We start from the raw sequence: 226,490 nt of genomic DNA, 5'->3' as shown, positions 1-226,490 counted from the left end.
ATCTATTATCGGCAACGCACACACCCGCGAATCCGCACCAAACTCCGCCGCCGAAACAACGCCGACACCAATCCCGACCACCACCGCCTCGCGCGCCGCTTCCCGCCCCTCAACCTGAATCGCCGGACGAATACGAAACCCCGCCCGCGCCATTTCCTCTTCCAGCGTTTGCCGCGTCACCGAACCGTGTTCACGCAACACTAGCGGCGTGTCATCCAGGTCTGCCAGGCAAATCGATTCACGTTCGGCCCACGGATGATTGCGTGATACGAACGCCACCATCGGATCATTGCGCAGCGGCACACACAGCAAGCGTTCATCACTGACATCACGCCCAAGCAACGCCAGATCGGCCTGATAGTTGAACAGGCGAAACAGCGATTCATCGGTATTGCCGGTCTCGATCTTCACGCTGATGCCCGGATAGCGCTCACAGAACCGCGCGATCTGCGGCAACACGTGCACCGGCGCATCCACCGCCAGAATCAGGCTGCCGGTCTGCAGGGCCTGGGATTCCTGCAGCAGTTCCTGCGCTTCGGCTTCAATTACAAACAGGCGCTGGGTGATCGCCAGTAAGCGCTCGCCCAGGTCGGTCAGGCGCACGGAACGTTTATTGCGGTGAAACAGCAAAACGCCGAAACGCTCTTCGAGTTTGCGCACTTGGTCGGATATCGCCGGTTGCGTGAGAAAAAGGCGCTCGGCGGCTTTGGTGAAGCTTCCATGCACGGCCACGGCGTGGAAGGCTTTGAGTTGGGCGTGGGACACCGACATGCAGTCACCTGATCGATAATTCAGTAACAAGCTGAGCTTATGTGTGAAATACGATAAATCGATTTTATTTATTAAACAGTAATTGCTTTGATCGGCTCACGCCATCGCTGACTGCCCGCTCGGGCCGCACGGTGGCCATGAGCCTGTGCGTGCAACAGCAGGACTCATCTGACCGGTATCGCCTTAGGGATGGGGTGATATCGCAGTGCTCAACAATAAAAAAACACAGGCGTTTTGCTTAACGATTCTGCCGGCACACTCACACCCTGAGGTCAGAACCACCATGAACAAGCACATCGGCACCATTGCGCGTTGGCGCGTGCAGATTTTCGCGATTACCTGGCTGGCGTACGCCGCTTTCTACTTCACCCGCAAAGCGTTTTCGGTGGCCAAACTGGGCATCGCCGAAGACCCCACCTTCATGCTCGACAAGATGGCCATGGCCAACCTCGATGCGATTTATCTGGCGGCTTATGCCCTCGGCCAGTTCACTTGGGGCATGCTCGCTGACCGCTTTGGCCCACGGGTCGTGGTGCTCGGTGGTTTGCTGATTTCCGCCGCCGCGGCGCTGGTGATGGGCAGTTACGCGACGTTGCCAATCTTCGCCACCTGCATGTTGATTCAGGGGTTGGCGCAGTCCACCGGATGGTCGGGATTGTGCAAAAACCTCGGCAGTTTTTTCCCTTCCCAACAACGCGGGCGAGTGCTCGGGTTATGGAGTTCCTGCTACGCGTTTGGTGGTCTGGTAGCGTCGCCGTTCGCCGGTTGGTGGGCGTATACCTTGATGGGCACCTGGCACGCGGCATTCATTTCCAGTGCGGTGGTGGTTGCCGTGGTGGCGGTGTTGTTCTTTATCTTCCAGCGCAATAAACCCGAAGACGTCGGCTTGCCGGCGGTCGAGCCGGAGCCTGAACTGACGGCGGAAGAAACCGAAGCCAACAGCAAACTCAGCGTCTGGGAGCCGCTGAAGGAAATTCTGCGTAACCGCACGGTGCTGGTGCTGGGCCTGGCGTATTTCATGTTGAAGCCGGCGCGTTACGCGATTCTGTTGTGGGGCCCGGTGATTGTCTTTGAACAGATGCCCAGTGTCGGCAAGGTCGGCGCGGCGATCATTCCCACTTCGTTCGAACTGGCCGGGTTGCTCGGGCCGATTCTGATCGGCCTGGCTTCGGACAAACTCTTTGGCGCCCGGCGTATGCCGGCCTGCGTATTGAGCTTGTTGGCGCTGACCGTGACGCTGGCGCTGTTCATGGCTGCGTTGCAGAGCGGCAGTGTGTTGCTGGTGGTCGCCTTGTTGTTTGTCATGGGCCTGACCCTCTACGGCCCGGATTCAATGATCAGCGGTGCCGCCGCGATCGACTTCGGCAAAGCCAAGGCCGGCGCCACGGCGGCCGGTTTCGTCAACGGCTGCGGCTCGGTCGGCGCGGTACTCGGCGGTTTGCTGCCGGGTTACTTCGACTCGGTGACGGTGTTCATCGTCTTCGCCGGTTGTGCGCTGTTCTCGGCGCTGGTGCTGATTCCGCACTGGAACAGCCGTCCGGTCGGCGTGATGGAGCCGCGTGCCTCAATCCCCAATTGCCCGCTGACGATCAAACCCCTGCGTTCCTGAAACCCTTTGCCTCGCGGCCTGCTGCGGCGCTCGCGGCAGGCTGGGTCGTGGCCATCTGACTTGGAGAACCCCACATGAGACCGTTTTGGCTGGAGCAGGCCTTGCAGGCCGACAGCTCTGAAACCTGCCCGCTGTTGCACGGCGAAGTCCGCGCCGATGTGTGCATCGTCGGCGGTGGCTACACCGGGTTGTGGACGGCGATCATGCTCAAGCAACAGAACCCCGAACTCGATGTGTTGCTGATCGAAGCGGACATCTGCGGCGCTGGCGCCAGTGGGCGTAATGGCGGGTGTGCGCTGTCGTGGTCGGCGAAGTATTTCACCCTTGAGCGCTTGTTTGGCGTCGAGGAAGCGGTACGTCTGGTCAAGGAATCGGAACGCAGTATCCACGCGATCGGCGAGTTCTGTGAGCAGTACGGTGTCGACGCCGATTACCGTCTGGACGGCACGCTGTACACCGCGACCAACCGCGCGCAAGTCGGTTCGACCGACGCGGTGATTGCCGCACTGGAGCGCAATGGCATCAACTCGTTCACCCAGCGTCCGCTGGCCGATGTGCAGCGCATGGCCGGTTCGAGCAAACATCTGGAGGGCTGGTTCTCGCCGGCAGCGGCCAGTGTGCAGCCGGGCAAACTGGTGCGTGGCTTGCGTCGGGTGGCATTGCAGTTGGGTGTGAAGATTCACGAAAACACGGCAATGACCGGTCTGGAGGAGGGACGCCCGGCGCGCTTGCAGACGCCGAATGGCACGGTGATCGCTGATCGCGTGGTGCTGGCGATGAACGCGTGGATGGCCCGTGCCTTCCCGCAGTTCGAACGTAGCGTGGCGATTGTTTCCAGCGACATGCTGATCACCGAACCGCGCCCGGATCTGTTACAGGAGATCGGTTTGACCAGTGGCGTCACCGTGCTTGATTCGCGGATTTTCGTGCACTACTACCACAACACCCCGGACGGCCGGATCATGCTCGGCAAGGGCGGCAATACCTTCGCGTTTGGCGGGCGCATGCTGCCAGTATTCGATCAGCCATCGCCCTATGCCGGCCTGCTGAAAAACAGCCTCGCCGACTTCTTCCCGGCATTTGCCGATGTCAAAGTCGAGGCCACCTGGAACGGCCCGTCGGATCGCTCGGTCACCGGTTTGCCGTTCTTCGGCCAGATGAGCCGCGCCGGCAATGTGTTTTACGGTTTCGGCTATTCGGGCAGCGGTGTCGGCCCATGTCACATGGGCGGGCAGATTCTCGCTTCGCTGGTGCAAGGCCTGGACAATCCATGGACGCGTTCGCCGCTGGTCAACGGGCCGCTGGGCTACTTCCCGCCGGAGCCGATCCGTTACCTCGGCTCGCTGATGGTGCGCAACGCCATCCGCCGCAAGGAGCGCGCCGAGGATCACGGCCGGCGGCCTCGGCATCTGGATGTGCGTCTGGCCAAATTTGCCGCAGCGGCGGGCAAGGCCGACAAAGGTTGAAGCACGGCGTGTTGATGTAGCGGGATCAGCGGGCGTTGCTGTTGAGCAACCAGTCGAGCAACAAGTCGTTGTCGCGTGCGGTCGGTGGTTCGCGAGGCGTCGGGTTGGGTGCGTTGCCCAGACAGAGAATTGGCCGGTCCGGGTCGCTGTCGAGGAAACTCACCCACACTTCACTGCCGGCGCAGGGCAGTTCGTCCCGTGCGAATCGACCATTGGCTCGCGTCATGGCGATGGGCAGCCAGACCGCGTCGCTATCAAGTGTTTGCGATTGTTCCGAGGGCCACAGCCTGACGGCGACTCGACCTTGCTCATCGAGCTGCGCCGGTTGCCCGGTGGGTCCGACTACCTGTGCCAGGTGATACCCAGCGATGGCCGGGCGGGTTTGTTTGAGCGCTGGACGGTAGTCGGTCGACCAGGGCTGGGCGGTGAAATCGTTGTGGTAGCGGTGCCGCGGCGGTGTCGGATCCAGAATCGACGGATGTTGCCCATGATGGCGTATTGAAGTGAGTCGCCATTGTTCGTTGAAGTGGCTGATCGGATGCGCCGACACTTGCAGCAGATGCCCACTGAGCAAGCCCACCCGGTCAGAGCGGCCGTTGATCGTGCGATGCTGGCAGCGTTGCCGTTCCAGATGTCGACGGCTGCGTTGTTCGTGGTGACGTTGTTCGAGAGAGGGTATCGGCGGCAGGGGATTGGCTGTGATGTGGTTGGCGGCATCGTCGCTGAGCGCTTGCTGCCCTCGATTACGCACCGCATGCAGTGTGGCGATGGGGGCAGCGTGATGATGCTGGTACAGCGCACTGACGCAGGGGGAGGGCGTTTGCTCGCAAGCCTTGAATGCAACCAGCACCGGCATTTGCGGCAAGCTCAGGCTGTCATCGGCAAACACGACAATGTGCCCGTCCACTCGGTGTTCGAAGTGATAGTGAATGCCTTCCTCTTCGCAAAGCCTGTCCAGCAGCGCCAGATCGCTTTCTTCGTACTGGATGCAAAACGGCCGGATCGGGTATTGCCCGACGCTCATTTCAATCCGGTAGCCGTCAGCGGGCAAGGCATTTTCCGTGAGCAATTGCTCAAGGATCTGCGGCACGCTCAGTTGCACGAACACGCGCCGTTTGCTCGGCTGGGCCAGTCTCTGCAGGCGCGGCACAACCGTCAGTCGATAGCCGATCCGGTGTGTGCCTCGATGTTCGCAACTGGCACTGTCGATCACGCCGTGAATCCCATGATGGTCGTCCAGGCGCAGAAATGCCGGTTGATGCAGAAATGTACCCGGCGCCATGGCGGGGGCCAGGCCGATCAGTTCGATGTCGAAACGGTAGGGCTGGTTGAGCGCTTCCTCGCCGTGAAAGCGCACCACTGGCAGGCACAGACCGCTGTCAGTCAGGGTCAGGGTAAAAGGACTTTCCTTGTCATTGAGCATTCGAACGGGCTCTGTCAGGCAATACGGGCCTGAGAGGGTACGAAACCGCAGCGTTGAATGGTCATGTCAAATCCGTTTTTCAGAATCGCCCTACACGCTTTGGTGAAGATGTCGATTCCACATTGCGTTTTTTTGGTCGATTGCCGACTTTAGGCCGTATAAACTTGGCGCCACGCGTCGGCCAATAGATGTCTCGGCGCCACAGATCAAGAGAGTGAGTAATGGGCGCACAGTGGAAGGTTAAACACAAAGAAGCGGCAGCCAACGCCAAAGGCAAGATCTTCGGCAAATTGGTGAAGGAAATCACCATCGCTGCCCGCAACGGTGCCGATACCACCACCAACGCACACCTGCGTCTGGTGGTCGAACAGGCCAAGAAAGCCTCGATGCCAAAAGAAACCCTGGACCGCGCGATCAAGAAAGGCGCCGGTCTGCTGGGTGAAACCGTGCAATACCATCGCGTGACCTACGAAGGGTTCGCCCCGCACCAGGTGCCGCTGATCGTCGAGTGCGTGACCGACAACATCAACCGTACCGTCGCGGAAATCCGCGTGGCGTTCCGCAAGGGCCAACTGGGGGCTTCCGGCTCCGTGGCCTGGGACTTCAACCACGTCGGCATGATCGAAGCCTCGCCGGACACCCCGGACGCCGATCCGGAAATGGCCGCCATCGAAGCCGGCGCGCAGGATTTCGAGCCGGGCGAAGAGGGCGCGACGCTGTTCCTGACCGACCCTACCGATCTGGATGCGGTGCAGAAAGCACTGCCAGAGCAAGGTTTCACCGTGTTGTCGGCCAAACTCGGTTACCAGCCGAAGAACCCGGTGAGCGGTTTGAGCGACGAGCAGATGGCTGAGGTTGAAGCGTTCCTCGAAGGCCTCGACAACCATGATGACGTGCAGGACATGTTTGTTGGCCTGGCGGGCTGATCTGTTTCTCCGGTGATGGCCTCATCGCGGGCAAGCCCGCTCCCACAGGTTCAGAGGTGTCCACACATTTTGTGAGCGACTCGGACACTGTGGGAGCGGGCTTGCCCGCGATTGACTGCGCAGCAGTCAGCTTTGCCGCAGAACCGCATTAACTTCAGCAAACCCCGGCCGCGCCAGCACCTCCGCCTGACAGCAACGCCGCTCCAGCTCTTCGAGCACCGCACGCAATTCATCACTCAACCCCGAGTCGATGCGTGCCAGCAATTCCCCCAGCAAAATCCCGAACGCGCGCACTTCAATACGTTGCAACGCCCGTGTTTCTGCTGTGTCGGCAACCGCGTGGAACGACGCCCCACCAAAATCCCCGAGCAGGCAATCGCCGTGTCCATTCAACAGAATGTTGTGCCCGTAGAGATCGCCGTGGGTGATGCCTTGCCGATGCAAGTGTTCTGCCGCCGAGGCAATGCCTTTGGCAACGTTCAGCGCAACCTCGGCGCTGAACCGGCAATCATCGGCGTAAACATCTCGCGAGCAGGATGCCAGGCTTGGCAGGTCGGCGAGGTTGCGGAAAGACGGATCGATCAACTGCATCACCAAGCCTTGCTGGCCGTCGGGATGGCCATTGATGCGCCCCTCGATGCGGATCAGATTGGGATGCAGACCGGCGGTGATACAGGCATTCATTTCGTGCAGCGGTGAACCGTCGCTAGTCATTTCACCTTTGTACAGTTTCACCGCGACCGGCGTCACTGAGCCATCGTCGCGTTGCCAGCTCGCCCGGGAAATCACCCCCGAAGCGCCTTCACCCAGCCGTTGCTCCAGGCGCAGCGCTGACCAAGGGATGTGCGGCGTCGCTTCCAGCGCGGCGGCGTCTGCCTCGGTTTCCAGCGGATTACCGGCGTAGGCCAGCCACGTCAGGCTCGGCAGCGCGAGCAGCCACTGCGGCAGTTCGGTCAGGCGGTTGGCGGCAATGCGCAGCAGCTCCAGTCGATGGCAGTTGCTCAGCGAGGACGGCAGCGCTTGCAGGCGATTGCCGGACAGCATGAGTTTTTGCAGGGCCGGGCGCTCACCGAGTTCGCTTGGCAGGCTTTCGATGCAGTTGTCGGTCAGGATCAGCCAGCGCAACTGAGGCGGCAGCGCTTGAGCGGGGACGTTGACGATGCGATTGGCCCTGAAACCGATCATCGTCAGCGCCGCGCACTGGCCGAGACAGGCTGGCAGTTCGGTGAACGGGTTATCGGAGCAGAACAGCACGCGCAGGCGCGTCAGACGATGCAAGTCATCCGGCAGGCTGCTCAATTGGTTGCCGCTGAGGTTGAGGATTTCCAGGGTGTCGGCCAGGTCGAAAATCTCGCGCGGGAACTCGGTCAGTCCACAAGACAGATCCAGACGCGTAATGCCCGACAACTCGCCGGCGCGCAATTGAGCAAGGGTGTGCATGTTGGTGTTCGCTATTGTTCAGTGGAGCGACGCTGGGGCGCTGGGAATGGGCAGCATGATAACGGCAAAGCCCGGGTTTGAATTGGACAGATGGCGAAACTTCAGTAGCCCTTGGTGGGAGCGCGCCTGCTCGCGAAGGCGGAGTGTCAGAAGCTGATGTTTTGACTGATAGGGCGCTTTCGCGAGCAGGTTCGCTCCCACAGGGGAATGGCGTGCTCAGATCGTCCCGTGCACTTCTTGCAACTGCCCCAAGCGGCTGCGCGTGCGCGCCAGGTCGATGACATGGCCGTCCATGCTTTCGCGCAAGGGCAGTCGACCGAGCAGCGTCAGGTGCTTGTCCTGGTCGTACAGCACGTCGATCAGGTTGATGAAGCGCTGTTGCGCGGCGATCGAGCATTGCGCCAGTTCTGGCAGATCATCAATGATCCAGCGGTCGAAACGTCGACACAGTTCCAGGTAATCCATGACCGCCGTTGGCTGTTCACACAGATCGTTGAAGGTGAAACCGACGCGCCGCTCCTGACAAAACCGCGCCTGAAACTGCCGGGTGCCGACTGTTAGCGTGACGGTTGGTGCGTCGGCAGATGGCAAATCGAGGGCGGCGCGCTGTGCTGGCGTCGCCGGCCACACGTAATGCCCTTGGGTGAAGATCTGATGTGCAGAATGGCGCGTCTGGCTGCGGTAATCGTGCGGGCCGCCGACCTCCATCACCTGCATGCGCGTATTGATCAGTTCGATCACCGGTTTGAAGCGGGCGTGATAGAGCGGATTGGGCAGCAGGCCTTCAGGCGCGTAGTTGGAGGTGACCAGCAGCAGGATCCGCCGCTTGAACAGTGCCTTGAACAGCCGGGTGATGAGCATGGCATCGCCGATGTCATGCACATGAAACTCGTCGAAACACAGCACCCGGCAATCTTGCAGCAATTCGTCGAGGCAGACTTCGAGAGCATCGTCGTGCTCGCGATGACTGAACATGGCCTGATGCAATTGCGCGAAGAACTGATGGAAATGCAGACGCCGTTTCTGGGTGATCGGCAAGGCTTGAAAGAAACCGTCGAGCAGCCAGCTCTTGCCTCGCCCGACAGCGCCGAACAAATAGAGGCTCTGGGGTGTGCGAGCGCTTGCGCCGAGCAAAAGACTCGCCTGCTGCGCCATGCAATCGATGACGCACTGCTGGCTGTGGCTGAGGGTGTAGCCCTGACCACTGGCCTTGTGCCGAAAGTAATCGCGGATCGACTGGGCACTGGCATCATGGCCGGCACTGGCCGGAAAACCTTTGCCGAACCAGCGGCGCAACGCCGGCCAGCGCTGGATCAGTCGTGATCGTTTCGGCGGTTGGGCAGGCACTGTGGGCGTCTCCGTGTTCGTCAAGACCGGCTCCCGGGAGCGCGGCAACGTAGTGTAACCAGACGCCGACTTGGCCAGCCACCGCGACGATCCGAGAGTGGGCGGTTATTGGACAAATTTATGCGGCACGTACAGCTATTTTTAGCGACATGGCTCGACGTGTTGCCAACCTTTCGAAACATATCTCGGGCGATCCCTGGATCCAATCGACTGGCGGAATCGTCGACCATTGCTAACCTCAATCACAGAAACGACGTCGCAAGCGATCGCTGACAAGGAACGGCGCAGTGAATGTACAGGTAGTCATGGGCTTGCTGGTTGTACTCGTTGCGCCTGTTCATGCGGCGGATCTTCAAGTCGAAGTGCGCGTTGACGTGCAGCGCGGCTGCCAGTTGATCGGCCAGCAGCGTGGCGCCGGCATTGAGCAACTGGGTGTGCTCGACTTCGGCAGCACCGCACGCCTCGATGACCCCGCCGGGCCATTGGCTGCCGCATTGACCAATCAGCGCCTGCCACGGCTGGAGTGCAACCCGGACACGCCGTACCAGATGCGCGTCGATGGCGGCTTGCATGGCGGTGTCGGTGAAGTCCGCTACATGGCCGGTTCGTTCGGCAGCAAACCGATTCCGTATCGCTTGTATCAGGACGCGGCGCGCCGGGTACCGCTGGTGGTGGATGTGCCAGTCAGCGGGCGGGTGCCGGACAGTGGCACGGTAGAACTGCCGCTGTATGCGCGGATCGAGCGTCTGGCTGAGGTGCCGCAGGTCAGTCGTTATTCGGATCTGGTCAAGGTGACGGTTACCTGGTGATCGCGGTATCAAGGCAACCGCTGGACGCGGGTGCACAAGGAAGGCGTTCAATCATGAGCGCGGTGATGATTCAGCGTGAAGGAGCAGGGACGGGCGCAATGACAGGCAAACACTGGATGGTGGTGGCGGCAGGTACGCTGGCATTGCTCGCAGATGACGCGCAAGCGGCGATGAGCGGGCAGATCAATGCGCGGCTGATCCTGATTGCCGGCTGCGAAGTCACCAATACCAGCACGCCCGAGAGCCCGGTCAGTGCCCTCGGCACCCTCGATTTCGGCCTTCAGGGGCCCACCTGGAACGCACCGATCAAGGCCAGTCTCGACGGTGACAGCAGCGGTACACTCAACGTTGCCTGCAATCCTTCGGTCACCGGCTTCACCGTCACTATCGATGGCGGTACCCACGGTGACGGCAACACCCGGCGCCTGAGCAACGGCCGCCAAACCCTTCCCTATCAGCTGTTTGTCGATCCCTCCGGCGCCCGGAGCTACAGCATCGGCCAGCAACACAATTTCGCTGTCACCAGCGGTGCGCAGATACCCATTCCGGTATTTGGCTCGGTGGTGGCGAATACCCGCGCGGTGCCGGCAGGGGTCTATACCGACACCCTGACGGTGACGCTCGACTGGTAAACCCGTAGAGGACGGACACCATGCGTACGTTTGCATCAAGGATAGGTTTGTCGTTACTCGGCCTGGCGCTGGTTTCCAGTGCCAACGCCGCCACCACGGTCACCGGCCAGATCACCTCCAGCCTGATCCTGATCAGCAGTTGTCAGGTCAACGGCGCCGGCGGTTCCACCGGGCTGAACTTCGGTGCGTTGAATTTCGGCACCGCCAACAGCCTGTTCACCACCGCCACCGGGCAGGTGTTGGGCGGTGGTGGCGGGGCGCTGTCGATTCTCTGCTCCAGTGGCACCACGCCGACGGTCAAGGTGCGCGCGGGTTCCCATGACGGCATGTCGCCGGGCGGCACGCGAGCGTTGTATGACGGGGTGGCCAATTACGTGCCGTACGACTTGTACACCGATGCCGGGCACTCGCAACTGCTGGCGATCGACGGGACCATCAACCTTGCGGCCAGCACCGGTGTCGCGCAGACGGTGAACCTCTACGGTCAGGCGGTGGGCAAGGCCGGTTTGCCGGCGGGGACTTACACCGACACCGTCGCTGTTGAACTGACGTTCTGATGCCATGCGCTGCCATGGCTGCGCCGCGTTGCTCCTGCTTTGTGCGGGCAGTGCACCGCTGCCGCTGACCGCCGCGACCAGCCAGAGCTTTCAGGTCAGCGCCACGGTCACTGCCGGGTGTCTGGTGGTGGGCGGGGTATCGAATTATGGCGGGCTGAATTTCGGTTCACGTTCGGCACTGGCCACCGGCATCGTACAGGTCGCGCTGACCGGCGGGGTGCAATTGCAATGCACGCCGGGCGTAACGCTGAACATGAGCGTCGATGGCGGCCAGTACAACAGCAGCGGCCGGCATATGCAGGTCAACAGCGGCAGCGCGCGGGTGGCGTATGCACTGTTTCGTGATGCGGCTTACAGCCAGAGCCTGGGTATTGGCCAGAGTGTGGCGGTGGCTTACAGCGATGCGAACAACATCAGCCTGCCGATTTACGGTCAGGTGCAATTGCCGGGCAATCAGCCTGGGGGGACGTACAGCGACGTGTTGCAGGTGCAACTGTCGTGGTAAGGCGAAGTTGAATGGCCGACAAGGAGCAGGTTTATGGGGGCAGTTACGTCACGGCATTCGCTCGTGTGTTGCGCGATGTGCGCGGTGGCCATGTTCGGGGCAAGCAACGCACACGCTGCCAGTTCGGTGCTGATCTGGCCGATCGATCCGGTGCTGGAGGCTGATCAGCAGGCCAGTGCGCTGTGGCTGGAGAACCGCGGCAGCGAAACCGCCAATCTGCAGATCCGCGTGTTCGGCTGGAGCCAGAGTGGGTTCGCCGAGCAATACCAGAACCAGCGCGACGTGATCGGCAGCCCACCGGTGGCGAAAATCGAACCGGGGCAGAAACAATTGGTGCGTCTGACCCGGACCAAGGAAGTGCCGCCGGGGCAGGAACTGGCCTATCGAATCATCATCGACGAAATTCCCACTGCGCAACCAGCGACTACCGACGGCGGCAAAACCGCCGCCGCGATCCGCTTCCAGATGCGTTACTCGGTGCCCCTGTTTGCCTATGGCGCGGGGCTGTGGAGCAAGGAAGACAGCACCCGTGCGCGCGATCCCAAAGGTGTCGGTCTGCCGCAGTTGAGCTGGCGCACGGTGGCGGTGGACGGCAAGCCCTACGTCGAAGTGCGCAATCAGGGCGCGGTGCATGCCCGGCTGACCGACGTGGCCATCAAACAGGCCGGGCAGAGCAAGCCATTGGCCGAAGGGTTGTTGGGTTATGTGCTGCCCGGTGCGGTGATGCGCTGGCCGGCACCGACGCCGCTGACCAGTGATTCAGCGTTGCAGGTACGAGTAAATGGCGCGGCACAGGTGCAGAGCATCACGCCAGCCAAGTGAGTGAGTCGTAGCGCAGGCATCTGGCGTCGACGCAAGCGGTATCAGGAGGATTGAGTCCATTGACGGACGTAAAGCGCGTATGAGCCCAGGACGGGTTCGCCGTATTCAGCGTCCGTTGTGGCTCATCACCGGCGCGTGTTGCCTGATGTTCATTCAACCATCCGGGGCCGGCGATCTGCCGCCGCCACCCAGCGGCATGGAGGCCGTGAGTGATGCACAGTTGTTTCTGGAACTGGTGGTCAACCAGATGAATACCGGGCGCGTAGTGGCGGTGCAGCAGCGCGACGGGCGCTTGTTTGTCCCGGCGACGGCGTTGCGTGAAACCGGCATGAAGCTGCCCGACAGTCTCGGCGCCGAGGTCGATCTCGACAGTCTGGCGGGGCTGCACTCTGACTACGACAGTGTTGGTCAACGCCTGCTGCTGGACGTGCCGCCGGACTGGCTGCCGGAACAGTTCATCGGTAATCGACAAGCCTATCCGCGCACCCCGGCGCTGAGCAGTTTCGGCGCGCTGTTCAACTATGACCTGTACCTCAACGACACTGACGATGCCGGCACTTACCTGGCGGCGTGGAACGAAGTGCGGCTGTTCGACAGCTGGGGCACGTTGTCCAACACCGGTCAGTATCGGCAAACCTTATCCGGTGACTCGCTCAACACGCTGGACAACGGCTACTTGCGATACGACACCACCTGGCGTTACTCCGACGACGAGCGAATGCTTACCTATGAGGCCGGCGACGTGATCAGCGGCGCTTTGCCGTGGAGCAGTTCGGTGCGTCTGGGCGGCGTGCAGTTCTCGCGAGATTTCGCGGTGCGCCCGGATCTGGTGACCTATCCGTTGCCGCAATTTGCCGGTGAAGCAGCGGTGCCGTCCTCGGTGGATCTGTTCATCAATGGCTACAAGTCCAGCAGGGCAGACTTGCAGCCCGGGCCGTACACACTGACCAATATTCCGTTCATCAACGGCGCTGGCGAAGCTGTCGTTGTGACCACTGATGCGCTCGGTCGGCAGGTCTCGACCACGGTGCCGTTCTATGTCACCAGCACCTTGCTGCAAAAAGGCTTGAGCGACTTTTCCGTGGCCGCCGGTACGTTGCGTCGCGACTACGGTTTGAAGGATTTCAGTTACGGGCCGGGTGTCACCTCAGGCAGCCTGCGTTACGGCATCAGCGACAGTTTCACTCTGGAAAGCCATGCCGAAGCGGCCGATTCGCTGACACTGGGCGGCCTCGGCGGCAACCTGCGTCTGGGCAATTTCGGCGTACTCAACAGCGCGATGAGTCAAAGCCGCTTCGACGGCGAGGGCGGGCAGCAATTAAGCCTGGGCTATCAGTACAGCAACCAGCGTTTCAGCTTTTCTTATCAGCGGCTGCAACGTCACGCTCAATACGCCGATCTGACCGTGGTCGACAGCCCGTACATCAGTCTTAGCCGGCGTAGCGAGCAAGCGACCCTGAGCCTCAACCTAGACCGCTGGGGCAGTCTCGGCGCCGGTTATTTCGATGTGCGCGCGGCGGACGATTCGCGCACGCGGCTGCTCAACCTCAGCTGGAGCAAGCCGCTGTGGCGCAACAGCAGTTTCTACCTCTCGGCCAACCGTGAGATCGGCGACAGCAACTGGGCGGTGCAGGCGCAACTGGTGATTCCATTCGATCTGCGCGGCAGCCTGGCGATCAGCAGCGATCGCAGTAAAACCGGGCAGAGCCAGCAGCGGGTCAACTATAGCCGCGCGGTGCCGACTGAGGGCGGCGTGGGTTTCAATCTGGGCTACGCCAAGGGTGATGGTGCTGATTATCGTCAGGCCGACGTCACCTGGCGTCTGCAATCGGTGCAGTTGCAGGCCGGCGTCTACGGTACTTCCGACGCCGAAACCCGTTGGGCCGATGCCAGTGGTTCGCTGGTGTGGATGGACCGTCAGGTGTTCGCCGCCAACCGCATCGACGATGCATTTGTGGTGGTCAGTACTGAGGGTTTTGCCGACATTCCGGTGCGCTACGAAAATCAGCAGGTCGGCCAGACTGACAAGAATGGGCATCTGCTGGTGCCGTGGAGCAGTGCCTATTACCGCGGCAAGTATGAAATCGATCCACTGAATCTGCCGGCCAACGTGCGCAGCCCCAACGTCGAACAGCGCATCGCTGTGCGGCGTGGCAGCGGTTATCTGCTGGAATTTCCGCTGACCCGAGTGATTGCCGCGAGCATCGTGCTGGTCGACGCGCAGCAGCGCGAGTTGCCGCTGGGCGCGGGCGTGCTGCATGAGCAGAGCGGGACGCGGACGGTGGTCGGTTGGGATGGGCTGGTGTATCTGGAAAACCTGCAGGCGCAGAACTCGTTGCAAGTGACGCTGGCCGACGGCAAGACCTGTCAGGCGCAGTTCAGTGTCGATCTGAATCAGGATCAGGTGCCGTTGATTGGCCCGTTGGTGTGCCAATGATGTTCCGGCGATGGCTGTTATGTCTGGCACTGCTTATACCCGGGGCGGTGCAGGCCGCGTGCTCGGTGGTCAGCACCACGCCAGCGGCGTTTGGCACGCTCAGTTCGATTGCCGTGCGCACAACTTCGCAACCCAGTTCCACGTTGAATGCGGGTTTGAGTTGCACCGGTTCGCTGCTGTCCCTGCTGACCAGCAACGACCACTTCTGGGGCACCGTTTCATCGACTCAAAGTGGTCTGGTCGGGCCGACCGGCGATGTCATCAATTACACGATCTACGCCAACAACAGCACCAGCTATCCGCTGACTCGCGGCACTGCCTATGACTTTGCGCGCAACGGCATCATCGATGCTCTGGGCCTGCTCAACGGTACGACGCCGAAAACGGTGCCGCTGTATCTCGGTACCACCATTGGCAGCAACGTCGCCGCCGGGGTGTATACCGAAACCCTGAGTATTTTCTGGAACTGGAATTACTGTTCGGGCATCGGCATCGGTGCTATTTGCCTCGGGCGTGATATCGCCAACGGCACGACGTCGTTGACGGTGAACTTGACGGTGTCCAACGACTGTACGATTACCGCGCCGAACATTGCCTTCGGCAGCGCGCCGGTGGTCAGCGCGTTCACCCCGGTGACCGGACAGACGATCAATCTGGCCTGCACCAAGGGCAGTGCCTACACCGTGGGGCTGAGCGACGGGCAGAACGCGGTGAGTGTCGGTGGCCGGCGCCGGATGATTTCCGGAAGCAATTATCTGGCCTACGACATTTTCAAAAGTGCCGGCACCACGCGTTGGGGCAGTGTCGGCGCGGCACGGCGGGCGAGTACCGACGCCGAGGTCAATCCGGGAAACGGCTTGGGCACGGGCAGTCAGATCTTCAACTACAACGCGAAGATCTACACCGACCAGACCACGCCGCCGGCGGGCACGTATCTGGACAATGTGGTTTTGGACGTGGGTTTCTGAGCTGACACGATCCTTTGTAGGAGCTGTCGAGTGAAACGAGGCTGCGATCTGTTGATCTTGCCCTTAAGAACAAGATCAAAAGATCGCAGCGTGCCGCAGCTCCTGCATAGAACAGCGGTGTTTTCAGAATTGCAGTGATTGCTTGAGCTGTTGCGCCGCTGGTGTATCGACCGGGCTGACCATCGCATAGTTGTAGCCACCACCCGACCAGTATTCGGCCTGCAAGTCGCCATCACTGCGGCTTCCACGGGGCAAAAAGGTGTTTTTCGGTCCTGGCGGGCGCACGTAGAAACTCACTTTGTGGCCGTTGCCATCCTCATACATCACCATCGCTGCCGGGCCTTCGTCGGTGCTGAGCAGGCGTCCGCTGACCGGTTCAAACCCGGCCGCCTTCAGATCCGGTAAACGACTGGCCCGGTTGAAATAACGGTCGAGCCAGCGCTGCATGTCGCCATCACTGTCGACCTTGTAATCAGCCGGCAGCATGCCTTGCTGGGCTATCAGGCGATAGGCTTGCAAGGCGTCGGTCATCGGCAACATGGACGGGCGCACCAGGGTCATTTCCCGAGCCTGCCAACCACTGAATCCGCCGACGCTGACCGCGATCAGCAACACCGCTGCGCTGGCCAGATGGCGACGCGATTGACGCTGGCGGCGCTGGCGAATCATCGCCGGATCAAGCGCCGGGTTGGCCGGTTGCTGCAATGCGCCGCTGAGTGCCGCGCGCAATTGCTGGGCATCCTGTTGCCAGGCGCGAACCTGCGCCGCTTCATCCGGGTGACTGGTCAGCCAGGTCTCCAGCACACGCCGGTCGGCGTCGCTGAGCTGGTGGTCGACATAGGCGTGCAGGTCACGCTCGTTGGGAGGCAGGCTGATCATTTGAGTATCCGCAAAGAAGGGCTGCTGATTTCGCCGTCGCTGAGTTGGCGCAAGGCCTGGCGGGCGCGGGACAGGCGCGACATCACGGTGCCGATCGGGGCGCCGAGAATCTCGGCGACCTCTTTATAGGAAAGGCCTTCCACTGAGACCATCAGCAACAGGGCGCGCTGTTCGCTGGGCAGGCGATCGAAGGCTTGCAGGGTCGACTGGGCGATGACGGTGCGCTCGACCGAGGGTTCGGCATCGTCGCGGCCGGTGAAGAATTCGAGCATGCGCGCATAGCGTCGGGAGCGCCGATGGGCGTCGAGAAACTGCCGATAGAGGATCGCAAACAGCCAGGCGCGCAAGTCGCCGTCGGCGCGTTTATCGCCCCAACTCGACAGTGCCCGCTCGAGGCAAGCCTGTACCAGATCGTCGGCACTGCTGCTGTTGCGTGTCAGTGACACGGCAAAGCGGCGCAATCTGGGAATGATTTCTCTCAACTGTTCGTCGAATTCGCTCATGAAATTCTGCTAGTCACTACGCTGTGGACTAGGGAGACGCCCGTCGTTGGAGGTTATTCCACGTTCGGAAAAATAAATACCGTCGCGTGGAATAAACCCGGACGAGGCGCGTCTTGCTGATTCTTCCTACTTGTGGCCGATGGCCCTGGAGTTTTTCATGGTTGATCGTTCATCACCCGATGCTGCACCGCCCGGCGGGCCGCAGCGCCCGCCACTGAGTGCGGCGAGCCTGGTTCTGCGTCTGGGCGGCATTGCTGTGGTAGTCGCCGCAGTGGCCGGAGCATTCGCCTACGTTCACGGCAACTTTGACCCACAACGCCTGACGCCAAAAGCGTTGGTCGATGTGCTGGAGAAGAACAACGGCGTGCACCCCGGGTTTCGCCGTAACCACGCCAAAGGCGTGTGCGTGATCGGGCATTTCGAGAGCAGTGGTGAGGCACGGGCGTTTTCTACCGCGCAGGTGTTCAACGAGCCGCAGACCCCGGTAGTCGGGCGATTCGCCTTGCCAGCCGGCAATCCGTATGCACCGGACAGCAGCGTGCCGATTCGCAGTCTGGCGTTGCGATTCACCCAGGCCAACGGGCAGCAGTGGCGCACCGGGATGAACAGCATGCCGGTGTTCCCGGTCGGTACGCCTGAAGCGTTTTATCAATTGCAGCAGGCGCAGTCGCCAGATCCGGCCACCGGTAAACCGGATCCGAGCAAGGTGCCAGCGTTCTTCGCATCGCATCCGGAAGCCGTGCCGTTTCTGACGTGGGTGAAGACCGCCAAACCCTCGGCCAGTTACGCCACCGAAACCTACAACAGCGTCAACGCGTTTTATCTGGTCGACGCCAGCGGTAAAAAACAGGCCGTACGCTGGAGCATGACGCCGTTGGCGCGAGACGCTGCGGGCGCCACTGCGCCTGAGGGCGGCGATTTTCTCGAGAAGGATCTGGTGCAGCGGTTGGCGTCTGCGCCGTTGCGTTTTCAGTTGAACATCACCCTGGCCAATCCTGAGGACCCGGTGAACGATGCCAGCAAGACCTGGCCCGACGGCCGCAAAGTGTTGAACGCCGGCACACTGGTGCTGGAAAAAACCCAGCCACAACTGAGCGGCGAATGCCGTGATATCAACTACGACCCGCTGGTGCTGCCGGCCGGGATTCAAGGCTCCGACGACCCGTTGCTCGCGGCGCGTTCCGCCGGTTACGCCAATTCCTATCTGCGTCGCACCAGCGAAGTCAGCCAGTTGCCCGCTGCCAAACAGGAGGCTCGTCCATGAGCACTCAACCGACGCATTTCGCCCTGTTGGCGCGCCTGCTGCACTGGCTGATGGCAATCATGATCATCGCCATGCTGTTTATTGGTGCCGGCATGGTCACCTCGGTTTCCGAGCGGCATGAATGGTTGATCCATCTGCACAAACCGCTGGGCATTGCGATTCTGGCGCTGGTGATTGTCCGTTTGCTGGTGCGGTTCACCACGCGCCAACCGCCGCTGCCAGCGGATTTGCCAAGTTGGCAAGTGATGGCGGCGAAGGCTTCGCATCTGCTGCTGTACGCGTTGATGCTGGTGTTGCCGTTGCTGGGCTGGGCGATGATCAGTGCTTCGGGCGAACCGGTCATGCTCAGCACAACGTTGCAGTTGCCAGCCATTGTTCCGGCTGATGCGCAGTTGTTCGCGTTATTGCGCAAGGCGCACGGGTATCTGGCCTATCTGTTGTTTCTGACGGTGCTGCTGCACCTGGCGGCGGCGCTGTTTCATGGCTGGATCCGCCGCGACGAGGTGCTCGACAGTATGTTGCGCGGTCGCGACCGCGGTTAACTCGCTTGAGTGGCGCAGCGTGCCGGTGCGCCGCTTTTCAGGGTCAGCCACCAGTACGCGAGCGCCACGGCGTTGATGCCCGCGCCGAGCAGGCACACGCCGATCCATCCGGCCCACGCGTACATCGCGGTCGAGCCGATGGAGCCGAGCGCGCTGCCGATCGAGTAGAACAGCATGTAACCGGCGGTGAGACGGCTTTGCGCTTCGGGGCGCACGCTGTAGATCATGCTCTGGCTGGTGACGTGCACCGCTTGCAGACCCAGATCCAGAGTGATCACGCCGAGTAGCAATGCCCACAGCGAAGATTGGGTGAGGGCGATTGGTAGCCATGAAGCGAGCATCAGCAACAGCGAAAGACCGCTGACCCATTGTCCGAGGCCGCGATCAGCCAAGTGTCCGGCCCGTGCGGCGGCCAGCGCACCTGCGGCACCGGCCAGCCCGAACAGTCCGATTTCACTGTGTGACAAAGAAAGTGGCGGCGCGGCCAGCGGCAACACCATCGGCGTCCACAGCACCATTGCGCTGGCAAAGGTCAGCAGCGCGAGGATCGCGCGTTGACGCAGTACCGGTTCCTCTTTGAACAGACCGAATACCGAAGCAATCAGTGCGGTGTAGCCAGTCGCCGGTTGTGGGGCTTCATGCTTGGGCAGGACGCGAAACAGCAGCAGCGCCATCAACAATGTCAGCCCCGCTGACAGGAAATAAATCGCTCGCCACCCAGCCAGATCGGCCATGCCGCCGGCAACCGTGCGTGCCAGCAGAATTCCTACCACGATACCGCTGGTGACCACCCCGACCACGCGCCCGCGCTGGGCCGGGAGCGCCAGCGTGGCGGCGTAAGCCACCAGCACCTGCGTCACTACCGCGAGCAGCCCTGTCAAGGTCATGCCAAGCAGCAGCCACGCACTGTTGGGCGCCAGCGCGATCATCAACAATGCCGCTGCCGATAGCAGCGTTTGAGTGACGATCAATCGGCGCCGGTTGAGCAGATCACCGAGGGGCACCAGTAGTACCAGACCGATGCCGTAGCCGATTTGCGTCAGGGTGATGACGATGCCGATGGTCGCCGGCGACAGGGCAAACGCCTCGGCCATGGCGTCCAGCAATGGCTGTGCGTAATACACGTTGCCCACGGCCAGACCGCAGGCCACAGAGAAAAGCAAAACGGCGCTGCTTTTGAGAGGTTTCATATCCCGCATCCTTTTAGGTTTCAAAATAAAACCTTGATCACGGTATGGGTTCGGGTTTTATTTTGCAACCTGTTTGCGCGAGTGTGTGAATGGCAAAAAGCAAAAGATCGCAGACAAGCTGCGATCTTCTAAGGGACGGAGGAGGGGATCAGCGCAGGGTATCAACCATGTCAGCGATGGTGGTCAGCACATCTTTGCCCAACTGTTTTGAGCGCTTGCCCGACCAGCCGGTTGCTTTGTCGGGATGGTCGTCGTGATCCTTGAACGGCATTTCCAGGGTCAGCGACAAGCAGTCGTATTTCTGCCCGACGCTGTTGCAGGCCAGGGTCATGTTGGCTTGGCCCGGTTCGTCGCGGGTGTAGCCGTGCTTGGTCTGGAAATCTTTGGTGGTGTGTTTAAGGTGGCTGCGAAAGTGCTCTTCGAGCTTCTCGATTCGTGGCGTGTAGCCCGGATTGCCTTCGCAACCGGCGGTGAACACATGGGGGATTTCTTCATCGCCGTGTACGTCGAGGAACAGGTCGACGCCATACTTTTCCATCTGTTGTTGTACGAAAAGTACTTCGGGGCTGACGTCCTGACTGGCGTTCTGCCAAGCGCGGTTCAAGTCCTGGCCCATCGCATTGGTGCGCAGGTGACCGTGGAAGGCACCGTCCGGATTCATGTTCGGCACCAGGTACAGATCGGCACTCGCCAGCAGCTTGTTCAGCACCGGATCGTCATGTCTTTCCAGGCGTTCGATCACGCCTTCCATGAACCATTCGGCCATGTGTTCGCCCGGATGCTGCTGAGCAATGATCCAGACTTTGCGCTGGCCTTCGGCACCGGTGCCTTTGCGCAGCAGCTGAATGTCGCGACCTTCGACGCTCTTGCCGGTTGCCAGCAATTCGGTGCCGGCCTTGCTCAGTGCCTGATCGATCAACCAGTCGTGACGGCCACGGCTGTAGGGTTCGAAATACGCAAACCATGCATGGGTTTGCTCGGCTTCGAGGCAAAAGCGCAGGCTGTCACCTTCAAAACTGGTTGGAATGCGGAACCAGTTGACGTGGTCGTAGGACGCGACTGCCTGATAGCCGGTCCAGGCTTTGTTATAGGAAGATTGGCTGGCGTTGACCAGGCGGAACCAATGTTCCTGATGAACATGCAGGCCGCTGGCCTTGAAGTGGAACCACTGAAAGTGAGCGCTGCGGGTGTCCGGGCGAATGGCCAGAACCGGATTGAGCGGGTTGCTGATGTCGATGACTTGGATGTTGCCGCTGTCGAAGTTGGCGCTGATGTCGAACGAAGATTTGGCCACGGTCATAATCGATTCCTGAATATGATTTTTATGGCCGTTACTTTACACGCAGGCAGGGCTGAAACCGAGGGGAATTGCGGGGTGTGGCGGGGGGCGTCCTCCATGACGCGCAAGCAGCTTAGAGACTGTGCGATTGATTCTCAAGTGCTAATTGTCATTAGTTTGCCCCAATCTGGCCGGGCCTCGCTTGCCAAGCGATATTCTTTTGATATTATCCGCGCCATCGAATTTGCAGCACTTAAAGACTTCATTAGCCTGAAGCCATAAGCCCGAAAAACGGGCAAAAAAAGACCCGGCAAAAAGCCGGGTCAAAAACCGTGATTAGCCTGATGAGGAGATAGTCCAGAAGACCGACCTAAGGTCTCTGGTCCATCGACTGATCTCGCGACCAGCTGCATGCAATAATAATCATTATCATTTGCAAGTCAAATGTTTTTATCTGCGCGATTGGAAAATTCTTTCCCGTCCGCCCACACTCGCGTCCCTCTCAGGCTTCATCGCCATCGAGCGAATGGTCGACCATCGCCCGCGCCATATCCACCATGTGCACCACTGAAAATGCCAGATCGCGACTCGCGCCTTGAAGGCTTTCGGCTGCCTTGAACGCAGTGGCTGCCGCACAGCGCAGCAGGTCCGAGGCGTGTACCAGGGCTTCTTCGCCACTGAGATGGCGCCTGACATCGAAAAAACGCTCGTCGACCTCTGGTTCTGAAACAGCTGGTTTCAAGTAATAGTCCAGCGCTCGCTGCGCTGCCGCATTGCCCTGAGGGGAGGTGAAGCTGGTGTCCATTTGCAGGTCGGGCAAGTCTTTGCTGCTGATATTCATGATGAAGAAGCACTCCTTGGTCGATTGTAAATCCGTGCTTTCAGAATAGTACTCTGTGTAGTTGTGACCAGAATTTAAATACTACAATATGTGTTTTGTTGGCCGAAGGCGTCGACGTAAGGTGCTGCACATGGATAAATGGATTGAGTTGGTCAAGGCCAAGATGAGTGAACTCAAAATCACTCAAACAGAGCTCGGAGAGCGCGTCGGCATGTCCCAGGGCGGGATAGGCCATTGGCTGAACAAGCGTCGCGAACCCGGCATCACGGAAATGAACCGCGTGCTGCAGGCGCTGGGCATGGATTTCCTCGAAGTGGTGCTGGTGATCCGTGAACCGCAACCAATGGCGGACGACGAGATGCCGCTGGCGCAGAAGTACAACCCGTACTTCCGTTACCCGGTCAGCGATTGGCAGACGACCTGCGAGGTGCGCGAGAACGATCCGGCGTCTTACACCAAGGCATCCGGCAAGCAGCGCTTCGAACTGACGGATTACCATGCGCGTGGCCCGGCGTTCTGGCTGACGGTGACGGGGGATTCAATGACCGCTCCCAGTGGCCAGAGCATCGCCGAAGGCATGCTGATTCTGGTCGACCCGGCGGCCGAAGCGGTGCCCGGCAAACTGGTGATCGCCCAGTGGCCCGACAGCCCTGAAGCGATCTTCCGCAAACTCGACGAAGAGGGCGGCCAGCGTTACCTGGTGCCGCTCAATCCGACCTGGCCGAAAGCCCTGCTGACCGATGAGTGTCGAATCATCGGTGTTGTGGTTCAGGCAACGGCGCGTTACTAGTCAGATCGATCCGCGCCCGGCGTAGGATCGATCCTCCCCATCACACTGCTTCCAGTTCAACCAAAGCGCTGCCTTCGCCGACCATTTCGCCTTCCTGGCAATACAGCGCTTTGATCACCCCCGCATGCGGCGCGCGGATGCTGTGCTCCATCTTCATTGCTTCCAGCACCACCAGTTGCGCACCGGCCTCGACCGATTGCCCGGCCTCGACCAGCACACGGACAATGCTGCCGTTCATGGGCGCAGTCAGGCCACCCTGATGACTGTGACTGGCTTCGACGGCGCTGATCGGGTCATGCGTCTCGATGCGCCGCAACTCACCTTCCCATTGCAGATAAAGCGCATCACCTTGGCGGATAGCCCGCAACGTACGACGTACGCCATCGTGCTCGACGATGAGGGCTTCGCCGGACAGTCTGGCGTGATCATCGGCATTCAGCGTCAGTGCTCGATCCTGTCCCTCGCAACTCAAATGCAGGGTGATTTCCCGAGGCAATCCCGCACGCAAACCGCTGTTGAGTGACCATGGCGAAGCCGGGTCATCCTTGCGCGCCAACTGCGGCAGGCTCTGCGCCACCGCCTGAGCCGCCGCGTTCCAGAACGCATCGCTCAACGCGCCCGGCGCAGGCAGCAATTGCTCCTGATAACGCGGAATAAATCCGGTATCCAACTCCGCCGCCGCAAACGCCGGGTGTGCGATGATCCGCCGCAAAAAGTTGATGTTGGTCTTCAATCCGCCAATCGCGAATTCGTCGAGCATGCTCAACAGACGCAGGCGCGCCTGCTCACGATCCTCGCCCCAGGCAATCAGCTTGCCGAGCATCGGGTCGTAGAACGGCGAAATTTCGTCACCTTCTTCAACCCCGCTATCGACCCGGCGTCCAGGCCCTTCAGCCGATTCGCGATACAACGCCAAGCGTCCGGTCGCCGGCAGGAAGTCATTCGCAGGATCCTCGGCGTACAAGCGCACTTCGATCGCATGGCCGTTCAATGGCACCTGCTCCTGAGTGATCGGCAATGCCTCACCACGCGCCACGCGGATCTGCCACGCGACCAGGTCCAGACCGGTGATGGCCTCGGTCACTGGATGCTCCACTTGCAGGCGCGTGTTCATCTCCATAAAGAAGAATTCACCGCGCGCATCCAGCAAAAATTCCACAGTACCGGCGCCGACATAACCGATTGCCTGCGCCGAGCGCACAGCCGCCTCGCCCATCGCCCGACGCAGTTCCGGGGACAAGCCCGGTGCCGGCGCTTCTTCGACGACTTTCTGATGGCGTCGTTGAATCGAGCAATCCCGTTCATTGAGGTACAGGCAATTGCCATGTTGATCGGCGAACACCTGGATTTCCACGTGACGCGGTTTGAGCAGGTATTTCTCCACCAGCATCCGCGAATCGCCGAACGACGACTGCGCTTCACGTTGAGCGGAGGCGAGGGCTTCGGCCAACTGGCTGACGTCCTCGACCACTTTCATGCCTTTGCCACCACCGCCGGCCGTGGCTTTGAGCAGCACCGGATAACCGATGCGTTCGCAGGCATCGCGGAAGGTGTCGAGGTCCTGTGCTTCGCCGTGATAACCCGGCACCAAAGGCACACCGGCGGTTTCCATCAGCGCTTTGGCGGCGGACTTGCTGCCCATCGCATCGATGGCCGAGGCGGGCGGGCCGAGGAAAATCAGCCCGGCCGCTTCGATGGCACGAGCGAAGCCGGCGTTTTCCGAGAGAAAACCGTAACCCGGATGAATCGCCTGCGCGCCGCTGGCCTTGGCCGCTGCGATCAGTTTGTCGATTTGCAGATAACTGTCGGCGGCTTTGCTGCCGCCCAGGTCGACGCGAATATCCGCTTCCCGGCTGTGCCGCGCCTCGCGGTCGGTGGCGCTGTGCACGGCGACCGTGGTCAGGCCCAGAGCTTTGGCGGTGCGCATCACGCGGCAGGCGATTTCGCCACGGTTGGCCACCAGCAGGGTGGTGAGAACGGGTGCGCTCATCAATGCGGCTCCTTGGTGGTGGTTGCGGCTTGCCAGCTCGGTGGACGTTTTTGCAGAAAGGCGCGCAAGCCTTCCTGACCTTCCGGGCTGACGCGGATACGGGCGATGGCATTTTCGGTGTAGCGGCGCAGCGCCGGGGTCAGTGAGCCGTTGCCGACTTCACGCAGCAGGTCCTTGCTGGCGCGCATCGCGGCGGGGCTGTTGAGCAGCAAGTTGTTGATCCAGTGCTCGACTTGCTGATCAAGTTCAGCGGTCGGATAGCTCTCGGACAACAAACCGATTTCGCGCGCACGTTGCCCGCCGAAACGTTCGGCGGTCAGGGCATATCGACGTGCAGCGCGTTCGCCGATGGCCTGCACCACAAACGGACTGATCACCGCCGGCGCCAGACCAATGCGTACTTCCGACAGGCAGAATTGCGCGTCATCGGCGCCAATCGCCATGTCACAGCAACTGATCAACCCCAGCGCGCCCCCGAATGCCGCGCCTTGTACCACAGCCACGGTGGGGATCTTCAGCTTGGCGAGGTTGTACATCAACTCTGCCAGTTCACGGGCGTCATCGAGGTTGGTGTGGTAATCGAGTTCGGCCGATTGCTGCATCCACGCCAGATCAGCGCCGGCACTGAAGTGCTTGCCACGGCCACGCACCAGCAAGAAACGCAGGCTGGCGTCGCTGGCGACTTTGTCCAGCGCGAGGATCAGCTCGCGGATCATCTCGGCGTTGAAGGCGTTGTTCTTTTCCGCGCGGTTGAGCCACAGCGTGGCGAAACCCCGTGGGTCGCTCTGCAGTTCGAGGGTGTTGAAATCACTCATGAGATTCTCCCGATCACATCCGGAACACGCCGAAGCGGCTCGGTTCGATTGGCGCGTTCAGCGACGCGGACAGGGCCAGGGCCAGCACATCGCGGGTCTGCGCCGGGTCGATGACGCCGTCGTCCCATAGCCGTGCGCTGGAATAGTAGGGGTGACCCTGCTCTTCATACTGGTCGAGGATCGGTTGTTTGATCTCGGTTTCCTGCTCGGCACTGAAACCCTGACCGCTGCGCTCAGCCTGCTCGCGTTTGACCTGCACCAACACGCCCGCCGCCTGCTCGGCGCCCATCACGCCGATCCGCGCGTTCGGCCACATCCACAGGAAGCGCGGATCGTAAGCGCGCCCGCACATGCCGTAGTTACCGGCGCCGAAGCTGCCGCCAATGATTACGGTGAATTTCGGCACTTTCGCGCAAGCCACCGCCGTTACCAGTTTCGCGCCATGTTTGGCGATGCCGCCGGCCTCGTATTTCTGGCCGACCATGAAGCCGGTGATGTTCTGCAAAAACAGCAGCGGAATGCCGCGCTGGCAGGCCAGTTCGATGAAGTGCGCGCCTTTCTGTGCGGCTTCGGCGAAGAGGATGCCGTTGTTCGCCAGAATCGCGATCGGGTAGCCGTGCAGATGCGCAAAGCCACACACCAGCGTGGTGCCGAACAAAGCCTTGAATTCATCGAACACCGAACCGTCGACCAGTCGCGCAATCACTTCGCGCACGTCGAACGGCTGCTTGGCATCAGCCGAAACCACGCCGTACAACTCATCGCTGGCGTACAGCGGTGCAATCGGCGCGCGTTGCTGCACTTCACCGAGTTTGCGCCAGTTAAGGTTGGCGACGCTGCGGCGGGCGAGGGCGAGGGCGTGTTCGTCGCTCTCGGCGTAATGGTCGGCGACCCCGGAAATCTTGCAGTGCACATCGGCGCCACCCAGATCCTCGGCGCTGACCACTTCACCGGTCGCAGCTTTCACCAGTGGCGGGCCGGCGAGAAAAATGGTGGCCTGATTGCGCACCATGATCGCTTCGTCGGCCATCGCCGGCACATAAGCGCCGCCAGCGGTGCAGGAGCCCATGACCACGGCGATCTGCGGGATGCCCATCGCGCTCATGTTGGCCTGGTTGAAGAAGATCCGCCCGAAGTGCTCGCGGTCCGGAAACACTTCGTCCTGACGCGGCAGGTTGGCGCCGCCGGAATCCACCAGATAAATGCACGGCAAGCGATTCTGTTGAGCGATGGTCTGTGCGCGAAGATGTTTTTTCACGGTCAGCGGGTAGTACGAACCGCCCTTCACCGTCGCATCATTGGCGACGATCATGCACTCGACGCCTTCGACCCGACCGATCCCGGCAATCACGCCAGCGGCGGGCACGTCTTCGCCATACACGGCGTGGGCGGCCAATTGGCTGATTTCCAGAAACGGTGAGCCCGGATCGAGCAAACGGTTGATGCGTTCGCGCGGCAGCAGTTTGCCGCGCGAGGTGTGGCGTTCCTGGGCTTTCGCGCCGCCACCCTGCGCCACTTGGGCGAGCAGGGTGTGCAGGGCGTCGACCTGTTTGAGCATCGCCGCGCTGTTGGCGGCGAACTCCGCTGAGCGGGGATTGAGCTGAGTGTGCAGGGTAGCCATGGCCAGCTCCGTTTAGCGGGTTTCGTTGAACAGTTCGCGACCGATCAGCATGCGACGGATCTCACTGGTGCCAGCGCCGATTTCGTACAGCTTGGCGTCACGCAGCAGACGACCGGCCGGGAACTCATTGATGTAACCGTTACCGCCGAGAATCTGGATCGCGTCGAGGGCCATTTGCGTGGCGCGTTCGGCGGTGTAGAGGATCACCCCGGCGGCGTCCTTGCGGGTGGTTTCGCCGCGCTCGCAAGCCTGCGCAACTGCGTAGAGATAGGCGCGGCTGGCGTTGAGCTGGGTGTACATGTCGGCGACTTTGCCCTGAATCAGCTGGAATTCACCGATGCTTTGGCCGAACTGCTTGCGGTCGTGGATGTACGGCACGATCAGGTCCATGCACGACTGCATGATCCCGGTCGGGCCACCAGACAGCACCACTCGTTCGTAATCGAGGCCGCTCATCAGCACCTTTACGCCGCCGTTGAGCACGCCGAGGATATTTTCTTCCGGCACTTCGACGTCATCAAAGAACAGCTCGCAGGTGTTGGAGCCGCGCATGCCGAGCTTGTCGAATTTGTTGCTGCGGCTGAAACCTTTCCAGTCGCGCTCGACGATGAAGGCGGTGATGCCGTGCGGGCCTTTTTCCAGGTCGGTCTTGGCGTAGATCACGTAAGTGTTGGCGTCAGGGCCGTTGGTGATCCAGGTTTTGCTGCCGTTGAGGACGAAGCGGTCACCGCGTTTATCGGCGCGCAGTTTCATCGAGACCACGTCGGAGCCGGCGTTGGGCTCGCTCATCGCCAGTGCGCCGACGTGCTCGCCGCTGATCAGCTTCGGCAGGTATTTGGATTTCTGCTCGTGGTTGCCGTTGCGGTTGATCTGGTTGACGCAGAGGTTGGAATGCGCGCCGTAGGACAGCGCCACCGAGGCCGAACCGCGACTGATTTCTTCCATCGCCACCACGTGCGCCAGGTAACCCAGGCCTGCGCCGCCGTACTCCTCCGGCACGGTGATGCCGAGCAGGCCCATGTCGCCGAATTTGCGCCACATGTCGGCGGGGAACAGGTTGTCGCTGTCGATCTGCGCAGCGCGCGGAGCAATTTCCTTGGCGACAAAGGACTGAACCTGATCGCGCAGCATGTCGATGGTTTCACCGAGGGCGAAGTTCAGGGATGGATAGCTCATGGGTCACCTTTTGGCTTTTTTGTAGGGTGGGGAGGGCGGTCACTCGGCTCTCACCTTTACGTTAACGTAAGCCTGCTACGAAGGGCTGTCAATCACCCTTTACGTTAACGTCAACTTGAGCGACAGTAGGGGCAGTTCAAGATTGAAAGCTGATTAGATTTTGTAGGAGTGAGCCTGCTCGCGATCGCGTCGTGTCAGTCGACGTAAGTGTTGACTAATGGATCGAGATCGCGAGCAGGCTCACTCCTACAAGTGACCGTCGGCAACCCGTAAATAAAGACAATAGGGGTCGTCATGGATCAACCCAGTGCAAACCCGCCGCGCAGCTACACCCGTGGTTCACAGGACAAAGCCTTGCTGGCGATGACCATCGGGCAGAAGTTCGATCAGACTGTCGCGCAATACCCCGACGATGAAGCGCTGGTGGTCCGCCATCAGCAGTTGCGTTATTCCTGGCGACAACTGGCCGATGCGGTGGACCTGCACGCCAGAGCGCTGCTTGCCCTGGGTTTGCAGGCGGGGGATCGGCTCGGTATCTGGGCGCCGAACTGCGCGCAGTGGTGCATCACGCAAGTCGCCACCGCAAAAATCGGCGTGATCCTGGTCAACATCAACCCGGCCTACCGCAGTTCCGAACTGGAATACGTGCTCAAACAATCCGGCTGCCAATGGCTGGTCTGCGCCGGGGCGTTCAAGTCCTCCAACTACCACGGCATGCTGCAAGGCCTGGTGCCGGAACTGGCCGAGCAACCCATCGGCCAACTGCGCAGCGAACGCCTCCCCGAACTGCGCGGCGTGATCAGCCTCGATGCGCAGCCACCCTCAGGTTTCCTGCCGTGGTCGGTGCTGGCAGATCTCGCCGCCAGCCTCTCCCCCGAACAACTACACGAACGCAGCAACAGCCTGCACTTTGATCAGCCGGTGAACATCCAGTACACCTCCGGCACCACCGGTTTCCCCAAGGGCGCGACCCTCAGCCACTACAACATCCTCAATAACGGTTACATGGTTGGCGAAAGCATCGGCCTGACCCCGCGCGATCGCCTGGTCATCCCGGTGCCGCTGTACCACTGCTTCGGCATGGTCATGGGCAACCTCGGCTGCATCACCCACGGCAGCACGATGATTTACCCCAACGATGCCTTCGATTCTTTACTGACCCTGCAAACCGTCGCCGAAGAGAAAGCCACCGGCCTTTACGGCGTACCGACCATGTTCATCGCCATGCTCGACCAGCCGCAACGCAGCGAATTCGATCTGTCGAGCCTGCGCACCGGGATCATGGCCGGCGCGACGTGTCCGATAGAAGTGATGCGCCGGGTGATCAGCGAAATGCACATGAGTGAAGTGCAAATTGCTTACGGCATGACCGAAACCAGTCCGGTGTCACTGCAGACCGGGCCGAACGATGAGCTGGAATTGCGCGTGACCACCGTCGGCCGCACCCAGCCACAGCTGGAAAGCAAGATCATCGACGAGGCCGGCAACCTGGTGCCACGCGGCACCATTGGCGAACTGTGCACCCGTGGTTACAGCGTAATGCTCGGCTACTGGAGCAATCCGCAAGCCACGGCCGAAGCCATCGATGAAGCGGGCTGGATGCACACCGGCGACCTGGCGAGCATGAACGAGGAGGGTTACGTCAATATCGCCGGACGTAACAAGGACATGATCATTCGTGGCGGCGAGAATATTTACCCGCGTGAGCTTGAGGAGTTTTTCTTCACCCATCCGGCGGTGGCGGACGTGCAGGTGATCGGCATTCCGTGCTCGCGTTACGGTGAGGAGATTGTTGCCTGGATCAAATTTCACCCCGGCCATAATGCTTCCGAGCTGGAACTGCAAACCTGGTGCAAGGAACGTATCGCGCACTTCAAGACGCCACGGCACTTCAAGTTCGTTGAAGAGTTTCCGATGACGGTGACGGGCAAGATCCAGAAATTCAGGATGCGTGAGATCAGTATCGAAGAACTGAAAACAATCGAGCGTTAACCACCACCCCTGTGGGAGCTGGCAAGCCAGCTTCCACAGGGATTTGCGGTGAAAACACAAATCACAGAAAGCACAAAGGGGAGCCGAAGCTCCCCTTTAATTTTGTCGTCGCGTGCTCTTTTTTATTATTGAGGGTCGGTCTGTTGTTGTTTTTGGCAACCGTGGCCCTTTACCGCTGTTTTTGGCGACCCCCATCCGGGGTCAAGAGCAAACGTATTTTTTTGAGCGCTGATCTGCTTTCTCGCTAAGCGATCCAACCGATTCGGGAGCTACCTGAAGGTAGTTTTATTGTTCTCTGCCCGGTTGCGGGTCACTCCTGAGAGCACCCTGAAAAGCACACCTTCTCCAAAAAAATCTGTTAGCTGCGTCTCTGCCGTGTTGTTTTTGTTATGTCAGAGTCGGTACGTCTTATTTTTATTGGTTTGCTGCTTTTTATTCTTGTTATGCCATAGAGATAGCAGAAGCCGTGCCAACTTTTAAAAAACCTTATAAATCAAAGGTTTGAAAATTTCGGCAGATTTTCGCTCCAGCGAAACCAGACAATTTGTTTCCGTGTTACTCGCTTAAACCCACATTCCGGACACAGCGGTAACACCTTCCCCCCTTACTGCGCGCTACGAGCCTTGGCCACGCGTGAACCGCTCGGGCGACCGAGCACCGCGCTGATCTGCTGACCCGCGGCAATCAAGGCGTCCAGGTCGATACCGGTCTCGATACCCAGGCCGTTGAGCAGGTACATCACGTCTTCGGTGGCAACGTTACCGCTCGCGCCTTTAGCGTACGGGCAGCCGCCGAGGCCCGCGATAGAGCTGTCGAACACCGAAATCCCTTCAAGCAGGCTGGCGTAGATGTTGGCCATGGCCTGGCCGTAAGTGTCGTGGAAATGCCCGGCGAGTTTTTCCCGTGGCACTTGCGCCGACACCACTTCAAACAAGCGGCGCGTCGCGCCCGCAGTGCCAGTGCCAATGGTGTCGCCCAGCGAAACTTCGTAGCAGCCCATCGCATACAACTCGCGCGCGACCATCGCCACTTGCTCCGGCGCGACCGTGCCTTCGTACGGGCAACCGAGCACACACGACACGTAACCGCGCACGGTAACGCCGTGCTGCTGCGCGGCTTCCATGATCGGCGCAAAGCGCGCCAGGCTTTCGCTGATCGAGCAGTTGATGTTGCGTTGCGAGAACGCTTCGGAGGCGGCGGCGAACACCGCGACTTCCTTGACCCCGGCAGCGATGGCGTCTTCAAATCCGCGCAAGTTCGGCGCCAGTGCGCCGTAGGTTACGCCGGGCTTGCGCTGAATCTGCGCGAACACTTCGGCGGAACCGGCCATTTGTGGCACCCATTTCGGAGAAACAAAACTGCCGACCTCTATATAGCCAAGGCCAGCGGCGCTCAAAGCATCGACCAGTTGCACCTTGTCAGCGACGCTGATCGGTTGGGCTTCGTTCTGCAAGCCATCGCGCGGGCCGACTTCGATCAGGCGTACTTGGGAGGGGAGGGACATGGGCTGACCTGCTCTTTTGAATTTGTGGAGAACCCCTGTAGGAGTGAGCCTGCTCGCGATCGCGGAGTGCCAGATGAAAATTGCTTGACTGATACACCGCTATCGCGAGCAGGCTCACTCCTACAGGGGGATTTATGTTGTTAGTCAGATCGCCTGCTGGCTCTTCAGCGTCTGCTCCAACGCCTGGACGCAGCGCTCTTCAGCGGTATCGAGTTCCAGTTTCATCTGTTCGATATCCAGCAACTGCTGTTCCAACTGCTCGCGACGCTCAGTGATTTTCGCCAGCATGCTGTTGAGCTGTTTGGTGTTACCGCTGGACGGGTCGTAGAGTTCGATCAATTCGCGGCATTCGGCCAGCGAAAAACCGATGCGCTTGCCGCGCAGGATCAGCTTCAGGCTGACCTTGTCGCGCGGCGAATAGATGCGTTCCTGGCCACGGCGCTCAGGGCTGAGCAGGCCTTGCTCTTCATAAAAGCGGATCGCCCGGGTGGTGATGTCCAGCTCGCGGGCGAGGTCGGAGATGCTGTAAGTCTGGCTGCTCATGGAAGCGCTCGGAAAAAGGTCTTGGCGCTAAGCTAATGGCAGGTTGACGTTTACGTCAAGCAAGAAAAAGATCGCAGCCTTCGGCAGCTCCTACAGGGGTGATAGATTCCAAATGTAGGAGCTGCCGAAGGCTGCGATCTTTTGATCTTTCCTTTACACCACCTGCTTATCCAGCTTCTTCTCCTGCGCCGTCACCTGCTGGCACAACTCGATCATCTGCTCGCGCATCCAGCGATTCGCCGGATCCTGGTCAGTGCTTTCATGCCAATACAGATGCGTCTCCACCGGCGGCACATCATTCACCGGCAGATTAAACGCCTGCAGTTCATGGCGACGGGCAAAGCGCTCCGGCACGGTCATGACCATGTCGGTCTGCTGCATCACCTGCGATGCCATCAAATAGTGCTGCGAACGCAGGGCGATCTTGCGTTGAATGCCCATTTTGCCCAGCGCCAGATCGACATAACCCAGGCCACTGCGACGGCTGGAAATATGGATATGGGTCAGCGACAGGTAATCATCCAGCGAGAGCTTTTCCTTGCCCGCCATCGGATGCCCTTTGCGCATCGCGCAGACGTAGCGGTCTTCCATCAGCTTGACGTGGCGCACCTGCGGGTCGGTGTTGAGCGGCGCATCCACGGCGAAATCCAGACGCCCGGCGGCCAGCTCTTTGGTGGTCTCGCGGCGTTTGGACAGAAAACTTTCGATGATCACCGTCGGCGCCAGGCGGCGCAGGCGCTGAAACAGCGGCGGCAAAATCACCGCCTCGGTGAGGTCGGTCATGCTGATGCGGTAAGTCTTGACCGCTTGTGCCGGGTTGAAAATGCGGCTTTCCTGTACCGACACACGCAGCAACGACAGCGCGTTACGCACCGGGCCGATGATGTTCTGTGCCATCGGTGTCGGCACCATGCCCTGAGCCGTGCGCACGAACAGTGGATCGTTAAAGGTTTCGCGCAACCGGGCCAAGGCGTTGGATACCGCCGGCTGAGTGATGCCGACAATCTGCCCGGCGCGGGTCAGGTTGGCTTCGGTGTAAATCGCGTCGAAGACGATGAAAAGGTTGAGGTCGACCTTGCTCAGATTCATAACGCGGCTTCTCTTGTTTTTAAGGGCTGACGATCACTGGATCATATATCGGTGATGAATGTTTATACACGCCGAGAATAGGCTAGGTAAATTATCAGCGCTGTTCTAGCATCGATTGCATGACTTGAACAACCTCTGCCCAAGAAGGTAATTGATCATGGATTTCGCTTATTCGCCCAAGGTGCAAGAACTGCGTGAGCGCGTGACCGCGTTCATGGACACTTACGTTTATCCGGCTGAGGCGGTGTTCGAACGCCAGGTTGCCGAAGGCGATCGCTGGCAGCCGACCGCGATCATGGAAGAGCTCAAAGCCAAGGCCAAAGCCGAAGGTTTGTGGAATCTGTTCCTGCCGGAGTCGGAACTCGGTGCCGGTCTGAGCAACCTCGAATACGCGCCACTGGCAGAAATCATGGGCCGCTCGCTGTTAGGCCCGGAGCCGTTCAACTGCTCGGCGCCGGACACCGGCAACATGGAAGTGCTGGTGCGCTACGCCAACGAAGAACAGAAACAGCGCTGGCTCGAACCGTTGCTGCGCGGCGAAATCCGCTCGGCATTCGCCATGACCGAACCGGACGTGGCCTCCTCAGATGCAACCAACATGGCCGCCCGCGCCGTGCGTGACGGCGATGAGTGGGTGATCAACGGTAAAAAATGGTGGACCTCCGGCGCCTGTGATCCGCGCTGCAAAATTTTGATCTTCATGGGCCTGAGCAATCCAGATGCGCCGCGCCACGCCCAGCACTCGATGATCCTCGTGCCAGTCGATACTCCCGGGGTAAAAATCGTTCGTCCGCTGCCGGTGTTTGGTTACGACGACGCTCCGCATGGCCACGCCGAAGTGCTGTTCGACAACGTGCGCGTGCCGTACGAAAACGTCCTGCTCGGCGAAGGGCGCGGCTTCGAAATCGCTCAAGGTCGTCTTGGCCCAGGCCGGATTCACCACTGCATGCGCTCGATCGGCATGGCCGAACGTGCACTGGAATTGATGTGCAAACGTGCGGTGAGCCGCACTGCCTTCGGCAAACCGCTGGCACGTCTGGGCGGTAACGTCGACAAGATCGCCGACTCGCGGATGGAAATCGACATGGCACGTCTGCTGACGTTGAAAGCGGCGTACATGATGGACACCGTCGGTAACAAAGTGGCGAAGAGCGAAATCGCGCAGATCAAGGTTGTTGCGCCGAACGTCGCGCTGCGCGTGATCGACCGGGCGATCCAGATGCATGGTGGGGCAGGGGTCTCGAACGATTTCCCGCTGGCCTACATGTACGCCATGCAACGCACCCTGCGCCTGGCCGACGGCCCGGACGAAGTGCACCGCGCGGCGATTGGCAAGTTCGAGATAGGCAAGTATGTGCCGAAGGAGATGCTGCGAAGCGAGCGCTGATTCAGCACCGCGTTGATCGTTCCCACGCTCTGCGTGGGAATGCATCCCGTGACGCTCTGCGTCACAGTGGACGCGGAGCGTCCATGGCGGCGTTACCACGCAGAGCGTGGGAACGATCGGGTATGGCGTCAGCAGGTGCAACACATCAACATCAGACTCAATACACCCAAACCTCAACCCGCCGATTCTTGATCCTGCCCTCATCCGCATTGTTCGCCGCCACCGGCATCAACGCGCCAAAGCCACGAACCTCACGCAACACCACGCCGTTTTTCACTAACTCCCGCCGCACCGCCATCGCCCGCAGCTTCGACAGCAGATCCGCCCGCGCCGGGTCGTCCTTGGCATCACCAAACCCGACCAATGTCACCGCGCGCTCGGTCTTGTCATGGCGCTTTATATAGTCGAACACCCGTGCCAGATCCTGCCGCGCCTTGTTATCCAGACTCGCGCTGCCTTCTTCAAACCGGAAATTCACCGTCAGACGCTGGGCGTGACGGCTGAGGGATTGATAACCCTCGGGCATCAGCGCATTCGGCGCGACGCTCATCGCATGCACGGTCTGACTGATGAAACCGTTGGCGGCGACAATTGCCTGGCCCTGACGACTTTGCGCAAATCTCACCAATGCCTTTGCCCACGGATTCTTGCTGTCGGGCGGCAGATAGAAGAACAAGCGCCGCGACAGTGGATAGTCTTCGGTGGCGATCAGGCTGTTTAGCGGCAGCATCGACTGCGAAGCGCCATCGGCAATCGCCACGGCTTTGGCTTGGCGCACATAAGGCAAACCGATGAAACCGATGCCTTGCGGATCCGCGCTGACGGCGTCGGATAATTGCTCGCTGGACTCAAACCTTTTCGCGTTGCTGCTCAGACTTTTCCCACGCCGGCTGAGGACCAATTCCTTAAACGTGTCGTAGGTACCGGACTGATCATCGCGCGCGTATAAATGAATGGCGCCGCCACGTCCGCCGAGGTCTTCCCAGGTTTTCACCTCACCACTGAAGATCCGCGCCAGTTGCTCTGTGTCGAGTTGATGCAGTGGATTGTCGGGATGAAGGATGATCGCCAGGCCATCGATGGCGATGACTTGCTCGGCGGCCGGGCTTTTCAGATCGCCAAGCGTTTGCAGGCTGAGCAGCTCACTGTCCTTGATCTCGCGAGAGGACGCCGCCAGGTCGGCGCTGGCATTTTTCAACGCGGTGAAACCGGTGCTGGAACCGTGGGCGGCGACTTCAACGACCACGCGTTTGCCTTCGTGGGTCTGGCCGACGATGCGCAATTCATTAGCGGTGTCCGGGGTTTCGCGGTGGATCTTCAGCAAACCCTGTTCCTGCAGCAGGCCTTCGACCAGTGCCGGGCCGAGTTCGGCGCCGATGGTGTTGGAGCCTTGAATGCGCAGCGCCGGGCCGTTTTCAGGAAGGGGCAGGGCGGCGGCCGAAACCGTCAGCCACGCACTCAAGAGAAAAACGCACAGAACACGCAGGGTCATGCCGGCACCGAATCAAGCCAAGGGGATTGCCGGGGAGATTAAGTCAGGCGCATGACCGAAAGATGACACCGATTCAATGTAGGAGTGAGCCTGTTCGCGATAGCGTTGTACCGGTCAACATTTATGTCGTCTGATTCACCGCTATCGCGAGCAGGCTCACTCCTACAGGTATTGCGTAAGGCTGGGGATCAGCTGAGCTCAAGCCAGATCGGCGCATGATCGGACGGTTTTTCCATCCCGCGCAATTCATAGTCAACACCGGCGGCCTTCACCCGTGGCAACAAACCATGCGACGCCAGAATCACGTCAATGCGCAGGCCACGCTTCGGCTCATCCTCAAACCCACGGCTGCGGTAATCGAACCAGCTGAACATATCGGTCACGTCCGGGTTCAGGTGGCGATAGCTATCCGTCAGGCCCCAATTCTTCAAGCGCTCCATCCACTCGCGTTCTTCCGGCAGGAAGCTGCATTTGCCGGTTTTCAGCCAGCGCTTCATGTTGTCCGGGCCGATGCCGATGTCGCAGTCTTCCGGGGAAATGTTCACATCGCCCATCACCACCAGCGGCTGCTCGTTGTGGAACTGGCTTTCCAGTAGCGTTTGCAGATCGCTGTAGAAACGCTGCTTGGCCGGGAATTTGGTCGGGTGGTCGCGGCTTTCGCCCTGTGGAAAATAGCCGTTCATGATGGTCACCGGCACGCCATTGGCGTCGGCGAAGGTGCCCCAGATAAAGCGGCGCTGGGCGTCTTCTTCGTCGGTGGCGAAGCCTTTGTGGATGGCGATCGGTTCCTGACGCGAGAGCATTGCCACGCCGTAATGGCCTTTCTGGCCATGGAAGTACACGTGGTAGCCGAGGGCGCGGACTTCTTCGAGCGGGAACTGGTCGTCGTGGACTTTGGTTTCCTGCAGGCCGATGACGTCCGGCTGATGTTTTTCGATCAGCGCTGCCAGCTGATGCGGACGGGCGCGCAGTCCGTTGATGTTGAAGGAAACGATCTTCATGGTCGGCAGTCCTGGCAAAAGGGCGATGCTAGCTGACATGAGGGATGGGGGCCAGTGTGGGAGAAATCATTTTGGCCTGTGGGACATGTGTTGCCTCAGAGGGCCCCATCGCTGGCAAGCCAGCTCCCACAATGTCCGCGTCGTTCATAACATTCATGTACACCAGAGAAACCTGTGGGAGCTGGCTTGCCAGCGATGGGGCCAACCCGGTCGATGAAGATCCCGAGTTGGTCTATACCTGTGGGGAACTGTGTCACTGCCAAAAGGTTCGTACCAACAAGAGCGCCGCCATTTGAACGCGCCCGGGGAGAATCACCGTCATGCCTGAAACCCAGACCGCCATCGCCGACATTCATATGCTCGACCGCGGCTACTCGCGCGAAGCCCGCTCGCTGCTTTATCAGGCCTATCGCCACGAACCGACCTTCGGCTACCTGTTCGAAGCTGAGCGCCCCGGCTACGAACAGCGCGTGCGGGCAACGGTGCGCGAACTGGTCAAACAACACTTTCTGCAGGATCTGCCGGCCATCGGCCTGCTGGTCAACGACCGCCTGATCGGCATCGCCCTGATCGCGCCACCGCAACGCCGTTTGGGCATCACCGAAAGCTGGGCGTGGCGCCTGCGCATGGTGCTCAGCACCGGTTTCCGCTGCACCCGCCGCTACCTTGAATACCACGATGCCGTTGCCGCCTGCGTGCCCAGCGATTCCGTGCACATGCTGCCGCTGCTGGGGATTCACCCGCAGTTCCAGGGCAAACATTTCGGCGAGCAATTGCTGACGGCGGTACACAACTGGTGCGCGGTCGACGAAACCTCGCAAGGTGTGGTGCTCGACACCGGCAACCCGCGTTATCTGGAATTCTATAAAAGGCAGGGTTACGAGGAGATCGGCGAGGTTGCCGTCGGACCGGTGCGCGAACACGTATTTTTCCATGCCAACCCGCAGGTGTTACAAACTGCAACAGCATAACAATCGAACTTCTTGGGAAATTTCCTGTTCTATCACGCTCCCAAGCCCGTGATAGCATCCGCGCCTATGAAGTTTCCAGGAAGATTTACCAGTGGCGTGCTCATGCTGTTAACCAGCTGCGCGGCGCTGGCGCAAAGTGAATTGGATGTGCGGATCAAACCGTCCAACGATGAACTCAAGGCCAATATAGAAGGCTATATCGGCAGTCTCGGCGACCGTGACGAAGAAGCCCTGCAGCGCTTCAGTCGCGGTGCCGAAGAGCAGGCGCGCAAGGCGGCCCAGGCGTTGGGCTACTACCAGCCGCAGATTGAAAGTGACGTCAAGGGTGGCAACAAACCGCGCTTGGTGTTGAACATCGATCCCGGCGAGCCTATTCACCTGCGCAACGTCACCATTCGTGTCGACGGCCCGGCTGCCTCGCTCAAATCCTTTCGTGTACCGAAAAGCGATGCGCTCAAGTCCGGCGCGGTGCTCAACCATGGGCGTTACGAAGACGCCAAAAGACTTATTCAGAATCAGGCCTCGCGCTTCGGTTTCTTCAGTGGCCATTTCACCAGTCAAAAACTCATGGTCGACCCGCGCGCCGGGGTGGCCGACATCGAACTGATCTACGACAGCGGCCCGCGTTATGCGCTGGGCAAAGTCAAATTCGAAGGTGACACGCCGTTCGACGAAGACCTGCTGCAACGCATGGTGCCGTTCAAGGAAGGCGAACCGTACGACTCCGAGCTGATCGCCGAGCTCAACCGGGATCTGCAATCGAGCGGTTATTTCGAGGGCGTACGCGTCGATGCCGCACCGACCACGGCGAAAAATGACGTGATCCCGGTGGAGGTCAAACTTGACACGCGCAAGCCACGGACCATGGGCCTGGGCCTCGGTTATTCGACTGACGTCGGCCCGCGCATCAAAGCCAACTGGACCCGCCACTGGGTCAACCCGCAAGGCGACAGCTATGGTTGGGAAGCCGAGCTGTCGGCGCCACGGCAAAACGTCGGCTTGTTCTACGACATCCCGCTCGACCCGCCACTGACCGACAAACTGCGCTGGGCCGGAGGCTATCAATTCGAAGACATCGACGGCTCCGATACGCTGAGCAAGCTGCTGACCTTCGGCCCGGAATGGCACAGCAAATTGCCGAGCGGCTGGCAGCGGGTGATCTCGCTGAAATGGCAGCGCGAAGAATACGAACTCGGTGACGACTCAGGCCTGAGTACTTTGCTGATGCCCGGCATCAGCTACTCGTACCTGAAAAGCGACAACCGTATCGACCCGCACAACGGCTATCGCCTGAGCTTCGAAAGCAAGGTGGCGAAGGAAGGCCTCGGCTCGGACAACAACCTTTTATATGGCACCGCGCTGGTCAAAGGCCTGACCACGGTATTCGACAAACACCGCTTCCTTGGTCGTGTGCAGGTCGGCGGCAGCGCCACTAACGGCTACAACTCGGTGCCGCCGTCGCTGCGCTTCTTCGCCGGTGGCGATCAGAGCGTGCGCGGTTACGATTACCAGAGTCTGTCGCCGAAAAACTCCGACGGTGACCGGATCGGCGGGCGTTACATGGTCGCCGGCAGCGTCGAGTATCAATACTCGATCGCCGAGAAATGGCGCGTCGCGACTTTCGTCGATCAGGGCAACTCTTTCAACAAACTCGAACTGCCGAACCTCAAGACCGGCGTCGGTATTGGTGTGCGCTGGGTCTCGCCGGTGGGGCCGATCCGCCTCGACCTGGCCCACGCACTCGACGACGATGGCGGCATCCGGCTGCACTTTTCCATGGGGCCTGAGCTGTGAAGCGTGGTTTGAAAATTACGGCGCTGGCGTTGTTGGCGCTGGTGTTGTTGATTGTGTTGAGTGTCACCGCCTTACTCGGCACGGCGGCCGGCAGCCGCTGGGTGCTGGGCCTCGTACCGGGTCTGACAGTGGAGAATTTCCAGGGACGCCTCGGCGGACAATGGAGTGCCGATCATCTGCTGTGGCAGCAGGACAGCAGCAGCCGCGTCGAACTGAACAAGGCAATCTTCGCCTGGTCGCCGCTGTGCCTGACGCGCATGACCCTGTGCATCGAACAGCTCAAGGCAGATCAGGTCATTCTGCAATTCCCGCCGAGTGAAGAAACCACTGAGAGCGGCCCGATCAAACTGCCGGATCTGCAATTGCCGGTGGCCATCGAGCTGGGCGACGTGCAGGTTGGCAGCCTGTTGTTCAACGGCAGCGAACAGCTCAAGGGCCTGCAACTGGCGGCGCACTGGACCGCGCAAGGCATGCAGATCGACAGCGTGAAATTGCAGCGCGACGACCTCAGCCTGAACCTGTCCGGCACACTTGAACCTAGCGGCAACTGGCCGTTGAACATCGCCGGTGACCTGACCCTGCCATCCCCGGGCACGGGGCCGTGGACACTGTCGTTGAAAGTCGACGGCGACCTGTTGAAAACCCTCAACCTGCACGCCGACAGCCGTGGTTACCTCGACGGCCAGTTGAGCGGCGAACTGCAACCGCTGGTTGAAAACCTGCCGGCGAAAGTGCGCATCACCTCCGAGGCGTTCAAACCGAGCGCTGATTTACCGGACACTCTGCAACTCAATCAACTGGTGTTGACCGGCGAAGGCGACCTGAAAAACGGCTACCAGCTCAACGGCAACGCCACGCTGCCCGCCGACAAAGGCCCGGTGGCGCTGTTGCTCAAAGGCAAAGTCGACGCCAGCGGCGCGCAGATTGCCGGCCTCGACCTGACGGCCAACGATAAACAAAGCCTGAAACTCACTGGCAGTGTCGATTGGAGCAAAGGCCTCAGCGCGCAAGCCAATATCAACTGGCAGGATTTTCCGTGGCACCGGCTCTATAACGAAATCGACGAGCCCCAAGTCGCCTTGCGTACCTTCACTGGCGAAGTCTCCTACACCGACGGTCAATACCTCGGTAACTTCGACGCCGCACTGGATGGCCCGGCGGGCGCGTTTACCCTGAGCAGTCCGTTCAGCGGCAGTCTTAAACAGATCGCTTTACCGCAACTGAAAATGCAAGCCGGGCAGGGCAAGGCTGAAGGCCATGTGAATGTGCAGTTCGCCGACGGCATCGCCTGGGACACCGCACTGGAGTTGTCAGCACTCAACCCGGCGTACTGGGTCGCCGAGTTGCCGGGCACTTTGGCCGGGCCACTGAAAAGCCAAGGCGAAATGAAGAATGAACGGCTGAGCCTCACCGCCGATCTCGACTTGAAAGGCAAACTGCGTGGCCAACCGGCGATTCTCCAGGCCAAGGCTGACGGCGCGGGTGAGCAGTGGAACCTGAATGCCCTGCAAATCCGCCTCGGTGACAACAGCATCAACGGCAAGGGCAGCCTGCAACAGAAACTCACCGGGCAGATCGACATCAAGCTGTCGCGCCTGGCTCAGCTCTGGCCGCAACTGCGCGGGCAGGTCAACGGCCAGGTCAATGTGGCCGGCACGCTGAAGGCGCCGCAGGGCAAACTTTGCCTGCAAGGTTCGCAACTGGCGTTCCAGGACAATCGCCTGCAAAGCCTCAATCTCGACGCCACCCTCGACAGCGCGCAACGGGCGAAAATCGATCTGAAAGGCAGCGGGATTCAGGCAGGTGACACCAACCTGGGCGTGTTGACCGCCAGCGCCCAAGGCGACATCAAGAACCAGAAACTCAACCTCGACCTGATCGGGCCGAAACTGAAACTGGCCCTTGGTCTGGATGGCAATCTGGACAAGGGCAACTGGCGCGGGCGTTTAGCCAGCGGCGACATTCAGGCCGGTGGCCAGGACTGGAAACTGCAAAGCCCGGCCAAGCTAGAACGTCTGGCCGACGGCAAAATCAACTTCGGCGCGCATTGCTGGATGTCCGGCGACGCCAGCCTGTGCGGTGAAGATCAGCGGCTGATGCCAGAGCCGAAACTGCGCTATCACCTCAAGCAGTTCCCGATCGAAAGCCTCGCGCAATGGTTGCCGAAAGACTTTGCCTGGAAGGGCAAGCTCAACGCCGATCTGCAATTGGATCTGCCGGCCAGCGGCCCCAACGGCGTGGTCAGCATTGACGCCAGCGGCGGCACCTTGCGCATGAAGGAAAAGGACCAGTGGCTGGATTTCCCGTATCAGACCCTGAAACTCACCAGCAAACTCACGCCCAAGCGCGTCGACACCGAACTCAATTTCGTCGGCGGCAAACTCGGCGAGTTGCTGGTGCAGGCGCAGCTCAATCCACTGCCGAAAAACAAACCGCTGAGCGGCTCGTTCCGCCTCAGCGGGCTGGATCTGTCGGTGGCGCGGCCGTTTGTGCCGATGGTTGAAAAGCTCACCGGCCGCCTGAATGGCAGCGGCACGATTTCCGGCGGATTGCTTGCACCGCTGGTCAACGGCACCGTGCAGCTCAGTGACGGCGAAGTGTCCGGCGCCGAGTTGCCGATGGAACTGCAAAATCTGCAACTCACCGCCCTGATTGCCGGCGAATCGGTACGCCTCGACGGCGGCTGGAAAAGCGGCAAGAGCGGGCAGGGCAGTCTGAACGGCAATGTGGCCTGGGGGCAGGCGCTGGTGGTCGATCTGGCGTTGAAAGGCACGCAATTGCCGGTCACCGTCGAGCCGTACGCCAAGCTGGAAGTGGCGCCGGACCTGAAGATTTCCATGGCCGGCGACGAGCTGAAAATCGCCGGCAAAGTGCAGGTGCCCAAAGGCGAAATTACCGTGCGTGAATTGCCGCCATCAACGGTAAAAGTCTCCGATGACACGATCATCGTCGGCGCGCAGACCGAAGAGGGCAAACCACCGCTGGCGATGAAAATGGACATCGACGTGGTGGTCGGCGAAGACAAACTGGCCTTCGCCGGTTTCGGCCTGACCGCCAATGTGCAAGGTCATGTGCACATCGGCGACAACATGGACACCCGTGGCGAGTTGTGGCTCAACGACGGCCGCTACAGTGCCTACGGCCAGCGCCTGCAAGTGCGCCGTGCACGTCTGTTGTTCGCCGGCCCCCTCGATCAACCGTATCTGGACATCGAAGCGATCCGCCAGACCGACGACGTGATTGCCGGTATTCGCCTGAGCGGCAGCGCCGAGCAGCCGACCACACAGATCTTCTCCGAGCCGGCGATGAGCCAGGAGCAGGCGCTTTCCTATCTGGTCCTCGGCCGACCGCTGAGCACCAACGGCGAAGACAACAACATGCTCGCGCAAGCGGCGTTGGGTCTGGGCTTGATGGGCAGTTCCGGGGTCACCAGCAGCCTCGCCAAGGATCTGGGGATTCAGGACTTCCAGCTCGACACGGCGGGCAGCGGCGATGCCACCAGTGTTGTGGCCAGCGGCAATATTACCGAGAAGCTCAGTTTGCGTTATGGCGTGGGCGTGTTTGAACCGGCCAGCACCATCGCGCTGCGCTACAAGCTGAGCAAGAAGGTTTATGTCGAAGCGGCGAGTGGCGTGGCCAGTTCGCTGGATATCTTCTACAAGCGCGATTTCTAACGCGCGTTTCCCATCGCCGGGTCGCGTCGCTGCGATCCGGCTTTTGCAGAATGAATTAGACTCAGCGCTACTTGAATGCTGCGCGATTGGCGGCTGCCCGAAAACAACAGAGACGCCTATGATCCGCTTGAGTATGGTCTTGCTCGGTCAGGACTTTGTCCGCAAGCGTTGGTCCGCGCTGGCGTTGACGGGCATTGTCTGGGGCGCGGCCGGTGTGGGCATCTTCATTGATGCGCTGGACGGCGTGCTGTATTTCCCGCTGCATCTCTTCGGCTATCTGTTGCTGCTCGAAGCGCTGATCCTGCTGGTGCCGGCACCACAAGCCGGGACCGCTGCGGCCCTGCGCAGAGCGCGCGGACTGGCTTTTCTCTTGCTGGGGCTGCTGATCGTCGACCGGCAACATGCCGCCGGGCTGATTCTGGCGGTGCTGTTTGGTGGGGCTTTTCTGCTCGATGGCGGCTTTCGGTTGGCGGCGGCGCTGGTGGTGCGCTTTGTCGGTTGGCAGGTGTCGTTGCTGGCGGGGTTGTTCGAAATCGGCTTTGGCGTGTTTATCCTCGAGCCGTATCCGACGCTGTATAAGGGCACGGTGCCGTTTTGCATTGGCATGAGCCTTTTCCTGACCGGTTGCGCCTTGTTGCGGCAAGCCGTGCGCTTCAAAAACCAGCTGCCGCTGACGAGTCCTGCTGCAGTGAGTGCGCCGACCAGCAGCGACGCGATGGTGATTCACGTCTGGACCCCCAGTGGCACCGTCGACGACACCTTAGTGCGCAACCGCCTGCTCAACCGCTACATCGCGGCGGTCGATATCAACGGCGTGATCTCCGCCGGTCATGCGGCGCTGGAATGTGGCCCGGACATTTACATCAGCCATTACCCGCAGGACGACATCGATCGTTCGGCGGGGGATTTTGTGCGACTGCTGCGGGCGACGCCGAACAACGATGTTGCCGGCAGGTTTTTGCCGGATTATGCGGGGGAGGTGGCTGACTGGTGTCCGTCTTCGGTGCAGGTCAGTTTTGCCCACTACGACGCCCGGCGTTTGCATGCGTTCTGGACTGCGTATCGGCAGAACAGCACGTACAACCTCACCAGTCGCAATTGTTCCAGCGCCGTCGCTCATAGCCTCGAAGCGGCCCTTGAGGGAGCGATGAACCGGGGCCATTCGAGCATGCTGGATTTCGCCCGGGTCATTTTCAGCCCCGAGTTCTGGGTTGCCGCGCAAGTGCGCAAACGGGCAGAGGCGATGGCGTGGACGCCCGGACTGGTGCTCGATTATGCGCGGGCGTTGCATGCCGCCATCGAGCCGGCACCGCCGGGTTGGCACAGCATTTATGCGGTGAGCAAGCGTGCGTTTGGGTATGTGGGCGCTGCGTTGCGGGGGCGCGAGGTACATCCTGTGCAGCCGCCACCTGTGCATCCAACTGACGAATCCTGACCGACTTCACACCGAGTCGCTCCAATCGCGAGCAGGCTCACTCCTACATTTGAAATGCGTTCCCTTGTAGGAGTGAGCCTGCTCGCGATGGCGTCCGCCTGTGCAACACAAAAACCAACTCCACTGGTCAACTAATTGCAAAGCAGCCTAACTATTGCGTTGACATTCGCTGCCTAGGCAGTAACATCTCGACATACATTCACTGCCTAGGCAGTTATTAGGTGAGCAAATGAAGCATTTCACCCCGGACGAATTCAAACATTGCCATCTCGGCCTGTTGCTTGGCCGTGCTGCGCTGCTCAAGGACCGGATCATCGACACCCACATGGAACCCCACGGCATCACCGCCGCGCAGTTCAAGGTGTTGATCATCATGGCCCAGTTCGGCGTCGACACCCCGGCCGAGCTGTGCCGGCATCTGTCGCTCGACAGCGGTTCGATGACACGCATGCTCGATCGTCTGGAGCAGAAAGGCTTTCTGGCTCGCCAGCGCAGCGAAGGCGATCGCCGTCAGGTGCAACTCAAGCTGACCGAGCAAGGCCAGCAACTGGCCGATCGCCTGCCGCACATCGGCGCCGATGCGATGAATGAACTGGCGGGCGCCGTCACTCCGGACGAGTTGAAGACCCTGGAATACATCCTCAAGAAAATCCTGCTGGCAGCCGGTGACCCGATCACCATCCAGCGCTTAGGTGAACACAATGAGCGGTAAAACCTTGCGCAGCAGCCTGACGCTGGTGCTGTCGGCGATGATCCTCGCCGGTTGCGCCAACTACAGCGGCCTCGATACTTCCGGTGCGAGCCTCGATGCGAAAACCCTGAAAACTGGCCAATCGCTTAGTGGCGTAACGCTGTCGCCGGCCGCGTGGCCGAAAAGCGACTGGTGGACCAGCCTCGGCGATCCGCAACTCGACGGCTTGATCCACGAAGCCCTGCACGACAGCCCGGACATGCAAATCGCCGAAGCCCGCGCGCATCAGGCCAACGCCGCTGCGTACGCCGCCGATGCCGAACGTTATCCGACCCTCGACGCCAGCGCCGGCATCAGCCGTTCGCGTCTGGCCAAGGATCAGGACCCGCGAGGGCAGGGTGATGCCTACGCCACCGTGCGTAACGTCAGCGCCGGTTTCAATTACAACTTCGACCTCTGGGGCGGCCAGCGTGATGCCTGGGAAGCTGCACTCGGTCAGGCCCGCGCCGCTGAAGTTGATCGTCAGGCTGCGCAGTTGACGCTTGCTGCCGATGTCGCTCGTGCCTACAGCGATCTCGGTCAGGCGCACATCGTTTATGACCTGGCGAACGAAGACCTCAAGCGCACCAAGCAGATGCTCGACCTGAGCCAGCGTCGCCTCAGTTCCGGGATCGACAGCCAGTACCAGTTCCAGCAAACCCAGAGCCTGGAAGCTAGTTCCGAAGCCAGCCTGATCGACGCAGAAAAACGCTTGAACAGCGCCAAGATTGCCTTGGCCGTACTGCTCGGCAAAGGCCCGGATCGCGGCAACGAAATCGCCCGACCGAAAGTCCTGCAAGCCAGCGCCGTCGCCGTGCCGTCGGTGTTGCCGGCGGAACTGCTCGGTCGGCGCCCGGATCTGGTCGCTGCGCGCTGGCGTGTAGAAGCGGCGAGCAAGGATATCGACTCGGCGAAAACCCAGTTCTATCCGAACCTGAACCTGACGGCCTCGGCCGGCGCCGAATCCCTTTTGGGTGACGCGATGTTCGGCTCGGCCAGTCGCTTCTTCAACATTGCCCCGACCATTTCGGTGCCGATCTTCGACGGTGGACGCCTGCGCGCCAACCTCGATGCTCGCGACGCCGATTACGACCTGGCGGTGGCGCAGTACAACAAAAGTCTGGTGAAGGCACTGGGCGACGTCAGCGACACGATCAACCAGTTGCGTGACATCGGCCGGCAGATCGGTGCGCAGCAACACGCCACCGACATTGCCCAGGACTCTTACAACACCGTCGTCCAGCGTTACGGTTCCGGCATCGGCAACTACCTGGACGTGCTCAGCATCGAGCAGCAATTACTGCAGGCCCAGCGTCAACTGGCCAACCTCAATGCCGAGCAGATCGACCTGTCGATTCAACTGATGCAAGCGCTGGGCGGCGGCTTCCAGGGTGACACCCTGACCGCAGCCAACGCCAGCCCAGCCACGCCGCACAACTAATTCAAGGTACTTGTCATGGCCACTGCCGAAAACACCCAAGCTCAAGGCAACACCCCGGACACCGGCAACCCGCGCAAACGCAAAGTCATGCTGCTGGTGCTCGCCGTTGTGGTTGCACTCGCGTGCGCCGGCGTCTGGGCGTATCACGAATTCATCGGGCGCTTTAACGAAAGCACCGACGACGCCTACGTCAACGGTAACGTTGTCGAAATCACGCCGCTGGTGACCGGCACCGTGGTCAGCATTGGCGCGGATGACGGTGATCTGGTTCACGAAGGTCAGGTGTTGATCAACTTCGACCCGAACGACGCTGAAGTCGGCCTGCAAAGTGCCCAGGCGAAACTGGCGCGTACCGTGCGTCAGGTGCGCGGTCTGTATAGCAACGTTGATGGCATGAAAGCTCAGGTCAACGCGCAACAGGCCGAAGTACAGAAAGCCCAGGACAACTACAACCGCCGGAAAAACCTCGCGCAGGGCGGGGCGATTTCCCAGGAAGAACTGTCCCACGCTCGCGACGACCTGACCTCGGCGCAAAACGCCCTGGCCAACGCCAAACAGCAATTGAAAACCACCAGCGCGCTGGTTGATGACACCGTGGTGTCGTCGCATCCGGACGTGATGTCGGCCGCTGCCGATCTGCGTCAGGCCTACCTGACCAATGCCCGCAGCACGTTGATTGCGCCGGTCACCGGTTACGTCGCCAAACGCACCGTGCAACTCGGCCAGCGCGTGCAGCCGGGCACGGCGTTGATGGCGGTGATTCCGCTGGATCAACTGTGGATCGACGCCAACTTCAAGGAAACCCAACTGCGTGATATGCGCATCGGTCAGCCGGTCGATATCGAGTCCGACATCTACGGCAGCGACGTGAAGTACAGCGGCACCGTCGACAGCCTCGGCGCCGGCACCGGTAGCGCGTTTGCTCTGCTGCCAGCGCAGAACGCCACCGGTAACTGGATCAAGATCGTGCAGCGTGTGCCGGTGCGGATTCACATCAACGCCGAAGAACTGGCCAAGCATCCGCTGCGCGTCGGTCTGTCGACCAACGTTGAAGTGAACCTGCACGACCAGAGCGGCCCGGTGCTCGCACAGCAGCCACCGCAGAAAGCGTCGTTCAGCACCAATGTCTACGACCGCCAACTGGCTGAAGCCGACGCGATGATTGCGCAGTTGATCCACGACAACAGCGCAGCGGTGAGCAAAACCGCACAACGCTGACCTGCACTGACTTTGTAGGAGTGAGCCTGCTCGCGATAGCGGTGTGTCAGACCCAATTCCTCGACTGATACACCGTTATCGCGAGCAGGCTCACTCCTACAGGGCTGCGGCGACCATCAGGTTTCATAGGATTCACAATGAGCAATAACGCCTCTTTCACGCCGCCCAGCCTGTTGCTCAGCACCATCGGCCTGTCGCTGGCGACGTTCATGCAAGTGCTCGACACCACCATCGCCAACGTGGCACTGCCGACGATTTCCGGCAACCTCGGGGTGAGTTCGGAGCAGGGCACCTGGGTGATCACCTCGTTCGCCGTGAGCAACGCGATTGCGCTGCCGCTGACCGGTTGGCTTAGCCGTCGGTTCGGCGAGGTGAAGCTGTTTCTCTGGGCCACCATTCTGTTCGTGCTGGCCTCGTTTCTCTGCGGTATCTCGACGTCGATGCCGGAACTGATCGGCTTCCGTGTGCTGCAAGGTCTGGTCGCCGGCCCGCTGTACCCGATGACGCAGACCCTGTTGATCGCAGTTTATCCGCCCGCCAGGCGCGGCATGGCCCTGGCGTTACTGGCGATGGTCACGGTGGTCGCGCCGATTGCCGGGCCGATTCTCGGCGGCTGGATTACCGACAGTTACAGCTGGCCGTGGATCTTCTTCATCAACGTGCCGATCGGCATCTTTGCGGTGATGGTGGTGCGTTCGCAACTGGCCAAACGTCCGGTGGAAACCAGCCGTCAGCCGATGGATTACGTCGGCCTGATCACGCTGATCATTGGTGTTGGCGCGTTGCAGGTGATCCTCGACAAGGGCAATGATCTGGACTGGTTCGAGTCGAACTTCATCATCATCGGCGCGGCGATTTCGGTGATCGCGCTGGCGGTGTTCGTTATCTGGGAAATGACCGACCAGCATCCGGTGGTGAATCTGCGGTTGTTCGCGTACCGAAACTTCCGCATCGGCACGCTGGTGTTGGTGCTGGGTTATGCCGGGTTCTTCGGCATCAACCTGATCCTGCCGCAGTGGTTGCAGACGCAAATGGGCTACACCGCAACCTGGGCGGGTCTGGCCGTGGCGCCGATCGGTATTTTGCCGGTGCTGCTGTCGCCGTTTGTCGGCAAGTACGCCAACAAGTTCGACCTGCGATTGCTGGCCGGATTGGCGTTTCTGGCGATTGGTTTGAGTTGCTTTATGCGGGCGGGATTCACCAATGAGGTGGACTTCCAGCACATCGCGTTGGTGCAGTTGTTCATGGGTATTGGTGTTGCGCTGTTCTTCATGCCGACCTTGAGTATTCTGATGTCGGACTTGCCGCCGAGCCAGATTGCCGATGGCGCGGGTCTTGCGACTTTTCTGCGGACATTGGGCGGTAGCTTTGCGGCGTCGCTGACCACGTGGATCTGGATTCGCCGCGCGGATCAGCATCATGCGTATATGAGTGAAAGCATCAGCACTTTCGAACCGGCGACCCGCGAGACCTTGAATCAGTTGGGCGGGGCGAGCCAGTCGGCTTATGCGCAGATGGATCAGATCCTGACCAGCCAGGCGTACATGCTCTCCACCGTGGATTACTTCACGCTGCTGGGCTGGGGGTTTATGGGGTTGATTCTGATTGTGTGGCTGGCTAAGCCACCGTTTGCCGCGAAGGCGGGGCCGGCGGCTTCAGGGCACTAAAGTCAAAAGCCCCTCACCCTAACCCTCTCCCGGAGGGAGAGGGGACTGACCGTGGTGGATGTTCGAGATACACCGACTTGCAATACCGAGTCGAACTCAGGTTTGAAAAGCACAGAGATCGGCTCCCATATCCCCTCGCTCACTAGGGTAGAGGGGACTGACCGAGTTGATTGTTTGAGGTACACCGACTTGCAATACCGAGTCGAACTCAGGTTTTGAAAAGCATAGAGATCGGCTCCCTTTCCCCCTCGCCCCCTTGGGGGAGAGGGCTGGGGTGAGGGGGTAAAGCTTTTAGCCGTGCGGCAAAGCCAGCGGCGGAGCGAAGTCGAACGGCGCCAACGCGTAGCCGCTCTCATCCACCTGCAACGCCCAACCCTGACGATCCCAATCCCCCAGCACAATCCGCTTCGCCGCTTGTTCACCAAGCTGCAGCTTGTGAATCGCCGGGCGATGGGTGTGCCCGTGGATCAGGGTTTTCACGCCAAATTCCTGCATGATCCGCGGAATCTCTTCAGGCGTGACATCGACAATGTCATTGGCCTTCATCCGCGTCTGTGCCTTGCTTTCGCTGCGCAGCTTGCGCGCCAGTTTGTGGCGGCTGCTCAAGGGCAGGTTACGCAGGATGAACAGCGTGATCGGATTACGCAGATAACGCCGCAGCTTCATATAGCCGACGTCGCGGGTGCAGAGGCTGTCGCCGTGCATCAACAGCACCGGCTCGCCGTAAAACTGCACGACACTCGGATCCTTCAGCAAAGTGCAGCCGGCCTGTTTACAGAAGGCCTTGCCAAGCATGAAGTCGCGATTGCCGTGCATCAGGAAAATCGCCGTGCCACTGTCGCTGAGTTCGCGCAGGGCCTGGCAGATGGAACGCTGGAAGGGCGTCATGGCGTCGTCGCCAATCCACGCTTCGAAGAAGTCGCCGAGAATGTACAGCGCACTCGCCGAGCGGGCGCGTCCGGCGAGCAAATCCAGAAACGCCCGGGTAATGTCCGGGCGCTCCTCTTCCAGATGCAAGTCTGAAATCAGCAATATCACGCTTCGATGATCTCGGCTTTCTCGATGATCACGTCGTCTTTTGGCACGTCCTGGTGACCGGCCTTGGAGGTAGTGGCAACGCCTTCGATCTTGTCGACGACATCAGTGCCGGCAACCACTTTACCGAATACGGCGTAGCCCCAGCCCTGAGCGGTCTTGGCGGTGTGGTTGAGGAAGCTGTTGTTGGTGGCGTTGATGAAGAACTGCGCCGAGGCCGAATGCGGGTCCATGGTGCGAGCCATGGCCAGGGTGTACTTCTCGTTCTTCAGGCCGTTGTCGGCTTCGTTCTGGATGCTTGGGCGCTTGTCTTTCTTTTCTTGCATGCCAGGCTCGAAACCGCCGCCCTGGATCATGAAGCCCTTGATCACGCGGTGGAATACCACGTTCTCGTAGTGACCGTTTTTAACGTATTCGAGGAAGTTGGCAGCGGTGATCGGCGCTTTTTCCGCGTCCAGTTCGATGACGATGTCGCCGTAGTTGGTGGTCAGTTTGACTTGAGTCATGATCGCTACTCTTTATAAGGAATTCGTGGGTAATGGGACATTTCGACCCGTTACCGGTTCAGCCCATCGGCCAAGGTGCGCAGTTTAGCGTGACAGGCGCGAATTTCGAGGCAGTTTTTCCAAATCCCTGCGATTAAATGCGCTCCTTTATAGGCCGTGCTCTGTCAGCCCCTTGACAGCATCGGCTATGATAGCGGCTTTGTTTTGTCTGGCCCCCTCTGCGGCCGCGCACATGTAAGTCAAGGATCCTATGAGCAAGCCCACTGTCGACCCTACCTCGAATGCCAAGTCCGGCCCTGCCGTGCCGGTCAATTTCCTGCGGCCGATCATCCAGGCAGACCTGGACTCGGGCAAGCACACCCAGATCGTCACCCGTTTCCCGCCGGAGCCCAACGGCTACCTGCACATCGGCCACGCCAAGTCGATCTGCGTGAACTTCGGCCTGGCCCAGGAGTTCGGCGGCGTCACGCACCTGCGTTTCGACGACACCAACCCGGCCAAGGAAGATCAGGAATACATCGACGCGATCGAAGCCGACGTCAAATGGCTGGGCTTTGAGTGGTCCGGCGAAGTGCGCTACGCCTCGCAGTATTTCGACCAGTTGCACGATTGGGCCGTCGAGCTGATCAAGGCTGGCAAGGCCTACGTCGACGACCTGACCCCGGAGCAGGCCAAGGAATACCGTGGCAGCCTGACCGAGCCGGGCAAGAACAGCCCGTTCCGCGACCGTTCGGTTGAAGAAAACCTCGACTGGTTTGCGCGTATGCGCGCCGGTGAGTTCCCGGACGGCGCCCGCGTGCTTCGTGCGAAGATCGACATGGCCTCGCCGAACATGAACCTGCGTGACCCGATCATGTATCGCATCCGTCACGCGCATCACCACCAGACCGGTGACAAGTGGTGCATCTACCCGAACTACGACTTCACCCACGGTCAGTCGGACGCCATCGAAGGCATCACCCACTCGATCTGCACCCTGGAATTCGAAAGCCATCGTCCGCTGTACGAGTGGTTCCTCGACGCCTTGCCAGTGCCGGCGCACCCGCGTCAGTACGAGTTCAGCCGTCTGAACCTCAACTACACCATCACCAGCAAGCGCAAGCTCAAGCAGCTGGTCGATGAAAAGCACGTCAATGGCTGGGACGATCCGCGCATGTCCACGCTGTCGGGTTTCCGCCGCCGTGGCTACACGCCGAAATCGATCCGCAACTTCTGCGAAATGGTCGGCACCAACCGTTCCGATGGCGTGGTTGACTTCGGCATGCTCGAATTCAGCATCCGTGACGACCTCGATCACACCGCGCCACGCGCCATGTGCGTGCTGCGTCCGCTGAAAGTCGTCATCACCAACTACCCGGAAGGCCAGGTCGAAAACCTCGAACTGCCGCGCCACCCGAAAGAAGACATGGGCGTACGCGCGCTGCCATTCGCTCGGGAAATCTACATCGACCGTGACGACTTCATGGAAGAGCCGCCGAAGGGCTACAAGCGCCTGGAGCCGGCCGGTGAAGTGCGTCTGCGCGGCAGCTACGTGATCCGTGCCGACGAAGCGATCAAGGACGCCGATGGCAACATCGTCGAACTGCGTTGCTCGTACGATCCGGAAACCCTCGGCAAGAACCCTGAAGGCCGCAAGGTCAAAGGCGTGATCCACTGGGTGCCGGCCGCGGCCAGCGTCGAGTGCGAAGTGCGTCTGTACGATCGCCTGTTCCGTTCGGCCAACCCTGAGAAGGCCGAAGACAGCGCGAGTTTCCTCGACAACATCAACCCTGATTCGCTGCAGGTGCTCACCGGTTGTCGTGCTGAGCCATCGCTTGGCAATGCACAGCCGGAAGACCGTTTCCAGTTCGAGCGCGAAGGCTACTTCGTCGCTGATTTGAAGGACTCGAAACCAGGTCAGCCGGTATTCAACCGTACCGTGACCCTGCGTGATTCGTGGGGCCAGTGATTCAGCGTCAAAGGAAATAACGTGCTAACGATCTACAACACGCTCACCAAGAGCAAAGAAGTCTTCAAGCCGCTGGATGGCAACAAGGTGCGCATGTACGTCTGCGGGATGACCGTGTACGACTACTGCCACCTCGGCCACGGCCGCAGCATGGTCGCGTTCGACCTGGTGACCCGCTGGTTGCGGTTCAGCGATTACGACCTGACCTACGTGCGCAACATCACCGACATCGACGACAAGATCATCAACCGCGCCAACGAGAACGGTGAATCGTTCGAAGCGTTGACCGAGCGCATGATCGCCGCGATGCACGAGGACGAAGCGCGCCTGAACATCAAGAAGCCGGACATGGAGCCGCGCGCCACGGATCACATTCCGGGCATGCACGCGATGATCCAGACCTTGATCGACAAGGGCTACGCCTACGCTCCGGGCAATGGCGACGTGTACTACCGCGTCGCCAAGTTCATGGGCTACGGCAAGCTGTCGCGCAAGAAAATCGAAGACCTGCGCATCGGCGCCCGCATCGAAGTCGACGAGTCGAAACAGGACCCGCTGGATTTCGTGCTGTGGAAAGCCGCCAAACCGGGCGAGCCGAGCTGGGAATCGCCGTGGGGTGCCGGGCGTCCGGGCTGGCACATCGAGTGCTCGGTGATGTCCACCTGCTGCCTCGGCGAGACTTTCGACATTCATGGCGGCGGCAGCGACCTTGAGTTCCCGCACCACGAAAACGAAATCGCCCAGAGCGAAGCGGCCACCGGCAAGACCTACGCCAATGCGTGGATGCATTGCGGCATGATTCGCATCAATGGCGAGAAGATGTCCAAGTCCTTGAACAACTTCTTCACCATTCGCGACGTGCTGGAAAAGTACCACCCTGAGGTCGTGCGTTACCTGCTGGTGTCGAGCCACTACCGCAGCGCGATCAACTACTCGGAAGACAACCTCAAGGACGCCAAAGGCGCTCTGGAGCGTTTCTATCACGCGTTGAAAGGCCTGCCGACTGTGGCGCCTGCTGGCGGCGAAGCGTTTGTTGAACGCTTCACTGCGGTGATGAACGACGACTTCGGTACGCCGGAAGCCTGTGCCGTGCTGTTCGAGATGGTGCGTGAGATCAACCGTCTGCGCGAGAGCGATCTTGATGCAGCGGCAGGTCTGGCGGCACGTCTGAAAGAGCTGGCGAGTGTGCTGGGTGTGTTGCAGTTGGAAGCGGATGACTTCCTGCAGGCGGGCGCTGAAGGGCGTGTCGATGCGGCTGAGGTTGATGCGTTGATTGCGGCGCGTCTGGCGGCACGTGCGGGTAAGGATTGGGCCGAGTCGGATCGGATTCGTGATCAACTGACGGCGATGGGCGTTGTGCTGGAAGACGGCAAGGGTGGGACTACCTGGCGTCTGGCTGACTGAAAGCTGTACTTGTTACAAACAAAACCCGCCGTGTGCGGGTTTTTGTTTGGCCGCGAGAAAAGCCCCTCACCCTAACCCTCTCCCAGAGGGAGAGGGGACCGAATGGGGGATGCTTGCGAGATACGCCGACCTGAGCGATTTCTGCCGAATCCATAATCGACACAATCTTTCAGGTCGATGCACAACGCCATGCAGTGGTCTAATTTCCCCGGACACCCCGATAGGTGGAAAATACATCTATCGAGGAGTTATTCATGACTAAAAAACGCAGGGCATTCGACGACAGCTTCAAGCTGCAAGTCGTGAAGATGATCAAGGATCAGGGACTCACCGTTGTACAGGTTTGCCAGGATCTGAACATTGGTGAGACAGCCGTTCGACGCTGGGTTCAGCAATACGAGGCAGAGCAACTGGGGCAGGCCGGAATCGGCAAGCCATTAACGGCAGAGCAACAGCGCATCCGGCAATTGGAACAGGAAAATCGTCAGCTCAAGGTGGACAACGACATCTTAAAAAAGGCTACCGCCTTCTTTGCCCGCGAGCTGAAGTAAGGTATCGACTGGTTCGGCAGCTGCAACAGAAGGCTTACTCAGTGGCACATGTCTGTCGGTTGCTGAGCATCAGTCGTTCAGGCTTCTATGAGTCTCAGAAGCGTGCTGATGCGCCTGTTCGGCAGAGTTGTCCTGTTCTTGTGCAACTCAAGGCGTCTTTCGCCGAGAGTGGAGGCTGCTACGGCAGCCGCCCTTTGCGCGACGCTTTGCGCGGTAAAGGCATGCTTGTCGGGCTGTATAAAATCCGTCGATTGATGCGGGCTAACGGACTGCGTTCAGCCTGGAAGCGCAAGTTTGTACACACAACCGATAGTAATCATGACCTGCCGATTGCAGAGAATGTACTGAGCAGAAATTTTGACCAAGTGGCGCCAAACAAGGCTTGGGTAGCCGACATCACCTATATCCGCACCCGCAGTGGCTGGTTGTATCTGGCCGTGGTATTGGACTTGTTTTCACGCAAGATAGTGGGCTGGTCGATGGCTCCGAACATGCCGGCAGAGCTGGTGTGCACTGCGATGCAACTGGCTATCGCGCAACGTCAACCGCCACCAGGCTTGATTGCCCACTCAGATCGGGGTAGCCAATATGCGAGTGCAGCTTACAGAGAATTACTGGCAAGAAACGACATGCAGCAGAGCATGAGCCGTAAAGGTAATTGCTGGGACAACGCAGTGATGGAGCGCTTCTTTTTGAGTTTGAAAATGGAGCGGGTATGGCGACGTGACTACGCGAACCACGCTGAAGCGATCCGCGACATCACCGAATACATCGTTGGGTTTTACAACAACGAACGGCTGCACTCGAAACTGGGATATCTGCCACCGACCGTTTATGAGCGAGCGATGGCGTCAAAACCACCTATCGAGGTGTCCGGAATTAGTTGACCACTGCACCAGACACCTCGGTCAGCTCCCTCTCCCTCTGGGAGAGGGCTGGGGTGAGGGGAATGGTGTCAAAGCGATCCACCGACCTCAACGCTCCGTACCAAATCCATAATCGACTGGTTCTTTCAGGTCGATGGATGACTCGAGACACCTCGGTCAGCTCCCTCTCCCACCGGGAGAGGGCTGGGGTGAGGGTTGCTTTTGACGTTCGCGTAGGTCTTGATGTCGGCAACGCGTTCAGCCGGATGCTGAGCGGCGATGAATATCGAATGGAGACACCATGGCCAATCACTACCGCGAGCTGCTAACGACCCCCGGCGCCACCGGGTTAGTGCTCGCGAGTTCTATCGCCCGCTTGCCACAGGCAATGATCGGCATCGGCATCATCACCATGCTGGTGCAGCAGACCGGGGTTTACTGGCTGGCCGGCACCGTCGCCGGGACGTTCACCCTGGCCAACGCACTGCTCGGCCCGTACATCTCGAGACTGGTCGATCAACATGGCCAGAGCCGTGTGCTACCCGTTGTCACGGCGTTCAGCATTGCCATGTTGCTGGCCCTGATCCTTGCGGTTTACATGCGGGCACCGGCCGCGCTGCTGTTTGTTCTGGCCGCACTGGCGGGGACGATGCCGAGCATGCCGTCGATGATTCGCGCGCGATGGTCGCAGTTGTTCCGGGGCAAGCCGCAGTTGCACACGGCGTTTTCGCTGGACACGGTCCTCACCGAAATGGCCTACATCGTCGGTCCGCCGCTGGCGATCGGCTTGAGCGTGAGTTTCTTTGCCGAGGCGGGGCCACTGGTCGCGGTCGGGTTGCTGGCCGTCGGGGTGACGGCGTTTCTCCTGCAACGCCAGACTGAACCTAAAGTTGTCGTGGGCCACGCCAGTCATGGCGGCTCAACCCTGCGGATTCCCGGCGTACGCACCATTGTGCTGGCGCTGTTGGCGATGGGTGTCATTGGCGGAGCAATCGATGTGGCCGTCGTCGCGTTCGCCAATGCGCAGGGCTGGCCAGCCTCGGCGACCTTTATCCTCGCGGCCTATGCGTTCGGTTCACTGGTGGCGGGTTTGACGTTCGGTGCGATGAGGGTTTCCCTGGCGATTGAAAAACAGTTTCTGATCGGGATATTGGTGACGGCGTTCACCGGTGTACTGCCTGTTTTTGCAACGGATGTTTATGTGCTGACAGCGGCGCTGTTTATCGCCGGCATCTCATTTGCGCCGACGATGGTCGTGGTGATGAAAATGGGGACGATCATTATTCCTCCGTCGCGGATCACGGAGGGGCTGACATGGATGACTACCGGTATCAGCGTTGGTGTTGCGCTGGGCGGCATGCTGGCAGGGTTGGTTATTGATGCCTTCGGCGCGCGCGCGGGATTTGCGGTGGCTATTGGTGCGGGATTGATGATGGTGGTGGTTGTGCTGGTGGGGTTGCGAACATTGGAGGCGGCTTCGGTTGCGCATGTTGAGCCAGAACTTTCGCCCTCACCCTAGCCCTCTCCCCCAGGAGAGGGGACTGAATGGGGGATGTTCAGGAAATACACCGACCTGAACGTGCTGTACCGAATCCATAATCGACCGGGTGTTTCAGGTCGATGTACAACGCCAGACACCTCGGTCGGCTCCCTCTACCTCCGGGAGAGGGATGGGCGGGCGGCGTTCCGATGAGGGGAAGGGGTTCACTCAACCTTCAATCTGCCGCAACCGTTTATAGAGCGTATTGCGGCTAACACCCAAACGTCGCGCCAGATGCGAAATATTGCCCCCGGAAGCCTTCAACTCCCGGTTCAACGCTTCCACATCATTCAAATCCAGCCCCAACGGCGCCGCGCTCTCAACCGGCTCCATCTCCAGATCCACAAAAAAATCATCCGGCAAATGCTCCAGCCTCACCGGCTGTTCCTCAGCCATCGCCAACGCCACCTGCATCACACTACTGACCTGACGCAAATTCCCCGGCCACGGATGACGGCTGAACAGCTCCAGCACTTCCTGGCTCAACCCCGCCCACTGCGTCGGTTCACGATGCTGTTCCCACAATCGCTTAAACAACGCCTCCTTGTCACTGCGCTCCCTCAGCGGCGGCAGTTCCAGGGTCAAACCACCAATGCGGTAATACAAATCCTCACGAAACCGCCCCAACTGCACTTGTTCACGCAGAGAACGGTTAGTCGCCGAAATAATCCGCAAATCCACCGGGAACAATTCGCTACTGCCCACCGGTTGCACGCAGCGCTCCTGCAACACCCGCAACAACCGCGCCTGCGTCGGCAGCGGCATATCGCCGATTTCATCGAGGAACAGCGTGCCTTTATCCGCCTTGCGAATCAGCCCTATGCTGCCTTTCTGGTTGGCCCCGGTGAACGCGCCTTTCTCGTAACCGAATAACTCGGATTCGACCAGTTCGGCGGGGATCGCCGCACAGTTGACGGCAATGAAGGCTTGTTTGCTGCGAGAGCTAGCCTGGTGCAGGGCTTTGACGAAGACCTCTTTGCCGACCCCGGTTTCGCCATGGATCAGCAGCGGAATGTCTTTCTCCAGTAACCGCTCAGCCTGCCGCACGGCTTTTTCCACGCGACTGTCGCCGAAGTGCAGGGTGTTGAGGCTGATGGCGGTGGGCGCGGCGGTTTTGGGTTCAGCAGCAAAAACGCGCGGTTGAATCGACGCCTGTTTCGGCCGCTTCAACAAACATTGAAAACGGTTACGCCCAGAGGTCTGCAAGGCAAACGGCAAACCGTCCGGCTGGTTGATCAATTCCAGCAGCGACACTTTGAACAGGCTCTCAACGCTGACCCGCGACAAACGCACGCCGAGCAAATTGTCCGCCCGGCGATTGGCCGACAGCACCTGACCGCTCTCATCAAAGATCAACAACCCGGCCCACTGACTGTCGAGGTTGTTCAACCCGGTGTTGAAAGTCAGTTGAAAATGCTGGCCATGGAACAGGTTGAGGATCAACCGGTTTTCCACGGTCTGGCTCATCATCTTGACCATGCCCAGGGTGTGCGAGGGCGGTAGATAACTGTCGCTAGACACGTCGAGCACTGCGATCACTTTACGTTCGGCGTCGAAAATCGGCGCGGCAGAACCGGTCATGAAGCGGTTGGCCTTGAGAAAGTGTTCGTCGTGTTCAATGTGCACCGCTTGCTCACATGCCAGTGCCGTGCCGATCGCATTGGTACCGCTGCAGCGCTCCATCCAGCTCGCCCCAGCCTGAAAACCCCTGGCCAGATTCGGTTCGATAAAGCGTTGCGTGCCCCACGAGGTCAGCACCTGGCCCTGATTGTCGGCGAGCATGATCAGGCAGTTGGAGTTGCTGAGGATGTTTTCGTAGTAGGGCAGGACTTCCTGGTGCGTGGTCTGCACCAGTGAATGATGGCTGTCGAGCAACTGCGCAATGCCGGCGGCAGGCAGTTGATCGAAGGCCGGCGTGCTTTGGTGGTCGAGACCGAACGCGCGACAACGTTGCCAGGACGTCTGGACGATCGCGTCGTGGGACAGCGGCGGGGCAGGTGCGGCCATGGCAGTCAGCCTCTGATGCAGCATTCTTATTATTGTTATTCGATCCTACAGGGGGATCGGTTCGCAAAAAGCGTTCATAGAGTGTTGTTCACTATTGTTCATTGTCAATCGGTCAACTGTTCAAATGTGTTCAGCAATGAACGCCGTTTCCCCACGCTTTCACCGATTTTCGCGACAAATCAATCACTTAGTATTTTTGGCACGAAACTCGCTCCCGTGCACAGGTCGATTGACTCCAATAATAAAAAGGCCGAGCCATGTCACTCACCCTGGAGCACGTCAGCCGTACCGTCGAGGGCCAGACCTGGATCGACGATGCGTGCCTGAAATTCGAACCCGGTTCGTTCAACGTTTTGCTCGGCCGCACGCTGTCCGGCAAAACCAGCCTCATGCGTTTAATGGCCGGGCTCGATAAGCCCGATAGCGGGCGCATCCTGATGAACGGCGTCGACGTCACCCAACGCCCGGTGCGTTTGCGCAACGTGTCGATGGTTTATCAGCAGTTCATCAATTACCCGACCATGACCGTGTTCGAGAACATCGCCTCGCCGTTGCGTCAGGCCGGTGTCTCGAAAGAGATCATCCACAGCAAAGTGCAGGAAACTGCGAAGATGCTGCGCATCGAGAAGTTTCTGCAGCGCTATCCGCTGGAGCTGTCCGGCGGTCAACAGCAGCGCACGGCCATGGCCCGCGCGTTGGTCAAGGACGCCGAGCTGATCCTGTTCGATGAGCCGCTGGTCAACCTCGACTACAAACTGCGCGAAGAGCTGCGTCAGGAAATGCGCGAGCTGTTCAAGGCGCGCCACACCATCGCGATCTACGCCACCACCGAACCCAACGAAGCGCTGGCACTCGGCGGCACCACGACGATTCTTCACGAAGGCCGGGTGATTCAGAGCGGCCCGTCGACTTCGGTCTATCACCAGCCGCAAACCGTGCTCGCCGCCGAATTGTTCTCCGAACCGCCGATCAACCTGATGCCCGGGCGCATCGCCGGCAACGAAGTCAGCTTCGCCAATTTTGTGCACTTCCCGTTGAACGTCGATCTGCGCCCGGTGGGCGAGGGCGAGTTCCGTTTTGGCGTACGCCCCAGCCACATCTCGCTGGTGCCGAGCAACGATGACGACCTCGAACTGGCAGTCACCGTCGAAGTCGCCGAGATCAGCGGTTCGGAAACCTTCCTGCATGTGCGCAACGAGCATTTCCTGCTGGTGCTGCACTTGCCCGGCGTTCACGAATACGACGTCGATGCGCCAATCCGCATTTACATCCCGACTCACAAACTGTTCGTTTTCGATGCGCAGGGCCGTCTGGTGCAAGCACCGGGCCGGCGTGTCGCGAGGGTTGCCTGATGGCCGAAATCCGTTTGCAGCACCTCGCCCACAGCTACAGCAAAACCCCGAGCGGCGCCGAGGATTATGCGATCCGCGAGATGGATCACGTCTGGGAGCAGGGCGGTGCTTACGCCTTGCTCGGGCCGTCGGGTTGCGGCAAGTCGACCTTGCTCAACATCATCTCCGGACTGCTCAGCCCCTCGCAGGGCCATGTGTTGTTCGACGGCAAAGCGGTCAACGACCTGACGCCGGAGAAGCGCAACATCGCCCAGGTTTTCCAGTTTCCGGTGGTCTACGACACCATGACCGTGTTCGATAACCTGGCTTTCCCCCTGCGCAATCAGGGCATGGCCGAGGCGAAAGTGCACAGCAAGGTGCAGGAAATTGCCGAAGTCCTCGACCTGCAAAACCTCCTGAGCAAGAAGGCGCGCAACCTCACCGCCGACGAAAAACAGAAAGTCTCGATGGGCCGTGGTCTGGTGCGTGACGATGTCTCGGCGATCCTCTTCGATGAACCGCTGACGGTGATCGATCCGCACCTGAAGTGGAAACTGCGGCGCAAGCTCAAGCAGATCCACGAGCAGTTCAACATCACCATGGTCTACGTCACCCACGATCAACTGGAGGCCTCGACCTTCGCCGACAAGATTGCGGTGATGTACGGCGGTCAGATCGTCCAGTTCGGCACGCCACGGGAATTGTTCGAGCGGCCGAGCCACACCTTTGTCGGCTATTTCATCGGCAGCCCCGGGATGAACCTGATCGAGGTGCAGCCGCAGCCCGGCGGCGTCGGTTTCGCCTCGACGCACCTGCCGTTGTCCGACGCCATGCAGCGCCATATCGAACACGGTCAATGGAAAAATCTGAAGGTCGGCATCCGCCCGGAGTTTATTCATGTCTGGGACGAGCCGTTTGATGACGCGATGCAGGCCAGGGTCGTACACGTCGAAGACCTCGGCACCTACAAGATCATGACCCTCGACCTCGACGGCGCACCGCTGAAAGTGCGGCTGGCCGAAGACAAACCGGTTCCCCAAGGCACGGCGTACATCAGTTTCCCGGCGCAGTGGTTGATGGTTTATGCCGATGAATTTCTGCTCGAAGCCGACGATGAGGTGCAGCCATGAACAAGGTGCAGAACAACAAGGCCTGGTGGCTGGTGTTGCCGGTGTTCCTGCTGGTGGCGTTCAGTGCGGTGATCCCGATGATGACCGTGGTCAACTACTCGGTGCAGGACATCTTCGACCAGTCCAGCCGCTACTTCGTCGGCGCCGACTGGTACAAACAAGTGCTGCTCGATCCACGTTTGCACGACTCATTACTGCGCCAGTTCATCTACTCCGCGTGTGTGTTGCTGATCGAAATTCCGCTGGGCATTGCCGTTGCGCTGACCATGCCGACCAAGGGCCGCTGGTCGTCGGTGGTGCTGATCATTCTGGCGATTCCGTTGCTGATCCCGTGGAACGTGGTCGGCACCATCTGGCAGATCTTCGGCCGTGCCGACATTGGTTTGCTCGGTTCCAGCCTCAACGCGATGGGCATCAGCTACAACTATGCGGCCAACACCATGGACGCCTGGGTGACAGTGCTGGTGATGGACGTCTGGCACTGGACTTCGTTGGTGGCGCTGCTGTGCTTCTCCGGTTTGCGCGCAATTCCCGACGTGTATTACCAGGCCGCGCGGATCGACCGGGCCTCGGCCTGGGCGGTGTTCCGCCATATCCAATTGCCCAAACTGAAGAGCGTGCTGCTGATCGCGGTGATGCTGCGGTTTATGGACAGTTTCATGATCTACACCGAGCCGTTCGTGCTCACCGGCGGCGGGCCGGGCAATGCCACGACCTTCCTGAGTCAGACGTTGACCCAGATGGCCGTAGGGCAATTCGACCTCGGTCCGGCAGCGGCGTTTTCGCTGGTGTACTTCCTGATCATCCTGTTGGTGTCCTGGCTGTTCTACACCGCCATGACGCACTCCGACGCCAACCGCTGAGGCCCGGCCATGAGCAAGAGAAAGCTGATTCCATTGCTGGTGTACATCCTGTTCCTGCTGGTGCCGATCTACTGGCTGCTGAACATGTCGTTCAAGAGCAACACCGAAATCCTTGGTGGCCTCACACTTTTCCCACAGGACTTCACGCTGGCGAACTACAAGGTGATCTTCACCGATCCGAGCTGGTACACCGGATATCTGAACTCGCTGTATTACGTCAGCCTGAACACGGTGATCTCGCTGAGCGTGGCGTTGCCGGCGGCGTATGCGTTTTCGCGCTACCGTTTTCTCGGCGACAAGCACCTGTTTTTCTGGCTGCTGACCAACCGCATGGCGCCGCCGGCGGTGTTTCTGCTGCCGTTTTTCCAGTTGTATTCGTCGATTGGGCTGTTCGATACGCACATCGCCGTGGCCTTGGCGCATTGCCTGTTTAACGTGCCATTGGCGGTGTGGATTCTCGAAGGGTTCATGTCTGGGGTTCCGAAGGAAATTGACGAAACCGCCTACATCGACGGCTACAGTTTCCCCAAGTTCTTCGTGAAGATTTTCATCCCGCTGATCGGCTCCGGCATCGGTGTGACGGCGTTTTTCTGCTTTATGTTTTCCTGGGTCGAACTGCTGCTCGCGCGCACGTTGACCTCGGTAAACGCCAAGCCGATTGCGGCGGTGATGACGCGCACGGTGTCGGCGTCGGGTATCGATTGGGGCGTGCTGGCAGCGGCGGGGGTGTTGACCATTCTGCCGGGCATGCTGGTGATCTGGTTTGTTCGCAACCACGTGGCCAAGGGCTTTGCCCTCGGTCGGGTCTGAGGAGCTGATGATGGAATGGATGAGCTGGACCACGCCTACCGCAGCATTCTTCATCGTCATCGGCCTGATTCTGGTCGGCATGACCACTTGGGAATTGCGTTCGCCGAGCATCCTGCGGCGAGGTTTTCTGCCGATTGCCACCACCCGTGGTGATCGTTTGTTTATCGGTCTTCTCGGCAGCGCCTACCTGCATTTGCTGGTGATCGGCGCCACCGACTGGAGCATCTGGGTGGCGTCCGCGTTGTCCCTGGTGTGGCTGTTGGCTGTGATGCGTTGGGGCTAGTCGAGTCGTTCGGCAACGCGGCTCCACAACTTAAACAGGAGGTCTCTATGTTCGACAAAAACAATAAGCTGCGACATAGCATTTCATTGGCAGCCATGCTGGCACTCAGCGGTTTGAGCGCATCCGCCTGGGCCGATGCCTACGAGGACGCGGCGAAAAAATGGATCGGCAGTGAATTCAAACCGTCGACCCTGACGGCCGAGCAGCAACTCGAAGAACTGAAGTGGTTCATCAAGGCCGCCGAGCCGTTTCGCGGCATGGACATCAAGGTCGTTTCCGAGACCCTGACCACCCATGAATACGAGTCGAAAGTGCTGGCCAAGGCGTTCAGCGAAATCACCGGGATCAAGCTCACCCACGACCTGCTGCAAGAAGGCGACGTGGTGGAAAAAATGCAGACGGTGATGCAGTCCGACAAGAATATCTATGACGGCTGGGTCAACGACTCGGACCTGATCGGTACGCACTTTCGCTACGGCAAGACCGAATCGATCACCGACCTGATGGCCAACGAAGGCAAGAACTTCACTTCGCCGACCCTCGACATCAAGGACTTCATCGGTATCTCGTTTACCACCGCGCCGGACGGCAAGATTTATCAACTGCCTGACCAGCAATTCGCCAACCTGTACTGGTTCCGCGCCGACTGGTTCGAGCGTGCCGATCTGAAAGCCAAGTTCAAGGAAAAATACGGCTACGAATTGGGCGTGCCGGTGAACTGGTCGGCCTATGAAGACATCGCCAAATTCTTCAGCGAAGACGTCAAGGAAATCGACGGCAAACGTGTGTACGGGCACATGGACTACGGCAAGAAAGACCCGTCGCTGGGCTGGCGTTTCACCGATGCCTGGTTCTCCATGGCCGGCGGCGGTGACAAAGGCCTGCCCAACGGTTTGCCGGTGGACGAATGGGGGATTCGTGTTGAGGATTGCCATCCGGTCGGCTCCAGTGTGACCCGTGGCGGCGATACCAACGGCCCGGCCGCGGTGTTCGCCACCACCAAGTATGTCGACTGGCTGAAGAAGTACGCGCCACCGGAAGCGGCGGGCATGACCTTCTCCGAATCCGGTCCGGTGCCGTCGCAGGGCAACATTGCTCAGCAGATCTTCTGGTACACCGCGTTCACTGCCGACATGACCAAACCGGGCCTGCCGGTGGTCAACGCCGACGGCACGCCGAAATGGCGGATGGCGCCATCGCCGCGTGGGCCGTATTGGGAAGAGGGCATGAAGCTCGGTTATCAGGATGTGGGTTCGTGGACGTTCATGAAATCCACGCCTGAGAAACAGAAGCTGGCAGCGTGGCTGTACGCGCAGTTCGTTACCTCGAAAACTGTCTCGCTGAAGAAAACCATCGTCGGTCTGACGCCGATTCGCGAGTCGGACATCAACTCGCAGGCGATGACCGATCTGGCGCCGAAACTCGGTGGTCTGGTCGAGTTCTACCGCAGCCCGGCCCGCGTGCAATGGACCCCGACCGGCACCAACGTGCCGGACTACCCGCGTTTGGCGCAACTGTGGTGGAGCCACATCGCCGAAGCGGCCAGCGGCGAGAAGACCCCGCAACAGGCGCTGGATGGCTTGGCCAAGGATCAGGACGCGATCATGACGCGTCTGGAACGCTCCAAAGCCCAGGCGGTTTGTGCACCGAAGATGAATCCGGAGCGCGATGCTCAGTACTGGTTTGATCAACCGGGCGCACCGAAACCGAAACTGGCCAACGAGAAGCCGAAAGGCGAGACCGTGAGCTACAACGAACTGCTGAAATCGTGGGCGGATGCGCGTAAGTGATAGTGGAACTGTGAAAGGCGAACGGCACCGGAAGGTGCCGTTTTTTTTGCTGCCTGATCTACCGCTTTCGCTTGCAGGCAAGCTCCCACAGGTTTCTGTGATGTTCACAAACTCCGGGCACGCCGCAGATCACTGTGGGAGCTGGCTTGCCAGCGATTCGATCTGACATTCAACATTGATATCGACTGACCCGTCGCCATCGCTGGCAATCCAGGCTCCCACAGTTTTCTCTGATGTTCACAAACTCCGGGTACGCCGCAGATCACTGTGGGAGCTGGCTTGCCAGCGATTCGATCTGACATTCAACATTGATATCGACCGACCCGTCGCCATCGCTGGCAAGCCAGGCTCCCACAGGTTTCTGTGATGTTCACGAACTCCGGGCACGCCGCAGATCACTGTGGGAGCTGGCTTGCCAGCGATTCGATCTGACATTCAACATTGATATCGACCGACCCGCCGCCATCGCTGGCAAGCCAGGCTCCCACAGGTTTCTGTGATGTTCACAAACTCCGGGCACGCCGCAGATCACTGTGGGAGCTGGCTTGCCAGCGATTCGATCTGACATTCAACATTGATATCGACCGACCCGTCGCCATCGCTGGCAAGCCAGGCTCCCACAGTTTTCTTTGATGTTCACAAACTCCGGGCACGCCGCAGATCACTGTGGGAGCTTGCCTGCAAGCGAAGGGGCCATTGGCGGCACCGCAGGAAACCCAAGCCTGAACACAGTCATCGCCCCCGGCAAGCTCTTAACCTCCGCGACCCCCTGATGCAGGCTCATGATCGAGCGCACGATCGCCAGGCCCAGCCCGGTGCTGCCCTGCGAGCGCGAGCGGCTGCTGTCGACACGGTAGAAGCGGTCGAACAGATGTGGCAGGTGTTGCGCCTCGATCCCGGCACCGGGGTTGCTGACCAACAGGGAGGTCTGGGTCGCACCTTGTTCGATCAGCAACGTCACGGTTTTCCCGCTCGGGCAGTGGCGCAGCGCATTCGACAGCAGATTGGAAATTGCCCGCTGAATCATCAGCCGATCACCCATTACCGTCGCACTGCCAACGACATTCAAGTGAATGTTCTTATCCTGCGCCGACAGCGAAAACATCTCAGCGACCTTCGCCGCCTCGTCCTCCAGCGCCACCGATTCAAACGGCGCCAGCGCCGACGGATGACTCACCTGCGCGAGAAACAACATGTCCGAGACAATCCGCGCCACGCGCTCCAGTTCCTCGGTGCACGACACCAGCACGTCCTTGTATTCCTCGGTCGTGCGTTCGCGGGACAAGGTCACCTGCGCTTTGCCCATCAGGTTGTTGATCGGCGTACGCAACTCATGCGCCAGGTCATCAGAGAACTGCGACAACTGCTGCACCCCGGCATCGAGCCGATGCAGCATGAAGTTGATGCCTTGCGCCAATTCGCTCAACTCCTGCGGCATGTTCACCACGGACAGCCGGTGTTCCAGGTCCTGGGTCGAGACCATCGCCGCGACTTTGCGAAACTCGCGCAGCGGCGCCAAACCACGCTGCACCGCGCCCCATGCGGTCAGGCCGATAAACACCAGCAACAACGGCAAGGCAATCAGCGTTGAGCGCAGATAGGCGCTGAGCAGCGCCTCATCGTGGGCGTTATCCACTGACAGCAGCACCGGCACGCTGCTGCTGTCCTTGAGGCGAATCAGTTTCGAGGCGGTGAGGAATTTCTTGCCTTCCGCGTCGGTGCTGTCGCTGTAAGTCAGTTGATCGGTGGTGGCGCGCACCGCTTTCAATTCGACGCGCGGATCGCTCAATCCCGAGCCGGATTTGAGCAGCGGCGAGCGCTGATTGAGGCGGTCATAAATGGTCAGCGTGAGGTTGTCATGCCCCATCACCTGATCGAGCAGAATATGCGGTTTGCCGGTGATTTCATTGGCATCGACGTACAACGACAGGCTGTGTTCGACCTGCGCCATCTTCTTTTCCAGACTGTCGCGCGACAGCGCGTTCAGTTCATGAGTCAACGCGAAATAGGCAAGGATCGCGAGGAACACCACCAATAGCGCGCCGAGAATACTCACCGTCAAACCGAGGCGCATCGACAGGCTGGAGGGCTTCATTCCCGTGCCTCCAGCACATAGCCGACACCGCGCAGGGTGTGAATCAGTTTGCTGTCGAACGGGTCATCGATCTTCGCCCGCAAACGGCGGATCGACACCTCGACCACATTGGTGTCGCAGTCGAAATTCATGTCCCACACCAGCGAGATGATCTGCGTGCGCGTCAGCACTTCGCCGGACTGACGCATCAGCAGATGCAGCAGGGCGAACTCCTTGGTGGTCAGGTCGATACGCTGTTGCCCGCGAAACGCGCGATGGCGGCCCGGATCAAGTTCCAGATCAGCGACTTTCAGCACCTGAGGCACCGGGATGTTTTCACTGCGACGCATCAAGGTGCGCACCCGCGCCAGCAGTTCGGGGAACTCGAACGGCTTGACCAGATAATCGTCAGCGCCCAGATCAAGACCACGAATCTTGTCCGCCAGGCGCCCGCGCGCGGTGAGCATCATCACCCGCGTCGAATGGGTGCGACGCAGTTGTTCCAGCACGCCCCAGCCGTCGAGTTCCGGCAGGTTCACATCGAGAATGATCAGGTCATAGGCTTGTTGTTGCGCCAGGTGCAGGCCATCGGCACCGGTGGCCGCGTGGTCAACGACATAACCACTTTCGGTCAAACCCTGATGCAAGTATTCGGCAGCTTTAAGCTCGTCCTCGACGACAAGGATTCGCATGATCTTTCACCACTTTTATTTAATGGGTATTTAATTAAAAAGGCCCCTCACCCTAGCCCTCTCCCGGGGGGAGAGGGGACTGAATGCGGGATATTTCAGAACTACACCGACGTGAAAAAACATTACTGAATCCATAATCGACTAGATGTAACAGGTCGATATATAACGCCAGACATCTCGGTCGGCTCCCTCTCCCTCTGGGAGAGGGCTGGGGTGAGGGGAAGTACGGACGATAAAGGTTGAAGTGGCTACAGGGTCAACCACCAAGCGCTTTAAAACGGTGCTCTGCGACAGCCGGTCGCAGCGAAAGCCACAAAATTCCCATGAGTTTGATTCCGGCAAGTGCGATTCAGCAGATAACTACCGTGTTTTTGTTTCGATGTATTTCGATAAAGCCATTTGCACTTCGCATCCTAGAACAAAACAACTTCCCCAAACCGTGGATAACGGATTTGTAATGTTCCAGTCACCTTGTCGATAAGTTCAAAACCCTACCGTGGCGGCATCCGAGATTCTTTAATAAAGGAAGTCTTCCATTGCCCGGTTTAATAGAACTGACGGCGCGATCACGCCTGAAAAAAACCGCCAGCGGCATCCTGTTGTTGGCCTGTACCAGCCTCGCGAACGCAGCGACCCTGACGCTGGAGCAAGCCCTGCAAAGTGCCTTCGCCGGCAACCCGGAACTGGCCGCAGCGCAATGGGAAATCGGCATCGCCGAAGGTGACCGCCAACAGGCCGGCCTGATCCCCAACCCCGAAGTGTCGTGGGAAGCCGAAGACACTCGCCGCGAGTCGCGCACAACCACGGTGATGCTCAGTCAGCCGATCGAACTGGGCGGCAAACGCGGCGCGCGCATCGACGTCGCCAGCCGCGCGCAGGACGCCGCCGGCATCGAACTGGAGCGCAAGCGCAATGCCTTGCGTGCAGATGTAATTCAGGCGTTCAACAGCGCGCAAACCGAGCAGCAACGTTTGCAGCTGTCCCGGCAATCCCTGCAATTGGCCGAGCACGGTGTGCGGGTGGCGCAAGGGCGGATCGAGGCGGGTAAATCGTCGCCGGTCGAGGGCACGCGGGCACAAGTGCAGCTCTCGGAAGTGCGCCTTGAACTGAGCCGCGCCGAACGTGATCAGGCCACCGCGTACCAACAACTGGCGCAGGTCATGGGCGCGCCGTTGCCGATGTCGACCAAGGTGCAGGCGCCCACGCAAAGCATGCCGGCCGTTCCACCACCGACAAGATTGCTCGAGCGTCTGAACGAAACCGCCGAACTGCGTCTGGCCAAGTTGCAGATCGATCAGCGCGAAGCATCGCTGGGCCTGGAAAAGTCCCAGCGCATCCCCGATCTCACCGTGAGCATCGGCAGCCAGTACAGCGAAACCGAGCGCGAGCGGGTCAACGTGGTCGGCCTGTCGATGCCGATTCCGCTGTTCAACCGCAATCAGGGCAACGTCCTCGCGGCCGCCCGCCGAACCGATCAGGCACGGGATCTGCGCAACGCCACCGAGCTGCGACTGCGCACGGAAATCCAGACCAGTCTCGAGCAATGGCAGACCGCCAACGGCGAAGTCACCGCGTTCAACCAAACCATCCTGCCCGCCGCGCAAAGTGCGGTCGACAGCGCCACACGCGGTTTCGAAATGGGCAAGTTCGGCTTCCTCGATGTACTCGATGCGCAACGCACATTGATCAGCGCTCGTAGCCAGTACATCCAGGCCGTCAGCGAAGCCACCGACGCCCGCGTACGCATAGAACGGATTTTTGGCGACCTCAGCGTCAGCCGTTGAATTTCACTTTTTACATCACTGCGCGCAGGTATGACGCAGAGGAGTTTCCATGGATAAAAAATTGATGATTGTCGCGGTGGCGACGTTGGCGCTGGGCATTGGTATCGGCTCGCAGTGGTCAGGTAACGCAAGCATCGATGCCCACGCCGATGAGGCTGCCGAACATGCCGATCACGCTGAAGAAGGCGCAGCCGCGGATGGCGAGCATGCCGAAGAAGGGCACATCGAATTGAGCGCCGAACAGATCACGGCTGCCGGTATTCAACTCGCCGAAGCGAAGGCGCATAGCATCAGCCGCGGCCTGCCATTCCCCGGCGAAGTGCGCTTCGACGAAGACCGCACCGCCCACGTCGTGCCGCGCGTTCCGGGTGTCGTCGAGTCGGTGGCGGTCAACCTCGGGCAAACCGTGAAGAAGGACCAGTTACTGGCGGTGATCGCCAGTCAGCAGATCTCCGATCAACGCAGCGAGCAGGCCGCCGCGCAGCGTCGCCTGGCCTTGGCGCGCACCACCTATGAGCGCGAGAAAAAGCTGTGGCAGGACAAGATCTCCGCCGAGCAGGACTTCCTGCAGGCGCGCCAGGCCTTGCAAGAAGCGGAAATTGCCGTGAGCAATGCACGGCAAAAGATCAGCGTGCTCAGCGGCAGCGTGGTCGCCACTGGCGGCAACCGCTACGAATTGCGCGCACCGTTCGACGGCGTGGTCGTGGAAAAACACCTGACGCCGGGGGAAGTCGTTGATGAAAGTACAGCGGCGTTCACGCTCTCGGATCTGTCGCGAGTGTGGGTCACGTTCGGTGTTTCACCGAAGGATCTGAACAAGGTTCAAGTAGGCAAAGCGGTCACCGTCAGCGCCCCGGAATTGAACGCGGAAGTGGTCGGTAGTGTGGCTTACGTCGGCAGTTTGCTCGGCGAGCAAACCCGCACCGCAACTGTTCGCGTCACCTTGGAAAACCCGCAAGGCTCTTGGCGCCCCGGGCTTTTCGTCACCGCGCTGGTGGCGACCGACAGCCGCGAAGCGAAAGTCGCGGTACCGGAAACCGCGATCCAGACCGTCGAGGACAAACCCACGGTGTTCGTGCGTACCGACGATGGTTTCGAAGCTCGAGCAGTAGAGCTGGGCAGCCGTGCCGCCGGCCATGTGGAAATTACTCAAGGGCTGGAACCGGGCGCGCAAGTCGCCAGCGCCGGCAGCTTCGTCCTCAAATCGGAGCTGGGCAAAGCCTCAGCCGAGCACAGTCATTAATTCTGGAAGGTCCTCATGTTCGAACGCCTGATCCAGTTTGCCATCGAGCAGCGCATCATCGTCCTGCTCGCCGTTTTGCTCATGGCCGGCCTCGGCATTGCCAGTTATCAAAAGCTGCCGATCGACGCCGTGCCCGACATCACCAACGTCCAGGTACAGATCAACACCGGCGCCGCCGGGTTCTCGCCGCTGGAAACCGAACAGCGCATCACCTTCCCGATTGAAACCGCGATGGCCGGTCTGCCGGCACTCGAACAGACCCGTTCACTGTCGCGCTCGGGCCTGTCGCAGGTCACGGTGATCTTCAAGGACGGCACTGACCTGTTCTTCGCCCGCCAATTGGTCAACGAGCGTCTGCAGATCGCCAAGGAGCAATTGCCCGAAGGCGCGGAAGCGGTGATGGGGCCGATTTCCACCGGCCTCGGCGAGATCTTTTTATGGACGGTCGAGGCGAAGGAGGGCGCACTGAAGGACGACGGCAGTGCGTACACGCCGACCGATCTGCGGGTGATTCAGGACTGGATCATCAAACCGCAATTGCGCAACGTCCCGGGCGTGGCCGAGATCAACACCATCGGTGGTTTCGCCAAGGAATACCAGATTGCGCCGGACCCGAAACGCCTGGCGGCGTACAAGCTGACCCTCACCGATCTGGTCACCGCGCTGGAGCGCAACAACGCCAACGTCGGCGCCGGTTACATCGAGCGCAGCGGCGAGCAATTGCTGATCCGCGCGCCGGGACAAGTGGCGAGCACCGAGGACATCGCCAACATCGTCATGGCCAATGTCGACGGTACACCGATCCGGGTGAAGAACGTCGCCACCGTGGAAATCGGCCGCGAATTGCGCAGCGGTGCGGCCACGGAAAACGGTCGTGAAGTGGTGCTCGGCACGGTGTTCATGTTGATCGGCGAGAACAGCCGCACGGTCTCGCAAGCGGTCGCCAGCAAGCTCGAACAGATCAACAAATCCCTGCCGCAAGGCGTGATCGCCGTGCCGGTGTACGACCGCACGCACCTGGTCGACAAAGCCATCGCCACGGTGAAAAAGAACCTCATCGAAGGCGCGATTCTGGTGATCGCGATTCTGTTCCTGTTCCTCGGCAACATCCGCGCGGCGCTGATTACCGCGATGGTGATTCCGCTGTCGATGCTGTTCACCTTCACCGGGATGTTCAGCAACAAGGTCAGCGCCAACCTGATGAGCCTCGGCGCGCTCGACTTCGGCATCATCGTCGACGGCGCGGTGGTGATTGTCGAAAACACCCTGCGTAGGTTGGCCCATGCGCAGCAGCATCACGGCCGTTTGCTGACCCGTGCCGAGCGGTTCAAGGAAGTGTTCGCGGCGGCGAAAGAGGCGCGGCGACCGCTTATTTTCGGCCAGTTGATCATCATGGTCGTGTACCTGCCGATCTTCGCGCTCAGCGGCGTCGAAGGGAAAATGTTCCACCCGATGGCGTTCACGGTGGTCATCGCTTTGCTTGGCGCGATGTTGCTTTCCGTGACCTTTGTGCCGGCGGCGATAGCGTTGTTCGTAACCGGCAAGGTCAAGGAAGAAGAGGGCGCGGTGATGCGCGGCGCACGTCGCGTTTATGCGCCGGCGCTGGCGTGGGTGATGAGTCATCGTGCTGTCGCGGTGGGCGCTGCTTTGGGCGTGATCGTGCTTAGCGGTGTGCTCACCAGTCGTATGGGCAGCGAGTTTGTGCCGAGCCTCAGCGAAGGGGATTTTGCTTTGCAAGCGTTGCGCGTGCCGGGCACCAGCCTGACGCAATCGGTGGACATGCAGCAGCGCTTGGAGACGTTGATACTGGCGAAGGTGCCGGAAGTCGAACGTGTTTTTGCCCGTACCGGCACCGCCGAAATCGCCTCCGATCCGATGCCGCCGAATATCTCCGACAGCTATGTGATGCTCAAACCGAAAGAGCAGTGGCCGGATCCGGGCAAGTCCCGCGAAACCCTGATGGCCGAACTGCAAGCTGCGGCCGCGATGTTGCCGGGCAGCAACTATGAGCTGTCGCAGCCGATTCAGTTGCGTTTCAACGAATTGATCTCCGGTGTGCGCAGTGACGTTGCAGTGAAGGTGTTCGGTGATGATATGGACGTGCTCAATGCCACGGCGGCGAAGATTGCTGCGGCGATGCAGAAGGTCAACGGTGCCTCTGAAGTGAAGGTCGAACAAACCACCGGGCTGCCGGTGCTGACCATCAACATTGATCGCGACAAGGCTGCGCGATATGGGCTGAATGTCGGTGATGTGCAGGACACCATTGCCGTTGCGGTCGGCGGGCGTCAGGCCGGGACGTTGTATGAGGGTGACCGGCGTTTCGATATGGTCGTGCGCTTGTCCGATGCCATGCGCAAGGATATCGACGGCTTGTCGGCGCTGCTGATTCCGGTGCCGGCCGTTAGTGGCTCGGCCAATCAGATCGGTTTCATCGCACTGCAAGATGTCGCCAGCCTCGACTTGGTGCTGGGGCCGAATCAGGTCAGCCGCGAAAACGGCAAGCGCCTGGTGATCGTCAGCGCCAACGTGCGCGGGCGGGATATCGGTTCATTCGTCGCAGAGGCGGGCGAGGTGATCGAGCGTGACGTGCAGGTGCCGGCCGGTTACTGGACCAGTTGGGGCGGGCAGTTCGAACAACTGCAATCAGCGGCCAAACGCTTGCAGATTGTCGTGCCGGTGGCGCTGCTGTTGGTGTTCGGGTTGTTGTTCATGATGTTCAACAACTTGAAGGACGGTTTGCTGGTGTTTACCGGGATTCCGTTTGCGCTGACCGGCGGGGTCATGGCGTTGTGGTTGCGCGATATTCCGCTGTCGATTTCGGCGGGTGTCGGGTTTATCGCGTTGTCCGGGGTGGCGGTGTTGAACGGGTTGGTGATGATTGCGTTTATTCGTAATTTGCGGGAAGAGGGGCGGTCGTTGTCCGATGCCATTAACGAAGGTGCGTTGACGCGTCTGCGGCCGGTGTTGATGACGGCGTTGGTGGCGTCGCTGGGGTTTATCCCGATGGCGCTTGCGACCGGTACCGGCGCGGAGGTGCAGCGACCACTGGCAACCGTTGTGATCGGCGGGATTCTGTCTTCCACGATCCTGACGCTGCTGATCTTGCCGGCGCTCTACCAACTCGCCCATCGCCGGGATGAGGACGCGGTTCCAGCTAAATAGGTAATCCCCTCTGTAGGAGTGAGCCTGCTCGCGATAGCGGTCTATCAGTCAGATCTACATTGACTGACCCACCGCTATCGCGAGCAGGCTCACTCCTACAGGTTTTGTGTTCGACTTCAGAAGTGTGTCCGGGAGATAACGGATATGTAATTTCCCCGCCACCGTGACGATAGGTTCGGATTGTTACCTTGATCCCGTCAGTTACTTAAACGAGGAATCAAAGATGAAAATCGTACAGATGGGTACTTTTGTTGTGGCGTTGGCGATCTCTTCCGTGGCCTTGGCCGAAGGCGGTGGCGACCGCACATTCGAGCGGATGATGACCAGCAACGACCGTTCCATGGAGCTCTTCGTCGCCAAGGAAAAAGCCGCCGGCAACCCGGTGGTCGTCAACGACAAGAAAGATGACAAGACCCGCGATCTGTAAGCCTGCTGCATCTGAACAAGCCCGTTATCGCGCATCGATGCCGGGCTTTTTTTTACGCCCGGACGGGAAGGAAATGGATATGAAAGTACTCAAGTTGATCGCATTCGCCGCTGTCATGGCGATGTCTGTGAATGTGCTGGCTGAAGGTGGCGGTGATCGCACTTTCGAACGCGCACTCAGCGCCAACGCCAAAGCCATGGAACAGTACGCCGCCAACCAGGGCAAAGCGCCGCCGGTGGTGAAGGATTACGCGTATGGCATGAAGCTGGACGTGGTCAAAGTGGTGAGCGTGGTGAAGCCACAGGCTGCGTGCAATGTCGTGCCCACCGCGATGACCTACGAGGACTCCAAAGGTCAGCTCAACACCATCAAGTACAACGTGATGGGCGTGTGTCGGAACGGCGGGAGCTGAATCTGTAACGTCTAATCGCGGTCCCCTGTAGGAGCTGCCGAAGGCTGCGATCTTTTGACTTTGATTTTAACGATCAAGATCAAGATCAAAAGATCGCAGCCTTCGGCAGCTCCTACAGGGTTGATGTTCAATATCACGATGCGTATTTCAATTCGTGATGTTTAAAGGTTGTGTGGGAATCGCGGAACCTTCCCACAATGTTTTCAGGTTGTCCGTCGGACGTCAGCTCTCTAGCCTGTGCGGGTCGCTGCCAATTCAGCGATCGGGATTGGAACCCCGGAGAACGTGTCAGCGCCAAAGCGTCTTTCATGACGTATGCTTGCTCATCTTCATGGTGTGCAGTCTGTTATGGCGGCTGTGCGCGGGAGACTTTCGAGTCTGCCGGGTTTCTCCGTTCCCCGGGTTCCAACCTGCGTACAGCTGCCACCCCTTCGCGTGGAACCGAATGGATCAGCTTCAACGTTATGAAGGAGAAATATCATGAAAAAGCCAACACCCAATCCCCCCGAAACAGACGCAATCCCGGACGCCAACTCAACATCCCCCTACGCCTCCGTCGACACCCGAAAACTCCACGAAGCCGCCGACCGCGCCCTCGATTTCTACCTCAAACCCTCAGCCGCCATCATGTCCGCGCCATACATCCCCAACCAGATGTTCCTGGTCAATCCCAAAGCCGATACCGAATCATTACTGGCCAACGCCAGCGAATCGCTGTCTTCTGCCACAGTGATGCTCGGTGACTTCGCGGCGATGCTGGAAGGCACCCATCGCAAGACCCTGCTGGGTATCGCGCAGGTCGTCATGCTCGGCGAACTGGCGGTTAACAAAGCACTGGATAACGTAGATCCAAACGCGTAGTTATCAATGGCCAGTTTTTAGCCGTTGTTTTTGCGTTGACCTCAAAATCCTGCCCCCTCACCCCAGCCCTCTCCCCCGAGGGGGGCGAGGGGGAAAGGGAGCAGATCTTCAAGCCCTTCAAAATCAGAGTACGCCTAGGTTTTTCGGGTCGATGTATCTTCGACAACCAACTCGGTCAGTCCCCTCTCTCCCAGGGGGGCGAGGGGGAAAGGGAGCAGATCTTAAAGCCATTCAAAACCACAGTACGCCTCGGTTTTTCAGGTCGATGTATCTTCGACAACCAACTCGGTCAGTCCCCTCTACCTCTGGGAGAGGGCTAGGGTGAGGGCCGGGCCTGAACCTGGAAAACATAACCACTGCACAACGCCGAGCAAAAAGGACGCCAATAGATTCATCTCTTACCAAAGGAGCAAGGCGCTTCTAAAGGTGAATTTGCATCAACCGCAACGGCCGGCACTGACGCGGACTCATGGTTCAGTTTGCGTCGGGCAATCTCTGCGCCGCGCAGACGCAGCGGCGTTTCGATAAAGCGGTAATTGAGTTCACTCAAGATCACCAGCACAACCACCGACGTGACGATCAGCTCAAGGGTAAAACGCCCATCCAGCGGCACGCCCTGACTCGCCGCCACACGCGTCCAGATTTCGGTGCTCAGGTGATTGGTAAACACGTGGATCACGTACAGGCCATACGACCGCGAGCCGAGCCACTGCATGAAACCGCGCATGAACAGCGGGCAATAGATGTAGCCTTTCTGGTAACTCGCCAGCCAGACAATCACGACCGCGATGATCGCGACCATGCCCACGGCAATCGGCAGAGCAATCAGTTGTATGGCCACGGCGCCGAGCATGTAGAGCAGAAACAGCGTGCACAGCAGAGGCTTGAATGGCCCCTGAGCCAATCCGAGCGGTTCTATCTGCTGATAGAGGCGGCTACGTGTGAACAGGCACAGGAGAATTCCCCAGAGCATGGCGTCGAGGCGGAAGTTGGTGAGCATGGTGCTGGCCGGGGTGCCGAACGGGTTGCGGTCCAGACCGAACTGCAAGGCAATCAGCGCGAACAGGGCAATGACCCGCCAGCGCGGCGCCGTGATAAACAACAGAAAAAACGGCAAGACGAAGTAGAACTGCTCCTCAAGCGCCAGACTCCAGTAGTGCGGGCTGGAAGCCAATAGTGAGCCGTAACCATGTGCCAGGTTTGCGCTGAAGGTCGCAACAGCGGTGAAGCTGCGCAGGTTGTCGAACCATGAACCGAAGGCGTTCGACTGGTTGAAAACGAGAGAGAAGCACAGCGGTATGAGCATCCACAGCCAGGCTGTGGGCAAGAGACGGTAGGCGCGCCGCAACCAGAAACACGCGGCGGCCAGACCAAACTGACCCTGCGCGCGGTGCTTGTCGAAGTAGTCCAGATAAGCCTTGCTCACCACGAAACCGGAAATGCAGAAGAACAGGTCCACCCCGGTCCACGGCATGAAAATCGAGAACATCCTCAGCAGCGTGTCGGTATGGAACGGCAGCATCATGGTGACATGGCTGAAAAAGGTCAGGCCGACGGCCGCGCCTCGCAGGTACTCGATTTCCAGGTTCTTGCGGCTACTCATCGGTCCCTCGTTATTCTTGTTGTTCAGCGCAGGTGAAGATGGCAGGTGGCCGGCGCTGCGGTCAAGCCAACGATGGCTTTGTGCAGAGCAAAAAAAAGCGCCCCGAAGGACGCCAAAAGATTCACCTCTTACCAAAGGAGCAAGGAGCTTCTAAAGGTGAATGTTCATCGACCATGCAGTCAGAGAATGGCCAGTGGGTACTCGACAATCACTCGCACTTCCTCCAGGTCCGACTCGAACGCGGTGGCGCGGGTGGTGGCCTGGCGCAGGCGCAGCGAGAGGTCTTTCAACGAACCGCTCTGCACCACGTATTTGACTTCCACATCGCGCTCCCAGCGCCTCTGATCGGTCAGCGGATTACCCTCGGCATCGCGGCGCATGTACACGGCGTTGGCGTTGGAATAATCGGCGTCGGTGCCGCGCGCGTAACGGGTCATGAACGACAAACCCGGCACGCCGTAAGTGCTCATGTCGAGGTCATAACGCACCATCCACGAACGTTCTTTCGGCGAGTTGAAGTCGCTGTACTGGATGGAGTTGTCGAGGAAGATCGAGTCGGACTGGCGCAGGTAATCGAAGTCGTCATTACCGTTGTTGCGCTGGTGGGAGAGGGCGACGGAGTGGGCACCAAGCTTGACGCCAACGCGGCCGCTCCAGATGTTGTTGTCGAACTCGCCGAGCAGTTGTTTGCCTTCATCGACGGCCTTGTAATAGTTCAGACCACCGAACAGCGACAGGTCATCGGACAGCGGATAGGTCCAAGCGGTGCCTGCGTAGTACTGATTCCACGCATCCTTCAGACGGCTGGAGTACAGGCTGAAACTGAGGTTTTTGTTCAGCACATAATCGCCGCCGCCATAAGCGATCCACGGCGAGTTGACCGGGCCGGCGTAGAACGTGGCGAAGTTCTCGCGCATGTCACTCGACACCGGTTGGCTCATCGCATGTAACCGTCCGCCCTGCACCGACAGGCCTTCGATACTGGTGTTGGTCGCCGTCACCCCGCGAAAGCTCTCCGGCAACAAGCGCGAGTCACCTGCCGCGACCACCGGGTTGGCCGGAAACACATCACCGACCTTGACCACCGTATCGAACGCCCGGATTTTCGCAGCGCCGCCGACCTTGGTGTATTCGTCCCGCGCCTCGCCGTCGCTGTTGACCGGCAACACATCAAACGAACTGCGCCCACCGTTGCGGCCGTCACCGGTGTCGAGTTTCAGCCCGATCATTGCAAACGCATCAACACCGACCCCGACGGTGCCTTGGGTGAAACCGGATTCGAACTTGCTGATCACGGCATGCGCCCAAGCCTCGGAGTAACCGTTGCCGGTTGGGCTGGACTGGCCGTTGCGATGATCACGATTGAAGTAGAAGTTGCGGTTGAGCACTGTCAGGCTGCTGCCTTCGACAAAGCCTTCAGGCTTGTCTTCAGCAAACACCGTGGACGGCCCGGCGCCGACCACCACCGCTAAAGCGGCCATCGATATTTTTGTAGGGTTAACCATCAAACACTCCTTGGGTTCGGCAGAGCGGGAACGTGCTTCGGCGTGGGTTTTATTGTTCGACGGGGCAGGGCCCGCCGGCATTGGTCGCCGGGTGACATCGTTGCAAGCTGCGGATAACGCCAAGGTGATGAGGGAATTACAATTTCGTCATGTGGTTATATGGATTGAGTGAGCGCCACGCTCCCACAGTTATCCGGGTGATTCTGATAGATCACATGTGAGCGGATGTGGCTCTTATCTTTCGAAGGTATCCAGCAAGCCGTGTGATTCGGTGGGAAGTATGAGTTTGCCCTTCATGGCGCCGATCCGTTCTACACGTCTTCTTCAGGGTGATTTTGCCTTGGCGTTCTTCGCTTAACGCATCAAGGCCATCCATCAATTGTGAATAAATATCCCGATTCATGGTTCGTGGATCTCCACTTGATAGGTGATCCTCAAATTTAACTACAAATGTCTTCTACGGAATGTCAGCCATTGCTCACCGCTTTGCAGGCAAATTCCTGAAAAGGGGAGAGTGTAGTAAGTCAAAAGATCGCAGCCTGCGGCAGCTCCTACAGACCGCATACCATCCCAATGTAGGAGCTGCCGCAGGCTGCGATCTTTTGACGTTAAATCCCGCAAAAACAAAAACGGCACCCGAAGGTGCCGTTTTCATTTCTAGCCAGCCAAGCAATCAGCCCGCCAGACCCGCCTGCTGAACCAGAGTCAGCAATGGCTGCGGGTACACACCCAGGAAGAACGCGACCAGGGCGATGGCCAGCAGCATCACGCCGCCTGCCTTCTGTTCCCAGTGCAGCTGGGCGTCGTGGCGACGCAGGTTTGGCTCGATCAGGTACAGGGTGACCATCACGCGCAGGTAGTAGAAGACGCCGATGGCGCTGCCCAGCACCAGCGAACCGACCAACCACCACTGATGCGATTCAACACCGGTAGCGATGATGTAGAACTTGCCGATGAAGCCAGCGGTCAGCGGGATACCCGCCAGCGACAGCATCATTACGGTCAGCACGGCGGTCAGGTACGGACGGCGCCAGAACAGGCCGCGGTATTCGTACAGCGCATCCGCGTCACGGCCGTTGTACGGCGAGGACATCAGGGTGATCACGCCGAAGGCGCCGAGGCTGGTGATCACGTAGGTGACCAGGTACACGCCGATGGCTTCCACCGCCAGACCCTTGCTCGCCACCAGCGCGATCAGCAGGTAGCCGAAGTGCGCGATGGACGAGTAACCGAGCAGACGCTTGAGGTTGCTCTGGGTCAGGGCCAGCAGGTTACCGAACAGGATCGAGGCGATCGCGATGACGGTCAGCACGTCGCTCAGCACGCCACTGCTGGCGGCAGGGGAGATCTGGAACAGACGCACCATCACCGCAAACACCGCAACCTTCGAAGCGGTCGCAAGGAACGCAGCCACTGGAGCCGGTGCACCTTCGTAAACGTCCGGCGTCCACAGGTGGAACGGTACCAGCGATAGCTTGAACGCCAGACCGATCAGCATCATGCCCAGGCCCAGTTGTGCCAGCGAGCTAGGCAGGCCAGTCGCAGCCAATGCCTGACCGATGCCAACGAAGCTCAGCGAACCCGAGTCTGCGTACAGCAGCGCCATACCGAACAACAGGAATGCGGAACCGGCGGCCGACAGCACCATGTATTTGATGCCGGCTTCCAGCGAACGCTTGTTGAAGAAGGCGTAAGCCACCAGACCGTAAACCGGTACCGAGAGCAGTTCCAGACCGATGAACAAACCGGCCAGGTGCTGCGCGCTGACCAGAACCAGACCGCCGGCGGCTGCCATCAGGATCAGCAGGTAGAGTTCTTCACGGTTGCCCGGGTAACCCGAACCGCCATCACCCAAGTAGGCGTGGGCGAGGGTGACGCAGGCGAGGGTGGCGACCAGGATCAGCGCCATGTACAGGCAAGCGAAGGTGTCGATTTGCAGCAGTGGAGTCACGGCCAGAGGCGCGACTTTCAGGGCTGGCAGGATCGACAGCAAGGCTAGGTTCAGACCGGCGACCGAGATCAGGAAGGTCTGCGAGTGGTTGCGGCGCCAGGCGATTGCCAGCATCACCACGATAATGGTGAGGCTGGTGATCAACAGTGGCGCAAGCGCAATAAAGTGTTGAATCGTGAATTCCATAGCGCTCTTACCGGGCCGAAGCGAGTTGAGTGAAGGCGGTGCCGAGCCACTGCTGCACGCCATGCATCGTGGCGGCAGACGTGTCGAGGAACGGTTGCGGGTAGACGCCGATGTAGATCAGCAATACCGCAAGGCCTAGCACCATGATCAGTTCGCGAGCGTCCATACCGTGCAGGATCGAATCCGATTTCGCCGGACCGAAGTAGGCACGGTGGATCATGATCAGCGAGTAGACCGAACCGAACACCAGACCGGAGGTGGCAATCGCGGTGATCCACGGCCAGCTTGCGAAGGAGCCGATCAGGATCAGGAACTCACCGACAAAGTTACCGGTACCCGGCAGACCCAAAGAAGCGGCTGCAAAGAACAGGCTGATTGCCGGCAGGTAAGCGATACGCGACCACACACCGCCCATCTCACGCATGTCACGAGTGTGCAGACGCTCGTACAACTGACCGCTGAGGATAAACAGTGCCGCCGCCGACACACCGTGCGCCAACATCTGGATCACTGCACCTTGCAGAGCCAGTTGGCTGCCGGAGTAGATGCCGATCAACACGAAGCCCATGTGGGAAACGGACGAGAAGGCAATCAGACGCTTGATGTCGGTTTGTGCGAAAGCGAGGAACGCACCGTAGAAGATCCCGATCAGACCGAGGGTCATGGCGATCGGCGCAAACTCGGCCGAAGCATTCGGGAACAGCGGCAGGGCGAAACGCAGCAGACCGTAGGCTGCGGTTTTCAGCAAGATACCGGCGAGGTCGACGGAACCGGCAGTCGGCGCCTGGGCGTGGGCATCAGGCAACCACGAGTGGAACGGAACCACCGGCAGCTTGACCGCGAAGGCGATGAAGAAGCCGAGCATCAGAATGTACTCGGTGGTCATCGACATCTTGGTTTTCAACAGGTCGGCGTAGTTGAAGGTGATCACGCCAGTGTTGTTGAAGTTGACCAGCACCAGACCGAGGATCGCCACCAGCATGATCAGGCCGGAAGCCTGAGTGAAGATGAAGAACTTGGTCGCTGCGTAGATCCGGGTTTTCTTGCCGTCCGAAGAACTGTGACCCCAGAGCGCGATGAGGAAGTACATCGGCACCAGCATCATTTCCCAGAAGAAGAAGAACATGAACAGGTCGAGGGCGAGGAACACGCCGACAACGCCGCCCAGGATCCACATCAGGTTCAGGTGGAAGAAGCCAACGTGACGTTGAATCTCTTTCCACGAGCAGAGTACCGAGAGGATACCCAGCAGACCGGTCAGCAGGATCATCAACAGCGACAGGCCGTCGAGGGCCAGGTGCACGTTGATGCCGAAGCGCTGGATCCAGACATGCTTGAACTCAAGCGCCCAGGTCGGATCGGCGCCAGGCGCCGGCGCAAATGAATAGTCACCGTGGGCCCACAGCCAGAGGCCGAGGGCGAGTTCCAGGGTCATGGTCAACAGCGCAATCCAGCGCGGGAGGGTAGCGCCGAAGCGCTCACCCATCCAGCACAGCAGGCCGCCGATGAAGGGGATCAGGATTAGCCAAGGCAGAATCATGACGGGCTCGTTTCCTTTCGCAAATTCGCAAGGTTCATATCAGACCGCTACCAGCACGATGGCGCCGATAACCAGCACGGCACCAGCAGCCATCGAAGCAGCGTACCAACGCAGTTGACCGGTCTCGGTGCGGCTCAGGGCGGTGTGACCACCCTTGGCCATACGCGGGATCAGACCGATGGTCTGGTCGAGCGGGTCTTTGCGCAGTACGTGGCTGATCGCCAGGTAAGGTTTGACGAACAGTTTGTCGTAGATCCAGTCGAAGCCCCAGGCAGCGAACCACCAGGCCGAAAGGAAACGGCCGATGCCGCTGTTGGCGATGGCCGTGACGAAGCGACGCTTGCCGAGGAACAGCAGCGCTGCCAGCAGGATACCGGCCAGGGCGATGGCGCCCGAAGCGATTTCCAGACTGTGCTTGGCTTCGCCACCGGCATGGCCAACGCTTTCTGGCAGAACGCCGTGCAGCGGTGGCACGATCATCGCGCCGACGAACGTCGACAGTACGATCAGCACCGACAGTGGCAGCCAGTGCGAGATGCCGTGACCGGCGTGGGCTTCAGTCTTGGCTTCACCGTGGAACGTGATGAAGATCAGGCGGAAGGTGTACAGCGAAGTCATGAACGCGCCGACCAGACCTGCGTAGAGCAGACCGTGGTTGCCGCTGGCGAACGCTTCCCAAAGGATTTCGTCCTTGGAGTAGAAGCCGGCGGTGACCAGTGGCAGAGCGGCCAGCGCAGCACCACCAACGATGAAGCTGGCGTAGGCCAGTGGCAGTTTTTTCCACAGACCGCCCATCTTGAAGATGTTCTGCTCGTGGTGGCAGGCAACGATCACCGCACCGGAAGCAAGGAACAGCAGGGCCTTGAAGAAGGCGTGGGTCATCAGGTGGAAAATCGCGCCATCCCAGGCGCCAACGCCCAGCGCCAGGAACATGTAGCCGATCTGGCTCATGGTCGAGTAGGCGAGGATACGTTTGATGTCGGTTTGTACCAGTGCGGCGAAACCTGCCAGAACCAGCGTCACACCACCGACGATGCCCACCAGATGGAGGATTTCCGGCGCCAGGGTGAACAGACCGTGGGTACGGGCGATCAGGTAAACACCAGCGGTAACCATGGTTGCGGCGTGGATCAGTGCCGAAACCGGGGTCGGGCCAGCCATCGCGTCCGCGAGCCAGGTTTGCAGCGGCAGTTGTGCCGATTTACCGACCGCACCACCCAGCAGCATCAGCGTTGCCAGAGTGATCCAGAAGTCGCCGACCTGGAATTTCTGCGGTGCCAGCACCAGCAGTTCCTGGATGTTCAACGTGCCCACTTGCTGGAACAGGATGAACAGGCCGATGGCCATGAACACGTCGCCGATCCGGGTCACGATGAAGGCCTTGAGTGCGGCGTTACCGTTGTTGCGGTTGCTGTAGTAGAAACCGATCAACAGGTACGAGCACAGGCCCACGCCTTCCCAGCCGAAGTACAGGAACAACAGGTTATCGCCGAGCACCAGGAACAGCATGCTGGCGATAAACAGGTTGGTGTACGAGAAGAAGCGCGAGTAACCCGCTTCGCCACGCATGTACCAGGACGCGAACAGGTGGATCAGGAAACCCACGCCAACGACCACGCCGAGCATGGTGATCGACAGGCCGTCGATGTAGAGGGCGAAGTCAGGCTTGAAGCCTTCGACCGCCATCCACTTCCACAGCACCAGGGTGTAGTGACCGCCTTCCGGTGGCGCGACGTTGAATTGCCAGATGACGTAGGCGGCGACAATCGCCGACAAGCCAATGGAACCCACGCCGATCAGCGCCGAGAGGTTTTCCGACCAGCGTCCACGGGAGAACGACAGCAGCAGGAAACCGATCAGAGGGAATACGAAAGTCAGAAAGATAAGATTCATCCGCGCATCTCACTGGCAGCGTCGATATCGAGCGTGTGGAAGCGGCGATACAGTTGCAGCAGGATCGCCAGACCAATACTGGCCTCGGCGGCTGCAAGGCTGATCACCAGGATGAACATGATCTGTCCATCCGGCTGGCCCCAACGGGCGCCTGCAACAATGAACGCCAGTGCAGAGGCGTTCATCATTACTTCCAGACTCATCAACACGAACAAAATGTTGCGGCGGACCATCAGGCCGACCAGACCAAGGCAGAACAGGATGCCGGCAACGGCCAATCCATGTTCGAGAGGGATAGCAGGCATGACTTACTCCTTCGCCTCGTTACGGCCCAAATGGAACGCCGTGACGGCTGCGGCGAGCAGCAGCATCGAGGCGAGTTCGACCACCAGCAGGTACGGGCCGAACAGGCTGATGCCCACGGCTTTCGCGTCTACGGTGGTGTGGCCGATGGCCTGACCGCTCTGGTGAGCGAACAGCACATACAGCAGTTCGGCCAGCAGCAGCGCGGCGAGAATCACCGGACCGGCCCAGATGCCGGGCTTGAGCCAGACGCGTTCTTGCTGAACCGAGGCGGGACCCAGGTTCAGCATCATCACCACGAACACGAACAGCACCATGATGGCGCCGGCGTAAGCGATCACTTCCAGCACGCCGGCGAACGGTGCGCCGAGTGCGAAGAAGGTCATGGCCACGGCGATCAACGAGATGATCAGGTAGAGCAGGGCGTGCACAGGGTTGGTGTTGGTGACTACGCGAAGCGTGGACACAACAGCGATACCCGATGCGAAATAGAAAGCGAATTCCATCGTTCTTCCTTAAGGCAGCAAGCTCTTCACGTTGATCGGTTCGGCTTCGTTCTGCGCGGAGCCTTTCGGCTTGCCAGCGATTGCCATACCTGCAACACGATAGAAGTTGTAATCAGGGTTTTTGCCGGGGCCGGAGATCAACAGATCTTCTTTCTCGTACACCAGGTCCTGACGTTTGAACTCGGCCATCTCGAAATCCGGAGTCAACTGGATTGCGGTGGTCGGACAGGCTTCCTCGCAGAGACCGCAGAAAATGCAGCGCGAGAAGTTGATACGGAAGAAGTCCGGGTACCAGCGACCGTCTTCGGTTTCAGCTTTCTGCAGCGAGATGCAACCCACCGGGCAAGCCACGGCGCACAGGTTGCAGGCAACGCAACGCTCTTCGCCATCGGGGTCGCGGGTCAGGACGATGCGACCACGGTAGCGTGGTGGCAGGTAGACCGCCTCTTCCGGGTATTGCAGGGTGTCGCGCTTGCGAAAGCCATGGCCGAAGACCATGACCAGGCTGCGCAACTGGGTACCAGTACCCTTAACGATGTCGCCAATATATTTGAACATGGGTCAAATCCTCACTGAACCGCGACTGCAGGCGTGTTCCACAACACGACCGCAGCGGTCACCAGCAAATTGATCAGGGTCAGTGGCAGGCAGAATTTCCAGCTGAAATCCATCACCTGGTCATAACGCGGACGCGGGATGGAAGCGCGCAGCAGGATGAACAGCATGATGAAGAACGCGGTCTTCAGTGCGAACCAGACGAAGGCCAGTTGCGGCAGGATGCCGAACGGACCGTGCCAGCCACCGAAGAACAGGGTGACCAGCAGCGCCGAGATCAGGATGATGCCGATGTATTCACCGACGAAGAACATGCCCCATTTCATACCGGCGTATTCAATGTGGTAACCGTCGGCCAGTTCCTGTTCCGCTTCCGGCTGGTCGAACGGGTGACGGTGAGTCACGGCGACGCCAGCGATGAAGAAGGTACAGAAGCCGAAGAACTGCGGAATGATGAACCACAGGTTCTGCGCTTGGTACTCGACGATGTCGCGCATGTTGAACGAGCCGACCTGAACCACGATGCCCATCAGGGCCAGGCCCATGAACACTTCGTAGGACACGGTCTGCGCCGACGCACGCAAGCTGCCGAGCAGGGCGAACTTGTTGTTACTCGACCAACCGGCGAACAACACCGCGTAGACCGACAGACCGGCCATGGCGAAGAAGAACAGCAGGCCGATGTTCAGATCCGCGACGCCCCAGGTCGGGGTGATCGGGATAATCGCAAAGGCGATCAGCAAGGCCGACATCGCCACCACCGGTGCCAAAGTGAAGATCACTTTGTCGGCAAACGGCGGGGTCCAGTCTTCCTTGAAGAACATCTTCAGCATGTCGGCGGCGATCTGGAACATACCAAACGGGCCAACGCGGTTCGGACCGTAACGGTCCTGCCACCAGCCCAGCAGGCGACGTTCGACAAAGCTGAGCAACGCGCCCGCGACCACCACGGCCAGCAGAATCACGATGGCTTTGACGACCGAGAGGATCACATCGATCACTTCAGGGGTGAACCAGGTCATTGCGCTGCCTCCTGCAGACCGTCGACGGATACGCCGGCGAATGCCGGTGGAATGCCGGCGATGCCCGCAGGCAATGCCACCAGACCGGCGCCCAGTTCTTCATTGATGCGCAGCGGCAGACGCAGGGTCTGACCAGCCACGTTCAGGCTCAGCAGTGCACCGTCGTTGACGCCCAGACGATCCGCTTCGGACTTGGCCAGAGCAACGTACGGAGCCGGAATACGCTCTTGAACCGGCGCGGCTTTCGAAGAGTTTTCTTCGCTGCCGAACAGGTGGAAGAACGGCACGGCTTGCCAGGTGCCCGGCGCCGGGTTGAATGCGCGCGGTGCTGCAGCGAACCAGTTCAGCGAATCACCGGTGCTTTCGATCAGGCGGGTGCCCGGGTCGCCTGCACGGATGTGACCACCGACTTCGTCCTGGAACTTGTTCCACGCTTGTGGCGAGTTCCAGCCCGGCGACCATGCAAATGGTACCTGCTGACGCGGTTCGGCAGAGCCCGAGTAACCTTCCATGGAGAAGGCGAACGCGGTGTCTTTGTCTTGCGGGGTGCGCGGTTCGTGAACGCTGATGTCGGCGCGCATTGCGGTGCGACCGGAATAACGCAGCGGCTCACGCGCCAGTTTCAGACCCTTGATGCGGAATGCCGCCGAAGGTGCAGCGTCGACGATACGCGCCAGTTGCTCGGTGCTCGAAGCAACGGCAGCGGTGACGTGGTCGAGTTGCGTCCAGTCGATCGGCTGGTTCAGCAGGGTCGCGCGCAGGGCGTGCAGCCAGCGCCAGCCTTCGTGAACCAGGATGCTCGCATCCATGTATTGCGGGTCGAAAACCTGGAAGAAGCGCTGCGCGCGACCTTCCTGGCTGACCAGCGTACCGTCGCCTTCAGCGAAGCTTGCGGCTGGCAGAACCAAGTGCGCGCGGTCGCTGGTAGCCGTCTTCTGATGGTCAGCAACGATCACCACTTGCGCAGCGTTCAGTGCAGCATCGACTTTTTCTTTGGCGGTGCGGGTGTACAGATCGTTTTCCAGCACGACGATGGCGTCGGCCTTGCCATCGATCACAGCTTGCAGCGCCGCGTCGACCGATTCGCCACCGAGCATGGCCAGACCAAGGCTGTTGGCTTCCGGCACGATCAGGCTGATCGAACCGTTCTTCTCGCGCAGCTTCAGGGCTTTGGCGATGTTCGCGGCGGCTTCGATCAAGGCTTTGGAGCCCAGCGAAGTACCGGCGATGATCAGCGGACGTTTTGCAGCGAGCAGGGCGTCAGCGATGCGCTGAGCCAGTTCCAGTGCTTCAGCGTCCAGACCTTCAACGGCCGGGGCGCTGGCGTCCAGTGCGTGAGCAACGGCGAAACCGATGCGCGCCAGGTCATCCGGAGCAGCGTGTACGCATTCTTCAGCGATGTCGTCGAGCTTGGTTTCCGCCAGGCTGGCGATGAACAGCGGGTTCAGCGCGTGCTGACCGATGTTCTTCACCGCCGCGTCGAGCCAAGGCTGAACGCGCATGGCTTCGGCCATGTCTTCAGCTTTGCCTTTGACCGATTGACGCAGCGACAGCGCCACGCGGGCGGCGGTCTGGGTCAGGTCTTCACCGAGGACGAAAATCGCGTCGTGGTCTTCGATGTCGCGCATGTTCGGCACTGGCAGCGGGCTGTCTTTCAGCACTTGCAGGACCAGACGGATGCGCTCCAGTTCGGAGGCTTCGATACCCGAGTAGAAGTGCTCGGCGCCGACCAGTTCGCGCAACGCGTAGTTGCTTTCGAGGCTGGCGCGCGGCGAACCGATACCGACGATGTTGCGCCCGCGCAGCAGATCAGCAGCTTTATCCAGCGCAGCATCCAGACCGAGCTTGGTGCCGTCGGCCAGCAGTGGCTGACGAGGACGGTCGGTGCGGTTGACGTAGCCATAACCGAAACGGCCACGGTCGCACAGGAAGTACTGGTTCACCGAACCGTTGAAACGGTTTTCGATGCGACGCAGTTCGCCGTAACGCTCGCCCGGAGAGATGTTGCAACCGCTCGAGCAGCCATGGCAGATGCTCGGCGCGAACTGCATGTCCCATTTACGGTTGTAACGCTCGGAGTGAGTCTTGTCGGTGAACACACCGGTCGGGCAGACCTCGGTGAGGTTGCCGGAGAACTCGCTTTCGAGGGTGCCGTCTTCAACGCGACCGAAGTACACGTTGTCGTGGGCGCCGAACACACCGAGGTCGGTGCCGCCAGCGTAATCCTTGTAGAAACGCACGCAGCGGTAGCAAGCGATGCAGCGGTTCATTTCGTGGGAAATGAACGGGCCCAGTTGCTGGTTCTGGTGGGTGCGTTTGGTGAAGCGATAACGGCGCTCGTTGTGGCCGGTCATCACAGTCATGTCTTGCAGGTGGCAATGACCGCCTTCTTCGCACACAGGGCAGTCGTGCGGGTGGTTGGTCATCAGCCATTCGACAACACTGGCGCGGAACGCCTTGGATTCTTCATCGTCGATGGAGATCCAGGTGTTGTCGGTGGCCGGGGTCATGCAGGACATGACGATGCGACCACGGGTGTCGTTCTCGTCGGTGTACTGCTTGACCGCGCACTGGCGGCAAGCCCCGACGCTACCAAGCGCGGGGTGCCAGCAGAAATAAGGGATGTCGAGGCCCAGCGACAGACATGCCTGTAACAGGTTGTCTGCCCCGTCGACTTCGAGCGCTTTGCCGTCTACGTGGATAGTGGCCATGGTTCAAAGGTCTTCGTTGGCCCGGTGTCAGCGGGCGTGGCTAATGGAATCTTGTTATCCGTCCGAATCCAGTCAGCCCCGAAAGGCGTCATCGGACGAAAGGCGAAGGGCACGGACCCTTCGCCTTTTTAAGCGTTTACGCGCCGATTACGATCGGCCTTGCCAGAGGCGGGACGGCGGCGCTGACTGGCGCGATACCGGCTTCGAACTCTGGACGGAAGTATTTGATGGCACTGCCCAACGGCTCCACGGCACCCGGTGCATGAGCACAGAAGGTCTTGCCCGGGCCGAGGAAGTTGACCAGACCCAGCAGGGTCTCGATATCGCCCGGCTGACCGCGGCCTTGTTCGATGGCCATCAAGAGCTTGACGCTCCATGGCAAACCATCGCGGCACGGGGTGCAGAAACCGCACGACTCGCGAGCGAAGAACTGCTCCATGTTGCGCAGCAAGGAGACCATGTTGACGCTGTCGTCCACCGCCATGGCCAGGCCGGTACCCATACGGGTGCCTACTTTGGCGATGCCGCCGGCGTACATTTGTGCGTCGAGGTGTTCTGGCAGGAGGAAACCGGTACCGGCGCCACCTGGTTGCCAGGCCTTGAGCTTGAAGCCGTCGCGCATACCGCCGGCGTAGTCTTCGAACAACTCGCGACCGGTGACGCCGAATGGCAGCTCCCACAGGCCCGGATTCTTGACCTTGCCGGAGAAGCCCATGAGCTTGGTGCCCATGTCTTCGCTGCCTTCGCGCGCCAACGATTTGTACCAGTCAACGCCGTCGGCAATGATCGCCGGCACGTTGCACAGGGTTTCCACGTTGTTCACGCAGGTCGGCTTGCCCCACACGCCGACGGCGGCAGGGAAGGGCGGCTTGGAGCGCGGGTTGGCGCGGCGGCCTTCGAGGGAGTTGATCAGTGCGGTTTCTTCACCGCAGATATAACGCCCGGCGCCGGTGTGGACGAACAGCTCGAAATCAAAACCGCTGCCGAGAATGTTCTTGCCCAGCAGGCCCGCAGCCTTGGCTTCTTCCACGGCACGGTTGAGGTGCTTGGCGGCGGTGGTGTACTCGCCACGCAGGAAGATGTAGCCACGGTAGGTTTTCAGCGCGCGAGCACTGATCAGCATGCCTTCGATCAGCAGATGGGGCAGTTGCTCCATCAGCATGCGGTCTTTCCAGGTGTTCGGCTCCATTTCATCCGCGTTGCACAGCAGGTAGCGGATGTTGATGGATTCGTCTTTGGGCATCAGGCCCCACTTCACGCCCGTGGGGAAGCCTGCACCGCCGCGACCTTTCAAGCCTGCGTCTTTCACGGTCTGGACGATGGCGTCCTGATCCATGTCGGCGAAGGCTTTGCGCGCCGCAGCGTAACCGTTCTTGGCCTGGTATTCGTCGAGCCAAACGGCTTCGCCGTCGTCACGCAGACGCCAGGTCAGCGGGTGAGTCTCGGCCGAACGCTGAATGCGGTTGGCCGGGCCGAAAGATGTCAGGGTCATACGTAGCCCTCGAGCAGTTTGGCGACGCCAGCAGGCTGCACATCACCAAAGGTGTCGTCGTCGATCATCAGCGCCGGTGCCTTGTCGCAGTTGCCGAGGCAGCAGACCGGCAGCAGGGTGAAACGACCGTCGGTGGTGGTCTGACCCAGGCCGATGCCCAGATTGTTCTGGATTTCGCTGACCACCGACTCGTGGCCGCCGATGTAGCAGACCATGCTGTCGCAGACGCGAATGATGTGACGGCCAACCGGCTGACGGAAAATCTGGCTATAGAACGTCGCCACACCTTCAACGTCGCTGGCCGGGATGCCGAGGATCTCGCCGATCGCGTACAGGGCGCCATCCGGCACCCAGCCGCGTTCTTTCTGAACGATCTTCAGGGCTTCGATCGACGCCGCGCGCGGGTCTTCGTAGTGATGCAGCTCGTGCTCGATGGCCGAGCGCTCGGTTTCACTGAGGGTGAAACGGTCTGTCTGGATAAGCGTGCTGTTCATGCTTAGCGGTCCACGTCGGCCATAACGAAATCGATACTACCCAGGTACGCAATCATGTCCGCGACCATGCTGCCTTTGATCACCGAAGGGATCTGTTGCAGATGCGGGAAGCTTGGAGTGCGGATCCGGGTACGGTAGCTCATGGTGCCGCCGTCGCTCGTCAGGTAATAACTGTTGATGCCCTTGGTCGCTTCGATCATCTGGAAGGATTCGTTGGCCGGCATCACCGGGCCCCACGAAACTTGCAGGAAGTGCGTGATCAAGGTTTCGATGTGCTGCAGCGTGCGCTCTTTCGGCGGCGGCGTGGTCAGCGGGTGATCCGCCTTGTACGGGCCTTCCGGCATGTTGCGCATGCACTGGTCGATGATCTTGATGCTCTGGCGCATTTCTTCGACGCGAACCATGCAGCGGTCGTAGGCATCGCCGTTGGCAGCCAGCGGTACTTCGAACTCGAAGTTCTCGTAGCCGGAGTAAGGACGCGCCTTACGCAGGTCGAAATCGCAACCGGTCGAACGCAGGCCAGCACCGGTGACACCCCATTCCAGGGCTTCTTTGGTGTTGTACTGGGCGACGCCGATGGTACGACCCTTGAGGATGCTGTTCTGCAGGGCAGCCTTGGTGTATTCGTCGAGGCGTTTTGGCAGCCATTCAACGAAGTCTTTCACCAGTTTTTCCCAGCCGCGCGGCAGGTCGTGGGCAACACCACCGATGCGGTACCAGGCCGGGTGCAGACGGAAACCGGTAATGGCTTCAATCACCGTGTACGCCTTCTGGCGGTCGGTGAAAGTGAAGAACACCGGGGTCATCGCACCGACGTCCTGGATGTAAGTCCCGAGGAACAGCAGGTGGCTGGTGATCCGGAAGAACTCGGCCATCATGATGCGGATGACGTCGACCTTCTCAGGCACTTTGATGCCGGCCAGCTTCTCGACCGAGAGCACGTACGGCAGGTTGTTCATCACGCCGCCGAGGTAGTCGATACGGTCGGTGTACGGAATGAAGCTGTGCCACGACTGACGCTCGGCCATCTTCTCGGCACCACGGTGGTGGTAACCGATGTCCGGCACGCAGTCGACGATCTCTTCACCGTCCAGTTGCAGAATGATGCGGAACGCACCGTGCGCCGAAGGGTGGTTCGGGCCGAGGTTGAGGAACATGTAGTCCTCGTTCGGGCCGGAGCGCTTCATGCCCCAGTCTTCAGGACGGAAACGCGCGGCTTCTTCCTCAAGCTGTTGCTTGGCGAGGTTGAGGCTGTACGGATCGAATTCGGTGGCGCGCGCCGGGAAGTCCTTGCGCAGCGGGTGACCTTCCCAGGTCGGCGGCATCATGATGCGCGACAGGTGCGGGTGACCTTTGAAGTCGATACCGAACATGTCCCAGACTTCACGCTCGTACCAGTTGGCGTTCGGCCAGATGCTGGTGACGGTCGGCAAGCTGAGGTCGCTCTCGGACAAGGCGACCTTGATCATCACGTCACTATTACGCTCCAGCGACATGAGGTGATAGAACACGGTGAACTCAGCGTCACTCGGCAGCCCTTGACGCTTGGTGCGCAGACGCTCGTCCACGCCGTGCAGGTCATAGAGCATGACGTACGGCTTGGGCAGGTTGCGCAGGAAAGTCAGGACTTCAACGAGCCTGGCGCGCGCGACCCACAGTACCGGCATGCCGGTACGGGTCGACTGAGCGGTGAACGCTTCGGCGCCAAAACGGTTGTTCAATTCAACGACCACATCCTGGTCGTCTGCCTTATAAGGCGGGATGTACAGAGCACTGCCTGTAGTCATGGTTATTTTTTCGCTTTCGGTCAACGTAAAGAATGAAGCCAGCTTCTCGTTTCTTTTGTAAGAACAGATCTGGATCAGACTTCGTCAGGGCTGCGCAGGTTGGTGACTGCGATTCGCTGTTCGCGGCGCTCTTCTTTTTGCGAAGGCATGTCGGCGCGATAAACGCCTTGATCGCCAACGACCCAGGAAAGCGGACGACGCTCCTTGCCGATCGATTCCTGCAGCAGCATCAAGCCTTGCAGAAATGCTTCCGGACGAGGAGGGCAGCCAGGTACGTAGACGTCCACGGGCAGGAACTTGTCCACCCCTTGAACCACAGAGTAGATGTCGTACATGCCACCGGAGTTAGCGCACGAACCCATGGAGATAACCCATTTCGGCTCGAGCATCTGCTCGTAGAGACGCTGGATGATCGGCGCCATCTTGATGAAGCAGGTACCGGCGATAACCATGAAGTCGGCCTGACGCGGCGATGCCCGGATCACTTCGGCGCCAAAGCGCGCGATGTCGTGGGGCGCCGTGAAGGCGGTGGTCATTTCCACGTAGCAGCACGACAAGCCGAAGTTGTACGGCCACAGGGAGTTCTTACGTCCCCAGTTGACCGCGCCACTCAGCACGTCTTCCAGCTTGCCCATGAAAATGTTTTTGTGAACTTGATCTTCTAACGGATCGGAAACGGTTTCCCGTTCGCCAATCGGATATTGCTCGTTAGGAGCATCGGGGTCGATTCTGGTGAGATTGTATTGCATTGCCAAAGCCTCATTGTTTCAGCTTCGCCTGCCGCTTGCGACGAGCTTCCGGAGCCCAGTCAAGGGCGCCCACTCGGAACAGGTAGACAAGACCTGCCAACAGAATTGCTATGAAAACGAGAGCTTCGACGAATCCGGTCCAGCCGCTTTCGCGGACGGACACAGACCATGCAAAGAGAAAGAGGGCTTCGATATCGAAGATCACGAAGAGCATCGCGACCAGATAGAATTTGGCTGAGAGCCGCAAGCGGGCGCCACCGGTAGGTAGCATGCCGGACTCGAACGGTTCGTTTTTGCTGCGACCCCAGGCTTTTGACCCAAGGAGGCTGGAGACGCCAAGCATGAAGGCACACAGGCCGACGACACCCAGAAGGAAAATGGCAAAGCCCCAGTTGTGGGCCATGAGTCCTGTCGCTTCGGGCATGCTGGTAATCCTTAACAGAGAGCAAAGGTCTCTGAGCTTGATAAAGAAATAGGCAGTGACGATATGTCGCAGCAATCAATCGCGCTGATTTTATGGCTAAACACCCTGCAAGTAAAATTCCTATAGCGAAATTATTTATTGGAATAAGGACATAGCGCATCTCCAATGCCCTGCAGCCCATGCGTTGCGGGCATTAGGCGGGTTTATGCAAATAATGTTTTGTAGGGAATGTAACGAACATAGTTGTGGCTAAATGATAATTGATATCGTTTGCAGGGGTTTTGTAACTGTTTAACGGGATGTCAGTTGGGAAGTTGTCTTACTTGCACGTTACTGCAAGTAGCGACGGCGCCCGTTTTAGCGGATTTTTCTGACGGATGTACCGCGCTGGATCAATGTTCTCTCCGAACGCCACCGATCCCTGTAGGAGTTGCCGAAGGCTGCGATCTTTTGATCCTGCTTTTGATTCTGAAAAAACAAAGTCAAAAGATCGCAGCCTTCGGCAGCTCCTACAGGGGAGGGTATGTTTTCCGGGGGCAAAAAAAACGCCCCGAACCAGTCGGGGCGTCAGTTTTGCGGCTCTGCGGTTAGCTTTCTATACGATCCGCAGAGGCCGTTTGCTCAGGCGAAGCAGATCAGTGGAACTGTTCTTCTTCGGTCGAACCGGTCAGTGCGGTTACCGAGGACGAGCCACCTTGAATCACGGTGGTCATGTCGTCGAAGTAGCCGGTGCCCACTTCCTGCTGGTGAGCCACGAAGGTGTAACCCTTGGCGGCGTCAGCGAATTCCTGCTCTTGCAGTTTCACGTAGGCAGTCATGTCGTTGCGGGCGTAGTCGTGCGCCAGGTTGAACATGCTGTGCCACATGTTGTGAATGCCGGCCAGGGTGATGAACTGGTGCTTGTAACCCATTGCGGACAATTCGCGCTGGAACTTGGCTATGGTCGCGTCGTCCAGGTTTTTCTTCCAGTTGAAGGAAGGCGAGCAGTTGTACGACAGCAGTTGGTCCGGGTATTCCTTTTTGATCGCTTCGGCGAAGCGACGAGCCTCGTCCAGATCCGGCTTGGCGGTTTCGCACCAGATCAGGTCGGCGTATGGAGCGTAAGCCAGGCCACGAGCGATGGCTTGATCGAGGCCGGCACGGACCTTGTAGAAACCTTCCTGAGTGCGCTCGCCAGTCACGAACGGCTGGTCGTACGGGTCGCAATCGGAGGTCAGCAGGTCAGCAGCGTTGGCGTCGGTACGGGCCAGGATGATGGTCGGGGTGCCGGCAACGTCAGCAGCCAGACGCGCAGCGGTCAGCTTCTGTACGGCTTCCTGAGTCGGAACCAGTACTTTGCCGCCCATGTGACCACACTTCTTCACGGAAGCCAGTTGGTCTTCGAAGTGAACGCCGGCGGCGCCTGCTTCGATCATGCTCTTCATCAGCTCGTAGGCGTTCAGCACGCCGCCGAAACCGGCTTCAGCGTCAGCCACGATCGGTGCGAAGTAGTCGATGTAGCCATCGTCGCCCGGGTTCTTGCCGGCTTTCCACTGGATCTGGTCAGCGCGACGGAACGAGTTGTTGATGCGCTTGACCACGGTTGGAACCGAATCCACCGGGTACAGCGACTGGTCCGGGTACATGGATTCTGCGGAGTTGTTGTCCGCAGCCACTTGCCAGCCCGACAGGTAGATTGCCTGGATACCGGCTTTAACCTGTTGAACAGCCTGGCCGCCGGTCAGGGCGCCCATGCAGTTGACGAAATCTTTCTCAGGACGGAAGGACGGCTTGGCACCCTGGGTGACCAGGTTCCACAGCTTGTCGGCGCCCATTTTTGCAAAGGTGTGCTCAGGTTGAACCGAGCCACGCAGACGGACGACGTCAGCAGCGGAGTAAGTGCGTGTCACGCCTTTCCAGCGCGGGTTTTCAGCCCAGTCTTTTTCGAGGGCTGCAATTTGCTGTTCGCGTGTCAGTGCCATGGAGATAAACCTCGTCGCGTCTTTATGAAAAGTTGTTCTGCGGTGGAAAATTCCTGCGCTCGCTGACCAGAAGCTTAGGTGGTCAAGTCGGATTCGGCGGGGTAGGCGACGGGATGAACGATGGGCTCGAGGGGAAGTGAGCAGGTAGTGGCGGACTGCGGGCGCATTCGGGCGTCGTGGGCCTTTATACGGTCTACAGTGTGAAGCCGGGTTACCTAAATACGCTTCCGTCCCTCGGGACAACTTCGTTCCAGTCGGCAACCTCGTCAAACACACCTTGTGGGCGGTACAGACACGAAGCGGTTCGCGGGGTAGGTGCGAACGTCGCTTCGAAGGCCCTTGCCAGGGCCTCTGATTAGCGGGAGCGAGGCCATCATGCCTTCGCTTTTTTACCCCGTCAAACGTTTTGTAGTGCTTTTTTTGAAGCACTACATCTTTCGTCTAATACGACTAATCAGTCAGTTTTCGGTGCTTTAGTCCAAGGCGTCGACTTTCACCCGCAAGGTCATGTCATCCCGGCCTTGAGTCGAGTAGCTGCGGGTCAGGCCCTGTTTGTCGGCCTGGGTCTGGCGATTGACGCCGGCAAGGGTGATCCATTCGCCGAGACGTCCGCTGACAGTTGTGTCGGTGCTTTGCACGTTCACTACATCGGGACGTTCCTGGCTCATACGGTCACGGTTGGTACTGATCGCCAGGTGAACGATGTCGCCGGTGACGCTGGCGGTGACATAGAAACCCTGGGTGACGTTGCGGTATTGGGTTTGGCTGTTGTAACCGCCGTAGGAATCGCTCTGAACATTGGTGATCGGCACGCTCTGGCCAACCTGAATCAGCGCCGGCATGCCATCGGTGGCCTGCACCTGCTGGACGCCGCCTTCGCGGCTGGTGGTGCTGCGGCTGATGATACGGGTCTGATTCGGCTGGGCGCCGTTGACCGCATAGCCTTCATCGCCACGGCCATTGTTTTCATTAGTGTCGACGGTGATCAGCAAGCGCTTGGGCGCAGTGTCCAGTTGGCTGATCAGCGCCTTGAGTTCCTGAATCTTGTCCGGCTCGGCCTTGATGATCAGTTGGTTGCCGTAGGCGCTGACCTGACCGTCCTTGCCGAGGAAGTCTTGCGCCATCGGCAGCATGTCGGTGCTGGTGCGGTAATTGAGAGGCACGATTTCTGTGGCTGCCATCACCGAAAAACTGCAACCGAGCAGCAGGGTGGTGAGCAGGGTGCGTAGGGACATGTCCGTTATCTCCGCTTTCGAAAGGCTTGATATTGCCAGTTTGTCGGCCTGGGGTGGGGCAAGTTGAATCGTAGACAGCAAAACGCCCCGGCATCGGCGGATGTCGGGGCGTTTTGTGGTGTTCTTGCGGGCGCCATCGCGAGCAGGCTCACTCCTACAGGGAATCGCATTTCAATTGTAGGAGTGAGCCTGCTCGCGATCGCCGCGCCGCGGTCTTAAGCCGAATGGCGAACCATATCGACATGCGGAATCCCGGCTTCGAGGAATTCCTCGCTGACCAGGCTGAAACCCAAGCGCTCATAGAACGCCGTGGCTTGAACCTGAGCACTGAGCATCTGCTGCTTCAACCCACGTTCTTCAGCTTCAGCAATGACCGCTTGCATCAGCGCATCACCGACCTTCATCCCGCGCCAGTCTTTCAGCACCGAAACGCGGCCAATGTGCCCGTCGGGCAACAAGCGCGCAGTGCCAATCGGAAAGTCGCCTTCAAACGCCAGAAAATGTACGGCGGTCGCGTCATCCGCGTCCCATTCCAGCTCAGGTGGCACCGATTGCTCGGCGATGAACACCGTTTCACGAATGCGCCGGATCTCGGCGATGTCCTTCTGCCAGTCTGCGACACGAACGCGAATCTTATTCATCGGCGAACCCCAGGCTCCCTTGCTTGACCAACTGGCACAGCAGGCCGCAGGCGTCTTCGTCGTTCAGCCACTCACCGAGGTTGTCGGTGTGCAGGGCGTCAGCGGCGCAGATCAGCTTCAGCAGTTCGCGCAGCTTGCCCGGCAGGTAACGGCTCTGACCGCTGGCGAACAGCAGCAGGTCGTCATCGACCTCCGACCAGGCCAGGCGCGCACTCGGGTTGCGGATCAGGATGGCGCCATCCTGCAGGGCGGCGAGGAAGTCTTCTTCTTCGATTTCTTCCGGGCCAGCCACCAGCTCCGGATAACGCGGCTCGGTCATGTACTGGCCGAACCAGGTCAGCAGCAGGCGCTCGTCGCTCATGTGCTCGGCGAGCAGCGCTTTCAGGCGATCCAGTGCGTCGTGTTGAATCTGGTGCGGATCGGCTGCTGGCTGTGCGTCGGCATCGGTGTAGCGCTCTTCGTCAGTCAGGAACTGGCTGAGGAAGTCGGTGAAGTGAGTCAGCACTTCGGAAGCGCTTGGCGCACGGAAACCGACCGAGTAGGTCATGCAGTTGTCGACCGCGACACCGCAGTGAGCCAGACGCGGCGGCAGGTAGAGCATGTCGCCCGGTTCCAGTACCCACTCTTCGGTCTCGTGGAATTCAGCGAGGATGCGCAGGTCCGCGTGTTGCAGCAGCGGGCTCTCGGAATCGCACATCTGGCCGATTTTCCAGTTGCGCTTGCCGTGGCCTTGCAGCAGGAACACGTCGTAGTTGTCGAAGTGCGGACCAACGCTGCCACCCGGAGCGGCGAAGCTGATCATCACGTCGTCGACGCGCCAGCTCGGCAGGAAACGGAAGTTTTCCAGCAGCTCGCTGACTTCCGGCACGAATTGGTCGACCGCTTGCACCAGCAAGGTCCACTCTTTTTCCGGCAATTTGCTGAACTCGTCTTCAGCGAACGGGCCGCGACGCAGTTCCCATGGACGCTCGCCGTGCTCGATCACCAGGCGCGATTCGACTTCTTCTTCCAGGGCCAGGCCGGCCAGTTCGTCGGCGTCGATCGGGCTTTCGAAGTCAGGAATCGCCTGACGGATCAGCAGCGGCTTTTTCTGCCAGTAGTCGCGCAGGAATTCGCGTGCAGTGAGGCCGCCCAGAAGTTGAAGAGGAATATCGGAATTCATATGTAACCTATTGAAAAAAAGCACTTTTCAGACGGGAATAAAAACGCCCGGCGCGGCCGGGCGTCTCAAACGGATCAAGCGGTCGATCAGATGCGTTTGGCTTGCGCTACAGCGTTGCCGATGTAGTTGGCCGGGGTCAGTTGCTTGAGCTCGGCTTTCGCTTCGGCAGGCATGTCCAGACCATCGATGAAAGTCTGCAACGCTTCCGGGCTGATGCCCTTGCCGCGGGTCAGTTCTTTCAGCTTCTCGTACGGGTTTTCGATGTTGTAGCGGCGCATCACGGTCTGGATCGGCTCAGCCAACACTTCCCAGCAAGCGTCGAGGTCAGCGGCAATCTTCTGCTCGTTGAGCTCCAGTTTGCTGATGCCTTTGAGGCTGGCTTCGTAGGCGATCACGCTGTGGGCGAAGCCGACACCGAGGTTGCGCAGTACGGTGGAGTCGGTCAGGTCGCGCTGCCAGCGGGAGATCGGCAGTTTGCTCGCCAGGTGCTGGAACAGCGCGTTGGCGATGCCCAGGTTGCCTTCGGAGTTTTCGAAGTCGATCGGGTTGACCTTGTGCGGCATGGTCGACGAACCGATTTCGCCAGCGATGGTGCGCTGCTTGAAATAACCCAGGGAAATATAGCCCCAGATGTCACGGTCGAAGTCGATCAGGATGGTGTTGAAGCGCGCGATCGCGTCGAACAGTTCGGCGATGTAGTCGTGCGGTTCGATCTGCGTGGTGTACGGGTTGAAGCCCAGGCCCAGCTCGTCTTCGATGAAGGCGCGGGCGTTGGCTTCCCAGTCGATCTGCGGATAGGCCGACAGGTGTGCGTTGTAGTTGCCGACGGCGCCGTTGATTTTGCCCAGCAGCGGCACGGCAGCGACTTGAGCGATCTGACGCTCGAGACGGTAAACCACGTTCGCCAGCTCTTTACCCAAAGTCGTCGGGGAGGCTGGTTGGCCGTGGGTGCGCGACAGCATCGGCACGTCAGCGAAACGGATGGCCAGTTCGCGGATGGCGTTGGCGGTCTGGCGCATCAGCGGCAGCATCACGTCGTCACGGCCTTCGCGCAGCATCAGGGCGTGGGACAGGTTGTTGATGTCTTCGCTGGTGCAGGCAAAGTGGATGAACTCGCTGACCTTGGCCAGCTCCGGCAACTTGGCCGCCTGCTCTTTGAGCAGGTATTCGATCGCTTTGACGTCGTGGTTGGTGGTGCGCTCGATCTCTTTGACGCGCTCGGCGTGCTCCAGCGAGAAGTTTTCAGCCAGTTCATTGAGAACGGCGTTGGCCTCGGCGGAGAAGGCTGGCACTTCAGGGATACCCGCGTGGGCGGCCAGGCGCTGGAGCCAGCGCACTTCAACCAGAACACGGGCACGGATCAAACCGTACTCGCTGAAAATCGGGCGCAGGGCCTGGGTTTTGCCGGCGTAGCGGCCGTCAACAGGGGAAACCGCAGTGAGCGAAGAAAGCTGCATGGGGTGTTCTCGGACAGTCGGGCAACGAAATGGGGCGCGTATCATACATGAAAAAATCCGCCGGTCCGTTGCCAACTGACCGGCGTATTACGCGTTACAGACTACAAAGCTTTTATTGCGCGGCGTTTTACTCGCTGCGCATCAACGGATACAGCTCTTTGAGCAGCTTGCGTCGGCTGATCACCAACTGCCAGCGATGGCCGCCGAGCTGCCGCCATAGACGTGCCGAACGGATACCGGCAAGGAGCAGGGCGCGGATTTTCGAGGCATTGCTCGGCTGCTGCAGGTTGCGCATGTCGCCGTGCACCTGAATACGTTGGCGCAGGGTGCTCAGGGTGTCCTGATACAGCGCGCCGCAAGCCGCGACCACGTTTTCGTGGGCCGGGCCGAAATGCTCGACCTGCGACTGGATCTGCGGCAAGCGCTTGCCGATGGTGTCGAGCATGTCGTCGCGCTTGGCCAGTTGACGTTCCAGGCCGAGCATCGACAGGGCGTAGCGCAATGGCTCGCGTTGCAGCGTGCTTGGGTCGCGTTCCAGTGCACCGATCAGCGCTCGATAGCCTTCGCGCAGATTGAGGTCATCGCCGCCGTAGACGTCCAGCGTGTCTTTCGGGTCGCGCACCAACAGGCTGCCGAGCATGCAGGTCAGGCCGGCCTCGCTGGTCTGCCCGGTCTTGGCGATCCGGTCGACCAGTACGGCGGCGAGAAACACACCGCCGAGCGCCGTCAGTTGCTCCTGAGTCGGGCTCATGCCTGGCCGCTCCACGGTTCGGCCACTTCGATCACGCCGCCACCGAGGCAGATTTCACCGTCATAGAACACCACGGATTGGCCCGGCGTCACCGCGCGTTGCGGCTCGTCGAACACAGCGCGGTAGCCGCTGGCGGTTTTTTCCAAAGTGCAGGCCTGGTCGCTCTGGCGATAACGCACTTTCGCGGTCAGGCGCAGCGGCTGGCTCAGGTCGATCGGGTTGACCCAATAGATTTCCGAAGCGAGCAGGGCGCTGGAGAACAGCCATGGATGGTTGTTGCCCTGGCCGACGATCAGCTCGTTGCTGTCGAGATCCTTGCGCAGCACGTACCACGGCTCATCGCCGGCGTCTTTCAAACCGCCGATGCCGAGGCCCTGGCGCTGACCGATGGTGTGGTACATCAAGCCGTGGTGACGGCCAATGACTTCACCTTCGGTGGTTTTAATTTCGCCCGGTTGCGCCGGCAGGTATTGCTTGAGGAAGTCGCTGAAACGCCGCTCGCCGATAAAGCAGATCCCGGTGGAATCCTTCTTCTTGGCGGTCGCCAGCTCGTACTTCTCGGCAATTGCGCGCACTTCCGGCTTTTCCAGTTCGCCGACCGGGAACAGGGTCTTGGCAATCTGTTCGCCGCCAACGGCGTGCAGGAAATAGCTCTGATCCTTGTTCGGATCGAGGCCTTTGAGCAGTTCGGTGCGGCCATCCATGTCGCGGCGGCGCACGTAGTGGCCGGTGGCAATCAGGTCGGCGCCGAGCATCATGGCGTAGTCGAGGAACGCCTTGAACTTGATCTCGCGGTTACACAGGATGTCCGGGTTCGGCGTACGGCCGGCCTTGTATTCGGCCAGGAAGTGCTCGAACACGTTGTCCCAGTATTCAGCAGCGAAGTTGGCGGTGTGCAGCTTGATGCCGATCTTGTCGCAGACAGCCTGAGCATCCGCCAGGTCGTCCATGGCGGTGCAGTATTCCGTTCCGTCGTCTTCTTCCCAGTTCTTCATGAACAGGCCTTCCACTTCATAACCCTGCTCGATCAGCAGGAGAGCGGAAACGGAAGAGTCCACGCCGCCGGACATGCCGACAATGACGCGCTTCTTGGATGTGTCAGAAGGGGCTGGATCACGCATAGGGATTCAATGAGTGTCTTGAAAAAGGACGCGATTCTAGCAGGCTCGCGGCCTCAAGGCTAAAGAGAAGGGCGGATCAGTTCGAGGCTGAAGTGATGGCCGGCCAGATAATCGTCGATGCAGCGGATGATCAGCTCGCTGCGCCAGTTGTCGCGCTGAGCAATTAATTCGTCGCGGGTCAGCCACTTGGCGCCGACGATACCGTCGTCGAGTTGGTAATCGGGGTGGTGTTGCACGGCTTTGGCGCTGAAGCACACGCGCTGGTAGGTCACGCCATTGCTCGGTGCGGTGTACAGGTAAATGCCGATCACGCCGGTGGGCTCGACGTCCCAGCCGGTTTCTTCGAGGGTCTCGCGCACGGCGGCATCAATCAGGGTTTCGTCCGGATCGAGATGGCCGGCGGGCTGGTTGAGTACGTTTCGCCCGGCCTTGTGTTCTTCAACCATCAGGAAGCGACCGTTATCCTCGACGATGGTGGCGACGGTGATGTGGGGGAGCCATTCCATACGGTGTCCTCGTTTTTGAATATTGGAACCCGATCCCTGTGGGAGCTGGCTTGCCAGCGATGGCGGCCTATCATTCAGCATTGAAGGTGACTGATCCACCGCTATCGCTGGCAAGCCAGCTCCCACAGGGTTTTGTGGTGATCATAAAGCCCGGAAACACAAACCCCGGCGCGAGGCCGGGGTTTGTGATGTTCCCTTTACAACCTTAAACCAGCGCAGCAATCGCCGCGTTGAGGGTTGCGCTTGGGCGCATGGCCTTGCTGATCAGCTCGGCATTGGCGTGGTAGTAACCGCCGATGTCGACTGGCTTGCCCTGAACGGCGTTGAGCTCGGCAACGATGGTTGCTTCGTTCTCGGTCAGAGTCTTGGCCAGAGTCGCGAACTGCGCTTGCAGTGCAGCGTCTTCAGTCTGGGCGGCCAGGGCCTGAGCCCAGTACATCGCCAGGTAGAAGTGGCTGCCGCGGTTGTCGATGTTGCCGACTTTACGCGATGGCGACTTGTTGTTGTCGAGGAACTGGCCAGTGGCCTGGTCCAGGGTTTTCGACAGCACCAGTGCTTTCGGGTTGTTGTAGTTCACGCCCAGATGCTCAAGGGACGCTGCCAGTGCGAGAAACTCGCCCAGCGAATCCCAGCGCAGGAAGTTTTCTTCAACCAGTTGCTGCACGTGCTTCGGAGCCGAACCGCCGGCGCCGGTTTCGAACAGGCCGCCGCCGTTCATCAGCGGCACGATCGACAGCATCTTGGCGCTGGTGCCCAGTTCCATGATCGGGAACAGGTCGGTCAGGTAGTCACGCAGTACGTTGCCGGTCACCGAAATGGTGTCCTTGCCTTCGCGGGTGCGCTGCAGGGTGTACTTCATCGCGTCGACCGGCGCCATGATCTGGATGTCCAGACCGGCAGTATCGTGATCCTTCAGGTAAGCCTGAACCTTCTCGATCACTACGCCGTCGTGAGCGCGCATTGGGTCCAGCCAGAAGATTGCTGGAGTTGCGCTTGCGCGAGCACGGTTGACGGCCAGTTTGACCCAGTCCTGGATCGGCGCGTCTTTGGTCTGGCACATGCGGAAGATGTCGCCGGCTTCAACAGCCTGTTCCATCAGCAGGTTGCCCTTGCTGTCGGTGACGCGAACCACGCCGTCAGCCTTGATCTGGAACGTCTTGTCGTGCGAGCCGTACTCTTCGGCTTTCTTCGCCATCAGGCCAACGTTTGGCACGCTGCCCATGGTGGTCGGATCGAAAGCGCCATTGGCTTTGCAATCTTCGATCACGGCCTGGTAGATGGTCGCGTAGCAGCGATCCGGGATCACCGCCTTGGTGTCGTGCAACTGACCGTCGGTGCCCCACATTTTGCCGGAGTCACGGATCATTGCCGGCATCGAGGCGTCGACGATGACGTCGCTCGGCACGTGCAGGTTGGTGATGCCTTTGTCGGAGTTGACCATCGCCAGCGATGGACGAGCGGCGTAGACCGCGGCCATGTCGGCTTCGATCTGCGCTTGCTGCTCCGCCGGCAGGGCCTTGATGCGCGCGTACAGATCGCCGATGCCGTTGTTCAGGTTGAAGCCGATCTCGGCCAGCACGTCAGCGTGCTTGGTCAGGGCGTCTTTGTAGAACTCGGCAACGATCTGGCCGAACATGATCGGGTCGGAGACCTTCATCATGGTCGCTTTCAGGTGAACCGAGAGCAGCACGCCCTGGGCCTTGGCGCTTTCGATTTCAGCAGCGATGAACGCGCGCAGGGCGTTTTTGCTCATCACGGCGCAGTCGAGGATCTCGCCAGCCTGAACGGTGGTTTTTTCTTTCAGGACGGTAGCGGTACCGTCCTTGGCGATCAGTTCGATCTTCACGGCGTCAGCGGCGTCGATCAGGGCAGCTTTTTCGCTGCCGTAGAAATCGCCGGTGCTCATGTGAGCGACGTGGGACTTGGAGTCTTTGGCCCAGGCGCCCATTTTGTGCGGGTGCTTGCGAGCGTAGTTTTTAACCGACAGCGGTGCGCGACGGTCGGAGTTGCCTTCACGCAGAACCGGGTTCACGGCGCTGCCCTTGACCTTGTCGTAACGCGCCTTGGCGTCTTTGTCGGCGTCGCTGGTCACGGTTTCCGGGTAATCCGGGAGGTTGTAACCCTGAGCTTGCAGCTCTTTGATCGCGGCTTGCAGCTGTGGCACCGAAGCGCTGATGTTCGGCAGCTTGATGATGTTGGCTTCAGGCGTAACGGCCAGGTCGCCCAGTTCGGCGAGGTGGTCGGCTACGGCTTTGTCGCCCAGTTGCTCGGGGAAGCTGGCCAGAATGCGCGCTGCAAGAGAGATATCGCGGGTTTCCACGGCGATATCGGCCGAAGCGGTGTACGCCTCGATGATTGGCAGCAGGGAATAGGTGGCGAGGGCTGGAGCTTCGTCGGTGAAGGTATAGATGATCTTCGAGCGGGTGGGCATATTCGGATTAACTCTCTCTTCTTTGCTAAAGCGTGCGCAGAAACTCGAGGGGCGCCGGGTAAGCGCGTTCGTTCAAAGTCATCCATGAACCGAATGTCGAGATTCTTCGCGGTGATGTTGGGTGCATCAGTAGAGCGTCAAGCAGTCGGACTGCGGTAACAACCCGACCAATCAGGCGGAAAGTCTCGTGCTAGAGAGGCCAGCCGTCGTGACCCTGTGGTCAGCGGGCGGCATTATACATAGGTAGCTGGCAATCTGCCGATGGTTCATATGCAACGATTCTCGTCCATTGGTCTAAAGGTCGCAGGGCGGGGTGGGGCGTAGAGTCGTCGCGAATGCTTGAGTTTGGCGCTTTTCCCTTTGCTTTCAGGCTTGTACGAAACGAGATGTAGCCGCGCCACGAACAGAGGGTTTGCGTGTTGATTTAACTGGGTTACGCTCGAACCAAGCCAGATGTTCAATCCAAACAATGGAGTTCAGCATGGGTTACAAGAAGATTCAGGTTCCAGCCGTCGGCGACAAAATCACCGTCAATGCAGACCATTCTCTCAATGTTCCTGATAACCCGATCATCCCCTTCATCGAAGGTGACGGCATTGGTGTCGACATCAGCCCGGTGATGATCAAGGTTGTCGATGCTGCAGTTCAAAAGGCATACGGCGGTAAACGCAAGATTTCCTGGATGGAAGTCTACGCCGGGGAAAAAGCCACTCAGGTTTACGATCAGGACACCTGGCTGCCTCAGGAAACTCTCGATGCAGTCAAGGATTATGTGGTTTCCATCAAAGGCCCGCTGACCACGCCGGTCGGTGGCGGCATCCGCTCGCTGAACGTGGCCCTGCGTCAGCAACTCGACCTGTACGTCTGCCTGCGCCCTGTGCGCTGGTTCGAAGGCGTGCCAAGCCCGGTGAAAAAGCCTGGCGACGTCGACATGACCATCTTCCGCGAGAACTCCGAAGACATCTATGCCGGCATTGAGTGGAAGGCCGGTTCGCCGGAAGCCACCAAAGTCATCAAATTCCTTAAAGAAGAAATGGGCGTCACCAAAATCCGTTTCGACGAAAACTGCGGCATCGGCGTCAAGCCGGTTTCGCTGGAAGGCACCAAGCGTCTGGCGCGCAAGGCTCTGCAATATGTGGTCGATAACGACCGCGATTCGCTGACCATCGTGCACAAAGGCAACATCATGAAGTTCACCGAAGGTGCCTTCAAAGAGTGGGCCTACGAAGTGGCCGCCGAAGAATTCGGCGCGACCCTGCTCGACGGCGGCCCGTGGATGCAGTTCAAAAACCCGAAAACCGGCAAGAATGTTGTGGTCAAGGATGCCATCGCCGACGCCATGCTCCAGCAGATCCTGCTGCGCCCGGCCGAATACGATGTGATCGCGACCCTCAACCTCAACGGCGACTACCTCTCCGACGCTTTGGCGGCGGAAGTGGGCGGTATCGGTATCGCGCCGGGCGCCAACCTGTCCGACACCGTGGCGATGTTCGAAGCGACCCACGGTACGGCGCCGAAGTACGCCGGCAAGGATCAGGTCAACCCGGGTTCGCTGATTCTCTCGGCAGAAATGATGCTGCGCCACATGGGCTGGACTGAGGCGGCGGATCTGATCATCAAGGGCACCAACGGCGCTATTTCGGCCAAGACTGTGACCTATGACTTTGAGCGTCTGATGGACGGGGCCAAGCTGGTTTCGTCTTCGGGCTTTGGCGATGCGCTGATTTCGCATATGTAAAACGCGGGCACGTAAAAACCGCCTGATTCTTCATTGAGTCAGGCGGTTTTTTATTGCTTGGGATATTCAGGTGAAGATCAGTCAGCTCACGCTTTGGCAGTTGCGGCAGCGGCAGCGGCAGCGGCAGCAGCGCTGACAGCTGCACTATCAATGGCACTGGATGGTTCGACTGACTGGATGTTTACGGCATGCAGCCCCTTGGGGCCTTGGATAATGCTGAAAACCACCGCCTGCCCGGCCTTAAGGGTTTTGTATCCGTCCATCTTAATCTGAGAAAAATGAGCAAAAAAGTCGATCTCTTTGCCATCCTCATCGCGGCCTTCACGGGCGTCGGTATTGATAAAGCCGAATCCCTTGGCATTGTTGAACCATTTCACCTTGCCGACAGCCATGCTCAAATCCCTCTGCAACAGACTCCATCGCTGGAGTATCATCCAATTCATCCGCAATCTAATCCGTTAAAAGGATTGACTCCGCGGATCTTTTTTACCCACTGTGGGCTCTATTGGTTGTAACACCGTTTTCCCGATAGTCAAGGTGACCGGGCAGTCGGAGTTGAAAACGCGTACAACCGCCCCCACCACTGTATTTGCACAACTGACGAACCTTTCTTTCCATGCATGCAATCAGCCAGATTCGACTAACATTCAATCAGGATCGCCCGCTTCTCCAAAAGGATCTTCCACAGGAGCACGACGACGATTCGGCAGGCGTTGCTGTTCAGGAAGCAAAGCCTGCGTTACAGGCGCCGCCGATGTACAAGGTGGTTTTGTTCAACGATGACTACACACCGATGGATTTCGTCGTCGAAGTGCTCGAGGTGTTTTTTAACCTGAATCGCGAGCTGGCGACCAAGGTCATGCTGGCCGTCCACACAGAAGGACGGGCAGTATGTGGAGTGTTTACCCGCGACATCGCCGAGACAAAGGCCATGCAGGTCAACCAGTACGCCAGGGAAAGCCAGCATCCGCTACTCTGTGAAATCGAGAAGGACGGTTAATCGCCGACCACTTGGGTATGAGGTGAAGCTATGTTAAACCGCGAGCTCGAAGTCACCCTCAATCTAGCCTTCAAGGAGGCTCGTTCGAAACGTCATGAATTCATGACCGTCGAACACCTTTTGCTGGCCCTATTGGACAATGAGGCTGCCGCCACCGTTTTGCGTGCCTGCGGCGCAAACCTCGACAAACTCAAGCATGACCTGCAGGAGTTCATCGACTCCACCACGCCATTGATCCCCGTTCATGACGAAGATCGCGAAACCCAGCCAACCCTGGGCTTCCAGCGTGTACTGCAACGTGCTGTTTTCCACGTACAGAGCTCGGGCAAACGCGAAGTAACCGGCGCCAACGTGCTGGTTGCCATCTTCAGTGAGCAAGAGAGTCAGGCAGTGTTTCTGCTGAAACAGCAGAGCGTTGCGCGCATCGATGTCGTCAATTACATCGCACACGGCATTTCCAAAGTGCCGGGGCATGGCGATCACTCTGAAGGTGAACAAGATATGCAGGACGACGAGGGCGGTGAGTCTTCTTCTTCAGGCAATCCTCTGGATGCTTATGCCAGCAACCTCAACGAACTCGCGCGCCAGGGTCGTATCGATCCGCTGGTCGGTCGTGAATCGGAAGTCGAACGTGTCGCGCAGATTCTCGCGCGTCGGCGCAAAAACAATCCGCTGCTGGTCGGTGAAGCAGGCGTGGGTAAAACCGCGATTGCCGAAGGTCTGGCCAAGCGCATTGTCGACAACCAGGTGCCGGATCTGCTGGCCGGTAGTGTTGTTTATTCGCTCGATCTCGGTGCTCTGCTCGCGGGCACCAAGTATCGCGGTGATTTCGAGAAGCGCTTCAAGGCGTTGCTCAATGAATTGAAAAAACGTCCGCAAGCCATTCTGTTTATCGACGAGATCCACACCATTATTGGTGCGGGCGCTGCGTCGGGCGGGGTCATGGACGCTTCGAATCTGCTTAAGCCGCTACTGTCGTCTGGCGACATTCGCTGCATCGGTTCGACCACGTTCCAGGAGTTTCGCGGCATCTTCGAGAAGGATCGCGCCTTGGCGCGTCGCTTCCAGAAGGTCGATGTCGTCGAGCCATCGGTGGAAGACACCATTGGTATCCTGCGCGGCCTGAAAGGGCGTTTCGAACAGCACCACAACATCGAATACAGCGACGAAGCGCTGCGTGCCGCTGCTGAACTGGCGTCGCGCTATATCAATGACCGACACATGCCGGACAAAGCCATTGATGTTATTGACGAGGCGGGCGCCTATCAGCGTCTGCAACCGGTCGAGAAGCGCGCCAAGCGTATCGAGGTGCCGCACGTCGAAGACATCGTCGCGAAAATCGCGCGGATTCCGCCTAAGCACGTCACCAGCTCCGACAAGGAGTTGCTGCGTAACCTTGAGCGTGACCTGAAGCTGACGGTGTTTGGTCAGGACGCGGCGATCGATTCGCTGTCAACCGCGATCAAGCTCTCTCGTGCCGGCCTCAAGTCGCCTGACAAGCCAGTCGGTTCGTTCCTGTTCGCAGGCCCGACCGGTGTCGGTAAAACCGAGGCCGCGCGACAACTGGCCAAGGCGTTGGGGATCGAGCTGGTGCGTTTCGACATGTCCGAGTACATGGAGCGTCACACCGTATCGCGTCTGATCGGTGCGCCTCCAGGTTATGTCGGTTTCGATCAGGGCGGTCTGTTGACCGAAGCGATCACCAAGCAGCCGCACTGCGTATTGCTGCTCGATGAAATCGAGAAAGCGCATCCGGAAGTCTTCAACCTGCTGCTGCAGGTGATGGACCACGGTACGCTGACTGACAACAACGGGCGCAAGGCGGATTTCCGCAACGTGATCGTGATCATGACCACCAACGCCGGTGCCGAAACGGCTGCGCGGGCTTCGATCGGTTTCACCCATCAGGACCACTCGTCTGATGCGATGGAAGTGATCAAGAAGAGCTTCACACCGGAGTTCCGTAACCGTCTGGACACCATTATCCAGTTTGGTCGCCTCAGCCATGAGGTCATCAAAAGTGTGGTGGACAAGTTCCTTACCGAGCTTCAGGCGCAGCTGGAAGACAAGCGTGTGCTGCTTGAGGTCACTGATGCTGCGCGGAGTTGGCTGGCGGCGGGTGGTTATGACTCGGCAATGGGCGCACGTCCGATGGCGCGTCTGATTCAGGACAAGATCAAGCGTCCGTTGGCGGAGGAGATTCTGTTTGGCGAGCTGGCCGAGCATGGCGGTGTGGTGCACATCGACATCAAGGATGGTGAGTTGACGTTTGACTTCGAGACTACCGCAGAAATGGCCTGATGGCCTTGGATCAAGAGGGCGCCTTCGGGCGCCTTTTTGTTGTCTGGTGTTTTTGTGTGTATATCCGTTGCTGCGGTGATGGCTTATTACGGTTTCGCCCTTACGGCGACTCACTTTTTTTCAAACGCCAAAAAAAGTAAGCAAAAAACGCTTGCTCCTACGTGCGGCCCGCTCGCTGGGGCTCGGGGTTCCTTCGCTCCGGGATCGATCCGGGCGCAGCGCCTACGGTTTGCTTCGCTGCACCTCCTCTCGCTGTGTTTGGCTGCGCCAAACGGTCGCTGCGCTCCCACGCCCGGATCAATCCCTCCACTCAGCCTTCCGACGTCGCCTTGCAGATCAAAAGCCGCAGCCGAGCTAACGCTCATCCTGTTGAGTGGTGAGGAGCAACAGCGTGTTCGGCTTAGGATTGGTGTTGGATTCACCCCTCACCCCAGCCCTCTCCCAGAGGGAGAGGGGGCCGATTTTTGAGCTTTTCAAAATCTGAGTTCGACTCGGTATCACATGTCGGCGTACCTCGCCCAAACACCAAGGTCAGTTCCCTCTCCCTCCGGGAGAGGGCTAGGGTGAGGGGCTCTTGATCTGGCTCTGGCTCTGGCTCTGGCTCTGGCTCTGGCTCTGGCTCTGGCTCTGGCTCTTGATCTGGCTCTGGCTCTGGCTCTGGCTCTGGCTCTGGCTCTTGATCTTGCTTTGGCTTTTGATCTTTTGCCCCTTCGGCAGGCCGAGCGTAGGTGTCCATCCGGGGGTTAGGCGCGCAGCGCCGTGCGGCGAAGCCGCATACATCGAGAGGAGGTGCAGCGAAGCAAACCGTAGGCGATGCCCCCGGATGGACACCGTAGCGAGGGAACACTGAGCCTCAGCGAAGTGCCGTACGCCGGGGCAAAGCCTTTTGGGTTACCTTTTCGGCGTTTGGAAAAGGTGACTCGCTGTAAGAGCGAAACCGCCAGCGGCAGCACCCGCAGCAACGGATATGCCCCCAAACCCAAACCAACCCCCAAAACGCACAAACAAAAACGCCCGGCATAAACCGGGCGTTTTGTATTGACTTGATTAACGAGCGCGGTAAGTGATGCGCCCTTTGCTCAAGTCATAGGGCGTCAGCTCGACGCGCACTTTGTCACCGGTAAGAATACGAATGTAGTTCTTGCGCATCTTGCCGGAAATATGCGCGGTTACGACGTGCCCATTTTCCAACTCCACACGAAACATGGTGTTGGGCAGGGTGTCGACGACAGTGCCTTCCATTTCGAAGCTGTCTTCTTTCGACATGCAGTAAAGCCCTCGGTATCCAATGAATGGCCCGGTGCAACTGCGCCAGGCAAAAGCGGCGTGCATTGTGCCCGAAAAATGGGGTTTACGCCAAGGGGTTTACGGCTTGGGTTTAGTTGAGGATGACCCAGCGCTGATTAATCAGCAATTCGATGGGGCGATATTGCGTCTTGTAGTTCATCTTTTTGCAGTTCTTGATCCAGTAACCGAGGTACACCGCCTCAAGTCCGAGGCGCTGTGCCTCGGCGATTTGCCAGAGGATGGCAAATCGGCCAAGGCTACGGCGTTCCTCGGCCGGTTCGTAGAAGGTGTACACCGCCGACAAACCGTTCGGCAGTAAGTCGGTCACGGCCACGGCTAGCAACCGTCCGTCGAGTCGGAACTCATAGAAGCGCGAGAAGGGCAGATCGCGTACCAGAAAAGTCGAGAATTGATCGCGGCTCGGCGGGTACATATCGCCGTCGGCGTGGCGTTGTTCGATATAGCGCTGGTACAGATCGAAATATTCTTCGCTGAACTGCGGTTTGGCCGGGCGCACCTGCAAATCCGTGTTGCGTTTGAAAATCCGCTTCTGCTGACGATTGGGTGTGAACTGCGCCACCGGAATGCGCGCAGGCACGCACGCATTGCAGTTCTGGCAATGCGGGCGGTACAGATGATCGCCGCTGCGACGAAAGCCCATTTCCGACAGGTCTGCGTAGACATGCACATCCATGGGCTGGCTCGGATCGAGAAACAGGGTCGTGGCCTGCTCCTCGGGCAGATAACTGCAAGAGTGAGGCTGAGTGGCATAGAACTTCAAACGCGCCAACTCGGTCATGATCAACCCTCGGGATAAGCTGGTGAATTAAGTGTAAGCCACGCGCGCAAAAGTCGCTCAGCAAACCCAGTTGGCACGATTGGGTTGATCCAGGTGATGTGCCAGATAATCGGCGAATTGCTGACGAGGAATTGCCCGCGCGCCGAGGCTGTGCAGATGATCGGTCGGCATCTGGCAATCGATCAGCGCGAATCCCGCGTCTTTCAGGTGGCGCACCAAGGTGGCAAAACCGAATTTGGACGCGTTGTCGGCGCGGCTGAACATCGATTCGCCGAAAAACAGTTGGCCCATCGCCAGGCCGTACAGGCCGCCGACCAGTTCGTCTTGATCCCAGACCTCCACCGAATGCGCGAAGCCGCGGCGATGCAGTTCAACGTAGGCGTCCTGCATGGCTTGGGTGATCCAGGTGCCGTCGGCGTAATCCCGTGGTGCAGCGCAGGCGCGGATCACTGCGTCGAAGTCCTGATCAAAGGTCACTTGATAGCGTTGTTGGCGCAGCAATTTGCCGAGGCTGCGCGAGACATGCAGTTCGTCGGGAAACAATACCGTGCGCGGATCCGGCGACCACCAGAGAATCGGCTGGCCTTCGGAAAACCATGGAAAACAGCCATGGCGATACGCTTGAATCAGTCGGTCGGCCGACAGATCGCCACCGGCGGCGAGCAATCCGTTGGGGTCGCGCATGGCCTTTTCCAGCGGTGGAAAAGTCAGGGAATTACGTTGTAACCAAGTCAGCATGGCATCCAGGCTTGCAGAAGGGGAGGGCGGTGCGGGCCGTTTGGCCCGCGATAAAGTGTGCCGTTAAATGACCGGAATGTCGTCCAGATACTTCTCGGCATCGAGTGCGGCCATGCAGCCGGCGCCTGCCGATGTCACCGCCTGACGGTAAACGTGGTCGGCCACGTCGCCGGCGGCAAACACCCCGGGAATCTCGGTGGACGTAGCATCGCCATCACTGCCACCCTTGACCAGCAAGTACCCATCACGCATCGGCAGTTGTCCCTGAAACAGATCAGTGTTGGGTTTGTGACCAATGGCAATGAATACGCCGGCCAGCGCCAGTTCAGTGGTTTCGCCGGTATGGCTGTCACGCAGTCGTGCGCCGGTGACGCCGCTGGCATCGCCGAGTACTTCGTCGAGATTCTGGTTCCAGTGCAGGCGCACGTTACCGTTCGCGGCTTTCTCGAACAGTTTGTCTTGCAGGATTTTCTCCGCACGCAGCTTGTCGCGGCGGTGGATCAGATGCACCTCCTTGGCAATGTTCGACAGGTACAGTGCTTCCTCGACGGCGGTATTGCCGCCGCCGAGCACGGCGACCACCTGATTGCGATAGAAAAAGCCGTCACAGGTCGCGCAGGCGGATACGCCTTTGCCGGCGAAGGCTTCCTCTGAAGGCAGTCCCAGGTATTGCGCCGAGGCCCCGGTGGCAATGATCAGTGCGTCGCAGGTGTAAGTGCCGCTGTCGCCAGTGAGCTCGAACGGGCGCTGCTGCAACTTGGCGGTGTGGATGTGGTCGTAAACGATCTCTGTGGCAAAGCGTTCGGCGTGTTTCTGCATGCGCTCCATCAGTACCGGGCCCGTGAGGCCTTCGACGTCGCCGGGCCAGTTGTCGACTTCGACGGTAGTGGTGAGCTGGCCACCGGCCTGCAGGCCGGTAATGACCACGGGTTTGAGGTTGGCGCGGGCGGCATACACGGCAGCGCTGTAACCGGCCGGGCCGGAGCCGAGGATGATCAGGCGTGAATGCTTCGCTACGTTCATCAAATACACCTCATAAGCCTTTGTCACAAAAGGTAATGCATGCTCAAATTGAGTCGCGGCTTCTGTGTGCTTGACTATGCTCAATCCTGGGGCTTGAAGCATGGCATCAGACGCACAAACCCGTACAATGCCGGGCTGTTACAGAATATTCGCGCTGCGCTGTGTTTATAAAATGCGCGACGCAGTGTTAAAAGTAGTCTCAGTTGCGCTCGTTCACTTTTTTACCTGCCTGGATTGGGCAGTTTTTATCGTCATTCAATAGATGGACGCGCCTTGGGCGCAGGAAAAGAAGCGTTTTGAAGAAATCCACCGAAGCACCAAAAACAGTCGTTCCGCTCTGGCGCCAACAGTTGCACTACCGGCTCAAGGAAGGTGCATTGATCGCCATCGGTGCCTTGTGCCTGTTCCTGATGATGGCTTTGCTGACCTACGGCAAGGACGATCCAGGCTGGAGCCACAACAGCAAGATCGACGACGTACAGAATTTCGGCGGCCCGGCGGGCTCCTACAGCGCCGATATATTGTTTATGGTGCTGGGTTACTTCGCCTACATCTTCCCGCTGCTGTTGGCGATCAAGGCCTACCAGATCTTCCGTCAGCGCCACGAACCGTGGCAGTGGAGCGGCTGGCTGTTCTCCTGGCGTCTGATCGGTCTGGTGTTTCTGGTGCTGTCCGGCGCGGCGCTGGCGCATCTGCATTTCCACGCAGCGTCGGGTCTGCCGGCAGGTGCGGGCGGCGCGCTGGGCGAAAGTCTCGGCAATCTGGCGAAGAATGCGCTGAACATTCAGGGCAGCACGCTGTTGTTCATTGCGTTGTTCCTGTTTGGCCTGACGGTGTTCACTGACCTGTCGTGGTTCAAAGTGATGGACATCACCGGCAAGATCACCCTTGATCTGTTCGAACTGTTTCAAGGCGCGCTCAATCGCTGGTGGTCGGCACGTACCGAACGCAAACAACTGGTTGCGCAACTGCGTGAAGTCGACGATCGCGTCCACGACGTGGTCGCGCCGACGGTGACCGACAAACGTGAGCAGGCCAAAGTCAAAGAACGCCTGATCGAACGTGAGCAAGCCCTGAGCAAGCACATGTCCGATCGCGAGAAACAAGTGCCGCCGGTTATCGCCCCGGCTCCGGCCAAGGCGCCCGAGCCAAGCAAGCGCGTACAGAAGGAAAAACAGGTGCCGTTGTTCGTCGACAGCGCCGTGGAAGGCACCTTGCCGCCGATCTCGATTCTTGATCCGGCGGAAAAGAAACAACTCAATTACTCACCGGAATCCCTGGCGGCGGTCGGCCACTTGCTGGAGATCAAGCTGAAGGAGTTCGGGGTCGAGGTCACGGTGGATTCGATCCACCCAGGCCCGGTGATTACCCGTTACGAAATCCAGCCGGCTGCCGGCGTCAAAGTCAGCCGCATCGCCAACCTCGCCAAAGACCTTGCGCGTTCCCTGGCCGTGACCAGTGTGCGGGTGGTCGAGGTGATTCCGGGCAAGACCACCGTCGGTATCGAGATCCCCAACGAAGACCGGCAGATCGTACGTTTCTCCGAGGTGCTGTCGACGCCCGAGTACGACAACTTCAAATCGCCGGTCACCCTGGCACTCGGTCATGACATTGGTGGCAAGCCGGTCATCACCGACCTGGCGAAGATGCCGCACTTGCTGGTGGCCGGTACGACCGGTTCCGGTAAGTCGGTGGGTGTGAACGCGATGATTCTGTCGATCCTGTTCAAGTCCGGCCCGGAAGACGCCAAGCTGATCATGATCGACCCGAAAATGCTGGAACTGTCGATCTACGAAGGCATTCCGCACCTGCTGTGCCCGGTCGTCACCGACATGAAGGATGCCGCCAATGCCCTGCGCTGGAGCGTCGCCGAGATGGAGCGCCGCTACAAGCTGATGGCGAAGATGGGTGTCCGAAACCTGTCCGGCTTCAACGCCAAGGTCAAGGAGGCCCAGGACGCCGGCGAGCCGTTGAGCGATCCGCTGTACAAGCGTGAAAGCATCCACGACGAAGCGCCATTGCTGCAAAAGCTGCCGACCATCGTTGTGGTGGTCGACGAATTCGCCGACATGATGATGATCGTCGGCAAGAAGGTTGAAGAACTGATCGCCCGTATTGCCCAGAAGGCGCGGGCGGCCGGTATTCACTTGATCCTTGCAACCCAGCGGCCGTCGGTGGACGTGATCACCGGTCTGATCAAGGCCAACATTCCAACCCGTATGGCGTTCCAGGTGTCGAGCAAGATCGACTCGCGGACCATCATCGACCAGGGCGGCGCCGAACAACTGCTCGGCCACGGTGACATGCTTTACATGCCGCCGGGCACCAGCCTGCCGATCCGGGTTCACGGTGCATTCGTTTCCGATGACGAAGTCCATCGTGTGGTCGAGGCGTGGAAACTGCGCGGCGCGCCGGAATATAACGACGACATCCTCAACGGTGTCGAAGAAGCCGGCAGCGGTTTTGAAGGCAGCAGCGGTGGTGGCGATGGCGATGATCCGGAAGCCGACGCGCTGTACGACGAAGCTGTACAGTTTGTTCTGGAAAGCCGTCGTGCCTCGATTTCCGCGGTACAGCGCAAGCTGAAGATCGGCTACAACCGCGCCGCACGGATGATCGAAGCCATGGAAATGGCCGGGGTCGTCACCTCGATGAACACCAACGGTTCCCGTGAAGTCCTGGCCCCGGGCCCGGTACGCGACTGATTGCAAACGCAAGAGGCGGGACAATGATGTGCCGCCGCTCTCCCAACGAGTATTCAAGAGGACTCCCATGCGTCTTATCCGCATGCTGTTGCCAGTACTGGCGCTGACCACGATCACGGCCCACGCCGATGACAAGGACGTGGCGCGTCTGACCCAATTGCTGGAAACATCCAAGACCCTGAGCGCGAACTTCTCGCAGCTGACCCTCGACGGCAGCGGCACGCAGTTGCAGGAAACCACCGGCGACATGACCCTGCAGCGTCCGGGGCTGTTCTACTGGCACACCAATGCGCCGGCCGAGCAGACCATGGTCTCCGACGGCAAGAAAGTCACCCTGTGGGACCCGGATCTGGAACAGGCGACCATCAAGAAGCTCGACGAGCGTCTGACCCAGACCCCGGCGCTGCTGTTGTCCGGTGATGTGTCGAAGATCAGCCAGAGCTTTGATATCACCGCGAAAGAGGCGGGCGGCGTGATCGACTTCACCCTCAAGCCGAAAACCAAGGACACCTTGTTCGATAATCTGCGCCTGTCCTTCCGCAATAATCTGCTTAACGATATGCAACTGATCGACAGCGTCGGCCAGCGCACCAATATCCTGTTTACCGGGGTGAAGGCCAATGAGCCGGTTCCAGCGTCGAAGTTCAAGTTCGACATCCCCAAGGGTGCCGACGTAATCCAGGAATAAACCCAAAACCCTTTGTAGGAGTGAGCCTGCTCGCGATTCGATTTGTCAGTCACATCTTCATCGTCTGACCCACCGCTATCGCGAGCAGGCTCACTCCTACAGGGGCAATGATCGGCAAAATAGAGGTTTCAACGCTACGTGATGAATCTGTTTCGCAGTGCACCGATTGCCCAGCCACTGGCCGCGCGTTTGCGTGCGACCAATCTGGATGAGTACGTCGGTCAGGAGCACGTGCTCGCTCGCGGCAAACCTCTGCGTGAGGCGCTGGAGCAGGGTGCCCTGCATTCGATGATCTTCTGGGGCCCGCCGGGCGTGGGTAAAACCACCTTGGCGCGGTTGCTTGCGGAAGTCTCCGATGCGCACTTCGAAACGGTCTCGGCGGTGCTCGCCGGGGTCAAGGAGATCCGTCAGGCCGTTGAAATCGCCAAGCAGCAGGCCGGCCAGTACGGCAAGCGCACGATTCTGTTCGTCGATGAAGTGCACCGCTTCAACAAGTCCCAGCAGGACGCATTCCTGCCGTACGTTGAAGACGGCACGCTGATCTTCATCGGCGCCACCACCGAAAACCCTTCGTTCGAGCTCAACAACGCTCTGTTGTCGCGCGCCCGCGTCTACGTGCTGAAAAGCCTCGATGAAGCGGCGCTGCGCAAACTGGTGCACCGCGCGCTCACCGAAGAGCGCGGGCTGGGCAAACGTAACTTGACCCTCAGCGATGAGGGTTTTCAGATGCTGCTATCGGCCGCCGATGGCGATGGCCGGCGTCTGCTCAATCTGCTGGAGAATGCCTCCGATCTGGCCGATGACAACAGCGAGATGGGCATCGATCTGCTGCAAAGCCTGCTCGGCGACACGCGCCGGCGTTTCGACAAGGGCGGCGAAGCGTTCTACGACCAGATCTCGGCGCTGCACAAATCCGTGCGCGGCTCCAACCCCGATGGCGCGCTGTACTGGTTTGCGCGGATGATCGACGGCGGTTGCGATCCGCTGTACCTGGCCCGACGCGTAGTGCGCATGGCCAGCGAAGACATCGGCAACGCCGACCCGCGCGCATTGAGCCTGTGCCTCGCCGCGTGGGAAGTGCAGGAACGCCTCGGCAGCCCCGAAGGTGAGTTGGCGGTTGCTCAAGCCATTACTTATCTGGCCTGTGCGCCAAAAAGCAACGCGGTATACATGGGATTCAAAACCGCGCTGCGTGCCGCCGCCGAAAACGGCTCGCTGGAAGTGCCGCTGCACCTGCGCAACGCGCCGACCAAACTGATGAAACAATTGGGCTACGGCGACGAATACCGCTACGCCCATGACGAACCAGACGCCTACGCCGCCGGCGAAGACTATTTCCCGGAAGAACTCGAGCCGATACCGTTTTACCAACCGGTGCCGCGCGGCCTGGAGTTGAAGATCGGCGAGAAGCTCAACCACCTCGCCCAACTTGACCGTTTAAGCCCTCGGCAGCGGAGAAAATAGTGCTTCCATTGATCATTGCGGTCTCCGCCGGCGGGGTTGCCGGCACCTTGTTGCGCTTCGCTACCGGCAATTGGGTCAACGCCAATTGGCCGCGGCACTTCTATACCGCGACGCTGGCCGTTAATATCGTGGGCTGTCTGCTGATTGGCGTGTTGTACGGCCTGTTTTTGATACGCCCGGAGGTGCCGATCGAGGTGCGTGCCGGGTTGATGGTCGGCTTCCTCGGGGGGCTGACGACTTTTTCATCCTTTTCACTGGATACGGTGCGCCTGCTGGAAAGCGGGCAAGTGCCGCTGGCCTTGGGCTATGCGGCACTCAGCGTATTCGGCGGGCTGCTCGCGACGTGGGCTGGCCTGTCTTTGACCAAACTTTGATAACGAGAAACCGACATGCTCGATTCCAAACTGTTACGTAGCAACCTTCAGGACGTAGCGGACCGCCTGGCTTCCCGTGGCTTTGCCCTGGATACCGCGCGCATCGAAGCGCTGGAAGAACAGCGCAAGACCGTCCAGACCCGCACCGAAGCACTGCAGGCTGAGCGTAACGCGCGTTCCAAATCCATCGGTCAGGCCAAGCAGCGCGGCGAAGACATCGCGCCGTTGATGGCGGACGTCGAGCGCATGGCGGGCGAACTGAGTGCCGGTAAAGTCGAACTGGACGCGATCCAGACCGAACTGGACTCGATCCTGCTCGGTATCCCGAACCTGCCACACGAATCCGTTCCGGTCGGCAAAGACGAAGACGACAACGTTGAAGTCCGCCGCTGGGGCACGCCGACTGCATTCGATTTCGAAGTGAAAGACCACGTGGCGCTGGGCGAGAAGTTCGGCTGGCTGGATTTCGAAACCGCCGCCAAACTGTCCGGCGCCCGTTTCGCCTTGCTGCGTGGCCCGATCGCCCGTCTGCACCGCGCACTGGCGCAGTTCATGATCAACCTGCACGTCAACGAGCACGGCTACGAAGAGGCGTACACGCCTTATCTGGTTCAGGCGCCGGCACTGCAAGGCACCGGTCAACTGCCGAAGTTCGAAGAAGACCTGTTCAAGATCGCGCGCGAAGGCGAAGCGGATCTGTATTTGATCCCGACAGCCGAAGTATCGCTGACCAACATCGTTGCCGGCGAAATCGTCGACTCGAAACTGCTGCCGATCAAGTTCGTTGCCCATACTCCGTGCTTCCGCAGCGAAGCCGGCGCGTCGGGTCGCGACACGCGCGGCATGATCCGTCAGCACCAGTTCGACAAAGTTGAAATGGTCCAGATCGTTGAGCCATCGACTTCGATGGAAGCGCTGGAAGGTCTGACTGCCAACGCTGAAAAGGTGCTGCAATTGCTCGGTCTGCCTTATCGCACCCTGGCACTGTGCACCGGCGACATGGGCTTCAGCGCGGTCAAGACTTACGATCTGGAAGTGTGGATCCCGAGCCAGGACAAGTACCGCGAAATCTCCTCGTGCTCGAACTGCGGCGATTTCCAGGCCCGTCGCATGCAGGCGCGCTTCCGTAACCCGGAAACCGGCAAGCCTGAGCTGGTGCACACCTTGAACGGTTCCGGTCTGGCTGTTGGCCGTACGCTGGTGGCCGTGCTGGAAAACTACCAGCAGGCCGATGGTTCGATCCGTGTGCCGGACGTGCTGAAGCCGTACATGGGTGGCCTTGAGGTCATCGGCTAAATGAAATATCTGCCGCTGTTTCACAACCTGCGCGGCAGTCGTGTGTTGGTCGTCGGTGGGGGGGAAATTGCCTTGCGCAAATCTCGCCTGCTGGCCGATGCCGGTGCGCTGCTGCGGGTGGTCGCACCTGAAATCGAAACGCAACTGCGTGAGCTGGTCGCTGCTTCTGGCGGTGAATGCCTGTTGCGTGGTTACGTCGAGGCAGATCTGGACGGTTGCGGGCTGATTATTGCCGCTACCGACGATGAGACACTGAACGCACAAGTCTCCACCGATGCTCATATGCGCTGCGTGCCGGTCAACGTGGTCGACGCGCCGGCCTTGTGCAGCGTGATCTTCCCGGCGATCGTCGATCGCTCGCCGCTGATCATTGCCGTGTCCAGCGGCGGCGATGCACCGGTGCTGGCGCGTTTGATCCGCGCCAAGATCGAAACCTGGATTCCGTCGACATACGGCCAATTGGCCGGGCTCGCCGCGCGTTTCCGTAATCAGGTGAAAGGCCTGTTTCCGGATGTGCAGCAGCGTCGTGGTTTCTGGGAAGACGTCTTTCAGGGGCCGATTGCCGATCGGCAACTGGCCGGGCAGGGCGCCGAGGCCGAACGTCTGCTGCAAGCCAAGATCGATGGCGAAGCCATGGTCACCACCGGTGAGGTGTATCTGGTCGGCGCGGGCCCGGGCGATCCGGACCTGCTGACCTTCAAGGCCTTGCGCCTGATGCAGCAAGCCGACGTGGTGCTGTACGACCGTTTGGTTGCACCTGCGATTCTTGAGCTATGCCGTCGCGATGCCGAGCGGGTTTATGTCGGCAAACGTCGTGCTGATCACGCCGTGCCGCAGGATCAGATCAACCAGCAACTGGTCGATCTGGCCAAGGCCGGCAAACGCGTGGTGCGGTTGAAGGGCGGTGATCCGTTTATCTTCGGCCGTGGCGGCGAAGAGATCGAAGAACTGGCCGCTCATGGCATTCCGTTTCAGGTGGTGCCGGGTATCACAGCTGCCAGCGGTTGTGCGGCGTATGCAGGGATTCCGCTGACGCATCGTGATTACGCGCAGTCGGTGCGCTTTGTCACCGGCCATTTGAAGGACGGTTCCACCGATCTGCCGTGGGTCGACCTCGTCGCCCCGGCGCAGACGCTGGTGTTCTATATGGGGCTGGTCGGCTTGCCGGTCATTTGTGAACAACTGATCAAGCATGGTCGTTCAGCAGATACCCCGGCGGCATTGATTCAGCAGGGCACCACGGTCAATCAGCGGGTCTTTACCGGCACGCTGGCTGATCTGCCGCGACTGGTGGCGGAGCATGAAGTGCATGCGCCGACACTGGTGATCGTTGGTGAAGTGGTGCAACTGCGCGAGAAACTGGCGTGGTTCGAAGGGGCTCAGGCGCAGGTCTGAGTCAGATCAAAAGATCGCAGCCTTCGGCAGCTCCTACATGAGAATGCGTTCCCTGTAGGACCTGCCGAAGGCTGCGATCTTTTGCTTTTTGCTATTAACCCTTCAACCAAACCCCTTTCCCAGCCAACCGCGCCCGATCATGCGCCACGGTGAAATCCTGCTCCGGCCCCTTCGGCACAACCCCCGTCGGGTTGATCGTCTTGTGACTGCCGTAGTAGTGATTCTTGATGTGCTGGAAATCCACCGTCTCGGCAATCCCCGGCAACTGATACATCTCCCGCAGCCAGTTCGACAGGTTCGGATAATCGGCAATGCGCCGCAGATTGCACTTGAAGTGCCCGTGATACACCGCATCAAACCGGATGATCGTAGTGAACAGGCGCACGTCAGCTTCAGTGAGGTATTCGCCGCTCAGATAGCGGTTTGCGCTTAAAACGCCTTCAAGGTGATCGAGTTCGGCAAACACCTCATCGAACGCTTCTTCATAAGCCTGTTGCGACGTTGCAAAACCTGCGCGGTACACGCCGTTGTTTACGGCCGGATAAATCCGCTCGTTCAGCGCATCGATTTCACCGCGCAACGGCGCCGGGTAGAAATCCAGATCATTGCCGGTCAGGTCATCGAACGCGCTGTTGAACATGCGGATGATCTCCGCTGATTCGTTGCTGACGATGCGCTTGAGCTTCTTGTCCCACAGCACCGGCACAGTAACGCGGCCGGTGTAATCGGCCGTGTCGGCGGTATAGCGCTGGTGCATGAAGTCGAAGCCCTCGAGCTTGTCGCCGGTTGAGCCGAGTGCCGTGTCGAAGGTCCAGCCGTTTTCCAGCATCAGCCAACTGACCACCGAGACGTCGATCAGACTTTCCAGGCCTTTGAGCTTGCGCAGGATTAGCGTGCGATGCGCCCATGGACAGGCGAGGGAAACGTAGAGGTGATAGCGCCCGGCTTCAGCGGCAAAACCGCCTTCACCGCTGGGGCCGGGTTCACCGTTGGCGGTGACCCAGTTGCGGCGTTTGGCCTGTTCACGCTGGAACGCGCCGTCCTTGCTGCTTTCATACCACTTGTCCTGCCAGTGGCCATCGACGAGTAAACCCATGATCAAGACTCCGTAAACCAATAATCGTTGGAGTCGAGTCTATTCCGATGAGTTCGAACAAAAAGCGCAAAGATCGGGCGTGAATGATCGGTTAAATCGATTTGTTCCGCGCGGCCCAGTAATGCTCGGCGGTTGCGAAGGCTTGCTCACGGTTTTGACCGAGGCCGCGCAAGGCTAGGGCCATGGTCGCAATCAGGGCCATTTGTGGGTAGCTGTCGACCACGTCGCCACGCCACACCGCTTTCAGATGTTCAACGTCCAAAGTTGCCGGTTTGACGTGGCGCTGCGCCGACAATTGCGGCCATTCCTCGTCCCAGCTCTCGCCGCCAGTGGTGCCGTACAAGTGACTGTCGGCATCCGGGTTGATCTCGATTTCGCCACCGTCACCCTTGACCACAATCGCCGTGTCGCCAAGCAAGCCGCTGGCATCGCGATGCACGGCCTGATAGCCAGGATGGAAAATACTCTGCAGCCCACAACGCGCGCCCAGCGGATTGAGAATCCTCGCCAGCGAATGAATCGGCGAGCGCAGGCCAAGGGTGTTGCGCAGGTCGATCATCTTCTGCAGTTGTGGCGCCCAGTCCACCAGCGGCATGAACGCCAGCCCGCCGTTGTCCAGCGCCGTGCCGGCCTGCTGCCAGGTCCGGCACAACGGGATGTTCAATTCGCCGAGCAATTGCTCGCTGTACAGCCGCCCGGCCGTGTGCGCGCCGCCGCCGTGCATAAAGATGCGCACTCCGTTCTGTGCCAGACACTTGGCTGCCAGCAGGTACCACGGCAGATGGCGCTTTTTGCCGGCATAGGTCGGCCAGTCCAGATCGACGTTCAGCTTGGGGGCCTGCAAGCGCTCGCGCAGCGCTTCGGTGAAACCGGCCATCTCCTCGGCGCTTTCTTCCTTGTGCCGCAGCAACATCAGGAACGCGCCGAGCTGGGTGTCTTCGACCTTGTCGTCGAGCACCAGGCCCATCGCTTCGCGGGCTTCTTCACGGGTCATGTCGCGGGCGCCGCGTTTGCCCTTGCCGAGGATGCGCACGAATTGAGCGAACGGATGTTCGGCAGGCGTTTCGAGGGTCAGCGCTGGAAAGTCGGTCATAAGCAATTCGTCGGTTTGGGCAGGCCCGCCAGTTTCGCGGCGAGTTTGGCGGGGGTGCCTTTGAACAGTCGGTTCAGGTGCAGGCTGTTGCCTTTGTCCGGGCCGAGTTTCAACGCGGTGTACTTGATCAACGGCCGGGTGGCCGGTGACAGCTGGAATTCGGCGTAGAAGCTGCGCAGCAGCTCGAGGACTTCCCAGTGCTCCGGAGTCAACTCGATCTCTTCGGCAGCGGCGAGGGCGCTGGCGACCTCAGCCGACCAGTCGCTGAGATCGACGAGAAAGCCATCCTTGTCCAGTTCGATGGCGCGGGCGCCGACGGTCATGGAATTCATAGCCAGCTGTTGACCTTGTCGTGGTGTATCGACAGTTCGACGAAGGCCGGGTAATCGATCGCTTCGGCCCAGTCCGGGACTTCGATGGCACGAGCCTGTGCATCTTCGGCCAGAACCCACAGTTTGATCTGGCGGCTTTGCAGATCGGTGAATGGCGCTGTGCCCGGTTGCAATGCATAGACGGCATCGCCGGACAGCAGCAGGGCATCAGCGCTGCCGATCAGGCGCAGGCAACTGCTCAGGCGATCGTCGCTGAATGGGGAATGAGACAACACATGCAAAGTCGACATCAGAGGGTGATCACCTGGTCGTAACGGTCAATAAGGGCGGTGATTTGTTCGGCGGCCAGCGGCTGCGCTTCGGCCAGCGACAGATTGCCGAGACCGCGTGTGCTGGCGCTGTCGGCGCAGTAAAACAGTTCTTCTACGCCGAACATCGGCAGCGCCTGCAGGTTGGCGCTGAGGTCTTTCTGTTGCAGGGCCTTGGCGTTTTGCCCGGCGGCGAGTTGCAGCACGCCATCATCCAGAAACAGCAAGCCAACGGGCAGATCGAAGGCGCCACCGGCCAGCACGATGTCCAGCGCTTCGCGAGCGCCGGGGCCAGACCACGGCGACTGGCGGCTGATGATCAACAGGGACTTGGCCATCTCACGCACCTCCAAAGCAGATCAAACGGTCGGCGTCTTGCACCGCGTCATGCAACTGACCGAGGCCGGACAATTCCCACGGCGCGCTGACTGAGACGGCGTCACGTTGATAGCGTTTGGCTTCTTCAGCGTTAAGCGCACCGCGACGCAGGGCGGCGGCGATACACACCACGCCATCCAGATTCTGCTCGGTTATGAAGCTGCGCCATTGTTTGGGCAAATCCAGTTCGTCCTGCGGAGTGACGAGCGCATCCGAGGCGTTATAAACGCCGTCCTGATAGAAAAACAGCCGGACGATCTCATGCCCGCCGGCCAGCGCAGCCTGCGCAAACAGCAGGGCGCGGCGCGAGGAGGGCGCATGGGCGGCGGAAAACAGCGCGATGGCAAACTTCATGACGGACTCGATCAGCAAAACTGCGGCCATGATAAAGCATTGCAGGCCGCAAAGGATCGCAGCGCTTACAGGGAAACACGATCTCTGTAGGAGCTGCGGCACGCTGCGATCTGTTGATTTTGATTTTGAAAAACAAGATCAAAAGATCGCAGCCTCGTTTCACTCGACAGCTCCTACAGGGAGCACGGGGCGGGCGTTGATTAGCGAGGCATGTAGCCCAGTTGCCAGCGCCGCGGAATTTTCAGGGAGAGCAGCCCGATCATCGCGGCCAGCAACCCGCTGACGAACATCGCCTTGAGTCCAAGATGATGCTCCAGCACTGCGCCCAGAATCGCGCCGAGAAACATTCCGCTCCAGGGCACCAGCTGCACTCGCCAGCCGCTGCGCCGTTCGCCAAGCATCCAGCGGCCCAATCCACGGCCGAACCGCGACAACGCGCCAGTCACGTAAGTCAGCCCGACCGGCAAGCCATTCACTTCTTCGACCGCCGCGTTGAGCATGCCCATCGCTATGATCGCCGCCAGCAGCGCTGGCAGTTGCGTGTCGAATGGCCAGGCCGCCGCCGCGCACAGCAGGGTGGCGATACACAGCAGCAGAGGCAGCGCCCGGCGTCCGCCAAAACGTGCGACGACAACCCCCAAGGCATTGCCGACAATAAATGTTGCGACGAGGATCAACAATCGCGCAGTCAGCCCGACATCGCCATCGCTGATTGCCACGGCAAGTCGGGTGGTGTTGCCGCTCATGAACGAGACGAAGTCGCCGCTGGCCATAAAGCCAATGGCATCGGTCATTCCGGCCAGTACCGAGAGGCTGGCCACCAGCGCCAGACCAATCCGCCCGCGCCACTTCTGTGTGTGCAGGTGGCCGGGGCTGGCGCGGTGAGTCGAGGCGGATGGCAACATGAGTGGCGGTGTCCTTAGGCGGAGGTTACGGCTCTATGCCATACAGATCGCAATATTCCAGCCAATCCATTCCGGCCATTTCCGCGACTTCGCGATGCACTTCCAGACGCTGCGCCTGATACGCCTCAGGCGAATCAGCGGTCAGTTGCAAGGTCAATTCCCAGGCGAACAACCCGCGGCTTTCCGCTTCCTCTTCAAACGCTTCATGCAGTCGTTCTTCACGATATTGCGCCTGCGTTTCGCCCTTGGCCTGAGCCAGCAACGGGTTGAGGTGATCGAGGGTTTCGCGCAGTTCGGGACGCGCGTCGAGAAACACTTTCAGGGCATGTTCATGTCGCTGGTCGGTAGGCGCCATGTGTTTTCCTTGTGAGGCTGATGAGCTTAGGTTGCCGCAGCGACCTGCGCGTGTCGCGCTATAAATGCAGTAAAGCAGAACGATTCCTGCTGCTGCGATGATACAGTCCGCTTTTTTCTGAATGAGCGAATGCAATGCGAATTCTGATGGTAGCGCTGGCCGCGACATTGCTGGCCGGTTGCGCAGGCTCGGTGATGGACGATGCTCGCACGAAAACCCCGTACAAGGTGTTGACGTCGGACAAGGCTGAAAAAGTCGTGGCGCAGTGTGTGCAGTTTGGTTGGCAGGACGAAGCGGTGTTCGGTGTGGATGCGGCGGCGTATCTGGAACCGCGCAAGTCCGGCGGGACGACGGTGTACACCCGTTCGGCAGAGTCGTTTGTCGACGTGATTACCCAGGCATCGGGCACGACGTTGAATTACTACGCGCAGAAGGATGACTTTGTCGCCAAGCGCCGGTTGGCGGCGTTGGCGACCTGCCTGTAGGGGCAATTGTCGCAGTGATGCTCAACCCGCCTTCGTCGGAAGGCCGCCCGGAGCAGGCTCGCTCCGGGTGGCCTTCCGACGAAGGGGCCGCAACATTCAACCGATCAATCGCTTCTGGAAGAAATGCCGCTTATGCCCCAGTGGATAATCCAGAATCTCTCCGCATTCGCTAAATCCAAGCTTCTTGTAAAACTCCGGTGCCTGGAAGGAGAAGGTGTCGAGCCAGATGCCAACGCAGTCTTTTTCCCGTGCCAGATCTTCCGCCCTCTGCATCAACTGCGAGCCGATACCTTTGCCGCGACCTTGCTCCGGCACGGCCAGTAACTCAATGAACAGCCAACGATAGAACGTGTGGGCATACAAACCTCCGAGGATCGCGTCGTGTTCATCACGCACTAACAGAGCGATCGGCTCGAAGGTCGACGGTCCGGCGTTGGCAACGTTGTGCGCACGCAGCGGCGCGAGGATGGCTGTGCGTTCTTCTTCGGTCGGGTTTTGTGACAGCTCGATGCGCAAGTTCATGCATGACTTCCTTGTTGTTTGAATTCGCAGCCTATCCTGCCCCGCGGCCATCTTCCAAGCCCTTCTTCAACCCGGTGGAACTGCCGCTCTCGCCTCGGGGTCTAGGCTTTACAGCGTCATTCCAGCACGCGGTTGATGAGGAACCCCCATGAATATTTTCGAAGCCCTTCGCGAAAGCCATGACCGCCAGCGTACTTACGCCAAGACCTTGATCGAAACCAGCGGCGATACGCCGGAGCGGGTCGAAGCCTACAAACAGCTCAAGGCAGAACTCCAGGCCCATGAAACCGCCGAAGAGCGCCATTTCTACATTCCGTTGATGGAGCTTGATGACGGTGTCGATTTGAGCCGCCATGCCATCGCGGAACATCATGAAATGGACGAGATGATGGAAGAACTCGATGAGACCGAGATGTCCAGCCCGGCCTGGCTGGCCACCGCCAAAAAGCTCTCTGACAAAGTTCACCATCACCTGAAGGAAGAGGAACAGAAGTTCTTCCAGATGGCTGGCAAATTGCTCAGCGAAAAACAGAAAGAACAACTCGCCGGGCAATACGAAAAGGAGTTTCAGGAACAATTGCCGTAATCACTGAATGGCAGTCTTTGTAGCATTGGCGTGTAATCTTTTGTCGTCATCTCTGGTGGGCGTTGTCGCAAAAGACTGTATATGCATCCAGTGTTTGCGCTGTTTTTACGGTTCAAGGCTGCTGACTGCGACAAAACCGCCGATGGACAAAAAATCCGTCTCCGTTAGCTTGAAGGCCTCTCCTCGGAAAGGAGAGTTCTTAAATCAACGGAGTGAAAAACATGAATCAACCACAAACCCAACTGCGACACGGTCGTGTCATTTCCCCTGCAAGCCGCGGTGCGGTAGCGATTGAGCAAGGATTGCTCGGCGCCTGGCAGGTCAACGAAATGGAAGGCGGCAAGAACTTCCCGGCGCTGGCGGCGGGGCCATTTCCGGCGCCTTACCAGAGCGACTCGGACAGCGTCACGCCACCGGCCGATGGCTACATCCTCAGCGGCGGCAAGACCGATGCCCGCGACTGTGTGAACTTCACCAATGACGAAATGAGCAAGAAACTCGCTCGTCCGTTCACCTGGCCGCTGCTCAATGTCACCCCGGGACAAACCCTCGAAATCAAGTGGGAATACACCGCACCGCACACCACCCGCGGCTACCGCTGGCTGATCACCAAGGATGGCTGGGACCCGAAACAGCGTATTACCCGTGCGCAACTGGAAGCCCAACCGTTCTTCGAGGACTTCTACACTCAGGTGCCTTATTACAGCTACCCGAATGAGTTGAAGGCCAAGGTCAATCACGCGGTGAAACTGCCGGCCAACAAAAGAGGCCATCACGTGATCGTGCTGATGTGGATCGTCGCCAACACCGGCAACGCCTTCTATCAGGCTTTCGACGTCGACTTCAAATAACGGCGCAGCGTCGCCAAACCCACACGTTCTGAAGGATTAGAACATGTCAAAAATCGATTTCTCTTTAGTGCAAAACGCGGCGAGCGATGCCGCCTCGCTGATGCCGAGCATTGCCGGCAAAAAGGTCCTTATGGGCTTCTGGCACAACTGGCCCGCAGGCCCGAGCGATGGTTACCGCCAGGGCCGCTTTGCCAGCCTCTCGCTGGAGGACGTACCCAAGGAGTACAACGTGGTTGCGGTCGCTTTTATGAAGGGCAGCGGGATTCCGACCTTCAAACCGTTCAACGTTTCCGATGCCGAGTTCCGCCGCCAGGTCGGCGTACTCAACAGCCAGGGACGGGCCGTGTTGATTTCCCTCGGCGGCGCCGATGCGCACATCGAATTGCGCAGCGGTCAGGAACAACCGCTGGCCAATGAAATCATTCGTCTGGTGGAAACCTACGGCTTCGACGGTCTGGACATCGATCTTGAACAGAGCGCGATTGATTTCGCTGCCAACAAGACAGTTCTGCCGGCCGCACTGAAACTGGTCAAGGATCACTACGCAGGCCAGGGCAAGCACTTCATCATCAGCATGGCTCCGGAGTTTCCGTACCTGACCAGCACCGGGAAATACATCAGCTATTTGCAGGCACTGGAAGGCTACTACGACTTCATCGCCCCACAGTTCTACAACCAGGGCGGTGACGGCGTTTGGGTACCGGAGGCGAACAACGGCGCGGGTGCGTGGATTGCGCAGAACAACGATGCGCTGAAGGAGGATTTCCTTTACTACCTGACCGAAAGTCTGGTGACCGGCACACGTGGCTTCACGCGGATCCCGGCGGACAAGTTCGTCATCGGTCTGCCGGCCAATAACGATGCGGCAGCCACCGGTTATGTGATCGACAAAACCGTGGTCGGGAATGTCCTCAAGCGTCTGGCGATCAAGGGGATACCGATCAAAGGCCTGATGACCTGGTCGGTGAATTGGGATAACGGTACCAGCAAGGATGGCGTGCCATACAACTGGGAGTTCAGCCGGCGTTATGGGCCGTTGATTCACGGGGTACCCGTCGCAGGGCAAGCTTTCGATGATAAGCAATCGTTTATCGCTCGTTAGTTGCAAATGAAGAAGCCCGGTAGCGCTGCCGGGCTTTTTTTGTTTGCGCAATTATTCGACCATGGCGACTTACTCAGGAAACGGGAACAAGCGTCATGTCCAACACAGCCGAGCGGGTCAACATTGTCGACACTCAAGTGTTGTCCCATGACTGGTATCTACTGAAGAAAATCACCTTCGACTATCACCGCAACAATGGCGAGTGGCAGCGTCAGACCCGTGAGGTCTACGACCGTGGCAATGGCGCTGCGATTCTGTTGTTCAACCGCGAGCAGCGCACGGTGGTGCTGACCCGGCAGTTTCGTTTGCCGGTATTCGTCAATGGCCACGATGGTTTGTTGATCGAGGTGGCGGCCGGGTTGCTCGAAGGTGCAGCGCCGGAGCAACGGATTCGCGATGAAGCCGAAGAGGAAACCGGGTATCGCGTGCACGATGTGAAGAAGGTGTTCGAGGCTTACATGAGCCCTGGCTCGGTGACCGAGAAACTGCATTTTTTCATTGCCGAATACGACGCCGCATCGAAGGTTAGCGACGGTGGTGGTCTGGAAGAGGAGACCGAAGAACTGGAAGTGCTGGAGTGGCGATTCGACGACGCGTTGGCGGCGTTTCAGCGCGGCGAGATCTGCGACGCCAAGACCATCATGCTGTTGCAATATGCGGCGATGAATAACCTTTTTGCCCAATAAATCAAGAGATCGCAGCCTTCGGCAGCTCCTACAGGAAAACGCATTCCAGGTAGGAGCTGCCGAAGGCTGCGATCTCTTGATCTGTATTGACTGACTAAAACAAATCCCCGGTTTTGCCAATCTGCGACCAGTCGCCACCTTCAAGTGTCAGCAGGCGCTCTTTCGCCTCTAGCCCACCGGCAAACCCGGTGAGCTTCCCCGACGCGCCGATCACTCGATGACACGGCGCGACAATGGAGATCGGGTTGCGTCCGTTCGCTGCGCCCACTGCCCGCACAGCGCTGGGATTGCCTATCTGTTCGGCAATCTGGCTGTAGGTCCGCGTCTCGCCGAAGGGAATGGTCAGCAGCGCCGCCCAGACCTTTTTCTGAAACTCGGTGCCAGCGAAATCCAGTTCCAGATCAAAACAGTCACGCGTCCCGGAAAAATATTCTTCAAGTTGTCGAGCCGTTCGAATCAGGATCGGATTGTCGGGGGCCTCACTCATCGGCCCGAGGCGTACGCGATTCGGTTTGTCGTTTTCCCAGAGGATGGCCGCCAGTCGTGAACCGTTCGCGACCAGCTTCAGCTCGCCGACGGGCGAGGGCAGGGTGATGAACGTGTAAGGCATGACGGCAGACTCCGGATCAGGGCGGCAACAGCGCCCAGCATACTGCCTGATCGGGGAGGCGCAATACGCAAAGCCGACCATACTGCTTGGTGCTCTTGCAGCGTTCCCCCTCTGTTTTGCACAGACCCTGAAAACAACAAAAAAGAGATCGACTCATGAAGTACGAACCTTTGGCCAAGTCGCTGATAGCGACCTCACTGGCACTCAGCTGTCTCATGGCTCACGCGGCGTCAGTCGCTCCGGTTGCCGCCGAAAACGGCATGGTGGTCACCGCGCAACATCTGGCCACCCATGTCGGCGTCGACGTACTGAAAAGTGGCGGCAATGCCGTCGACGCGGCGGTCGCCGTGGGGTACGCGCTGGCGGTGGTTTACCCCGCAGCGGGCAACCTCGGTGGAGGCGGCTTCATGACCATTCAACTGGCGGACGGGCGTAAGACCTTCCTCGATTTCCGCGAAAAAGCGCCGCTGGCGGCCACCGCCAACATGTACCTCGACAAGGAAGGCAACGTAATTCCCGATCTCAGCACCCGTGGACATTTGGCGGTGGGCGTACCGGGCACGGTGTCCGGCATGGAACTGGCGCTGAGCAAATACGGGACCAAGCCACGCAAGGAAATGATTGCACCGGCGATCAAACTGGCGGAAGACGGTTTTGAACTGGAGCAGGGTGACGTCGAACTGCTGGAGTACGCCACCGACGTGTTCAAGAAGGACATGCGCGATTCTGGCTCGATCTTCCTCAGCAAAGGCGAGCCGATGCAGGTCGGGCAGAAACTGGTGCAAAAGGACCTCGGCAAGACCCTGCGGACCATTTCCGAGAAAGGCGCCGACGGCTTCTATAAAGGCTGGGTAGCCGATGCCATTGTCACTTCCAGTCAGGCCAACAAAGGCATCATTACCCAGGCCGACCTCGACAAATACAAGACCCGCGAACTGGCACCGGTGGAGTGTGATTACCGTGGTTACCACGTGGTTTCGGCGCCGCCGCCAAGCTCTGGCGGGGTGGTGATCTGCCAGATCATGAACATCCTCGAAGGCTATCCGATGAAGGACCTGGGCTTCCATTCCGCTCAGGGTATGCACTACCAGATCGAAGCGATGCGTCACGCGTATGTCGATCGCAACAGCTATCTCGGCGATCCGGATTTCGTCAAAAATCCGATCGAGCACCTGCTGGACAAGAACTACGCGACCAAACTGCGCGACGCCATCCAGCCGCAAAAGGCCGGCGTGTCGGCTGAGCTCAAACCCGGTGTAGCGCCCCATGAAGGCAGCAATACCACCCACTATTCGATCGTCGACAAGTGGGGCAATGCGGTGTCGGTCACCTACACCCTCAACGATTGGTTCGGCGCCGGCGTGATGGCAAGCAAGACCGGGGTGATCCTCAACGATGAAATGGACGACTTCACCTCCAAGGTCGGCGTGCCGAACATGTACGGTCTGGTGCAGGGTGAAGCCAATGCGATTGCCCCGGGCAAGGCACCGCTGTCATCGATGAGCCCGACCATTGTCACCAAGGACGGCAAAGTGGTGATGGTGGTCGGCACGCCGGGCGGGAGCCGCATCATCACCGCGACGTTGCTGACCATGCTCAATGTCATCGACTACGGCATGGGCTTGCAGGAGGCGGTCGACGCGCCACGCTTCCACCAGCAGTGGATGCCGGAAGAAACCAACCTCGAAGACTTCGCCGCCAGCCCCGATACGAAGAAGCTCCTCGAAAGCTGGGGCCACAAATTCGCCGGTCCGCAGGACGCCAATCACATCGCCGCGATTCTGGTCGGCGCACCGTCGCTGGGGGGTAAACCCGTCGGGAAAAACCGTTTCTACGGCGCCAACGATCCACGCCGCAACACTGGCTTGTCACTGGGTTACTAAGAAGCGTAAAAAAGGGGGCGGGCTCACATCCGCCCCCGTCTCAAGGACTGATCAAGGAAGGCTCATCATGACCACCGCATTGCTGATCATCGACGTCCAGCGCGCCCTCTGCTCGGGCGAATACCAGTGCCATGACATTCACCGTGTAATCGACACCATCAACGGCCTCAGCGCCCGCGCGCGCAAGGCAGGTGTGCCAGTGGTGCTGATCCAGCATGAAGAAAAGGACAGCCCGTTGGCCCATGGTGCCGAAGGCTGGCAGCTGGCCGAAGGGCTTGAGACATCGCCGAAAGACTTGCGCGTACGCAAGACCACCCCGGATTCGTTCTACCAGACTGACTTGCGCAAACTGTTGCCGAGCGAAGATTTCGAAAAACTGCTCATCTGCGGTCTGCAAACCGATTACTGCGTCAATGCCACCGTGCGCCAGGCCCATCAACTGGGTTATGACGTGGTGCTCGCCGCCGACGCGCATTCCACCGTCGACAACGGCAACATGAGCGCCGAAGACATCATCACCGAGCACAACAAGGATCTGGCGCACCTGACCGGCTCCGTGGCGCGCATCGACGTCAAACCCGCCGCCGACATCAGGTTCTGACTACCCACTCCTACAGTGATTGCGAAACCCTGATTGCTATGTACATCAGGGATTTCCGCTGGCAGCACTGGCATACTGCGCGCCGTCCGAAGAATGGAATCTCTCGATGTTCGCGATCTCCCTGCGTTATGCCTTGCTGCTGACGTCCCTTGCGTTTGCCTCTGTTACCCACGCCAGCAGTTTCGATTGCTCCACGGCCAACAACAAAACCGAAAAAGCCGTTTGTGGCGACCCGCAGATTTCGCTGCTCGACGAGAAGCTGGGCAAGCTCTGGCATTCGACATTGGCCAGTGTCCCCGATGCCAAAGCCCTCAAGGCTGACCAGCGGCAGTGGCTGAAAAGTCGCAACGCCTGCGGCGATCAGACGGCCTGTTTGCGCCGCGAGTATTTGATGCGGCTGAGCGAGCTCGAACACGCTACCCAGCCGTTCAGTTGGGACGCAACCTGGCAACTCATACCGCCGGGGACTTCAACCTCGGCAACGGTGATAACCCAGCGCCGCGATGCCACGCACATCAGCATCGACATCACGGCGGCTGAGGGTGCCAACTCCGGTGATCTGGATGGCGTTGCCACACTCAACGACGGTAAAGCCGTTTACTCGGAAGATGAGTGCACCCTGTTGTTCACTCCCATCAACGGTGTGCTGGATATTTCGCTTGCAGGGGAAGGCGGGTATTGCAGTGCCGGATTGGGCGTCTACTACACCGGCCGTTTTGTCGCCTCGGAGCACCCGCTGACACTGGATTACGACATGCTCAGCCTGGGCCTGGCACAAACACCGGAAGAGAACCAGGCACTGCACACCTTGCTCAAAGGTGATTATCAGACACTGGTGGAAAAGTCCGGCTCCCTGATGACGGGTGAGCCAGGCACCGATGTGCCGGGCAGTCAGGTCTGGGAGATGTGGATGCGCGGTCTGGGTGGCACCGGCATCGTGATGCGCTCATCCGATGGCCATTTCTGGGTGTTGTTGGTGACCTACGACAGTTCCGGCCATTCGCGTCTGCGCTACTACACCAACGTGGCGAAATGGAAAAAATTTCTACCCGATGCCTTGCACGACTGGAATGAGCGCATGAAAGCTCATCTGGAGCTGCCCGTAGAGTTCATGCCCTGATCTGCGCGGTAGCCCATCCGCTCACGTCGCAAACAAAACCCCACGAATCCCGCCCACCCGCGGCGTCACCACGACACCCTCCAGCACCATTCGCGTAATCGTCTGCGCCGCCGTTTGATAATCCTCATCCTGCGGCACTTCGCGCCCCATGATCCGACCCATCTGCCAGCCAATGTTGGTGTACGTGCGCGTCGCCGACCAAATGAACAGCATCAGATGCTCAGGATCCACCGGCGCCAGCAAGCCGCGCTCAATCCAGCTGCGCAGGCATTCAACGTTACGCCGCGCTTCGGCATACAACAGATCGCGGCACTCAGCCGGCAACTGTCGACCGCCCAGCAGCAACTCGCCACTGAATACCTTGGCAATCGCCGGATGCTCGCGAGCAATACGAATCCGCGCGGCAACGTAAGCACGCAGCCCCGTCAGCGGGTCATCACTTTCACGCAGCGCCGCTGAAGCTTCCAACAGCGGCTCGACAAACCCCAGCAGTACTTTGCAGTAGAGGTTTTCCTTGGTCTGAAAGTAATAATACAGATTGGCCTTGGGCACCCCGGCACGCGCCGCAATATCGCGAGTCTGGGTGGCGTCGAAGCCGTTGGCGGCGAACTCTTCGCGGGCAGCGGCGAGGATCAACTGCTCGTTGCGGACGCGGATGGCACTCATGGCAATACAGGTTGGCTGGACGGCATGGATAGATTCTGGCGATTTCGGTCTCGCAATATACAAAACTATATAGCGATGAGGCCAGCACACTCGAAGGACAGCGCTATGCTGTTTCGATCAACGAGTGGAAACGGAGCGGACACATGACCCTTCAGGCAGTGCGAGCCGACGCGACACATCTGGATGCGGTGGCGCCGTTGTTCGACGCTTACCGTGGTTTTTACCAACAGCCGTCGAATCTCGAGCAATCGCGAACCTTCATCGCCGAGCGCATGGCTGGCAACGAATCAGCGATATTTCTCGCGCAGGATGAACACGGCGAGGCGCTGGGATTCGTGCAGTTGTACCCGACGTTCTCGTCCATCGATGCCCACCGCACCTGGCTGCTCAGCGACCTGTTCACCACGCCCGCCGCACGTGGACGCGGGGTGGGTCGATTGCTGATGAACACGGCGCGTGACTTTGCCTTGGCGAGCGGTGCCAAGGGGCTGGTGCTGGAAACCGCCACCGACAACCTTATGGCGCAAGGTTTGTACGAATCCCTCGGCTACGTGCGCGACAGCGGTTATTACACCTACATCCTCGACTTGCGGCAGGGTTGAGCAAATTTCTTTGCGATTTCCCGAATTCAGGCTTTCGCCCGACCGCCGCTCTCTCTAGAATCCGCCCGGCCTTCAAAATGAAGGCGCAATGCCATCATCTGGATGTGTATACATAGGGACGGATCATCATGCAATTCGGGAAAATTCTGGCGCTGGGACTGGTACTTGCGCTGGGCGGTTGTGCCAGTTTCACCAAAGACGAAGTGGCGCCGGTGACCATGCCGTCGATGGCCAGCTACACCAATAAGCCAAACGTATACGTCGATTTCGATTTCTATCAGGGCGAGCCGAAAAGTGGTTCCGCCGTGGAAGTGCCGCAAGCACGTGATCAACTGAAACCACAGCTGCAAAAAATCCTCACTGACTCGGGTCTGTTCGGCCGTGTCACCCTGGACGAGTTCCAGAAGCAGCCGGGGGACTACAGCCTGCGTCTGAAAATGTACAACCATCCGCCGAATGCCGGTTCCATGGTACTGGGCTTTATTTGTGGTTTCAGCCTGGGGGTGATCCCGGCGTACGGCACCGATCAGTACTCCATGAGCCTGGAAGGCATGGATGGCCAGGGTCAGGCCCTGACCACCGCGAGCAATCATGATGCGATCGGTACCTGGATCGGTATCTGGTTCATCCCGCTGATGGCCAACACACCGAAAGACGCGGTGAATGACACTTTCACCCGTCAGGTCAACGCGCTGCTCAAGCAAATGGTCGATAGCAAAAACCTGAAGTACTCGGCACTCGAAACCGCTATTCCAATGGCCTGAAGAAAAAAAGAGCCGCAATCGCGGCTCTTTTTTTGCCCTTACTTCAGGGCCTGAATGAACTGTGGATCGCTGTACAGTTCCTTCAGCAGGTCACGCACCATCGGGTTGTAAGCGTTGACCGCGTTCGGAATCGCAATGAAGCCGAAAAAGCTGCTGCTCCACTGGCGGCTGACATTCTTGGTGGCGTCGTACACCACATCGTTGCCGTTGAGCAGGGTGAAGCGAGCGGCGAGTTTGCCGTCGCCCGTGCCCATGCCTGCGGACAGTTCGTTCTTCACCACCAACACTTTCAACTGACGCTGCGCCTGCGGATCGAGCAGGCCGGCCTTGCGCAGTTCTTCAGTGATCGCATCCTGAATGTGCGCCGGGATGCTGCCGGACGGCGAGCGAACCGGGTTGGCGCGAACCACCAGCGAACCTTCACCGGATTCGGCCGTGACCTGAGGATTGCTGATCGCGTGGAGCGGCGGGGTTTGCTTGAGCTTCTGCACGTTCTCGAAGCTTGGCTCGTAACGAGTCATGGTCATGCCACAGCCTTGCAGTAGCAGGGCCAGCATCGGGATCAACAACAGCGACTTCTTCACGGCAGTTCCTTGCGTGGGAATAGAGGAGGGCGCGAATTATGGGCAGAGTGCCATCATTGGGCAACCTCGTTCGTCTGCGTGTTGAGCAATCGCTCGATCTGCGCCAATTCCCAGGTACTGAGTAAACTTACCGGATCGGTGCCATAACGCTGCCAGCTCTCCAGCGCGCCTTCTTGCCCATCACCATTGCGGGCGAATTCACAGTGATGTAACCGGCTACCTTCAAAGTCCAGCAGCAGGTGCCAGCCCTCGATATCGACCGCGACCCGTCCCGCCTCGTCAGGCATCTCGCAGACTTTGAAAGTGAGGACACCCAGCGCCGCTTCACGCAAACGCTGGCACACCTCGCGGGCGCTCAGAAAGGCAGACATGTTCAACTCAATGGATACAGGAACGCGCCAGCATAAAGCCCGAGCCGACAAGTGTCAGCGTTCACTGGCCCGATCCCGGACAATTCCGTAACATCCGCAACCCTCTTTTCTCCGAACACCTGCAGTCGCGCTCGACGGCTGCTCAATCAGGTAAGCCATGAAACCGATTCGTCTGCGCGCCGATGTCCTGGCCGGACTCACCACCTCGTTTGCCCTGTTGCCCGAATGCATTGCGTTCGCGCTGGTGGCGCACCTCAATCCGCTGATGGGCCTGTATGGCGCCTTCATCATTTGTACACTGACGGCGTTGTTCGGCGGCCGGCCAGGCATGGTCTCCGGCGCGGCGGGTTCGATGGCCGTGGTCATCGTCGCGCTGGTGGTGCAACACGGCGTGCAGTATTTGCTGGCGACGGTGTTGCTCGGCGGTCTGATCATGATGGCGTTCGGGCTGCTGCGCCTGGGCAAACTGGTGCGCATGGTGCCGCACCCGGTGATGCTCGGCTTCGTCAACGGCCTGGCGATCATCATTGCATTGGCGCAACTGGAGCATTTCAAGAGCGGTGAGGACTGGCTCAGCGGTACGCCGCTGTACCTGATGACCGGGCTGGTTGCGCTGACCATGGCCATCGTCTACATCCTGCCGCGTCTGACGAAAGCGGTGCCGCCGGCACTGGTGGCGATTCTCGGCGTCGGTCTGCTGGTCTACCTGTTCGGCCTGCCGACCCGCACCCTTGGCGACATGGCACACATCGCCGGCGGCTTGCCGACGTTCGCCTTGCCGGACATCCCGTGGGGTCTGGAAACCCTGCGCATCATCGCGCCTTACGCAATCCTGATGGCGCTGGTCGGTCTGCTGGAAACCCTGCTGACCCTCAACCTCACCGACGAAATCACCGAAACCCGTGGCTACCCGGATCGCGAGTGCGTGGCGCTCGGTGCGGCCAACATGGTCAGCGGCGCGTTCGGTGGCATGGGCGGTTGCGCGATGATCGGCCAGACCGTGATCAACCTCAGTTCCGGCGGGCGCGGGCGCTTGTCCGGCGTGGTTGCTGGCGTGCTGATCCTGCTGTTCATTCTGTTCCTGTCGCCGCTGATCGAGCGTATTCCGCTGGCGGCGCTGGTCGGCGTGATGTTCGTGGTGTCGCAGCAGACCTTCGCCTGGGCGTCGTTGCGGGTGGTCAACAAAGTGCCGCTCAATGATGTGCTGGTGATCATCGCCGTGACCACCATCACCGTGTTTACCGATCTGGCCACTGCGGTGCTGTGCGGCATCATTATTGCGGCGCTCAACTTTGCCTGGCAGCAGGCCCGTGAGCTGTATGCCGATGAGCATCTGGAGGCTGACGGCAGCAAGCTCTATCGTCTGCACGGCACGCTGTTTTTCGCCTCGACCACGCCGTTCCTCAATCAGTTCGATCCGGCCAATGATCCGGCCCGGGTGACTTTGGATTGTCGGCATTTGAGTTTTGTCGATTACTCGGCGATTGCGGCGTTGAAGACTTTGCGCGAGCGATATGCCAAGGCGGGTAAGCATTTGCAGGTGTTTCATTTGTCTGAGCGCTGCAAAAAATTACTCAAGCGTGCCGGTGTCGACCACGACTGAAGGCGCTGGCGCTGACGCCTTCAGCCAGGTCTTGCTGAGAATCCGCGAGACCTGATCGGCCGAGTAGGGCTTGGCGAGAAACTCGAAACCCTCGTGACCGTAGCGCGCCAGTTCTTCGCTGTAGCCGGAGGTCAGTATCACGGGCAGATCCGGGCGGCGACGGCGCAATTCCCTGGCGAGCGCGACTCCCGTGATACCGGGCATGACGACATCGGAAAACACTGCGTCGAAAGCCCTTGCGTCTTCGCCTGCCAACTTCAAGGCTTCTTTGGCGTTGGTGGCCCACGTCGTGTCATAGCCCAGATCCTGCAGGATCTGATTGGCGAAGCGGCCAACGTCCAGATTGTCCTCGACCACCAGCACCCGGCGCTTTTCATGCGGCGCCTGCAGTTCGCCTTCGTCCGACGTCTCGCTGGTCTGCGGCGCAACCGCCGGTACTTGGGGCAGGTACAGCGTAAACTGCGTTCCGTGACCGACCAGGCTGGACACATCGACATTACCGCCCGATTGCTTGGCAAAGCCGAACACTTGCGATAACCCGAGCCCTGTGCCTTTGCCGACATCTTTAGTGGTGAAGAACGGTTCGAAAATATGCTCAAGAGTATGCGCATCGATACCGCCGCCGGTGTCCGACAGTGCGATGGACACAAACGGGCCGCTGGCGCCGCCATGGCCGCGAATCGCTGGCAGTGGTTTGTCGCACTCAAGGCGCAATTTCAGCAGGCCTTGGCCATTCATCGCGTCACGGGCGTTGAGCGCGATATTGATCACTGCGGTTTCGAACTGACTCAGATCGACGCGGATGTAGCAGGGTTGGTCCGGCCGTTCGACGCTGACATGAATTTGCGCGCCCGTGACAGACTCGAGCATTTCACCGATGTTCGCCAACCGTTCGCCCGCATCGACCACTTGCGGGTTGAGCGGCTGACGCCGGGCAAAAGCAAGTAATTGGCTGGTCAGCTTGGAGGCGCGCTCGACGGTGTCGGAAACCGCGCGCATATAGCGCTGACGACGCTCCTGCGGCAGGTTGGGCTGGCGCAGGAAATCCACTGACGAGCGAATGATAGTCAGCAGATTGTTGAAATCATGGGCCACACCGCCGGTCAACTGGCCGATGGCTTCAAGCTTTTGTGACTGGCGCAGCGCCGACTCCGTTTCGGCCAGACGCAAGCTGCGTTCCTCGACCCGTTGTTCCAGCGTGGCATTCAGTTCCGCCAGCGCCAGCAGGCCTTCACGCACGTTGGCATCGGCGCGGACCCGTTCGATGTGCGCCCAGCAACGCTCGGTGACTTCGCTCAGCAGTGACTGTTCGAAGCGCGACCAGACTCGCGGCACATTGTCGTGCACCGCCATCAGTGCGGTCAGTCGTCCTTGCTTGATCAACGGCACGCAAATGGTTGCAGTGATGCCGATGGCCTGGAAGGTTGCCGATTCTTCAGGGGCGAGTTCGCTGCGGTTGTCATGGATGATCAGCGGTTCGCCGGCACGTAGCAAGGTCACGGCTTTCTCACCGAAGTCGCGCAGTCGATAGTGGCCGACGATGCTTGGCGAGCCGGGCGCCGCCCAATCGCCGCGAATGGTGAAACCGTCCTCATCGGCGTCCATGTCGGCGTAGGCACAGTTTGACAGCTGCAGATGTTCGACCATCAGACGCGTGGTGATGGCGAGAATGGCTTGGGCATCGGTCGCGTTGGCAACGGCGTTGCCGAGCGCTTCAAGCACGGCCAGACGCTGGTTGAGAAAAACCGTCTGGGTGGTTTCCGTAACGGTATCGAGCATGCCGACCACGTTGCCGAGCGAATCGCGGATCGGGCTGTAGCAGAAGGTAAAAAACGCCTGCTCCGGTCCGCTGCCTCGCTCGATGGTCAGCGCAAAGTTTTCGATGTAAGTGGCTTGCCCGGCGTACGCCGCATCGGCAATCGGGCTGATCTCGCTCCAGGCTTCTTCCCAGATCTTGCTGAAAGGTCTTCCCAGAGCGTTCGGTTTAGCGCCGAGAATCGGCAGGAAGGCGTCGTTGAACAAGGTGATCAGTTCTGGCCCCCAAACGATGGCTTGAGGAAAGTGCGAGGCAAGACTGAGCGAGACCGTGGTCTTGAGCACATCGGGCCAGTTTTGCAACGGACCCAGCGGGGTGCTTGCCCAATCATGGCGTCGAATCTGCTCGGCCATCTCACCGTTGTCTTGCAACCAGTCTGTCATGGGAATCGTGTCTTTCCGGGCATCTGCGTGTGAAGAAAGACCTTTGCGCGCGGTGTTTGGTTTCAGCACGCCCGCTCGCAGTGAAACTGTTTTTTCAGGTCTGCGCACATCATTGCACGATGCGTGAGACAAAACGATTTGTGACAAGGGCGCCGGCTTCCGCCGGAGACGAGACGCCCCACAAAATATTGAGGGGCTGCTGCGCATTCCGGCGGGAGCAAGCGCCCTCGCCACAGTGTTTGTCAGGTTTTGATCAGGCATCGATGGCCGGGAAATCGATATCCGTCAGCGCCGCATTGTTCAGGTAGTTGGTCAGGCTCTGCACGGCCACCAGTGCAATCACTTCAATGATCTTCACATCGTCGATACCGGCAGCGCGGGCGGCGGCGATCTGTTCATCACTCAAGTGGCCGCGACTTTCAGTCAACTGGCGGGCGAGGGTGGCGTAGGCGTTGAGTTCGCCCTGACGTGCGGCGACGATGTCCTGCGCCGAGAGCCCGGCCTTGCCGGCAAACAAAGTGTGCGCCGCCAGGCAGTAATCGCAACCGTTGACCTGCGAGGTGGCGAGGTAAACGGCTTCTTTTTCCTGGGCGCTCAACGAAGTCTTGCCGAGGATCGCCGAGGCTTGCACGTAGGTTTCGAGGGCCACCGGCGCTTTCGCCAGGGTGGTGAACACGTTGGGCAGGAAACCGATTTTCTTTTTCACGCCTTCCAGCACTGGGCGGCTGGCGTCGGCGGCGGTTTCGAGGCTGATAGCGTGAATGCGGCTCATGGTGATTCTCCGAAAGTCCGGTGCGAAGTGCGCCGGGGATGGAGGTCATGTTATGGAACCGGGCTGGTGGATTGGCGGCAAATCGTCGAGGATATGCGGCAGATCGTCCAGACTTACCCTTGGAGTCGTTCATGGATCGCCTTTCCACGTTGCTCAGCCATTTCGGCGTGTCTGCCGGGACCTTTCACAGCGGCACGTTTTGCGGCCTCAGCGTTCACGACGGCGAGCCATGCGGCCATGTGCATTTGTTGCAGGCAGGCGAGTTGCTGCTCAAGCCGGGCAGCGAGCGTGAAATTCGTCTCTGTGAACCGTCGCTGATCTTCTTCCCCCGGCCCTTTGCCCATCGCATGTTCGCCGACGAGGCGATGGACACCCTAGTGGTCTGCGCCACGCTGACGTTTGACGGCGGCTCCGGCAATGCACTGGCGGCGGCACTGCCGGATTATTTGGTGCTGAAGCTGACGGACATCCCGGAATTGGGCAGCACCGTGGAATGGCTGTTCAAGGAAGCCTTCGAAGGGCATTGCGGGCGGGTGGCGGTGATGGATCGCCTGTTCGAACTGCTGGTGATTCTGCTGTTGCGGCACTTGATCAGCAGCCGCGAGCAACAACCGGGGATGATCGCCGGGCTAGCTGATCCGCGTCTTTCGCGCGCCTTGAACCTGATGCACGAGCAACCGCAAAAACCGTGGAGCGTGGCGGATCTGGCCGCTGTCGCCAACCTGTCCCGCGCCGGGTTTGCCGAGCAGTTTCGCCGGGTCGTCGGGCAGACACCGGCCGATTATCTGCTGAGCTGGCGCGTCAGCCTGGCGCAGAAACGCTTGCGCGAAGGCAAGCCGATTGCGCTGATTGCCGAGGAGGTCGGTTACGAAAGTCCTTCGGCGCTGGCCCGGGCGTTTCGGCGCAAGACCGGGCTCAGCCCGCGCGAGTGGAAGGCAGGCACCTGAGGATCATTTGGCGAATTTCTTCGCCCCGGCCACGCACAGAATCACGCCCAGCGTCACCGCGAGCATGCCGATGCTGACGTGTTCATGCAGCAGCGTCGCCGCCAACGCCAAGCCGAAAAACGGTTGGAGCAATTGCAACTGACCGACCGCGGCAATCCCGCCTTGGGCCAGGCCGCGATACCAGAACACAAAACCGATCAGCATGCTGAACAGCGACACGTAGCCCAGGCAAAGCCACGCCGACAGACTGATCGTGCTGAACGAGGCGGGCGCCAAGCACATACTCAACACCGCCATGAGCGGTAGCGACAGCACCAGCGCCCAGCAAATCACCTGCCAGCCACCGAGGGTTCGCGACAGCTTCGCGCCTTCGGCATAGCCGAGGCCGCAGGCCAGAATGGCGGCGAGCATCAGCAGGTCACCGGTGGGCGAGGCGGTCAGACCTTGTGCCAGGGCGAACCCGACGACCAAAGCGCTGCCGAGAATCGAGAAAATCCAGAACACCGGTCGCGGCCGCTCACCGCCGCGCAGCACGGCGAAAATTGCCGTGGCCAGTGGCAGCAAGCCGACAAACACAATCGAATGTGCTGACGTCACGTGTTGCAGCGCCAGGGCGGTCAGCAGCGGGAAGCCGAGCACCACGCCCATCGCGACTATCAACAGCGACAGCCACTGATTGCGCGCCGGGCGCCGTTCGCGAAACAACCACAACAGCGCCACCGCCAACACCCCGGCGATGGCGGCGCGGACCACGGTGAGAAACACCGGATCGAACTCCAGCACCGCCACACGCGTGGCCGGCAGTGAACCGCTGAAAATCACCACGCCGATAAAACCGTTGATCCAGCCGCTGGTTTTTTCCAGTGCCGGGGTCGTCAGATTCGAGGTCCGTTCCATCACCGTTCACGCTCAGAAGTGGGTTGCGTTGCGGTCATGCTAGAGCTGAGAATCAGCACAATCAAAAAATTGTCATGGATACATCCGGCATGCCACGTTCACGCTACAAGACACTGGTTGACGCCTTTGCCGCAGACATTCGCTCGGGCCAATTGCCGCCGGGTACGCGGTTGCCGACTCATCGGCAATTAGCGGCTCAAGAAGGGTTAGCGCTGGTCACGGCCTCGCGGGTGTACGCGGAGCTGGAGGCGATGGGCCTGGTCAGCGGCGAGACCGGGCGCGGCACGTTTGTCCGCGAAACCTCGCTGTCGCCGGGGCAGGGCATCGATCAGAAACAGGTGGCGGTCGGCATGATCGACCTTAACTTCAACTACCCGTCGCTGCCCGGTCAGGCCGATTTGTTGCGCAGCGCGTTGCGCCAACTGGCGTTGTCGGGTGATCTGGAGGCGTTGCTGCGCTATCAGCCGCACGCCGGTCGTGCCCACGAGCGTGCGTCTGTCGCTCGGCATCTGCTGACGCGCGGGGTGAACGTCGAGGCCGAGCAAGTGCTGATCGTCAACGGCGCCCAGCAAGGCCTGGCGGTGACGCTGATGGCGCTGCTCAAACCCGGGGATGTGATTGCCGCCGATGCGCTGACCTATTCCGGGTTCAAGGTGCTGGCCGAAGCGCTGCACCTGGAGGTCGTGGCGATTGCATTCAACGAGCATGGGCCGGATCTCGCCGCGCTGGACAAACTCTGTCGCAGCCGCTCGGTGCGCGCCGTGTACAGCATGCCGACGTTGCACAATCCGCTGGGCTGGGTGATGCCTCCGGCGCAGCGCGAGCAGTTGGTGGCGATTGCCCGTCAGCATGATCTGACGATCATTGAGGACGCAGCCTACGCATTTCTGGTGGACAACCCACCGCGTACGTTGATCGATCTGGCGCCGGAGCGCACGGTGTACGTCTCGGGCCTGTCGAAAAACATCGCCACGGGCCTGCGCGTCGGTTTCATCGCTGCACCGACAGAGACCGTGCCGGCGCTGGAACGCATCATTCGCGCCACGACCTGGAATACGCCGGGCATCATGACTGCCATCGCCTGTGGCTGGCTCGACGACGGCACAGTGACGCTGCTGGAGGAACAGAAGCGCAACGACGCCAAGGCGCGGCAGGCGCTGGCGGCCGAAGTGTTGAAAGGACTGCCGAGCCTTGGCCATCCGGCGTCGTATTTCCTGTGGCTACCGTTGCCGGAGGATGTGCGCGCCGATCAGATTGTCGTCGAGCTGATGCACGAACAGATTTCCGTCACCACCGCCGAGCCGTTTTCGGTGTCGGGCCATGCGCCGCATGCGATTCGTCTGGCATTAGGCTCGGTGGACATGGACGTGTTGCGTCACGCATTGATTAAAATCAGAAAGGTCGTTGGCGCTTACCGGTAAAAACAAAATGCTACCCTTGCGCCGCCCGATGCAGACCGACCCGGAACCCTCGATGAAAAACACCGCAGCACTGTCACTCGCCCTGATGCTCGGCACCAGCCTGTTCAGTACGCTCTCCCACGCCGCGGGCGACCCCGAGGCCGGCGCGAAAATCTTCCCGCGTTTGTGTGGCGGCTGCCATCAGGTCGGCGAATCGGCCCGTCCCGGATTCGGCCCGCAGCTCAATGGCATCATTGGTCGGCCTGCCGGGACGTCAGAGAATTACGTGTATTCCGATGCGATGAAGAACTCGGGGGTGACTTGGGATCGTGAGACGCTTATCGCTTATCTGAAGGATCCGAAAGGTGTGGTGCCGGGTACGCGGATGATTTTCTGGGGGCAGAGCGACGAAGAGAAACTCGACAATCTGCTGGCATACCTCCAGACCTTCACGCAATAACGGCAGGAGCTGGCGCAGGCTGCGATTGATTGTTCCCATGCTCTGCGTGGGAATGCAGCCCACAGGGGTCATAACCGTCACGGCCACGCCTTGTTCGCGATTCAAGTTGGTGTGTTCGGGCGATATGCCGGGCACCCAAGTCCCTGATTGAAAAATGACATGAAAAAGCTTTCGGCGTTTTTGCCGCCTTCAAGGAACCCACCATGAAATCTTTGCTATTGGCAGCGCCGCTGTTGTTTGCCACCGGACTGGCCCACGCTGGCATCCCCCTGCTCAACGCTACGTGCCCGGGCAAGATCGAAGTGCACGCCGATGAGGGCGGCCCGATTTATATCAATGGCAAGGAAGGCCAGTTGAAGAAATTCAACGACAACTACTTCGAAGCCAAAGGCGCGGGCGTGACCATTTCCCTGAGTATCAATCCCGATGGTTCGCCTGCTGTGTCCTACACCGGGAAGAACAAGGCCAACGGGATTTGCGAAGTGAAGAAGGCCTGATTACGCCACTTGGTTACGGCCCGCTGCTTTGGCTTGATAGAGCTGCTGATCAGCGCGTTTGATCAGAGCACTGTGGCTGTTGTCGGCCGGATCCGCCAGGCCGACGCCGATGCTCACCGTCACATTCCCGACCACAGGAAAATCGGCCTCGGCAACCGCCGCGCGAATTTTCTCGGCGACAACTTCCGGGGTGTCGGGTTTGGCGATTTCCGGCAACAGCACAGCGAACTCTTCGCCGCCGTAGCGGGCGACGAAGTCGGTGGTGCGCAAGCTGCTCTGAATCAGTTGCGCCAACTGCTGTAGTACCTCATCCCCCACCGCGTGACCGTGCGTGTCATTGATTCGTTTGAAGTGGTCGGCATCGATCAGCAGCAGGGAAAACGGGCGTCCAGTGCGGCGGAACAGCAGTGTGTACTCGGTGAGCTTCTCATCGAAGCGGCGACGGTTGTATACGCCGGTCAAGGCATCGTGGGTCGCCAGATTCAGCAGTTCGGCGTTGGCCAGTGTCAGGGCTGCGGTGCGTTGTGCCACGGTGGCTTCCAGCGAGGCATTGGCCTCTTGCAGTTCGCGCTCTTTACCGAGCAGCGATTGCGTCATTGCATCAATGGATTGCCCGAGCTGGGCAATTTCCAGCACCGGGTGTTGCAGCGGGAATTGTGCGCCGGGCTGTTGGTTTTGCACCTGCCGTGCCGAGCGCGCGAGTTGTTCGATCGGGCGGCTCAGGTACAGCGCCAGATAGTAGGCCACCAGCCCGAACAACACCGCTGCGACGACACCCAGTATCAGCAATTTGTACATCAGCAGGCGCGCCGGTTGCAGCGCGGTTTCCAATGGCTGGCGCACGGCAATCGACCACGACAGCGCCGTACTCGATGGCGTCGGGACGGTGACCATGCTGGTGAGGAAGCCGTTACCCGCGGTCCAGCCCTGCAACTTCGAATCAGTCGCCGCCAGTTGCTGGCCCATCAGTACTTCGGGATAGAGAATCTTGCCATCGTGATCGATGATCAACGCTTCGATATCCGGCATTGAGTTTTTATGCGAAAACGCCGCCGACTCAACAATGCGCGTGACCCAGCTCCAGTGTGCATGGGCGCCCAGGACACCAATCACCTGACCGTCGGCGTTATGGATCGGCGCGGCGAAATCGATGAAACGCAGCGGTTCACCGTTCGGCAGCCCCGGCAGCAATTTCGCCAGCAACACCGCTTCGTGAGGGTCGCCGGTGTACTCACTGCGTAAACCGGCCTGGAACCACGGCCGTTGTTGCACTGATTGACCGACCAGCAAGTCGTTCACCGCTTGATGCACCTTGCCCTCGGCATCGGTGACGCCCATCCACGCATACTCGGCGCGCGCCTGAGTGCGCAGTTGCATTGATTTCAGAATCGCCGGGTTGTCCAGATCGCCACGCTCAAGATGCGGCGCGCGGCTGAGCAGATAAACCTCCAACTGGCGTTCGCGCAGTTGTTCACCCAGCAACGATGCGGCCGAGCGCGCGGTGTTGAGCAAGGCATTGCCGCTGGCCTGCTTCATCTGTTCCGTGGCGATGTGACCGACATAGAAGCCAACGCTGAGCAGTGTCAGCAGGGATAAACCGGCAAACCAAAGGGTGAGGTGGCTACGCAGACTGGCTTTGAGCATGGGCAGGCGAGGTCTGTTTTGGAGTTGTGCCCGCATGGTATGCGCAATGGGCGGTGGGTGGCCAGTCGGGGAATGGATGGCGGCGGACGTGAAAAAGCCCGGCTGATCAGGCCGGGCTTTTATTGCGATTGCGATGAAGCCGCAGCGTTAAGCGACGCGGCGTTCGATCAGACGATCGGAACCACCTTCGGCAACGCGGCGTTCGAGCAGGCGATCAGCGCCACCTTCGGCAACGCGGCGTTCGAGCAGGCGATCAGAACCACCTTCGGCAACACGGCGTTCGAGCAGGCGATCGGAACCACCTTCGGCAACGCGGCGTTCGAGCAGGCGATCGGAACCACCTTCGGCAACACGGCGTTCGAGCAGGCGATCGGAACCACCTTCGGCAACGCGGCGTTCGAGCAGACGATCGGAACCACCTTCGGCAACGCGGCGTTCAAGCAGACGATCGGAACCGCCCTCGGCAACACGACTTTCAATCAGCTTGTCCGAGCCGCCTTCAGCGACCTGGGTGTGTGCCGCAGTGGCGGCAAAAGCGTTAATGGCGAAAACCGAGAAAGCGATGCCGAGAAGGGTTTGGCGTTTCATGATCGTGTGCTCCAAGGGGTAGTTGTTTGTCTGGAGCCGATGTTACGCCGTGGATTATTTATGAGAACTTCATTGACGTGATGGTGACTATCGACGCCAGCAATGTATGCCCGAACCCCCGTTTCATGGGGCTGTTGATCGCACACACAGCTCACCGGTCGCCCGCGTCAGGGCCAGTTCATGCAACGCATCGTGGGCCAGGCCACTGCGCGCCTTGGCCAGCCACGCCGGGCAATTGGCGTCATGGCGATACGGCGTGAAGGCGGCGTATTGCTGCAGCAGGCGGGTTTGCAGTTCATCCAGGCGCGGGCGGATCTGCTTGCCCAGGTCGGGGCGCGGGGTGTCCGGCGCGCTACCGGTCGCTTGCCACTGTGCGAGCAAACCGTACTGCACCAGTTTGTTCGCCTCCATTTGCGCAGCGATCAGTTGCGCCACGTCCTCCGGGTCGAGTTGGCGCTCGGCGGCCAGCGTGCGAGCATTGGCGATGACCTGCGCCTCACGCGGGCTGTCCTGAATCGGCTTGCCGCTGTCCCATTTGGTCAGCGCGACGAGGTCGCCGATGTTCAGACGTTCGTTGAGTGTTTCCAGCAACGGCTTCAACGTTTCGGCGGGCGCGGCGGCGTGAGCGCTGGTGGCGAGCAGGGCGAGGAGGCTGGCGGTCAACAGATTGGCAACGTGCGGCATGAACAGAGCCTCAATGAGAGCAATGGAAGTGGGCAGTTGTTTACCACAGTGCTGAACCGACACCTATAGATCCGTGCTCATTACACAGGTGCGGGCACCGGTAATAAACACCGATTTGAAATGTTAATTGCACCCCGCGAGCAACTCACCGAAGCTATCCTCAATCAGCCCTCCCGCCGTCGAGATGGACCTCTATTCAATGCAAGCCGTCGCCCAACGCCCACTCTGGCACACCTACCTGTTGTTCCTCGCGCCGATGGTGCTGTCCAATTTTCTGCAATCGATGTCGGGCACGGTCAACAGCATCTACATCGGTCAGATGCTCGGCACCCAGGCGTTGGCAGCGGTGTCGGGGATGTTTCCCATCGTGTTCTTCTTTATCGCACTGGTGATCGGCCTCGGCGCGGGCGCCGGGGTGTTGATCGGTCAGGCATGGGGCGCGCGTGAGCCGCACATGGTCAAGGCGATTGCCGGGGCGACGCTGTTGCTCGGGGTGTTGATCGGTCTGGTGGCTGCGGTGCTGGGCAGCGTGTTCGCGCGACAGGCGCTGACCGGGCTGGGCACGCCGGCAGATGTGCTCGACGATGCGGTGGCGTATGCCCATGTGATGATGTGGATCTTGCCGTCGCTGCTGGTGTTTGTGTTGTTCACGCAGCTGTTGCGCGGGGTCAGCGATACGCTGTCGCCATTGCTGGCGCTGATGGTCTCGACCTGCGTCGGGCTGGCCCTGACACCGGCGCTGATTCGCGGCTGGTTCGGCTTGCCGCAACTGGGCATTCAGAGCGCGGCGTATGCGGGGCTGGCCGGTAACCTGGCGGCGATGGCATGGCTGGCGTGGCGCCTTATTCGCAAGGGCCATCCACTGGCGCCGGACCGCGAGTTCTTTGCTGCGTTGCGCCTCGACGGGGTGATTCTCGGCAAGGTGTTGCGCATCGGCCTGCCGACCGGCGTGCAGATGATTGTACTGTCGCTGTCGGAGTTGGTGATTCTGGCGCTGGTCAACCAGCACGGCTCGCAAGCGACGGCGGCGTATGGCGCGGTGACGCAGATCGTCAACTATGTGCAGTTCCCGGCGTTGTCGATTGCAATCACCGCGTCGATCCTCGGTGCACAGGCCATCGGCGCCGGGCGGCTGGAGCGCATGGGGCCGATCCTGCGCACCGGGCTGTTGATCAACGTATGCCTGACCGGCGGCCTGATCGTGCTCGGTTACCTGTTGTCACACTGGTTGCTGGGACTGTTCCTGACCGAGGACTCGACCCGGGCGATGGCTGAGCATCTGCTGCACATCATGTTGTGGAGCCTGTTGGTGTTTGGCTTCCAGGCCATCATTGGCGGGATCATGCGCGCCAGCGGCACGGTGTTGGTGCCGGTGATCATTGCGATCATTTGCGTGGTCGGTGTGCAGCTGCCAGCGGCGTACTGGCTGGACGGGCAATATGGTTTGCAAGGCGTGTGGATGGCGTTTCCGGTGGCGTATCTGGGCATGCTGGTACTGCAGACCCTATATTACAAACTGGTCTGGCAGCATCAGAAAATCGAGCGCTTGGTGTAGGCGCTGGCGTATCGGACGGATGTTTGCTTAAGTCAATCGAGTCCCTCGACGGCAAGCCCCGCCTGGAGAATCCGATGTCGATCCGATCGCTGCTGGCTGCCGCGTGTTCGCTGTGCGTCGTCTCTGTCGCACAAGCTGTCGAATACACCCGGGTCAACACCACCGCCAGCCAGATCAGTTTTACCTACAACCAGATGGGCTCGCGGATGTACGGCACCTTCGGCAAGTTCGAGGCGACGCTGGACTTTGATACCGACAACCTCGCCAACGCCCGTACCACGCTGCACATTGACCTCACCAGCATCGATGCCGGCAGCGAAGACGCCAACACCGAGCTGGTGAAACCGGCGTGGTTCGACACTGAAAAATTCCCGGTCGCGGTGTTCGAATCCAAGCGTTTTACCCAAGATCCAAAAATCAAATATCTTTACTTGATCTACGGCCAGCTCACCCTCAAAGGCATCACCCGTGAGGTTCAGGTACCGGTGGAATTGAAACCGGACAGCGCCATCGGCGTTTTCGACGGTGAGCTGGTGCTCCACCGCGATGAGTTCGGCCTCGGCGCGGGGGAGTGGGCGGACACCGTGGTGTCCAAGGACATCGCCATCAAGTTCAAGGTGGTGGCGCCGCAGCAGTGACGCCAGCCGTTGCAATCAATACGCCCGCCAGTGCCCCGGCTCCCAGCGCCATTGATTGCCGCCCCAGCGATAGTGCCCGGCAACCCAGTGATAACCCGGTGCCGGCATCACCGGAACCACTTCGACCAGCGGCGGAGGCCGATGCGGACGGGCCGGCTCGACGACGCAACCGGACAACGTAACGGCCACCAGCGTGGCGGCCAGCAGTGCTTTAACGGTTTTCGACATGGTGGTGTTCTCGCAAGAAGTGATGGCCAGGCTGTCGCGCATTCATCGCACCCAATGCCCCTCGACCCAGAACCAGTTTGGCCCGCGTGCCTGCCAGTGCCCGGGTTTCCAGCGCGCGCCGTACCTCACCGGTTGCCAGTGGCCGGGTATCCACACATAACCGCGTCCTTGTCAGCGCCAATGACCTTGATCCCAGACATAACCAGGACGCGCGCCGGGCATCACTTCCATACGCATCGGCGGCGGGGCTTGCTGGACGATCACCACCGGTTGCGCAAACACCGGGGCGCTGCTCAGCGCCGCCAGCGTCAGCGACACCAGCAGCAGGGTTTTTCGCCATTTGGACAGGGAACGCAAAACGCTCATGACAACTCCTCAAGGCCTGCGTCGAAAAGTGAACGCAGCTGCAGAATTGGATGCCTGATTTGCGAAAGATCCCCTATGCGGCGGATGAATTTTTTTTCAGGGAGGGCGATGCGAGAACGTCAGGATGGCGCCGCAGCAAGACGCCCGGCGCGCGTGATGGTTTTTGCCTGTGAGTCTGGACTCAATAGAACCGGTCTTGCTCTTTCATTGCCTGAATCTGCCAGAACGTTCTGCCCGAGATCAGCAGAAACAGCAACGCGAGCAACACACCACCAGTCATGATGCAGAAGCTCGTTCGGTAGCTCTGCAACTGGCTGGCGATGCAGCTTTTATCGGGCATCCACGGCGACACCAGCAGGGTGATCGGACCATCGACTTCGTACTGGGTATGCTCAACGTAGCGTTCGTCGGCGTGTTGCCCTTCATGGGTCTGGCCTTGAACATCGGTGTATTGATAGTGAATGACCTTGCCATTGGCGTTCATTGGAATCTGCTCCAATGCCGTGACGCTGCCGCGGTTTTCCACACCGTTGAAACTCAGCGCCCCATAAAGCATGCCCGACTTGTGAGCCATTGCAGCGAGCAGCAGAACTACGCAGCAAGCAACGGTCAGCATGACGATACGGTTATAGAGGTGATCCTTGGCAGCTTCGCGCGGGTAGTACATGGCCGATCCCTGGTGGTGACTTTTGTAGGAGACCGTTACATCGGCGCTCGGAACAGGAACTTTAGACGTCGAGCGGGCCGGTCACGGTATGATGTCGCGGCTCGTCGACCGCAGCGCCGGTCGGCAACGCTTTTCACCGTCGGAGTTCCTCATGCCACGCATCACCCACTACAAAACCCCATGCCCCGAAGGCGTCAACAGCCAGATCCTGCAAATGGTCGTCGATTACCTGACCGACATCAGCGCGGTCGGTCTCGGCCCGAGCAACCTGCTGTACAACGTCTATCAGTACGCGGTCGGCTATGAGGTGCATCTGTATCTGGAAGCGTTGAATGGCGAGAAGGGCACCGACGTCGAGTTGCTGGTCGCCACCGACGAGGATGATCCAGAGCAAGTGATCGGTTTTCTGTTGTACCTGCCGGTGCAGGGCGATTGGGAAGCCTGCAGCGTGGCTTATATGGCCGTGCGCGAAGGGCATCGGCGTCAGGGCGTGGCGCGGGCGCTGATCGGCGAAATGCTCGGGCGTTATCCCCACGCGGAACTGGCCTGCACCGTGGGTAAAGTCCCGTACTTCGAAGCCTTGGGTTTTGAAGTGATCGGTTCACGGGAAACGCAGGTATTGATGAGCACCCGGCATTACCGCAGCAACGGCCTGCGCGGATTTATCGACACCACGCCGATTTACCGGTCGCTGGAAGTCCAGCAGATCCACACCTATCTACTGCAGAAAAACGGCAAGCGGGCGATGCTCGATGCTGAGAAACAGCGCGATCGACACCTCGATCAGACCACCCGCCACACCGAAGAATTTGTCCGGCAACGCCTGACCGTACACTGACCTCACATCGCTGAAAAAGCCCTTGCTGTGAATGGCGCAGCAAGGGCTTTTTTGTGCGCGTCATTCAGCCGAGTTTGACGTTCATGGTGATCCGCGCCGTGAACACGTGCTTGCCCTCGGTGTCGCGAATATCCACGGTGACGATCTTGTCGCCCTCGCTCTGCCAATCAACGCCCTCACCACTGGCCACCGCCGTTACATCAGTTTTCGCCTTGGCCAGATATTCCACGGTCATGCCTTTGGGGATCCAGCGTGCGCCGGCCGGGATCGATACATCGGTCATCATCCCGGCGGCGAGTTCTGCGGCGTTGCACATGGCAATCGCATGCACGGTGCCGAGGTGATTGGTGATCTCACGACGGAACGGCACTTGCACCGTCGCCGCATTGGCGCGCAACTCGGTCACCAGCGGGTTGATGGTGCTGAAGTACGGCGCGACCTGGCAGGCCATCTGGCTGAAGGCTTGCGGACCTGCGCTGTTGAACATGCTGAGAAACTGACTCATGGAAACGCCTCGCGAAAAGTGAATTTGCAGAATGATGTTCCGTTACAGAATAATATTCTGTAACGGAACGGTATTCGGTCTGCGGGAAATCTGTCAACCTGTGCGTGTTTTTTTCATGGGCACGACGTGTGCCTTTCAATCCGATTTTCAGGCAGTCAGCCGCATGGACACCGCAGATCTACTGGAACGCAGTTACCCCGGCCGTCGCGCCGAACTCAAGCGCGATATCTTTCGCAAGGCGCTGAGCCTGTTCAATGAACAGGGGATCGAGGCCACCACCATCGACATGATTCGCGCCGAGTGCGACACCAGCGTCGGGGCGATCTATCACCATTTCGGCAACAAGGAGGGTTTGGTCGCCGCATTGTTTTTCACCGCGCTGGAGGATCAGGCGAGGTTGCGCGATACCTATCTGGAGGCGGCGAAAACCACCGAGGAAGGTGTGCAGGCGCTGGTGTTCAGCTACGTCGATTGGGTCGAACGTCAACCGCAGTGGGCGCGCTTCCAGTACCACGCGCGGTTTGCCGTGACCAAAGGTCCGTTCAAAGACGAACTGGCGGAGCGCAACAAGACCCGCAATCTGCGTCTGCGCGACTGGCTGGCCGAATCGGGGCGCGCTGCCGAACTCAAGGCGCTGCCCGCCGAACTGTTGCCGTCGTTGATCATTGGTCAGGCCGACAGTTATTGCCGCGCCTGGTTGGCCGGACGAGTGAAGGGCAGCCCGGCGGATTATCGCGAGTTGCTGGCACAAGCGGCGTGGCGCTCGATCCGCATCGATTCGCTGTCGGACTGCTGATTTACGCAGACAAAAAAAGAGCCTCAAAGCTCTTTGATGGGGAGGAAGTAGAGCCCTCGAGGCTCAAGATGCGCACGAAGCAAGGCGCGGGCTTGATTGGGGTTCAGAGCACCCGCGCCTACGCAGTGCTCGAAGAGCGGAGCCACTGCGTGATTCCATCCTAGGAGTGTGCAAGTGGCGGCTCAAGTACCGCCAGTCGCCCTGGCGGCGGCGCGTTCGACCATGGCCAGGAGGGTCGCAAACAGTTCGTCACTGGCCTCTTGCGCGCTGATTTCACCGTTGGCCGCCGCGTGCGACAGCGCTTCGGCGGCGCCGAGCATCGCCCGCAATGCGGCCTGGCTGATCTGCCCGCCGCTCGCGTGCGGCGCCAGATCGCGGCGGCATTTTTCAAGGAAGATCGCCTCGTACTCGCGCTTTATCTTCTCCAGTTCCGGGGTGCTCGCCAGCGCAGCGATGATCCCTGGTATCTCGTTGCCCTGCAGCATCACGCAATCAACGTACGCTGTGGCAATCACCGAAGCGATGCCGGTCAGTGTCGGCTCGCTTTGGGCGACGGCGGCGTCCATCAGCAACGTTTGTCGTGCATCGAAATCCCGATAGAGCGCTGCGAGCAATCCGGAGCGCGTGACGAAATGATCGTACACCACCGGTTTAGTCACCCCGGCCATTTCGGCGAGATAGCCGAGGGTCAGGGCGTCGGTGCCTTCGGCGCGGATGATTTGCCAGCCGACATCGAGCAATTGGCGCAGGCGATCTTCACGGGACAGGCGACGCCGCGGAGCGGGGGGGACGGGTTGGCTGATTTCAGTGGTTGACATCGTTTATATACCAAACGTAACTTACTGTTCGTAACTTACCAAGAGTATATAAGCCTTGGTGAGCAATCACCAACCGGAGAATTGCCATGCACGCCTTGATCGTCGTCGCGCATCACGACCCACGCTCGCTGACCCACAGCGTCGCCGCGCAAATTGCCGAAAGCCTTGTTCAGGCTAACCCGGCCAACACTTTTGAAATCGCCGATCTCTTTGCCGAAGGCTTCGAACCACGTTTCGGCGCGGCCGATTTCGCCGTACATCACCGTGAGTCCGCGCCGCCCACCGATGTCCTGGCCGAGCAGGCACGCATCGACCGCGCCGATACCTTGGTGCTGGTGTACCCGGTGTACTGGTGGTCGATGCCGGCATTGCTCAAAGGCTGGATTGATCGGGTGTTCAGCAATGGCTGGGCTTTTGATTTCAGTGGTGACCTCAAGCATGTGAAGCTGCTGCAGCGCCTGCGCGTGCATCTGGTCGGCCTCGCCGGCGCGGATGCGCGCACCTATGAACGCCATGGCTATGGCGCGGCGATGAAAGCGCAGATTGAACACGGGATTTTCGATTACTGCGGGGCGACAGTGCTGAGTTCAACGTTGCTGCCGGAATCGGAGTTGCGCGATCCACGGGAGCAGTTGGCGGTTGCAAGGGAACTCGGCAGCCAAATCTTCACATAACCACTGTAGGAGCTGCCGAAGGCTGCGATCTTTTGATCTTGTCTTTTAAAAGCAAAATCAAAAGATCGCAGCCTTCGGCAACTCCTACAGTGTTTTTACGGTGTCAGCGGGCGCCGGGCCAGCCTGATTTTTCGAGGGCAGCGAGCAGGGTTTCGGCATCCAGTCCCGGCACCGAATGGCCGTTGCCCTCGGTGCTGTCGCTGGTCAGCAACGCATTGATGATCGCTTCTTCAACCGCTTCGGTCGCGGCCAGGAACAGCTCGCTGATGTGGTCATTGTTGACCATGCGCAAACCATCGCAGGTCGGCGCGCCTTTGCCTTCGTAGGCCGCGGGCGGCACGTGAGCGTTGCCGGTGGCGAAGGCGATGAAGATGTCGCCGCTGTGATCCTCGTTACCGCCGCCGGTGCGCGCCAGGCCCAGGCTCGCGCGTTGCGCCAGACGTGTGCACTGGTGCGGCAACAGCGGCGCATCGGTGGCCAGGCAGACGACGATCGAACCCATGCCCGGATGCGGTAATGAGGCGCGCAAGAACGGCGAATCTTTCTGCTCCATGTAACGTCCGACCGGGTAGCCGTCGACCCGCAACTCACTGCGAATACCGTGGTTGGCCTGTACGATTGCGCCGACAGTCCAGCCGCCCTGGGCAGCGTTCAAGCGCCGCGACGAAGTGCCAATGCCACCCTTGAATTCATGGCAGATCATGCCGCTGCCACCGCCGACGGCGCCTTCCGTGACGGGACCATCCACGGCGGCGAAGAGCGCTTCGGCGACGTGTTCAGGCTGGACGTGAAAACCGTTGATGTCATTGAGCAAGCCGTCAAAGGTTTCCAGCACCACCGGCATGTTCCAGTAGAGGCGACCGTCGTCCGGTTGTTGCTGGCGATCCAGTGCAATCAATGCATCGCGCACCACACCGAGGCTGTGGGTGTTGGTGAACGCAATCGGGCTGGTCAGCAGACCCGCCTCGCGAATCCACTCAAGTCCGGTGGCGTCACCATTGCCGTTGAGCACATGCACGCCGGCAAAACACGGTTGCTGATTGGTCGAACCCGGACGCGGTTCGATCAGCGTGACGCCGGTGCAGATGTCGCGTCCGGCACTGCTGCGTCCGCGCACGTTGCTGTGGCCGACGCGCACGCCGGGGACGTCGGTGATGGCGTTGAGCGGGCCGTGAGGTAGTTGGCCAATGCGGATGTTGAGGTCACGGGCACGAGGTTTCATTGGTTTCTGTCTCTCTAAAAAATGTCTGTTGAATCACAAAACCTGTAGGAGTGAGCCTGCTCGCGATAGCGGTTTGTCCGGCAAAACAGTGTTATCAGGCAGACCGCTATCGTGAGCAGGCTCACTCCTACAGGGGGAATGCGTTGTTCTTACTGGCCGTTCTTGACCTTGCTCCACACCCGCGTGCGCACTCGTTCGCTGGCTTTCGGCAGGGGTTCAAGGGTGTACAGCGTGGCCATCGCCGTGGCGGAGGGATACACCGCCGGATTGTCCCGAGTCGCGGCGGCCACCAGCGCTGTCGCCGCGCGATTGCCATTGGGGTACGACAGATGATCACTGACCGGCGCGATCACTTCGGGGCGCAGCAGATAGTCGATAAAGGCCAGACCCTGAGGACGATTCGGCGCGTCCTTGAGCAGCACCAGCGTGTCGAACCACACTGGAGCGCCTTCCTTGGGCAGGCTGTAGGCGATTTTCACGCCGTTGTTGGCTTGCTCGGCATTGGTCTTGGCTTCCAGCATCGCGCCCGACCAACCGACCGCTACACAAATGTTGCCGTTGGACAGGTCGCTGATGAATTTCGACGAGTTGAAGTAGGCAATGTGCGGGCGCAGTTTCAGCAGCAACACTTCGGCTTTTTTATAGTCTTCAGGATCGGTGCTGTTCGGTGGCAGACCGAGATAGTGCAGGGCGACCGGCAGCATTTCCGACGGTGAATCGAGCATCGCCACGCCGCATTGGCCGAGTTTGGCGAGGTTGTCTTCGTTGAACACCAGATCCCACGAATCCACCGGCGCCTTGTCGCCGAGCGCCGCGCGCACTTTGTCGACGTTGTAACCGATGCCGTTGGTGCCCCACAGGTACGGCACCGCGTACTGATTGCCGGGATCGTTGTTGGCCAGTTTCGCCAGCAAGTCGCTGTCGAGATTCTTCCAGCCCGGCAGTTGCTCGCGCGGCAGCGGGGCGAGGGCGCCGGCCTTGATCAGCGTCGGCAGGCTGAAGTTGCTCGCCACCACCACGTCATAGCCGCTGCGGCTGGTCATCAGTTTGCCTTCAAGGACTTCGGCACTGTCGAAGGTGTCGTAGACCGGTTGGATACCGCTGTCGCGCTGGAAATCGTGCAGGGTGTTCGGGCCGATGTAGTCGTACCAGTTGTAGACGTGCACGCTCGGCGCGTCGGCGGCCATGGCCATTGAGCCGGCGCCAATACCCGCCAGCAGGCCCAGTTGAATGCTGAGGTTGATACAGCCTCGGTGACGACGCATGATGCGGCACTCCTGGCCTGTGCAGGCCGGTGATGAACAGGAGTGCTCAGCCTATCGGGCCGGTCACGCCTGACCCATTCCCATCATGGGTTACTCAAAAGGGGTAGTGCGTGGACGCGTTACTGCAGGAACTGCCGGTGCATCAAAGTCTGGCGCGGGTATTCGCCGGTGTTGGCCAAGAGGGTTTCTGGCGTGCGCTGGTCGATACGTTGCGGCTGCTGGTGCCGCTGGACAACGCGCTGGTGGCGCTGATGAAAGCCGGGCAGGCGCCGCAGTTGCTGATCGACTTCGACAGCAAGGGCCGTCCCGACGAGCAGGAAGAACTGGCCAGTTACAGCGCCGGCATGTACCTGCTCGATCCGTTTTACCAGGTCGCATCGACCGGCATTGCCGACGGCTTGCACAGCCTCGCCTCGGTGGCGCCGGACCAGTTTCTGCACAGCGAGTACTACCAGAGCTATTTTCGTTCAGTGGTGGGCGAGGACGAGTTGCAGTTCATGATCAATGTCGAGGGCGGCGTGCTCGGTTTGTCCTTGGGCCGTTCGACGCCGTTCGGCATGGCCGAGCAGGGTCGACTGCTGTGCGTGCGCGATTGGGTGTTGGCGGCGATGCGTCGGCATGTGCAGTTGCTGCCGCCGCAGGGCGCGCTGGCGGAAACGCCGGTCGGTGATCTGGCAACGTTGCTTGATCGTTTCGATGCGCGGCTGACGGTGCGCGAGGTCGATACTGCGCGGCTGATCTTGCAGGGATTCTCCAGCAAGGCGATGGCCCAGCAAATGGGCATCTCGCCGGAGACGGTGAAGGTGCATCGCCGCAATCTGTATCACAAGCTCAATGTCACCGGGCATGGTGAGTTGTTTGCGCTGGTGTTGCGCCCACCAACTCCCTGATTCACCGCAAAACCTGTGGGAGCTGGCTTGCCAGCGATGGCGGTATGTCGGGCGATGAAGATGTCGACTGCGCCGTCCTCATCGCTGGCAAGCCAGCTCCCACAGGGGGCCGTGGTGTTTGCGCGATGGCGGGGTGTCAGGGGGTGCGCTGGAAGACCAAAGCCTTGAGTCCGCTTTCAGGATCAATGTCCGGAAACTCCGGCGGATTCTGTAGCCGCTCTACAAAACGCAGACTCGGCGCTTCCTGCGTCACGCCCTCAATCAGAAAGTCAGAACCGAACGCCGGGTCATTCATGCACGCCAGCACCGTGCCCTGCGCGGTGAGCAATTCCGGCAAACGACGCAGCACGCGCTGGTAATCCTTGGTCAGCAGGAAACTGCCTTTCTGGAATGACGGCGGGTCGATGATCACCAGATCATACGGGCCGCTGTTGATCACCTTGCCCCAGGACTTGAACAGGTCGTGGCCGAGGAAACTGACTTTGCTCAGGTCATGGCCGTTCAAGCGATGATTGTCACGGCCACGGCTCAGAGCTGCGCGGGACATGTCCAGATTGACCACATGGCTGGCACCACCCTCGATGGCGGCCACGGAAAAACCGCAGGTGTAGGCAAACAGGTTCAACACGCGTTTGCCGTTGGCCTGTTCGCGCACCCAGTTGCGCCCGTAGCGCATGTCGAGAAACAGCCCGGCGTTCTGTTTGCGTCCCAGGTCGACGCGGTACTGCAAACCACCCTCGACGATGCTCATTTCGTCGATCTCCTCACCCAGCAGCCATTCGGCGGTGCTCTGCGGCAAGTAGCGATGCTGGATCAGCAACGTGTGGGCGCCAGACTGTTTCCATTCGGCGGAACCGGTGAGTTCCAGCAGCAACGCCTTGAGATTGTCCAGTTGCTCAGGTGCCGGCTCCTTGAACAGCGACACCAGCACCACGCCTTGCAGCCAGTCCACGGTCAACTGCTCCAGCCCGGCCCAGCAGCGACCGCGCCCGTGGAACAGGCGACGGGTTTCGCTCGGTGCGGCCGCGAGGGCCGGCAGCAGATGGGCGTGGAGAGTAGCGAGGGCTTCAGGGTTCATCGGTCAGGATCGGCAAGCAAAAGGGCCGGCATTTTAACCACAAATACGCCGTCGCGAACGATTGCCGCTGAGGGGCAAAAACCGCCTTTCGCAAAAGACCTGTATCAAAAATGAATTTCTGCAGAGCCCGCTGCTCATACCAGATAAGCAGCGGATTCAAGCCGCTAAATCGTTAATGCAATTCAGGGAGTGCAGTTCCATGTGCCCAACACCGACGGCGAGCGCGCACCTTCCTGACGGATTGATTCTGGTGGTTGAGGACGATCCGTTGATTCTGGAGTTTCTCTGCGAAATTCTTCAGGAGGAAGGTTTCAAGGTCGAGCCGCAGACCAGTGCCGACGCCGCATCACTTTACCTTGAGCAAAACGCCCCGAACGTGGCGTTGCTGCTGACTGACATCACCATGCCCGGCACCCTTAATGGCGCGGATCTGGCCAACCTGGTCGGCGACCGCTGGCCGGACAAACCGGTGATGGTCATGTCCGGTTATGAAACGCCCGAGACCTCCGGGGTCAAGCATCCGGTGGCGTTCATCAAAAAGCCGTGGGCCATTGGGCAGTTGCTCGACTGCGTCGACAGCGCCTTCAAATCCAAGGCACCGCGCCTGCACTGACACGCTGGGTGAATCGGCCGGGCAAGTGCTACATTGCCCGCCCGGTCTTTTGCCAGAGGATGCGAACCTTTGTCTGCTCACGATGCTGTATTCGATCGCGCGTTCGGCGCGTTTCTGTTCGACATGGACGGCACTGTCCTCAACTCCATTGCCGCCGCTGAGCGAATCTGGTCAGCCTGGGCCGTGCGCCATGGCGTCGATGTGGAGACCTTTTTGCCGACCATTCATGGCGTGCGCGCCATCGATACCATCACCCGTCTGAACCTGCCGGGGGTGGATGCTGATGCCCAAGCGGCGTTCATTACCGAGGCGGAAATCGGAGACGTTGAAGGCATTGTCGAGATTCCCGGCGCGGCGAAGTTTCTCAACAGCCTGCCCAAAGATCGCTGGGCGATGGTGACCTCGGCGCCACGGGATCTGGCGTTGCGGCGCATGGCGGCGGCGGGGATTCCAGAGCCTGCGGTGATGATCACCGCTGAAGATGTGAAGGCGGGTAAGCCCGACCCGGCCGGCTATTTACTGGCGGCCAAACGACTGGGCCTGGAGCCGCATGATTGCCTGATCTTTGAAGACGCCACCGTCGGTATTCAGGCTGCCGAAGCGGCCGGTGCACCGCTGATGATCATCACTACGACGCATCAGCATCCGCTGGAAACGGCCCATGCGACGTTGGCCAGTTATGCTGCGGTGCAGGTCAAGGTCGACAACGACGGCAAACTTCACCTGCAAAAAAACTGACACAACACAGTCCCTGTGGGAGCTGGCTTGCCAGCGATGAGGCCCTGTCAGTCACTATAAATTTGACTGAACTACCGCTATCGCTGGCAAGCCAGCTCCCACAGAGTTAAGTGTTGCCCTGTGGTCAGTAAACCCCCGGCACCAAACGCCAACTCCGCGCACAGTAAGCGTCGTACTCCGCCCCAAACTGCGCACGCAGCAGGGCCTCCTCCGAATGAATTCGGGCAATCAGCGGAATCAACGTCAGCGCCGCCAGCATCAAGCCGACCACCGAGCGAAACGCCAGCGCCCAGCCCACGGCATTGATCACCAACCCCAGATAACTCGGATTGCGCAGCCGTTGGTAAATGCCATCGGTGACCAACCGGTGCCCCGGCTGTATCGCCACCAATCCACTAAACCGCCGCCCCAGCACAAACACCGGCCACAATCGCAGCGCGCCGCCGATGATGAACAGCAAAGTGCCGAGCCAGCGCACGCCTTCGCCGCCCACCGTCCAGAAGTTCACCCGGTCGCAGTAGGCCGGCAAGAAACCACTGACCAGTCCGATCACCCCAAACGCCGGAATCACCCAGCGATTGGCGCGATCTTCACGCTCACCGGAGCTGAGGTTGACCTCGCTGAACAGTGAGGCGATCACCATGGCCACCGTCGCCAGTGCGACGATCACCAGCGAGCCATGGGAAAAGAACATCGCCACACCGCCAATGCCCCACACGGCCAGACCCAGATAAGCGAGGGTGGCGAGTACCGCGACGACGGTCATTTGTGCGGACATTTTCATGGTCAACTCACGGCTGGGGCGTATCCGTTGAGTGTAGATCCACCGCAAAACCTGTGGGAGCGAGCCTGTCAGTCAGCGGATATCTTGTCGTCAGTCAGGACTTTCCTGAAAGTCTCGACCAGCGGCCGCAAATTGATCCGGTGCCACGCCGCCCACAATGGCGTGGTCAAGGTCAGCCACGGCAGCTCGCGCAACACCACGCCCGGTGGCGCGTTATGGCTCAAACCCTTCTGAATCATCGCAATCCCCAACCCCGACGCCACCAACCCCAGCGCGGTAAACGGTTCGGTCGCCTGCATGCGCACATCCGGGGTGAAGCCGGCGCGGATGCAGGCGCTGACGAACTCATCATTGGCATCCTGACGCGGCTGCACGCCGATCCATTCCTGATCAGCCAGATCATCGGGACTCAACGCCGCTTGTTGCGCCAATGGATGGTGTTCCGGCAACGCCAGCAGCATCGGATCATCCAGCACCTGAAAGCCCAACAGATCAGGGTCGTCATCGGTCGGCGGCTCACTCACCAAGGCGATATCGAGACTACGCTGTCGCAAGCCTTCCAATTGCTCGGCGGAGCTGAGGTTGTACAGCGCGACATGGACGTTGGGACGATCCGCACGCAACACGCGCAAGGCATTGGGCAGGACGCCGGCGTGCATGGCGTTTTCGATATAGCCGATGCACAAACCGCCTTCTTCACCGCGACCGAGGCGTTTGCCGAGGGACTCGAGGCGATTGGCGTGGGTGAGCAGGGCGCGGGTTTCGGCAAGAAAAGTCTGGCCGTCGCGAGTCAGGCGAATACGTTGCTGGCTGCGCTCGAACAGCGTCAGACCCAGGCGTTCTTCGAGCTGGGCGATCTGCCGGCTCAGTGGCGACTGGGAAATATGCAGCCGTTCGGCGGCGCGACCGACGTGTTCTTCCTCGGCGACGACAACGAAGTAGCGCAATTGGCGGATGTCGATCATGTCAGACCTTTAGGGACTCAAGTGCTGCGCATTATGTCTTGGACGGTCTCGGTGTCGCAATCTAGGATCTGCTCAACGGTCACACAGACCCAGAACCTATTGAGGAAAAACCCATGAGCTTGAAAGACAAACTGCCCGGCCAACTGGGCTTCGGCACCGCGCCACTGGGCAACATGTTCCGCGCCATCCCCGAAGACGAAGCGCAAGCCACCGTGCATGCCGCGTGGGATGCCGGCGTGCGTTATTTCGACACCGCGCCGTTCTACGGCTCCGGTCTGTCGGAGATCCGCCTCGGCGAAGCGCTGAAGCAATACAAACGTGACGACTACGTGCTGAGCAGCAAGGTCGGTCGGGTCATCCTCGATGAAGTCGAAGACGCCGCCGCCCGCGATCTCGGCGAGAAGAGCGGGGTATTCGAACACGGTCGTCCGAACAAGATCGTCAATGACTACAGCGCCGACGCGACTATGCGTTCGATCGAAGACAGCCTCAAACGCCTGCAAACCGATCGCCTCGACATTGTCTGGGTGCACGACATCGCGCAGGACTTCTACGGTGATCAATGGCTGGAATACTTCAATCAGGCCCGCACCGGCGCGTTCAAAGTCCTTACCCGCTTGCGCGAAGAAGGCGTGATCAAAGGCTGGGGCCTGGGCGTGAACAAAGTCGAGCCGTGCGAACTGACCCTCGACCTCAGCGAAGCGCAGCCGGATGGCTTCCTGTTGGCCGGCCGCTACACGCTGCTGGATCACGAGCGCCCGTTGCAACGCTTGATGGATTCGGCGCTGGCGCAGAACGTTGAAATCGTTGTCGGTGGCCCTTACAGCTCGGGCATTCTGGCCGGTGGCTCGCACTTCGAATACCAGCAGGCCAGCCCTGAGGTCATCGCCAAGGTCGAGCAGATCAAGCGCATCGCCGCCGCTTACAACGTCGATATCAAAGCCGCTGCGCTGCAGTTTTCGCTGGCCAATCCGGCGGTCGCTGCAGTGATTCCCGGCGCTAGCAAACCCGGTCGTATCGCTGAGGATGTCGGCGCATTGTCAGCCGTTATTCCTGCCGGTTTCTGGCAGGCGATGCGCGACGCCAAACTGGTTTCCGAACGTGCACCATTGCCAATCGATGAGGTGAAAGCATGAAGATTGATCTGAGTGGAAAACTGGCCATCGTCAGCGGCAGCACCGCCGGCATTGGTCTGGGCATCAGCCAGTCGCTGGCCGAATCCGGCGCCACGGTAGTGGTGATCGGTCGCGATACCGGCAAGGTCGAGCAAGCGCTGGCGAGCATTCGCGAGAAGGTGCCGGGCGCGCAACTGCGTGGTTTGACGGCCGATCTGGGCACCGCCGAAGGCGCGCAGAAACTGTTCGCCGCCGAACCGCGTGCCGACATTCTGGTGAACAATCTCGGCATCTTCGACGCCGTGGATTTCTTCGAAGCGCCGGACAGCGAGTGGACGCGCTTCTATGAGGTCAACGTGATTTCCGGCGTGCGCCTGTCTCGGCATTACGTGCCGGCGATGGTCGAGCAGGGCTGGGGCCGGGTGATTTTCCTGTCCTCGGAATCCGGCGTCGCCACACCGGCCGACATGATCAATTACGGCGTGACCAAAAGCGCCAATCTGGCGGTGTCGCACGGTCTGGCCAAACGTCTGGCTGGCACCGGGGTGACGGTCAATGCGATCCTGCCGGGGCCGACCTTCACCGATGGCCTCGAAGACATGCTCAAGGATGCCGCTGCCGAATCCGGGCGTAACCTGCGCGATGAAGCCGACGCCTTTGTACGCAAGGCCCGCCCGACCTCGATCATCCAGCGCGTAGCGGATGTCGAAGAGGTCGCGCATCTGGTGACCTACATTGCTTCGCCGCTGTCGTCGGCCACCACTGGCGCCGCTTTGCGCGTCGATGGCGGCGTGGTCGACAGCCTGACTATCTGAATTCTGGAGAGACGTTTATTTATGCCAACAGCATCTGCAACCATCGATATTCCGGCTTCGGCCGATCAGGTCTGGCAATTGATCGGCGGCTTTAACACGCTGCCCGATTGGCTGCCCTTTATACCCAACAGTGAACTGAGCGATGGCGGCCGCGTGCGCACCTTGCAGACCGCTGACGGCGCTGTGGTGGTCGAGCGTCTGCAAGTGTTCGATAACGCGGCGAAGACTTACAGCTATTCGATTGAACAGGCACCGTTCCCGGCGACTGACTATCTGGCGACGATCAAGGTTGAAGCACAGGGGCAGGGCGCACGGGTGACGTGGTCGGGGCGTTTCAACGCCAAAGGCGTGAGCGATGAGGAGGTGGTGGCGCTGTTCAGCGGTATCTATCAGGGTGGCCTCGAGGCACTGCGAGCCAATTACCCAGCCTGAGTTGATGATCGTTCCCACGCAGAGCGTGGGAACGATCATGTCAGGGATCAGGAATTCTCGATCAGGCTCTGCCGGCAATCGAGCAGCAGTTTCGCCCCGCCCAGATCGCTGCTGCCGACTTCAAGACTGAAGCCATGCAAGCTGACAATCGCCGCCACAATCGACAGCCCCAAGCCAAAGCCACCCTGCGGTTGCCCACCCTCGGCGCGATAGAAACGCTGGAACACCGCCTCACGCTCAGCCTCGGGAATTCCCGGTCCCGAGTCATGCACTTCAATGCGCGTCTGCCCACCTGCGTTCACCCCGCGCAGCATCACCGTACCGCCCGGCGGGGTGAACTTGATCGAGTTGCTGAGCAGATTCGCCAGCGCCTCGAACAGCAACGCCCGATCGCCATTGAGCGGCGGCAACGTCTCCGGCATGTTCAGCTCGAAACGCAGCTCGCCTTCCTCAGCCAGCGGCAGATAAAACTCATGCAGTTCTTCCAGCAACTGCACCGGGTCGAGTTCGACAAAACCTGAGCGGCGCTGGCGATCTTCCAGTTCGGAAATCCGCAGCAAGCCGCGAAACCGCGCCATCAGCGTGTCGGCTTCGGCCAGCACCAGATCCAGTTGCGCTGCTTCCTGCGAGCCTTCGCCGGCCTGCTGCTGCATGCGATACAACTGCGCGCGCAGGCGCGTCAGCGGGGTGCGCAAATCATGGGCGATGTTGTCGCAGACGCCTTTGACTTCATTCATCAAACGCTCGATGCGCTCCAGCATGGCGTTGACGATGGCCGCGAGCATGTCCAGTTCATCGCGGCGATTGGACAGTGGCAGGCGATGGGTCAGGTCGCCGGCCACGATCGCCTGGGCGCTGTCCTGAATGGCTCTGATCCGCCGCAGTGGCCGACGCCGGAGCAAATGCCAACCGGCGATTCCAGGCAGAATCGTCAGCGATACGCCCCAGAACAACGCATGCAAAATGATCCGCGTGACGGCGAACAGCGAGCCGTTGTCGCGCAGCAGCACCAGCCAGCGGCCGTCGCGGGTTTGCGTGGCCACCGCGTCGCAGCTGTCATTGGGCAGGGTCGGGTCGTCGGAGTCGGCGCATTCGGCAAGCATGTGGATCTTGCCGTCCAGCGGCAGGCCTTCGGGGATCTGCTGGAGCGCACCGCCGAGGTAAACGCCGTTGGCATCGAACAGGCCATAAGCGTCGATGCCACGAATGTCGAAGGTCATGCTGGCGGCGAGGGCGTCTTCCAGCTGTTCGCCGCGAAAGTGCGAAAACAGGTGCTGGCGTTGCATCAGCGAATGCTTGGCGAGGTTGTCGAGGTAGCCGGAGACCTCGTAATACATGACCCCCATAAGGATCGCGCTCCAGGCCACGAACAGCGAACTGTACAGCGCCAGCAAGCGGCTGCTGGAGGAACGCCAGCCGTCAGACGGGTTCGGCAATGACATAACCCGAGCCCCGTACGGTGCGGATCAGCGGCACATGGCCGGCGGCGTCGATCTTCTTGCGCAGACGGCCGATGTGCACGTCGATCAGGTTGGTACCAGGGTCGAAGTGATAACCCCAGACCTCTTCGAAAATCATCATGCGCGAGAGGATCTGGCCACTGTTGCGCATGAGGAATTCGAGCAATTTGTATTCGGTCGGCAGCAGCGTCAGCACCTGTTCGGCACGTCGCGCTTCGTGGCTGATCAAGTCGAGTTCGAGGTCGGCGACCTGCAGCGTCGTGGCCTGAGTGGCGCCGCTGTTCTGCCGACGCAGCAACACTTCAACCCGCGCGGCCATTTCATCGGTGGCGAACGGTTTTGTCAGGTAGTCATCGCCGCCAGCGCGCAAGCCGCGTACGCGCTCGTCGACATCGGAGAGCGCGCTGATCATCAGAATCGGCGTGGCCACGCCCATGGTGCGCAGGGTAGTGACGATGGCCAGGCCATCGAGTTCGGGCAACATGCGGTCGAGGGTGATCAGGTCGTAGTTGCCGCTCACGGCGCGGTCGAGGCCTTCGCGGCCATTGTCGACCCAGTCGACTTCCAGCCCGTGGCTGCTCAGTTCGGCGACGATTTCCCGGGCGGTCACGGCGTCGTCTTCGATGGTCAAGATACGAGTCATAGGCAGGCCTGCTGATCGGTTCAAACGGAATGGCAGCATTTTGCCAAGAAATTCCGGCGACGCTTTAAATTAACTTTCATGTTGTAGCTGTCATTTGCGCGCTTTGGGGATTAATTTGCCGGAACGTTGATATCATCTGGCCATAATTCTCTACAGGAGTTGTCCCGTGCGTATTTCCATTCGCCGTGGCTGGATGCCAATTACCGGTCTGTTGCTGGTGCTGTTCAGCGCTTCGGCATGGGCGGCCAATACGCCGTGTTCCGGCAAAAAAGGCGGGATCGCTCGCTGCGATGGCGACCTGTTCCTGTGCAATGACGGTTCCATCAGCGGCTCGAAGAAAAGCTGCGCGGCGATGTTTGGCGAGCCCCAGCAGGCCCGTCCACAAAACCTCCTGCAAAGTGATGATGGTTGCGCCTGCGGCACGGGTTCGTTTTGTACTGGCCCACGTGGCGGGGTGTATTGCCTGACGCCTAGCGGCAACAAAAGCTACAAACGTAAATAACTGGCATTTGTGCCAATGCATAAAACCCGCTGTTATTCGGCCCTTGTTGCAATTTGCATGGTCCGAGGAAGTTCATTCTTTCTAACTGATTGAAATTAAAAGATTTATTTATTTCTCGCGACTGGCACGGTCACTGCAATTCATCTGCTGACGAGTTGTAACACCATTTTTCATGCCTGGAGCAGAACAACAATGAATAGATCCCCTGATGGGTTTTATCCCGCCGTTGAAGAGTCGAGCAGCGTTTCGGGCGTGTCCTGGGGCGCGATTTTCGCCGGTGCTGCGGCTGCCGCTGCACTGTCGATGATTTTAGTCCTGCTCGGGTTTGGTTTGGGTTTCTCTGCCGTTTCACCGTGGGCCGGAGAGGGCGTCAGCGCCAAGGGCCTGGGCATTTCGACAATCGTCTGGCTGGCGGCGACGCAAATCATCGCTTCCGGCATGGGTGGCTACATCGCCGGTCGCCTGCGGGTGAAGTGGGCGAACATGCACGGTGACGAAGTGTATTTCCGTGACACCGCGCACGGCTTCCTTGCCTGGTGTGTGGCGACGTTGGTCACCGCGGTGCTGGTGGTCGGCTCGGTCAGCAGCGTGATCAGTGGTGGTGTGCAGGCCGGTGCCAGTGTCGCTGGCGGTGCTGCCAGCGCCATGACCCAAGCGGCCGGTTCTGCGGCGGCCAACACCGACAGCAACCAGTACGGTTACTACATCGACAGCCTGTTCCGCGATGACCGTCCAGCCTCGGTCAGCGATGACGCAGCGCATGGCGCCGTGGCGCGGATCTTTGCACAAAGCCTGGCCAACGGTCAGCTGAGTGCCGAAGACCGTACCTACTTGGCGCAACTGGTCGCCCAGCGGACCAACCTGACTCAGGCCGATGCCGAGCGCCGCGTCGATGAAATCTACGCCCGCACTCAGAAAGCCCTGGCCGACGCCAAACTGAAAGCTCAACAAGCCGCCGACACCGCTGCGAAAGTCGCTGCCTGGACCTCGCTGTGGATGTTCATCTCGCTGTTGGCCGGTGCGTTCTTCGCCAGCCTCGCGGCTACTTACGGCGGTCGTCGTCGGGATGCCGTTGAGTACGTAGAAGTCGACACCTACACCACGACCACTCCAGTCCGTTAAACAAGGAGCATGACCATGCGCTCATTACTGCTGTTTTTCCTCGGCGTACCGATCCCGATCATCATCCTGATCGCCCTGTTCGTGCACTGATTGCTCCATTGAGGCCCATGCCTCGGCCGTTTCCACCTTCGGGTGGAAGCGGCTTTTTGCTTTCTGACGGGCAACAAGGGGAAAATCCGCGTCGGCAACGGGGCGGCCGTTGCGCGCACGTTTAAGGATGAATACGTTGAACAAGCAAGCAATCAAACGAAAAGTCGTCGAAATGCTCGATAGCGGGCATTCCAGGGCCGAAACCTTCAAGGCGTTTTCGGGTGGCAAGGTCAAGGATCGAGTGCTGGCGGGCTGGATCGGGGCGCATCCGGATCCCGCCCTGAGAAAACGACACGCCGTTAAAGTCAACATTCTGGTCGCACTGATGGGTATCTGGGGACTTCTCGGGGCGATAGCCGGGCTGCTTCAAATCAATGACGGTGGCATCGCTATGGCATTGACCATGGTCTTGATTATTGGCGTGATTCCGCTCTTGTTTGCGTGGGGCTTTTACAAGGGCATCGCGGTGATTTACACAATCTATGTCACCTTCACGATCAGCCAGATTCCTCGTGAATTCTACGGCTTCAGTGAAGAACCCGTGTCGACTCTGCTCGGCGTGGCGTTCATTCTGGCCATGGTGTTCTACGCCGCCTGGGTCAAATCGCTGCTGTTTCCGGACCTCGCTTTGGTCGGTACAAGGAAGATCAAAGGGCAGTACGTCTTCTCCAATTGATCGTTGGACAATCCAGCCGCTTTCACTGGCCTGGATCAATATTTCGCCGGGCGAGATCGCCTAACGTAAATGATCCAGGCCTTTGCTGAGGTATGAACTACAGTGCTTCACGCGCACCTTGTTGCGCTGACGGAGTACCCGTGTCGACGCCCCAATCACAGCAACAATAAACGCGTCGACCCGGTGTAGTGCAGCAAGGAGCTGACACCACCTCAACCGAACTTTCACGGATGAACATCGCAATGCACTGCCAAGAAAGAACTTTCGATATCCAGCCGTTGGCGCAGGCGGATATGACCGTCCACATCAACGGCCAAGCGGTCACCGCCGCCATTGGTGAAACCGTCCTCAGCGTTATCCAGTCCCTCGGCGTTCGCCAGATTGCCCGTAATGATCACGACCAGATCACCGGCGCCTACTGCGGCATGGGCGTGTGCCAGTGCTGCCTGGTGAAAATCAATGGCCGGCACAAACGCCGTGCCTGTCAGACCGTCGTGCGCGACGGCATGCAGATCGAAACCCAGGTCAACCGCATCACTGCGCAGGAGGTCGTATGAACCTGCAACCGGTAATCGTCGGCGGTGGCCCGGCGGGGATGGCAGCGGCCATCGAACTGGCGCGCCACGGTGTGCGCTGCACCTTGCTTGAAGAAGCATCGCGGCTTGGCGGCGTGGTTTATCGCGGGCCGCTGCGTGATGGCGTGCAACTGGATTATCTCGGCCCGCGTTATTCCGAAGCATTGGGCAAACTGCACGGTGATTTTCAGGAACAGGCCGGGCTGATCGACGTGCGCCTCAACCATCGCGTGGTCGGCGCCGAAGGCACCCGCGCGCTAGTGGTGCTGGATGGCGACGAGCAACTGCACGAAATCGAGTATCCACAATTGCTCCTGGCCGCCGGTTGCCACGAACGCAGCGTGCCGTTTCCCGGCTGGACCTTGCCGGGGGTGATCATGCTTGGCGGCCTGCAACTGCAAATCAAAAGCGGCGTGGTCAAGCCGCAAGGGCCGGTGATCATCGCCGGCACCGGGCCGTTGCTGCCGCTGGTGGCGACGCAGTTGCACGCTTCGGGCGTCAGCGTCGCGGGCGTGTATGAAGCCTGCGCGTTCGGCAAGATTGCCCGTGAAAGTCTGGCGCTGCTGAACAAGCCACAACTGTTCCTCGATGGCTTGAGCATGCTCGCCTACCTGAAACTGCACGGTATCCCGATGAACTACGGCTGGGGCGTGGTCGAAGCCCACGGCGAAGACGAACTGAAAAGCGTCAGCGTCGCGCCGTACTCGGCGACTTGGGAGCCGGACATGAGCCGCGTCGAGCGTTTCGAGGCCAAGACCCTCGCGGTCGGTTACGGCTTTATTCCGCGCACCCAACTGAGTCAGCAGATGGGCCTGGATCATGGCTTCAGCGACGACGGTTATCTGCGCGCCAACGCCAACGTCTGGCAGCAAAGCAACGAACCTCACGTGCATCTGGCCGGCGACATGGGCGGGATTCGCGGTGGTGAAGCGGCAATGCTCGCCGGCAAGATCGCGGCGACCTCGATTCTGCTGCAACGCGGCGTGCTTGAAGAAGAGCTGGCGCGGGTTCGTCGTGACCGTTACCTGAGCAAGCTCAAAGCCATCGTGCGTTTCCGCGCTGCCGTGGATCGCTACACCGAACGCGGCGTTGGCCAGACCGCATTGCCTGCCGCCGACACGGTGATCTGCCGTTGCGAACACGCGACCCGCGCTGACATCGACCTGGCGCTGGAGCAGGGCGTGCAAGACATCGCCAGCCTGAAAATGCGCACCCGCGTGAGCATGGGCGATTGTCAGGGACGGATGTGCGTCGGCTACTGCAGCGATCGCCTGCGTCAAGCGACCGGCCGCAAGGATGTCGGTTGGCTGCGCCCGCGTTTCCCGATCGATCCGATTCCTTTTTCCGCGTTCCAGTCTGTCGGCACGGAGGCCGCTGCCCATGAGTAAGTTCTATGACGTGATCATTGCCGGTGGCGGCGTGATCGGGGCGTCCTGCGCCTATCAACTGTCCAAGCGCAAAAACCTCAAGGTCGCACTGATCGACGCCAAGCGCCCGGGCAACGCGACCCGTGCCTCGGCCGGCGGTTTGTGGGCGATCGGTGAGTCGGTCGGCCTCGGTTGCGGGGTGATTTTCTTCCGCATGATGTCGGCCAACCGCAAACGCGAAACCCAGGGCGCGGCGGTCGCCGTGGACGCGAGCACGCCGCACATTCTGCCGGAGTCGTTTTTCGATTTTGCCTTGCAGTCCAACGCGTTGTACCCGGCGCTGCACCGTGAGCTGAAAGACAATCACGGGATGGATTTCAAGTTCGAAAAGACCGGGCTGAAATTCGTCATCTACGACGACGAAGACCGGCTCTACGCCGAGCACATCGTCGGCTGCATTCCGCACCTGGCCGACCAGGTGCGCTGGCTTGATCAGGCGGCGCTGCGCGAGGCTGAACCGAGCGTCAGCCATGAAGCACGCGGGGCACTGGAATTTCTCTGCGATCACCAGGTCAGCCCGTTCCGCCTCGCCGATGCCTACATGGAAGGCGCGCGGCAGAACGGCGTCGACATTTTCGTCAACACCAACGTCACCGGCGTGTTGCACCACGGTAGCCGCGTCACCGGTGTGCAGACGGCTGAGGAGGGCGTATTCCACTGCAAGACGCTGATCAACGCCGGCGGTGCCTGGGCGGCGGATCTGAGCGAATGGGCGACGGGGATTCGCATCCCGGTGAAACCGGTGAAAGGCCAGATTCTGCTCACCGAGCGCATGCCGAAAATCCTCAACGGCTGCCTGACCACCAGCGACTGCTACGTGGCGCAAAAGGACAACGGCGAGATCCTGATCGGCAGCACCACTGAAGACAAAGGCTTCGACGTCACCACCACCTACCCGGAAATCGCCGGGCTGGTGCAGGGCGCAGTGCGGTGTCTGCCGGAGCTGAAAGACGTCAACCTCAAGCGTACGTGGGCGGGGTTGCGCCCGGGTTCGCCGGATGAGTTGCCGATTCTCGGGCCGATGCGCGGGGTGGAGGGTTATCTGAATGCCTGCGGGCATTTCCGCACCGGGATTCTGACCTCGGCGATTACCGGCGTGCTGCTGGACAAACTGGTCAACGATGAACCGCTGCCGCTGGATATCACACCGTTTCTGGCGGATCGGTTTGAAGTCGCGCCGGTCAAACAGGAGCTGGAACTGGAACTGGTCTGACCTTGGCAAGATGATCATTCCCACGCTCCGCGTGGGAATGCCTCAAGGGACGCTCCGCGTTCCAGCTTGCGAATTGGAACGCAGAGCGTCCCGGGCTGTATTCCCACGCGGAGCGTGGGAGCAATCGGGTGTGGCTCAGGATTTGCGGGATTCTTCTTCGAGCTGGTCGGATTCAAACAACCGCGCCAGTTCCGCCCGGGCTTCCTGGGCGGTTTGCAGGACTTTGGCGGCGTCGTCGTAGATCGCGTGCTGCGCCTCCAGCACCTGTTCGTCGTGATGCTTGAAGCGCTTGATCCGCGCATCGGCCTGGGCCTGGGTCAAACCGAGTCCGACCAAGGTCCGCCGGCTCATTTCCAGACTCGAATAATAGGTCTCACGAATCGCCTCCGCGCCGACATCGACCAAACGGTGCACATGCTGACGGTTACGTGCCCGAGCGATGATCTTCATGTGCGGATACAGCTTGCGCACCACCTCGGCGGTCTTGATGTTGGTGTCCGGGTCGTCCGTGGCAATCACGAAATATTCCGCCTCGCCGACCTTGGCCGCATTGAGGATTTCCGGGCGCATCGGGTCGCCGTAGAACACCGGCACACCGCCAAAGCTGCGCGACAGTTCAATGGTTTCCACCGAGGTGTCCAGCGCGACGAACTTGATGTTCTGCGCACGCAGAATCCGCGCCACGATCTGACCCATCCGGCCCATGCCGGCGATCACTACACGCGGGGTGTCAGTGTCGATTTCACGGTATTTTTCCGGCACTTCCACCGGCTGCACTTTCGGGCTGACCAGCCGCGCGCAAATCAACAGCAACAACGGTGTTACCGCCATCGACAGGGTGATGGTCAGCACCAGCAAGTCATACAGGCGTGGTTCGAACAGACCCTGATCACGACCAATCTTGAACACCACAAAAGCGAACTCACCACCGGCTGCCAGCACGATGCCAAGGCGAATCGCACTGACCTTGTTCAAGCCACCGGCCAGGCGCCCGACGACGAACAGCAGCGGTAACTTCAAACCGATCAACAGCAGCGTCAGCCCCAACACGGTGATCGGCGCGCTGAGTAGCAAACTCAAGTTGGCGCCCATGCCGACACTGATGAAAAACAGCCCGAGCAGCAACCCTTTGAACGGCTCGATCTGCGCTTCCAGTTCATGGCGATATTCCGAATCCGCCAACAGCAAACCGGCAAGAAACGCCCCCAGCGCCATCGACACACCGACCAGATCCATCAACCACGCCGTACCGATCACCACCAGCAACGCCGTGGCCGTCGACACTTCCGGCAAACCGGTTTTCGCCACCACGCGGAACACCGGACGCAGCAGATAACGCCCACCGACCACGACCACCGCGATACCGCCGAGCACTTGCAGTGCGTGATTCAGACTCTCGGCGTTGCTGGTGTCGTGCGCACCACCGGCCAGCATCGGCACCAGCGCAATCAACGGGATCGCGGCGATGTCCTGGAACAGCAGAATCGCAAACGCCAGCCGCCCGTGGGGGCTGGTCAGTTCCTTGCGTTCGGCCAGACTTTGCAGACCGAATGCCGTGGATGAGAGCGCCAGACCGAGGCCAAGCACAATCGCACTGTTTAGCGGTTGGCCAAACACCGACAACGCCAGCACGCCGATCACCGAAGCGGTCAGCAGCACTTGCGCCAGGCCGACGCCGAACACTGATTTGCGCATCACCCACAAGCGTCGCGGCGACAGCTCAAGGCCAATGATGAACAGCAGCAACACCACACCGAGTTCGGAAATATGCGCGACGCTTTGCGGATTGCCGATCAGGCCGAGCACCGACGGGCCGATGATCACCCCGGCAAACAGATAACCGAGCACGGCACCCAATTGCAGACGTTTGGCCAAAGGCACGGTGAGCACGGCCGCGAACAGAAAGACGACGGCGGCTTGCAACAGATTGCCTTCATGGGGCATGGGGGGGTTACTCCTGACAACGGTACGGCGGGGGTGACAAGGATAAGGGCTGAGTTCCTGTCACACCACTGGCACTTTCGGGGGGGCGATTTGCGGTTAATGTCTTTTGATGGGCGCGCGAGGTCTTGCGTTGAAGAGTGTCAGGCGCCGTGGAATTGTTTTCCGGCCAAAGACGCTTCGCCAATTATCTGGTTATGAAAAGCAATACTTTGGACTTGATGTAATGCGCGTGATATTGCCGAGCCATTGCGCGATAACTCGATAATCGCTGGCGTTGGGCGAAGTTTTTAATTGGAAGATCCATTCAGTCTTGATCGGCGAGTGCGCGGGTGGTCGATAATGCGAAGCTCGCAATGCCAGTATTACGCCAAGCAGTTACGTGAACTGGATAGTTCGTAATGGTCAGTTTCTGATTAAATGTTTGTTACAGCGATTGACAAGCTGAAGGCTCCGAATCTACTATTTTTCACCCGAGATGCTGGCTGTATATAACGGCTGTAATAAAGCGACCAGGATGGTCGCGAGAAGTTTTCACAAGGAATTGAAACTTTGTATCTGGACTCCATTGGATCGGAATCTCTGCGATTTCACCTCATTCCCCATATCGGTCGCAGCGTGGCGCAAGATCATGCGTCGACTGAAATCCTGGCGTCATTATGGCGTCGCCAAATTCATGGCAGTCACTCGATGGAGCCCCGGGAAGCCGCGGGTTCAGACGAGTTCATCTTCCTGAAAAATCGAAAACCCCTTTGCGGTCTGTTGGCTTCCCAAGCCGCAGGTGACGCGTTTTTGAACGGCTCTTGACGACGACTTCAGTGCAGTCTGAAGTTGTACTCGCTATCGAGATAAATACAACTTTCAAAGTAAAGATTTCATAAGGATTTGAAGTTTTGTACTTGGATTTCGTGCCGCGTTTATAACGAAAGTACAAAAAAACTCGATCGGTTCTCTATAAATCGCGGAGCCGTGCGAGTGCGTTTTTTTGCGCGCGCTATTCAAGTGCTTATACCTCGTGAATTCGTCGAGTAGTGATCAAGTGTTTTGATGCAACCTCTGCTGTAGTGCGCAATTAAGCACATTTAATGTGAAGTTTTCATAAGGATTTGAAACTGTGTACTTGGATTCCATTGATTCAGAACGCCAACGGCTGCAACCGGACAAACTCGCGACTGATGAGACTCAGGCGCCATTGTCGCGTATCGAGCGGTATGACAGTCGCTCGATCTACTGCCGGGAACACGCACTGCCCAACGAACGGGTCTTTTTGAGTGGCCAGCAGGCGTTGGTGAGGTTGCTGCTGTCCCAGGCTGAACTGGATCGATCCAACGGCATTCGCACGGCGGGGTTCGTTAGTGGCTACCGGGGGTCACCGCTGGGTGGTGTCGACCGCGAGCTGGTCAAGGCCAAGGCTGTTCTGGAGAGTGCGAACATCCGTTTTCTGCCCGCGATCAATGAAGATCTGGCAGCCACGGCCCTGATCGGCACGCAGCGCGTCGAAACTGATCCGCAGCGTCTGTATGACGGCGTGTTCGGCATGTGGTACGGCAAGGGGCCCGGGGTCGACCGCTCCGGTGACGCGATCAAGCACGGCAGTTCCTATGGCTCGTCGCCCAACGGTGGGGTTCTGGTAGTCACTGGTGACGATCACGGTTGCGTGTCGTCATCGATGTCGCATCAATCCGACCGCACGCTGATCGCCTGGGGTTTGCCGGTGATTCATCCGGCAGGCCTTGATGATTACGAACGCTGCGGTCTGTGGGGGTGGGCGCTGTCACGCACTTCAGGATTGTGGGTGGGCTTCAAGGCCATCACCGAAACCGTCGAGGCAACTGCCTCCGTTGAATCGATCCCGCTACCCGAATTCGTCACCCCCGAGATCAATCCGGGACCAGACGGGCTGCATTGGCGCTGGCCGGACCTGCCGGGCATGCAGATCGAGCGCCGGACCGCGTTCAAGTTCGACGCCGCCCGGGCCTTTGCCTTGGCGAACCCGATCGATACCGCGGTCACCGCGCCCGCCCGGCCGACGCTGGTCATCGGTGCGGTGGGCAAGGCGTATGGCGACGTGCGCCAGGCCTTGCAGCAATGTGGTATCTCCCTTGAGCAACTGGAAAACGCCGGCGTCGCGCTGCTCAAGATCAACCTGGTCTATCCGCTGTCGCCTGTGCTGGACGCCTGGACCCGACGCGCCGGCAATGTGCTGATCATCGAAGAGAAGCAAGCGATTGTCGAAGAGCAGCTCAAACAGAAGTACTACAACGCTGCGCATGACCAGCGTGCGGTGATCATCGGCAAGACCGACGAACACGGCCAACCACTGATCTCGGATCACGAAGAGCTGCGTCCGTCGCGCATCGCCGTACTGCTCAAGCAGCGTCTGCAAAGCATGGGCATTGACCTGAGTCTCCCGGATTTCTGGTGCCTGCCCAGCGTCTCGCGAGTTGAAGAGTGGATCCGGCGCACGCCTTATCTGTGTTCCGGATGCCCGCACAACACCTCCACTCAGGTGCCCAAGGGCAGTGAAGCGCGGCTCGGCATCGGTTGCCATGCCATGGCCGCGCGCATGCCTGAACGCTCGACCACCGGCAGCGTGCAGATGGGTGGAGAAGGGGTCGACTGGCTGGGCCAGGCACCGTTCGTACAGACCCCGCACATCTTCCAGAACATCGGCGACGGGACCTTTTTTCACTCCGGATTCCTCGCGGTGCGACAGGCCATCGCGGCCGGCGCGACCATCACCTACAAGCTGCTCTACAACGACGCGGTGGCCATGACCGGCGGCCAGCCGATCGACGGCAAACTCACGGTGAAGAAAGCCGTTGAACTGCTCAAGGCCGAAGGCGCGCAGCGAATCGTGGTGGTGGCGGACGACCTGCAGCGGTACCAGGCGCATGACAGTCTGCCTCAGGGCATCGAAGTCTTTCACCGTGAAAAGCTCGAAGAAGTGCAGTTGCAACTGCGCGAGACTCGTGGCGTCAGCGTGCTGATTTTCGATCAGGTCTGCGCCGTCGAAGGTCGTCGACGCAAGAAGCAATTGCCGGCCTCGCTGGTGAAGACTGAAGTGGTCATCAACGAAGCGGTCTGTGAAGGTTGCGGCGACTGCCAGGTCAAATCCAACTGCCTGTCGGTGATCCCGGTGCAAACCTCGTTCGGTGCCAAGCGCCGCATCGATCCGCACTCGTGCAACACCGATCTGTCGTGCATCAAGGGCTTCTGCCCAAGCTTTGTGACGGTGACCGGCAAGCTGCGGCAACGACCGCGCAAACTCGCCGACAGCGCCCAGGTGCTGGCGCGGGCCGAAGCGCTGGCGCTGCCGCCAGTCGCGCGTGCGCTCGACCTGCCGTATGAAATGCTCCTGGCGGGTGTTGGCGGTACCGGTGTGGTGACCGTGGCGCGGGCGATTGCCATGGCCGCCCACCTCGACGGACGTGCGGTCAGCGTGCTCGACTTTACCGGTTTCGCGCAAAAGGGCGGCGCCGTGTTGAGCCACATACGTCTGGCTGGCGACGCCGATGCGTTGCACCAGCACCGCATCGACATCGGCGGTGCCGACCTGCTGCTCGCGGCCGATCTGGTGGTGGCCAGTGAAGACGATGCGCTGGCTACGCTGCGACCGGACAAAACCGTGGTCATCGCCAACAGTGCTCTGACCCAGACTGGCGCAATGTTGCGCAATACCGGACTGGGTATAGAAACCGACGCGATTCAAACGTTTCTGCAGCAAAAGGTTGGTGCCGAACACTTCCACAGCCTGGATGCTGGTGAGTTGGCGAACAGCCTGGTCAGCCCGATGCAAGCCAACATGCTGTTGCTCGGTTACGCGTGGCAGAAGGGCACGATACCGGTGTCGCTGCCGGCGCTGAAAAAAGCCATTGATCTGGCCGGCAGCGCCGCGACCAACCATTTGGCTTTCGCCTGGGGCCGATTGTGGGCGCAGGATTCGGCTTATGTCGCGCCTTACCTGGAGCAACCCATGGATGCCGTGTCGACGATTGCGATCCGCGACATCAGCGACATGCGCGGTCGCCACGAAAGCCTCGAACAACTGATCAACCATCACAGCGAATTCCTCACCAGCTACCAGAATGCAGCGTATGCGGCGCGTTACCGCAAGGTCATCGAGCAACTGCGAGCGCTACCGGCGGCCGGTAATGACAGCGCGCTGACCCAGGCAGTGGCACGCAACCTCTTCAAGCTGATGGCTTACAAGGACGAGTACGAGGTTGCACGGCTGCTCACCACGCGCAGTTTCACCGACTCGCTGAAGGCCCGCTTCGACGGCGGCGTTCGCTTGAAATTTCACTTTGCCTTGCCGCTGCTGCGCAAGAACCAGAAGAGCACCGGCGAGCCGAAAAAGATCGCGTTTTCCGGCTGGATCCTGCCGTTGCTGAAGGTCCTGGCCAAGGGCCGGGTGTTGCGCAACACCCGGTTCGATCCGCTGGGCTTCTCTGCCGAACGCCGCGAAGAGCGTCGCTTGCTCAATGACTACGAGCAAACCCTGCAACGCCTGTTACCGAAATTGAACTCGGAGAATCTGTCGGCGTTCGTCGCCTGGGCAAATCTGCCGGATTCGATTCGCGGCTACGGCCACGTCAAGCAGCGCTCGATTGCGGCGGCGCGACTGCGCGAGAAAGAACTCATCGAACAGATTCTGGCGGACAAGCCGGTCATTCACGGTGTCGAGTCATGGCAGCCATCCACCGTCATCGCCAGGCAACTGAGCGAAGAAGAGCGCGACGTGATGGAAGCCTCTTGACCGAAGGCTACGCCAGCCCCGCAGAACAACAAATACAACAACTACCGAGATGAGCTGATAACGATGAATAACGACAGCATTGCGCCCGACCTCCTGCACAAAGGTTCGGCTGACGACGTTTTGATTGGTGCCCCCAGAGACGCGCTGCCGCTGTATGTGAACGACACACTGGTCGAGGCCAACGGGCATAACCCGTTGGTACGCAATTACGCTGCAGGCGCCAACCTGCCACGCCGCTTCGAGATTGCGCCAGCGCTGCAGAAAAAGAACCGGATGGAAGAAGTTCGTGCCGATGATGAATGGAATCGGCTGAGGGCGCTGCCTTATCAGATCGTCGCCGCACAGCTTGAGGCAGCTGGAATCCGCAGCGACAGCCTGGAAACCAGCGTGGCCGCGCTGTGCGAATCGATCCCGGCGATTCGCCGCGCCAGTTCGTTCCGCTTCATCAATAACGCCGACAATTATTTCTTCTATCGCAAGGCGCACGAACATGTGCCGGGGACGATGTTCATCGAGGCGGCGCGGCAAGCGGTTTATCACCATCTGTATCACCACACCGATCATGCGCGCGGTGCCGTCACCGTCAGCGTCAATGAGCTGAACGCGAGTTTTTTCGCTTACGCAGATCTGATGTATCCGATCGAACTGGTGGTCGACAACATGACCCCGAGCGATGCCACGTCGCCGAAGAAAATCCATCTGCGCGTTGCGTTCTATCAACGCCAGACCCTGTTCGCTACCGTCGACACCAAAGCCACCGTGATCGACATGCCGCTGTTCGAAAAGACCCGCAATATCTTCATCTACTGCAACGACTGGTTTGCACCGCTGCAACCGTTGAAGCTGGCCTGCACGGTCAGCGACGCGCAGGGGCGCAAAGTTGAAGTGCAGCTATTGGGCCTGGGCAAGAGCGGTTGCGTGACGACAACGGCGGATATATCCGAGCCGGTCACTCTGCACATCGTCTATGAAGGCAAATTGAGTTTTACCGCCGGCATCCGCCGCGTCGGGCAGGGTGAGCATTCATCGTGGGAATTCGCCGAGGTAGATTTCAACGGCTTGCAAGTGATCAGCGACATGATCAAGCGCGGCTTTGTCCACCTCGATGAGCCGGCCCTTGCGGCCTTGCAGCAATGATCGTGGCAACCCCGACTTTCCAGGCGGCCACCCAAACGCTGCATTTCGGCACGCAGGCAGTGGCGAAGAATCGACTGTATTTTTCCTCGCTCGGCATGGATCTGTGTGACGAACACGGCTTCCCGCAACCGGCGTTTTTCTCGGTCTATCAAGCTTTGATGGACGGCGGTGCCGGTTTTGGCTTTCTCGGCAATGCCAGCGTCGACGCCGATGCACGCTACAACAGCCGTGGTCTGCGTCTGACTTCGGCGGCCCACGCGCAGGCCCTGCGGCCGCTGTTTGAAGCGGCGCGGGCGCGTGGTTTCCCGTTGGGCGTGCAACTGCAGCATTACGGGCCGCAGTCACTGCCGTCGAAGCAGGGAATCATTCTGACCCCCAGCGCCATCGCGTCGCCGAGCATCCTCAGCGCGTACCCCGAGGCACGGGCGGTGGCGATGACCGAGGCACAGATCCAGCGCTGCATCGAACAGTTCTGCGTCGCCGCCCGCTATGCGCAACAGGCCGGTGCCACGTTGATCCAGCTACAGGCATCCAACGGCTATTTGATCAGCAGTTTCCTTTCGCCAAAGACCAACCGGCGCATGGATGACTGGGGCGGCACGCCTCTCAAGCGCGCCAGGCTGTTGCTTTCGATTGTCGACGGGATCCGTCAGGCCACCGATCACAAGGTCGCGGTCACTGTGCGCCTGGGCATGGATGACGGCCTCGGTGCAGAAGGGCAGCACGCCGCGCTGTTGGGTGATGTCGTCGCCGCGCTGGAGGCCAGTGGGGTCGCAGCGATTACCTGTTCGCTGGGCATCAGCGAGACCTTCCGTTTCTTTTTCAAAAATACCGGACAGGCCTTGGCCATGTCGCGGGAAGGCTGCCGCTATCTGAAGCGTTTCGTGCGGATTCCGCTGGGCTTTACCGGTTCGGTCGCGGACGTGGCGCAAGCCGATGAAATCATCGCCAGTGGCGATGCCGATTTCGTCGGGTTCGGCCGCGCCATGCTCGCCGACAACGACTTCGTCGCCAAGCAACTGGCGGGGCGAGCCGATCAGCTCAACCGCTGCCGAGGCGATGCGTTTTGTTTCCGCGACAAAAAAGAGCCCATGGCCGAGCGCGTGTATTGCTGCGTCAATCCTGCCTACCGCCGGCCAGAACAACTCCAACAGCACTATGAGGAAAACCTGAAATGAACTTCACCGCCAAGATCGCTCTCGTTGTCGGGGGCACACGTGGGATCGGCTTTGATGTCAGCCAGAAGCTGATCGAAGCCGGCTGCATCTGTTACATCACCGGCCGCAATGAAGACGATGGCCTGACCGCGCAAAGTCGTCTCGGCGAAAACTGCACGTTCATCCGCAGCGACGTCACCGACGAAGCCTCGGTGATCGAGCTGTTCCGCCTCATCAACGACAGGCACGGTCGACTCGATCTGGCCGTCAACAATGCCGGCGTCACCTCAAAACACGCGCCGATCCGCGACATGGATTTCGCTGACTGGAAGCGCGTACTGGAAATCAATCTGCTGGGCCCGCTGCTGTTGCTCAAGCACGAAACCAACCTGATCTCGAAGCATGCGGGTGGCTCGATCGTGAACGTCTCGTCTTGCGCCGGTTTGCTGGGGGTTGCCAAACAAAGCGCCTATTCCACCAGCAAGGCTGCGCTGAACATGCTGACCCAGGTCTGCGCGATTGAATGCGCTGAAGAAGCCCTGCCTGAGCGGCATTCGATTCGCGTCAACGCCGTATGCCCCGGGCCGACATTGGGCGGCATGAACTCGGAAGAGCGCCTGAAAGCCAACCCGGAGTCCACCCGGCACAAGCTGCAAGTGACGGCGATGAAGCGCTTCGCTAACCCCGGCGAGATTTCCGCCGCAATCCTCTGGCTGCTGAGTGACGCATCGTCGTTTGTCACCGGTACGGTGATGCCGGTCGATGGCGGTTTTTCGGCCGGTAAATTCTGATGCACACCGTAACGCGTAACCCGACTGCAGAATCTCGCGAGAAGGCCAGCCAGCGGGTGTTTATCACGGGCGTGAGCAGCGGCATCGGCGAGGCGCTGGCGCTGCTTCATTTGCAAAACGGGCATACGGTTTTCGGCACTTCGCGTCGTCAGCCCTATGGCCTGATGGACTATCCGGACTTCCATTTTCGGTCGTTCGATCTGTCCCGGCCGAGCGCGATGGACGAGCTGTTCGAGGACAACTTTGCCAGCGTTCTGGAACAGGGCGTCGACAGGGTTTTCCTGAATGCCGGGGTCAGCGGCAACGTCCCCGGGCGTGGTGCGGAATTCTCGCTGGATGAGCTGCAGCATGTGCTCAACGTCAACGTGCTGGCCAATAAAGCCATGCTTGACCTCGTGCTGTCGTCTTCCCGGCGCCCGACGACATGCGTGCTGTCAGCCTCGATGGCGGGCGTGCGCTTTCGCGCGGGCACGCTGCCATACAGCCTGTCGAAAGCCGCGCTGGCGGCATTGGGCGGTGTTTACGCCGAGGAAAATCCGCAGGTCTTCTTCGCGGTGCTCGGTCTGTGCAACGTTGATACCGGTCTGTCCCGGCAGGTGAGCTTCAGCCAGCGCACCGCCGACTTCGCCGACCTCAAGTCGCTGCAGCAACGAGCCCTGGCGCCCGGTTACATGGTGTCACCTGCGCAACGCGCGAAGGACATGCTGGCGGTGATTGACGCGCCCGATGCCTATGGGATCAAGAGCGGGATATTCGTCGACATGCGCACGGCGCTGGCCGATCACCAGAAAACGCACTCGCCATTGTCTCAAGCGTAGTGAATGCAGGGACCTGCATCAGCCAATAAAGGAATGTTGGAATGTTCAATCAAGTCAAAGCGCTGACCGAGTCAGCCGTTCGGCAACAGGATCTGTTGCTGGGCACCCCGATCGATTTGTCCCGTGGCGAAGACAGTCGCCTTTACGGCGTGGACGGCAGCATCGATTCCCTGACCCTGGTCTCGATCATTGTCGATGTCGAGGAAAAACTGCGCAGCCAGCTTGGCGTTGAGGTGCGTCTGGCCGATACCACCGACCTGCCCGAAACCGCCACGCCGTTTGCCACACTGGGCACGCTGATCGCCTACATCATGGACCGGTTGTCTGCGGCGCAAGCTTCAGTTCAGGCCGTTTGATCGAGCGGGAGGGTTGGGTATGCAAGTAGCAGCATTTTTGGCTCATCTGAAAAGCGCCGGCAGTCAACCGGCAATCGTCAGCGATGAGGGCCGCTTTACCTATGACCAGTTGCACGCGCAGATAAGCGTGTACAGCGCGGAGCTGGCGGCAAAATCCGTCAGTGATTCCTGCGTACTGCTGGTCGACAACTACAGCTTCAACAGCGTCTGCATGCTGTTCGCGTTGTGGCTGCACAACAACGTGGTGGCGCTGTCTGTGCCCAAGGGCGAGGAACAGCTCGCGCAGTTGGCGGGCGCGGCGGGCGCGAGGTTTTCCGTTATCGGCGGGACGCCGGAGTTGGCGGTTGTCCAGCACGCCAACCCTGTCGTGCCACCGACTGTAGACGGACTGCTGTCGCGGCATCAGCCCGGTTTCATTGTGTTTTCTTCAGGCTCGACAGGCCCGGCAAAAGGCGTGGTGCACAGCATCGCGCCGTTCTTCGAGCGCTACCTGAATGCCGAACACTGCGGTGCGATTCTGGCGTTTCTGCTGTTCGATCACATCGGCGGCCTGGTGACCGTGCTGCAGGCGCTCGCCACCCATGGCACGTTGATTCTGCCTCAGGAGCGCTCGCCGCAAGAGGTCGGTCGCTGCATCGAATCGTTCAACGTGCAAACCCTGCACGTCTCGCCGACGCTGCTGAACCTGGCGACGATCACCGGGGTCTTCCAGAAGTGGGACACGAGCAGTCTGCAGCGCATCTATTTCGGCTCCGAACCGAGTTCACCGGAATCCATCCAGCGCATTGCCAACGTCATGCCGCACGTGCAATTGCAGCAGTTGTACGGGATGTCGGAGATCGGCGTGCTGCCGTGCCGCAGCAAGGCCGGCGACAGCGCGTGGATGAAGATCGAAGACCCGAACTACAGCCTGCGGGTGGTCGACGGCATTCTGCACGTGCGCGGCGCAACCAACATGCTTGGCTACCTTGCCAGCGCCGGTGACCTGTCGAGTGATGGCTACCTGATCACCCATGACCTGGCCGAGGAGCACGAGGGCTATTTCCGGGTCACGGGGCGGGCGGTCGATCTGATCAATGTCGGTGGCAAAAAGGTCTTTCCGTCGCACGTGGAAAGTGTGCTGATGGGCCTGGAAAACGTCTCGGATGTGGTCGTTTACGCGCAGCCCAACCCACTGCTCGGGCAGATCGTCGCCGCGCGTTTCACGCTATTCGAGCCGGAAAGTCTGGAAGCGTTCAAGGTCCGCTTGTATCAACACGTTCGCGGCGTACTGGCGCAGGAACAACTGCCGCGGGTGGTCTCCATCGCCGAGACGCCGCTGTACACCAGCCGCTTCAAGAAAATGCGTCACCCCGGCGTTCTCGCCCAGTCGTGAGACCGGTTTACTCATCACGTTATAAGGAAATGACCCATGGTTGATCTGGTAAAAATGCGCGCAAGCATCGCTGAAATCCTGTTCATCCCGGTGGACGAACTGCACGGTGAGACGCGGCTGGAAAACAGCGACAACTGGGACTCGATGGCGCGAATCGGGATTATCGCGCTGGTGTTCGAACAAGTCGGCGTGAGCGTGTCGGGCGAGGAGATCGAGCGTGTGGTCACGGTGCAGGATCTGTTCGATCTGATCGACCGCAAAATCAAGGACGCCGCATGAGCCTGCTGACCATTGAGGGCGTCGCCATTCGGGCGGTCACGGCGGCGCTGCCCGAGCGTCGTGTGACGGAAGAGGACTTCGCCGAACTGTTCGGCGCCAAGGAAGTTGCGCGCATCGCCAAGAGCACCGGCATCCAGTCGATCCGCGAAACCAAAACCCTGCATACCTCTGATCTGGTCATCGCCGCGTGCCGCAACCTGCTCGATCAAGGGCATGCTGCGGCACAGGACATCGACGGTCTGATCGTGGTGACCCAGACGCCTGACTCGTGGGTGCCGGGTGTCGGCTTCATGGTGCAGCAGGCCCTCGGCCTGCCGCAGCATTGCCTGGTACTGAATGTGGCCGCAGGTTGCTCCGGCTATATCAGTGCGCTGGTTCAGGCGGGCGCGCTGATTTCATCCGGTGCCTGCAAGAAAATCCTCCTGTGCACCGGGGACGTGACCACGCGAATCCTCGACGAACGCGACCGCCACGTGAAGATGCTGTTTGGTGACGCTGCGTCGGCAACGTTGCTGGAGCCGGGTGCAGGCAAGTTCGAGTTCCTCTGCGGCGCCGATGGCAGCGGCGGCGCGGCGCTGCAGTCCGACATCGCCTACGCCCGGGAGGCGGGCAGCCACGTTTGCGCGACCATCCAGCGTTTGCAGATGGATGGCACGGCGGTGATGAATTTTGCCCTGAGCCGGGTCCCGCAGACCGTCAAGGCTTTGCTTGAGGCGACAGGGTCAAGTCCTGCTGCGCTGGACTTGCTGGTACTGCATCAGGCGAATGCGTTCATGCTCAATTACCTGCGACGGATGATTGGCGTGGCGGCGGAAAAGATGCCGGTCGACATCGATGGCGTTGGCAATACCAGCTCCACCTCGATTCCGATTGTGTTGTCGCGTCATGCCGCGATCGGCACGCCGCAGGCCGAGCACGTTGTGCTGTGCGGTTTCGGTGCCGGGCTGTCGTGGGGCGCGTTGAAGGTCGATCTGCGTCGCACGACCGCTGTGGCACCTTGCGAAGTGCCGGAGAAAACCGCTCTGGCGGACGAACCGGCTCTGGCTCCGAGTGAGCGTTTGCAGGCCTGACCGCTCCTCAATGGCATGACATGGCACCCTTGGCGGCGATCCTCGGATCGCCTTCAAAGGTGCCACGCCTTGGTTCAAATCCTCTGATCACGGGACAGCTGTTTCATGAAGCGAAAACTCTGCAGCGCACTGGGCATCATCGGCCGCAAAGACAATCTGACGTGGCAATATCCTTCGCCTTTTCTGCCGCTGTTTCAGTTTCACGAGCGGCATGAGTCGGGTGCGATCCGTGCGCAACCCGAGGACATCATCGCCGCCGTTTGCGCGTTGGACATGCGTGAAGACCGCGTCGTCGATGCGCTGTTATCCCTGCGCGAGTTGCCGGGAAAAATACTACGAAGATTGGCGGGCGGAGCTTCGCAGGCGCAAACCGCCCCGTTCGGTTTTGACGCTTTCACGCTACTGGAACGCACCCCGACAGAAGTGTCTCTGGGCCTGGCAGGACGCTTCTGGCGCCCGGATCTGAAGACTGGCCATATCGCTGATGCTCAAGCCTTCAAGGCGCTGGATGATCCACGCGCGGCGAAACTGCTGCTGCGTTTTCAGGTCATCGAACATCCACAAGGCATGCGCACGCTGCGCACCGAAACGTTTGTGTATTGCGCTTCCACGCGCAGCAAAATGCTCTTCACCCCTTACTGGCTGCTGATTCGTCTGGCCAGCGGCTGGATTCGCCAGCGCAATCTTGCTGCCATCCAGCGGCAATTCTCGACAGAACGGGCAGTGTAAAAAATCGCATCAATTGGTTACATTGATAGCCTCAGCGAATCAATCTCCCGAGTCCTGCCATGGCCATCAACTTCGACCTTAACGACCTGCAAGCCTTCCGCGCCGTGGTCGAGCAGGGCAGTTTTCGCAAGGCTGCCGACACCGTGCGCCTGTCGCAACCGGCGTTGAGCCGGCGCATCGAAAAGCTCGAAGACGCTCTCGGCGTGAAACTCTTCGAACGCACCACGCGCAAGGTCAGCCTGACCCAGGCCGGGCGTGGATTCATGCCCAGTGTCGAGCGTTTGCTCGATGATCTCGATGTCGCGTTGCTGGGCATCAGCGAAGTCGCTTCGACCCGTTTAGGCCACGTCACCGTCGCCTGCGTGCCCTCGGCGGCGTACTACTTCATGCCCCGCGTGATCGCGCGCTATCACCAGCAATTTCCACGGATCAAAGTCAAAGTGCTCGACTCCAGTGCGCACGATGTCTTGAGTGCGGTGGTCAATGGCGAGGCGGATTTCGGCTTGAGTTTTCTCGGTACGCAGGATGCCAAAGTCGAGTTCGAACCGCTTGTGCAGGAGTGCTACGTCGTCGCCTGTCGCCGCGATCACTCGTTGGCCGGGCGCAGCAGCGTGAGCTGGGACGAGTTCTATCAGCAGGATTACATCTCGCTCGACAAGACGTCTGGCAATCGTTTTCTGCTCGATCAGGCGTTGAGCACGGTGGTGCCGCAGCGCTCGAGCATCTGCGAAACCCGTCATGTGACAACGATGATCGGTCTGGTGGAGGCGGGGTTGGGCGTGGCGGCGGTGCCGCTGATGGCGATGCCCGGGCCGGATCATCCGATCCTGACGCGAGTGCCGCTGACCGATCCGCAAGTGATGCGCAGTGTCGGCATCATCAAGCGCCGGGGTCGCACGTTGACCCCGGCGGCACTGGAACTGGAGCGGCTGGTGGTGGAAATGAAGGTCCAGCCGCCGATTGTCAGCGCTTGACCGAGTCCAGCCCGGTGGCCTGCACGTCAGCTTGCGCGGCCGGCGCGGCGAGGTAAGCGAGCAAGGCTTTGGCCTCTTCTGGATGCTGCGCGCCGACTGGAATACCGGCGGCAAACCGCGTCACCGATTGCACCGATTCCGGAATCTTCGCGACGAAACTCACGCCCGGCACTGGCAGCAATTCACTGACCTGCTGGAAGCCCAATTGATAGTCTCCGGTGGCAACCACCGAGCCGACCGGGATTTTCGGGATCATTTTTGCCTTCGGTTTTAGCTGCTCTTCGATGCCCAGTTTCTTGAACAACTGCTGCTCGATGTACACGCCGCTGGCGCTGTCGGAGTAGGCCACGGACTGCGCGTCAAGCAAGGTTTTCTTCAGGCTGTCGACACTGCTGATGTCCGGTTTTGGCGCACCTTCGCGCACCACCAGGCCGATCCGCGAGTCCGCCAGCTCAACGCGCGAGGCCGGGTCGACCTTGCCTTGTTTGATCAAGTCGTCGAGGGCATAGCCGACCATGATCACCACGTCGGCGTGTTCACCGCGGGCGAGGCGATTGGGGATCGCCTCGGGTGCTTTGCCCATCGACGGACCGAGGCTGGTGGTCAATGTGTTGCCGCTGGTGGCAGCGAATTTCGGCCCAAGAATCTTGTAGGCGGCAGTGAAGCCCCCGGAGGTCATCACGCTCAATTCTTCGGCCTGGGCCGCGAGGTTGAACGCGAGACCGGCGAGCAGGGCGGTGACAGTAAACAGTTTTTTCATGGCGAGTTTTCCTCAGGCCGCGACAGGTTGCAGACGACCACCGGCACGGCGGTACAGATAAAGAGTGGCGCACAAGGCACACAGCGCACCGATGCTCATCCAGTAACCCGGTGCGGCTTTGTCGCCGGTGTACTGAATCAGGAAGGTCGACATCGCCGGGGTGAAGCCACCGAAAATCGCTGTGGCCAGGCTGTAGGCGAGGGAGAAACCGGCAACCCGCACTTCAACCGGCATGATCTCGGTGAGCGCCGGAATCATTGCGCCGTTGTACAAGCCGTAGATAAACGACAGCCACAACAGCGACAGCAACATGTGGCTGAAGCTCGGCGCCTGCACCAGGTACGACAGCGCCGGATAGGTGGTGGCCAGGGCCAGCAGCGACATGGCGATCAGCACCGGACGACGACCGATACGATCGGACAACATGCCACCAATCGGCAACCAGAAGAAGTTCGACACGCCGACCAGCAAGGTCACCAGCAACGCGTCGGAGGTGCTCAGGTGCAGGACGGTTTTGCCGAAGGTCGGCGCGTACACGGTGATCAGGTAAAACGCGGTGGTGGTCAGCGCGACCATCAACATGCCGCCGAGTACCACGCCCCAGTTCTGGCCGAGAGTGCGGAACACTTCGCCCATGCTCGGGCGGTGTTTGCGTGCGGCGAACTCTTCGGTTTCCGCCAGGTTACGGCGCAGAAAAAAGATGAACGGCACGATCATGCAACCGACGAAAAACGGAATCCGCCAGCCCCAATCGGCCACCACATCCGGCGCCATCCACGCGTTCAGCGCATAGCCCAAAGCAGCGGCGACAATGATCGCCACTTGCTGACTGGCCGACTGCCACGCGGTGAAGAAACCTTTGCGACCCGGCGTGGCGATCTCGGCGAGATACACCGACACACCGCCCAGTTCCGCCCCGGCCGAGAAGCCTTGCAGCAAGCGCCCGATCAACACCAGTGCGGGGGCAAACAGGCCGATGCTTTCGTAACCGGGCACCAGCACAATCAATATCGTGCCGCTGGCCATGATCGACAGGGTGACGATCAAACCTTTGCGTCGACCGACATCATCGATGTACGCACCGAGCACGATGGCGCCCAGTGGACGCATCAAGAAGCCTGCGCCGAATACCGCAAAGGTCATCATCAGGGAAGCGAACTCACTGCTCGCCGGAAAGAACACTGCCGCGATCTGCGTGGCGTAGAAGCCGAACAGGAAGAAGTCGAACTGTTCGAGGAAGTTGCCCGAGGTCACCCGGAAAATGGCACCGGCCCGCGAGCCGTTGTGTGGGATTGAGGCTGTCATAGAAAAGTACTCCACCGCTTTTATGACGTGCGCGACGGGAGGGCGGCGCACGGTTTTTATTGAGGTGGATGGTGGCGCAGGTGTAACTGGATGTTAATTGCATTGTTGGCATGGATTGATGTGCAGAGTGGATCAATGGTTTTTCTGGGTACAAATCCATTGCTGCGGTAACGGCTGCTTATGGTTTCGCCTAACGGCGACGTCGCCGGTGAGAAAAGATCAAGAGCACTCGAGCTGGCGCTCATTGTAATGAGTGGTTAAAAGCGGGCGCATGGCTTTGGTTTGGTGGGGTGGCTACCCCTCACCCCAGCCCTCTCCCGAGGGAGAGGGAGCCGATTTCGGTTGGTTTTGAAACGTGCATTCGACTCGGTATCGCACATCGGCGCACTTCTGCCAAATACCTCGGTCAGTCCCCTCTCCCGAGGGAGAGGGAGCCGATTTCGGTTGGTTTTGAAACGTGCATTCGACTCGGTATCGCACATCGGCGCACTTCTGCCAAATACCTCGGTCAGTCCCCTCTCCCGAGGGAGAGGGAGCCGATTTCGGTTGGTTTTGAAACGTGCATTCGGCTCGGTATCGCACATCGGCGCACTTCTGCCAAACACCTCGGTCAGTCCCCTCTCCCTCCGGGAGAGGGCTAGGGTGAGGGGCTCTTGATTTTGCTTTTGTCTCCAGGACACCACATTCCAATGACCTCTAGCGCCCACCCCCGGCAAAAAAGGAATGATTCCCGCCCCACGCAGTCGGAGTTGAGGTACTACCCAATTCAGGAGCTTCACCGATGAACAGCAAAACCCTAATCGCCAGCCTGGCCCTCGTCGCCGGCATTGCCGGGATCAGTCCACTTGTTCAAGCGGCGCAAACCTCAAACAACACCGTCGAACATTCCCCCACCGGTGACCGTGAACTGACCGTAGGCGACCGCGCACCGGACGTTTATCAGCGTAGCGAAAAAGCTTTGGGCAACTGGAAACAGAAAGGTTTGAAGCAGCCGGAAGACCAGTCGCAATGGGTGCAGATCAATGACAAGTACGTGCTGGTGAAGATCACAAACGGGACGATCGTGGCGATTCAGCCTGTCGAACGCTAGCTGTGTATGAGGAAACGCCAGTCAACGAAACTTGAGTAACTTTGGAATTGTGTTTATAGCTAATTACATACTAAGACAATAGCTAAAATTCCGTGACTGTAATGTTGAAGAGACAGTTTACAAAACTGTCTCGATTTTTCCCGCGCCCCGCTTGATTTTTTCATTCTTCCAGCTAGCGTGAAGGTTCAGTAGGACCTATAACACGATGGAGCGCGCCGATGTGGAGACCTATCAACAACATTCTCTGCTATTAGTCTTGGCGCGATATTCTTTTGGGGTTTCTGTTTTTCTCATTGGGTTAGGGTTTTGCTCGGCTGGTGCCGACGTGAAATTGCAAGCTAATGAGGTTTCGCCTGATGACTTTGTTTTGGTCCGCCGGATTATCGACACGCGCTACTATGACTTTGAAACACCAAAAAGTACTCCTGAAGAGGTAGAGGGTAGTAATGAACCTTATCAGTCAGGGGTAAGGTTGCGACCATCCTTGTCACTTGGCGAAACACTTGAGGCGGGATTCGCTCGTGAAGTAAAAGTTGAAAAAAATGATGGTGTTTCGAATGTCGTTTTTCGCGAGTATGGATTTGGCCAGAAAAATGCGTCAAAAGCTTATGCTGAAATTGAAAAAAAGATTGTGCAATTAAATGGTTTGGATGATCAGGATAAGGTGATATTGGCAGGCAGTACCATCAAGATTCCTGCTGTTCCAAAAATTGCTTTGGAGAGACCAAATCCGAATAATGCTAATAATCTGATCCCTAGGATTAGCGTTTATCCAAGGTTGCAAGAAGTTGTTTATAATAATGAGTATAATTTTGAATCGATGGCAATCAAGAGTCGCCCCATCGTTTTATCGCGAGAGCGTGAGGGCTCACCACTGGTATTCCAGTATGTCTGGTTGCCTCGATCATTTAATGAACAAAGGCTCAAAAAAATACTGCCGTCGGAGAAAGACGAAACTCAATCGGAAATATTGACTGTCAATACCGGTTCCACATCTCCTGGCGATAATGTGCCTGTTGATTTTGTTTCAGTTGCTGAAAAAGCAATCATAATAGATAAGTTTTCTACTCCCGCATTTCAGCAGTCCGTTCTCATTATTCTGGACGATGGATGGCCAAGTAATGAGGCTTATCGCGAATCGATTGCTTTTTTTGCGGACGCTTTTGAAAGAATTCATGAAAAATTTCGTTATCCGATTGGAAAAACGAAGGAGTTGCTTTCTTCTCAACTCGAAACAGATTATCCCAAGAGCGTGTTCCATTCGCTATATATTCAACAGTCGTTACAGGCGCTGGTAGATTTAGAGTCTGGATCGCCAAGTGGCAAAAAGGTAAAGGTCGTTTATCTCCCATTGTCAGTCGCTCAAAAAAACTCGCGAACTGTTTTGGAAGACTTGATTGCTCTTCGGATACTTGATGATGGAATGCTCACCCGTAGGGGGGATGCTGTACCGAAAGAAAATATTAGCAATGCACAGAGAATTTCAAAGGATATTGTCGGTCGACTGAAAAGTGATTTTGGGATTCCCGAGTTAAGAACCGATAAGGCGGTTATTGAGTCTCTTCTATTGTTTGTTGATTTATATTCTCAAGCTACAGGTGTGCCGTATGTTGTCAATTTTTCCTGGACAACTCCTAGGCTGCAGAGCAAGTTCGCGTCATTTAGCTTCAATCAAGGGGTGCTGGTGTCAGCGGCGGGAAATGGTTCCTTGAACGATTGCACCAAGTGTCGGCCTTATCTTGCTGGACAAGATGAATGTAAATGCGCTGAGAATGCTGCCGCTAAAGAACAACTCTTCGCAACGCGATCCGTGGAGGGGCAGGATGTCATAGCGGTGATGAATACTACCCGGGATGGCCATTTGCAGTGTAGATCAAGCATCGTCGGGTCAAAAAGAACGGATCCATTGGCGTTTTCGATGGACGGAACTGTGAGTAAAGACGTTTGTGGAACCAGTTTTTCTGCTCCTAGAATCGCCTGGCTGTTAGCCGCCAAATTGGCATACACCGATTTAAATACACTTGATCCGCCTGGCCCGGATAGAGGTATCCAGTTAAGGGATATCTTTCGTCAAGCGCGTGTAGGCGGAATGGAGTCAGGCGAGAGATTTAATCTTGATATAAAAAAACTATTCAAATGAATGGAGGCGGCTGCTATGAGAAACGTGTTTGTTCTTCGTGGAATCATTTCTTTGACGATTGTTTTTTTTATTACTGGTTGTCGTCATGATATGGAAGAAGCATGGTCAGATGTTGCGAAGAATTGTGCGTTTAGTGAGCTTAATTCCGATAAAGCACTTTTCTTTGGGCCGTCGAATGCATTAGGGCCAGGTTCTGTTTGGCGAAAGATGGATAGTCAGGACGGTGGTGGATATCGTGTTCGCTGGGACTCAACATCCATTCCTGACAGCACATCATGGATTAAGGCGGGTCGGGAGTTTGATTGCGAGGGTAAAACGGTTACAAAATTTAGTGGTAGTGCCTCGGCAGCGTTTACTACGGATTTGACACCGTTTTCGGCAGATGTGAAGAGTGAACTTGGTAAAGCAAAAAATGTTGATGTAAAAATATCAATGATGAGATGGGATACTATTTTGGAAGGACCATTTGAGCAGAAAATTATGGCTCTTCCAGACACCTCTCCGATTAAACTTGATATAAATAAAGACGGTCGCTTGGTTATGTATCGCGCTTTACTGGTCAGAGGGTTTAAAGCGAAGCTCTCATTCGATACTGCAACCGCAGCCGCCCTGAATGCTAAATTGAAAGATGGAGTATTAAAACCCATTAATGGTGATCTTGGAGCTGCGTTAAATGTTAAGTGGGAGAAAAGTGAAGAGCTGACGTTGACGTCTGTAGATGATTTTTATGTTGCAGGGGAACTTTCGAAGTACAGCAGTACAGGGTTTGCGTCTTCGGGCTCCTGGTTTTCACCGACTATTGATGTGGAGAAAAATGCAAAAGTTGAATGGCAGTCAATTTCTGATAAATAGTGATAATTGCAGGGGCTTGAGTCATGAAAACTCCATTGGTGTTAATCGATGTTCCGTCGATTTACGAGAATAAACACGGTATTGCTGTTTCTTTGCCGCGGCGCCTTGCGTCGGCAAGTCCAGATATGGCGTTGGCGATTACCCGAGTGGGGCATGAACTAGAAAAACTGGGTGGCAGATTGGTTTTGTCAGATTTGTATCGAAGTTATGATATGCAAATGCAGGCCCATCTCGACTATGTCAAGAAAAATAAAAGCGCATTTAGCCCCGCGCCAGGCGGTAGTTTTCATGAGTCCGGGCGGGCCATGGATATCTCTTTATCTGACTTGAAAGTTTCTCTGCAGAAATTTTGGGAGATTGCAGCAGTTTATGGATTGAACCCTATTATTGACGAGCCAAAGACCAAAATTAGTGAGTCATGGCATTTTGAATGCAGAGGCAGTCACCAAGTTGTCATAGATTATTATAAGGCTGGTAATGGTAGTAATTTTGAAAAACCTTATACGGCGGGAGCTGCTTCGGCAATTCTGGCGAGCGGAGGTAAGGTCGATAAGTTTGGTGAAAATCAACGTGAGGCTCAGCTTCAGGCAGCACTCATTCGTTGTGGCTATGTTATAGGTGACATTGATGGGGTGATAGGTGTTAAAACCAGAACCATTCTTAGTGGTTTGTCTATCGATGACAATGATATAGATCAGGCGTTGAAGAGTGTTGAGGACTTGGTGCAGACAAAATTTCCTGAGGAGTATCGGATTTCAAATGAGATCGCATTGTTAAGTCTGAATTGATTAAAGTGGTATTAAGTAGGTGGAAGAGCGGTGCGTGTAATTTCAGTATGGAAATATTTTTCATTCATGGTGGTTAGGTGCGAAGACATTGCAATTGTGTGGTTGAGGCGTGACCCAGCCGATACTGATTATTGCCACTGCGCTTGGCCTCATACATCGCCAGATCTGCGACGTGCAGCAAGCGATCCATGGCTGTCGCATGGTCCGGAAACACCGCCACGCCAAGGCTGGTGCCGATGTGGCGCTGGTCGTTGCCGATGCTGATCGGGGGCGACAGTTCGATGAAGATTTTCTGGCAGATGCTGCGGGCTTCGTCCTGCAAACTCAGGCTCGGCGACAGGCCTTGCAGGATCACCACAAACTCATCGCCGCCAATGCGCGCGACGGTGTCGGTGGCACGCAGGATGCGTTTCAGCCGCGTGGCCATGGTGATCAGCACCCGGTCGCCGGCGGCATGGCCGTAGCGGTCGTTGATGGTTTTGAAACCGTTGAGGTCGACGAACACCAGTGCGACACGAGTCTCGGTCTGGCGAGCTTGATCCAGCGCTTCGGACAAACGTTGTTCCAGCACCAGGCGATTGGGCAGGCCGGTCAGCGGATCGAAGTGAGCGAGGTGTTGCAGGTAGCTGGCCGAGGCTTTTTCTTCGGTGATGTCGCGCACCACACCCATCATTTTCACCACCGCGTCGTGGTCGTTGCGCACCACGTTGCCGGTTTCCCGCAGCCAGCGAATCGTGCCGTCGGGCCACACCACGCGGTATTCCTCATCGTGATTTTCGCCGGTCTCCAGGCAGCGTAGTTCGCCTTCGCGCACATTGGTGCGGTCGTCTGGATGGACACAAGAACAGAACAACGCGTAGGACGGCGTGATCTCGCCGATCTTGAAGCCGAACATGCCGTAAATCGCATCCGACCAGTACAGCCGATCCGTGTCGACTTCCCAGTCCCAAGTGCCGATGCGCGCAAAGTACTGGCTGCGTTTGAAGCGCTCGACGTCGCCGTCCTGCTGAATGTGTTGGCCATCGGCGGCCCGTCTCAGCAGATCCCGATACTGCGCGAGCTGCCTGCGCAAATCGCGTTCGCGCCACAGCAGCAATGCGATGACGGTCAGCATGATCACGCCCACGGCGAGGCTGATCCAGAACAGAGTCATTCGGGTGCTGCCAGCATGGCGAATCGATCCGTAGAGTAGTGGCGGTTGGCTATGTTAATGCTTCAATACTCGGTTCGGATACATGTTGATCTGCGCTGGCAGGTTGCCAATCCCCGGCATTTCTGGGAAAACGGCGGCCGGCTGAACAATAGAGTGAATGTTATGAATGATGAACTGCAGGTAATCGATCTTCAGGTCGGCGAAGGCAAAGCCGCCGTCAAAGGCGCGCTGATCACCACCCAATACACCGGATGGCTGGAAGACGGCAGCGAGTTCGATTCTTCCTACAGCCGTGGCAAGCCTTTTCAGTGCGTGATTGGCACCGGACGAGTGATCAAGGGTTGGGATCAGGGTCTGATGGGCATGCAGGTGGGGGGCAAGCGAAAATTGTTGGTGCCGGCGCATTTGGGCTATGGCGAGCGGACGATGGGCAAGATTCCGCCGAATTCGAATCTGGTGTTTGAGATTGAGTTGTTGGAAGTGTTGACGCGGGAGGATTGAAACCGGGTCGTTTTTTACGCTTGGGAATAAATGCGATGGATGTGTGGCAGTGGGTTTCACAAGTTGCCGATTGGCTGGTGGAGAGGCATGCCTCGCGCAGAGGATCGACTTACAACTACATGTATTTCGTTTCCGCTGCCACTGCAGTTGGCAGTTGGGTAGTCGCGAAAGAACTGCTCGCCAAACGCAAGGCCCTAAAAGCAAACGTGTCTGAAGCTCTGCAAAATGAAACGTTACGTGCGATGTCCTTTGCTCAGGAGGATGGGCGACCAGTCAAACGCACTGCGACGTTGGTCCGACAGGAAGAAACCTTTTTCGTCACGGTCATTCGTCATGACGATGAAGAACGCGTGGAGTCATCCAGTGAAGCGTTGCACTCGCTGGACGATGTCGACGTTTACTTGCGTGACCACACACCCTTTATCCTCGCGGATTTTCGAGCTTCGTGACTCACGCGCCCGATGCAGAAAGAACGCTTTCGCGAGCAGGCTCGCTCCCACATTGGAACGGCGGTGTACTCGAATGCCGCGAGTAACCGTGAACACCTGTGGGAGCGAGCCTGCTCGCGAAGAACGATCACGCGGTCAATCAGGCTGCGTGGGCCATTTCGGCCAGTGTGTCGGCCACGGTTTTTTGCAGTGAGGGGAACCGGCGGGTTACGCGGCGCAGAGCGGGTAGAACGGTGTCGATTTCCAGTTCATCGAGTTGGGGAAGGACGGTGACGGCGGAGGCGACGATGGTTTCGCGTTCGCTTTCGAAGAGCACCAGGCAGGCGTTCTGTGCCCAGCGTCCGTCCCGCTCGTTGAAGCCCATGGCCACCAGTGCCGCGACGACTTGTGCATCGGTTTTGTTGGACATGTTTATTGCCTCAGTGCGGGGTCGATTTTGTCGAGGGCGCGGTTGACCGCGAGTTCGCCGAGCATGACCACTTGCTGGATGCCGAGCACGGTGTTGCGGTAGGGCGAGTCGAGCAGGGCGGCGAAGTCGCTGAGCATGATGCTGGCCGAAGCCATGGATTCGCAGGCGTGGGCCATGAGGTCTTCGGCGCCGGTGTTAGGGTCGACGAGGAACATGGTGCTGGGTCTGCGCGGTGGTGAAGGCGGTGTGGGTTTCAGGTAGTGATCGAGGGCGCGTTCGGCGGCTTCGTGGAGTTTTCTGGAGCCCGGTGTGGAATAGGGAGACGTTGGATTTGGATCGATTTCCGCGTCTGTTTCGGGCGGATTTGGCGTGATTTTGAACATGGTGTAGTTTTCCAAAGTGATGCTGACACCACCTCGCGACTAAACGAAAAGGTGGCAGCTATACGCAGGTTAGTCGACCGGGAACTCCACCAAAACCGGCGCACCCGAAGGCGCCCTGCGCACAGCTACCATTGAGTGAGGTATCGAAATACCTACTGTCTGGAACGTTGTGCAGTTTAAGTGGATTACCGAGCGACTAAACCCGATCACTGAACATTCAGTGACGCGAACCAAGTTACCGGCGCCCCCCTAGCCGCACAAGCCGGCGGATTCTGGCGTAGTTGTAGGCAAAGGCGCAAGGCGCTGTAGCCTCATGGCTGATGTCTAAATAATGCTGCGTTTGACTGGGCGCCTGCGCGAGCAAGCTCGCTCCCACCTTTGAAATGCGTACCCCCTGTGGGAGCGAGCTTGCCCGCGAAGGCGCCTTCAAAATCACCTCAGGATTCAACCCTCACGCCGCGCCCAAACCGCTCTCTATAAACAGAAGGCGGCACCCCCACCACCCCACGAAACGCCACACGAAAACTCTCCACCGACCGATAACCGCAACGCTCGGCAATCTGCTCGGTATTGTCCGGCGTACTCTCCAGCAACTCCCGCGCCCGCGCCAACCGTTCATGCTGCAACCACGCCTTCGGCGACTGCCCATTGGCCTCGGTAAAACGCCGCAGAAACGTACGCTCACTCATCGCCGCTTCACTGGCCAGATCACGCACTTCCAGCGGTTCATGCAAGCGCTCGCGCGCCCATTGCATCACCCGCGACAGATCGTTGCGCGGTGTCGGGCTGACCGGGGTCGGAATGAACTGCGCCTGACCGCCGGTGCGTTGCGGCGACATCACCAGACGCCGCGCCACCGAGTTGGCGACTTGCGTGCCGAAGTCCCGCGCCACCAGATGCAGGCAGGCATCGATCCCGGCAGCGCTGCCGGCCGAGGTGATCAACTGACCGGCGTCGACATAAAGGACATCGGCATCGACCGCAATCGCCGGGAAGCGCTGCGCCAGTTCCGCCGTGTAACGCCAATGGGTTGTGGCGCCGTGGCCGTCGAGCAGGCCAGTGGCCGCCAGCACAAATACACCGGAGCAGATCGACAGCAATCGCGCACCCCGGGCATGGGCCTGATGCAATGCATCGAGCAGTTCATCCGGCACCGCCGCGTTGCGGTCGCGCCAGCCGGGAATGATGATGGTGCGCGCCTCGGCCAACAATTCCAGGCCGCCATCGGCCAATACCTGAATCCCGCCCAAGGCGCGCATCGGGCCTTGATCGACCGCCGCGATGGCGTGGGTGTACCACGGGAAATCGAACTCCGGCCGGGTCAGGCCAAAGACCTCCACGGCGATGCCGAACTCGAATGTGCAGAGGCCGTCGTAGGCCAGAATCGCGACCAGACCTGGTGATGTCGGCATTTGGCGGAAAATTCCCGGTGAGTGTCTTGTGCGCCACTGTAGCCGCAAGCGGCCGCTCGATAAAGTCTGTTCACACCCGTTCAGATAAAGGAGCAACACCCATGACCAGCCTGGTTCGCGACATCCCTGCGGCGCCGTCGGCGATCGCCCTGATGCACTTCAGCAATCGTCTGACCTTCGAAACTGATTGTTCCGACGTGTTCAGCAGCCAGGAGGCCGGCGAGATTGATTTTGTTCTGGTCGATGTCCGTGGACCACTGGCCTATGAGCGCGGGCATGTGCCGGGCGCGATCAATATCCCGAACCGTTTGCTGACGGCGGCGGAGTTGGCGAGTTACCCGAAAACCACGCTGTTCGTGGTCTATTGCGCCGGCCCGCACTGCAACGGCGCGAACAAGGCGGCGGTAAAACTGGCGGCGCTGGGTTACCCGGTCAAGGAGATGATCGGCGGCGTGACCGGATGGCTGGATGAAGGTTTTCAACTGAGCGTTGAACAAGCCGCCAAAACCGCCATCGGCTGCGAATGCTGACGTTCTTTTAAGAGAATTCCTGAGCAAAAAAAGCGCTTGTCCTACAGCCCTTGCACCACGACGGCGCACCCGTTGACCCCGGTCAATCGGTGCGCCGATCTTTCATAAGTATTTGTCGCTTAAACACAATTTACCCTGTGCGCGCCGCCATAGACTGCCGGCCACTTCGGTTTTTGTAGCCAATTGGCCATGACCGAACGCTGAATCGAAAGCTGCCAATAAAAGCCTCCGCACACAGGAGTTATAAATGAAGAAGCTAGTGATGTTCGGTGCCCTGGCACTGTCGATGTTGTCCCTGACCGCCGTGGCCGAAGACGCCAAGCCGATCCGCATCGGTATCGAAGCCGGTTACCCGCCATTCTCGATGAAAACCCCTGACGGCAAACTCGCCGGTTTCGACGTCGACATCGGCGATGCGCTGTGCGCGCAGATGAAAGTCAAATGCACTTGGGTCGAGCAAGAGTTCGATGGCCTGATCCCGGCGCTGAAAGTGAAGAAGATCGACGCGATCCTGTCGTCGATGACCATCACCGACGACCGCAAAAAGAACGTCGATTTCACCATCAAGTACTACCACACCCCGGCGCGCTTCGTGATGAAGGCAGGCTCCGGTGTCAAAGACCCGCTGACCGAGCTCAAAGGCAAGAAAGTCGGCGTGCTGCGTGCCAGTACTCACGACCGTTACGCCACCGAAGTGTTGGTGCCAGCCGGGATCGATCTGGTGCGTTACGGCTCGCAGCAGGAAGCCAACCTCGACATGGTTTCCGGGCGTATCGACGCGATGCTGGCCGACTCGGTCAACCTCAGCGACGGTTTCCTGAAAACCGACGCCGGCAAAGGCTTCGAATTTGTTGGCCCAACCTATGAAGACGCCAAGTACTTCGGCGGCGGCGCCGGCATTGCGGTGCGCAAGGGCGATACCGCGCTGGCCGAGCAATTCAACAAAGCCATCACCGAAATCCGCGCCAATGGCGAGTACAAGAAAGTCCAGGACAAGTACTTCGACTTTGATGTGTACGGCCATTAATACGCCGTAGAAAAAAGTGGCCCCGTTTGCGCGGTGGCCACTTTTTTTGCGCCCATGATTTATTCTGTTTCACACATTTCCCATGTAGGAGCTGCCGAAGGCTGCGATCTTTTGACTTTGCTTGTGAAAAACAAGATCAAAAGATCGCAGCCTTCGGCAGCTCCTACAGAAACATCGGAGTCTTCCCATGCAACGCATCGACCATGTTCTGCCCTGGAGCCACTTGGGCAGCGAGCGCTCGCTCAGCGTGTTTCGCTATGGCGCGGGCACCCGCAAGGTGTACATCCAGGCCAGCCTGCACGCCGATGAACTGCCGGGCATGCGCACCGCGTGGGAACTCAAGCAACGCCTCAATGAGCTCGAACAGCAAGGCCGTTTGCAGGGCGTGATCGAATTGGTGCCGGTGGCCAACCCGATCGGCCTCGATCAACACGTGCAAGGTGCGCACATGGGCCGTTTCGAACTCGGCAGCGGCAAAAACTTCAACCGCGCCTTCGTCGAACTCAGCGCGCCGGTCGGGGCGTTGATCGGTGAACGATTGGGCACTGACGCCGAGGCCAACGTCGCGCTGATCCGCCAAGCCATGGGCCAGGTTTTCGATGAGCTGCCGGCCCCGGCCTCGCAACTGGAAGCCTTGCATCGTCTGTTGCTGCGCCATGCCTGCGATGCCGACATCACCCTCGATCTGCATTGTGATTTCGACGCGGCGATTCACTTGTACGCGCTGCCGCAGCACTGGCCACAGTGGCAATCGCTGGCGGCACGCTTGAAGGCCGGCGTGGCGCTGCTGTGTGAAGATTCCGGCGGCAGTTCGTTCGATGAATCCTGCTCGACGCCGTGGCTGCGTCTGGCGCGGGCGTTCCCCAACGCCGCGATTCCGGCGGCGAATCTGGCGACCACGCTGGAACTGGGCAGCATGGGCGATACCCGGGTCGATCAGGCTCAGGCCAATTGCGAGGCGATTCTCGGTTTCCTTGCTGAGCAGGGTTTCATCAGCGGCGAGTGGCCGGCGGCGCCGAGCGAGTGCTGTGAAGGCCTACCGTTCGAGGGCACCGAATACCTGTTCGCGCCGCACCATGGCGTGGTGAGTTTTCTGCGCAATGCTGGCGAGTGGGTGGAGAAGGGTGATGCGCTGTTTGAGGTGGTCGATCCGTTGCAGGATCGCGTGACCACCGTGCGCGCGGGCACCAGTGGCGTGCTGTTTGCGCTGGATCGCGGGCGCTACACCGAGCCGGGGATCTGGCAGGCGAAAGTGGCGGGGCGGGTGGCGTTTCGTACAGGGAAATTGACCAACGACTGAGACTGATCAGTGTAGTTGCTCATATATGGAAGTATGAGCAACTCAACAGTTATTTATTTGTCTATGTCGTCAAAAATTGAGCGAGATTCATTTGTCGGTAGTCTATACGACTCTCTATAGGAATAGTCTGGCTCTTGTTCGCCGTAATAGTTTTGTCGTAAATCTTCAATGGATATGTCAATGCTGTCTAAGGCTTCTTCTATTATTTCGTGTGTGCCTTCAGAACTTGATAAGGCTTCTTGGTAGTCTCTTAACGCGGACTTAAGTGTTTCGAAGTGGGTTGATGGGTCTTCGGACTCATTGTGGTCGTTATGCCATTCGTCAACAATTTCGGCGAGATTTGGCAGCAGCTTTTCTTGTACCTCTTTCAATATGTCGCTTAGTTCTTCATTCTCAAAAATGGGGCGGATGCTATCTTTCAGAAAGTCCGAGTCAGGTATCGAAACTGCTAGATACTTTATTCTCTCTATATGCTTGATTCTCATGGCTTCAGGTAAGGCATTGCTAATGTGAAGTCTTACAATCAAGCTTACGTCAGAAACTACAGACATATAGGATCTGATGTGCAGGTTTTCAAGGTGTTGTGGGTATGCAATGATAAAGTGTTGGAGGAAGGTTGAGTCGCATCGACGAGTTAGAAAGCGATTGAGAGAGTCGTGACTCGCAGGGGCGTCTAACAGACTTTGCATACGGCTAATTAGGGCTGGATACCTATTTGTGGGAATGATGACTTTCACACCTTGGATATTCATGTTTCCGCAAGAAATTTCTCGGAAAAGTTGAGGTAGCGGTGTGCCGGCTATATAGATATCCATAAGTTCACGATCCTCAGCAACCATGGAGGCGAACGCTTCCCTGATTGTTGGGTGTTTGAAATGCCACTCATAGCTTCCGTCTTGATTTATGTTCGCTATTAAACTTCCATCTAAAGTGGATAGCGAATTGCGTACCTGTCCAATGCTACCGCCCATTAGAGTAATAGCACGTTCCTCTTTCTCGTCGAGAGTTATGGGGCTCGGAACGGCTCCGCCTCTCATGAATATCAGTGCAATAGCAGCCCGACTATTTATGTCTAGAGTCTCAATCACTTCTTTTAGAAAATCCATTGGCCTTTCAACGAAGTCAGCTAGACCGTGGGAAGATATGATGAGACTCTTTGTGAATTCTTTATTGCCTAATCTACGTGCGATTTCTGGAGTGAATAGATTAAGTGCTGCTGTTGCTTTAAGGTGTGGCTTGATCCCTTTCTTGAAATCTAAGTTCTGTGAGCCAAGTTTTACATGGTTGTATAGAATCTGTTCTTTTTCGCTAGACGACATTCGCTCAACATTGATAACAACTTGCGATTCTTTGAGTATTGGAAGGGCTGAGGTTTTTAGATATTTTTTTGCTGCTTGAAATATGTAGCTGCGTGAAGTGAATATTACCTTCGCGCCGCGGTTTATTGCTGCTTGGATGTGAGGGAATGTGCTGTTCCATGCGATGGTTTTTTGATCGTCTATCTGGGTGGCGCCGAAAGCATCATCAACCCAGAAAAATTGATTTTTTTCGTACGGGTTCGAGTGCTTTATAAAGTCTTCTGCGCTAGTTATTTTAACTGTTGAACACTTCCATTCGTCAGTAGCTCCTAAGGCAAGTGCTGCAGCTATAGTAGATTTCCCGCATGCAGGTTCACCGAGTAGAAGCACAAAACCGTGCTCGACGATAGCACGGGCACTACGCTGATAGGCATCAGTAATTACAAACTTTCTTAAGTCATCTCCTAAAGAGCTTAGGATCTCAACCCCTTGTGCGTAGGCACGCTCGTCCAGAATTTGACTCAAGTCGCCCAAACCATAAACGCGTGGAACTAACATTCTCAGTCGAGGACTTTCATGGATTAAAGCTGTAATTTTTTCTTCGCCATAAATAAAGAATTTATTAATGCCTGGAATGGCGTGAAAGGCTTCTCTTATCTTCTCATCGTTGCTTCCCGTTAGTTTGGCGTTAGAAAAGATAAAATAGTTTTGTGCTAGACCTTTGGACGCTAAACGATTCGCTTTTTTTAGCTCGTCGCTTAGGTCGCTAAGTTTTAAGGTTGTTTGTGTGCTGGAAGTGAATTTACATTGAACTGCGAAGGTCCCAGATAAAGTTTCGCAACCTTTGTTTTTCCATGTCCCACTGAAGCCACCATCACGCCCCCCGTCATTTGTGTCAGAAAAAACCTGAAACGTCTGGCCCCAAATATCACCTAGTATCGTTGAACAAAGCTGTTGAAATGCTTTCCACCCGAGTGAATGAAGTTGGTAGGAAACCTCTGTCGATTGGACAGTTGAGGGCGGAGTGTTGGCCATTTTTTATCTCGTCCATAAACCTTAAATTGACACCAGCGATGACTGGCTAAAGCCAGTAGCAATCGGAAAATTAGGAGCATATGTGTGAAATGCAAAAATAGTCTAGAAATGTGTTGTCTGTGGGATTGTTGAGCGAGTGCTTGCAGCAGCAATTTTTTCACTGAGATAAACGAAGTTTTTGTGTGATTTTAAGGATGTTAGGCTCCCCCCGAACCCGACACTCCGTGAAGGAAGGCTCTATGTTGAAGGTCTTTGCTCTCTTGACCCTGCTGGCGTCCAGCGCCGTGCAGGCGCAAACCACGCTGCAATCCGATCTGCCACTCAAGTACCTCGAACTGGTTCACGCCGATGCCGAACCGCGGCCGCTGGTGATTTTCCTGCACGGCTACGGCAGTAACGAAGCCGATCTGATCGGCATGAAATTTCAGCTGCCGGCGCAATACAACTACCTGTCGGTGCAGGCGCCGCTGTCGTTGGGTGAAGGGCGCTTCCAGTGGTTTCGCAAGAAGGGTGAAGGCGCCTACAACGGCGAGACCGATGATCTGAAGGTCAGTGGCCAGAAGCTGCGCGACTTTATCGCGCAAGCAGCGAAGAAATATCACACCACCCCGGACAAGGTGTACCTGATCGGTTTCAGCCAGGGCGCGATGATGACCTACGAGGTCGGGCTGCGGCCGCCAGTGGCGGTCGGTGGGATCGCCGCGTTGAGCGGGCGTTTATTGCCAGTGTTGAAGGCTGAACTCAAAAGCGAACAGCAGCCGTTGCCGCTGAACATCTTTATCGGCCACGGCACCGCCGATGATCCGGTGCCGTATAAGAACGGCACCGAGGCCAACGCTCAGTTACAGAAACTCGGTTATAAACCGCAGTTCCATGCCTATCCCGGCGTCGGCCACAGCATCAGTGCGGCCGAGCTGCGCGACTTGGACGGCTGGTTGCAGCAGCTCAATCCTTGAGGATGGTTTTCACCAGGGCATCGTGACCCTTCTTGTCGCTGGCGCGGGAGATCACCTGCACCAGCGCCATCTTCGTGCCGGAGCCGGCCATCAGCGTGGTGTTGAGGGTCTGGCCGCCGCCCTGGGTGGCGGTGCTGTCGACCTGACGCAAGCCAAGGCCGGTGCCTTTCTGGGTCAGGCTCTTTTCGCTGAGCTTGTTGAAGTCCGGCAGCGCTTTGCGCTGGTCTTCGATGAAGCTCGACACGCTGCCGTCGAGGAACTGCCCGTCGTTGTCCTTGACGTGCTGGCCTTCGGGGATCTTGTTTTCAGCGGTAATGACCACGGTTTTTGTGGCCTCGTTGGTGTACATGGTGCCCGTGGTCCCGCTTGGGCTGGTCGGCAGCGGGTCGGCGACGAAACCTTTAGGCAGTACAAAAGTGAATTTGCCCTCGAGCATCGAGACTTTCTCGGTGCCGGCATTTTTCTTGGCCGCTTGCGCGTGAAGGGCGCCGAAACCGGCGAGGGCCGCCACCAGCAGAACGACGGTTTTTTTGCTCAACAATGACATGTGAATCTCCGGTGGATGGTCGCGCGAGGCGGGCGATCATCCCACGGAGGGGGCCGGGCGTTCCAGCGCGAATCATCCGAGTGGTTATTGCGCCTGCGCTTTCGCCAGCGGAAGGGCCAACAGGCGTTTGGTCACGCCGAGCATGGCCACCGACACTGCGACACCGACGGCGAATCCACTCAGCCCCATGCTTGGCAAGGTCAGCGCCGAGACCAGACAAAACGCCGAAAACGAATACATGCCGGTCGCCGTCGCCCGTAACAATGCAGCAGTAAATGCCGGGCCGCGCGTTTGTTGCGAGAACACCGCCATGACACTGCCGAGCACCGGAAATACCGCGAGCAAACCGCTCCAGCGCTCGCCGACGGTGCTGGCGAGCATCGTCACCACCAGGGTCAACGCGGCGCCGGCGATCATCCGCCAGATCAGTTTGTCCGACTTCGGCGCCGTGCCGCTGAGCACCGGTTGCACTGTGGGAAACAGATAAGGCGATGCCAGCAACGCAATCGCCGCCGCCGCCACGGAAAACGGCAGTGACGCCGGAATCAGCGACAACACCCCAGCAATCACGGCCCACACCGTCAGCGACGCCGTCAGCGCCAACGGCCAGTTCGCCCGTTGCGCGACCTGCGCGTAGGTGATGCAGAACGCAATCATCGCGAACATCGCCGATAACGCCGCCACCGCCGACTGCGCGGCAAACCCCGGACCCTGCTCGATGGCGAGGAAAAACAGAATCGGCCCGACCACCACCGGCAACCCCGACAGCCACCCGGCCACGCTCGGCCCCCAGCGTTTGCCCGCCAGGGAAATCAGCAGCAGAAAACCGGGAATCAGCAGCAGTTTGAGGATCAGCACGCAGGAGTCTCCATCCGTTGAAGGTTCGCCACGTTAGCATTGTCGATCGGCGATTGCTGCCTATGTGCGCAGTTTTTGTATACAAAGTGTCGGGAGCAATACCCGACTATGCTCTGATTATCAGGGCTTGCCGGAGTCGATAACGCGATGAACAGAACACCGAAGGTGTTGCGCGGATGTTGCGGCATCGGTTTGTGGGCGTTGTTGCTGACGCCGACCTGGGCCAATTGGCAGGACGCGGTGCCCGGCGCGCAGATCATCGGTACCGGCGATTTCAGTGTGTTCGGTTTCGATGTCTACAACGCGCGCCTGTGGAGTGCCGCGCGGCCCCTGGTCGACGGCCAGCCGTTTGCGTTGGAGTTGATTTACCGCCGCAACATTTCCCGCGACGATCTGGTCAAGGCCAGCGTCGATGAAATCAAACGCCTGGCCGGTGCCCGCGTCAGCCCGGCACAATTGGCCGGGTGGCAGGTACAGATGCAGCAATCGTTCGTCGATGTGCAGGCTGGCACGCGGATTACCGGCGTGTATCTGCCGGGGCAGGGCGCGCGGTTTTTTGTCGGCCAGCAGTTGCAGCATGAAATTGATGATCCGCTGTTTGCCCGGGCGTTTTTTGATATCTGGCTCGATCCGCGCACACGCAATCCTGAGCTGCGCGAGCAGTTGTTGGGGGTGAGTCGATAGATTCTTTTGCGCTTCAAGGCTGTGGCGGAAACCTCTAAGCTGCGTCTTTCCGACTTGTTTCTGGATGTGTGCGTGAAATTCAGCTTGCCCAAAATCGCCACCGCGCCGTTTTGCCCGCCGGAAGTGGCCGGCAGTGTTGCGGTGGATCCCAACGCCTCATTCTTCAAACGCGTGCTGCGTTTCGCCGGCCCCGGGTTGCTGGTGTCGATCGGCTACATGGATCCGGGCAACTGGGCCACCGCCATCGAGGCCGGTTCACGCTTCGGTTACAGCCTGTTGTTTGTGGTATTGCTGGCGAGTCTGGCGGGCATGGTCGTGCAGTGCCTGTGCTCGCGACTGGGCATCGCCACCGGGCGCGATCTGGCGCAGCTGTCCCGCGAGCGCTACAGCACACCGACCGCGCGCCTGCAGTGGGTGTTGGCGGAAATCTCGATCATCGCCACCGATCTGGCCGAAGTGCTCGGCTGCGCATTGGCGTTCCACTTGCTGCTTGGTTGTTCGTTGACCTTCGGCATTGCCCTGACGGCGTTCGACACCTTGCTGGTGCTGGCCCTGCAAAATCGCGGTTTCCGCAGACTGGAAGCGATCATGCTGGTGCTGGTTGCAACCATCGGCGTGTGTTTTTTCGTTGAACTGTTGCTGATCAAACCGTACTGGCCCGACGTCGCCCAGGGTTTCAAACCGTCGCTGGCGGCGATTGGCGAGGCGGCGCCGTTGTACCTGGCGATCGGTATTCTCGGCGCGACGGTGATGCCGCATAACCTTTATCTGCATACCTCGATCGTGCAGACGCGGATGATCGGCAAGGACCTGGCAAGCAAGCAGGATGCGGTGAAACTGGCGCGCATCGACACCATCGGTTCGCTGGCCCTGGCGTTGCTGGTCAATGCGGCGATCCTGATTCTCGCTGCGGCGGCGTTTCATCAGTCCGGGCACACCGACGTGGTGGACATTCAGGACGCCTACCACTTGCTCGATCCGCTGGTCGGCGGTGCGCTGGCCAGTGTGTTGTTCGGCGTGGCGTTGCTCGCGTCGGGGCAGAGTTCGACCTTCACCGGTACCATCGCTGGCCAGGTGATCATGGAGGGTTACCTGAATCTGCGGATTCCGTGCTGGCAGCGCCGCTTGATCACTCGCGGGCTGGCGTTGATTCCAGCGTTTATCGGCGTGTGGCTGATGGGCGATAACGCGATTGGCAAGTTGCTGGTGCTGAGTCAGGTGGTGTTGAGTCTGCAGTTGCCGTTCGCCTTGTATCCATTGATCCGCATGACCAATGATAAAAAGCTGATGGGGCCGTTTGTGAACCGCTGGCCAACCCGGGTGCTGGCCTGGGGGTTGTTTGTGGTCATCAGTGGCGCTAACAGCTGGCTGATTTTGCAGTGGGCGGTTTGAGCCATATTTTGCAGTGACTGGGCCGGCCACTTCGCGAGCAGGCTCCCTCCCACAATTGCTATCGGGTGACCACAATAGTGTGCACATCCGATAACCCTGGGGGAGCGAGCTTGCTCGCGAAGGCGGACTGTCAGGCGCCCACGTCGCTGAACAGCGGAATGCGCCCATTGAGCGAAGGCTTGTAGTGCCAGTTCAGGCGATTCAGATCGGTACCGTTTTCGAGTATTTCCCTCACCGTCGCCCCGGCAATGCTCATCGCCAACGCTTGCCCCGGACACTGATGCCGACCACTGCCAAAACTGAAACTGCGGCGGTTGGCGCGCTGTGGCACAAATTCCTCCGGTCGTTCGTTAAGCGCCGGATCACGATTGGCCGAGGCCAGTAGCACCAGAATCACATCGCCTGCTTCGACCCGCACACCGGCAATCTCACAGGACGCGGCGACAAAGCGCCGGGTGTTCTGTACGGGCGGGTCGAAGCGCTGCACTTCGCTGAGCAGCGCCTCAATGGATTCGCCGCGCAGTGCTGGCTGACGACGTAGCGCCAACAGCGTGTTACCGATCAGGCCGGCGCAGGCTTCGAACGTCTGCGAACAGAGGCCGATCAGGTTGGCGATCAGGGTTTCTTCATCGCCGCTAAAGCGCTGCTGGATCGCGCCGAGAAAATCGCTGGCGGGTTCGGCGAGCAGTTCGATGAAGTAGCCGCGCAGGTGTTCGGCCGCCGCATCTGCTGCGGCCAGTTGCAGGTCGTTGCTCAACGGCGACAGGCAGGCGACGAAGTCCGCCGTCAATTCACTGATCGCCCGCGCTTGCGCAGGGGTGAAACCCAGTAGCGCCGCGACCACGCACACCGGGCCTCGAAACATTGCCTTGTACACACTGTCGGCGTCCGCTGTGATCAGCCGCGTGGCAACCAGTCTGTCGACGGCCTCAAGGTCGAGCGCGGCCAACTCAGGCTCAATCGAAGAACGCGGGCAGCGCTGGCGCTCACCGTCATTCATGCGCATCAATTGGCCGAAGACCTTGCCAGCCATGCCTTTTGCAATCGCTTTGGGTACGGGTTCTTGCGCCGGCCGCACCCGACAATCGGCGTGGGCCAACACCGCAGACACCGCGCGGGCGCTGCTGGCGACCCACAGTTTCAACTCCGGATGAAACGTCAGCCCACCTGCTGCGCGCAGTTCGGCGTAGTAGGGATAAGGATCGACATGCGTTGCGGCGCTGATCGGGTTCATGGTTTGCATCCTTGTCGGCGGGGAAAGTGTTGCTACTATCTCCACTGCGCAACGACGACGATTCGTCCGGGAGCGAACTATGCACGCAGAACATCAAGACATCGGCGTATCGCAGGTGGCCGCCGCCATCGCTGAGCCGGCGCGGACAAAAATCCTCTGCTCACTGATGGACGGCCACGCCCGCACCAGCACTGAGTTGGCGACGATCGCCGAAGTCAGCGCCTCGACCGCGAGTGTTCACTTGGCGAAACTCAAGGACCTGGCCCTGCTGCGCCTGCATGTGCAGGGCCGCCATCGCTATTACAGCCTTGCCGATCAGCGCGTGGCGCAGGCGCTGGAAGCGTTGATGGTGATTGGCCAGAACGCCGCGCCGACGTTCAAGCCTCACACCCCGGATCGCCTGCAATTCGCGCGCACCTGCTATGACCATATGGCCGGGACGCTGGCGGTGATGCTGCATGACCGCTTGATCGCAGCCGGTTGGCTGGTGGCAACCGACGAGCAGGCCTATCGCTTGAGTGACAGTGGCGAGGCGTTGTTTCTTGGTTTGGGAATAGACGTGCAGGATTTGACGACGCTGCGCCGCAAATTTGCCTGCCCGTGCCTGGACTGGAGCATGCGCCGGCCGCATCTCGGTGGCTCGCTAGGCGCGGCGTTGTTGCAGACCGCGTTGAAGCGCAACTGGGTGACCCAGGATCTGGACAGTCGGGCGCTGGCGTTGACGGCGCTGGGGCGCAAGGAGATCAGCGCGCGGTTTGGTGTTGAGTTGCCGATTGAAAACCACAAGATCAAAGGATCGCAGCCTTCGGCAGCTCCTACATGGATTGGGTAGGGCTAAGATTTATTGGGTGTACGCGACTCCTTTAGGAGCTGCCGAAGGCTGCGATCTTTTGATTTTCAGCTTCTGACCGACGAGGGGCGCATCTGCCACCTTGTATCACCGCAGACGACCCTATACTGTATATGCAAACAGTATAGAGCCCGCGCCATGCAAATCATCGACAAGCTGAGCATCCTCGCCGACGCCGCCAAGTACGACGCCTCCTGCGCGAGCAGCGGCGCGCCCAAGCGCAGCTCCGAGGGCAAGAGCGGGCTGGGTTCGACCGATGGCATGGGCATCTGTCACAGCTACACGCCGGACGGGCGCTGCGTGTCGTTGTTGAAGATTCTGCTGACCAATTTCTGCCTTTACGATTGCCAGTACTGCGTCAACCGCCGCTCCAGTGATGTCCCGCGCGCACGCTTCACCCCCGAAGAAGTCGTCGCGCTGACCATGGATTTCTACCGGCGCAACTGCGTCAGCGGGCTGTTCCTCAGTTCCGGCATCATTCGCTCGGCAGACTACACGATGGAGCAACTGGTGCGGGTGGCGAAGCTGCTGCGCGAAGAGCATGAGTTTCGCGGGTACATCCATCTCAAGACCATTCCCGAAGCCGATCCTGCATTGATTGAGGAGGCGGGGCGCTACGCCGATCGCCTGAGCGTCAACATCGAACTGCCGACCGATGCCAGCCTGCAAGTGCTGGCGCCGGAGAAGGACATCAAGTCGATCAAGCAGGCGATGAACACCATCTACACCGGCGTGCAGACCGTGTTGAACGAACCGCGCTCGGCGAAATTCGCTCCAGCCGGGCAGAGCACGCAATTGATTGTCGGCGCCGACGACACTGATGACAGCACCATCCTCCACAGCGCCCAGGCCTTGTACGGCAACTTCCGTCTGCGCCGGGTCTACTATTCGGCCTTCAGCCCGATTCCCGACAGCCCGAAAAGCGTGCCGCTGGCCGCGCCGCCGCTGATGCGCGAGCACCGTTTGTATCAAGCCGATTTTCTCCTGCGCAGTTACGGCTACAGCGCTGATGAATTGCTCAAGGGACCGGGCAATCTGGCGTTGGACATCGACCCGAAACTGGCTTGGGCGTTGCAGAATCGCGAGGTGTTCCCGCTGGATCTGAACCGTGCCGAAGCCTCCTTGATCGCGCGTATTCCCGGTATCGGCTTGCGCACCACCGAACGTCTGGTCGAGCTGCGCCGACAGCGGCGCATTCGCTACGAAGACGTCGCGCGTATGCGCTGCGTGCTGGCCAAGGCCAAGCCGTTCATCATCACCAGCGACTACCACCCGCAGCAGGCCGAGGTCACCAGCCATTTGCTCTATCAGCAATTACGCGACCGGCCGATGCCGCAGCAGATGGGGCTGTGGGGATGATCAATCTTGATTGCGACGATTTGTTCGACACGTGGCGCCAGCAGGCGCGCTGGCTGCTGAGCCATGAAGTCGATCCGAGTCTGGTGAGCTGGGCTTCGCAAGGCGTGGCTGATCTGTTTGCCAGTGATGAGCCGGTGCCTGAAGGGCAGGGGCCGTTTATGGCGAGAATCCCACGTGCGCTGATCGACACCTTGGAACAAGCCTCACGCTATCGCGGCGATCAACGCTGGAGCCTGTTGTATGAAGTGTTGTGGCGCGTCAGCCACGGCGACCGCACGGCGATGATGGCCGGTGACAAACTCGGCAGTGAGTTGCAGCGACGGATCAAACAAGTGAATCGAGAAGCCCATCATCTGCATGCGTTTGTGCGTTTCATCGAACGCCCGTCATCCAGCGCAGGTCCGCAATACGTGGCGTGGCATGAGCCGGCCCACGACATACTGCACAGCGCCAGTGAGCATTTCATCGGGAGGATGGGCCGGCATCGCTGGTTGATCGCCACGCCGCGCGATGGGGTTTATTACGATGGCGAGCAACTGATCCATCAGCGTCAATGCCCGCTGGAATGGCAGCAGTTGGCGCAGAATGTCGATGATCCTCATGGTGATCTGTGGCTGACCTATTACAGCCACATCTTCAATCCGGCGCGGTTGAACGAGAAGGTCATGCAGGGGCATTTGCCGGCGCGGTTCTGGAAGAATTTGCCGGAGGGGGAGTTGATTCCAGGGTTGATTACGCAGGCGCGGATGGGCAAGCAGCAGAATGGGCAGGCGAGCGGGATTGCCAGTCGCGCAGGTAAACGGATTGCCTTGAAGAGCTAAGAGCTTACCCTCACCCCAGCCCACCCGAAACGTCGGACCGCCCGTAGGGAGAGGGGGCCGACCGAGGTGTTCTCGCGTACTACATCGACCTGAACGATCAAGTCGAACTCAGGTTTTGAAAAGCACAAAAATCGCCTCCCTTTCCCCCTCGCCCCCCTGGGGGAGAGGGCTGGGGTGAGGGGGAAAGAATCTCAAGCACGCCACAAATACTGCGCCAAGCGCCATAAAAAAGCCCCCCACCAATCACTCGGTGGAGGGCTTTTCTACATCAACACCTGTCAGATCAAACCTTGACGATCCAACCCGCTGGCGCTTCGATGTCGCCGGTCTGCACGCCAGTCAGCTCTTTGTAGAGCTTCTGGGTCACAGGACCCACTTCGGTCTCGCTATGGAACACATGCAGATGGTCGTTGTAGCTGATACCACCGATCGGCGTGATTACCGCAGCAGTACCGCAAGCGCCGGCTTCCTTGAAGTCCGACAGCTTGTCGATCAGCACGTCGCCTTCAACCACTTCCAGGCCCAGACGGGTCTTGGCCAGTTCGATCAACGACAGGCGGGTGATGCCTGGCAGCACCGACGGCGAGTTCGGGGTGATGAACTTGTTGTCGTGGGTGATCCCGAAGAAGTTGGCCGAGCCGACTTCTTCGATTTTGGTGTGGGTCATCGGATCGAGGTAGATCGCGTCGGCGAAGTTGGCTTTCTTCGCTTTCGAACCCGGCATCAGGCTGGCGGCGTAGTTGCCGCCGACCTTGGCTGCGCCGGTGCCTTGTGGGGCGGCGCGGTCGTAGCTGGAGATCTGGAAGTTGTGCGGGGTCAGGCCGCCCTTGAAGTAAGCACCGACCGGAATGCAGAAAATCGAGAAGATGAACTCGGGTGCGGTGCGCACACCGATGTTGTCACCGACGCCGATCACGAACGGACGCAGGTACAGCGCGCCGCCAGTGCCGTACGGCGGGATAAAGCGCTCGTTGGCGCGAACCACGGCTTTGCACGCTTCGATGAACTGCTCGGTGTCGACCGTCGGCATCAGCAGACGTGCGCAGCTGCGTTGCATGCGCAGGGCGTTCTGGTCCGGGCGGAACAGGTTGATCGAGCCGTCCTTGCAACGATAGGCCTTCATGCCTTCGAAGCACTGCTGGCCATAGTGAAGGGCCGTCGAGCCTTCGCTGATGTGCAGCACGTTATCTTCGGTCAGGGTGCCTTTGTCCCACTCGCCATCGCGAAAGTACGACAGATAGCGCTTGTCGGTCTTGATGTAGTCAAAACCCAGCTTGTCCCAATTGATGCTTTCGTTACCCATGACACCCTCTATCACTGAACAACCGCCGAAACGGTTCAAGGCTTCTGACGTTTTTTGGATGGGCACAACAATACTTCATTCTTGAGCGGTTTCGCAGCCGGAATTCGCTCCACTGATCGTTCCCACGCTTGATCGTTCCTACGCTCTGCGTGGGAATGCTTCATCGGACGCTCCGCGTTCGACTTTTGGGACGCAGAGCGTCCCCGGCTGCATTCCCACGCAGAGCGTGGGAACGATCAACGCAGCTACAGGTGCAACGCATGCCCCAAAGCACGCAACGCCGCTTCCTGCACCGCTTCACCCAGTGTCGGATGCGCATGAATGGTGCCGCCGATGTCTTCCAGCCGCGCGCCCATTTCCAGGCTTTGCGCAAACGCTGTCGACAACTCCGACACGCCAACGCCCACAGCCTGCCAGCCAACAATCACATGATTATCCCGACGAGCGACCACGCGCACGAAGCCGCTTTTCGACTCCAGCGTCATCGCCCGACCATTGGCGGCGAACGGGAAGCTGGAAACAATGCAGTCCAGACCCGCAGCTTTAGCCTCGTCCGGCGTCTTGCCGACCACCACCAGTTCCGGGTCGGTGAAGCACACGGCAGCGATGGCGGTCGGGTTGAATTCACGGGTCTTGCCGCTGATCAACTCGGCAACCATTTCGCCTTGGGCCATGGCGCGGTGGGCCAGCATCGGCTCGCCGCTCAGATCGCCGATGGCGTAAACGTTGCGCATACTGGTCTGGCAGCGGCTGTCGATCTTGATCGCCGAACCGTTCATATCCAGATTCAGCGCTTCGAGGTTCCAGCCCTGGGTATTCGGTTTGCGGCCGACGGCGACCAGCACCTGATCGGTTTCCAGGTTGAGGGTTTCGCCCTCAGGGTCGCGCACCTGCAAGGTGCCATCGAAACCCAGCACGCTGTGTTTCAAATACAACTTAACGCCCAGTTGCTTCAACGCGTCATGCACCGGTTGCGTCAGTTCAGCGTCATATGCCGGCAGGATGCGATCCTGCGCCTCGACCACACTGACCTCGGCGCCAAGCTTGCGATAAGCAATGCCCAGTTCCAGACCGATGTAACCACCGCCAACTACGACGAGGCGTTTCGGCACGGATGTCGGCGCCAGCGCTTCGGTGGAGGAGATGATCGGCCCGCCAATCGGCAGGATCGGCAGATTGACGCTGGTCGAACCGGTGGCCAGCACCAAGTGCTCGCACTGGATGCGCGTGTCGCCGACATCCACGGTTTTACCGTCGATGACTTTGGCCCAGCCATTGATGACCTGAACCTTGTTCTTTTTCAGCAAGGCAGCGACGCCGGTGGTCAGGCGATCAACAATGCCGTCCTTCCACTCGACGCTTTTAGTGATGTCGAGGCTCGGCGCGGCAACGCTGATGCCCAGCGCCGAATGCTGGCTGTGGTGCTGGGTCTGGTGAAACTGCTCAGCCACATGAATCAGCGCTTTCGACGGGATGCAGCCGATGTTCAGGCAGGTGCCGCCCAGCGATCGGCCTTCGACCAGAATCGTTGGAATGCCCAGTTGCCCGGCGCGGATCGCCGTCACATAACCGCCAGGGCCGCCGCCGATGATCAGCAGCGTAGTGTTCAGAGATTGCATGCGCGCCTTACTCCACAAACAAAGTGGCAGGTTGTTCGATCAAGCCACGAATGGCCTGGATGAAGAGGGCCGCGTCCATGCCGTCGACCACGCGGTGATCGAAGGAACTGGAGAGGTTCATCATCTTGCGGATCACCACCTGGCCTTTGACGACCATTGGCCGTTCGACGATTTTGTTGACGCCGACGATCGCCACTTCCGGCAAGTTCAACACTGGCGTGCTGACAATACCGCCCAATGCACCGAGGCTGGTCAGGGTGATGGTCGAGCCGGACAATTCATCGCGGCTGGCCTTGCCATTGCGCGCGGCGTTGGCCAAACGCGAGATTTCCGCGGCGCTGTCCCACAGGCTGCGCGCTTCGGCATGACGCACCACGGGCACCATCAGGCCGACATCGCTTTGCGTGGCGACGCCGACATGCACCGCACCGAGGCGAGTGATGACCTGGGCTTCGTCGTCATAACGCGCGTTCATCTGCGGGAAGTCGCGCAGGGCAACGACCAGCGCGCGGACGAGGAACGGCAGCAAGGTCAACTTGCCACGGCTGGCGCCGTGTTTTTCATTGAGATGCGCGCGCAGTTCTTCAATCGCGGTGACGTCGATTTCTTCGACGTAGCTGAAATGCGCGGCACGCTGGGTAGCATCCTGCATGCGCTGGGCGATCTTGCGGCGCATGCCGATGACTTGAATCTGTTCTTCGTCGTTACGTTGGGCGTAAGCGGCGGCGACTGGCGCTGAAACGTTGGACTGACCTTGTGCCAGATAGGCTTCAAGGTCTTCGTGCAGCACGCGACCGGCCGGGCCAGTGCCGCGTACCAGGCGCAATTGAATCCCCAGATCCAGCGCGTGTTTGCGCACGGCTGGCGAAGCGAGCGGGCGTTCGTCCGCTTCGCGAGCAACCATCGGGCCTTGGCAAACAGCAGCCGGACGCGGGGCGGCTGGAGCAGGTTTACTTTCAACAACGGCTTCAACTTTCGACGCCGCAGGTGCTTCTTTGACCGGCGCGGGTGCGGCGGACTCTTTCAAGTTACCGGCACCTTCAACCTCAATGCTGATCAGCACACTGCCAACCGCCATCACCTCACCCGGCTGACCGCCGAGCGCAATCACTTTCCCGTGCACTGGCGACGGAATATCGACCATCGCCTTATCAGTCATCACATCCGCCAGCACCTGATCTTCAACCACCAGATCGCCAACCTTGACGTGCCACTGCGACAGTTCTACTTCTGCGATGCCTTCGCCGATGTCCGGCATCTTGATAACGTGCGTGCCCATTCAGACCTCCATAACCCGTTTCAGCGCTGCGCCCACTCGGGACGGCCCTGGGAAATACGCCCACTCCTGCGCGTGCGGGTAGGGGGTGTCCCAACCGGTGACGCGTTCGATCGGCGCTTCCAGGTGATGGAAGCAATGCTCTTGCACCAGCGACACCAGTTCGGCGCCGAAACCGCAGGTGCGGGTGGCTTCGTGAACCACCACGCAGCGGCCGGTTTTCTTCACCGATTTGACGATGGTTTCCAGGTCCAGCGGCCACAGGCTGCGCAGGTCGATGACTTCTGCATCCACGCCGGATTCTTCGGCAGCGACTTGCGACACGTAAACGGTGGTGCCGTAAGTCAGCACTGTGACGTCCTTGCCCGGACGGGTAATCGCAGCAACGTCCAGCGGCACGGTGTAGTAGCCGTCCGGAACCTGGGCTTGCGGGTGTTTCGACCACGGCGTTACCGGGCGGTCGTGGTGGCCGTCGAACGGACCGTTGTACAGGCGTTTCGGCTCAAGGAAGATCACCGGGTCATCGTTTTCGATGGAGGCGATCAGCAGGCCTTTGGCGTCATACGGATTGGACGGCATCACCGTGCGCAAGCCGCACACCTGGGTGAACATCGCTTCGATGCTCTGGCTGTGGGTCTGGCCGCCGTAGATGCCGCCGCCGCAAGGCATGCGCAGGGTCATCGGCGCGGTGAACTCGCCGGCCGAGCGATAGCGCAGGCGCGCCGCTTCGGAAATGATCTGGTCGGAAGCGGGGTAGACGTAGTCGGCGAACTGAATTTCGGCGACCGGGCGCAGACCGTAGGCGCCCATGCCGACGGCAACGCCGACGATGCCGCTTTCCGAGATCGGTGCGTCGAACACCCGCGAGGTGCCGTACTTGGTCTGCAGGCCCTCGGTGCAACGGAACACGCCGCCGAAGTAGCCGACGTCCTGACCGAACACCACGACATTGTCGTCACGCTCAAGCATCACATCCATGGCCGAGCGCAGGGCCTGGATCATGGTCATGGTGGTCGTGGTCATGGCGGTTTCCAGCTGAATATTGTTGTTGTGATCGTTCATGTCAGATCCCCAACTGCTGACGCTGGCGCTTCAAGTGCTCCGGCATCTCTTTGTAGACGTCTTCGAACATGGTCGCGGCGCTAGGAATCTGGCCGCCGGCGAGGGTGCCGTACTGTTCGGCCTGTTTCTGCGCGGCAATCACTTCGGCTTCGAGCTCGGCGCTGACGGCAGCGTGCTCTTCGTCAGACCAGTGACCGACCTTGATCAAGTGTTGCTTGAGGCGGGCGATCGGGTCGCCGAGCGGGAAGTGGCTCCAGTCATCGGCCGGGCGGTATTTCGACGGATCGTCGGAGGTCGAGTGCGGACCAGCGCGGTAGGTGACCCATTCGATCATGGTCGGGCCGAGGTTGCGGCGGGCGCGTTCAGCGGCCCAGGCAGAGGCGGCATAAACTGCGTAGAAGTCGTTGCCATCCACGCGCAGCGAAGCGATGCCGCAACCGACGCCGCGTCCGGCGAAGGTGGTGGCTTCACCACCGGCGATGGCCTGGAAGGTCGAAATCGCCCATTGGTTATTCACGACGTTGAGGATCACCGGCGCGCGATAAACGTGGGCGAAGGTAAGGGCGGTGTGGAAGTCTGATTCGGCGGTGGCGCCGTCACCGATCCACGCCGAGGCGATTTTTGTGTCGCCCTTGATCGCCGAGGCCATGCCCCAGCCCACGCCTTGAATGAACTGGGTCGCAAGGTTGCCGGAGATGGTGAAGAAACCGGCTTCCTTGACCGAGTACATGATCGGCAACTGGCGGCCTTTGAGCGGATCGCGCTCGTTGGACAGCAGTTGGCAGATCAGGTCGACCAAAGGCACTTCGCGGGCCATCAGGATGCTTTGCTGGCGATAGGTCGGAAAACACATGTCGTCGATGTTCAAGGCCAGGGCCTGAGCGCTGCCGATGGCTTCTTCGCCAAGGCTTTGCATGTAAAACGACATTTTTTTCTGACGCTGGGCGACCACCATGCGGTTGTCGTAGATGCGCGTCTTGAGCATGGCGCGCATGCCTTTACGCAGAATCTCGACCGGCACGTTTTCGGCCCATGGGCCGAGGGCGTTGCCCTGATCGTCGAGCACGCGAATCAGCCCACGCGCCAGGTCGGCGGTGTCGGCAGGTTCGACGTCGATGGAAGGTTTGCGCACCGTACCGGCATCGGTCAGATGCAGGTAGGAAAAATCGGTTTTGCAGCCTGGACGGCCCGAGGGTTCAGGGACGTGCAGACGCAGCGGTTCATACGCTTGGGTCATGGCTTCTACGCTCGATCTTGTGAATTTCTTGTAGTGAGCTGGCAGTCATTCTTCGGTAGAAGAAATCTTGTCCTACAACAATCATAGGCCCGGGCAAGAAGAATATTTATCTCTGTTTCGTTGCGCTGGAGACGATTTGCAGATAGAAATTCTGCATAAACATAAAAAACAGGTGGTTTTGTCTCATGCGCAAACTGGACCGTACCGACATCGGCATTCTCAACAGCCTTCAGGAGAATGCGCGCATCACCAACGCCGACCTCGCACGCTCGGTAAACCTGTCGCCGACGCCGTGCTTCAATCGCGTCAAGGCGATGGAAGAATTAGGCCTGATTCGCGAGCAGGTCACGCTGCTGGATGCTGATCTGCTGGGGCTGCATGTGAACGTGTTTATTCACGTCAGCCTGGAAAAGCAGGTTGAGGAAGCGCTGCAGCATTTCGAAGAGGCGATCTCCGATCGCCCGGAAGTGATGGAGTGCTACCTGATGGCCGGAGACCCGGATTACCTCATCCGGGTCCTGGTGCCGACGATTCAGTCGCTGGAACGCTTCATGATGGACTTCCTCACCAAGGTTCCCGGTGTGGCGAATATCCGATCGAGCTTTGCGCTCAAACAGGTGCGCTACAAGACTGCATTGCCCTTGCCAGCGAACGGCCTGACGCTAGGTAACTGAAGTCAGATGTAGTCATATCGGTAATCGAGTTCCGCGGTATAGAGGGTTTGTTGGACGGTAAAGGTTTGCTCCCAGGGCGCCAGTTCATTGGCCGGATGAAATACCAGCACGGTTTCGTTGGTGGCCGAGCCAGCCTCATTGGTAAAGCCTGGGGTTCCAGCATGCTGATGTTTCCAGCGCTCCCACAGCAAGTCGAGGTAGCAGTGGTGCAGGAAGAATATCGGATCGTTGGGTGAGGAGGCTTGTGCCATGCTGCCGCCAATCCAGGCATGTACCGGATTGTGCAAAAGGCTTTCCGAAATGTTTTCCCAGCCGCTTTCATTCATCCAGTAAGGCGTTCTGTTCAGGGCCGAAATAACATCCAGCGGGGTGGGCAGTGCGCCGCTTGCCCCCAGATTTCGACGAATGCCGGTGTTGCCAACGCCCTCGTCCCAGACCCTGACATCGAATTGCGAGTGCTCCCTGGAAAACGCGCCGCTGGTGACACGCTGATCTTGCAGGTTGTCACCGTTTGACCCCATGAAGTCCGAGGTGAAGGGGTTGTCCGCTCCGGTCAGTTGCCAGTTCCAGTAGGGCAGGGTGATGGTCGTGTCACTGGCGGCGGACTGCAGGGCCAGTTCGAACTGGCGAATCAGAACTCGATGCCACGGATAGAACAGCGGACTCAGATGCGGATTGGGTACCAGCGGATTGCCCCGGCCCATCGAATTCTTGTGGATCTGCACAAAGTCATCGTAGCGGCTCTGCTGTCCGGGGCGCAGGACGCTGTCGACGTTGTTTTTCAGCCTCAGGATGGCATCGATGAATGCGGATTTCTGTTGCGCGGTCATGTCACGGTGATTACGACGAATATCCATATTGCGAAAACTCCATTGAATGTTTGCCCAATGGAGTCTGCTCGCTTACAGGATTTTCACCAGTTCATCACTGTCGCCAGTGTTCGTAGGAAAAATAATCCTGCAATGGGGCGGGTGGTTTTTTCCTATAGGGAATTGAGCGGAATCTTCAGGTAAACCACACCGTTTTCCTCCGCCGGTGGCAAATTCCCCGCTCTCACATTGACCTGAATCGCTGGCAGCAGCAGCGTCGGCATGCCCAGCCCGGCGTCACGTTTGGTGCGCATCTCGACGAACGCCGCTTCATCGATCCCGTCATGCACATGAATATTGCCTTTGCGCTGCTCACCGACGGTGGTCTGGCATTGTGAGGCGCGTCCCTCGGGCGGGTAATCGTGGCAAACGTAGAGTTTCACACTGGCGGGGAAGGCCAGCAGTTTGTGAATCGAATTGAACAGCTGATGAGCGTTGCCGCCGGGAAAGTCGCAACGCGCGGTGCCGACATCCGGCATGAACAGGGTGTCGCCTACCAAAATCTGCTCGCCATCGATCAGATAGGCCATGTCAGCCGGTGTATGCCCCGGCACATGCAGGGCAGTGGCTTTGAGATTGCCGATCCGGAATGACTCGTTCGGCGCAAACAGGTGATCGAACTGCGAGCCGTCGACGCAGAACTCCGGCTCCAGATTGAACAGCGCCTTGAACACGTTCTGCACTTTGCTGATCGATTCGCCAATGGCGATTTTCCCGCCCAGTTCCCGGCGCAGATACGGCGCGGCGGACAGGTGATCGGCGTGGGCGTGGGTTTCCAGCAGCCACTGCACTTGCAGGTTGTGGGCGCGAACGAAGGCGATGATTTTGTCGGCCTGGGCGGTGCAGGTGCGCCCGGCGGCGCCGTCGTAATCGAGCACCGGATCGACGATTGCACATTGCCCGCCGTCGGCTTCATAGACCACATAGCTGTAGGTCGAGGAGGCGGGGTCGAGGAAAGCTTCAATCTGCGCGGGCATGGACACCAACCTGAACGAGGAAAATGGGTTGCAACACTTTATCTAAAAACATAATGTTCGCAGCTTAAGTGACCTTGAAGGCATCGTGCAAATGCAATCCAGTCTGACCGAATGTGAAGTCGCCCAACTGCGCGCTTCGGCCTCCAAGGCCTGCGCCTTGCTCAAGGCCATGGCCAATGAGGATCGCCTGCTGATCCTCTGTCAACTGACCCAGGGCGAACGCAATGTCGGCGAACTGGAAAA

The 226,490-nt window shown here is 59.3% G+C and carries 210 protein-coding genes and 2 pseudogenes (2 of these 212 cut by a window edge); 109 read left to right on the top strand and 103 right to left on the bottom strand.

Features of this window, described 5'->3' with window-relative positions:
• A protein-coding gene (locus tag AC3IUF_RS19340; protein WP_007917288.1) for a LysR family transcriptional regulator crosses the window boundary here: on the bottom strand, window positions 1-771 show its 5' portion. It extends 102 nt beyond the left edge of the window; only the first 771 of its 873 coding nucleotides appear in the window; its start codon is at window positions 769-771; its stop codon lies beyond the left edge, outside the window.
• Between the two features lie 283 nt (window positions 772-1,054).
• On the opposite strand from AC3IUF_RS19340, the gene AC3IUF_RS19335 reads away from it, so the two are divergent.
• The gene (locus tag AC3IUF_RS19335) at window positions 1,055-2,380 is read left to right on the top strand and encodes an MFS transporter (protein WP_095118172.1); all 1,326 of its coding nucleotides are present in this window, start codon (window positions 1,055-1,057) and stop codon (window positions 2,378-2,380) included.
• 74 nt (window positions 2,381-2,454) lie between these two features.
• Window positions 2,455-3,846, top strand: coding sequence for an FAD-dependent oxidoreductase (locus AC3IUF_RS19330; RefSeq protein WP_489279015.1), 1,392 nt, complete (start codon window positions 2,455-2,457; stop codon window positions 3,844-3,846).
• A 25-nt stretch (window positions 3,847-3,871) separates the two neighbouring features.
• Here AC3IUF_RS19330 and AC3IUF_RS19325 read toward each other — a convergent pair whose 3' ends face one another.
• Window positions 3,872-5,269, bottom strand: coding sequence for a type VI secretion system Vgr family protein (locus AC3IUF_RS19325; protein WP_489279014.1), 1,398 nt, complete (start codon window positions 5,267-5,269; stop codon window positions 3,872-3,874).
• Between the two features lie 221 nt (window positions 5,270-5,490).
• On the opposite strand from AC3IUF_RS19325, the gene AC3IUF_RS19320 reads away from it, so the two are divergent.
• The gene (locus tag AC3IUF_RS19320) at window positions 5,491-6,195 is read left to right on the top strand and encodes a YebC/PmpR family DNA-binding transcriptional regulator (protein ID WP_007917279.1); all 705 of its coding nucleotides are present in this window, start codon (window positions 5,491-5,493) and stop codon (window positions 6,193-6,195) included.
• Between the two features lie 126 nt (window positions 6,196-6,321).
• Here the strand turns inward: AC3IUF_RS19320 and AC3IUF_RS19315 are convergent, their stop codons facing one another.
• Together AC3IUF_RS19315 and zapE are read right to left on the bottom strand one after the other, a co-directional pair.
• Window positions 6,322-7,635: a leucine-rich repeat-containing protein kinase family protein gene (locus AC3IUF_RS19315; protein WP_489279012.1), complete on the bottom strand. Its 1,314-nt coding sequence runs from the start codon at window positions 7,633-7,635 to the stop codon at window positions 6,322-6,324.
• Window positions 7,636-7,851: 216 nt separating this feature from the next.
• Complete coding sequence (gene zapE / locus AC3IUF_RS19310) at window positions 7,852-8,982, bottom strand: cell division protein ZapE (RefSeq protein WP_489279011.1); 1,131 nt, start codon at window positions 8,980-8,982, stop codon at window positions 7,852-7,854.
• A 305-nt stretch (window positions 8,983-9,287) separates the two neighbouring features.
• Between zapE and AC3IUF_RS19305 the strand changes: the two genes are divergently transcribed.
• The 7 genes from AC3IUF_RS19305 to AC3IUF_RS19275 all read left to right on the top strand — a co-directional run bounded on the left by AC3IUF_RS19305 (window position 9,288) and on the right by AC3IUF_RS19275 (window position 15,712).
• Entirely contained in the window at window positions 9,288-9,791 is a 504-nt protein-coding gene (locus tag AC3IUF_RS19305; RefSeq protein WP_042704908.1) for a Csu type fimbrial protein, read from the top strand.
• A 98-nt stretch (window positions 9,792-9,889) separates the two neighbouring features.
• Entirely contained in the window at window positions 9,890-10,423 is a 534-nt protein-coding gene (locus tag AC3IUF_RS19300) for a Csu type fimbrial protein (RefSeq protein ID WP_007917274.1), read from the top strand.
• A 20-nt stretch (window positions 10,424-10,443) separates the two neighbouring features.
• Window positions 10,444-10,980, top strand: a complete 537-nt coding sequence (locus AC3IUF_RS19295) for a Csu type fimbrial protein (RefSeq protein ID WP_007949687.1) — start codon at window positions 10,444-10,446, stop codon at window positions 10,978-10,980.
• Window positions 10,981-10,984: 4 nt separating this feature from the next.
• Window positions 10,985-11,485 carry a Csu type fimbrial protein gene (locus AC3IUF_RS19290; RefSeq protein WP_489279009.1) on the top strand — a complete coding sequence of 167 codons (501 nt, stop codon included), beginning with the start codon at window positions 10,985-10,987 and terminating at the stop codon, window positions 11,483-11,485.
• A 33-nt stretch (window positions 11,486-11,518) separates the two neighbouring features.
• On the top strand, window positions 11,519-12,307 hold the full coding sequence (locus AC3IUF_RS19285) for a fimbrial biogenesis chaperone (protein WP_489279007.1): 789 nt from the start codon (window positions 11,519-11,521) through the stop codon (window positions 12,305-12,307).
• A 79-nt stretch (window positions 12,308-12,386) separates the two neighbouring features.
• A complete protein-coding gene (locus AC3IUF_RS19280) occupies window positions 12,387-14,744 on the top strand; it encodes a fimbria/pilus outer membrane usher protein (protein ID WP_489279005.1) in 2,358 nt (785 codons plus the stop codon).
• The gene (locus AC3IUF_RS19275) at window positions 14,741-15,712 is read left to right on the top strand and encodes a Csu type fimbrial protein (RefSeq protein ID WP_007917267.1); all 972 of its coding nucleotides are present in this window, start codon (window positions 14,741-14,743) and stop codon (window positions 15,710-15,712) included. The genes AC3IUF_RS19280 and AC3IUF_RS19275 overlap by 4 nt, the downstream gene beginning before the upstream one ends.
• Window positions 15,713-15,835: 123 nt before the next feature.
• On the opposite strand, the gene AC3IUF_RS19270 is transcribed toward AC3IUF_RS19275, so the two are convergent.
• Complete coding sequence (locus AC3IUF_RS19270) at window positions 15,836-16,591, bottom strand: anti-sigma factor family protein (protein ID WP_489279004.1); 756 nt, start codon at window positions 16,589-16,591, stop codon at window positions 15,836-15,838.
• A complete protein-coding gene (locus AC3IUF_RS19265) occupies window positions 16,588-17,094 on the bottom strand; it encodes a sigma-70 family RNA polymerase sigma factor (RefSeq protein ID WP_007917263.1) in 507 nt (168 codons plus the stop codon). The genes AC3IUF_RS19270 and AC3IUF_RS19265 overlap by 4 nt, the downstream gene beginning before the upstream one ends.
• Window positions 17,095-17,251: 157 nt before the next feature.
• On the opposite strand from AC3IUF_RS19265, the gene AC3IUF_RS19260 reads away from it, so the two are divergent.
• A complete protein-coding gene (locus AC3IUF_RS19260; protein ID WP_007917260.1) occupies window positions 17,252-18,358 on the top strand; it encodes a catalase family peroxidase in 1,107 nt (368 codons plus the stop codon).
• Window positions 18,355-18,900 (top strand): cytochrome b, encoded by a 546-nt coding sequence (locus AC3IUF_RS19255; protein WP_123376225.1) that lies wholly within the window; start codon window positions 18,355-18,357, stop codon window positions 18,898-18,900. Before AC3IUF_RS19260 ends, AC3IUF_RS19255 begins: the two co-directional genes overlap by 4 nt.
• Here the strand turns inward: AC3IUF_RS19255 and AC3IUF_RS19250 are convergent.
• Both AC3IUF_RS19250 and AC3IUF_RS19245 read right to left on the bottom strand, forming a co-directional pair.
• Window positions 18,897-20,090 (bottom strand): MFS transporter, encoded by a 1,194-nt coding sequence (locus AC3IUF_RS19250; protein WP_414893846.1) that lies wholly within the window; start codon window positions 20,088-20,090, stop codon window positions 18,897-18,899. The genes AC3IUF_RS19255 and AC3IUF_RS19250 overlap by 4 nt on opposite strands.
• A 148-nt stretch (window positions 20,091-20,238) precedes the next feature.
• A complete protein-coding gene (locus AC3IUF_RS19245; RefSeq protein ID WP_095113712.1) occupies window positions 20,239-21,390 on the bottom strand; it encodes a M14 family metallopeptidase in 1,152 nt (383 codons plus the stop codon).
• 96 nt (window positions 21,391-21,486) lie between these two features.
• Between AC3IUF_RS19245 and AC3IUF_RS19240 the strand changes: the two genes are divergently transcribed.
• Window positions 21,487-21,651, top strand: a complete 165-nt coding sequence (locus tag AC3IUF_RS19240) for a hypothetical protein (RefSeq protein ID WP_157279732.1) — start codon at window positions 21,487-21,489, stop codon at window positions 21,649-21,651.
• Between the two features lie 220 nt (window positions 21,652-21,871).
• Here the strand turns inward: AC3IUF_RS19240 and AC3IUF_RS19235 are convergent, their stop codons facing one another.
• Window positions 21,872-22,210 carry a DUF6124 family protein gene (locus tag AC3IUF_RS19235; RefSeq protein ID WP_007917252.1) on the bottom strand — a complete coding sequence of 113 codons (339 nt, stop codon included), beginning with the start codon at window positions 22,208-22,210 and terminating at the stop codon, window positions 21,872-21,874.
• A 130-nt stretch (window positions 22,211-22,340) separates the two neighbouring features.
• Here AC3IUF_RS19235 and AC3IUF_RS19230 point away from each other — a divergent pair, with 130 nt between their 5' ends.
• A complete protein-coding gene (locus AC3IUF_RS19230) occupies window positions 22,341-23,000 on the top strand; it encodes a LexA family protein (protein ID WP_007917250.1) in 660 nt (219 codons plus the stop codon).
• Between the two features lie 40 nt (window positions 23,001-23,040).
• Here AC3IUF_RS19230 and AC3IUF_RS19225 read toward each other — a convergent pair whose 3' ends face one another.
• Genes AC3IUF_RS19225 through AC3IUF_RS19210 form a run of 4 tightly spaced genes read right to left on the bottom strand, consistent with a single transcriptional unit; the run spans window position 23,041 to window position 28,602 of the window.
• The gene (locus tag AC3IUF_RS19225; protein ID WP_489279002.1) at window positions 23,041-24,990 is read right to left on the bottom strand and encodes an acetyl/propionyl/methylcrotonyl-CoA carboxylase subunit alpha; all 1,950 of its coding nucleotides are present in this window, start codon (window positions 24,988-24,990) and stop codon (window positions 23,041-23,043) included.
• On the bottom strand, window positions 24,990-25,805 hold the full coding sequence (locus tag AC3IUF_RS19220) for a gamma-carboxygeranoyl-CoA hydratase (RefSeq protein ID WP_414915808.1): 816 nt from the start codon (window positions 25,803-25,805) through the stop codon (window positions 24,990-24,992). Before AC3IUF_RS19220 ends, AC3IUF_RS19225 begins: the two co-directional genes overlap by 1 nt.
• Before the next feature lie 13 nt (window positions 25,806-25,818).
• Window positions 25,819-27,426, bottom strand: a complete 1,608-nt coding sequence (locus AC3IUF_RS19215) for a carboxyl transferase domain-containing protein (protein WP_123376221.1) — start codon at window positions 27,424-27,426, stop codon at window positions 25,819-25,821.
• A 12-nt stretch (window positions 27,427-27,438) separates the two neighbouring features.
• Window positions 27,439-28,602 (bottom strand): isovaleryl-CoA dehydrogenase, encoded by a 1,164-nt coding sequence (locus AC3IUF_RS19210; protein ID WP_007917237.1) that lies wholly within the window; start codon window positions 28,600-28,602, stop codon window positions 27,439-27,441.
• Between the two features lie 294 nt (window positions 28,603-28,896).
• Between AC3IUF_RS19210 and AC3IUF_RS19205 the strand changes: the two genes are divergently transcribed.
• Window positions 28,897-30,594 (top strand): AMP-binding protein, encoded by a 1,698-nt coding sequence (locus AC3IUF_RS19205; RefSeq protein ID WP_489279000.1) that lies wholly within the window; start codon window positions 28,897-28,899, stop codon window positions 30,592-30,594.
• 604 nt (window positions 30,595-31,198) lie between these two features.
• Here AC3IUF_RS19205 and AC3IUF_RS19200 read toward each other — a convergent pair.
• The 3 genes from AC3IUF_RS19200 to AC3IUF_RS19190 all read right to left on the bottom strand — a co-directional run bounded on the left by AC3IUF_RS19200 (window position 31,199) and on the right by AC3IUF_RS19190 (window position 33,730).
• On the bottom strand, window positions 31,199-32,098 hold the full coding sequence (locus tag AC3IUF_RS19200; RefSeq protein ID WP_095113706.1) for a hydroxymethylglutaryl-CoA lyase: 900 nt from the start codon (window positions 32,096-32,098) through the stop codon (window positions 31,199-31,201).
• A 144-nt stretch (window positions 32,099-32,242) separates the two neighbouring features.
• The gene (locus tag AC3IUF_RS19195) at window positions 32,243-32,641 is read right to left on the bottom strand and encodes a MerR family transcriptional regulator (RefSeq protein ID WP_007917234.1); all 399 of its coding nucleotides are present in this window, start codon (window positions 32,639-32,641) and stop codon (window positions 32,243-32,245) included.
• A 153-nt stretch (window positions 32,642-32,794) separates the two neighbouring features.
• Window positions 32,795-33,730: a LysR family transcriptional regulator gene (locus AC3IUF_RS19190; RefSeq protein WP_007917233.1), complete on the bottom strand. Its 936-nt coding sequence runs from the start codon at window positions 33,728-33,730 to the stop codon at window positions 32,795-32,797.
• A 157-nt stretch (window positions 33,731-33,887) separates the two neighbouring features.
• Between AC3IUF_RS19190 and AC3IUF_RS19185 the strand changes: the two genes are divergently transcribed.
• On the top strand, window positions 33,888-35,117 hold the full coding sequence (locus AC3IUF_RS19185; RefSeq protein ID WP_007917231.1) for an acyl-CoA dehydrogenase: 1,230 nt from the start codon (window positions 33,888-33,890) through the stop codon (window positions 35,115-35,117).
• Window positions 35,118-35,274: 157 nt separating this feature from the next.
• Here the strand turns inward: AC3IUF_RS19185 and AC3IUF_RS19180 are convergent, their stop codons facing one another.
• A complete protein-coding gene (locus AC3IUF_RS19180; RefSeq protein ID WP_489278998.1) occupies window positions 35,275-36,609 on the bottom strand; it encodes a substrate-binding domain-containing protein in 1,335 nt (444 codons plus the stop codon).
• A gap of 188 nt (window positions 36,610-36,797) precedes the next feature.
• Window positions 36,798-37,610, bottom strand: coding sequence for an exodeoxyribonuclease III (xthA, locus tag AC3IUF_RS19175; protein WP_489278996.1), 813 nt, complete (start codon window positions 37,608-37,610; stop codon window positions 36,798-36,800).
• 320 nt (window positions 37,611-37,930) lie between these two features.
• Between xthA and AC3IUF_RS19170 the strand changes: the two genes are divergently transcribed.
• From AC3IUF_RS19170 to AC3IUF_RS19135, 8 genes are all read left to right on the top strand, one after another.
• On the top strand, window positions 37,931-38,581 hold the full coding sequence (locus AC3IUF_RS19170) for a GNAT family N-acetyltransferase (protein WP_007912451.1): 651 nt from the start codon (window positions 37,931-37,933) through the stop codon (window positions 38,579-38,581).
• Window positions 38,582-38,647: 66 nt separating this feature from the next.
• Window positions 38,648-40,375 (top strand): autotransporter assembly complex protein TamA, encoded by a 1,728-nt coding sequence (locus AC3IUF_RS19165; protein WP_489278994.1) that lies wholly within the window; start codon window positions 38,648-38,650, stop codon window positions 40,373-40,375.
• A complete protein-coding gene (locus AC3IUF_RS19160) occupies window positions 40,372-44,049 on the top strand; it encodes a translocation/assembly module TamB domain-containing protein (RefSeq protein WP_489278992.1) in 3,678 nt (1,225 codons plus the stop codon). Before AC3IUF_RS19165 ends, AC3IUF_RS19160 begins: the two co-directional genes overlap by 4 nt.
• 118 nt (window positions 44,050-44,167) lie before the next feature.
• A complete protein-coding gene (locus AC3IUF_RS19155) occupies window positions 44,168-45,484 on the top strand; it encodes a hypothetical protein (protein ID WP_489278990.1) in 1,317 nt (438 codons plus the stop codon).
• A 229-nt stretch (window positions 45,485-45,713) separates the two neighbouring features.
• On the top strand, window positions 45,714-46,196 hold the full coding sequence (locus tag AC3IUF_RS19150) for a MarR family winged helix-turn-helix transcriptional regulator (protein WP_077573642.1): 483 nt from the start codon (window positions 45,714-45,716) through the stop codon (window positions 46,194-46,196).
• On the top strand, window positions 46,186-47,655 hold the full coding sequence (locus AC3IUF_RS19145; RefSeq protein ID WP_489278988.1) for an efflux transporter outer membrane subunit: 1,470 nt from the start codon (window positions 46,186-46,188) through the stop codon (window positions 47,653-47,655). Before AC3IUF_RS19150 ends, AC3IUF_RS19145 begins: the two co-directional genes overlap by 11 nt.
• 15 nt (window positions 47,656-47,670) lie before the next feature.
• Window positions 47,671-48,873 carry an HlyD/EmrA/EmrK family protein gene (locus AC3IUF_RS19140; protein WP_008082123.1) on the top strand — a complete coding sequence of 401 codons (1,203 nt, stop codon included), beginning with the start codon at window positions 47,671-47,673 and terminating at the stop codon, window positions 48,871-48,873.
• A 137-nt stretch (window positions 48,874-49,010) separates the two neighbouring features.
• Window positions 49,011-50,540, top strand: coding sequence for a DHA2 family efflux MFS transporter permease subunit (locus AC3IUF_RS19135; protein ID WP_007912465.1), 1,530 nt, complete (start codon window positions 49,011-49,013; stop codon window positions 50,538-50,540).
• Window positions 50,541-50,831: 291 nt separating this feature from the next.
• Here the strand turns inward: AC3IUF_RS19135 and lpxH are convergent, their stop codons facing one another.
• Both lpxH and AC3IUF_RS19125 read right to left on the bottom strand, forming a co-directional pair.
• A complete protein-coding gene (gene lpxH / locus AC3IUF_RS19130) occupies window positions 50,832-51,578 on the bottom strand; it encodes a UDP-2,3-diacylglucosamine diphosphatase (protein WP_007912467.1) in 747 nt (248 codons plus the stop codon).
• Entirely contained in the window at window positions 51,575-52,081 is a 507-nt protein-coding gene (locus AC3IUF_RS19125) for a peptidylprolyl isomerase (RefSeq protein ID WP_007912469.1), read from the bottom strand. The genes lpxH and AC3IUF_RS19125 overlap by 4 nt, the downstream gene beginning before the upstream one ends.
• Window positions 52,082-52,331: 250 nt before the next feature.
• On the opposite strand from AC3IUF_RS19125, the gene AC3IUF_RS19120 reads away from it, so the two are divergent.
• The 4 genes from AC3IUF_RS19120 (at window position 52,332) to AC3IUF_RS19105 (ending at window position 58,369) form a co-directional block, all read left to right on the top strand.
• Window positions 52,332-54,029 (top strand): glutamine--tRNA ligase/YqeY domain fusion protein, encoded by a 1,698-nt coding sequence (locus AC3IUF_RS19120; protein WP_123376214.1) that lies wholly within the window; start codon window positions 52,332-52,334, stop codon window positions 54,027-54,029.
• 21 nt (window positions 54,030-54,050) lie between these two features.
• A complete protein-coding gene (gene cysS, locus AC3IUF_RS19115) occupies window positions 54,051-55,433 on the top strand; it encodes a cysteine--tRNA ligase (protein WP_489278986.1) in 1,383 nt (460 codons plus the stop codon).
• 254 nt (window positions 55,434-55,687) lie between these two features.
• A protein-coding gene (locus AC3IUF_RS19110; RefSeq protein WP_463543596.1) for an IS3 family transposase occupies window positions 55,688-56,871 on the top strand; the annotation gives its coding sequence in 2 pieces (ribosomal slippage) (window positions 55,688-55,952 and window positions 55,952-56,871; 1,185 coding nt in all).
• Window positions 56,872-57,151: 280 nt separating this feature from the next.
• On the top strand, window positions 57,152-58,369 hold the full coding sequence (locus tag AC3IUF_RS19105; RefSeq protein ID WP_007912476.1) for an MFS transporter: 1,218 nt from the start codon (window positions 57,152-57,154) through the stop codon (window positions 58,367-58,369).
• A gap of 189 nt (window positions 58,370-58,558) precedes the next feature.
• Here AC3IUF_RS19105 and AC3IUF_RS19100 read toward each other — a convergent pair whose 3' ends face one another.
• Window positions 58,559-60,397: a sigma-54-dependent Fis family transcriptional regulator gene (locus AC3IUF_RS19100; RefSeq protein WP_007912478.1), complete on the bottom strand. Its 1,839-nt coding sequence runs from the start codon at window positions 60,395-60,397 to the stop codon at window positions 58,559-58,561.
• A gap of 257 nt (window positions 60,398-60,654) precedes the next feature.
• On the opposite strand from AC3IUF_RS19100, the gene AC3IUF_RS19095 reads away from it, so the two are divergent.
• Genes AC3IUF_RS19095 through AC3IUF_RS19070 form a run of 6 tightly spaced genes read left to right on the top strand, consistent with a single transcriptional unit; the run spans window position 60,655 to window position 66,604 of the window.
• Window positions 60,655-61,749 carry an ABC transporter ATP-binding protein gene (locus AC3IUF_RS19095; protein ID WP_007912480.1) on the top strand — a complete coding sequence of 365 codons (1,095 nt, stop codon included), beginning with the start codon at window positions 60,655-60,657 and terminating at the stop codon, window positions 61,747-61,749.
• On the top strand, window positions 61,749-62,858 hold the full coding sequence (locus AC3IUF_RS19090; protein ID WP_007912482.1) for an ABC transporter ATP-binding protein: 1,110 nt from the start codon (window positions 61,749-61,751) through the stop codon (window positions 62,856-62,858). The genes AC3IUF_RS19095 and AC3IUF_RS19090 overlap by 1 nt, the downstream gene beginning before the upstream one ends.
• Window positions 62,855-63,721, top strand: a complete 867-nt coding sequence (locus AC3IUF_RS19085) for a carbohydrate ABC transporter permease (protein WP_007912484.1) — start codon at window positions 62,855-62,857, stop codon at window positions 63,719-63,721. The genes AC3IUF_RS19090 and AC3IUF_RS19085 overlap by 4 nt, the downstream gene beginning before the upstream one ends.
• Before the next feature lie 9 nt (window positions 63,722-63,730).
• Window positions 63,731-64,531: a carbohydrate ABC transporter permease gene (locus AC3IUF_RS19080; RefSeq protein WP_003192012.1), complete on the top strand. Its 801-nt coding sequence runs from the start codon at window positions 63,731-63,733 to the stop codon at window positions 64,529-64,531.
• Window positions 64,532-64,541: 10 nt separating this feature from the next.
• The gene (locus AC3IUF_RS19075) at window positions 64,542-64,814 is read left to right on the top strand and encodes a DUF2160 domain-containing protein (RefSeq protein WP_007912485.1); all 273 of its coding nucleotides are present in this window, start codon (window positions 64,542-64,544) and stop codon (window positions 64,812-64,814) included.
• 47 nt (window positions 64,815-64,861) lie between these two features.
• Window positions 64,862-66,604, top strand: a complete 1,743-nt coding sequence (locus tag AC3IUF_RS19070) for an ABC transporter substrate-binding protein (protein WP_007912488.1) — start codon at window positions 64,862-64,864, stop codon at window positions 66,602-66,604.
• A 661-nt stretch (window positions 66,605-67,265) separates the two neighbouring features.
• Here AC3IUF_RS19070 and AC3IUF_RS19065 read toward each other — a convergent pair.
• Window positions 67,266-68,699, bottom strand: a complete 1,434-nt coding sequence (locus AC3IUF_RS19065) for a heavy metal sensor histidine kinase (RefSeq protein ID WP_489278985.1) — start codon at window positions 68,697-68,699, stop codon at window positions 67,266-67,268.
• A complete protein-coding gene (locus AC3IUF_RS19060) occupies window positions 68,696-69,370 on the bottom strand; it encodes a heavy metal response regulator transcription factor (protein ID WP_095048087.1) in 675 nt (224 codons plus the stop codon). The genes AC3IUF_RS19065 and AC3IUF_RS19060 overlap by 4 nt, the downstream gene beginning before the upstream one ends.
• A 536-nt stretch (window positions 69,371-69,906) precedes the next feature.
• Here AC3IUF_RS19060 and AC3IUF_RS19055 point away from each other — a divergent pair.
• The 6 genes from AC3IUF_RS19055 to AC3IUF_RS19030 all read left to right on the top strand — a co-directional run bounded on the left by AC3IUF_RS19055 (window position 69,907) and on the right by AC3IUF_RS19030 (window position 77,262).
• Window positions 69,907-71,154, top strand: a complete 1,248-nt coding sequence (locus tag AC3IUF_RS19055; protein ID WP_489278983.1) for a TolC family protein — start codon at window positions 69,907-69,909, stop codon at window positions 71,152-71,154.
• 49 nt (window positions 71,155-71,203) lie between these two features.
• Entirely contained in the window at window positions 71,204-72,397 is a 1,194-nt protein-coding gene (locus AC3IUF_RS19050; RefSeq protein ID WP_489278981.1) for an efflux RND transporter periplasmic adaptor subunit, read from the top strand.
• A 15-nt stretch (window positions 72,398-72,412) separates the two neighbouring features.
• Window positions 72,413-75,562 (top strand): CusA/CzcA family heavy metal efflux RND transporter, encoded by a 3,150-nt coding sequence (locus AC3IUF_RS19045; RefSeq protein WP_489278980.1) that lies wholly within the window; start codon window positions 72,413-72,415, stop codon window positions 75,560-75,562.
• A gap of 223 nt (window positions 75,563-75,785) precedes the next feature.
• Entirely contained in the window at window positions 75,786-75,989 is a 204-nt protein-coding gene (locus AC3IUF_RS19040; protein ID WP_160058632.1) for a co-regulatory protein PtrA N-terminal domain-containing protein, read from the top strand.
• A 79-nt stretch (window positions 75,990-76,068) separates the two neighbouring features.
• On the top strand, window positions 76,069-76,401 hold the full coding sequence (locus AC3IUF_RS19035; protein WP_489278978.1) for a DUF2790 domain-containing protein: 333 nt from the start codon (window positions 76,069-76,071) through the stop codon (window positions 76,399-76,401).
• Between the two features lie 480 nt (window positions 76,402-76,881).
• Window positions 76,882-77,262, top strand: a complete 381-nt coding sequence (locus AC3IUF_RS19030) for a DUF6124 family protein (RefSeq protein ID WP_160040970.1) — start codon at window positions 76,882-76,884, stop codon at window positions 77,260-77,262.
• A gap of 391 nt (window positions 77,263-77,653) precedes the next feature.
• Here AC3IUF_RS19030 and AC3IUF_RS19025 read toward each other — a convergent pair whose 3' ends face one another.
• From AC3IUF_RS19025 to AC3IUF_RS18910, 24 genes are all read right to left on the bottom strand, one after another.
• The gene (locus tag AC3IUF_RS19025; protein ID WP_489278976.1) at window positions 77,654-78,865 is read right to left on the bottom strand and encodes an acyltransferase family protein; all 1,212 of its coding nucleotides are present in this window, start codon (window positions 78,863-78,865) and stop codon (window positions 77,654-77,656) included.
• A gap of 179 nt (window positions 78,866-79,044) precedes the next feature.
• Window positions 79,045-80,370 (bottom strand): OprD family porin, encoded by a 1,326-nt coding sequence (locus AC3IUF_RS19020; protein WP_489278975.1) that lies wholly within the window; start codon window positions 80,368-80,370, stop codon window positions 79,045-79,047.
• Between the two features lie 673 nt (window positions 80,371-81,043).
• Window positions 81,044-82,507: an NADH-quinone oxidoreductase subunit NuoN gene (gene nuoN, locus AC3IUF_RS19015; RefSeq protein ID WP_007920173.1), complete on the bottom strand. Its 1,464-nt coding sequence runs from the start codon at window positions 82,505-82,507 to the stop codon at window positions 81,044-81,046.
• A 7-nt stretch (window positions 82,508-82,514) separates the two neighbouring features.
• Window positions 82,515-84,047 carry an NADH-quinone oxidoreductase subunit M gene (gene nuoM / locus AC3IUF_RS19010; RefSeq protein ID WP_007920174.1) on the bottom strand — a complete coding sequence of 511 codons (1,533 nt, stop codon included), beginning with the start codon at window positions 84,045-84,047 and terminating at the stop codon, window positions 82,515-82,517.
• Between the two features lie 39 nt (window positions 84,048-84,086).
• Window positions 84,087-85,940, bottom strand: a complete 1,854-nt coding sequence (gene nuoL, locus AC3IUF_RS19005; protein WP_123376613.1) for an NADH-quinone oxidoreductase subunit L — start codon at window positions 85,938-85,940, stop codon at window positions 84,087-84,089.
• Window positions 85,937-86,245 carry an NADH-quinone oxidoreductase subunit NuoK gene (nuoK, locus tag AC3IUF_RS19000; RefSeq protein WP_003223790.1) on the bottom strand — a complete coding sequence of 103 codons (309 nt, stop codon included), beginning with the start codon at window positions 86,243-86,245 and terminating at the stop codon, window positions 85,937-85,939. The genes nuoL and nuoK overlap by 4 nt, the downstream gene beginning before the upstream one ends.
• Window positions 86,246-86,248: 3 nt before the next feature.
• Window positions 86,249-86,749: an NADH-quinone oxidoreductase subunit J gene (gene nuoJ, locus AC3IUF_RS18995; RefSeq protein ID WP_007920176.1), complete on the bottom strand. Its 501-nt coding sequence runs from the start codon at window positions 86,747-86,749 to the stop codon at window positions 86,249-86,251.
• A 9-nt stretch (window positions 86,750-86,758) separates the two neighbouring features.
• Entirely contained in the window at window positions 86,759-87,307 is a 549-nt protein-coding gene (nuoI, locus tag AC3IUF_RS18990; protein WP_007920177.1) for an NADH-quinone oxidoreductase subunit NuoI, read from the bottom strand.
• A gap of 11 nt (window positions 87,308-87,318) precedes the next feature.
• Window positions 87,319-88,326 (bottom strand): NADH-quinone oxidoreductase subunit NuoH, encoded by a 1,008-nt coding sequence (gene nuoH, locus AC3IUF_RS18985; protein ID WP_007920179.1) that lies wholly within the window; start codon window positions 88,324-88,326, stop codon window positions 87,319-87,321.
• Complete coding sequence (gene nuoG, locus AC3IUF_RS18980) at window positions 88,323-91,037, bottom strand: NADH-quinone oxidoreductase subunit NuoG (protein WP_095118220.1); 2,715 nt, start codon at window positions 91,035-91,037, stop codon at window positions 88,323-88,325. Before nuoG ends, nuoH begins: the two co-directional genes overlap by 4 nt.
• 136 nt (window positions 91,038-91,173) lie before the next feature.
• Window positions 91,174-92,529 (bottom strand): NADH-quinone oxidoreductase subunit NuoF, encoded by a 1,356-nt coding sequence (nuoF, locus tag AC3IUF_RS18975; protein WP_007920184.1) that lies wholly within the window; start codon window positions 92,527-92,529, stop codon window positions 91,174-91,176.
• Window positions 92,526-93,023 carry an NADH-quinone oxidoreductase subunit NuoE gene (gene nuoE / locus AC3IUF_RS18970; protein ID WP_007920186.1) on the bottom strand — a complete coding sequence of 166 codons (498 nt, stop codon included), beginning with the start codon at window positions 93,021-93,023 and terminating at the stop codon, window positions 92,526-92,528. Before nuoE ends, nuoF begins: the two co-directional genes overlap by 4 nt.
• Window positions 93,024-93,025: 2 nt before the next feature.
• Entirely contained in the window at window positions 93,026-94,810 is a 1,785-nt protein-coding gene (nuoC, locus tag AC3IUF_RS18965) for an NADH-quinone oxidoreductase subunit C/D (RefSeq protein ID WP_007920189.1), read from the bottom strand.
• 74 nt (window positions 94,811-94,884) lie between these two features.
• The gene (locus AC3IUF_RS18960) at window positions 94,885-95,559 is read right to left on the bottom strand and encodes a NuoB/complex I 20 kDa subunit family protein (protein ID WP_007920192.1); all 675 of its coding nucleotides are present in this window, start codon (window positions 95,557-95,559) and stop codon (window positions 94,885-94,887) included.
• A 10-nt stretch (window positions 95,560-95,569) separates the two neighbouring features.
• Window positions 95,570-95,983: an NADH-quinone oxidoreductase subunit A gene (locus AC3IUF_RS18955; RefSeq protein WP_003223812.1), complete on the bottom strand. Its 414-nt coding sequence runs from the start codon at window positions 95,981-95,983 to the stop codon at window positions 95,570-95,572.
• A gap of 635 nt (window positions 95,984-96,618) precedes the next feature.
• Window positions 96,619-97,944, bottom strand: a complete 1,326-nt coding sequence (gene aceA, locus AC3IUF_RS18950; protein ID WP_007920195.1) for an isocitrate lyase — start codon at window positions 97,942-97,944, stop codon at window positions 96,619-96,621.
• A 473-nt stretch (window positions 97,945-98,417) separates the two neighbouring features.
• Window positions 98,418-99,179, bottom strand: coding sequence for a secretin N-terminal domain-containing protein (locus tag AC3IUF_RS18945; protein ID WP_489278974.1), 762 nt, complete (start codon window positions 99,177-99,179; stop codon window positions 98,418-98,420).
• A gap of 215 nt (window positions 99,180-99,394) precedes the next feature.
• The gene (locus tag AC3IUF_RS18940; RefSeq protein ID WP_034155132.1) at window positions 99,395-99,820 is read right to left on the bottom strand and encodes a GNAT family N-acetyltransferase; all 426 of its coding nucleotides are present in this window, start codon (window positions 99,818-99,820) and stop codon (window positions 99,395-99,397) included.
• Entirely contained in the window at window positions 99,813-100,982 is a 1,170-nt protein-coding gene (locus AC3IUF_RS18935) for a ribosomal protein uL16 3-hydroxylase (protein WP_007920198.1), read from the bottom strand. Before AC3IUF_RS18935 ends, AC3IUF_RS18940 begins: the two co-directional genes overlap by 8 nt.
• Window positions 100,983-101,068: 86 nt before the next feature.
• Complete coding sequence (purB, locus tag AC3IUF_RS18930; RefSeq protein ID WP_003223822.1) at window positions 101,069-102,439, bottom strand: adenylosuccinate lyase; 1,371 nt, start codon at window positions 102,437-102,439, stop codon at window positions 101,069-101,071.
• Between the two features lie 127 nt (window positions 102,440-102,566).
• Complete coding sequence (gene hflD / locus AC3IUF_RS18925) at window positions 102,567-103,190, bottom strand: high frequency lysogenization protein HflD (RefSeq protein WP_007920199.1); 624 nt, start codon at window positions 103,188-103,190, stop codon at window positions 102,567-102,569.
• A complete protein-coding gene (mnmA, locus tag AC3IUF_RS18920) occupies window positions 103,187-104,311 on the bottom strand; it encodes a tRNA 2-thiouridine(34) synthase MnmA (RefSeq protein WP_489278973.1) in 1,125 nt (374 codons plus the stop codon). Before mnmA ends, hflD begins: the two co-directional genes overlap by 4 nt.
• 59 nt (window positions 104,312-104,370) lie before the next feature.
• The gene (locus tag AC3IUF_RS18915; RefSeq protein ID WP_095048072.1) at window positions 104,371-104,817 is read right to left on the bottom strand and encodes an NUDIX hydrolase; all 447 of its coding nucleotides are present in this window, start codon (window positions 104,815-104,817) and stop codon (window positions 104,371-104,373) included.
• Window positions 104,818-105,022: 205 nt separating this feature from the next.
• Window positions 105,023-107,248, bottom strand: a complete 2,226-nt coding sequence (locus AC3IUF_RS18910; RefSeq protein WP_007920205.1) for an NADP-dependent isocitrate dehydrogenase — start codon at window positions 107,246-107,248, stop codon at window positions 105,023-105,025.
• A 481-nt stretch (window positions 107,249-107,729) separates the two neighbouring features.
• On the opposite strand from AC3IUF_RS18910, the gene icd reads away from it, so the two are divergent.
• Entirely contained in the window at window positions 107,730-108,986 is a 1,257-nt protein-coding gene (icd, locus tag AC3IUF_RS18905) for an NADP-dependent isocitrate dehydrogenase (protein WP_007920207.1), read from the top strand.
• Between the two features lie 86 nt (window positions 108,987-109,072).
• On the opposite strand, the gene AC3IUF_RS18900 is transcribed toward icd, so the two are convergent.
• On the bottom strand, window positions 109,073-109,378 hold the full coding sequence (locus tag AC3IUF_RS18900; RefSeq protein ID WP_123376865.1) for a cold shock domain-containing protein: 306 nt from the start codon (window positions 109,376-109,378) through the stop codon (window positions 109,073-109,075).
• A gap of 224 nt (window positions 109,379-109,602) precedes the next feature.
• Between AC3IUF_RS18900 and clpS the strand changes: the two genes are divergently transcribed.
• On the top strand, window positions 109,603-109,986 hold the full coding sequence (gene clpS / locus AC3IUF_RS18895) for an ATP-dependent Clp protease adapter ClpS (protein WP_011334948.1): 384 nt from the start codon (window positions 109,603-109,605) through the stop codon (window positions 109,984-109,986).
• Window positions 109,987-110,016: 30 nt separating this feature from the next.
• Window positions 110,017-112,287 carry an ATP-dependent Clp protease ATP-binding subunit ClpA gene (gene clpA, locus AC3IUF_RS18890; protein ID WP_007920210.1) on the top strand — a complete coding sequence of 757 codons (2,271 nt, stop codon included), beginning with the start codon at window positions 110,017-110,019 and terminating at the stop codon, window positions 112,285-112,287.
• Between the two features lie 558 nt (window positions 112,288-112,845).
• On the opposite strand, the gene AC3IUF_RS18885 is transcribed toward clpA, so the two are convergent.
• From AC3IUF_RS18885 to trxB, 5 genes are all read right to left on the bottom strand, one after another.
• A complete protein-coding gene (locus AC3IUF_RS18885) occupies window positions 112,846-113,067 on the bottom strand; it encodes a hypothetical protein (protein WP_489278971.1) in 222 nt (73 codons plus the stop codon).
• A 267-nt stretch (window positions 113,068-113,334) separates the two neighbouring features.
• Window positions 113,335-113,553, bottom strand: coding sequence for a translation initiation factor IF-1 (gene infA, locus AC3IUF_RS18880; protein ID WP_002553999.1), 219 nt, complete (start codon window positions 113,551-113,553; stop codon window positions 113,335-113,337).
• Window positions 113,554-113,665: 112 nt separating this feature from the next.
• Complete coding sequence (locus AC3IUF_RS18875; RefSeq protein ID WP_007908064.1) at window positions 113,666-114,373, bottom strand: arginyltransferase; 708 nt, start codon at window positions 114,371-114,373, stop codon at window positions 113,666-113,668.
• 57 nt (window positions 114,374-114,430) lie between these two features.
• A complete protein-coding gene (gene aat / locus AC3IUF_RS18870) occupies window positions 114,431-115,111 on the bottom strand; it encodes a leucyl/phenylalanyl-tRNA--protein transferase (protein WP_489278970.1) in 681 nt (226 codons plus the stop codon).
• Window positions 115,112-115,174: 63 nt separating this feature from the next.
• Window positions 115,175-116,134, bottom strand: coding sequence for a thioredoxin-disulfide reductase (gene trxB / locus AC3IUF_RS18865; protein ID WP_123376618.1), 960 nt, complete (start codon window positions 116,132-116,134; stop codon window positions 115,175-115,177).
• 296 nt (window positions 116,135-116,430) lie between these two features.
• Between trxB and AC3IUF_RS18860 the strand changes: the two genes are divergently transcribed.
• From AC3IUF_RS18860 to cysG, 6 genes are all read left to right on the top strand, one after another.
• Window positions 116,431-118,839 (top strand): DNA translocase FtsK, encoded by a 2,409-nt coding sequence (locus AC3IUF_RS18860; RefSeq protein WP_034155142.1) that lies wholly within the window; start codon window positions 116,431-116,433, stop codon window positions 118,837-118,839.
• A 67-nt stretch (window positions 118,840-118,906) separates the two neighbouring features.
• Complete coding sequence (gene lolA, locus AC3IUF_RS18855; protein ID WP_489278969.1) at window positions 118,907-119,527, top strand: outer membrane lipoprotein periplasmic chaperone LolA; 621 nt, start codon at window positions 118,907-118,909, stop codon at window positions 119,525-119,527.
• Between the two features lie 141 nt (window positions 119,528-119,668).
• Window positions 119,669-120,991, top strand: a complete 1,323-nt coding sequence (locus AC3IUF_RS18850) for a replication-associated recombination protein A (RefSeq protein WP_489278968.1) — start codon at window positions 119,669-119,671, stop codon at window positions 120,989-120,991.
• Window positions 120,991-121,365, top strand: a complete 375-nt coding sequence (crcB, locus tag AC3IUF_RS18845) for a fluoride efflux transporter CrcB (protein ID WP_007908079.1) — start codon at window positions 120,991-120,993, stop codon at window positions 121,363-121,365. The genes AC3IUF_RS18850 and crcB overlap by 1 nt, the downstream gene beginning before the upstream one ends.
• A gap of 15 nt (window positions 121,366-121,380) precedes the next feature.
• A complete protein-coding gene (gene serS, locus AC3IUF_RS18840; protein ID WP_007908080.1) occupies window positions 121,381-122,661 on the top strand; it encodes a serine--tRNA ligase in 1,281 nt (426 codons plus the stop codon).
• Window positions 122,662-124,056 carry a siroheme synthase CysG gene (cysG, locus tag AC3IUF_RS18835; protein ID WP_489278967.1) on the top strand — a complete coding sequence of 465 codons (1,395 nt, stop codon included), beginning with the start codon at window positions 122,662-122,664 and terminating at the stop codon, window positions 124,054-124,056.
• A 94-nt stretch (window positions 124,057-124,150) separates the two neighbouring features.
• Here cysG and AC3IUF_RS18830 read toward each other — a convergent pair whose 3' ends face one another.
• The 8 genes from AC3IUF_RS18830 to AC3IUF_RS18795 all read right to left on the bottom strand — a co-directional run bounded on the left by AC3IUF_RS18830 (window position 124,151) and on the right by AC3IUF_RS18795 (window position 128,877).
• Entirely contained in the window at window positions 124,151-125,152 is a 1,002-nt protein-coding gene (locus tag AC3IUF_RS18830; RefSeq protein WP_489278965.1) for a glutathione S-transferase family protein, read from the bottom strand.
• Window positions 125,153-125,243: 91 nt separating this feature from the next.
• Entirely contained in the window at window positions 125,244-126,245 is a 1,002-nt protein-coding gene (locus AC3IUF_RS18825; protein ID WP_489278963.1) for a glycosyl transferase family protein, read from the bottom strand.
• Window positions 126,242-126,577: a TusE/DsrC/DsvC family sulfur relay protein gene (locus AC3IUF_RS18820; protein ID WP_007908084.1), complete on the bottom strand. Its 336-nt coding sequence runs from the start codon at window positions 126,575-126,577 to the stop codon at window positions 126,242-126,244. Before AC3IUF_RS18820 ends, AC3IUF_RS18825 begins: the two co-directional genes overlap by 4 nt.
• Window positions 126,574-126,867, bottom strand: a complete 294-nt coding sequence (gene tusB, locus AC3IUF_RS18815) for a sulfurtransferase complex subunit TusB (RefSeq protein ID WP_123376624.1) — start codon at window positions 126,865-126,867, stop codon at window positions 126,574-126,576. Before tusB ends, AC3IUF_RS18820 begins: the two co-directional genes overlap by 4 nt.
• Window positions 126,867-127,223, bottom strand: a complete 357-nt coding sequence (gene tusC, locus AC3IUF_RS18810; RefSeq protein ID WP_007908091.1) for a sulfurtransferase complex subunit TusC — start codon at window positions 127,221-127,223, stop codon at window positions 126,867-126,869. The genes tusB and tusC overlap by 1 nt, the downstream gene beginning before the upstream one ends.
• Before the next feature lies 1 nt (window position 127,224).
• The gene (gene tusD, locus AC3IUF_RS18805) at window positions 127,225-127,617 is read right to left on the bottom strand and encodes a sulfurtransferase complex subunit TusD (protein WP_007908093.1); all 393 of its coding nucleotides are present in this window, start codon (window positions 127,615-127,617) and stop codon (window positions 127,225-127,227) included.
• Window positions 127,618-127,817: 200 nt separating this feature from the next.
• Window positions 127,818-128,522 (bottom strand): YoaK family protein, encoded by a 705-nt coding sequence (locus AC3IUF_RS18800; protein ID WP_095113676.1) that lies wholly within the window; start codon window positions 128,520-128,522, stop codon window positions 127,818-127,820.
• A gap of 25 nt (window positions 128,523-128,547) precedes the next feature.
• Window positions 128,548-128,877, bottom strand: a complete 330-nt coding sequence (locus AC3IUF_RS18795) for a DUF6388 family protein (RefSeq protein ID WP_463543375.1) — start codon at window positions 128,875-128,877, stop codon at window positions 128,548-128,550.
• A gap of 134 nt (window positions 128,878-129,011) precedes the next feature.
• Between AC3IUF_RS18795 and AC3IUF_RS18790 the strand changes: the two genes are divergently transcribed.
• A complete protein-coding gene (locus AC3IUF_RS18790) occupies window positions 129,012-129,362 on the top strand; it encodes a hypothetical protein (protein ID WP_095113675.1) in 351 nt (116 codons plus the stop codon).
• Between the two features lie 96 nt (window positions 129,363-129,458).
• Here AC3IUF_RS18790 and AC3IUF_RS18785 read toward each other — a convergent pair whose 3' ends face one another.
• Entirely contained in the window at window positions 129,459-129,884 is a 426-nt protein-coding gene (locus AC3IUF_RS18785; protein WP_007908103.1) for a GNAT family N-acetyltransferase, read from the bottom strand.
• A 148-nt stretch (window positions 129,885-130,032) separates the two neighbouring features.
• Here AC3IUF_RS18785 and AC3IUF_RS18780 point away from each other — a divergent pair, with 148 nt between their 5' ends.
• From AC3IUF_RS18780 to AC3IUF_RS18765, 4 genes and pseudogenes are all read left to right on the top strand, one after another.
• Window positions 130,033-130,470: a hemerythrin domain-containing protein gene (locus tag AC3IUF_RS18780; RefSeq protein ID WP_007908104.1), complete on the top strand. Its 438-nt coding sequence runs from the start codon at window positions 130,033-130,035 to the stop codon at window positions 130,468-130,470.
• Between the two features lie 221 nt (window positions 130,471-130,691).
• A complete protein-coding gene (locus tag AC3IUF_RS18775) occupies window positions 130,692-131,321 on the top strand; it encodes a lytic polysaccharide monooxygenase auxiliary activity family 9 protein (protein WP_095113674.1) in 630 nt (209 codons plus the stop codon).
• Between the two features lie 43 nt (window positions 131,322-131,364).
• Window positions 131,365-132,366 (top strand): annotated as a pseudogene (locus tag AC3IUF_RS18770) (chitinase); the annotation flags it as partial.
• 152 nt (window positions 132,367-132,518) lie between these two features.
• On the top strand, window positions 132,519-133,109 hold the full coding sequence (locus AC3IUF_RS18765; protein ID WP_397481357.1) for an NUDIX domain-containing protein: 591 nt from the start codon (window positions 132,519-132,521) through the stop codon (window positions 133,107-133,109).
• A gap of 94 nt (window positions 133,110-133,203) precedes the next feature.
• On the opposite strand, the gene AC3IUF_RS18760 is transcribed toward AC3IUF_RS18765, so the two are convergent.
• Window positions 133,204-133,719 carry a methylated-DNA--[protein]-cysteine S-methyltransferase gene (locus AC3IUF_RS18760; protein ID WP_123376629.1) on the bottom strand — a complete coding sequence of 172 codons (516 nt, stop codon included), beginning with the start codon at window positions 133,717-133,719 and terminating at the stop codon, window positions 133,204-133,206.
• A 155-nt stretch (window positions 133,720-133,874) separates the two neighbouring features.
• Here AC3IUF_RS18760 and ggt point away from each other — a divergent pair, with 155 nt between their 5' ends.
• The 3 genes from ggt (at window position 133,875) to AC3IUF_RS18745 (ending at window position 137,323) form a co-directional block, all read left to right on the top strand.
• Window positions 133,875-135,602, top strand: coding sequence for a gamma-glutamyltransferase (gene ggt / locus AC3IUF_RS18755; protein WP_007908112.1), 1,728 nt, complete (start codon window positions 133,875-133,877; stop codon window positions 135,600-135,602).
• Between the two features lie 67 nt (window positions 135,603-135,669).
• Complete coding sequence (locus tag AC3IUF_RS18750; RefSeq protein WP_447786128.1) at window positions 135,670-136,203, top strand: cysteine hydrolase family protein; 534 nt, start codon at window positions 135,670-135,672, stop codon at window positions 136,201-136,203.
• 106 nt (window positions 136,204-136,309) lie between these two features.
• Window positions 136,310-137,323, top strand: a complete 1,014-nt coding sequence (locus AC3IUF_RS18745) for a lysozyme inhibitor LprI family protein (protein ID WP_489278960.1) — start codon at window positions 136,310-136,312, stop codon at window positions 137,321-137,323.
• A gap of 21 nt (window positions 137,324-137,344) precedes the next feature.
• On the opposite strand, the gene AC3IUF_RS18740 is transcribed toward AC3IUF_RS18745, so the two are convergent.
• Complete coding sequence (locus AC3IUF_RS18740; protein ID WP_007908117.1) at window positions 137,345-137,989, bottom strand: TetR/AcrR family transcriptional regulator; 645 nt, start codon at window positions 137,987-137,989, stop codon at window positions 137,345-137,347.
• Window positions 137,990-138,132: 143 nt separating this feature from the next.
• Here AC3IUF_RS18740 and AC3IUF_RS18735 point away from each other — a divergent pair, with 143 nt between their 5' ends.
• Both AC3IUF_RS18735 and AC3IUF_RS18730 read left to right on the top strand, forming a co-directional pair.
• Entirely contained in the window at window positions 138,133-138,591 is a 459-nt protein-coding gene (locus AC3IUF_RS18735; protein ID WP_414893775.1) for a GNAT family N-acetyltransferase, read from the top strand.
• A 128-nt stretch (window positions 138,592-138,719) separates the two neighbouring features.
• Window positions 138,720-139,355, top strand: a complete 636-nt coding sequence (locus AC3IUF_RS18730) for a hypothetical protein (RefSeq protein ID WP_489278959.1) — start codon at window positions 138,720-138,722, stop codon at window positions 139,353-139,355.
• Between the two features lie 38 nt (window positions 139,356-139,393).
• Here AC3IUF_RS18730 and AC3IUF_RS18725 read toward each other — a convergent pair whose 3' ends face one another.
• Both AC3IUF_RS18725 and AC3IUF_RS18720 read right to left on the bottom strand, forming a co-directional pair.
• On the bottom strand, window positions 139,394-139,939 hold the full coding sequence (locus tag AC3IUF_RS18725; RefSeq protein WP_489278957.1) for a hypothetical protein: 546 nt from the start codon (window positions 139,937-139,939) through the stop codon (window positions 139,394-139,396).
• A gap of 53 nt (window positions 139,940-139,992) precedes the next feature.
• Entirely contained in the window at window positions 139,993-140,310 is a 318-nt protein-coding gene (locus tag AC3IUF_RS18720; RefSeq protein WP_007908121.1) for a DUF7693 family protein, read from the bottom strand.
• A 157-nt stretch (window positions 140,311-140,467) separates the two neighbouring features.
• On the opposite strand from AC3IUF_RS18720, the gene AC3IUF_RS18715 reads away from it, so the two are divergent.
• On the top strand, window positions 140,468-141,913 hold the full coding sequence (locus tag AC3IUF_RS18715; RefSeq protein WP_489278956.1) for a SulP family inorganic anion transporter: 1,446 nt from the start codon (window positions 140,468-140,470) through the stop codon (window positions 141,911-141,913).
• On the opposite strand, the gene AC3IUF_RS18710 is transcribed toward AC3IUF_RS18715, so the two are convergent.
• Window positions 141,881-144,112 (bottom strand): GAF domain-containing protein, encoded by a 2,232-nt coding sequence (locus AC3IUF_RS18710; RefSeq protein ID WP_489278955.1) that lies wholly within the window; start codon window positions 144,110-144,112, stop codon window positions 141,881-141,883. The genes AC3IUF_RS18715 and AC3IUF_RS18710 overlap by 33 nt on opposite strands.
• A gap of 253 nt (window positions 144,113-144,365) precedes the next feature.
• Window positions 144,366-144,884, bottom strand: a complete 519-nt coding sequence (locus AC3IUF_RS18705) for a carboxymuconolactone decarboxylase family protein (protein ID WP_489278954.1) — start codon at window positions 144,882-144,884, stop codon at window positions 144,366-144,368.
• A 131-nt stretch (window positions 144,885-145,015) separates the two neighbouring features.
• On the opposite strand from AC3IUF_RS18705, the gene AC3IUF_RS18700 reads away from it, so the two are divergent.
• Entirely contained in the window at window positions 145,016-145,831 is an 816-nt protein-coding gene (locus AC3IUF_RS18700; protein ID WP_489278952.1) for a cupin domain-containing protein, read from the top strand.
• A gap of 3 nt (window positions 145,832-145,834) precedes the next feature.
• Here the strand turns inward: AC3IUF_RS18700 and AC3IUF_RS18695 are convergent, their stop codons facing one another.
• Window positions 145,835-146,728: a DMT family transporter gene (locus AC3IUF_RS18695; RefSeq protein WP_489278950.1), complete on the bottom strand. Its 894-nt coding sequence runs from the start codon at window positions 146,726-146,728 to the stop codon at window positions 145,835-145,837.
• 89 nt (window positions 146,729-146,817) lie between these two features.
• Between AC3IUF_RS18695 and AC3IUF_RS18690 the strand changes: the two genes are divergently transcribed.
• From AC3IUF_RS18690 to AC3IUF_RS18680, 3 genes are all read left to right on the top strand, one after another.
• Window positions 146,818-148,149: an aminotransferase-like domain-containing protein gene (locus AC3IUF_RS18690; protein ID WP_123376638.1), complete on the top strand. Its 1,332-nt coding sequence runs from the start codon at window positions 146,818-146,820 to the stop codon at window positions 148,147-148,149.
• 52 nt (window positions 148,150-148,201) lie between these two features.
• Window positions 148,202-148,588: a c-type cytochrome gene (locus AC3IUF_RS18685; protein WP_489278948.1), complete on the top strand. Its 387-nt coding sequence runs from the start codon at window positions 148,202-148,204 to the stop codon at window positions 148,586-148,588.
• 203 nt (window positions 148,589-148,791) lie between these two features.
• Window positions 148,792-149,085, top strand: coding sequence for a hypothetical protein (locus AC3IUF_RS18680; protein ID WP_007908133.1), 294 nt, complete (start codon window positions 148,792-148,794; stop codon window positions 149,083-149,085).
• Here the strand turns inward: AC3IUF_RS18680 and AC3IUF_RS18675 are convergent, their stop codons facing one another.
• From AC3IUF_RS18675 to AC3IUF_RS18665, 3 genes are all read right to left on the bottom strand, one after another.
• Window positions 149,086-150,729 carry a sensor domain-containing diguanylate cyclase gene (locus tag AC3IUF_RS18675; protein ID WP_489278947.1) on the bottom strand — a complete coding sequence of 548 codons (1,644 nt, stop codon included), beginning with the start codon at window positions 150,727-150,729 and terminating at the stop codon, window positions 149,086-149,088.
• Window positions 150,730-150,876: 147 nt separating this feature from the next.
• Window positions 150,877-151,317 (bottom strand): phage infection protein, encoded by a 441-nt coding sequence (locus AC3IUF_RS18670; protein WP_489278945.1) that lies wholly within the window; start codon window positions 151,315-151,317, stop codon window positions 150,877-150,879.
• A gap of 123 nt (window positions 151,318-151,440) precedes the next feature.
• Window positions 151,441-152,001 carry a chorismate mutase gene (locus AC3IUF_RS18665; RefSeq protein WP_123376640.1) on the bottom strand — a complete coding sequence of 187 codons (561 nt, stop codon included), beginning with the start codon at window positions 151,999-152,001 and terminating at the stop codon, window positions 151,441-151,443.
• Between the two features lie 199 nt (window positions 152,002-152,200).
• Between AC3IUF_RS18665 and AC3IUF_RS18660 the strand changes: the two genes are divergently transcribed.
• A complete protein-coding gene (locus AC3IUF_RS18660) occupies window positions 152,201-153,556 on the top strand; it encodes an MATE family efflux transporter (protein ID WP_007908144.1) in 1,356 nt (451 codons plus the stop codon).
• A 74-nt stretch (window positions 153,557-153,630) separates the two neighbouring features.
• A complete protein-coding gene (locus AC3IUF_RS18655) occupies window positions 153,631-154,194 on the top strand; it encodes a YceI family protein (RefSeq protein ID WP_489278943.1) in 564 nt (187 codons plus the stop codon).
• A gap of 15 nt (window positions 154,195-154,209) precedes the next feature.
• Here the strand turns inward: AC3IUF_RS18655 and AC3IUF_RS18650 are convergent, their stop codons facing one another.
• From AC3IUF_RS18650 to AC3IUF_RS18640, 3 genes and pseudogenes are all read right to left on the bottom strand, one after another.
• On the bottom strand, window positions 154,210-154,422 hold the full coding sequence (locus AC3IUF_RS18650; protein WP_489281679.1) for a YXWGXW repeat-containing protein: 213 nt from the start codon (window positions 154,420-154,422) through the stop codon (window positions 154,210-154,212).
• Between the two features lie 42 nt (window positions 154,423-154,464).
• Window positions 154,465-154,788, bottom strand: a pseudogene (locus AC3IUF_RS18645) (YXWGXW repeat-containing protein).
• Between the two features lie 181 nt (window positions 154,789-154,969).
• Entirely contained in the window at window positions 154,970-155,455 is a 486-nt protein-coding gene (locus AC3IUF_RS18640) for a hypothetical protein (RefSeq protein ID WP_489278941.1), read from the bottom strand.
• A 151-nt stretch (window positions 155,456-155,606) separates the two neighbouring features.
• On the opposite strand from AC3IUF_RS18640, the gene AC3IUF_RS18635 reads away from it, so the two are divergent.
• On the top strand, window positions 155,607-156,293 hold the full coding sequence (locus AC3IUF_RS18635) for a GNAT family N-acetyltransferase (RefSeq protein WP_007908154.1): 687 nt from the start codon (window positions 155,607-155,609) through the stop codon (window positions 156,291-156,293).
• A gap of 64 nt (window positions 156,294-156,357) precedes the next feature.
• Here AC3IUF_RS18635 and AC3IUF_RS18630 read toward each other — a convergent pair whose 3' ends face one another.
• Window positions 156,358-156,798 carry a hotdog fold domain-containing protein gene (locus tag AC3IUF_RS18630; RefSeq protein WP_034156174.1) on the bottom strand — a complete coding sequence of 147 codons (441 nt, stop codon included), beginning with the start codon at window positions 156,796-156,798 and terminating at the stop codon, window positions 156,358-156,360.
• Between the two features lie 163 nt (window positions 156,799-156,961).
• On the opposite strand from AC3IUF_RS18630, the gene AC3IUF_RS18625 reads away from it, so the two are divergent.
• Complete coding sequence (locus tag AC3IUF_RS18625; RefSeq protein ID WP_489278939.1) at window positions 156,962-157,594, top strand: TetR/AcrR family transcriptional regulator; 633 nt, start codon at window positions 156,962-156,964, stop codon at window positions 157,592-157,594.
• Between the two features lie 182 nt (window positions 157,595-157,776).
• Here the strand turns inward: AC3IUF_RS18625 and AC3IUF_RS18620 are convergent, their stop codons facing one another.
• Window positions 157,777-158,412, bottom strand: coding sequence for a TetR/AcrR family transcriptional regulator (locus AC3IUF_RS18620; protein WP_489278937.1), 636 nt, complete (start codon window positions 158,410-158,412; stop codon window positions 157,777-157,779).
• 86 nt (window positions 158,413-158,498) lie between these two features.
• On the opposite strand from AC3IUF_RS18620, the gene AC3IUF_RS18615 reads away from it, so the two are divergent.
• Window positions 158,499-159,086, top strand: a complete 588-nt coding sequence (locus tag AC3IUF_RS18615) for an NAD(P)H-dependent oxidoreductase (protein WP_489278936.1) — start codon at window positions 158,499-158,501, stop codon at window positions 159,084-159,086.
• 103 nt (window positions 159,087-159,189) lie between these two features.
• Here AC3IUF_RS18615 and AC3IUF_RS18610 read toward each other — a convergent pair whose 3' ends face one another.
• Window positions 159,190-160,308 (bottom strand): DmpA family aminopeptidase, encoded by a 1,119-nt coding sequence (locus AC3IUF_RS18610; protein ID WP_489278935.1) that lies wholly within the window; start codon window positions 160,306-160,308, stop codon window positions 159,190-159,192.
• A 149-nt stretch (window positions 160,309-160,457) separates the two neighbouring features.
• Window positions 160,458-161,573 carry an extracellular solute-binding protein gene (locus tag AC3IUF_RS18605; RefSeq protein ID WP_489278933.1) on the bottom strand — a complete coding sequence of 372 codons (1,116 nt, stop codon included), beginning with the start codon at window positions 161,571-161,573 and terminating at the stop codon, window positions 160,458-160,460.
• Window positions 161,574-161,683: 110 nt separating this feature from the next.
• On the opposite strand from AC3IUF_RS18605, the gene AC3IUF_RS18600 reads away from it, so the two are divergent.
• Complete coding sequence (locus AC3IUF_RS18600) at window positions 161,684-162,463, top strand: helix-turn-helix transcriptional regulator (protein ID WP_123376645.1); 780 nt, start codon at window positions 161,684-161,686, stop codon at window positions 162,461-162,463.
• Window positions 162,464-162,599: 136 nt separating this feature from the next.
• On the opposite strand, the gene AC3IUF_RS18595 is transcribed toward AC3IUF_RS18600, so the two are convergent.
• The gene (locus AC3IUF_RS18595; protein WP_489278932.1) at window positions 162,600-163,541 is read right to left on the bottom strand and encodes a class I SAM-dependent methyltransferase; all 942 of its coding nucleotides are present in this window, start codon (window positions 163,539-163,541) and stop codon (window positions 162,600-162,602) included.
• A 199-nt stretch (window positions 163,542-163,740) separates the two neighbouring features.
• On the opposite strand from AC3IUF_RS18595, the gene AC3IUF_RS18590 reads away from it, so the two are divergent.
• Together AC3IUF_RS18590 and AC3IUF_RS18585 are read left to right on the top strand one after the other, a co-directional pair.
• A complete protein-coding gene (locus AC3IUF_RS18590; RefSeq protein ID WP_095113649.1) occupies window positions 163,741-164,154 on the top strand; it encodes a response regulator in 414 nt (137 codons plus the stop codon).
• A 69-nt stretch (window positions 164,155-164,223) separates the two neighbouring features.
• Window positions 164,224-164,892 carry an HAD family hydrolase gene (locus AC3IUF_RS18585; protein WP_007914986.1) on the top strand — a complete coding sequence of 223 codons (669 nt, stop codon included), beginning with the start codon at window positions 164,224-164,226 and terminating at the stop codon, window positions 164,890-164,892.
• Between the two features lie 124 nt (window positions 164,893-165,016).
• On the opposite strand, the gene AC3IUF_RS18580 is transcribed toward AC3IUF_RS18585, so the two are convergent.
• Entirely contained in the window at window positions 165,017-165,676 is a 660-nt protein-coding gene (locus AC3IUF_RS18580) for a methyltransferase family protein (RefSeq protein ID WP_447786086.1), read from the bottom strand.
• A 68-nt stretch (window positions 165,677-165,744) separates the two neighbouring features.
• Window positions 165,745-166,641 (bottom strand): LysR substrate-binding domain-containing protein, encoded by an 897-nt coding sequence (locus AC3IUF_RS18575; RefSeq protein ID WP_007914988.1) that lies wholly within the window; start codon window positions 166,639-166,641, stop codon window positions 165,745-165,747.
• A gap of 113 nt (window positions 166,642-166,754) precedes the next feature.
• Here AC3IUF_RS18575 and AC3IUF_RS18570 point away from each other — a divergent pair, with 113 nt between their 5' ends.
• From AC3IUF_RS18570 to AC3IUF_RS18560, 3 genes are read left to right on the top strand one after another with little or no spacing between them, the layout of a single operon-like run.
• Window positions 166,755-167,777, top strand: a complete 1,023-nt coding sequence (locus tag AC3IUF_RS18570) for an aldo/keto reductase (protein ID WP_095113645.1) — start codon at window positions 166,755-166,757, stop codon at window positions 167,775-167,777.
• On the top strand, window positions 167,774-168,571 hold the full coding sequence (locus AC3IUF_RS18565) for an SDR family NAD(P)-dependent oxidoreductase (protein WP_007914992.1): 798 nt from the start codon (window positions 167,774-167,776) through the stop codon (window positions 168,569-168,571). Before AC3IUF_RS18570 ends, AC3IUF_RS18565 begins: the two co-directional genes overlap by 4 nt.
• A gap of 21 nt (window positions 168,572-168,592) precedes the next feature.
• Window positions 168,593-169,003 carry an SRPBCC family protein gene (locus AC3IUF_RS18560; RefSeq protein WP_150793666.1) on the top strand — a complete coding sequence of 137 codons (411 nt, stop codon included), beginning with the start codon at window positions 168,593-168,595 and terminating at the stop codon, window positions 169,001-169,003.
• Window positions 169,004-169,050: 47 nt separating this feature from the next.
• Here the strand turns inward: AC3IUF_RS18560 and AC3IUF_RS18555 are convergent, their stop codons facing one another.
• Complete coding sequence (locus AC3IUF_RS18555) at window positions 169,051-170,445, bottom strand: sensor histidine kinase (RefSeq protein ID WP_007914995.1); 1,395 nt, start codon at window positions 170,443-170,445, stop codon at window positions 169,051-169,053.
• The gene (locus tag AC3IUF_RS18550; RefSeq protein ID WP_007914996.1) at window positions 170,423-171,106 is read right to left on the bottom strand and encodes a response regulator transcription factor; all 684 of its coding nucleotides are present in this window, start codon (window positions 171,104-171,106) and stop codon (window positions 170,423-170,425) included. Before AC3IUF_RS18550 ends, AC3IUF_RS18555 begins: the two co-directional genes overlap by 23 nt.
• A gap of 193 nt (window positions 171,107-171,299) precedes the next feature.
• Here AC3IUF_RS18550 and AC3IUF_RS18545 point away from each other — a divergent pair, with 193 nt between their 5' ends.
• Together AC3IUF_RS18545 and AC3IUF_RS18540 are read left to right on the top strand one after the other, a co-directional pair.
• Window positions 171,300-171,608, top strand: a complete 309-nt coding sequence (locus AC3IUF_RS18545) for a YdcA family protein (protein WP_042704902.1) — start codon at window positions 171,300-171,302, stop codon at window positions 171,606-171,608.
• A 192-nt stretch (window positions 171,609-171,800) separates the two neighbouring features.
• Window positions 171,801-172,730: a membrane protein gene (locus AC3IUF_RS18540; RefSeq protein WP_007914999.1), complete on the top strand. Its 930-nt coding sequence runs from the start codon at window positions 171,801-171,803 to the stop codon at window positions 172,728-172,730.
• Between the two features lie 24 nt (window positions 172,731-172,754).
• Here the strand turns inward: AC3IUF_RS18540 and AC3IUF_RS18535 are convergent, their stop codons facing one another.
• On the bottom strand, window positions 172,755-172,964 hold the full coding sequence (locus AC3IUF_RS18535) for a hypothetical protein (RefSeq protein WP_141231768.1): 210 nt from the start codon (window positions 172,962-172,964) through the stop codon (window positions 172,755-172,757).
• On the opposite strand from AC3IUF_RS18535, the gene AC3IUF_RS18530 reads away from it, so the two are divergent.
• The 4 genes from AC3IUF_RS18530 to hcnC all read left to right on the top strand — a co-directional run bounded on the left by AC3IUF_RS18530 (window position 172,957) and on the right by hcnC (window position 176,711).
• Entirely contained in the window at window positions 172,957-173,496 is a 540-nt protein-coding gene (locus AC3IUF_RS18530) for a hypothetical protein (RefSeq protein WP_007915001.1), read from the top strand. The genes AC3IUF_RS18535 and AC3IUF_RS18530 overlap by 8 nt on opposite strands.
• 242 nt (window positions 173,497-173,738) lie before the next feature.
• Window positions 173,739-174,053 carry a cyanide-forming glycine dehydrogenase subunit HcnA gene (gene hcnA / locus AC3IUF_RS18525; RefSeq protein ID WP_042704901.1) on the top strand — a complete coding sequence of 105 codons (315 nt, stop codon included), beginning with the start codon at window positions 173,739-173,741 and terminating at the stop codon, window positions 174,051-174,053.
• Window positions 174,050-175,459, top strand: a complete 1,410-nt coding sequence (hcnB, locus tag AC3IUF_RS18520; protein ID WP_489278930.1) for a cyanide-forming glycine dehydrogenase subunit HcnB — start codon at window positions 174,050-174,052, stop codon at window positions 175,457-175,459. Before hcnA ends, hcnB begins: the two co-directional genes overlap by 4 nt.
• A complete protein-coding gene (gene hcnC, locus AC3IUF_RS18515; RefSeq protein WP_401043058.1) occupies window positions 175,452-176,711 on the top strand; it encodes a cyanide-forming glycine dehydrogenase subunit HcnC in 1,260 nt (419 codons plus the stop codon). The genes hcnB and hcnC overlap by 8 nt, the downstream gene beginning before the upstream one ends.
• A gap of 135 nt (window positions 176,712-176,846) precedes the next feature.
• Here hcnC and AC3IUF_RS18510 read toward each other — a convergent pair whose 3' ends face one another.
• The gene (locus tag AC3IUF_RS18510; RefSeq protein WP_316916696.1) at window positions 176,847-178,655 is read right to left on the bottom strand and encodes a monovalent cation:proton antiporter-2 (CPA2) family protein; all 1,809 of its coding nucleotides are present in this window, start codon (window positions 178,653-178,655) and stop codon (window positions 176,847-176,849) included.
• Window positions 178,656-179,766: 1,111 nt separating this feature from the next.
• On the opposite strand from AC3IUF_RS18510, the gene AC3IUF_RS18505 reads away from it, so the two are divergent.
• The 11 genes from AC3IUF_RS18505 (at window position 179,767) to AC3IUF_RS18455 (ending at window position 192,097) form a co-directional block, all read left to right on the top strand.
• Window positions 179,767-183,411 (top strand): indolepyruvate ferredoxin oxidoreductase family protein, encoded by a 3,645-nt coding sequence (locus AC3IUF_RS18505; protein WP_489278929.1) that lies wholly within the window; start codon window positions 179,767-179,769, stop codon window positions 183,409-183,411.
• 63 nt (window positions 183,412-183,474) lie between these two features.
• A complete protein-coding gene (locus AC3IUF_RS18500) occupies window positions 183,475-184,548 on the top strand; it encodes an AfsA-related hotdog domain-containing protein (protein ID WP_489278927.1) in 1,074 nt (357 codons plus the stop codon).
• Window positions 184,545-185,726 carry an oxidoreductase gene (locus tag AC3IUF_RS18495; RefSeq protein ID WP_489278926.1) on the top strand — a complete coding sequence of 394 codons (1,182 nt, stop codon included), beginning with the start codon at window positions 184,545-184,547 and terminating at the stop codon, window positions 185,724-185,726. Before AC3IUF_RS18500 ends, AC3IUF_RS18495 begins: the two co-directional genes overlap by 4 nt.
• Window positions 185,723-186,496, top strand: coding sequence for an SDR family NAD(P)-dependent oxidoreductase (locus AC3IUF_RS18490; protein WP_007915024.1), 774 nt, complete (start codon window positions 185,723-185,725; stop codon window positions 186,494-186,496). Before AC3IUF_RS18495 ends, AC3IUF_RS18490 begins: the two co-directional genes overlap by 4 nt.
• Window positions 186,496-187,314, top strand: coding sequence for an SDR family oxidoreductase (locus tag AC3IUF_RS18485; RefSeq protein WP_007950199.1), 819 nt, complete (start codon window positions 186,496-186,498; stop codon window positions 187,312-187,314). Before AC3IUF_RS18490 ends, AC3IUF_RS18485 begins: the two co-directional genes overlap by 1 nt.
• Window positions 187,315-187,355: 41 nt before the next feature.
• Complete coding sequence (locus AC3IUF_RS18480) at window positions 187,356-187,670, top strand: hypothetical protein (protein WP_007915028.1); 315 nt, start codon at window positions 187,356-187,358, stop codon at window positions 187,668-187,670.
• A 19-nt stretch (window positions 187,671-187,689) separates the two neighbouring features.
• Complete coding sequence (locus tag AC3IUF_RS18475; protein WP_489278924.1) at window positions 187,690-189,045, top strand: ANL family adenylate-forming protein; 1,356 nt, start codon at window positions 187,690-187,692, stop codon at window positions 189,043-189,045.
• A 36-nt stretch (window positions 189,046-189,081) separates the two neighbouring features.
• Complete coding sequence (locus AC3IUF_RS18470) at window positions 189,082-189,324, top strand: acyl carrier protein (RefSeq protein WP_123376659.1); 243 nt, start codon at window positions 189,082-189,084, stop codon at window positions 189,322-189,324.
• On the top strand, window positions 189,321-190,394 hold the full coding sequence (locus AC3IUF_RS18465) for a 3-oxoacyl-ACP synthase III family protein (RefSeq protein ID WP_489278923.1): 1,074 nt from the start codon (window positions 189,321-189,323) through the stop codon (window positions 190,392-190,394). Before AC3IUF_RS18470 ends, AC3IUF_RS18465 begins: the two co-directional genes overlap by 4 nt.
• A 105-nt stretch (window positions 190,395-190,499) precedes the next feature.
• Window positions 190,500-191,123, top strand: coding sequence for a hypothetical protein (locus tag AC3IUF_RS18460; protein WP_007915036.1), 624 nt, complete (start codon window positions 190,500-190,502; stop codon window positions 191,121-191,123).
• Window positions 191,124-191,182: 59 nt separating this feature from the next.
• Window positions 191,183-192,097 (top strand): LysR family transcriptional regulator, encoded by a 915-nt coding sequence (locus AC3IUF_RS18455; RefSeq protein WP_489278922.1) that lies wholly within the window; start codon window positions 191,183-191,185, stop codon window positions 192,095-192,097.
• Here AC3IUF_RS18455 and AC3IUF_RS18450 read toward each other — a convergent pair.
• Together AC3IUF_RS18450 and AC3IUF_RS18445 are read right to left on the bottom strand one after the other, a co-directional pair.
• Window positions 192,087-192,857, bottom strand: coding sequence for a substrate-binding domain-containing protein (locus AC3IUF_RS18450; RefSeq protein WP_463543345.1), 771 nt, complete (start codon window positions 192,855-192,857; stop codon window positions 192,087-192,089). The two genes, AC3IUF_RS18455 and AC3IUF_RS18450, sit on opposite strands and share 11 nt — an antisense overlap.
• 12 nt (window positions 192,858-192,869) lie before the next feature.
• On the bottom strand, window positions 192,870-194,162 hold the full coding sequence (locus AC3IUF_RS18445; protein ID WP_007915042.1) for an MFS transporter: 1,293 nt from the start codon (window positions 194,160-194,162) through the stop codon (window positions 192,870-192,872).
• A gap of 781 nt (window positions 194,163-194,943) precedes the next feature.
• On the opposite strand from AC3IUF_RS18445, the gene AC3IUF_RS18440 reads away from it, so the two are divergent.
• From AC3IUF_RS18440 to AC3IUF_RS18425, 4 genes are all read left to right on the top strand, one after another.
• A complete protein-coding gene (locus AC3IUF_RS18440; protein ID WP_311881547.1) occupies window positions 194,944-195,252 on the top strand; it encodes an RcnB family protein in 309 nt (102 codons plus the stop codon).
• Window positions 195,253-195,457: 205 nt separating this feature from the next.
• On the top strand, window positions 195,458-197,392 hold the full coding sequence (locus AC3IUF_RS18435) for a hypothetical protein (RefSeq protein WP_489278920.1): 1,935 nt from the start codon (window positions 195,458-195,460) through the stop codon (window positions 197,390-197,392).
• A gap of 15 nt (window positions 197,393-197,407) precedes the next feature.
• Entirely contained in the window at window positions 197,408-198,244 is an 837-nt protein-coding gene (locus AC3IUF_RS18430) for a hypothetical protein (protein ID WP_489278919.1), read from the top strand.
• Between the two features lie 23 nt (window positions 198,245-198,267).
• Window positions 198,268-199,032 (top strand): D-alanyl-D-alanine carboxypeptidase family protein, encoded by a 765-nt coding sequence (locus tag AC3IUF_RS18425; protein ID WP_447786058.1) that lies wholly within the window; start codon window positions 198,268-198,270, stop codon window positions 199,030-199,032.
• A 73-nt stretch (window positions 199,033-199,105) separates the two neighbouring features.
• Here AC3IUF_RS18425 and AC3IUF_RS18420 read toward each other — a convergent pair whose 3' ends face one another.
• Entirely contained in the window at window positions 199,106-200,185 is a 1,080-nt protein-coding gene (locus AC3IUF_RS18420; RefSeq protein WP_489278918.1) for a diguanylate cyclase domain-containing protein, read from the bottom strand.
• A gap of 162 nt (window positions 200,186-200,347) precedes the next feature.
• Between AC3IUF_RS18420 and AC3IUF_RS18415 the strand changes: the two genes are divergently transcribed.
• Together AC3IUF_RS18415 and AC3IUF_RS18410 are read left to right on the top strand one after the other, a co-directional pair.
• Window positions 200,348-200,686 carry an FKBP-type peptidyl-prolyl cis-trans isomerase gene (locus AC3IUF_RS18415; protein WP_053121462.1) on the top strand — a complete coding sequence of 113 codons (339 nt, stop codon included), beginning with the start codon at window positions 200,348-200,350 and terminating at the stop codon, window positions 200,684-200,686.
• A 35-nt stretch (window positions 200,687-200,721) separates the two neighbouring features.
• Complete coding sequence (locus tag AC3IUF_RS18410; RefSeq protein WP_489278916.1) at window positions 200,722-201,135, top strand: hypothetical protein; 414 nt, start codon at window positions 200,722-200,724, stop codon at window positions 201,133-201,135.
• A 139-nt stretch (window positions 201,136-201,274) separates the two neighbouring features.
• On the opposite strand, the gene AC3IUF_RS18405 is transcribed toward AC3IUF_RS18410, so the two are convergent.
• From AC3IUF_RS18405 to ftrA, 3 genes are all read right to left on the bottom strand, one after another.
• Entirely contained in the window at window positions 201,275-201,544 is a 270-nt protein-coding gene (locus tag AC3IUF_RS18405; protein ID WP_489278914.1) for a hypothetical protein, read from the bottom strand.
• Window positions 201,545-201,546: 2 nt separating this feature from the next.
• The gene (locus tag AC3IUF_RS18400; protein WP_123376665.1) at window positions 201,547-201,927 is read right to left on the bottom strand and encodes a DUF6124 family protein; all 381 of its coding nucleotides are present in this window, start codon (window positions 201,925-201,927) and stop codon (window positions 201,547-201,549) included.
• Between the two features lie 437 nt (window positions 201,928-202,364).
• The gene (gene ftrA, locus AC3IUF_RS18395; protein WP_489278913.1) at window positions 202,365-203,339 is read right to left on the bottom strand and encodes a transcriptional regulator FtrA; all 975 of its coding nucleotides are present in this window, start codon (window positions 203,337-203,339) and stop codon (window positions 202,365-202,367) included.
• 101 nt (window positions 203,340-203,440) lie between these two features.
• On the opposite strand from ftrA, the gene AC3IUF_RS18390 reads away from it, so the two are divergent.
• From AC3IUF_RS18390 to AC3IUF_RS18380, 3 genes are all read left to right on the top strand, one after another.
• A complete protein-coding gene (locus AC3IUF_RS18390; RefSeq protein WP_095113628.1) occupies window positions 203,441-203,869 on the top strand; it encodes a rhodanese-like domain-containing protein in 429 nt (142 codons plus the stop codon).
• A 247-nt stretch (window positions 203,870-204,116) separates the two neighbouring features.
• Window positions 204,117-204,896, top strand: a complete 780-nt coding sequence (locus AC3IUF_RS18385; RefSeq protein WP_489278912.1) for an ABC transporter substrate-binding protein — start codon at window positions 204,117-204,119, stop codon at window positions 204,894-204,896.
• A 187-nt stretch (window positions 204,897-205,083) separates the two neighbouring features.
• A complete protein-coding gene (locus AC3IUF_RS18380; protein WP_489278911.1) occupies window positions 205,084-206,196 on the top strand; it encodes a succinylglutamate desuccinylase/aspartoacylase family protein in 1,113 nt (370 codons plus the stop codon).
• A 53-nt stretch (window positions 206,197-206,249) separates the two neighbouring features.
• Here AC3IUF_RS18380 and AC3IUF_RS18375 read toward each other — a convergent pair whose 3' ends face one another.
• The gene (locus tag AC3IUF_RS18375; RefSeq protein ID WP_489278910.1) at window positions 206,250-208,529 is read right to left on the bottom strand and encodes an nSTAND3 domain-containing NTPase; all 2,280 of its coding nucleotides are present in this window, start codon (window positions 208,527-208,529) and stop codon (window positions 206,250-206,252) included.
• A 239-nt stretch (window positions 208,530-208,768) separates the two neighbouring features.
• Between AC3IUF_RS18375 and AC3IUF_RS18370 the strand changes: the two genes are divergently transcribed.
• Window positions 208,769-209,485 (top strand): alpha/beta hydrolase, encoded by a 717-nt coding sequence (locus AC3IUF_RS18370; RefSeq protein WP_489278909.1) that lies wholly within the window; start codon window positions 208,769-208,771, stop codon window positions 209,483-209,485.
• On the opposite strand, the gene AC3IUF_RS18365 is transcribed toward AC3IUF_RS18370, so the two are convergent.
• The gene (locus AC3IUF_RS18365) at window positions 209,475-210,032 is read right to left on the bottom strand and encodes a DcrB/PsbP domain-containing protein (RefSeq protein ID WP_150693983.1); all 558 of its coding nucleotides are present in this window, start codon (window positions 210,030-210,032) and stop codon (window positions 209,475-209,477) included. The two genes, AC3IUF_RS18370 and AC3IUF_RS18365, sit on opposite strands and share 11 nt — an antisense overlap.
• Before the next feature lie 84 nt (window positions 210,033-210,116).
• Window positions 210,117-210,890 carry a hypothetical protein gene (locus tag AC3IUF_RS18360; RefSeq protein WP_489278908.1) on the bottom strand — a complete coding sequence of 258 codons (774 nt, stop codon included), beginning with the start codon at window positions 210,888-210,890 and terminating at the stop codon, window positions 210,117-210,119.
• Between the two features lie 147 nt (window positions 210,891-211,037).
• Between AC3IUF_RS18360 and AC3IUF_RS18355 the strand changes: the two genes are divergently transcribed.
• Together AC3IUF_RS18355 and AC3IUF_RS18350 are read left to right on the top strand one after the other, a co-directional pair.
• Window positions 211,038-211,574 carry a chalcone isomerase family protein gene (locus AC3IUF_RS18355; RefSeq protein ID WP_007915066.1) on the top strand — a complete coding sequence of 179 codons (537 nt, stop codon included), beginning with the start codon at window positions 211,038-211,040 and terminating at the stop codon, window positions 211,572-211,574.
• Window positions 211,575-211,646: 72 nt separating this feature from the next.
• Complete coding sequence (locus tag AC3IUF_RS18350) at window positions 211,647-212,966, top strand: Nramp family divalent metal transporter (protein WP_095113623.1); 1,320 nt, start codon at window positions 211,647-211,649, stop codon at window positions 212,964-212,966.
• A 130-nt stretch (window positions 212,967-213,096) separates the two neighbouring features.
• Here the strand turns inward: AC3IUF_RS18350 and AC3IUF_RS18345 are convergent, their stop codons facing one another.
• Window positions 213,097-214,200: a cytochrome P450 gene (locus AC3IUF_RS18345; protein WP_489278906.1), complete on the bottom strand. Its 1,104-nt coding sequence runs from the start codon at window positions 214,198-214,200 to the stop codon at window positions 213,097-213,099.
• A 79-nt stretch (window positions 214,201-214,279) separates the two neighbouring features.
• Here AC3IUF_RS18345 and AC3IUF_RS18340 point away from each other — a divergent pair, with 79 nt between their 5' ends.
• The 3 genes from AC3IUF_RS18340 (at window position 214,280) to AC3IUF_RS18330 (ending at window position 217,230) form a co-directional block, all read left to right on the top strand.
• Window positions 214,280-215,032, top strand: coding sequence for an ArsR/SmtB family transcription factor (locus AC3IUF_RS18340; protein ID WP_095113621.1), 753 nt, complete (start codon window positions 214,280-214,282; stop codon window positions 215,030-215,032).
• A gap of 156 nt (window positions 215,033-215,188) precedes the next feature.
• A complete protein-coding gene (locus AC3IUF_RS18335; protein ID WP_007915071.1) occupies window positions 215,189-216,409 on the top strand; it encodes a putative DNA modification/repair radical SAM protein in 1,221 nt (406 codons plus the stop codon).
• A complete protein-coding gene (locus AC3IUF_RS18330) occupies window positions 216,406-217,230 on the top strand; it encodes a TIGR03915 family putative DNA repair protein (RefSeq protein ID WP_007915072.1) in 825 nt (274 codons plus the stop codon). Before AC3IUF_RS18335 ends, AC3IUF_RS18330 begins: the two co-directional genes overlap by 4 nt.
• Before the next feature lie 283 nt (window positions 217,231-217,513).
• On the opposite strand, the gene AC3IUF_RS18325 is transcribed toward AC3IUF_RS18330, so the two are convergent.
• From AC3IUF_RS18325 to AC3IUF_RS18305, 5 genes are all read right to left on the bottom strand, one after another.
• Complete coding sequence (locus AC3IUF_RS18325) at window positions 217,514-218,533, bottom strand: branched-chain amino acid aminotransferase (RefSeq protein ID WP_007915073.1); 1,020 nt, start codon at window positions 218,531-218,533, stop codon at window positions 217,514-217,516.
• 245 nt (window positions 218,534-218,778) lie between these two features.
• Window positions 218,779-220,152: a dihydrolipoyl dehydrogenase gene (gene lpdA / locus AC3IUF_RS18320; RefSeq protein WP_463543334.1), complete on the bottom strand. Its 1,374-nt coding sequence runs from the start codon at window positions 220,150-220,152 to the stop codon at window positions 218,779-218,781.
• A 7-nt stretch (window positions 220,153-220,159) separates the two neighbouring features.
• Window positions 220,160-221,431: a dihydrolipoamide acetyltransferase family protein gene (locus AC3IUF_RS18315; RefSeq protein WP_489278905.1), complete on the bottom strand. Its 1,272-nt coding sequence runs from the start codon at window positions 221,429-221,431 to the stop codon at window positions 220,160-220,162.
• Window positions 221,432-222,490: an alpha-ketoacid dehydrogenase subunit beta gene (locus tag AC3IUF_RS18310; RefSeq protein ID WP_003224000.1), complete on the bottom strand. Its 1,059-nt coding sequence runs from the start codon at window positions 222,488-222,490 to the stop codon at window positions 221,432-221,434.
• A gap of 1 nt (window position 222,491) precedes the next feature.
• A complete protein-coding gene (locus tag AC3IUF_RS18305) occupies window positions 222,492-223,727 on the bottom strand; it encodes a 3-methyl-2-oxobutanoate dehydrogenase (2-methylpropanoyl-transferring) subunit alpha (RefSeq protein WP_489278903.1) in 1,236 nt (411 codons plus the stop codon).
• A gap of 185 nt (window positions 223,728-223,912) precedes the next feature.
• Here AC3IUF_RS18305 and bkdR point away from each other — a divergent pair, with 185 nt between their 5' ends.
• The gene (gene bkdR, locus AC3IUF_RS18300; RefSeq protein WP_007915088.1) at window positions 223,913-224,401 is read left to right on the top strand and encodes a Bkd operon transcriptional regulator BkdR; all 489 of its coding nucleotides are present in this window, start codon (window positions 223,913-223,915) and stop codon (window positions 224,399-224,401) included.
• A 2-nt stretch (window positions 224,402-224,403) separates the two neighbouring features.
• Here bkdR and AC3IUF_RS18295 read toward each other — a convergent pair whose 3' ends face one another.
• On the bottom strand, window positions 224,404-225,258 hold the full coding sequence (locus tag AC3IUF_RS18295) for a tyrosinase family protein (RefSeq protein WP_007915089.1): 855 nt from the start codon (window positions 225,256-225,258) through the stop codon (window positions 224,404-224,406).
• A gap of 125 nt (window positions 225,259-225,383) precedes the next feature.
• Entirely contained in the window at window positions 225,384-226,247 is an 864-nt protein-coding gene (locus AC3IUF_RS18290) for an MBL fold metallo-hydrolase (RefSeq protein WP_095113618.1), read from the bottom strand.
• 91 nt (window positions 226,248-226,338) lie between these two features.
• On the opposite strand from AC3IUF_RS18290, the gene AC3IUF_RS18285 reads away from it, so the two are divergent.
• On the top strand, window positions 226,339-226,490 hold the start of the coding sequence (locus tag AC3IUF_RS18285) for an ArsR/SmtB family transcription factor (protein WP_007915092.1). Its footprint extends 190 nt past the window's final position; the window shows 152 of its 342 coding nt (coding positions 1-152); the start codon lies at window positions 226,339-226,341; its stop codon lies beyond the right edge, outside the window.

It is taken from the genome of Pseudomonas sp. KH_040, from assembly GCF_057839305.1.
Note: the sequence above shows the minus strand (reverse complement) of the source record. Positions and strands in the feature narration are given on the sequence as shown.

Coding starts and splice junctions, on each gene's coding strand:
- AC3IUF_RS18785 (WP_007908103.1), bottom strand. CDS start 129,884: ATGAACTTGCGCATCGAGCTGTCACAAAACCCGACCGAAGAAGAACGC.
- AC3IUF_RS19190 (WP_007917233.1), bottom strand. CDS start 33,730: ATGAATCTGAGCAAGGTCGACCTCAACCTTTTCATCGTCTTCGACGCG.
- AC3IUF_RS19080 (WP_003192012.1), top strand. CDS start 63,731: ATGAGCAAGAGAAAGCTGATTCCATTGCTGGTGTACATCCTGTTCCTG.
- AC3IUF_RS18710 (WP_489278955.1), bottom strand. CDS start 144,112: ATGACAGACTGGTTGCAAGACAACGGTGAGATGGCCGAGCAGATTCGA.
- AC3IUF_RS19275 (WP_007917267.1), top strand. CDS start 14,741: ATGATGTTCCGGCGATGGCTGTTATGTCTGGCACTGCTTATACCCGGG.
- AC3IUF_RS18750 (WP_447786128.1), top strand. CDS start 135,670: ATGACCACCGCATTGCTGATCATCGACGTCCAGCGCGCCCTCTGCTCG.
- AC3IUF_RS18570 (WP_095113645.1), top strand. CDS start 166,755: ATGAGCTTGAAAGACAAACTGCCCGGCCAACTGGGCTTCGGCACCGCG.
- AC3IUF_RS19265 (WP_007917263.1), bottom strand. CDS start 17,094: ATGAGCGAATTCGACGAACAGTTGAGAGAAATCATTCCCAGATTGCGC.
- AC3IUF_RS19235 (WP_007917252.1), bottom strand. CDS start 22,210: ATGAATATCAGCAGCAAAGACTTGCCCGACCTGCAAATGGACACCAGC.
- AC3IUF_RS19140 (WP_008082123.1), top strand. CDS start 47,671: ATGGCCACTGCCGAAAACACCCAAGCTCAAGGCAACACCCCGGACACC.
- AC3IUF_RS19045 (WP_489278980.1), top strand. CDS start 72,413: ATGTTCGAACGCCTGATCCAGTTTGCCATCGAGCAGCGCATCATCGTC.
- AC3IUF_RS18665 (WP_123376640.1), bottom strand. CDS start 152,001: ATGCCGCACGTTGCCAATCTGTTGACCGCCAGCCTCCTCGCCCTGCTC.
- AC3IUF_RS18335 (WP_007915071.1), top strand. CDS start 215,189: ATGCAAATCATCGACAAGCTGAGCATCCTCGCCGACGCCGCCAAGTAC.
- AC3IUF_RS18675 (WP_489278947.1), bottom strand. CDS start 150,729: ATGCTCAAAGCCAGTCTGCGTAGCCACCTCACCCTTTGGTTTGCCGGT.
- AC3IUF_RS18760 (WP_123376629.1), bottom strand. CDS start 133,719: ATGCCTTACACGTTCATCACCCTGCCCTCGCCCGTCGGCGAGCTGAAG.
- AC3IUF_RS19180 (WP_489278998.1), bottom strand. CDS start 36,609: ATGACCCTGCGTGTTCTGTGCGTTTTTCTCTTGAGTGCGTGGCTGACG.
- AC3IUF_RS19215 (WP_123376221.1), bottom strand. CDS start 27,426: ATGGCTACCCTGCACACTCAGCTCAATCCCCGCTCAGCGGAGTTCGCC.
- AC3IUF_RS18740 (WP_007908117.1), bottom strand. CDS start 137,989: ATGAGTGCCATCCGCGTCCGCAACGAGCAGTTGATCCTCGCCGCTGCC.
- AC3IUF_RS19320 (WP_007917279.1), top strand. CDS start 5,491: ATGGGCGCACAGTGGAAGGTTAAACACAAAGAAGCGGCAGCCAACGCC.
- AC3IUF_RS19295 (WP_007949687.1), top strand. CDS start 10,444: ATGCGTACGTTTGCATCAAGGATAGGTTTGTCGTTACTCGGCCTGGCG.
- AC3IUF_RS18720 (WP_007908121.1), bottom strand. CDS start 140,310: ATGTCTGCCTTTCTGAGCGCCCGCGAGGTGTGCCAGCGTTTGCGTGAA.
- AC3IUF_RS18385 (WP_489278912.1), top strand. CDS start 204,117: ATGAAGAAGCTAGTGATGTTCGGTGCCCTGGCACTGTCGATGTTGTCC.
- AC3IUF_RS18690 (WP_123376638.1), top strand. CDS start 146,818: ATGCCACGTTCACGCTACAAGACACTGGTTGACGCCTTTGCCGCAGAC.
- AC3IUF_RS18450 (WP_463543345.1), bottom strand. CDS start 192,857: ATGAAAAAACTGTTTACTGTCACCGCCCTGCTCGCCGGTCTCGCGTTC.
- AC3IUF_RS18830 (WP_489278965.1), bottom strand. CDS start 125,152: ATGGGTTTACTCGTCGATGGCCACTGGCAGGACAAGTGGTATGAAAGC.
- AC3IUF_RS19150 (WP_077573642.1), top strand. CDS start 45,714: ATGAAGCATTTCACCCCGGACGAATTCAAACATTGCCATCTCGGCCTG.
- AC3IUF_RS18460 (WP_007915036.1), top strand. CDS start 190,500: ATGAAGCGAAAACTCTGCAGCGCACTGGGCATCATCGGCCGCAAAGAC.
- AC3IUF_RS19065 (WP_489278985.1), bottom strand. CDS start 68,699: ATGAAGCCCTCCAGCCTGTCGATGCGCCTCGGTTTGACGGTGAGTATT.
- nuoF (WP_007920184.1), bottom strand. CDS start 92,529: ATGACCCTGACATCTTTCGGCCCGGCCAACCGCATTCAGCGTTCGGCC.
- AC3IUF_RS18510 (WP_316916696.1), bottom strand. CDS start 178,655: ATGCCCCATGAAGGCAATCTGTTGCAAGCCGCCGTCGTCTTTCTGTTC.
- lolA (WP_489278969.1), top strand. CDS start 118,907: ATGCGTCTTATCCGCATGCTGTTGCCAGTACTGGCGCTGACCACGATC.
- AC3IUF_RS18910 (WP_007920205.1), bottom strand. CDS start 107,248: ATGCCCACCCGCTCGAAGATCATCTATACCTTCACCGACGAAGCTCCA.
- AC3IUF_RS18850 (WP_489278968.1), top strand. CDS start 119,669: ATGAATCTGTTTCGCAGTGCACCGATTGCCCAGCCACTGGCCGCGCGT.
- AC3IUF_RS18775 (WP_095113674.1), top strand. CDS start 130,692: ATGAATCAACCACAAACCCAACTGCGACACGGTCGTGTCATTTCCCCT.
- AC3IUF_RS18595 (WP_489278932.1), bottom strand. CDS start 163,541: ATGAACCCTGAAGCCCTCGCTACTCTCCACGCCCATCTGCTGCCGGCC.
- AC3IUF_RS18400 (WP_123376665.1), bottom strand. CDS start 201,927: ATGTTCAAAATCACGCCAAATCCGCCCGAAACAGACGCGGAAATCGAT.
- AC3IUF_RS18680 (WP_007908133.1), top strand. CDS start 148,792: ATGAAATCTTTGCTATTGGCAGCGCCGCTGTTGTTTGCCACCGGACTG.
- AC3IUF_RS18310 (WP_003224000.1), bottom strand. CDS start 222,490: ATGAACGATCACAACAACAATATTCAGCTGGAAACCGCCATGACCACG.
- AC3IUF_RS18465 (WP_489278923.1), top strand. CDS start 189,321: ATGAGCCTGCTGACCATTGAGGGCGTCGCCATTCGGGCGGTCACGGCG.
- AC3IUF_RS18825 (WP_489278963.1), bottom strand. CDS start 126,245: ATGACCGACTTTCCAGCGCTGACCCTCGAAACGCCTGCCGAACATCCG.
- AC3IUF_RS18670 (WP_489278945.1), bottom strand. CDS start 151,317: ATGAAACGCCAAACCCTTCTCGGCATCGCTTTCTCGGTTTTCGCCATT.
- aceA (WP_007920195.1), bottom strand. CDS start 97,944: ATGGCACTGACACGCGAACAGCAAATTGCAGCCCTCGAAAAAGACTGG.
- AC3IUF_RS18555 (WP_007914995.1), bottom strand. CDS start 170,445: ATGTCATTGCCGAACCCGTCTGACGGCTGGCGTTCCTCCAGCAGCCGC.
- AC3IUF_RS19195 (WP_007917234.1), bottom strand. CDS start 32,641: ATGAGCAGCCAGACTTACAGCATCTCCGACCTCGCCCGCGAGCTGGAC.
- tusD (WP_007908093.1), bottom strand. CDS start 127,617: ATGAAGTTTGCCATCGCGCTGTTTTCCGCCGCCCATGCGCCCTCCTCG.
- AC3IUF_RS18700 (WP_489278952.1), top strand. CDS start 145,016: ATGGATCGCCTTTCCACGTTGCTCAGCCATTTCGGCGTGTCTGCCGGG.
- AC3IUF_RS18375 (WP_489278910.1), bottom strand. CDS start 208,529: ATGGCCAACACTCCGCCCTCAACTGTCCAATCGACAGAGGTTTCCTAC.
- ftrA (WP_489278913.1), bottom strand. CDS start 203,339: ATGCCGACATCACCAGGTCTGGTCGCGATTCTGGCCTACGACGGCCTC.
- AC3IUF_RS19230 (WP_007917250.1), top strand. CDS start 22,341: ATGGATAAATGGATTGAGTTGGTCAAGGCCAAGATGAGTGAACTCAAA.
- AC3IUF_RS19315 (WP_489279012.1), bottom strand. CDS start 7,635: ATGCACACCCTTGCTCAATTGCGCGCCGGCGAGTTGTCGGGCATTACG.
- AC3IUF_RS18780 (WP_007908104.1), top strand. CDS start 130,033: ATGAATATTTTCGAAGCCCTTCGCGAAAGCCATGACCGCCAGCGTACT.
- nuoG (WP_095118220.1), bottom strand. CDS start 91,037: ATGGCCACTATCCACGTAGACGGCAAAGCGCTCGAAGTCGACGGGGCA.
- AC3IUF_RS19165 (WP_489278994.1), top strand. CDS start 38,648: ATGAAGTTTCCAGGAAGATTTACCAGTGGCGTGCTCATGCTGTTAACC.
- AC3IUF_RS18640 (WP_489278941.1), bottom strand. CDS start 155,455: ATGTACTACCCGCGCGAAGCTGCCAAGGATCACCTCTATAACCGTATC.
- AC3IUF_RS19185 (WP_007917231.1), top strand. CDS start 33,888: ATGGATTTCGCTTATTCGCCCAAGGTGCAAGAACTGCGTGAGCGCGTG.
- AC3IUF_RS18580 (WP_447786086.1), bottom strand. CDS start 165,676: ATGAAAATGTCCGCACAAATGACCGTCGTCGCGGTACTCGCCACCCTC.
- AC3IUF_RS18730 (WP_489278959.1), top strand. CDS start 138,720: ATGCAATTCGGGAAAATTCTGGCGCTGGGACTGGTACTTGCGCTGGGC.
- AC3IUF_RS18745 (WP_489278960.1), top strand. CDS start 136,310: ATGTTCGCGATCTCCCTGCGTTATGCCTTGCTGCTGACGTCCCTTGCG.
- AC3IUF_RS18470 (WP_123376659.1), top strand. CDS start 189,082: ATGGTTGATCTGGTAAAAATGCGCGCAAGCATCGCTGAAATCCTGTTC.
- AC3IUF_RS18390 (WP_095113628.1), top strand. CDS start 203,441: ATGACCAGCCTGGTTCGCGACATCCCTGCGGCGCCGTCGGCGATCGCC.
- AC3IUF_RS19250 (WP_414893846.1), bottom strand. CDS start 20,090: ATGAAACCTCTCAAAAGCAGCGCCGTTTTGCTTTTCTCTGTGGCCTGC.
- AC3IUF_RS19290 (WP_489279009.1), top strand. CDS start 10,985: ATGCGCTGCCATGGCTGCGCCGCGTTGCTCCTGCTTTGTGCGGGCAGT.
- AC3IUF_RS18915 (WP_095048072.1), bottom strand. CDS start 104,817: ATGGAATGGCTCCCCCACATCACCGTCGCCACCATCGTCGAGGATAAC.
- AC3IUF_RS19210 (WP_007917237.1), bottom strand. CDS start 28,602: ATGAGCTATCCATCCCTGAACTTCGCCCTCGGTGAAACCATCGACATG.
- AC3IUF_RS19330 (WP_489279015.1), top strand. CDS start 2,455: ATGAGACCGTTTTGGCTGGAGCAGGCCTTGCAGGCCGACAGCTCTGAA.
- AC3IUF_RS18630 (WP_034156174.1), bottom strand. CDS start 156,798: ATGAGTCAGTTTCTCAGCATGTTCAACAGCGCAGGTCCGCAAGCCTTC.
- hflD (WP_007920199.1), bottom strand. CDS start 103,190: ATGAGCCCGACTCAGGAGCAACTGACGGCGCTCGGCGGTGTGTTTCTC.
- AC3IUF_RS19035 (WP_489278978.1), top strand. CDS start 76,069: ATGAAAGTACTCAAGTTGATCGCATTCGCCGCTGTCATGGCGATGTCT.
- AC3IUF_RS18305 (WP_489278903.1), bottom strand. CDS start 223,727: ATGACCCAAGCGTATGAACCGCTGCGTCTGCACGTCCCTGAACCCTCG.
- AC3IUF_RS19335 (WP_095118172.1), top strand. CDS start 1,055: ATGAACAAGCACATCGGCACCATTGCGCGTTGGCGCGTGCAGATTTTC.
- AC3IUF_RS19050 (WP_489278981.1), top strand. CDS start 71,204: ATGGATAAAAAATTGATGATTGTCGCGGTGGCGACGTTGGCGCTGGGC.
- aat (WP_489278970.1), bottom strand. CDS start 115,111: ATGCTGACTTGGTTACAACGTAATTCCCTGACTTTTCCACCGCTGGAA.
- AC3IUF_RS18435 (WP_489278920.1), top strand. CDS start 195,458: ATGGAGCGCGCCGATGTGGAGACCTATCAACAACATTCTCTGCTATTA.
- AC3IUF_RS18325 (WP_007915073.1), bottom strand. CDS start 218,533: ATGGGTAACGAAAGCATCAATTGGGACAAGCTGGGTTTTGACTACATC.
- infA (WP_002553999.1), bottom strand. CDS start 113,553: ATGTCGAAAGAAGACAGCTTCGAAATGGAAGGCACTGTCGTCGACACC.
- AC3IUF_RS18795 (WP_463543375.1), bottom strand. CDS start 128,877: ATGGCGCCTACCGACCAGCGACATGAACATGCCCTGAAAGTGTTTCTC.
- clpS (WP_011334948.1), top strand. CDS start 109,603: ATGCATGCAATCAGCCAGATTCGACTAACATTCAATCAGGATCGCCCG.
- AC3IUF_RS19280 (WP_489279005.1), top strand. CDS start 12,387: ATGAGCCCAGGACGGGTTCGCCGTATTCAGCGTCCGTTGTGGCTCATC.
- AC3IUF_RS18330 (WP_007915072.1), top strand. CDS start 216,406: ATGATCAATCTTGATTGCGACGATTTGTTCGACACGTGGCGCCAGCAG.
- AC3IUF_RS18800 (WP_095113676.1), bottom strand. CDS start 128,522: ATGTTGCCATCCGCCTCGACTCACCGCGCCAGCCCCGGCCACCTGCAC.
- AC3IUF_RS18430 (WP_489278919.1), top strand. CDS start 197,408: ATGAGAAACGTGTTTGTTCTTCGTGGAATCATTTCTTTGACGATTGTT.
- AC3IUF_RS18420 (WP_489278918.1), bottom strand. CDS start 200,185: ATGACTCTGTTCTGGATCAGCCTCGCCGTGGGCGTGATCATGCTGACC.
- hcnA (WP_042704901.1), top strand. CDS start 173,739: ATGCACTGCCAAGAAAGAACTTTCGATATCCAGCCGTTGGCGCAGGCG.
- AC3IUF_RS18560 (WP_150793666.1), top strand. CDS start 168,593: ATGCCAACAGCATCTGCAACCATCGATATTCCGGCTTCGGCCGATCAG.
- AC3IUF_RS18500 (WP_489278927.1), top strand. CDS start 183,475: ATGAATAACGACAGCATTGCGCCCGACCTCCTGCACAAAGGTTCGGCT.
- AC3IUF_RS19135 (WP_007912465.1), top strand. CDS start 49,011: ATGAGCAATAACGCCTCTTTCACGCCGCCCAGCCTGTTGCTCAGCACC.
- AC3IUF_RS19095 (WP_007912480.1), top strand. CDS start 60,655: ATGTCACTCACCCTGGAGCACGTCAGCCGTACCGTCGAGGGCCAGACC.
- AC3IUF_RS19205 (WP_489279000.1), top strand. CDS start 28,897: ATGGATCAACCCAGTGCAAACCCGCCGCGCAGCTACACCCGTGGTTCA.
- AC3IUF_RS18380 (WP_489278911.1), top strand. CDS start 205,084: ATGCAACGCATCGACCATGTTCTGCCCTGGAGCCACTTGGGCAGCGAG.
- AC3IUF_RS19285 (WP_489279007.1), top strand. CDS start 11,519: ATGGGGGCAGTTACGTCACGGCATTCGCTCGTGTGTTGCGCGATGTGC.
- AC3IUF_RS19305 (WP_042704908.1), top strand. CDS start 9,288: ATGGGCTTGCTGGTTGTACTCGTTGCGCCTGTTCATGCGGCGGATCTT.
- AC3IUF_RS18655 (WP_489278943.1), top strand. CDS start 153,631: ATGTCGATCCGATCGCTGCTGGCTGCCGCGTGTTCGCTGTGCGTCGTC.
- AC3IUF_RS18455 (WP_489278922.1), top strand. CDS start 191,183: ATGGCCATCAACTTCGACCTTAACGACCTGCAAGCCTTCCGCGCCGTG.
- trxB (WP_123376618.1), bottom strand. CDS start 116,134: ATGAACGTAGCGAAGCATTCACGCCTGATCATCCTCGGCTCCGGCCCG.
- nuoK (WP_003223790.1), bottom strand. CDS start 86,245: ATGCCTGCTATCCCTCTCGAACATGGATTGGCCGTTGCCGGCATCCTG.
- AC3IUF_RS18735 (WP_414893775.1), top strand. CDS start 138,133: ATGACCCTTCAGGCAGTGCGAGCCGACGCGACACATCTGGATGCGGTG.
- purB (WP_003223822.1), bottom strand. CDS start 102,439: ATGCAGCTTTCTTCGCTCACTGCGGTTTCCCCTGTTGACGGCCGCTAC.
- lpdA (WP_463543334.1), bottom strand. CDS start 220,152: ATGCAATCTCTGAACACTACGCTGCTGATCATCGGCGGCGGCCCTGGC.
- AC3IUF_RS19220 (WP_414915808.1), bottom strand. CDS start 25,805: ATGAGTGATTTCAACACCCTCGAACTGCAGAGCGACCCACGGGGTTTC.
- AC3IUF_RS18365 (WP_150693983.1), bottom strand. CDS start 210,032: ATGTCATTGTTGAGCAAAAAAACCGTCGTTCTGCTGGTGGCGGCCCTC.
- AC3IUF_RS18605 (WP_489278933.1), bottom strand. CDS start 161,573: ATGCGTCGTCACCGAGGCTGTATCAACCTCAGCATTCAACTGGGCCTG.
- nuoC (WP_007920189.1), bottom strand. CDS start 94,810: ATGACTACAGGCAGTGCTCTGTACATCCCGCCTTATAAGGCAGACGAC.
- AC3IUF_RS18610 (WP_489278935.1), bottom strand. CDS start 160,308: ATGAAACCTCGTGCCCGTGACCTCAACATCCGCATTGGCCAACTACCT.
- AC3IUF_RS18540 (WP_007914999.1), top strand. CDS start 171,801: ATGAATAGATCCCCTGATGGGTTTTATCCCGCCGTTGAAGAGTCGAGC.
- AC3IUF_RS18960 (WP_007920192.1), bottom strand. CDS start 95,559: ATGCAATACAATCTCACCAGAATCGACCCCGATGCTCCTAACGAGCAA.
- AC3IUF_RS19020 (WP_489278975.1), bottom strand. CDS start 80,370: ATGGTTAACCCTACAAAAATATCGATGGCCGCTTTAGCGGTGGTGGTC.
- AC3IUF_RS19260 (WP_007917260.1), top strand. CDS start 17,252: ATGGTTGATCGTTCATCACCCGATGCTGCACCGCCCGGCGGGCCGCAG.
- AC3IUF_RS19300 (WP_007917274.1), top strand. CDS start 9,890: ATGACAGGCAAACACTGGATGGTGGTGGCGGCAGGTACGCTGGCATTG.
- AC3IUF_RS18475 (WP_489278924.1), top strand. CDS start 187,690: ATGCAAGTAGCAGCATTTTTGGCTCATCTGAAAAGCGCCGGCAGTCAA.
- AC3IUF_RS19145 (WP_489278988.1), top strand. CDS start 46,186: ATGAGCGGTAAAACCTTGCGCAGCAGCCTGACGCTGGTGCTGTCGGCG.
- AC3IUF_RS19240 (WP_157279732.1), top strand. CDS start 21,487: ATGACGCGCAAGCAGCTTAGAGACTGTGCGATTGATTCTCAAGTGCTA.
- AC3IUF_RS19100 (WP_007912478.1), bottom strand. CDS start 60,397: ATGGCCGCACCTGCCCCGCCGCTGTCCCACGACGCGATCGTCCAGACG.
- AC3IUF_RS18480 (WP_007915028.1), top strand. CDS start 187,356: ATGTTCAATCAAGTCAAAGCGCTGACCGAGTCAGCCGTTCGGCAACAG.
- AC3IUF_RS18820 (WP_007908084.1), bottom strand. CDS start 126,577: ATGAATTCCATGACCGTCGGCGCCCGCGCCATCGAACTGGACAAGGAT.
- AC3IUF_RS18660 (WP_007908144.1), top strand. CDS start 152,201: ATGCAAGCCGTCGCCCAACGCCCACTCTGGCACACCTACCTGTTGTTC.
- AC3IUF_RS18495 (WP_489278926.1), top strand. CDS start 184,545: ATGATCGTGGCAACCCCGACTTTCCAGGCGGCCACCCAAACGCTGCAT.
- tusB (WP_123376624.1), bottom strand. CDS start 126,867: ATGTCGACTTTGCATGTGTTGTCTCATTCCCCATTCAGCGACGATCGC.
- AC3IUF_RS18695 (WP_489278950.1), bottom strand. CDS start 146,728: ATGGAACGGACCTCGAATCTGACGACCCCGGCACTGGAAAAAACCAGC.
- AC3IUF_RS18575 (WP_007914988.1), bottom strand. CDS start 166,641: ATGATCGACATCCGCCAATTGCGCTACTTCGTTGTCGTCGCCGAGGAA.
- AC3IUF_RS18370 (WP_489278909.1), top strand. CDS start 208,769: ATGTTGAAGGTCTTTGCTCTCTTGACCCTGCTGGCGTCCAGCGCCGTG.
- AC3IUF_RS18615 (WP_489278936.1), top strand. CDS start 158,499: ATGCACGCCTTGATCGTCGTCGCGCATCACGACCCACGCTCGCTGACC.
- clpA (WP_007920210.1), top strand. CDS start 110,017: ATGTTAAACCGCGAGCTCGAAGTCACCCTCAATCTAGCCTTCAAGGAG.
- AC3IUF_RS18405 (WP_489278914.1), bottom strand. CDS start 201,544: ATGTCCAACAAAACCGATGCACAAGTCGTCGCGGCACTGGTGGCCATG.
- AC3IUF_RS19070 (WP_007912488.1), top strand. CDS start 64,862: ATGTTCGACAAAAACAATAAGCTGCGACATAGCATTTCATTGGCAGCC.
- AC3IUF_RS18345 (WP_489278906.1), bottom strand. CDS start 214,200: ATGAACCCGATCAGCGCCGCAACGCATGTCGATCCTTATCCCTACTAC.
- AC3IUF_RS19255 (WP_123376225.1), top strand. CDS start 18,355: ATGAGCACTCAACCGACGCATTTCGCCCTGTTGGCGCGCCTGCTGCAC.
- AC3IUF_RS18440 (WP_311881547.1), top strand. CDS start 194,944: ATGAACAGCAAAACCCTAATCGCCAGCCTGGCCCTCGTCGCCGGCATT.
- icd (WP_007920207.1), top strand. CDS start 107,730: ATGGGTTACAAGAAGATTCAGGTTCCAGCCGTCGGCGACAAAATCACC.
- AC3IUF_RS18885 (WP_489278971.1), bottom strand. CDS start 113,067: ATGTATGCGGCTTCGCCGCACGGCGCTGCGCGCCTAACCCCCGGATGG.
- nuoH (WP_007920179.1), bottom strand. CDS start 88,326: ATGACCTGGTTCACCCCTGAAGTGATCGATGTGATCCTCTCGGTCGTC.
- nuoE (WP_007920186.1), bottom strand. CDS start 93,023: ATGAACAGCACGCTTATCCAGACAGACCGTTTCACCCTCAGTGAAACC.
- nuoM (WP_007920174.1), bottom strand. CDS start 84,047: ATGATTCTGCCTTGGCTAATCCTGATCCCCTTCATCGGCGGCCTGCTG.
- AC3IUF_RS18945 (WP_489278974.1), bottom strand. CDS start 99,179: ATGTCCCTACGCACCCTGCTCACCACCCTGCTGCTCGGTTGCAGTTTT.
- AC3IUF_RS18650 (WP_489281679.1), bottom strand. CDS start 154,422: ATGTCGAAAACCGTTAAAGCACTGCTGGCCGCCACGCTGGTGGCCGTT.
- AC3IUF_RS18410 (WP_489278916.1), top strand. CDS start 200,722: ATGGATGTGTGGCAGTGGGTTTCACAAGTTGCCGATTGGCTGGTGGAG.
- AC3IUF_RS18295 (WP_007915089.1), bottom strand. CDS start 225,258: ATGGATATTCGTCGTAATCACCGTGACATGACCGCGCAACAGAAATCC.
- AC3IUF_RS19170 (WP_007912451.1), top strand. CDS start 37,931: ATGCCTGAAACCCAGACCGCCATCGCCGACATTCATATGCTCGACCGC.
- AC3IUF_RS19245 (WP_095113712.1), bottom strand. CDS start 21,390: ATGACCGTGGCCAAATCTTCGTTCGACATCAGCGCCAACTTCGACAGC.
- AC3IUF_RS19125 (WP_007912469.1), bottom strand. CDS start 52,081: ATGACTCAAGTCAAACTGACCACCAACTACGGCGACATCGTCATCGAA.
- AC3IUF_RS18545 (WP_042704902.1), top strand. CDS start 171,300: ATGCCAATTACCGGTCTGTTGCTGGTGCTGTTCAGCGCTTCGGCATGG.
- AC3IUF_RS18955 (WP_003223812.1), bottom strand. CDS start 95,983: ATGCCCGAAGCGACAGGACTCATGGCCCACAACTGGGGCTTTGCCATT.
- AC3IUF_RS18635 (WP_007908154.1), top strand. CDS start 155,607: ATGCCACGCATCACCCACTACAAAACCCCATGCCCCGAAGGCGTCAAC.
- AC3IUF_RS18485 (WP_007950199.1), top strand. CDS start 186,496: ATGCACACCGTAACGCGTAACCCGACTGCAGAATCTCGCGAGAAGGCC.
- nuoL (WP_123376613.1), bottom strand. CDS start 85,940: ATGAATCTTATCTTTCTGACTTTCGTATTCCCTCTGATCGGTTTCCTG.
- nuoJ (WP_007920176.1), bottom strand. CDS start 86,749: ATGGAATTCGCTTTCTATTTCGCATCGGGTATCGCTGTTGTGTCCACG.
- AC3IUF_RS18445 (WP_007915042.1), bottom strand. CDS start 194,162: ATGACAGCCTCAATCCCACACAACGGCTCGCGGGCCGGTGCCATTTTC.
- hcnB (WP_489278930.1), top strand. CDS start 174,050: ATGAACCTGCAACCGGTAATCGTCGGCGGTGGCCCGGCGGGGATGGCA.
- AC3IUF_RS18715 (WP_489278956.1), top strand. CDS start 140,468: ATGAAACCGATTCGTCTGCGCGCCGATGTCCTGGCCGGACTCACCACC.
- AC3IUF_RS18705 (WP_489278954.1), bottom strand. CDS start 144,884: ATGAGCCGCATTCACGCTATCAGCCTCGAAACCGCCGCCGACGCCAGC.
- AC3IUF_RS19105 (WP_007912476.1), top strand. CDS start 57,152: ATGGCCAATCACTACCGCGAGCTGCTAACGACCCCCGGCGCCACCGGG.
- AC3IUF_RS18875 (WP_007908064.1), bottom strand. CDS start 114,373: ATGACCGAGTTGGCGCGTTTGAAGTTCTATGCCACTCAGCCTCACTCT.
- AC3IUF_RS19225 (WP_489279002.1), bottom strand. CDS start 24,990: ATGAGCGCACCCGTTCTCACCACCCTGCTGGTGGCCAACCGTGGCGAA.
- AC3IUF_RS18685 (WP_489278948.1), top strand. CDS start 148,202: ATGAAAAACACCGCAGCACTGTCACTCGCCCTGATGCTCGGCACCAGC.
- nuoN (WP_007920173.1), bottom strand. CDS start 82,507: ATGGAATTCACGATTCAACACTTTATTGCGCTTGCGCCACTGTTGATC.
- AC3IUF_RS18765 (WP_397481357.1), top strand. CDS start 132,519: ATGTCCAACACAGCCGAGCGGGTCAACATTGTCGACACTCAAGTGTTG.
- AC3IUF_RS18790 (WP_095113675.1), top strand. CDS start 129,012: ATGCGAATTCTGATGGTAGCGCTGGCCGCGACATTGCTGGCCGGTTGC.
- AC3IUF_RS18425 (WP_447786058.1), top strand. CDS start 198,268: ATGAAAACTCCATTGGTGTTAATCGATGTTCCGTCGATTTACGAGAAT.
- bkdR (WP_007915088.1), top strand. CDS start 223,913: ATGCGCAAACTGGACCGTACCGACATCGGCATTCTCAACAGCCTTCAG.
- AC3IUF_RS18935 (WP_007920198.1), bottom strand. CDS start 100,982: ATGAATTCCGATATTCCTCTTCAACTTCTGGGCGGCCTCACTGCACGC.
- AC3IUF_RS19155 (WP_489278990.1), top strand. CDS start 44,168: ATGATCCGCTTGAGTATGGTCTTGCTCGGTCAGGACTTTGTCCGCAAG.
- AC3IUF_RS19090 (WP_007912482.1), top strand. CDS start 61,749: ATGGCCGAAATCCGTTTGCAGCACCTCGCCCACAGCTACAGCAAAACC.
- cysG (WP_489278967.1), top strand. CDS start 122,662: ATGAAATATCTGCCGCTGTTTCACAACCTGCGCGGCAGTCGTGTGTTG.
- AC3IUF_RS19075 (WP_007912485.1), top strand. CDS start 64,542: ATGGAATGGATGAGCTGGACCACGCCTACCGCAGCATTCTTCATCGTC.
- AC3IUF_RS18625 (WP_489278939.1), top strand. CDS start 156,962: ATGGACACCGCAGATCTACTGGAACGCAGTTACCCCGGCCGTCGCGCC.
- AC3IUF_RS18550 (WP_007914996.1), bottom strand. CDS start 171,106: ATGACTCGTATCTTGACCATCGAAGACGACGCCGTGACCGCCCGGGAA.
- AC3IUF_RS19025 (WP_489278976.1), bottom strand. CDS start 78,865: ATGAGTAGCCGCAAGAACCTGGAAATCGAGTACCTGCGAGGCGCGGCC.
- mnmA (WP_489278973.1), bottom strand. CDS start 104,311: ATGCGTGATCCAGCCCCTTCTGACACATCCAAGAAGCGCGTCATTGTC.
- AC3IUF_RS18315 (WP_489278905.1), bottom strand. CDS start 221,431: ATGGGCACGCACGTTATCAAGATGCCGGACATCGGCGAAGGCATCGCA.
- AC3IUF_RS18355 (WP_007915066.1), top strand. CDS start 211,038: ATGAACAGAACACCGAAGGTGTTGCGCGGATGTTGCGGCATCGGTTTG.
- AC3IUF_RS19325 (WP_489279014.1), bottom strand. CDS start 5,269: ATGCTCAATGACAAGGAAAGTCCTTTTACCCTGACCCTGACTGACAGC.
- AC3IUF_RS18490 (WP_007915024.1), top strand. CDS start 185,723: ATGAACTTCACCGCCAAGATCGCTCTCGTTGTCGGGGGCACACGTGGG.
- AC3IUF_RS19200 (WP_095113706.1), bottom strand. CDS start 32,098: ATGTCCCTCCCCTCCCAAGTACGCCTGATCGAAGTCGGCCCGCGCGAT.
- AC3IUF_RS18900 (WP_123376865.1), bottom strand. CDS start 109,378: ATGGCTGTCGGCAAGGTGAAATGGTTCAACAATGCCAAGGGATTCGGC.
- AC3IUF_RS19040 (WP_160058632.1), top strand. CDS start 75,786: ATGAAAATCGTACAGATGGGTACTTTTGTTGTGGCGTTGGCGATCTCT.
- AC3IUF_RS19060 (WP_095048087.1), bottom strand. CDS start 69,370: ATGCGAATCCTTGTCGTCGAGGACGAGCTTAAAGCTGCCGAATACTTG.
- AC3IUF_RS18415 (WP_053121462.1), top strand. CDS start 200,348: ATGAATGATGAACTGCAGGTAATCGATCTTCAGGTCGGCGAAGGCAAA.
- AC3IUF_RS19030 (WP_160040970.1), top strand. CDS start 76,882: ATGAAAAAGCCAACACCCAATCCCCCCGAAACAGACGCAATCCCGGAC.
- AC3IUF_RS19270 (WP_489279004.1), bottom strand. CDS start 16,591: ATGATCAGCCTGCCTCCCAACGAGCGTGACCTGCACGCCTATGTCGAC.
- tusC (WP_007908091.1), bottom strand. CDS start 127,223: ATGGCCAAGTCCCTGTTGATCATCAGCCGCCAGTCGCCGTGGTCTGGC.
- AC3IUF_RS19120 (WP_123376214.1), top strand. CDS start 52,332: ATGAGCAAGCCCACTGTCGACCCTACCTCGAATGCCAAGTCCGGCCCT.
- AC3IUF_RS19085 (WP_007912484.1), top strand. CDS start 62,855: ATGAACAAGGTGCAGAACAACAAGGCCTGGTGGCTGGTGTTGCCGGTG.
- AC3IUF_RS18620 (WP_489278937.1), bottom strand. CDS start 158,412: ATGTCAACCACTGAAATCAGCCAACCCGTCCCCCCCGCTCCGCGGCGT.
- nuoI (WP_007920177.1), bottom strand. CDS start 87,307: ATGTTCAAATATATTGGCGACATCGTTAAGGGTACTGGTACCCAGTTG.
- serS (WP_007908080.1), top strand. CDS start 121,381: ATGCTCGATTCCAAACTGTTACGTAGCAACCTTCAGGACGTAGCGGAC.
- AC3IUF_RS18565 (WP_007914992.1), top strand. CDS start 167,774: ATGAAGATTGATCTGAGTGGAAAACTGGCCATCGTCAGCGGCAGCACC.
- xthA (WP_489278996.1), bottom strand. CDS start 37,610: ATGAAGATCGTTTCCTTCAACATCAACGGACTGCGCGCCCGTCCGCAT.
- AC3IUF_RS18340 (WP_095113621.1), top strand. CDS start 214,280: ATGCACGCAGAACATCAAGACATCGGCGTATCGCAGGTGGCCGCCGCC.
- ggt (WP_007908112.1), top strand. CDS start 133,875: ATGAAGTACGAACCTTTGGCCAAGTCGCTGATAGCGACCTCACTGGCA.
- hcnC (WP_401043058.1), top strand. CDS start 175,452: ATGAGTAAGTTCTATGACGTGATCATTGCCGGTGGCGGCGTGATCGGG.
- AC3IUF_RS18290 (WP_095113618.1), bottom strand. CDS start 226,247: ATGCCCGCGCAGATTGAAGCTTTCCTCGACCCCGCCTCCTCGACCTAC.
- AC3IUF_RS18940 (WP_034155132.1), bottom strand. CDS start 99,820: ATGAATAAGATTCGCGTTCGTGTCGCAGACTGGCAGAAGGACATCGCC.
- AC3IUF_RS18590 (WP_095113649.1), top strand. CDS start 163,741: ATGTGCCCAACACCGACGGCGAGCGCGCACCTTCCTGACGGATTGATT.